Annotated in this window: 216 protein-coding genes, 3 tRNA genes and 2 pseudogenes (1 of these 221 running past the window's edge); 129 read left to right on the plus strand and 92 right to left on the minus strand. The window is 60.2% G+C overall.

From position 1 onward, the window contains the following. Positions 1-10: 10 nt before the first annotated feature. The 5 genes and pseudogenes from SIC17_RS14785 (at position 11) to SIC17_RS14805 (ending at position 4,161) form a co-directional block, all read left to right on the plus strand. The gene (locus tag SIC17_RS14785) at positions 11-202 is read left to right on the plus strand and encodes a hypothetical protein (protein ID WP_291896377.1); all 192 of its coding nucleotides are present in this window, start codon (positions 11-13) and stop codon (positions 200-202) included. A gap of 95 nt (positions 203-297) precedes the next feature. Next, positions 298-825: a hypothetical protein gene (locus SIC17_RS14790; RefSeq protein ID WP_291896376.1), complete on the plus strand. Its 528-nt coding sequence runs from the start codon at positions 298-300 to the stop codon at positions 823-825. Positions 826-892: 67 nt separating this feature from the next. Next, complete coding sequence (locus SIC17_RS14795) at positions 893-1,306, plus strand: hypothetical protein (RefSeq protein WP_412545851.1); 414 nt, start codon at positions 893-895, stop codon at positions 1,304-1,306. 58 nt (positions 1,307-1,364) lie between these two features. Then, complete coding sequence (locus SIC17_RS14800) at positions 1,365-2,423, plus strand: isoaspartyl peptidase/L-asparaginase family protein (protein ID WP_412545852.1); 1,059 nt, start codon at positions 1,365-1,367, stop codon at positions 2,421-2,423. A 55-nt stretch (positions 2,424-2,478) separates the two neighbouring features. Further along, positions 2,479-4,161, plus strand: a pseudogene (locus tag SIC17_RS14805) (TIGR01244 family sulfur transferase). A gap of 19 nt (positions 4,162-4,180) precedes the next feature. On the opposite strand, the gene SIC17_RS14810 reads toward SIC17_RS14805, so the two are convergent. After that, positions 4,181-5,092 (minus strand): LysR family transcriptional regulator, encoded by a 912-nt coding sequence (locus SIC17_RS14810; protein WP_291896369.1) that lies wholly within the window; start codon positions 5,090-5,092, stop codon positions 4,181-4,183. Between the two features lie 91 nt (positions 5,093-5,183). Between SIC17_RS14810 and SIC17_RS14815 the strand changes: the two genes are divergently transcribed. Together SIC17_RS14815 and SIC17_RS14820 are read left to right on the plus strand one after the other, a co-directional pair. Beyond that, on the plus strand, positions 5,184-5,645 hold the full coding sequence (locus SIC17_RS14815; protein WP_291896367.1) for a hypothetical protein: 462 nt from the start codon (positions 5,184-5,186) through the stop codon (positions 5,643-5,645). Positions 5,646-5,819: 174 nt separating this feature from the next. Further along, positions 5,820-6,833 carry a fumarylacetoacetate hydrolase family protein gene (locus tag SIC17_RS14820; protein ID WP_291896365.1) on the plus strand — a complete coding sequence of 338 codons (1,014 nt, stop codon included), beginning with the start codon at positions 5,820-5,822 and terminating at the stop codon, positions 6,831-6,833. A 15-nt stretch (positions 6,834-6,848) separates the two neighbouring features. Here the strand turns inward: SIC17_RS14820 and SIC17_RS14825 are convergent, their stop codons facing one another. Next, positions 6,849-7,919 (minus strand): acyltransferase family protein, encoded by a 1,071-nt coding sequence (locus SIC17_RS14825; protein ID WP_412545853.1) that lies wholly within the window; start codon positions 7,917-7,919, stop codon positions 6,849-6,851. A 91-nt stretch (positions 7,920-8,010) separates the two neighbouring features. Further along, on the minus strand, positions 8,011-8,346 hold the full coding sequence (gene hspQ / locus SIC17_RS14830) for a heat shock protein HspQ (RefSeq protein ID WP_291896510.1): 336 nt from the start codon (positions 8,344-8,346) through the stop codon (positions 8,011-8,013). Positions 8,347-8,642: 296 nt separating this feature from the next. Here hspQ and SIC17_RS14835 point away from each other — a divergent pair, with 296 nt between their 5' ends. Next, complete coding sequence (locus tag SIC17_RS14835) at positions 8,643-9,677, plus strand: Ppx/GppA phosphatase family protein (RefSeq protein ID WP_291896362.1); 1,035 nt, start codon at positions 8,643-8,645, stop codon at positions 9,675-9,677. After that, on the plus strand, positions 9,674-10,429 hold the full coding sequence (locus tag SIC17_RS14840) for an RlmE family RNA methyltransferase (RefSeq protein ID WP_412545854.1): 756 nt from the start codon (positions 9,674-9,676) through the stop codon (positions 10,427-10,429). Before SIC17_RS14835 ends, SIC17_RS14840 begins: the two co-directional genes overlap by 4 nt. Positions 10,430-10,576: 147 nt before the next feature. Here the strand turns inward: SIC17_RS14840 and SIC17_RS14845 are convergent, their stop codons facing one another. Continuing rightward, a complete protein-coding gene (locus SIC17_RS14845; protein ID WP_412545855.1) occupies positions 10,577-10,984 on the minus strand; it encodes an ExbD/TolR family protein in 408 nt (135 codons plus the stop codon). A 187-nt stretch (positions 10,985-11,171) separates the two neighbouring features. Between SIC17_RS14845 and guaB the strand changes: the two genes are divergently transcribed. From guaB to SIC17_RS14865, 4 genes are all read left to right on the plus strand, one after another. Further along, entirely contained in the window at positions 11,172-12,641 is a 1,470-nt protein-coding gene (guaB, locus tag SIC17_RS14850; RefSeq protein ID WP_291896357.1) for an IMP dehydrogenase, read from the plus strand. Between the two features lie 103 nt (positions 12,642-12,744). Next, on the plus strand, positions 12,745-13,161 hold the full coding sequence (locus tag SIC17_RS14855) for an MAPEG family protein (RefSeq protein ID WP_291896355.1): 417 nt from the start codon (positions 12,745-12,747) through the stop codon (positions 13,159-13,161). After that, positions 13,158-13,529 carry a DUF3088 family protein gene (locus SIC17_RS14860; RefSeq protein WP_291896353.1) on the plus strand — a complete coding sequence of 124 codons (372 nt, stop codon included), beginning with the start codon at positions 13,158-13,160 and terminating at the stop codon, positions 13,527-13,529. Before SIC17_RS14855 ends, SIC17_RS14860 begins: the two co-directional genes overlap by 4 nt. A gap of 121 nt (positions 13,530-13,650) precedes the next feature. Further along, on the plus strand, positions 13,651-14,964 hold the full coding sequence (locus SIC17_RS14865; protein WP_412545856.1) for an RsmB/NOP family class I SAM-dependent RNA methyltransferase: 1,314 nt from the start codon (positions 13,651-13,653) through the stop codon (positions 14,962-14,964). Here SIC17_RS14865 and SIC17_RS14870 read toward each other — a convergent pair. Then, positions 14,961-15,986, minus strand: coding sequence for an acyltransferase family protein (locus tag SIC17_RS14870; RefSeq protein ID WP_412545857.1), 1,026 nt, complete (start codon positions 15,984-15,986; stop codon positions 14,961-14,963). The genes SIC17_RS14865 and SIC17_RS14870 overlap by 4 nt on opposite strands. A 59-nt stretch (positions 15,987-16,045) precedes the next feature. Then, on the minus strand, positions 16,046-16,645 hold the full coding sequence (locus SIC17_RS14875; RefSeq protein WP_291896347.1) for a YceI family protein: 600 nt from the start codon (positions 16,643-16,645) through the stop codon (positions 16,046-16,048). 123 nt (positions 16,646-16,768) lie between these two features. Here SIC17_RS14875 and guaA point away from each other — a divergent pair, with 123 nt between their 5' ends. Both guaA and SIC17_RS14885 read left to right on the plus strand, forming a co-directional pair. Next, positions 16,769-18,331, plus strand: a complete 1,563-nt coding sequence (guaA, locus tag SIC17_RS14880) for a glutamine-hydrolyzing GMP synthase (RefSeq protein ID WP_412545858.1) — start codon at positions 16,769-16,771, stop codon at positions 18,329-18,331. Between the two features lie 15 nt (positions 18,332-18,346). After that, positions 18,347-18,712 carry a hypothetical protein gene (locus SIC17_RS14885; RefSeq protein WP_412545859.1) on the plus strand — a complete coding sequence of 122 codons (366 nt, stop codon included), beginning with the start codon at positions 18,347-18,349 and terminating at the stop codon, positions 18,710-18,712. Positions 18,713-19,169: 457 nt separating this feature from the next. Here SIC17_RS14885 and SIC17_RS14890 read toward each other — a convergent pair whose 3' ends face one another. After that, positions 19,170-19,649, minus strand: coding sequence for a glutathione peroxidase (locus tag SIC17_RS14890; protein ID WP_291900899.1), 480 nt, complete (start codon positions 19,647-19,649; stop codon positions 19,170-19,172). A 150-nt stretch (positions 19,650-19,799) separates the two neighbouring features. Here SIC17_RS14890 and SIC17_RS14895 point away from each other — a divergent pair, with 150 nt between their 5' ends. From SIC17_RS14895 to SIC17_RS14920, 6 genes are read left to right on the plus strand one after another with little or no spacing between them, the layout of a single operon-like run. Then, the gene (locus tag SIC17_RS14895; protein ID WP_412545860.1) at positions 19,800-20,327 is read left to right on the plus strand and encodes an ATP-binding cassette domain-containing protein; all 528 of its coding nucleotides are present in this window, start codon (positions 19,800-19,802) and stop codon (positions 20,325-20,327) included. Further along, positions 20,324-21,376 (plus strand): ATP-binding cassette domain-containing protein, encoded by a 1,053-nt coding sequence (locus SIC17_RS14900; RefSeq protein ID WP_412545861.1) that lies wholly within the window; start codon positions 20,324-20,326, stop codon positions 21,374-21,376. Before SIC17_RS14895 ends, SIC17_RS14900 begins: the two co-directional genes overlap by 4 nt. Positions 21,377-21,431: 55 nt before the next feature. Further along, positions 21,432-21,935 (plus strand): MarR family winged helix-turn-helix transcriptional regulator, encoded by a 504-nt coding sequence (locus SIC17_RS14905; protein ID WP_412545862.1) that lies wholly within the window; start codon positions 21,432-21,434, stop codon positions 21,933-21,935. Further along, a complete protein-coding gene (locus tag SIC17_RS14910) occupies positions 21,932-22,612 on the plus strand; it encodes a GNAT family N-acetyltransferase (protein WP_412545863.1) in 681 nt (226 codons plus the stop codon). Before SIC17_RS14905 ends, SIC17_RS14910 begins: the two co-directional genes overlap by 4 nt. Positions 22,613-22,619: 7 nt before the next feature. After that, positions 22,620-22,829, plus strand: a complete 210-nt coding sequence (locus SIC17_RS14915; RefSeq protein WP_412545864.1) for a SlyX family protein — start codon at positions 22,620-22,622, stop codon at positions 22,827-22,829. 9 nt (positions 22,830-22,838) lie between these two features. Continuing rightward, a complete protein-coding gene (locus tag SIC17_RS14920) occupies positions 22,839-23,045 on the plus strand; it encodes a hypothetical protein (protein WP_291896330.1) in 207 nt (68 codons plus the stop codon). Here SIC17_RS14920 and SIC17_RS14925 read toward each other — a convergent pair. Further along, entirely contained in the window at positions 23,042-24,556 is a 1,515-nt protein-coding gene (locus tag SIC17_RS14925) for a LytR/AlgR family response regulator transcription factor (RefSeq protein WP_412545865.1), read from the minus strand. The genes SIC17_RS14920 and SIC17_RS14925 overlap by 4 nt on opposite strands. 133 nt (positions 24,557-24,689) lie before the next feature. Between SIC17_RS14925 and SIC17_RS14930 the strand changes: the two genes are divergently transcribed. From SIC17_RS14930 to der, 13 genes are all read left to right on the plus strand, one after another. Continuing rightward, a complete protein-coding gene (locus SIC17_RS14930) occupies positions 24,690-26,141 on the plus strand; it encodes an alpha/beta fold hydrolase (RefSeq protein WP_412545866.1) in 1,452 nt (483 codons plus the stop codon). Between the two features lie 40 nt (positions 26,142-26,181). After that, the gene (locus SIC17_RS14935) at positions 26,182-27,264 is read left to right on the plus strand and encodes a glutathione S-transferase N-terminal domain-containing protein (RefSeq protein WP_412545867.1); all 1,083 of its coding nucleotides are present in this window, start codon (positions 26,182-26,184) and stop codon (positions 27,262-27,264) included. A gap of 115 nt (positions 27,265-27,379) precedes the next feature. After that, complete coding sequence (locus SIC17_RS14940) at positions 27,380-27,790, plus strand: hypothetical protein (protein WP_291896322.1); 411 nt, start codon at positions 27,380-27,382, stop codon at positions 27,788-27,790. Continuing rightward, positions 27,790-28,326 carry an RNA polymerase sigma factor gene (locus tag SIC17_RS14945; RefSeq protein ID WP_412545868.1) on the plus strand — a complete coding sequence of 179 codons (537 nt, stop codon included), beginning with the start codon at positions 27,790-27,792 and terminating at the stop codon, positions 28,324-28,326. The genes SIC17_RS14940 and SIC17_RS14945 overlap by 1 nt, the downstream gene beginning before the upstream one ends. Further along, on the plus strand, positions 28,316-28,633 hold the full coding sequence (locus tag SIC17_RS14950) for a hypothetical protein (protein WP_412545869.1): 318 nt from the start codon (positions 28,316-28,318) through the stop codon (positions 28,631-28,633). Before SIC17_RS14945 ends, SIC17_RS14950 begins: the two co-directional genes overlap by 11 nt. A gap of 72 nt (positions 28,634-28,705) precedes the next feature. Next, entirely contained in the window at positions 28,706-29,263 is a 558-nt protein-coding gene (locus SIC17_RS14955) for an NnrU family protein (RefSeq protein ID WP_412545870.1), read from the plus strand. 84 nt (positions 29,264-29,347) lie between these two features. Next, the gene (locus SIC17_RS14960; protein WP_291896317.1) at positions 29,348-29,743 is read left to right on the plus strand and encodes a DUF6249 domain-containing protein; all 396 of its coding nucleotides are present in this window, start codon (positions 29,348-29,350) and stop codon (positions 29,741-29,743) included. 29 nt (positions 29,744-29,772) lie between these two features. Continuing rightward, positions 29,773-30,315 carry an RNA polymerase sigma factor gene (locus SIC17_RS14965; RefSeq protein ID WP_291896316.1) on the plus strand — a complete coding sequence of 181 codons (543 nt, stop codon included), beginning with the start codon at positions 29,773-29,775 and terminating at the stop codon, positions 30,313-30,315. Beyond that, complete coding sequence (locus tag SIC17_RS14970; protein ID WP_412545871.1) at positions 30,312-30,662, plus strand: hypothetical protein; 351 nt, start codon at positions 30,312-30,314, stop codon at positions 30,660-30,662. The genes SIC17_RS14965 and SIC17_RS14970 overlap by 4 nt, the downstream gene beginning before the upstream one ends. A 69-nt stretch (positions 30,663-30,731) precedes the next feature. Continuing rightward, positions 30,732-31,559 (plus strand): 3-methyl-2-oxobutanoate hydroxymethyltransferase, encoded by an 828-nt coding sequence (gene panB / locus SIC17_RS14975; RefSeq protein WP_412545872.1) that lies wholly within the window; start codon positions 30,732-30,734, stop codon positions 31,557-31,559. 71 nt (positions 31,560-31,630) lie between these two features. Then, positions 31,631-32,374, plus strand: a complete 744-nt coding sequence (locus SIC17_RS14980) for a tetratricopeptide repeat protein (protein WP_291896313.1) — start codon at positions 31,631-31,633, stop codon at positions 32,372-32,374. Beyond that, positions 32,367-33,740: a PQQ-binding-like beta-propeller repeat protein gene (locus tag SIC17_RS14985; protein WP_412545873.1), complete on the plus strand. Its 1,374-nt coding sequence runs from the start codon at positions 32,367-32,369 to the stop codon at positions 33,738-33,740. The genes SIC17_RS14980 and SIC17_RS14985 overlap by 8 nt, the downstream gene beginning before the upstream one ends. Before the next feature lie 11 nt (positions 33,741-33,751). After that, a complete protein-coding gene (der, locus tag SIC17_RS14990) occupies positions 33,752-35,131 on the plus strand; it encodes a ribosome biogenesis GTPase Der (protein WP_291896311.1) in 1,380 nt (459 codons plus the stop codon). Here the strand turns inward: der and SIC17_RS14995 are convergent, their stop codons facing one another. After that, positions 35,132-36,322 carry a helix-turn-helix domain-containing protein gene (locus SIC17_RS14995; protein WP_412545874.1) on the minus strand — a complete coding sequence of 397 codons (1,191 nt, stop codon included), beginning with the start codon at positions 36,320-36,322 and terminating at the stop codon, positions 35,132-35,134. A gap of 167 nt (positions 36,323-36,489) precedes the next feature. On the opposite strand from SIC17_RS14995, the gene SIC17_RS15000 reads away from it, so the two are divergent. Then, positions 36,490-37,179 (plus strand): hypothetical protein, encoded by a 690-nt coding sequence (locus SIC17_RS15000; RefSeq protein WP_412545875.1) that lies wholly within the window; start codon positions 36,490-36,492, stop codon positions 37,177-37,179. After that, on the plus strand, positions 37,176-37,847 hold the full coding sequence (locus SIC17_RS15005; RefSeq protein ID WP_412545876.1) for a hypothetical protein: 672 nt from the start codon (positions 37,176-37,178) through the stop codon (positions 37,845-37,847). Before SIC17_RS15000 ends, SIC17_RS15005 begins: the two co-directional genes overlap by 4 nt. Here SIC17_RS15005 and SIC17_RS15010 read toward each other — a convergent pair. From SIC17_RS15010 to rpsF, 10 genes are all read right to left on the minus strand, one after another. Continuing rightward, on the minus strand, positions 37,844-38,548 hold the full coding sequence (locus SIC17_RS15010; protein WP_412545877.1) for a prephenate dehydrogenase/arogenate dehydrogenase family protein: 705 nt from the start codon (positions 38,546-38,548) through the stop codon (positions 37,844-37,846). The genes SIC17_RS15005 and SIC17_RS15010 overlap by 4 nt on opposite strands. Before the next feature lie 3 nt (positions 38,549-38,551). Next, positions 38,552-39,280: an SDR family NAD(P)-dependent oxidoreductase gene (locus tag SIC17_RS15015; RefSeq protein ID WP_412545878.1), complete on the minus strand. Its 729-nt coding sequence runs from the start codon at positions 39,278-39,280 to the stop codon at positions 38,552-38,554. Beyond that, positions 39,277-40,758, minus strand: a complete 1,482-nt coding sequence (gene purF / locus SIC17_RS15020) for an amidophosphoribosyltransferase (RefSeq protein WP_291896304.1) — start codon at positions 40,756-40,758, stop codon at positions 39,277-39,279. The genes SIC17_RS15015 and purF overlap by 4 nt, the downstream gene beginning before the upstream one ends. Continuing rightward, positions 40,755-41,399: a CvpA family protein gene (locus SIC17_RS15025; RefSeq protein WP_291896303.1), complete on the minus strand. Its 645-nt coding sequence runs from the start codon at positions 41,397-41,399 to the stop codon at positions 40,755-40,757. The genes purF and SIC17_RS15025 overlap by 4 nt, the downstream gene beginning before the upstream one ends. A gap of 12 nt (positions 41,400-41,411) precedes the next feature. Next, positions 41,412-42,788 (minus strand): DNA repair protein RadA, encoded by a 1,377-nt coding sequence (radA, locus tag SIC17_RS15030; protein ID WP_291896302.1) that lies wholly within the window; start codon positions 42,786-42,788, stop codon positions 41,412-41,414. A 62-nt stretch (positions 42,789-42,850) separates the two neighbouring features. Further along, positions 42,851-43,948: an alanine racemase gene (alr, locus tag SIC17_RS15035; protein WP_291896301.1), complete on the minus strand. Its 1,098-nt coding sequence runs from the start codon at positions 43,946-43,948 to the stop codon at positions 42,851-42,853. Further along, entirely contained in the window at positions 43,929-45,398 is a 1,470-nt protein-coding gene (locus tag SIC17_RS15040; RefSeq protein WP_291896300.1) for a replicative DNA helicase, read from the minus strand. Before SIC17_RS15040 ends, alr begins: the two co-directional genes overlap by 20 nt. 158 nt (positions 45,399-45,556) lie before the next feature. Next, entirely contained in the window at positions 45,557-46,180 is a 624-nt protein-coding gene (rplI, locus tag SIC17_RS15045) for a 50S ribosomal protein L9 (protein ID WP_291896299.1), read from the minus strand. Positions 46,181-46,192: 12 nt separating this feature from the next. Further along, positions 46,193-46,447 (minus strand): 30S ribosomal protein S18, encoded by a 255-nt coding sequence (gene rpsR / locus SIC17_RS15050; protein WP_291896298.1) that lies wholly within the window; start codon positions 46,445-46,447, stop codon positions 46,193-46,195. Between the two features lie 12 nt (positions 46,448-46,459). Beyond that, positions 46,460-46,813, minus strand: coding sequence for a 30S ribosomal protein S6 (gene rpsF / locus SIC17_RS15055; RefSeq protein WP_291896297.1), 354 nt, complete (start codon positions 46,811-46,813; stop codon positions 46,460-46,462). Positions 46,814-47,051: 238 nt separating this feature from the next. Here rpsF and fabD point away from each other — a divergent pair, with 238 nt between their 5' ends. The 7 genes from fabD (at position 47,052) to gmk (ending at position 53,336) form a co-directional block, all read left to right on the plus strand. Next, positions 47,052-48,005 carry an ACP S-malonyltransferase gene (gene fabD / locus SIC17_RS15060; RefSeq protein WP_412545879.1) on the plus strand — a complete coding sequence of 318 codons (954 nt, stop codon included), beginning with the start codon at positions 47,052-47,054 and terminating at the stop codon, positions 48,003-48,005. Between the two features lie 312 nt (positions 48,006-48,317). Then, complete coding sequence (fabG, locus tag SIC17_RS15065; protein WP_412545880.1) at positions 48,318-49,055, plus strand: 3-oxoacyl-[acyl-carrier-protein] reductase; 738 nt, start codon at positions 48,318-48,320, stop codon at positions 49,053-49,055. Positions 49,056-49,213: 158 nt separating this feature from the next. Continuing rightward, positions 49,214-49,450: an acyl carrier protein gene (locus SIC17_RS15070; RefSeq protein WP_291896291.1), complete on the plus strand. Its 237-nt coding sequence runs from the start codon at positions 49,214-49,216 to the stop codon at positions 49,448-49,450. Between the two features lie 12 nt (positions 49,451-49,462). Beyond that, entirely contained in the window at positions 49,463-50,746 is a 1,284-nt protein-coding gene (gene fabF, locus SIC17_RS15075; protein WP_412545881.1) for a beta-ketoacyl-ACP synthase II, read from the plus strand. Between the two features lie 19 nt (positions 50,747-50,765). Further along, positions 50,766-51,806 (plus strand): endolytic transglycosylase MltG, encoded by a 1,041-nt coding sequence (mltG, locus tag SIC17_RS15080; protein WP_412545882.1) that lies wholly within the window; start codon positions 50,766-50,768, stop codon positions 51,804-51,806. Positions 51,807-51,808: 2 nt separating this feature from the next. Continuing rightward, positions 51,809-52,690, plus strand: a complete 882-nt coding sequence (locus SIC17_RS15085) for a YicC/YloC family endoribonuclease (RefSeq protein ID WP_412545883.1) — start codon at positions 51,809-51,811, stop codon at positions 52,688-52,690. Beyond that, the gene (gene gmk / locus SIC17_RS15090) at positions 52,680-53,336 is read left to right on the plus strand and encodes a guanylate kinase (RefSeq protein ID WP_291896285.1); all 657 of its coding nucleotides are present in this window, start codon (positions 52,680-52,682) and stop codon (positions 53,334-53,336) included. The genes SIC17_RS15085 and gmk overlap by 11 nt, the downstream gene beginning before the upstream one ends. Here gmk and rsmA read toward each other — a convergent pair. From rsmA to SIC17_RS15120, 6 genes are all read right to left on the minus strand, one after another. Further along, complete coding sequence (gene rsmA / locus SIC17_RS15095; protein ID WP_412545884.1) at positions 53,323-54,177, minus strand: 16S rRNA (adenine(1518)-N(6)/adenine(1519)-N(6))-dimethyltransferase RsmA; 855 nt, start codon at positions 54,175-54,177, stop codon at positions 53,323-53,325. The genes gmk and rsmA overlap by 14 nt on opposite strands. After that, positions 54,174-55,169 carry a 4-hydroxythreonine-4-phosphate dehydrogenase PdxA gene (gene pdxA / locus SIC17_RS15100; protein WP_412545885.1) on the minus strand — a complete coding sequence of 332 codons (996 nt, stop codon included), beginning with the start codon at positions 55,167-55,169 and terminating at the stop codon, positions 54,174-54,176. Before pdxA ends, rsmA begins: the two co-directional genes overlap by 4 nt. Further along, positions 55,169-56,431, minus strand: coding sequence for a peptidylprolyl isomerase (locus SIC17_RS15105; RefSeq protein ID WP_412545886.1), 1,263 nt, complete (start codon positions 56,429-56,431; stop codon positions 55,169-55,171). Before SIC17_RS15105 ends, pdxA begins: the two co-directional genes overlap by 1 nt. Positions 56,432-56,497: 66 nt before the next feature. Then, complete coding sequence (locus SIC17_RS15110; RefSeq protein ID WP_412545887.1) at positions 56,498-58,684, minus strand: LPS-assembly protein LptD; 2,187 nt, start codon at positions 58,682-58,684, stop codon at positions 56,498-56,500. A 13-nt stretch (positions 58,685-58,697) separates the two neighbouring features. Continuing rightward, entirely contained in the window at positions 58,698-59,867 is a 1,170-nt protein-coding gene (locus SIC17_RS15115; RefSeq protein ID WP_412545888.1) for an LptF/LptG family permease, read from the minus strand. After that, the gene (locus SIC17_RS15120; protein WP_291896273.1) at positions 59,868-60,986 is read right to left on the minus strand and encodes an LptF/LptG family permease; all 1,119 of its coding nucleotides are present in this window, start codon (positions 60,984-60,986) and stop codon (positions 59,868-59,870) included. Positions 60,987-61,109: 123 nt separating this feature from the next. Between SIC17_RS15120 and SIC17_RS15125 the strand changes: the two genes are divergently transcribed. The 4 genes from SIC17_RS15125 (at position 61,110) to SIC17_RS15140 (ending at position 64,280) form a co-directional block, all read left to right on the plus strand. Continuing rightward, positions 61,110-62,588, plus strand: a complete 1,479-nt coding sequence (locus SIC17_RS15125; RefSeq protein WP_412545889.1) for a leucyl aminopeptidase — start codon at positions 61,110-61,112, stop codon at positions 62,586-62,588. Between the two features lie 40 nt (positions 62,589-62,628). Beyond that, complete coding sequence (locus tag SIC17_RS15130) at positions 62,629-63,096, plus strand: DNA polymerase III subunit chi (RefSeq protein WP_412545890.1); 468 nt, start codon at positions 62,629-62,631, stop codon at positions 63,094-63,096. Positions 63,097-63,172: 76 nt separating this feature from the next. After that, positions 63,173-63,526 (plus strand): I78 family peptidase inhibitor, encoded by a 354-nt coding sequence (locus tag SIC17_RS15135; protein ID WP_291896269.1) that lies wholly within the window; start codon positions 63,173-63,175, stop codon positions 63,524-63,526. Positions 63,527-63,548: 22 nt separating this feature from the next. Beyond that, a complete protein-coding gene (locus tag SIC17_RS15140) occupies positions 63,549-64,280 on the plus strand; it encodes a hypothetical protein (protein WP_412545891.1) in 732 nt (243 codons plus the stop codon). 102 nt (positions 64,281-64,382) lie between these two features. Here SIC17_RS15140 and SIC17_RS15145 read toward each other — a convergent pair whose 3' ends face one another. Beyond that, complete coding sequence (locus SIC17_RS15145; RefSeq protein WP_412545892.1) at positions 64,383-66,155, minus strand: caspase family protein; 1,773 nt, start codon at positions 66,153-66,155, stop codon at positions 64,383-64,385. Positions 66,156-66,227: 72 nt separating this feature from the next. Beyond that, complete coding sequence (locus SIC17_RS15150; RefSeq protein ID WP_291896264.1) at positions 66,228-68,114, minus strand: ABC-F family ATP-binding cassette domain-containing protein; 1,887 nt, start codon at positions 68,112-68,114, stop codon at positions 66,228-66,230. Between the two features lie 156 nt (positions 68,115-68,270). On the opposite strand from SIC17_RS15150, the gene SIC17_RS15155 reads away from it, so the two are divergent. From SIC17_RS15155 to SIC17_RS15165, 3 genes are all read left to right on the plus strand, one after another. Continuing rightward, entirely contained in the window at positions 68,271-69,035 is a 765-nt protein-coding gene (locus SIC17_RS15155) for a DUF2268 domain-containing putative Zn-dependent protease (protein WP_412545893.1), read from the plus strand. A gap of 128 nt (positions 69,036-69,163) precedes the next feature. Then, complete coding sequence (gene ndk, locus SIC17_RS15160) at positions 69,164-69,586, plus strand: nucleoside-diphosphate kinase (RefSeq protein ID WP_291896258.1); 423 nt, start codon at positions 69,164-69,166, stop codon at positions 69,584-69,586. A gap of 143 nt (positions 69,587-69,729) precedes the next feature. Beyond that, on the plus strand, positions 69,730-70,344 hold the full coding sequence (locus tag SIC17_RS15165; protein WP_291896257.1) for a LysE family translocator: 615 nt from the start codon (positions 69,730-69,732) through the stop codon (positions 70,342-70,344). On the opposite strand, the gene SIC17_RS15170 is transcribed toward SIC17_RS15165, so the two are convergent. Continuing rightward, the gene (locus SIC17_RS15170; protein WP_412545894.1) at positions 70,341-71,777 is read right to left on the minus strand and encodes a S41 family peptidase; all 1,437 of its coding nucleotides are present in this window, start codon (positions 71,775-71,777) and stop codon (positions 70,341-70,343) included. The genes SIC17_RS15165 and SIC17_RS15170 overlap by 4 nt on opposite strands. 135 nt (positions 71,778-71,912) lie before the next feature. Here SIC17_RS15170 and SIC17_RS15175 point away from each other — a divergent pair, with 135 nt between their 5' ends. The 3 genes from SIC17_RS15175 to SIC17_RS15185 all read left to right on the plus strand — a co-directional run bounded on the left by SIC17_RS15175 (position 71,913) and on the right by SIC17_RS15185 (position 74,937). Further along, on the plus strand, positions 71,913-73,133 hold the full coding sequence (locus tag SIC17_RS15175; protein ID WP_412545895.1) for a winged helix-turn-helix domain-containing protein: 1,221 nt from the start codon (positions 71,913-71,915) through the stop codon (positions 73,131-73,133). Between the two features lie 67 nt (positions 73,134-73,200). After that, on the plus strand, positions 73,201-74,220 hold the full coding sequence (locus SIC17_RS15180) for an adenosine deaminase (protein WP_412545896.1): 1,020 nt from the start codon (positions 73,201-73,203) through the stop codon (positions 74,218-74,220). 15 nt (positions 74,221-74,235) lie between these two features. Continuing rightward, positions 74,236-74,937: a DUF4197 domain-containing protein gene (locus SIC17_RS15185; protein ID WP_291896252.1), complete on the plus strand. Its 702-nt coding sequence runs from the start codon at positions 74,236-74,238 to the stop codon at positions 74,935-74,937. Here SIC17_RS15185 and arfB read toward each other — a convergent pair. From arfB to purM, 3 genes are read right to left on the minus strand one after another with little or no spacing between them, the layout of a single operon-like run. Next, positions 74,934-75,353, minus strand: coding sequence for an alternative ribosome rescue aminoacyl-tRNA hydrolase ArfB (arfB, locus tag SIC17_RS15190; RefSeq protein WP_412545897.1), 420 nt, complete (start codon positions 75,351-75,353; stop codon positions 74,934-74,936). The two genes, SIC17_RS15185 and arfB, sit on opposite strands and share 4 nt — an antisense overlap. Positions 75,354-75,357: 4 nt before the next feature. After that, positions 75,358-76,008 (minus strand): phosphoribosylglycinamide formyltransferase, encoded by a 651-nt coding sequence (gene purN / locus SIC17_RS15195; RefSeq protein ID WP_291896248.1) that lies wholly within the window; start codon positions 76,006-76,008, stop codon positions 75,358-75,360. Positions 76,009-76,030: 22 nt separating this feature from the next. Further along, positions 76,031-77,071 (minus strand): phosphoribosylformylglycinamidine cyclo-ligase, encoded by a 1,041-nt coding sequence (purM, locus tag SIC17_RS15200; protein WP_291896246.1) that lies wholly within the window; start codon positions 77,069-77,071, stop codon positions 76,031-76,033. Positions 77,072-77,200: 129 nt separating this feature from the next. On the opposite strand from purM, the gene SIC17_RS15205 reads away from it, so the two are divergent. Genes SIC17_RS15205 through SIC17_RS15220 form a run of 4 tightly spaced genes read left to right on the plus strand, consistent with a single transcriptional unit; the run spans position 77,201 to position 82,693 of the window. Then, positions 77,201-78,292, plus strand: coding sequence for a DUF2066 domain-containing protein (locus SIC17_RS15205; RefSeq protein ID WP_412545898.1), 1,092 nt, complete (start codon positions 77,201-77,203; stop codon positions 78,290-78,292). A gap of 21 nt (positions 78,293-78,313) precedes the next feature. After that, positions 78,314-79,009: a DnaA ATPase domain-containing protein gene (locus SIC17_RS15210; protein ID WP_291896243.1), complete on the plus strand. Its 696-nt coding sequence runs from the start codon at positions 78,314-78,316 to the stop codon at positions 79,007-79,009. After that, positions 78,990-81,161 carry an RNA degradosome polyphosphate kinase gene (locus SIC17_RS15215; protein WP_412545899.1) on the plus strand — a complete coding sequence of 724 codons (2,172 nt, stop codon included), beginning with the start codon at positions 78,990-78,992 and terminating at the stop codon, positions 81,159-81,161. Before SIC17_RS15210 ends, SIC17_RS15215 begins: the two co-directional genes overlap by 20 nt. A 5-nt stretch (positions 81,162-81,166) precedes the next feature. Further along, on the plus strand, positions 81,167-82,693 hold the full coding sequence (locus SIC17_RS15220) for a Ppx/GppA family phosphatase (protein ID WP_291896240.1): 1,527 nt from the start codon (positions 81,167-81,169) through the stop codon (positions 82,691-82,693). On the opposite strand, the gene rnd is transcribed toward SIC17_RS15220, so the two are convergent. Genes rnd through SIC17_RS15245 form a run of 5 tightly spaced genes read right to left on the minus strand, consistent with a single transcriptional unit; the run spans position 82,690 to position 87,357 of the window. Further along, positions 82,690-83,847 carry a ribonuclease D gene (rnd, locus tag SIC17_RS15225; protein WP_412545900.1) on the minus strand — a complete coding sequence of 386 codons (1,158 nt, stop codon included), beginning with the start codon at positions 83,845-83,847 and terminating at the stop codon, positions 82,690-82,692. The two genes, SIC17_RS15220 and rnd, sit on opposite strands and share 4 nt — an antisense overlap. A 37-nt stretch (positions 83,848-83,884) precedes the next feature. Then, the gene (locus tag SIC17_RS15230; RefSeq protein ID WP_412545901.1) at positions 83,885-85,180 is read right to left on the minus strand and encodes an MFS transporter; all 1,296 of its coding nucleotides are present in this window, start codon (positions 85,178-85,180) and stop codon (positions 83,885-83,887) included. After that, positions 85,177-85,902: a lysophospholipid acyltransferase family protein gene (locus SIC17_RS15235; RefSeq protein WP_412545902.1), complete on the minus strand. Its 726-nt coding sequence runs from the start codon at positions 85,900-85,902 to the stop codon at positions 85,177-85,179. Before SIC17_RS15235 ends, SIC17_RS15230 begins: the two co-directional genes overlap by 4 nt. 55 nt (positions 85,903-85,957) lie before the next feature. Continuing rightward, a complete protein-coding gene (locus SIC17_RS15240; protein ID WP_412545903.1) occupies positions 85,958-86,716 on the minus strand; it encodes a lysophospholipid acyltransferase family protein in 759 nt (252 codons plus the stop codon). Between the two features lie 26 nt (positions 86,717-86,742). Next, complete coding sequence (locus SIC17_RS15245) at positions 86,743-87,357, minus strand: TetR/AcrR family transcriptional regulator (protein ID WP_291896231.1); 615 nt, start codon at positions 87,355-87,357, stop codon at positions 86,743-86,745. A 476-nt stretch (positions 87,358-87,833) separates the two neighbouring features. Here SIC17_RS15245 and SIC17_RS15250 point away from each other — a divergent pair, with 476 nt between their 5' ends. The 3 genes from SIC17_RS15250 to SIC17_RS15260 all read left to right on the plus strand — a co-directional run bounded on the left by SIC17_RS15250 (position 87,834) and on the right by SIC17_RS15260 (position 91,056). Then, positions 87,834-88,367 (plus strand): DUF1579 family protein, encoded by a 534-nt coding sequence (locus SIC17_RS15250; protein ID WP_412545904.1) that lies wholly within the window; start codon positions 87,834-87,836, stop codon positions 88,365-88,367. Positions 88,368-88,500: 133 nt separating this feature from the next. Further along, entirely contained in the window at positions 88,501-90,312 is a 1,812-nt protein-coding gene (gene aspS / locus SIC17_RS15255) for an aspartate--tRNA ligase (protein ID WP_412545905.1), read from the plus strand. Positions 90,313-90,729: 417 nt separating this feature from the next. Then, positions 90,730-91,056 (plus strand): hypothetical protein, encoded by a 327-nt coding sequence (locus SIC17_RS15260; RefSeq protein WP_291896227.1) that lies wholly within the window; start codon positions 90,730-90,732, stop codon positions 91,054-91,056. A 92-nt stretch (positions 91,057-91,148) separates the two neighbouring features. Here the strand turns inward: SIC17_RS15260 and SIC17_RS15265 are convergent, their stop codons facing one another. The 3 genes from SIC17_RS15265 to SIC17_RS15275 form a co-directional block, all read right to left on the minus strand. Next, complete coding sequence (locus SIC17_RS15265) at positions 91,149-92,573, minus strand: pentapeptide repeat-containing protein (RefSeq protein ID WP_412545906.1); 1,425 nt, start codon at positions 92,571-92,573, stop codon at positions 91,149-91,151. A 70-nt stretch (positions 92,574-92,643) separates the two neighbouring features. Next, positions 92,644-93,129 (minus strand): pentapeptide repeat-containing protein, encoded by a 486-nt coding sequence (locus tag SIC17_RS15270; RefSeq protein ID WP_291896225.1) that lies wholly within the window; start codon positions 93,127-93,129, stop codon positions 92,644-92,646. A 53-nt stretch (positions 93,130-93,182) separates the two neighbouring features. Continuing rightward, positions 93,183-96,143 (minus strand): hypothetical protein, encoded by a 2,961-nt coding sequence (locus tag SIC17_RS15275; protein ID WP_412545907.1) that lies wholly within the window; start codon positions 96,141-96,143, stop codon positions 93,183-93,185. A 152-nt stretch (positions 96,144-96,295) separates the two neighbouring features. Between SIC17_RS15275 and SIC17_RS15280 the strand changes: the two genes are divergently transcribed. Together SIC17_RS15280 and SIC17_RS15285 are read left to right on the plus strand one after the other, a co-directional pair. Next, on the plus strand, positions 96,296-96,700 hold the full coding sequence (locus SIC17_RS15280) for an NADH:ubiquinone oxidoreductase subunit NDUFA12 (RefSeq protein WP_291896222.1): 405 nt from the start codon (positions 96,296-96,298) through the stop codon (positions 96,698-96,700). 62 nt (positions 96,701-96,762) lie between these two features. After that, complete coding sequence (locus tag SIC17_RS15285) at positions 96,763-97,269, plus strand: DUF2155 domain-containing protein (RefSeq protein ID WP_291896221.1); 507 nt, start codon at positions 96,763-96,765, stop codon at positions 97,267-97,269. Here the strand turns inward: SIC17_RS15285 and aat are convergent. Genes aat through aroQ form a run of 4 tightly spaced genes read right to left on the minus strand, consistent with a single transcriptional unit; the run spans position 97,206 to position 100,216 of the window. After that, a complete protein-coding gene (aat, locus tag SIC17_RS15290; protein WP_412545908.1) occupies positions 97,206-97,856 on the minus strand; it encodes a leucyl/phenylalanyl-tRNA--protein transferase in 651 nt (216 codons plus the stop codon). The two genes, SIC17_RS15285 and aat, sit on opposite strands and share 64 nt — an antisense overlap. Positions 97,857-97,877: 21 nt before the next feature. Beyond that, on the minus strand, positions 97,878-99,218 hold the full coding sequence (accC, locus tag SIC17_RS15295) for an acetyl-CoA carboxylase biotin carboxylase subunit (RefSeq protein WP_291896218.1): 1,341 nt from the start codon (positions 99,216-99,218) through the stop codon (positions 97,878-97,880). Positions 99,219-99,245: 27 nt separating this feature from the next. Then, entirely contained in the window at positions 99,246-99,755 is a 510-nt protein-coding gene (gene accB, locus SIC17_RS15300; protein WP_291896216.1) for an acetyl-CoA carboxylase biotin carboxyl carrier protein, read from the minus strand. A 20-nt stretch (positions 99,756-99,775) separates the two neighbouring features. Beyond that, positions 99,776-100,216 (minus strand): type II 3-dehydroquinate dehydratase, encoded by a 441-nt coding sequence (gene aroQ, locus SIC17_RS15305; RefSeq protein ID WP_291896214.1) that lies wholly within the window; start codon positions 100,214-100,216, stop codon positions 99,776-99,778. Between the two features lie 71 nt (positions 100,217-100,287). Between aroQ and thiS the strand changes: the two genes are divergently transcribed. Both thiS and SIC17_RS15315 read left to right on the plus strand, forming a co-directional pair. Then, a complete protein-coding gene (gene thiS, locus SIC17_RS15310; RefSeq protein WP_300866891.1) occupies positions 100,288-100,491 on the plus strand; it encodes a sulfur carrier protein ThiS in 204 nt (67 codons plus the stop codon). Beyond that, entirely contained in the window at positions 100,492-101,295 is an 804-nt protein-coding gene (locus tag SIC17_RS15315; protein WP_412545909.1) for a thiazole synthase, read from the plus strand. It abuts the gene before it with no gap. 54 nt (positions 101,296-101,349) lie between these two features. On the opposite strand, the gene SIC17_RS15320 is transcribed toward SIC17_RS15315, so the two are convergent. After that, the gene (locus SIC17_RS15320; RefSeq protein WP_412545910.1) at positions 101,350-102,093 is read right to left on the minus strand and encodes a DsbA family protein; all 744 of its coding nucleotides are present in this window, start codon (positions 102,091-102,093) and stop codon (positions 101,350-101,352) included. 167 nt (positions 102,094-102,260) lie between these two features. Here SIC17_RS15320 and SIC17_RS15325 point away from each other — a divergent pair, with 167 nt between their 5' ends. Then, entirely contained in the window at positions 102,261-103,004 is a 744-nt protein-coding gene (locus SIC17_RS15325; RefSeq protein ID WP_412545911.1) for an SDR family NAD(P)-dependent oxidoreductase, read from the plus strand. Between the two features lie 9 nt (positions 103,005-103,013). Continuing rightward, positions 103,014-103,508 carry a hypothetical protein gene (locus SIC17_RS15330; protein ID WP_412545912.1) on the plus strand — a complete coding sequence of 165 codons (495 nt, stop codon included), beginning with the start codon at positions 103,014-103,016 and terminating at the stop codon, positions 103,506-103,508. A gap of 167 nt (positions 103,509-103,675) precedes the next feature. Here SIC17_RS15330 and SIC17_RS15335 read toward each other — a convergent pair whose 3' ends face one another. Further along, positions 103,676-104,137 carry a RidA family protein gene (locus SIC17_RS15335; protein WP_412545913.1) on the minus strand — a complete coding sequence of 154 codons (462 nt, stop codon included), beginning with the start codon at positions 104,135-104,137 and terminating at the stop codon, positions 103,676-103,678. Positions 104,138-104,240: 103 nt separating this feature from the next. On the opposite strand from SIC17_RS15335, the gene SIC17_RS15340 reads away from it, so the two are divergent. Continuing rightward, positions 104,241-105,101 carry a serine aminopeptidase domain-containing protein gene (locus SIC17_RS15340; RefSeq protein WP_412545914.1) on the plus strand — a complete coding sequence of 287 codons (861 nt, stop codon included), beginning with the start codon at positions 104,241-104,243 and terminating at the stop codon, positions 105,099-105,101. On the opposite strand, the gene SIC17_RS15345 is transcribed toward SIC17_RS15340, so the two are convergent. Both SIC17_RS15345 and SIC17_RS15350 read right to left on the minus strand, forming a co-directional pair. After that, the gene (locus tag SIC17_RS15345; RefSeq protein ID WP_412545915.1) at positions 105,040-106,362 is read right to left on the minus strand and encodes a DNA polymerase IV; all 1,323 of its coding nucleotides are present in this window, start codon (positions 106,360-106,362) and stop codon (positions 105,040-105,042) included. The genes SIC17_RS15340 and SIC17_RS15345 overlap by 62 nt on opposite strands. Then, entirely contained in the window at positions 106,359-107,252 is an 894-nt protein-coding gene (locus SIC17_RS15350) for an ROK family protein (protein ID WP_291896197.1), read from the minus strand. Before SIC17_RS15350 ends, SIC17_RS15345 begins: the two co-directional genes overlap by 4 nt. Positions 107,253-107,444: 192 nt before the next feature. Here SIC17_RS15350 and SIC17_RS15355 point away from each other — a divergent pair, with 192 nt between their 5' ends. Continuing rightward, positions 107,445-107,810, plus strand: a complete 366-nt coding sequence (locus tag SIC17_RS15355) for a response regulator (protein ID WP_291896506.1) — start codon at positions 107,445-107,447, stop codon at positions 107,808-107,810. Positions 107,811-107,820: 10 nt separating this feature from the next. Beyond that, a complete protein-coding gene (locus SIC17_RS15360; RefSeq protein WP_412545916.1) occupies positions 107,821-109,173 on the plus strand; it encodes a PleD family two-component system response regulator in 1,353 nt (450 codons plus the stop codon). A gap of 39 nt (positions 109,174-109,212) precedes the next feature. Here SIC17_RS15360 and rpmG read toward each other — a convergent pair whose 3' ends face one another. The 6 genes from rpmG to SIC17_RS15390 form a co-directional block, all read right to left on the minus strand. Beyond that, positions 109,213-109,380 (minus strand): 50S ribosomal protein L33, encoded by a 168-nt coding sequence (rpmG, locus tag SIC17_RS15365; RefSeq protein WP_009800672.1) that lies wholly within the window; start codon positions 109,378-109,380, stop codon positions 109,213-109,215. Positions 109,381-109,464: 84 nt separating this feature from the next. Next, complete coding sequence (locus SIC17_RS15370; RefSeq protein ID WP_412545917.1) at positions 109,465-110,649, minus strand: MFS transporter; 1,185 nt, start codon at positions 110,647-110,649, stop codon at positions 109,465-109,467. 65 nt (positions 110,650-110,714) lie between these two features. Further along, complete coding sequence (locus SIC17_RS15375) at positions 110,715-111,395, minus strand: NUDIX hydrolase (protein ID WP_291896181.1); 681 nt, start codon at positions 111,393-111,395, stop codon at positions 110,715-110,717. After that, positions 111,392-113,656 (minus strand): ribonuclease R, encoded by a 2,265-nt coding sequence (gene rnr / locus SIC17_RS15380; RefSeq protein WP_412545918.1) that lies wholly within the window; start codon positions 113,654-113,656, stop codon positions 111,392-111,394. The genes SIC17_RS15375 and rnr overlap by 4 nt, the downstream gene beginning before the upstream one ends. After that, the gene (gene topA, locus SIC17_RS15385; RefSeq protein WP_412545919.1) at positions 113,653-116,247 is read right to left on the minus strand and encodes a type I DNA topoisomerase; all 2,595 of its coding nucleotides are present in this window, start codon (positions 116,245-116,247) and stop codon (positions 113,653-113,655) included. The genes rnr and topA overlap by 4 nt, the downstream gene beginning before the upstream one ends. 105 nt (positions 116,248-116,352) lie before the next feature. Beyond that, positions 116,353-117,633 carry a D-alanyl-D-alanine carboxypeptidase gene (locus SIC17_RS15390; RefSeq protein WP_412545920.1) on the minus strand — a complete coding sequence of 427 codons (1,281 nt, stop codon included), beginning with the start codon at positions 117,631-117,633 and terminating at the stop codon, positions 116,353-116,355. Positions 117,634-117,826: 193 nt separating this feature from the next. On the opposite strand from SIC17_RS15390, the gene SIC17_RS15395 reads away from it, so the two are divergent. The 3 genes from SIC17_RS15395 to clpA all read left to right on the plus strand — a co-directional run bounded on the left by SIC17_RS15395 (position 117,827) and on the right by clpA (position 121,357). Continuing rightward, positions 117,827-118,477: a phasin family protein gene (locus tag SIC17_RS15395; protein ID WP_291896174.1), complete on the plus strand. Its 651-nt coding sequence runs from the start codon at positions 117,827-117,829 to the stop codon at positions 118,475-118,477. Between the two features lie 236 nt (positions 118,478-118,713). Beyond that, on the plus strand, positions 118,714-119,043 hold the full coding sequence (clpS, locus tag SIC17_RS15400) for an ATP-dependent Clp protease adapter ClpS (protein ID WP_291896172.1): 330 nt from the start codon (positions 118,714-118,716) through the stop codon (positions 119,041-119,043). A 4-nt stretch (positions 119,044-119,047) separates the two neighbouring features. Then, positions 119,048-121,357, plus strand: coding sequence for an ATP-dependent Clp protease ATP-binding subunit ClpA (gene clpA, locus SIC17_RS15405; RefSeq protein ID WP_291896170.1), 2,310 nt, complete (start codon positions 119,048-119,050; stop codon positions 121,355-121,357). A 35-nt stretch (positions 121,358-121,392) separates the two neighbouring features. Here the strand turns inward: clpA and SIC17_RS15410 are convergent, their stop codons facing one another. Then, positions 121,393-121,863 carry a helix-turn-helix transcriptional regulator gene (locus SIC17_RS15410; protein ID WP_291896168.1) on the minus strand — a complete coding sequence of 157 codons (471 nt, stop codon included), beginning with the start codon at positions 121,861-121,863 and terminating at the stop codon, positions 121,393-121,395. Between the two features lie 183 nt (positions 121,864-122,046). Here SIC17_RS15410 and SIC17_RS15415 point away from each other — a divergent pair, with 183 nt between their 5' ends. Together SIC17_RS15415 and SIC17_RS15420 are read left to right on the plus strand one after the other, a co-directional pair. Further along, positions 122,047-123,105, plus strand: coding sequence for a helix-turn-helix domain-containing protein (locus tag SIC17_RS15415; RefSeq protein WP_412545921.1), 1,059 nt, complete (start codon positions 122,047-122,049; stop codon positions 123,103-123,105). A 99-nt stretch (positions 123,106-123,204) separates the two neighbouring features. After that, entirely contained in the window at positions 123,205-124,902 is a 1,698-nt protein-coding gene (locus tag SIC17_RS15420) for a serine hydrolase domain-containing protein (RefSeq protein WP_412545922.1), read from the plus strand. A 12-nt stretch (positions 124,903-124,914) separates the two neighbouring features. Here the strand turns inward: SIC17_RS15420 and SIC17_RS15425 are convergent, their stop codons facing one another. Further along, positions 124,915-125,994 (minus strand): helix-turn-helix domain-containing protein, encoded by a 1,080-nt coding sequence (locus SIC17_RS15425; protein WP_412545923.1) that lies wholly within the window; start codon positions 125,992-125,994, stop codon positions 124,915-124,917. Between the two features lie 240 nt (positions 125,995-126,234). Here SIC17_RS15425 and SIC17_RS15430 point away from each other — a divergent pair, with 240 nt between their 5' ends. The 3 genes from SIC17_RS15430 to SIC17_RS15440 all read left to right on the plus strand — a co-directional run bounded on the left by SIC17_RS15430 (position 126,235) and on the right by SIC17_RS15440 (position 128,659). Next, positions 126,235-127,005 (plus strand): DUF2306 domain-containing protein, encoded by a 771-nt coding sequence (locus tag SIC17_RS15430; RefSeq protein WP_412545924.1) that lies wholly within the window; start codon positions 126,235-126,237, stop codon positions 127,003-127,005. 127 nt (positions 127,006-127,132) lie between these two features. Next, positions 127,133-127,450 carry a hypothetical protein gene (locus SIC17_RS15435; protein ID WP_412545925.1) on the plus strand — a complete coding sequence of 106 codons (318 nt, stop codon included), beginning with the start codon at positions 127,133-127,135 and terminating at the stop codon, positions 127,448-127,450. Positions 127,451-127,582: 132 nt separating this feature from the next. Then, positions 127,583-128,659 (plus strand): DUF2855 family protein, encoded by a 1,077-nt coding sequence (locus SIC17_RS15440; RefSeq protein ID WP_412545926.1) that lies wholly within the window; start codon positions 127,583-127,585, stop codon positions 128,657-128,659. On the opposite strand, the gene SIC17_RS15445 is transcribed toward SIC17_RS15440, so the two are convergent. After that, positions 128,656-130,380 (minus strand): ATP-binding protein, encoded by a 1,725-nt coding sequence (locus SIC17_RS15445; RefSeq protein ID WP_412545927.1) that lies wholly within the window; start codon positions 130,378-130,380, stop codon positions 128,656-128,658. The genes SIC17_RS15440 and SIC17_RS15445 overlap by 4 nt on opposite strands. A 292-nt stretch (positions 130,381-130,672) precedes the next feature. Here SIC17_RS15445 and recQ point away from each other — a divergent pair, with 292 nt between their 5' ends. Next, positions 130,673-132,460 carry a DNA helicase RecQ gene (gene recQ / locus SIC17_RS15450; RefSeq protein WP_412545928.1) on the plus strand — a complete coding sequence of 596 codons (1,788 nt, stop codon included), beginning with the start codon at positions 130,673-130,675 and terminating at the stop codon, positions 132,458-132,460. 305 nt (positions 132,461-132,765) lie between these two features. Further along, positions 132,766-133,131 carry a hypothetical protein gene (locus SIC17_RS15455; RefSeq protein WP_412545929.1) on the plus strand — a complete coding sequence of 122 codons (366 nt, stop codon included), beginning with the start codon at positions 132,766-132,768 and terminating at the stop codon, positions 133,129-133,131. Positions 133,132-133,476: 345 nt separating this feature from the next. Here the strand turns inward: SIC17_RS15455 and SIC17_RS15460 are convergent, their stop codons facing one another. The 5 genes from SIC17_RS15460 to SIC17_RS15480 all read right to left on the minus strand — a co-directional run bounded on the left by SIC17_RS15460 (position 133,477) and on the right by SIC17_RS15480 (position 139,780). After that, positions 133,477-133,914, minus strand: a complete 438-nt coding sequence (locus SIC17_RS15460) for an HIT family protein (RefSeq protein WP_412545930.1) — start codon at positions 133,912-133,914, stop codon at positions 133,477-133,479. After that, a complete protein-coding gene (locus SIC17_RS15465; RefSeq protein ID WP_412545931.1) occupies positions 133,892-135,100 on the minus strand; it encodes a GNAT family N-acetyltransferase in 1,209 nt (402 codons plus the stop codon). The genes SIC17_RS15460 and SIC17_RS15465 overlap by 23 nt, the downstream gene beginning before the upstream one ends. An 11-nt stretch (positions 135,101-135,111) precedes the next feature. Next, positions 135,112-136,467, minus strand: a complete 1,356-nt coding sequence (locus tag SIC17_RS15470; protein WP_412545932.1) for a M48 family metalloprotease — start codon at positions 136,465-136,467, stop codon at positions 135,112-135,114. A gap of 115 nt (positions 136,468-136,582) precedes the next feature. Continuing rightward, positions 136,583-139,369, minus strand: coding sequence for an Rne/Rng family ribonuclease (locus SIC17_RS15475; protein WP_412545933.1), 2,787 nt, complete (start codon positions 139,367-139,369; stop codon positions 136,583-136,585). Positions 139,370-139,597: 228 nt separating this feature from the next. Next, a complete protein-coding gene (locus tag SIC17_RS15480) occupies positions 139,598-139,780 on the minus strand; it encodes a hypothetical protein (RefSeq protein WP_412545934.1) in 183 nt (60 codons plus the stop codon). A 78-nt stretch (positions 139,781-139,858) separates the two neighbouring features. Here SIC17_RS15480 and SIC17_RS15485 point away from each other — a divergent pair, with 78 nt between their 5' ends. From SIC17_RS15485 to prfB, 3 genes are all read left to right on the plus strand, one after another. Continuing rightward, positions 139,859-141,073 (plus strand): N-acetylmuramoyl-L-alanine amidase, encoded by a 1,215-nt coding sequence (locus SIC17_RS15485; protein WP_412545935.1) that lies wholly within the window; start codon positions 139,859-139,861, stop codon positions 141,071-141,073. A 92-nt stretch (positions 141,074-141,165) separates the two neighbouring features. Continuing rightward, positions 141,166-143,670: a penicillin-binding protein 1A gene (locus SIC17_RS15490; protein ID WP_412545936.1), complete on the plus strand. Its 2,505-nt coding sequence runs from the start codon at positions 141,166-141,168 to the stop codon at positions 143,668-143,670. A gap of 82 nt (positions 143,671-143,752) precedes the next feature. Continuing rightward, positions 143,753-144,881, plus strand: a protein-coding gene (gene prfB, locus SIC17_RS15495) for a peptide chain release factor 2 (RefSeq protein ID WP_412545937.1) whose coding sequence is annotated in 2 segments (ribosomal slippage) — positions 143,753-143,821 and positions 143,823-144,881 — 1,128 coding nt in all. Because the reading frame shifts where the segments join, the coding sequence is not laid out codon by codon here. Positions 144,882-145,059: 178 nt separating this feature from the next. Here the strand turns inward: prfB and SIC17_RS15500 are convergent. The 3 genes from SIC17_RS15500 to SIC17_RS15510 all read right to left on the minus strand — a co-directional run bounded on the left by SIC17_RS15500 (position 145,060) and on the right by SIC17_RS15510 (position 147,299). Beyond that, positions 145,060-145,362 (minus strand): winged helix-turn-helix domain-containing protein, encoded by a 303-nt coding sequence (locus SIC17_RS15500; protein WP_291896138.1) that lies wholly within the window; start codon positions 145,360-145,362, stop codon positions 145,060-145,062. A gap of 2 nt (positions 145,363-145,364) precedes the next feature. Next, positions 145,365-145,994 carry a hypothetical protein gene (locus SIC17_RS15505; protein WP_291896137.1) on the minus strand — a complete coding sequence of 210 codons (630 nt, stop codon included), beginning with the start codon at positions 145,992-145,994 and terminating at the stop codon, positions 145,365-145,367. Between the two features lie 66 nt (positions 145,995-146,060). Further along, entirely contained in the window at positions 146,061-147,299 is a 1,239-nt protein-coding gene (locus SIC17_RS15510; protein WP_291896135.1) for an acyltransferase family protein, read from the minus strand. Positions 147,300-147,531: 232 nt separating this feature from the next. Between SIC17_RS15510 and SIC17_RS15515 the strand changes: the two genes are divergently transcribed. Together SIC17_RS15515 and SIC17_RS15520 are read left to right on the plus strand one after the other, a co-directional pair. After that, complete coding sequence (locus SIC17_RS15515) at positions 147,532-148,230, plus strand: class I SAM-dependent methyltransferase (protein ID WP_412545938.1); 699 nt, start codon at positions 147,532-147,534, stop codon at positions 148,228-148,230. A gap of 173 nt (positions 148,231-148,403) precedes the next feature. After that, on the plus strand, positions 148,404-150,044 hold the full coding sequence (locus SIC17_RS15520) for a serine hydrolase domain-containing protein (RefSeq protein ID WP_412545939.1): 1,641 nt from the start codon (positions 148,404-148,406) through the stop codon (positions 150,042-150,044). A gap of 72 nt (positions 150,045-150,116) precedes the next feature. Here SIC17_RS15520 and SIC17_RS15525 read toward each other — a convergent pair whose 3' ends face one another. From SIC17_RS15525 to bcp, 4 genes are all read right to left on the minus strand, one after another. Continuing rightward, the gene (locus tag SIC17_RS15525; RefSeq protein ID WP_412545940.1) at positions 150,117-150,581 is read right to left on the minus strand and encodes a bactofilin family protein; all 465 of its coding nucleotides are present in this window, start codon (positions 150,579-150,581) and stop codon (positions 150,117-150,119) included. Between the two features lie 67 nt (positions 150,582-150,648). Further along, complete coding sequence (locus SIC17_RS15530) at positions 150,649-151,758, minus strand: peptidoglycan DD-metalloendopeptidase family protein (protein WP_291896130.1); 1,110 nt, start codon at positions 151,756-151,758, stop codon at positions 150,649-150,651. A 219-nt stretch (positions 151,759-151,977) separates the two neighbouring features. Then, positions 151,978-152,802, minus strand: a complete 825-nt coding sequence (locus SIC17_RS15535) for a ferritin-like domain-containing protein (RefSeq protein WP_412545941.1) — start codon at positions 152,800-152,802, stop codon at positions 151,978-151,980. After that, the gene (gene bcp, locus SIC17_RS15540) at positions 152,802-153,269 is read right to left on the minus strand and encodes a thioredoxin-dependent thiol peroxidase (protein WP_412545942.1); all 468 of its coding nucleotides are present in this window, start codon (positions 153,267-153,269) and stop codon (positions 152,802-152,804) included. Before bcp ends, SIC17_RS15535 begins: the two co-directional genes overlap by 1 nt. 99 nt (positions 153,270-153,368) lie before the next feature. On the opposite strand from bcp, the gene SIC17_RS15545 reads away from it, so the two are divergent. Next, on the plus strand, positions 153,369-156,923 hold the full coding sequence (locus SIC17_RS15545; RefSeq protein WP_412545943.1) for an AsmA-like C-terminal region-containing protein: 3,555 nt from the start codon (positions 153,369-153,371) through the stop codon (positions 156,921-156,923). On the opposite strand, the gene tyrS is transcribed toward SIC17_RS15545, so the two are convergent. Further along, positions 156,920-158,167, minus strand: coding sequence for a tyrosine--tRNA ligase (gene tyrS / locus SIC17_RS15550; RefSeq protein ID WP_412545944.1), 1,248 nt, complete (start codon positions 158,165-158,167; stop codon positions 156,920-156,922). The genes SIC17_RS15545 and tyrS overlap by 4 nt on opposite strands. Positions 158,168-158,229: 62 nt before the next feature. Between tyrS and SIC17_RS15555 the strand changes: the two genes are divergently transcribed. After that, positions 158,230-159,330, plus strand: coding sequence for an anhydro-N-acetylmuramic acid kinase (locus SIC17_RS15555; RefSeq protein ID WP_412545945.1), 1,101 nt, complete (start codon positions 158,230-158,232; stop codon positions 159,328-159,330). A 60-nt stretch (positions 159,331-159,390) separates the two neighbouring features. On the opposite strand, the gene SIC17_RS15560 is transcribed toward SIC17_RS15555, so the two are convergent. After that, a complete protein-coding gene (locus tag SIC17_RS15560; RefSeq protein WP_291896119.1) occupies positions 159,391-160,074 on the minus strand; it encodes an alpha/beta hydrolase in 684 nt (227 codons plus the stop codon). Positions 160,075-160,284: 210 nt separating this feature from the next. Here SIC17_RS15560 and SIC17_RS15565 point away from each other — a divergent pair, with 210 nt between their 5' ends. The 12 genes from SIC17_RS15565 to SIC17_RS15620 all read left to right on the plus strand — a co-directional run bounded on the left by SIC17_RS15565 (position 160,285) and on the right by SIC17_RS15620 (position 169,363). Next, a complete protein-coding gene (locus SIC17_RS15565) occupies positions 160,285-160,752 on the plus strand; it encodes an Rrf2 family transcriptional regulator (protein WP_291896116.1) in 468 nt (155 codons plus the stop codon). A gap of 2 nt (positions 160,753-160,754) precedes the next feature. Continuing rightward, the gene (locus SIC17_RS15570) at positions 160,755-161,903 is read left to right on the plus strand and encodes a cysteine desulfurase family protein (protein WP_412545946.1); all 1,149 of its coding nucleotides are present in this window, start codon (positions 160,755-160,757) and stop codon (positions 161,901-161,903) included. A 2-nt stretch (positions 161,904-161,905) separates the two neighbouring features. Further along, entirely contained in the window at positions 161,906-163,408 is a 1,503-nt protein-coding gene (sufB, locus tag SIC17_RS15575) for a Fe-S cluster assembly protein SufB (protein ID WP_412545947.1), read from the plus strand. Then, positions 163,405-164,061: a hypothetical protein gene (locus tag SIC17_RS15580; RefSeq protein ID WP_412545948.1), complete on the plus strand. Its 657-nt coding sequence runs from the start codon at positions 163,405-163,407 to the stop codon at positions 164,059-164,061. The genes sufB and SIC17_RS15580 overlap by 4 nt, the downstream gene beginning before the upstream one ends. A 64-nt stretch (positions 164,062-164,125) precedes the next feature. Further along, positions 164,126-164,626: a cupin domain-containing protein gene (locus SIC17_RS15585; RefSeq protein ID WP_412545949.1), complete on the plus strand. Its 501-nt coding sequence runs from the start codon at positions 164,126-164,128 to the stop codon at positions 164,624-164,626. After that, positions 164,623-164,937 carry a hypothetical protein gene (locus tag SIC17_RS15590; RefSeq protein WP_412545950.1) on the plus strand — a complete coding sequence of 105 codons (315 nt, stop codon included), beginning with the start codon at positions 164,623-164,625 and terminating at the stop codon, positions 164,935-164,937. The genes SIC17_RS15585 and SIC17_RS15590 overlap by 4 nt, the downstream gene beginning before the upstream one ends. Further along, a complete protein-coding gene (sufC, locus tag SIC17_RS15595; RefSeq protein ID WP_412545951.1) occupies positions 164,930-165,694 on the plus strand; it encodes a Fe-S cluster assembly ATPase SufC in 765 nt (254 codons plus the stop codon). The genes SIC17_RS15590 and sufC overlap by 8 nt, the downstream gene beginning before the upstream one ends. Beyond that, positions 165,694-166,725, plus strand: a complete 1,032-nt coding sequence (sufD, locus tag SIC17_RS15600) for a Fe-S cluster assembly protein SufD (RefSeq protein WP_412545952.1) — start codon at positions 165,694-165,696, stop codon at positions 166,723-166,725. Before sufC ends, sufD begins: the two co-directional genes overlap by 1 nt. After that, entirely contained in the window at positions 166,722-167,963 is a 1,242-nt protein-coding gene (locus SIC17_RS15605) for a cysteine desulfurase (protein ID WP_291896104.1), read from the plus strand. The genes sufD and SIC17_RS15605 overlap by 4 nt, the downstream gene beginning before the upstream one ends. Before the next feature lie 6 nt (positions 167,964-167,969). Continuing rightward, entirely contained in the window at positions 167,970-168,401 is a 432-nt protein-coding gene (locus SIC17_RS15610) for an SUF system Fe-S cluster assembly protein (protein WP_412546935.1), read from the plus strand. 9 nt (positions 168,402-168,410) lie between these two features. Then, positions 168,411-168,770, plus strand: a complete 360-nt coding sequence (locus SIC17_RS15615) for a HesB/IscA family protein (RefSeq protein ID WP_291896100.1) — start codon at positions 168,411-168,413, stop codon at positions 168,768-168,770. A 5-nt stretch (positions 168,771-168,775) separates the two neighbouring features. Then, the gene (locus SIC17_RS15620; protein WP_291896098.1) at positions 168,776-169,363 is read left to right on the plus strand and encodes a glutathione S-transferase N-terminal domain-containing protein; all 588 of its coding nucleotides are present in this window, start codon (positions 168,776-168,778) and stop codon (positions 169,361-169,363) included. A gap of 35 nt (positions 169,364-169,398) precedes the next feature. Here SIC17_RS15620 and SIC17_RS15625 read toward each other — a convergent pair whose 3' ends face one another. From SIC17_RS15625 to SIC17_RS15665, 9 genes are all read right to left on the minus strand, one after another. Further along, on the minus strand, positions 169,399-170,388 hold the full coding sequence (locus SIC17_RS15625; RefSeq protein WP_291896096.1) for a GGDEF domain-containing protein: 990 nt from the start codon (positions 170,386-170,388) through the stop codon (positions 169,399-169,401). 225 nt (positions 170,389-170,613) lie between these two features. Next, positions 170,614-171,972: a DEAD/DEAH box helicase gene (locus SIC17_RS15630; protein ID WP_291896094.1), complete on the minus strand. Its 1,359-nt coding sequence runs from the start codon at positions 171,970-171,972 to the stop codon at positions 170,614-170,616. A 110-nt stretch (positions 171,973-172,082) separates the two neighbouring features. Beyond that, positions 172,083-173,354 (minus strand): amidohydrolase family protein, encoded by a 1,272-nt coding sequence (locus SIC17_RS15635; RefSeq protein WP_412545953.1) that lies wholly within the window; start codon positions 173,352-173,354, stop codon positions 172,083-172,085. Then, positions 173,354-174,790, minus strand: a complete 1,437-nt coding sequence (locus SIC17_RS15640; RefSeq protein ID WP_412545954.1) for an amidohydrolase — start codon at positions 174,788-174,790, stop codon at positions 173,354-173,356. The genes SIC17_RS15635 and SIC17_RS15640 overlap by 1 nt, the downstream gene beginning before the upstream one ends. Positions 174,791-175,045: 255 nt before the next feature. After that, positions 175,046-177,061: a DNA topoisomerase IV subunit B gene (gene parE, locus SIC17_RS15645; protein ID WP_291896088.1), complete on the minus strand. Its 2,016-nt coding sequence runs from the start codon at positions 177,059-177,061 to the stop codon at positions 175,046-175,048. Between the two features lie 38 nt (positions 177,062-177,099). Next, on the minus strand, positions 177,100-177,702 hold the full coding sequence (locus SIC17_RS15650; RefSeq protein ID WP_291896086.1) for a hypothetical protein: 603 nt from the start codon (positions 177,700-177,702) through the stop codon (positions 177,100-177,102). A gap of 50 nt (positions 177,703-177,752) precedes the next feature. Beyond that, complete coding sequence (locus SIC17_RS15655; RefSeq protein ID WP_412545955.1) at positions 177,753-181,166, minus strand: autotransporter domain-containing protein; 3,414 nt, start codon at positions 181,164-181,166, stop codon at positions 177,753-177,755. A 158-nt stretch (positions 181,167-181,324) separates the two neighbouring features. Then, positions 181,325-182,728: a type I glutamate--ammonia ligase gene (gene glnA, locus SIC17_RS15660; RefSeq protein WP_291896082.1), complete on the minus strand. Its 1,404-nt coding sequence runs from the start codon at positions 182,726-182,728 to the stop codon at positions 181,325-181,327. Between the two features lie 33 nt (positions 182,729-182,761). Then, a complete protein-coding gene (locus SIC17_RS15665; protein ID WP_291896080.1) occupies positions 182,762-183,100 on the minus strand; it encodes a P-II family nitrogen regulator in 339 nt (112 codons plus the stop codon). 127 nt (positions 183,101-183,227) lie between these two features. Here SIC17_RS15665 and SIC17_RS15670 point away from each other — a divergent pair, with 127 nt between their 5' ends. The 3 genes from SIC17_RS15670 to SIC17_RS15680 all read left to right on the plus strand — a co-directional run bounded on the left by SIC17_RS15670 (position 183,228) and on the right by SIC17_RS15680 (position 188,614). Further along, positions 183,228-184,739: an NAD(P)H-hydrate dehydratase gene (locus SIC17_RS15670; protein WP_412545956.1), complete on the plus strand. Its 1,512-nt coding sequence runs from the start codon at positions 183,228-183,230 to the stop codon at positions 184,737-184,739. Positions 184,740-184,809: 70 nt separating this feature from the next. Further along, positions 184,810-187,089 carry an NADP-dependent malic enzyme gene (locus SIC17_RS15675; RefSeq protein WP_412545957.1) on the plus strand — a complete coding sequence of 760 codons (2,280 nt, stop codon included), beginning with the start codon at positions 184,810-184,812 and terminating at the stop codon, positions 187,087-187,089. A 91-nt stretch (positions 187,090-187,180) separates the two neighbouring features. Then, positions 187,181-188,614, plus strand: coding sequence for an MATE family efflux transporter (locus SIC17_RS15680; RefSeq protein ID WP_412545958.1), 1,434 nt, complete (start codon positions 187,181-187,183; stop codon positions 188,612-188,614). Here the strand turns inward: SIC17_RS15680 and SIC17_RS15685 are convergent. Together SIC17_RS15685 and SIC17_RS15690 are read right to left on the minus strand one after the other, a co-directional pair. After that, positions 188,611-189,192, minus strand: a complete 582-nt coding sequence (locus SIC17_RS15685; protein WP_412545959.1) for a methyltransferase domain-containing protein — start codon at positions 189,190-189,192, stop codon at positions 188,611-188,613. The two genes, SIC17_RS15680 and SIC17_RS15685, sit on opposite strands and share 4 nt — an antisense overlap. Before the next feature lie 62 nt (positions 189,193-189,254). Then, entirely contained in the window at positions 189,255-190,466 is a 1,212-nt protein-coding gene (locus SIC17_RS15690; protein WP_291896070.1) for a hypothetical protein, read from the minus strand. Between the two features lie 147 nt (positions 190,467-190,613). Between SIC17_RS15690 and SIC17_RS15695 the strand changes: the two genes are divergently transcribed. The 6 genes from SIC17_RS15695 to pheA all read left to right on the plus strand — a co-directional run bounded on the left by SIC17_RS15695 (position 190,614) and on the right by pheA (position 198,655). Then, positions 190,614-190,698 (plus strand) — tRNA-Leu (locus SIC17_RS15695). A 209-nt stretch (positions 190,699-190,907) separates the two neighbouring features. Next, positions 190,908-192,434, plus strand: coding sequence for a trigger factor (gene tig, locus SIC17_RS15700; protein ID WP_412545960.1), 1,527 nt, complete (start codon positions 190,908-190,910; stop codon positions 192,432-192,434). A gap of 187 nt (positions 192,435-192,621) precedes the next feature. Next, entirely contained in the window at positions 192,622-193,251 is a 630-nt protein-coding gene (locus SIC17_RS15705; RefSeq protein WP_291898802.1) for an ATP-dependent Clp protease proteolytic subunit, read from the plus strand. 164 nt (positions 193,252-193,415) lie between these two features. Next, on the plus strand, positions 193,416-194,690 hold the full coding sequence (clpX, locus tag SIC17_RS15710) for an ATP-dependent Clp protease ATP-binding subunit ClpX (RefSeq protein WP_291896063.1): 1,275 nt from the start codon (positions 193,416-193,418) through the stop codon (positions 194,688-194,690). A gap of 134 nt (positions 194,691-194,824) precedes the next feature. Continuing rightward, entirely contained in the window at positions 194,825-197,227 is a 2,403-nt protein-coding gene (gene lon, locus SIC17_RS15715; protein WP_412545961.1) for an endopeptidase La, read from the plus strand. Between the two features lie 273 nt (positions 197,228-197,500). Continuing rightward, entirely contained in the window at positions 197,501-198,655 is a 1,155-nt protein-coding gene (pheA, locus tag SIC17_RS15720; protein WP_291896060.1) for a prephenate dehydratase, read from the plus strand. A gap of 71 nt (positions 198,656-198,726) precedes the next feature. Here pheA and SIC17_RS15725 read toward each other — a convergent pair whose 3' ends face one another. Together SIC17_RS15725 and SIC17_RS15730 are read right to left on the minus strand one after the other, a co-directional pair. Then, positions 198,727-198,996 carry a YiaA/YiaB family inner membrane protein gene (locus SIC17_RS15725; protein WP_291896058.1) on the minus strand — a complete coding sequence of 90 codons (270 nt, stop codon included), beginning with the start codon at positions 198,994-198,996 and terminating at the stop codon, positions 198,727-198,729. A 1-nt stretch (position 198,997) separates the two neighbouring features. Beyond that, positions 198,998-199,693: a PspA/IM30 family protein gene (locus SIC17_RS15730; RefSeq protein ID WP_291896057.1), complete on the minus strand. Its 696-nt coding sequence runs from the start codon at positions 199,691-199,693 to the stop codon at positions 198,998-199,000. A 204-nt stretch (positions 199,694-199,897) separates the two neighbouring features. Between SIC17_RS15730 and SIC17_RS15735 the strand changes: the two genes are divergently transcribed. Next, positions 199,898-200,431 carry a TetR/AcrR family transcriptional regulator gene (locus SIC17_RS15735; RefSeq protein WP_412545962.1) on the plus strand — a complete coding sequence of 178 codons (534 nt, stop codon included), beginning with the start codon at positions 199,898-199,900 and terminating at the stop codon, positions 200,429-200,431. A 59-nt stretch (positions 200,432-200,490) separates the two neighbouring features. Beyond that, a tRNA-Val gene (locus SIC17_RS15740) sits at positions 200,491-200,566 on the plus strand. Between the two features lie 225 nt (positions 200,567-200,791). Here the strand turns inward: SIC17_RS15740 and SIC17_RS15745 are convergent. The 5 genes and pseudogenes from SIC17_RS15745 to bioF form a co-directional block, all read right to left on the minus strand. Further along, entirely contained in the window at positions 200,792-201,760 is a 969-nt protein-coding gene (locus SIC17_RS15745; RefSeq protein WP_412545963.1) for a DUF1501 domain-containing protein, read from the minus strand. After that, complete coding sequence (locus tag SIC17_RS15750; protein ID WP_412545964.1) at positions 201,757-202,191, minus strand: twin-arginine translocation signal domain-containing protein; 435 nt, start codon at positions 202,189-202,191, stop codon at positions 201,757-201,759. Before SIC17_RS15750 ends, SIC17_RS15745 begins: the two co-directional genes overlap by 4 nt. A 12-nt stretch (positions 202,192-202,203) precedes the next feature. After that, positions 202,204-203,937, minus strand: a complete 1,734-nt coding sequence (locus SIC17_RS15755; protein WP_291896051.1) for a DUF1800 domain-containing protein — start codon at positions 203,935-203,937, stop codon at positions 202,204-202,206. 175 nt (positions 203,938-204,112) lie between these two features. Next, positions 204,113-204,775, minus strand: coding sequence for a dethiobiotin synthase (gene bioD / locus SIC17_RS15760; RefSeq protein ID WP_291896050.1), 663 nt, complete (start codon positions 204,773-204,775; stop codon positions 204,113-204,115). Next, a pseudogene (gene bioF / locus SIC17_RS15765) lies at positions 204,772-205,949 on the minus strand (8-amino-7-oxononanoate synthase). Before bioF ends, bioD begins: the two are co-directional and overlap by 4 nt. A gap of 43 nt (positions 205,950-205,992) precedes the next feature. Here bioF and SIC17_RS15770 point away from each other — a divergent pair. The 6 genes from SIC17_RS15770 (at position 205,993) to SIC17_RS15795 (ending at position 209,756) form a co-directional block, all read left to right on the plus strand. Beyond that, complete coding sequence (locus SIC17_RS15770; protein ID WP_412545965.1) at positions 205,993-207,282, plus strand: adenosylmethionine--8-amino-7-oxononanoate transaminase; 1,290 nt, start codon at positions 205,993-205,995, stop codon at positions 207,280-207,282. Positions 207,283-207,340: 58 nt separating this feature from the next. Next, positions 207,341-207,670 (plus strand): ArsR/SmtB family transcription factor, encoded by a 330-nt coding sequence (locus SIC17_RS15775; RefSeq protein ID WP_412545966.1) that lies wholly within the window; start codon positions 207,341-207,343, stop codon positions 207,668-207,670. Further along, on the plus strand, positions 207,667-208,065 hold the full coding sequence (locus SIC17_RS15780; protein WP_412545967.1) for an ArsI/CadI family heavy metal resistance metalloenzyme: 399 nt from the start codon (positions 207,667-207,669) through the stop codon (positions 208,063-208,065). Before SIC17_RS15775 ends, SIC17_RS15780 begins: the two co-directional genes overlap by 4 nt. 97 nt (positions 208,066-208,162) lie before the next feature. After that, positions 208,163-208,239, plus strand: a tRNA-Asp gene (locus tag SIC17_RS15785). Between the two features lie 181 nt (positions 208,240-208,420). Continuing rightward, the gene (locus SIC17_RS15790; RefSeq protein WP_412545968.1) at positions 208,421-208,948 is read left to right on the plus strand and encodes a hypothetical protein; all 528 of its coding nucleotides are present in this window, start codon (positions 208,421-208,423) and stop codon (positions 208,946-208,948) included. Between the two features lie 106 nt (positions 208,949-209,054). After that, on the plus strand, positions 209,055-209,756 hold the full coding sequence (locus SIC17_RS15795) for a GyrI-like domain-containing protein (RefSeq protein WP_412545969.1): 702 nt from the start codon (positions 209,055-209,057) through the stop codon (positions 209,754-209,756). Here the strand turns inward: SIC17_RS15795 and SIC17_RS15800 are convergent. The 4 genes from SIC17_RS15800 to SIC17_RS15815 all read right to left on the minus strand — a co-directional run bounded on the left by SIC17_RS15800 (position 209,688) and on the right by SIC17_RS15815 (position 213,335). Beyond that, entirely contained in the window at positions 209,688-210,116 is a 429-nt protein-coding gene (locus SIC17_RS15800) for a hypothetical protein (protein WP_291896039.1), read from the minus strand. The genes SIC17_RS15795 and SIC17_RS15800 overlap by 69 nt on opposite strands. Positions 210,117-210,130: 14 nt before the next feature. Beyond that, positions 210,131-211,684, minus strand: coding sequence for an AbgT family transporter (locus SIC17_RS15805; RefSeq protein ID WP_412545970.1), 1,554 nt, complete (start codon positions 211,682-211,684; stop codon positions 210,131-210,133). 90 nt (positions 211,685-211,774) lie between these two features. Beyond that, on the minus strand, positions 211,775-212,608 hold the full coding sequence (locus SIC17_RS15810) for a metal-dependent hydrolase (RefSeq protein WP_412545971.1): 834 nt from the start codon (positions 212,606-212,608) through the stop codon (positions 211,775-211,777). Positions 212,609-212,660: 52 nt separating this feature from the next. After that, on the minus strand, positions 212,661-213,335 hold the full coding sequence (locus SIC17_RS15815) for a DUF599 domain-containing protein (protein WP_412545972.1): 675 nt from the start codon (positions 213,333-213,335) through the stop codon (positions 212,661-212,663). A 126-nt stretch (positions 213,336-213,461) separates the two neighbouring features. Between SIC17_RS15815 and SIC17_RS15820 the strand changes: the two genes are divergently transcribed. The 14 genes from SIC17_RS15820 to nuoL form a co-directional block, all read left to right on the plus strand. Further along, a complete protein-coding gene (locus tag SIC17_RS15820; RefSeq protein WP_291896033.1) occupies positions 213,462-213,914 on the plus strand; it encodes a hypothetical protein in 453 nt (150 codons plus the stop codon). A gap of 228 nt (positions 213,915-214,142) precedes the next feature. After that, complete coding sequence (locus SIC17_RS15825; RefSeq protein ID WP_291896032.1) at positions 214,143-214,511, plus strand: NADH-quinone oxidoreductase subunit A; 369 nt, start codon at positions 214,143-214,145, stop codon at positions 214,509-214,511. 3 nt (positions 214,512-214,514) lie between these two features. Then, the gene (locus SIC17_RS15830; protein ID WP_291896030.1) at positions 214,515-215,078 is read left to right on the plus strand and encodes a NuoB/complex I 20 kDa subunit family protein; all 564 of its coding nucleotides are present in this window, start codon (positions 214,515-214,517) and stop codon (positions 215,076-215,078) included. Positions 215,079-215,099: 21 nt separating this feature from the next. Next, entirely contained in the window at positions 215,100-215,702 is a 603-nt protein-coding gene (locus SIC17_RS15835) for an NADH-quinone oxidoreductase subunit C (RefSeq protein ID WP_412545973.1), read from the plus strand. Between the two features lie 3 nt (positions 215,703-215,705). After that, positions 215,706-216,908, plus strand: coding sequence for an NADH-quinone oxidoreductase subunit D (locus SIC17_RS15840; protein WP_291896026.1), 1,203 nt, complete (start codon positions 215,706-215,708; stop codon positions 216,906-216,908). Further along, a complete protein-coding gene (gene nuoE, locus SIC17_RS15845) occupies positions 216,905-217,570 on the plus strand; it encodes an NADH-quinone oxidoreductase subunit NuoE (RefSeq protein WP_412545974.1) in 666 nt (221 codons plus the stop codon). The genes SIC17_RS15840 and nuoE overlap by 4 nt, the downstream gene beginning before the upstream one ends. 2 nt (positions 217,571-217,572) lie before the next feature. Beyond that, a complete protein-coding gene (gene nuoF / locus SIC17_RS15850) occupies positions 217,573-218,886 on the plus strand; it encodes an NADH-quinone oxidoreductase subunit NuoF (RefSeq protein ID WP_291896022.1) in 1,314 nt (437 codons plus the stop codon). 5 nt (positions 218,887-218,891) lie between these two features. Continuing rightward, positions 218,892-219,101 (plus strand): hypothetical protein, encoded by a 210-nt coding sequence (locus SIC17_RS15855; protein WP_291896020.1) that lies wholly within the window; start codon positions 218,892-218,894, stop codon positions 219,099-219,101. A 3-nt stretch (positions 219,102-219,104) separates the two neighbouring features. Then, on the plus strand, positions 219,105-221,198 hold the full coding sequence (gene nuoG / locus SIC17_RS15860; RefSeq protein WP_412545975.1) for an NADH-quinone oxidoreductase subunit NuoG: 2,094 nt from the start codon (positions 219,105-219,107) through the stop codon (positions 221,196-221,198). A 6-nt stretch (positions 221,199-221,204) separates the two neighbouring features. Continuing rightward, a complete protein-coding gene (gene nuoH / locus SIC17_RS15865; RefSeq protein WP_291896015.1) occupies positions 221,205-222,284 on the plus strand; it encodes an NADH-quinone oxidoreductase subunit NuoH in 1,080 nt (359 codons plus the stop codon). Positions 222,285-222,289: 5 nt separating this feature from the next. Continuing rightward, a complete protein-coding gene (gene nuoI, locus SIC17_RS15870; RefSeq protein ID WP_291898774.1) occupies positions 222,290-222,778 on the plus strand; it encodes an NADH-quinone oxidoreductase subunit NuoI in 489 nt (162 codons plus the stop codon). A 42-nt stretch (positions 222,779-222,820) separates the two neighbouring features. Further along, on the plus strand, positions 222,821-223,432 hold the full coding sequence (locus SIC17_RS15875; RefSeq protein ID WP_412545976.1) for an NADH-quinone oxidoreductase subunit J: 612 nt from the start codon (positions 222,821-222,823) through the stop codon (positions 223,430-223,432). Continuing rightward, positions 223,432-223,740: an NADH-quinone oxidoreductase subunit NuoK gene (gene nuoK, locus SIC17_RS15880; RefSeq protein ID WP_300866700.1), complete on the plus strand. Its 309-nt coding sequence runs from the start codon at positions 223,432-223,434 to the stop codon at positions 223,738-223,740. The genes SIC17_RS15875 and nuoK overlap by 1 nt, the downstream gene beginning before the upstream one ends. 5 nt (positions 223,741-223,745) lie before the next feature. Further along, positions 223,746-224,832, plus strand: the 5' portion of a protein-coding gene (gene nuoL, locus SIC17_RS15885; RefSeq protein ID WP_412545977.1) for an NADH-quinone oxidoreductase subunit L. It continues 1,064 nt past the right edge of the window; the window shows 1,087 of its 2,151 coding nt (coding positions 1-1,087); the start codon lies at positions 223,746-223,748; its stop codon lies beyond the right edge, outside the window.

Raw genomic sequence — 224,832 nt, forward strand, 5'->3', positions numbered from 1 at the left:
CGCCGAGATCATGGCCGGCTTTGGCGTAGGAACCTTGCCCGCAGTCCTGGCGTCCGCCTTTGGCGCCGCCAAGCTGATGAGTTTTGCGGCTCGCCCGGGCATGCGAACGGTGACCGGCCTGGCCATAGTCGCAGTAGGCATTCTGTCAGCGGCGCTGCCCTGGAAGGAAATCGCAGCCTTCTGCGGCATTCCTGTCGAATAAGCACGCAGTTGTGATGCAGCGCGAGAAGACCCGCCTTCTCGGTCGCGCTATCTAGTCCGTGCTCGGGGGTAGACATCATGATGAAGGCGAACACCATGCTTCTCACGCTCATACTGGCCTCCAGCCTCACCTTGACGATCGCAGGCGAAGGCGATGCGCAGGTCGTGGGCGCAGTCACGGAGCACCAGTCAACACTTCTGAGCCAGGGTGGTGGAGCGCTTTACGGACTGCAGATCACTGAGCGACGTAGCCGGGCCTGCCAGGTTCGCGCCTTCTTTCGTGGTGCACCGCCGCGAACCTCGCAATTCTGTTCCGGCCGGGTCGTCGGGCGGCATGTGCGCGATGCCTCCGCGGCGCTGATGGGTATTGCCGAGGAAGTCACCGGGCTGAGCGCCTGCATGGATCGCAACGAGAAAATCGCCGTCGTGCGATTGCACTCCGGGAGTGGCCAGACGGCGCAGGCCAGTGTTGGTGAGTGTGCGACCGATTTCCAGCGGGTCGATTGTGAAGCTGGCTGGGCAGTGCAGGGCATCCAGTTCTATTTCGATGGCGCTTCGGGAACACGTTCCCACCGTCATCTGAGCGGAATGCGCCCATTGTGCACGCTGATGGCGATGCAGTAGGCCGATTTATCGCTTATGATTTGAGCGACGGGACTGTCTGCTGCAGATTCTCTGCAGGAGAAGCGCCATGCCGAGCGAGAATCATCCAGACCCGGAAACCTATCTGACGACCGCCCTGGACGGTCAGGTCGTCATGGTGCGAGCGACGGGCGAGCAGACCGGGCCCGAGGCTGCCCTGATGCGCCAGAAACTGGTCCGGCTTCTGGCCGAGCGTGGATGCGACGCGGTTCTGGTGGATTTGCGGGAGGCCAGCTATGAGGCAAACCGCATTCGGGAGACGGCAGATCGCCTGGCGGCACTGACCGCCGTGATCCCGCCCGGACGGGGCGCAGTATGGCACCGCAATGAAGACCCGCACGCGCTTTCCTTCATCCTCGATGCTTTCCGCCGCGCCGGGCATCTTGCCTGGGCGGTACAATCACTAGACGAAGCCGCGCACTATCTGCTCGACGACGAAGGTCCTGACATTATTGCGATCTAGCTGTGCTTGCCCCGGCCCTGCGAACGGGTCATCCTGCGCGCAATTGAGGGGGAGCATCATGAAATTCAAGGCGATTGCCGCTGCGCTGGCCGCGACTGTACTTACACCCTTTGCCCAGGCCCAGGAGCAGCCCGAATGGGCGCTGGTTATCCATGGTGGCGCAGGCGTGATCGAGCGCGGGCGTATGACAGCCGAGCGCGAAGCAGAGTACCGGGCAGCCATGCATGCTGCGCTCGACCGCGGCGAGGCAGTGCTGGAGGCCGGTGGCAGTGCGCTGGACGCAATCGAGGCCGTGATCCACGGCATGGAAGATGATCCGTTGTTCAACGCTGGTCGCGGAGCTGTTTTCACTGCTGCCGGCAAGAATGAGCTCGACGCGTCCATCATGGACGGCGCATCCCTGAACGCCGGCGCCGTTGCCGGTGTCACCCAGGTCCGTCATCCTATCTCACTGGCCCGGGCCGTCATGGACCGTTCTCGCCATGTCATGCTGCAAGGAGAGGGCGCAGAGACTTTTGCCATCGAGCAGGGGCTGGAAATGGTGCCACCCGCCTGGTTCTTCACGGAACGCCGCTGGCAGTCGATGGAGCGCGCCCTCGATCGTCTGGGCATAGCGGCCCCGGATCGCCCTGAGGACGCGCCGGAGGCAGAGGGTGTCGATCACGGCACGTTGGAACAGGATGACCGCGAACACCGGTTTGGCACAGTTGGCGTGGTAGCCCTGGACAGTGACGGAAATATCGCCGCGGGAACCTCCACCGGCGGAACAACCGCCAAGCGTTGGGGGCGTGTCGGTGACAGCCCAATCCTGGGCGCCGGCACCTATGCCAGCAACCAGTCCTGCGGCGTGTCCGCAACGGGTACGGGCGAGTATTTTATCCGCCTGACGGTGGCCAGCCGAATCTGTGCGCTGGTCGAGTTCCAGGGGCTGTCCTTGCAGGAGGCCGCTGACCAGGTCATCCAGGATGAGCTGACCGCGATGGGCGGTGATGGTGGTATTGTCGCCCTGACACCGTCCGGAGATGTCGCGTGGAGCTTCAACACACCCGGCATGTATCGTGCCCGCCAGAGTGCAGGCGGCGAGCCGGTTGTGGGCATTTATGGTGACGAGGACTAGCCCGTCCCGTACTGCCCGACATTCAGATCCAGACCAAACCCTGAAAGGTACCCCCTTGGATATCAAAGCCCTTACGGACCAGCTGTCCGTCAGCCCCCAAGGTTACCGTCGAGGATATCGCTGCCATCAAGGAGGCAGGCTTTAAGTCAGTCATCTGCAATCGTCCTGACGGCGAGGGTGCGGATCAACCGACGTTTGACGAGATCAGTGCAGCCGCCCAGGCCGCTGGGCTTGAAGCGCTCTATCAGCCGATCGTCGCGGGCAGGGTGCAGGACGAGGATGCGGCGAAATTCGGCGAAGCGCTCAGCTCGCTGCCGGGGCCGGTCCTGGCTTATTGCCGCACGGGCACTCGCTCGGCGACGCTCTGGTCACTGCACAGCGCTGCGACCATGTCCATGGAGGATATCCTCGCAGCGACCTCTGCAGCTGGTCATGACATGACCGGAATTGCCCGCCGCGTGGCCAGTGGCGGTTCCACGCCAACTGAGACCGGGGGTGCGCGTTTCGATGTCGTGATTGTTGGTGGCGGCGCCTCCGGTGTCTCCGTAGCTGCCAGCCTGCAAACACGCGAGTATGGCCTGTCCATCGCTATTATCGACCCGGCCGACACCCATTATTATCAGCCGGGTTGGACCATGGTGGGCGGCGGCGTCTTCAACGCTGAAAGTACGGCGAACCCCATGGGCGCGCTGATCCCGGGCGGGGTGACCTGGATCAAGTCTGCTGTTGCCTCCTTTGAGCCGGAAAAGGATGCTGTCGTTCTCGATGGCTGCCGCGTGGTGAAATACGACCGCCTGGTCGTCTGCCCCGGCCTCAAGCTGGACTGGGATGGCGTGGAGGGCCTGACCGACACGCTGGGTCGCAATGGCGTGACCTCGAACTACCGATATGACCTGGCGCCCTATACCTGGGAGCTGGTGCAGTCGCTGAACAAGGGGAGGGCCCTGTTCACCCAGCCGCCCATGCCGATCAAGTGTGCCGGTGCGCCGCAAAAAGCGCTCTATCTCTCCGGGGATGCCTGGACGCGTCGGGGGGTGATAGACGACATCGAGATCGAGTTTTGCAATGCCGTTGGCGTGCTCTTTGGCGTGAAGGACTATGTGCCGGCGCTTGAGCGATATATCGACAAGTATGGCGCCCAGCTGAACTTCTTCCATAATTTGGTGGCTATTGATGGCGAGGCGAAAAAAAAGCCTGGTTTGACGTAAAGAAGCCGGACACCGAAGTGGTCCGTGTCGAGAAGGAATTCGACATGATCCACGTCTGCCCACCCCAGACGGCCCCGGACTTCATCCGTGTCTCACCTCTGGCGGATGCCGCTGGCTGGGTGGATGTCGACCAGTTCACCCTTCGTCACAAGACTTATGAGAACATCTGGTCGCTGGGTGATGTCATGAATGCGCCGAACGCCAAGACAGCCGCCGCAGCGCGCAAACAGGCCCCGGTCGTTGCCGAGAATATCTCGGCTGATATTCGCGGTCGTTCGCCTGTGGCCCAGTATGACGGTTATGGCTCCTGCCCGCTGACTGTCGAGCGCGGCAAGATTGTTCTCGCCGAGTTCGGCTACGGCGGCACGCTTTTGCCAAGCTTCCCGCGCTGGCTGATTGATGGCCAGAAACCGACTCGTGCAGCCTGGTTCCTTGAGGAAAAACTCCTGCCGCCGATCTACTGGAGAGCCATGCTGCGCGGTCATGAATGGCTGGCCAAGCCGACCCGGATCAAGGTTGAAGTGGACTAGAACCGTCATCGCAAGCGAACTAGGAGAGAATCGAATCCTCTCCCTGTTCGAAATACTCACTGTCACGTTTCATCTGGGCGACGATGTGGTCGAACGCCGCCCGGATCCGGGCGCTCTTGCGCACGGTTTCATGGGCCACGATCCACAGATCCAGCGACGTGGAAAAGTCTGGCAGCAACCGGACCAGGTCACCGCAGCGTCGGGCGAGGCGGTGCGAGGTCACGCCAACGCCGTAACCGGCTTCCAGCCCCTTGATATGGCTGGCCGGGCTGTTGGCCTTGAAGGCAACGTGATGCGGTACGACGGCTGAACCTTCAGGCGTCTTGGGCCAGCCAAAATAGTCCCCGATCGACCAGGCAACACAGGCGTGATCCGATAGATCCTCGACATTGGTCGGGTGACGGTGCCGCTCTAGATAGGTTTTCGAAGCATAGAGCCCAGCGCCAACTGTTGCGCCGCGCCGGCCAATCAGGCTTTGCTGGGTTCCGGGGCCGTTCCACCGCAGGGCAATATCGGCTTCGCGGTCAGCCAGGTTCGCCGGGTGATTCTTGATCGCGATCTCGATCCCGATGCCGGGGTTTTCCCGCTGGAACGGAGCGAGGGCGCCTGGCAGCCAGTCCGCGCCCAGACCTTCCGATGCCGAAATGACAACCAGTCCGGTCAGGGACTGGTCCTGCGCGATGGCAGCGCGGTGGATGGCGGAGGCTTCCTCGCGCATGCGCCGGGCATGGCCGACAATACGTACACCCAGCGATGTCAGCTTGGACTGCCCGTTTTCGCGTTCGAACAAGGGTTCACCCAGCCGGGACTCCAGCGCCTGAAGGCGGCGGGTGACGGTAGGTTGGGAGACATTGAGTTCCGCGGCGGCGGCCGTGAGGCTGCCACATTCCGCGACCGTGAGGCACACGAGATAGTCTGACCAGTCATCCATACATTTATGTATGCAGGTAATGTGCTATTGGTCAATGATATTCATATAACTTCGTTCTAAATATAAACGCTGTTCACTCATGGAGAGCGAGATGTTCAGAACGATTCTTATTGCTGCGGCGCTCGTCGCCGCCCCGACCACTGCTGCAACGGCTCAGTCCTGCGAGGCCGAGCCGCAGTTTGCCTTCAACCGTACTTCTAATGCCCTAGTCCGTGCGCAGTTCAACTCCCTGCGCCGCGCCCAGTGGGAACGAGCCATCCACTTCGGCACGGAAGTTTCCGAATCCGGTGCTTCCCCGCGCGACAAGGTCGTGGCCCTGTCCAACCTTTGTTATGCGTATGCTGCGTCCGGCGATGCGGCTGAAGCCATTGTCGCCTGTGATGCGGCAATCGAACAGAGCTCTGACGCCTGGCGTGCCCTGAATAATCGCGGCGCTGCCAACTGGCTTGCCGGCAACCGCTCGGCTGCCGCGGCTGATTTCCAGGCTGCTGCTGCCGTTGCCGGTGGTGAGGACGAGGTCCAGGCCAACATGGCCTTGGCCCAGTGCAGCTAAACTCCCCCCATCAGCTTGCCCAAGGCTGATGTTGTAGCCGGAGCGCTCCCCCGCTCCGGCTTTTTGCTGCCTGCGTATGTGGGCGGGTGAGGCGATGAAGCTTCACACTGAGCTTGTCTTGTGCGGTGAGTAGCGATAGCCATCAGCTTCCACCCAACAAGCAAGTGGTTCACTATGAAACTCGCATCTTTGAAAAACGGTCATCGCGACGGCAAGCTGGTCGTCGTTTCCAAGGACATCGCCTGGTATGCGGACGCGTCTTCCATCGCCCCGACCATGCAAGCGGCCCTGGATGACTGGGAGCGATGCGAGGGCGAGCTGCAGAGCCTTTACGAACAGCTCAATCGCGAGACCATTCCGCGCGAGCGCTTCCATGAACATGACGCCCTGTCGCCGTTGCCGCGTGCGTTTCAGTGGGCGGACGGCTCGGCCTATGTCAATCACGTGGAACTGGTGCGCAAGGCGCGCAATGCCGAAATGCCGGCAACCTTTTGGACTGATCCGCTGATGTATCAGGGCGGGTCCGACGCTTTCCTGGCGCCGCGCGCCGACATCCCGCTGGGCGACGAGGCCTGGGGATGTGACATGGAAGGTGAGGTCGCCGTGATCTGTGGCGATGCGCCGATGGGCTGTTCTCCGGAGGAAGCCGCCAAGTCGATCCGCCTCATCATGCTGGTCAATGATGTCTCGCTGCGCGGCCTGATCCCGGCCGAGCTGGCCAAGGGCTTTGGCTTCTTCCAGTCCAAACCGCCGACGGCCTTCTCTCCGGTCGCTGTGACCCCGGACGAGCTGGGCGATGCCTGGGATGGCAAGAAAGTCTCGCTGCCGCTGGTCGTGCACTATAACAACGAACCTTTCGGCGTGGCGGATTGCGGTGTCGACATGACGTTCGATTTTCCGCAGCTGGTCGCTCACCTGGCGAAAACGCGACCGGTCACCGCCGGCACCGTGATTGGTTCAGGCACGATTTCCAACAAGCTGGATAATGGTCCGGGCAAGCCGATTTCCGAGGGCGGCGTGGGCTATTCCTGCATCGCCGAGATCCGCATGATCGAGACGATCAATGAGGGCAAGCCCTCGACCTCGTTCATGAAGTATGGCGATACCGTCAAGATCCAGATGAAGGACAAGGACGGCAAGTCCATCTTCGGCGCGATCGAACAGACCGTCGTGAAATACGAGGGCTAGGCCTTCGCAAAAGCCCTAGACAGACGCCGGTGCGGTTTCGTGCCGGCGTTTTTCTTTGCCGGATACCTTGAGGCCAAGCGTCAGCGCGGGCAGCCAGGGCATCACCGGGCCGAGACTGCGGGCAATGATTTCCGCAGCGATTGAGAGGGTCAGACCTGCCGTGGCGCCGATGACCAGGCCAAGCCAGGGATCTGGGAAGCCCATGATCTTGTAGACTGCCAGCAGGGCCATCACCGGGAACATGTGGTAGAGATAGATCCCGAAGGAAAACCGGCCGATCCACGCCAGCGGCGCGAAATTTAGCACATTGCGAAAGAGGATCAGCGAGCCAGATGCCGTGAGGCCCAGGCCGAGCGCCATGGCATCACGCCGCTCGATCACGGCGGACGGATCAGCAAAGACTCCGATGAAATGGATCGTGCCCAACAGGGCCATGCTGGACAGGAAGGCCGTCTTTACGCCGCGTGTTGCTTCGCCCTCGAACCGGTTGAGGAAGACGCCCAGCGCAAAGAAGGGCGCCAGGTAGAGCGTGCGGTCAAACGACATCCATTCAATGCCCCGGCCGATATCGGACAGGAACAGCGCCGAGGTGACCGCCAGGAATCCTGTGGCCACTTGCAATCGTGCCTTGGGGAAAATCAGATCCAGTGCCCCGATGACCAGAAAGAGGATGAGCACCGCCTGCAGGAACCAGAGATAGGCATAGGCGCTGACATAGATCTGCCAGAACTCGCCCCACGGCACACCGTAACCGGCACCCAGCAGGGTGTTGGCTACGCCATAGATGGTTGTCACGAACAGGAAGGGCAGGCCGACACGACGCATCTTGCCGGTCACGAACTGGCCGCTCACCTCGCGCGTCGGTGGTCGATAGGCATAGACAAAGCCCGACAGCATCGCGAACAGCGGCATGCGCAAATGGAAGAAAACCGCAGTGAACATGGCCAGCGGATGATCATCGGGGACCCGCAGTCCGTTGGTGGCCTGCTCACCGACGACATGCAGCACCAGCAACAGGATACAGGCCAGGCCACGCAGCGTATCAATACCGCCATGGCGAGATTGTGCCAGATTGGTGCTGCTCATGGCCGCGGCCTCCCGGAAGCTTGTTCTGATGGGCTGGCACGCAATATCTGCGCCGCGCTGGAGTTTGTCACGGCGCGCTTCGCTGGCGACCCTAATTCGGGCGAACATCCTCGGCGCGGAGCGGGTAGCGCTGGCCGTCGAATTCGTCGAAGGCGTCCCGGAGTTCGGGATGGCCGACCGGGCCGTTTTCCGCATCGGGCAGGAGATTGCCTTCGGAAACATAGGCGCCGTAATAGCTTTCATCATTCTCCGCGAGGAGATGATAGAATGGCTGGTCCTTGGACGGGCGGATATCCTCGGGAATGGCTTCATACCATTCCTCGGTATTGGCGAATTCCGGGTCGACATCGACCACCACGCCCCGGAAGGGGAAGAGGCGGTGACGCACCACGTCGCCGAGACCGTATTTGGCGTGCCGGATATCCATCACGTCATATTGCCACACTCTGCTTAACTTTGCGTGATTGCTGACAGTTCGAGCGCAGTGCTGCGTCGGGCTGTGCAAAGTCTTGTCACGCATCTTTCCTCTCTCATGTGAGATGAGTATGCTGATTTTCAAGACCAAATTTAGGCCGCACCGAGCTGCGCCGCCATTGCCCGAAGGGGCGGGGCGATTGCGCACCTGTCGGCGAAAGGACCATCATGGCGGAGCCATCGCCCCACAAAGAGGGGGGCAAAGGATCCGCCGGACGCAAGCGAAACCGGCGCCGTGCGCCGGCTCCGGTGTACGGCGCGATCGACCTCGGCACCAACAACTGCCGAATGCTGCTGGCTCGAAGGAGTGGCAGCAATTTCCAGGTTGTTGATGCCTTTTCCAGGGTAGTACGGCTGGGCGAGGGCCTGACCGCGTCCGGGCAATTGTCCGACGTGGCCATGACACGTGCCGTGGAAGCCTTGAAAGTCTGTTCGGAAAAACTCGCCCGCCAGAATGTCGCCAAACACCGCGCGATTGCCACCCAGGCCTGCCGGTTTGCGGATAATGGCAAGGAATTCCTCGAGCGGGTGCGGCTGGAAACGGGACTGAATTTCGACCTGATTTCGCCGGAAGAGGAGGCGCGTCTTGCCGTGCATGGCTGTGTCGATCTCATGGATGTCGACCGCGACGCTGCTCTCGTCATCGATATTGGCGGTGGATCTACGGAATTGTCCTGGGTCGACCTGGAGGAATGGCGTCGTCGCGGTGGTCCGGAAAGCGGTGGGCGTCCGCCGATGAAATCCTGGTCGTCTGCGCCCATTGGCGTGGTGACGCTGTCGGAACGCTTCCCCGAGCGCCATGATGACCGTCTGGCCTGGTATGAGGAGATGAAATCCTTTGCCCGCCAACAGCTCAAGACGCCGCGCGGCGCACGCTCCATGCGGGCCGTGTTCGCCGAGGGGCGCGGGCATCTCGTGGGCACTTCGGGTACGGTGACATCAATGGCCGGCGTGCATTTGCGTCTGCAGCGTTATGATCGTTCGCGTGTGGACGGTTTGTGGATGTCCGGCGAAGAGGCCCTGGCGGCCTGTACCCGCCTACGGGATCTCGACATCAAGGGGCGGGCCCAGGAGCCGACAATCGGCGCGGACCGGGCCGAGCTGGTGCTGGCGGGGTGTGCGATCTATGAAGCGGTTGCGGAGAAATGGCCGGCCGACAAGCTTCGGGTCGGCGATCGCGGTCTGCGCGAGGGCATGTTGCTCAATCTGATGCGCCGTCCTAAACGTCGCCGCAGAGGGGGCCGCAAGCCCAATACTGCCCAGACCGGCGGAGACGAGACGTGAGCGACGACAATAACGAGAATGACACTCCGGAAGAGCCGTCCGAGGAAGAGGGCGGTCGCCGCCGTCGTCGCTCCGGCCCTGTCACCAAGGGCGGCGATGCCCGCGCTGCGAAACAATTCCGGACCCGGGTGAAAACCGCTCGCGGGCGCAAGCTGTCCTCGACGCGTTGGCTCGACCGCCAGCTCAATGATCCCTACGTGAAAAAGGCGCAGATGGAGGGCTATCGCTCCCGCGCAGCCTACAAGCTCATCGAGCTGGACGAGAAATTCAAATTCCTGCGCCCCGGTCAGCGCATCGTCGATCTCGGTTCTGCGCCGGGCGGCTGGGTGCAGGTTGCTCTCAAACAGGGCGCAACGGAAGTGATCGGTATCGATCTCCTGGAAATGGACCCGATCGAGGGGGCTGTCCTCCTGCAGAAGGACTTCACCGAGGATGACGCGCCGGATCTGGTGAAGGCGGAAATGGGCGGCCCGGCCGACCTGGTCATCTCGGACCTTGCACCGTGGACCACCGGTCACAAGACCACGGATCACCTGCGCATTGTCGGCCTGGTGGAAATGGCAGCCCAGTTCGCCTTCGAAACCCTCAAGCCCGGCGGCAGTTTTGTCGCCAAGGTCTTCCAGGGCGGCACCTCCGGCGAGCTGCTAGACCAGATGAAGGGGCGTTTCGCCAAGGTCCGCCACTTCAAACCGCCATCATCCCGTTCCGGCAGTCCCGAGACTTTCCTGATAGCGACCGGGTTCAAGGGATAGGTTGTTTTCTTCCCCATTCGTGGGGAAGTGCCGTAACGAAGTGAAGGCGAAGGGGGCGAGCGCAGCGAGCTAACCTCCGGCCCCTCCGGCCCCTCCGTCTCCGCCTTCGCTGAAGCTACGGCAGATCCACCTCCCCGGTGGGGAGGATTATCCGTCCTCCTCAGCGCGCCTGAGAGAAACAGGCACGGCGTTGGCCTGCATGTCGTCCCAGATCCGCACGATGATGCCGTGGCTGGCCTCGTTATTGGCTTCGATCAGCACGGCTGCGCCGGCACTTTCGGCCCGGAAGCGGTTCACCGCCGAGATAACCCGGTAGACATCCGTGATCACGCCGTTGACGTAGATGCGATTGTCCTCGGTGACCTGTACGACAATGGGTGCCGGGCAGTCCGGACAGGGTGGTGCCTCGTCCGGAGGCGGTTGCATATCGATGCCTTCCTCATTGAGGAAGGTTGCTGTGACGATGAAAAAGATCAGAAGAATGAACACGATATCCAGCATGGGTGTCATGTTCACTTCAGCGGCGTCCTCCCGCCGCTTGGTGCGTTTGCGCATGGCAATTCCCCACGATTGCTAACGTGGGCATGACAGCCAAGGCTTGCGGCGAAACTCCGGGGGCAATGTGCCGGGATTGGGATTAATTGTGGCGGGCTGCGGATACGCGCCGCTTCACCACACATCTCCGATTGACCTTCCGCGCGTGTCTGATATAGCGGCCCCGCAAGAGAGAAGGAGGTCTCCGATGGAGATTCGTGAAGGTCTGACCTTCGACGACGTGCTCTTGCAGCCCGGCCCGTCCGAAGTTCTTCCTGCAACCGCCAATGTCGCGTCCCGCATCGCCCATGATGTTGGTCTGAACATTCCCATGCTCGCTGCCGCCATGGACACCGTGTCCGAGGCCGGTATGGCGATCGCCATGGCCCAGGCGGGTGGTATGGCGGTGATCCACCGCAATCTGACCATCGCCGAACAGGCCGAGGAAGTGCGCCGGGTGAAGCGGTTCGAGAGCGGCATGGTGGTCAACCCGGTAACCATTTCTCCCGACGCGACGCTGGCCGAGCTCAAGGCGCTGATGGCCGAGCACCGTATCTCCGGCATCCCGGTGGTCGAGGGCGCAACCAATTCCAAGCCCGGCAAGCTGGTCGGTATCATCACCAATCGCGATGTACGCTTTGCAGACGATCCGAACGAGAAGGTCGGCAATCTGATGACCCGCGACGTCGTCACGGTTCGCGAGGGCGCGACCCAGGACGAGGCCCGTGCCAAGCTGCATGAACACCGTATCGAGCGGGTGCTCGTGGTCGACAAGGATGATCGCTGCATCGGTCTCATCACCGTCAAGGACATGTCCAAGGCAGAGCAGCATCCCAATGCCGCCAAGGACAGCCAGGGGCGTCTTCGCTGTGCGGCAGCGACGACTGTGGGTGACAGCGGTTTCGAGCGCGCCGAGGCCCTCATGGACGCCGGTGTGGACGTGGTTGTCATCGACACCGCGCACGGTCAGAGCGCGTCGGTCCTGGAACAGGTCACGCGCGTCAAGAAATCGTCCAGCGCGGCGCGTGTCGTGGCCGGCAATGTCGCCACCTATGACGGTGCCAAGGCGCTGATCGATGCCGGTGCGGATTGCGTGAAGGTGGGTATCGGCCCGGGGTCGATCTGTACGACCCGTATCGTGGCCGGCGTTGGTGTGCCGCAGCTGACCGCGATCATGGACGCCCGCCGCGCAGCAGAAGGCTCTGACGCCTTCATCATCGCCGATGGCGGGATCAAGTTTTCCGGTGACATGGCCAAGGCCATGGCCGCCGGCGCGCATGCGGTCATGGTCGGTTCTCTCCTGGCCGGTACGGAAGAAGCGCCGGGCGAGGTCTTCCTCTACCAGGGCCGGTCCTACAAATCCTATCGCGGCATGGGCTCGCTGGGCGCCATGGCGGCTGGTTCTGCCGACCGTTACTTCCAGAAGGATACCGAGCGCATGAAGCTGGTTCCGGAAGGCATTGAAGGCCAGGTCCCGTTCAAGGGCCCGGTCGGACCGATCCTGCACCAGATGGTCGGCGGTCTGCGCGCGGCAATGGGCTACACCGGCTCGGCCACCATTCCGGATCTGCATGAGCGTGCGAACTTCGTGCGCATCACCAATGCCGGTCTTCGCGAGAGCCACGTCCATGACGTGAAAATCACGCGCGAAGCGCCGAACTATCCCACTACGAGCTAGCACTGCTCCTTCCTGCATGGCCTCCAGACGGAAATGTATCTGGGGGCCGTGTCGGCTCTGAACTAGCGTTCGCGTACTCACCAACAGTTTCAAGGGTAATGCGATGTCTACTGCGCTTCTGACACCAGTTTTTGTCTATGTGGCCTTCTGTTTCGTGATCATCGGGATGATGGGCACGATGCGATTCAAGGCGATGTCTTCCGGCCAGGTCCGGGGGCGAAAGCTCAAGCTGGGCGAGCGCAACTGGCCCGAGCGTATCCAGCGTGTCTCCAATGTCGCCCAGAACCAGTGGGAAACGCCCATCCTGTTCTGGGGGGCAATCGCGACGGCGCTCATCCTCGAGCTCGACGCGCCGCTGCTGGTGCCGCTGGCCTGGTTTTTTGTCGTGACACGCCTAGTGCATGCCACCATCTATATCAGCGTCAACCACATCCTCTCGCGCTTCCTGAGCTTTGGCTTGGGACTGGTCACAATGGCCGCGATGTGGGTCGTAATTGCCCTGGAGGTCTTCAGCCGATGATGCAAGAGCAACCGCCGATCGATACCGGCAAGGACATCCTGATCCTGCTGACTGGCAGCTGGGTCAATGAGGAGACGGGCGAGGAGCGCCTGTGTCCGGACGCCTGCCTGGTTGAAGGGGCGATGTTGCTCAACCCGCATTGGGCGGACGCGGTGACGATCATTCGTGTTGATTATCCGCGCCCGCGCCAGCCGGTCATCGATCTGCTGGACGAAGATAACCAGAATGCCCCGACGCTGATCCTGGCCGCTGATGCCAAGGCCCACCAGGCGGTCGAGGCCGAGGTCAATGGTCGCCGCATCATGACCGACCCGAAAACCATTTGTCGGCAACTGGCCGCCAGCCATGGCGGTTCAAGACCGGCTTAAGTTTCTATTTTCCCCCTCCAGGGGGAAGTCCCGAGCATGCGAGGGAGAGGGGGCGGTCCCCCTTCAATTTCGCTGCGCTCAACCACTTCCCCCTAGAGGGGGAAGATAAAGGATATTGCCCATGAGAGACGGTGGACGCATCGCTGCAGCGATTGAGATCCTGGACACGCTTCAGACCCGGCACCAGCCGGTCAAGGACGCTGTGCGGGACTGGGGCAAGGCGCACCGGTTTGCGGGATCCGGCGACCGGGCGTGGATTGGCGGGCTGGTGCTCGATGCACTGCGCCACAAGCTTTCGGTCTCCCATGCCATGCAGGACGACAGCGCGCGCGCCCTGGCGCTGGGAACAGCTGGCCGGGTCTGGGGCATGCGCGCGGACGAGCTGGACGAGATTTTCGACGGTGATGAGCACGCTCCGGAAAAGCTGAGCGAAGCCGAGCGCGAAGGGCTGGTCCGCGACATTTCCGATGCGCCGATGTTTGTCCGAGGCGACTTCCCCGAATGGCTGGAAGAAAGCCTGGTTCGTGCTTTCGGCGATGCGGCTGCGGAGGAGGGGCGCCTCCTGTCCTCGCGCGCTCCGGTCGATCTGAGGGTGAATGAAGTCAAGACTAATTTTGAGCGCGCTTTCAAAGAGGTGTCGAGCAAAATTAAAGCAGTTTCCGAATCCTCTCTGACCCGGCTCGGCCTACGCATTCCGCTGCGTGATCCGCGGGCGAAGTCTGCGTCAGCTGATAGCATTCCCGCCTATGGCAAGGGCTGGGTCGAGGTGCAGGATCTGGGATCCCAGGTCGCAGCACTCGCGGCGGCACCGAAAGAGGGCATGAACATCCTCGATTACTGTGCGGGCGCCGGCGGCAAGACGCTGGCCCTGTCGGCCTTGCTCAACAATACCGGCCAGGTGCATGCCTGGGATCTGGACTGGCGTCGTCTGCGGGCCATCTGGCCGCGCCTCAAGCGCGCTGGCACACGAAATGTTCAGGTGCATGATGGCAAGGAAAACGAGGTGTTAGAGCCGTTTGTTGATGCCATGGATGTGGTCTTCTGTGATGCGCCGTGCACCGGAACCGGCACCTGGCGCCGTCGCCCGGACGCCAAATGGCGACTCAAATCCACCGCCCTTGAACGCCGCATGAGCGAACAGGACACCGTCCTCAACAAGGCCCAGCGCTACGTCAAACCCGGCGGCCGTCTGGTTTATGTGACCTGTTCCGTCCTGCCGGAGGAGAACGGTGATCGTGTCCAAGCCTTCCTCGACACCGGCGCAGCCTTCAAGCCAGTTTCCGCCCTGGAGGTCATCCAGTCCTCCGGCGGACTCGCCGCGGACGCCACCGAAACGCTGAAGGCCTGTGAGACGGATCATGGTGCACTTCAGCTTTCGCCCGGGCGGACGGATACGGATGGTTTCTACATCTGTGTGCTGGAGCGCGAGGGCTAACGTCCTGTCAGCTTGCCAATCACGCCGCGACCGAGCTTGAGAAGCGGTTTCTCGATCAGGTAAAAGCTGAGAGCACCATAGACCAGGGCGGCCGAGATCAGGACCAGATAGGCGAGCACGCCTGTCAGCGGAAGTGCGGTCAGGACCGGAGCGGCCAGCCTGGCCAGCACACCGATGACCAGCAGGTGGCTGAGATACGTTGAATAGGACCAGTCGCCCAGCTTTATGGCGATGTCGGGCAGTTTGGGCTTGAACGCCAGGAGCGCCCAGACAATGCCGACCGCAAGCGGAGCGAACATGCCGACGCGCAGGCTGACCTGGGCGAAACCTTGCAATCCGTCGATCTGGGTGAACCAGCCGGCGAGGCCCAGACCGGAGATCAGGAGAGCCAGCCCGATCCATTTGAATTTCTCTGCCCACTTGAACCCTTCAGCCAGAGCGACACCGGCCAGGAAGAGCAGGTTGAACGGGCTCAAAAGGAGCTTGCCCCATTCCGGCCAGCCTGATTGTCCGAGGAAGACGAAGATCAGGGTCACAAGTCCCCAGACGCCAAGAACGGGCAACCGAAGCCGGCTTGGTAGGAACAGAAGCAGTCCATAGATCAGGTAGAAGTACAGCTCATGCGTCAGCGTCCAGCCGACCGCGAGGACCGGGTAGGCGCCAGTCGGCAGGAGGGTAAGCGTATTGACCCAGTCGAAGGTCGCGGCATCACGGCTGAGCGCATCGCCCATCACTGCATAACCACCCAGTGCCGCAAGCGTATACAGCCAATAGATAGGATAGATGCGGTTGAGCCGTTTGAGGAAATAGCCGGCATCCGGTTTCTCTGCCTGGCGGTAGAGATGATGGATGATGAAGCCGGAAATCACGAAAAACACATCGACCCCGGCGAACCCGATATAGGCCAGGTCCCCGATCAGGGCTGGTCCCATGAAACGTTCCTGCGCCTGATGGACGTGGCCGATAATCACCATGAGGACGGCGAGGCCGCGCAGGGCCTGGAGTTCGACGATGGATTTCACGCTGGACCTGTAAACTGGCTGAACGGTACTTGATGTGTCGGGGGAGGATTGCTTTAGCGTTAGCCGCGCTGAAACTCGATCACGAAACTGACCGGTACCTCGCGTGTAATGCTGTCCAGTCCGGCCAGCTCCTGCAGCGTGTCGATCCCATCCATCAATTCCAAGGCGAGGGCGTTCACTTCAACTGGCTGGGCGCTTTCAACCCGCACGCGATCGGTGTCGAGACGGGTGATGCGAACCGGGGCGACGAGGTCGAGCGGGATCTCGCGCATGGTCAGGGTGATCGGCAGCTCATCATCTCGCGAGGCGCCGACAGCCATGTCTTCAAGAGCGGCCAGGTCATAGCTGGCGCTGATCACGGCAATCGGGTGATCGGCGGTCTGGAACAGGTGTTCGCGAATGCGCTCATTGCGGATGTCGATGAAGGTCTCGACACTGTCCATCTCCAGCGCGATGTGTACCGAGCCGAGCGCGTTGGCGAATCCGGAAATGCCGGACAGTTCGTGTGTCTCGTCCACATCGCCGTTTTTGACGGTCACAAAGGAGAGGCTCGATTCGCTTTCGATGATCGTCCAGTCCCCCGCGGAAACATCGGTCTGCGGCTGCGAACAGGCGGCCAGAACAGACAAGCCGGCGAGGGCGGTAATGAGCGTGCGCATGAGAATCTCCGGCGACAGGAAAGGACGGCAGGCGCCAATCTAGCCCATCTCGGCAAATCCGCCATGTCGATATGAGGAGATTCCCCACTGGAATTTCAAACTGACTCGCGCTATCGGCTCGCCATGACGACTGATACCCACGAAAAACTCCTCATCATCGACTTCGGCAGCCAGGTCACCCAGCTGATCGCCCGACGTGTCCGCGAGAGCGGCGTCTTCTGCGAAGTCCATCCCTACAATCGCGCTGATGCCGCTTTCATCGACAGCTATGATCCCAAGGCGATCATCCTGTCGGGGTCGCCGCATTCGACCCATTGGGACAATTCCCCGCGCGCAGACGAGAGCGTGTTCACACGCGGTCTGCCGGTACTGGGCATTTGTTACGGCGAACAGACCATGTGCGCCCAGCTGGGCGGTGCGGTTGAAGCCTCCGACGAGCGCGAGTTTGGCCGGGCCGATATCACCATCAAGGCGGACAGTCCGCTGTTTGATGGTCTCGGCGGCATCGGTCACGAGGAACGTGTCTGGATGAGCCATGGCGACCGCGTCTCCGCCATTCCGGACGGGTTTGAAGTCATAGCCACCTCCGGCAATGCGCCCTATGCGGCGATCGCTAACGAGGCGCGCAAATTCTACGGCGTGCAATTCCACCCGGAAGTCGTGCACACGCCTCGTGGTGCCGAACTGCTCAAGAACTTCACCCACAAGATCGCCGGCTTTGCCGGCGACTGGTCCATGGCCAGCTTCAAGGATGAAGCCATCGCCAAGGTCCGCGCCCAGGTCGGTGACAAGCGTGTGATCTGTGGCCTCTCTGGCGGTGTCGACAGCTCGGTCGTGGCCGTGCTGCTGCACGAAGCCATCGGTGATCAGCTGACCTGTGTATTCGTGGACACGGGCCTGATGCGCCAGGGCGAAGCCGACCAGGTCGTCTCCCTGTTCAAGGAGCACTACAATATCCCACTCATCCATGCCGACGAGGAGGCGCTCTTCCTCGACGCCCTGGCCGGCGTGGACGACCCGGAAGTCAAGCGCAAGACGATTGGCAAGCTGTTCATTGATGTTTTTGACGCCAAGGCGAAAGAAGCCGGTGGGGCGGATTTCCTCGCCCAGGGCACGCTGTATCCGGACGTCATCGAGAGTGTCAGCTTTGATGGCGGCCCGTCCGTTACCATCAAGTCCCACCACAATGTGGGTGGTCTGCCGGCACGCATGAAAATGGATCTGGTCGAGCCGCTGCGCGAGCTGTTCAAGGACGAGGTTCGTGCCCTGGGTCGCGAGCTGGGTCTGCCGGAAGCCTTTGTGGGCCGTCATCCCTTCCCGGGACCGGGGCTGGCCATTCGTATTCCCGGTGAGATCACCAAGGAAAAGGCGGATATCCTGCGCAAGGCCGACGCGATCTATATCGACGAGATCAAGAAGGCCGGTCTGTACGACGAGATCTGGCAGGCCTTCGCGGTCCTGCTGCCCGTGCGCACCGTTGGCGTGATGGGCGATGAACGCACCTATGACCACGTCCTCGCCCTGCGCGCGGTGACCTCGGTCGACGGCATGACGGCGGATTACTACCCGTTCGAGCACGACTTCCTGTCCCGCACCGCAACCCGCATCATCAACGAGGTCCGCGGCGTCAACCGGGTCGTCTATGACGTGACCTCGAAGCCTCCGGGGACGATTGAGTGGGAGTGATTCTCCCTAGCTAATATGACTAAAAATCAGCAGGATAGACTTGCTGTTCTGGAACGGCCTGACTGGGCAACCTACAGGCCGGAAATGACGCATTGGCAGGCGTCCAATCTTCTCGACGCGGCGCTGGAGGCGGCGCGCGATGTTCCAGTATCGCGTCTCGCACGTCTGCTTCTTTGGGCGAGCAGCGATGTTGATCTTGTTCGGTCTAAACTGATCTCGGTTATCGCGGTCAGATGGTGGAGTGGCATAGAAGATGCGATCTCATCACTGCCGCCTAATGATCGCTCAAGACACACGAAGGCTTTTAGCCAATCATCGGGATTATCGGCGCTCGGCAAGCCTGCCTTTTTAGTCGCAGAAGAAAGCGACCCTCTGACCTAGACCTATATTTGGGCACGGCTTGAGGCTTTGGGGCGCCGTGACCCGGTCGACCGGTTTCCACATCTAGACCCCGAAGACAGCTATGTCGCTGATGGCGTGAGATGGCAAATCGTGCGGTACTCGAGGCGTTGGAAAACGGATGCTGTTTATCGCAAAACAGTGTTGGCGGAACGGAGCAAGTTTCGTCGTGATCATTCAGCTCATTGATGATGCAGCTTGCGGCGCAGATTCCGCCGCTTATTCGAGTGTCACTACCAGGGCCGAAAATTTCTATTGCGGGTTCGCCGCGCACCCTTTCCGATCCGCTGCTGCGCACCGGCCCACCCCGGATCAAATCCGGGGCAGGCTCTTTCCCATCAAGGGAAAGGAGAGGCGACTGGTTCCCCACCTCGCCCTTGATGGGCGAGGTGGATTGCGGCGCAGCCGCAAGACGGAGTGGGTGCGCGCCGAAGGCGCTCTAAAGCAAAGCCTCGATCTCCGAGCGCAATTGTTCCGGCGTATCCTGCGGGCCAAAGCGCTTGACGACATTGCCCTCGCGATCGACGAGGAATTTGGTGAAGTTCCACTTGATCGACTTTGACCCCATCAGGCCTTTCGCCTCCGACTTGAGATACTCGTAGAGCGGTGCGGTATTGGGGCCGTTGACCTCGATCTTGGCGAACATGGGGAAGCTGACGTCGTAGGTCAGCTTGCAGAAATTGGCGATTTCCTCGGCATCGCCCGGTTCCTGCTTGCCGAACTGGTTGCAGGGGAAGCCGAGCACGCTGAGGCCTTTTTCGCCCAGCTCGTCATGCAGTTTTTCCAGGCCTTCATATTGCGGGGTGAAGCCGCACTTGGAGGCGGTGTTGACGATCAGCATGACCTGGCCCTTGAAATCGGCCAGGGCGCGGTCTTCGCCGGAAAGGGTCTGGGCATTGAAATCGTAGATCTGGCTCACAGGGCTGTCCTTGTTTTTAGAGGCGGGCAAGATTGACTTTAGCGTGCCTTGATTAGATAAGCGCCATCGCAGCGAGTAAAGGAGACGCGCACATGAAGCAGCACCTGCAGTTCGAAACCCGTCCGATTGCAGCCGTCGCCGAGAACCTTCATGTCCGCCTTGCTTACTCTCGATTCCCTTTCCCTGACCACGCCTGACGCCAGGCCGCTTTTTTCCGACCTGTCCCTGACCCTGGGCCATGAGCGCATAGGCCTGGTGGGGCGCAATGGCTGTGGCAAATCCTCCTTGTTGCAGGTAATCGCCGGCCGACAGCGTCCGGCGGGCGGTCATGTGCGGCGTTTCGGCCGGGTTGGACTGCTTGAACAGCGCCTCGAGGTCCAGGGCCTCAGCTGGGCAGAAGGCCTTGGCGTTGGCGAGGACTGGCAACGCCTCAAACGCATCGAGCGCGGCAAGCCCCTTGCAGACGATATCGAACTGGCGGTCTGGGACTTGGAAAGCCGTATCGAAACCTGCCTGCGCGACATGGATTTGCCGGTTCGTAGCCTGGACAGTCCTTTGGAGGCCAGCAGTGGTGGCCAGCGTACTCGCCTGGCGCTGGCACGGCTGATATTGGCGCGGCCGGACGTGCTGTTGCTGGACGAGCCCACCAATAATCTCGACCCCGGGGACGAGCGTTGATCCTCCGGCTGGTCCGTGAATGGCGTGGCGGTCTGGTGCTGGCCAGTCATGACCGCGACCTCCTCGAACAGGTTGACCGCATTGTCGAGCTCAGTCCTGCTGGCTGTACGGTCACAGGCGGAGGCTGGTCGAGTTATGTCGCCGAGCGCGAGGCGCGTCGGGAAAGACTGGCCGAGGCCGTAGAGACCGCGCAGTCCGGATTGCGCCAGGCGAAATCCGCGGGTCAGCAAAGGGCCGAACGCAAGGCGCGATCGGACGGGCAGGGACGCGCTGCGCGCCGCTCCGGTTCCCAGAGCAAGCTGATCCTGAACGCCCAGCGTGAGCGGGCGCAGGGCACGGACAGCCGGGCAGTGGCCGCCAGTGCGCGCCAGATCAGCCAGGCCGAGGACGCGCTAAAACAGGCGCGCGAACAGCTGGACGTCATCACCCCGCTTCAGATCGCCATCCCGCCCAGCGGTCTGGTGGCCGGCCAGAATGTGCTGGAAATCGATAATGTCTCGCTGGAGCGGGGCGGGCGCGTCCTGTTCGAGGGGGTGAGCCTGGACATCACCGGGCCCGAGCGTGTGCAGGTGTGCGGGGCGAACGGTGCGGGCAAGAGCAGCCTGCTGGCCCTGGCGAGTGGAAGACTGGCGCCGTCTTCGGGCCGGGTCCAGCGGCATTTCCCCGTCGCCATTCTCGATCAGCATGTCGGATTTCTCGAGCCTCGCCAGAGCGTGCGCGAGAATTGCCAGCGTCTGAACCCGGAGCTGTTCGACAATGAAGTCCGCGCGGCCCTGGCGCGTTATGCCTTTCGCAATGACGCCGCGCTGAAACCGGCCGGGGTTTTGAGCGGCGGAGAGCGTATGCGCGCCGGACTGGCCTGTCTGTTCGCCGGCTCTGCGATGCCATCCTTGTTGATTCTCGACGAGCCCACCAATCACCTCGATATCGAGGCGGTGGAATTGCTGGAGGCCGCTTTGCAGGGGTTCGATGGTGCCTTGCTGATCGCCAGTCACGACAGGACTTTCATTTCTGCACTGGCGCCGGACCGCTGTATCGAGCTGGGTTAGGGCTTGACTTCCTGAATAAGCATAACAAGATATATATCAAGTTATGGAGGTCGTCATGGTCGAGGATTTTGTCGCAAGTTTTGGTCATACGGCACTGGGCACGCGCCTGAAACGATCGGGTATGGCCATGCAGGCCGTGGTCCAGAAATGGTTGCAGGCGCAGGGCTGCGAATTGCCTTCGGCGCAGATGCCGGTGCTGGCGGCATTGCATTTTCATAGCCCCAGATCCACGGGCGAGCTGGCGCAGATGCTGGTGATTGCCCAGCCGGGTGTGTCCCGCCTGATCGATCAGATGGAAAAGGGCGGCTGGGTTGTTTCCACGACGACCGATGCAGATCGCCGCGTCCGCCGGATCGCATTGTCTGAGAGTGGCAAGGTACTCGCGGCGCGCGCAGCCGAAGAGTTGTGGCCTGTGATAGATGCGGCCGTGACCGAGTTGTGCGGCGAGCTCGAGGGATCCTTCATCGACCAGATCTCTGCCCTTGAGGAGCGCCTGGCCGGCGGGGCGCTGGACGCCAGGCTCGACAGCATCTCGACCAAGCGGGAGCAAACATCATGACCCTGTTGGATCGACCGGTCTGGTTCAGCCTGATCACACATCATGAACGCTTTTCGAGGGGGGGCGATCTGGCCCGGCGTTTTCTGCCGGATGTGAACAAGTTCGTCTGTGGCGTCGATGATGGAGAGGCGGCGATGCAGGCGGCCGGCGCGCTGGTGGGGAAGGGTGAGGAAGCCTACTTCTTGCAGGTCCAGGAGATCCGCATTCCCGAGGGCTTGACCGTCACCTTCGAGGCGCTTGGCGTACAGATGGTGCGCGAGGACACGTCATTCCTGCCAGTCGACTCTTCGGACATGATTGCACTGGGGGATGATGACGCAGCCGAGATACTGGAGCTGGCAAGTTTGACCAAGCCCGGGCCCTTCCTGAGCCGGACGCACGAAATTGGTCAGTTCTGGGGTATCCGGATTGATGGCCGGCTTGCCGCCATGGCCGGTGAACGCATGCGTTTCCCAGGCTATACCGAGGTAAGCGGTGTGTGTGCGCATCCCGATTTTCGTGGTCGGGGCCTGGCCAAGAGACTGTCTGCGCATGTGACCAACGAGATCATCCGGCGCGGCGATATTCCCTTCCTGCATGCCTGGGCGGACAATGCGACAGCGATCGGCCTCTATGAAAGTCTCGGCTTTTCCATTAGGTGCCATGTCAATGCGGCGGTGGTTGAACGCGCCGATTGAGGCCGAAATGACAGATACAATCGATCAGCGCGTTGATGCGCTGGAAATGCACATCACTCACCAGGACCAGTCGATCGAGGACATGAATGCGGTCATCCTGGCCCAGGGCGAGGAAATTGAACGCCTGACCCGCCGGCTGAACAAGCTGATGGGCCGTGTTGGTGATCTCGAAGAATTTATGCCTGCGCCGGAAGCCAAAAAACCGCCGCACTGGTAGGAGCGTGACATGAGCAAGCTGATTACGAACGCCCTCTGGCTGGCCGCGATCTTTGCCTTTCCGATTCTGGCGCTGGCCTGGCGCGATGGTGGGCTGGATACCGAGCTGATCATCGCCCTGGTCCTGGCCGTGCCATTCGGGTTTGTCGTGGCGTTCGTGGGCGAACATGTGCGCAGTTTTCTCGAGCGAAAACTGCCGGAGCGTCGCGACGACTAACCTTCCGCCAGTGCGCTTCTCACCTTGGGCATGATGCGGCGGGAGACGGGGACTTCCTGGCCGTTGGACAGGAGCAGACGGCCGATCCCGCTGGCATCGCGTTCCAGGGCTGAGACAAAGGCCGTGTTGACGATGTGGGAGCGGTGCACACGCAGGAAGGTCGGCGGGAGGTCGCTCTCCAGCGCGGAGAGCCCGCCATTATAAAGCGAGGTCTTGCCGCCCTCGAGATGGACTTCGACATAATCGCCGGCGCCCTTGAACTGGGTGATGGTGTCGGTCGCAACATAGTCCACCCGCCCGCTGGAGACGAGCTGGATCTGTTCCGGAGCCGTACGCTGGCGGGCCTGAGCGAGGGCGAGTTCGAGCTTGTCGGCGCGAATGGCTTCCTCACGCTTTTCCCGTCTTGTGCGCACCAGTTCTGCAGCCTGTTGCTGGATCAGGAAGAGCAGCAGGCCGGCGAACGCGTAGAAGGCGTAGAAGTCGAGGAATTCGCCCTGGAAAACCAGTAGCAGCAGCGACATGCCAGCGCTGATCGCCAGATAGGTCATAGCTCCGGGTTTTTTCTGCCAGCTCCAGAGTGCACACCACGCAGCGGCGAAGAGACTTGCGGTCAGGAAGCCATAGCCGGCTTTGGAATCGAAACCCGGCGTGGTGAGTGCGATAGAGACGCAGACTGTAACCACGCCGCCAAGACGCAGGTAGCGCTGGACGGCGTTGAGGCCGGAAAAGCGCTGCATCAGCCAGGCGAGCAGGAGCAGACCCGTACAGACGGCGGCAACCGCGATGCTGATCAGGCGATAGTCGTGCCAGGGGTAGGGATAATACAGCAGGCCTCGGGCAGCCTCGGCGATAAGCTGGACGCCGGCCGCCAGCGCCAGCAGCGCCAGCAATAGGGGACCTTCGCGTTTTTCCTCGCGCAGTGCGACCACGCCGAAAAACACCAGGGCCAGCAGGAAGACACCAAAGGTGATCAGGGAAGGCCAGTAGGCTCCCAGGATCAGTAGGGTGGGATTGGAATATTCGCCGATACCGAGGGCATGCATGGGTGCGATAAGTTCGATCAGGCTGTGATGGCCCGACATCTCGACAATGATCTCGTTCTCGCCGGAGGTCAGGATTTCGCGTGGCACATAAAGCACCGCATCCATCAGCCCCGGGATCTCGCTGGCCCGGTCAGGTCCGGGAGTGCCATTGTTCTTGAGCTCATGCCCATTCACCCAGACCCGGCTGGACGCCTTGCCGGCGATGTAGAAGCCCAGCGGAGACTGCCCGTTCAGAATCGTGTCGCGCAGCGTGATGCTGGTCCGTAGCCAGAGATGCCGGCCCTGGGGATTGAGTTCTGTCAGCCCTGTCTCCTCGCACCCGGCGCCGGTGAAATCCGGCGGCGCGGCGTTCAGGCCATCGGCTGGGCAGATGATCGCGCCCTCGCTGTTGGCCCGCTGAAAGGTTTGCGCATTGGCGGCGGCGGGGAGGGTGACGAGAGAAAGGATGAGGAGGAGCAGACGAAACATGATCCGATCATAGCGCTGCCGGTTACCGGCGTCTCGCCGCTTGTTGTAAGCACGCTACCGTTCACCGATTCAGGCGTGATTTCCGGTGTTTGCGCGTGCTTGAAGGGTCTGGTCAAAGCTTGGAGCGATAACAATGAAAAACGGCTGGACCTGGATCAGCGCCCTGATGGCAAGCACGGTAATGAGCGCCGCAGCCCTGGCGCAGGCCGAAGAAAGCATCACCTTTGAAGCGGGCAATGGCGAAACAGTCGAGGCCTTTCGTGGTTCCTTTGACGTGCCCGAAAACCGCGCGGACCCGGACAGCCGCATGATCACCATTGGTTATGTGCGTTTCCCGTCCACGAGCGAAACCCCGGGTGATCCGATCGTTTATCTCGCCGGGGGCCCCGGTGGGACCGGTACGGGTACGGCACGTGGCCAGCGCTTCGCGCTCTTCATGTCGATGCGCGAACATGGCGATGTGATCGCCTATGACCAGCGTGGCACCGGCCTGTCCGAAAACGATCTGCCACGCTGCCAGTCCAGCTATGGCGGAGATGACCTCGCCCTGCAGACGGATGAAGAGTTTGCCCGGGACCAACGTGATGCCATCGAGGAATGTGGCGCTTTCTGGCGTGAGGCTGGTGTTGATCTCGATGGCTATACGACGCTTGAAAGCGCCCGGGACCTGTCGGACCTGCGCGAGCATCTCGGCGCCCAGCAGCTGGACCTGTGGGGGATCTCCTATGGTTCCCACCTGGCGCTGGCCGCCATCAAGGAAATTCCGGACGAGATCGACCAGGTCGTGCTGGCTTCGGTGGAAGGTCTGGACCAGACCGTGAAAATGCCGGCCCGTACGGATGCCTATTTTGGGCGTCTTCAGGCCGCAGTGAATTCCCAGCCGGCAGCCGCAGCACGCTATCCCGATATCGCCGGCATGGTTCGCCGTGTGCTTGGCCGGCTGGAAGCGGAGCCGATGCTGCTGGATATCCCGCAGCGTGACGGTTCCGTTGCCCAGCTGTTGGTGCAGCGCCACCATGCCCAGCAGTTCGCGTCCATGCTGATCTCCGATCCGCAGAACGCCGCTATCCTGCTAGCCCTGTTCGCTTCGCTGGATGCGGGCGATACACGCCTTTTGACGGGCCTGTTGCAGCGTTTCCATACGCCGAACGAGACTATCGGACTGCGGGCCATGCCGACGGCGATGGATATCGCGTCCGGTATCGACAGCGCTCGCCTGGCGGCCTTCCAGCGGGAAGCAGCAACCGGTCTTGTCGGCGGCTATCTCAACTTTCCGATGCCGCAGGTCTTCGGTGCCTGGGACGGGTTTGATCTGGGTGATGAATTCCGCGAGGCCCCGACGGGCGATGTAGAAGTGCTGGTCCTGTCCGGCACGCTGGATGGACGCACCTATGTTGAAAGCCAGGCCGAGGCTGTCGCCGGCCTGCTGAATGCCCACATCGTCACCGTCCACAATGCGGGCCACAACCTGTTCATGAGCTCGGATGAGATCCATGACACCATCCATGCCTTCATGCGCCGCGAGGGCGGTCTGGCCAGCGATATCACCGTTGATCTGCCGGACATGACGCAATTGCCGTTCTAGGCAACTCGCCTGTGGGGCGAGAATCGGGTCGAATGGACTCATGTCTCGCCCGCTCTACAGACTTTACGGCCTCAGGCTTTCCTATTTCACGGGAAAGCTTGAAGGCTATCTGCGCGCCAAGGGCGTGCCCTATGATTATGTGGAGATGGACACGGCCACTTTCCGTTCCTGCGCTGGCGAAACCGGCATCGCCCAGATGCCTCAGCTGGAATGTGAAGACGGCAGCTGGATGACGGACACCACCGACATCATCGCCCATTTCGAGGCCTACTGGCCCAATCCACGTTTCAAACCCGGCCCGCCCGCTGTGGCCTTTGCCAGCCTGTTGCTGGAGGATTTCTTTGATGAATGGCTGTGGCGTCCGGCGCTGTATTATCGCTGGGCCTTCAAGCCGGATACCGACCTGATGAGCGGTCAGCTTGCGGACGGCATGCTGCGCGACGTCAAGGCGCCACGCTTTCTGCGCCAACACTACATCCGCCGACGCCAGCAGAAACACTTTCTCAAACACGATGGCGTCACACCCGAAACCGCGCCGCTGATCGAGGCGTTCCTGCGCGAATTGCTGGAAATGCTGGAGACCGTGTTCGAGGACCGGCTCTTCCTGTTTGGCGATCGACCTTGTGAAGCCGATTTCGGCCTGTTCGGGTCGATGTTTCGTCATTTCTCCCACGACCCGACCCCGCATGCACTGCTGCGGGAGATCGCGCCGCACACGCTGAACTGGACGGCGCGGATGTGGGCGACTACGCCGGAGAGCCTGCGCGACAGTGTCGCTGCCCAGCGCATCCCGCCGGACCTGGGGCCGATCTTCTCGCTGCTGGGGCGCCAGTATCTGCCCTATCTGCACTACAACACGGTGGCGATGGCGACGGGGCAGGAGAGCGTGAGCTGGGAAGAGGAGGGCGTAACCTGGACGGTGCCGGTCAATCCCTACCGGGCACGCTGTCTCGAGGCGCTGAAGCTGCACTACGCCAAGCTGGAGGAGCCGGCCCAGAAAGTTATTCGCATCCTGGTGGGCGACAGCCATGCCATTCTGGCAGACACCAGCACAGCTGAAGTCGAACTGCCCGCACGACCGGACAAGAAGGCGCCGCTCGACCATCGCTGGCGCAAGGCCTAGCCCAGCACGCCGAGGCGTGGGCTGGCGTTGCTGAGAAAAATTTCAGCCCGCTGCATCCAAATACATCCGTGGCGGCAACTCACAGACGAAAACAAACAAGAAAGCGAGGTTTGTCGTGGCAGATTTGTTCGAGAATTACTGGTGGCTTCTGTTCCCGCTGGGCTTCTTCCTGTTCATGGGCTGGGCCAGTTTCATGAGCTACAAGCAGACCAAGGCGAAGATCGACCTGCTCAAGACCTATGCGGCCGCCGGAAAGGAACCCCCGGCTACGCTGGTGGAAAGCTTGGACAAGATTGAAAGTCGTGATCACGCCGACTGGCACGACAAGGATGATGGCAGCGGAGCAGGCGGCAACGCCTTCCTGGTCGTGCTCTTTGTGGGGCTCGGTGCTGTGTTTGCCTATGAAGGGTATGCGGGCATTCTGGGCATGGGCGAGGTCGCCTATTTTGTCTCCATGATCATGGGCGTGATGGCCGCAGCCTTCCTGGTCGGCGGAATCTTCAAGTCGGGCAAGAAGTCGGACTGATGAACCAGGCTCAGACGGATGCGGACCTGGTGTCCGCATCCCTGGTGGGGTCTGATGCAGCCTTTTCACGACTGGTGGACAGGCACCAGCAAGCCCTTCGCAGCTTCTTGCGACGTGTCAGTGGCAATGAAGCCGACGCTGACGAGCTGGCCCAGGAGGTGTTCCTTGCGGCCTGGACCAAGCTGAAGCTTCTGCGGTCGCCGGACAAATTCCGTTCCTGGCTGTTCGGCATGGCCTGGAGCATGAACAAGACGTTCCGGCGTAGCGCCGCCCGGCGGCGGGCGCGCGACGAGGCATGGCAGGACCTCCAGCCGCGAACAGCAACGCCGCAGGACGAGCTGCGGCTGGCCCTGAACAAGGCCATGGCCGAGCTGGGAGAGGATCAACGCGCCGTTGTCGCGCTGTGCCTGGCCGGGGGCTGGACACATGATGAAGCGTCAGGGGCTTTGGATATTCCGCTGGGGACGGTAAAGTCACATGTAAGTCGCGGCCGGGCGCGGCTTGAACAGATACTCGGAGACGGCCATGAGCGGTGAAAACGCACTCGACAGCCTGTTTGCACTAGACGAAGCCCCTGCAGTCGACCCGACTTTCCGGGCCGGGGTGATGCGCGCGGTCGCGCAAAGGCGTTTCAGGATCGAGCTGGCCATTTTCGCAGCGTCAGCCCTGGTCATGCTGATTGTGCTCTTCCTGTCGGGAGACGCGCTGAAGGCAGCAATCACCCAAATCCTTTCCAGCCTGGGTGACGTGGGTATTGTTCTGGTGATCGCAGGCGTGGTGGCCTTTCTGGGACATGCCATCGTCACGCGAACCATCCGCTTGCCGGTGCGCGTGTTTTCCTGATCTGAGCACATGCAAAACTCTTGGTTATGAACTGAATCACCTATAATCGGCGGTCAGATAGGGGAGGCGTTCATGCTTGTACTGGTTGCCGGCCTGGTATTGTTCATCGGCGTCCATTCGCTGCGTCTTGTTCCGGGGGGGCGCGACAAGCTGCAAGCCCAGCTCGGAGAAATGCCCTACAAGTTGGGCTACACAGTCATCTCGCTGGTCGGCTTTGCCCTGATCATCTATGGCAAGATCATCGCGCATCCGCCGGTCGTGGTCTGGTATCCGCCGGAGTGGACGCGTCATCTGGCTTTCACCCTGGTCCCCGTCGCGCTCATCCTGATCGTGTCGGCCTATGCGCCGGGACATATCCGTCGCTGGGTGCGCCATCCCATGCTCGCCGGTACGATGTTGTGGGCCTTTGGGCACCTGGTAGCCAATGGCGAGTTGAGCGCGGTGTTGCTGTTTGGATCTTTCTTCGTCTGGTCGGCAATCACCTTCATTGCGTCCTGGATGCGTGAGACCCCGCCACCCATCGTAAAGGGCTGGGGCGGCGATCTTACCGCCATCATCCTGGGTGTTCTTGCAGCGCTTATCTTGATGAATATACACAGGTATTTGTTCGGCGTGGCGATTATTGGATGATCTGTGCATCCAAAATCGCCCTGACCCGCATCTAATGGTCAGAAACGGCGTGCAGCGCGCCGGTCGAGTACTAGGAGAATAAAAATGGAAATCTCTACTATGCTGGTTGCGATGTCGCCGTTCCTGATGGTTGTTGCCATCGTCTGGATCGCGTTCAATGCAAACACCCAGCGTCGCAAGGCAACGTTGGCCACCATCGAGGAAGCCATTCGTGGTGGTCAGCAAATGACTCCGGATACGATCAAAGCGCTCGGAATGCCGCAGAAGTCTAGCGCCAATGGCGACCTCAAGGCTGGATTGATCCTGATCGCCGTTGCCGCCGGCTTCCTGGTTCTGGGCTGGGCGATTGGCTCCGTGGAAGGTGATCAGGAGGCCATGTTCATAATGCCAGCTATCGCGTCCTTCCCGGGTTTCATCGGTCTGGTTCTTGTTGGGTTCGGTCTGATGGGCCGGAAAAAAGAACAACAGGACGCGGCTTAAGCCGTAATTTGGGAACCGGGATCTAAGTCATGGCGGCATCGGACGAAGAACTCACGGCACTGGTTGTTGCCACGCGCAACAGCGCAGCCTTCGGCGAGCTTGTCCGGCGCCACCAGACCCTGGTCCGGGCCATGCTGCAGCGGATGTGCCGGAACCACGCCCTTGCCGATGATCTCGCCCAGGATACCTTTGTCCGGGCCTTCGAGAAGATCGGCAGTTTCAAGGGCACCGGCTCATTCAAGTCCTGGCTATGTTCGATTGCCTATACAGAGTTCTTGAAGTCAGCCAGGAAACGCAAATCCGCCGACCGTTTGCTGGAGCAATACCAGCAGGGTGCAGAGGAGAGTGAAGCGCCACGTGACATGGGAAATGTCGTAGACCTTGATCGCGCGCTCGCTACACTCAAGGATGAAGAACGTGTTGCCGTCGTTATGTGCTATTCTTGCGGAATGTCGCATTCGGAGGCAGCAGAGGCGACAGGAATGCCGCTGGGGACTGTAAAGTCACACGTGAACAGAGGCCGAGCCAAGCTCCAGGCTTTTTTCACCGAAGCGGAGGTAACTGTGAGATGACCATGGAAGATGCATTTGACGCACGCCTGAAAGCCGCTTTCGCCGCAGCTGCGAAACCGCTTGAAGAAGATAAAAGTGCTGATGCCTTCGCGCAGAGCGTGATCGCCAAGCTCAACAACCCGGATCGCAAGCGGGTGCTGATCCTGGGCGGAGCCGGGTCCACCGGATCGGCGATTGCGGGAACGCAGCTCGAAAGTGTTCTGGGCAATATCCAGATCCCGGCCGAGGGCATTATGGCCAATGCTTCCTTCCTGATGTCACCGGAAACCATGGCCGCTGCCGCAATGGCACTCGCTGCCGGCATGGTTGCTCTGGTCTTGCCTCGCCGGATTCTCCAAGGCGGATAAGCCACTCTTTTGCACTGCAGCATTATCGTCTAGATTGGCGGCTTCAAATTGCTTTGAGGCCGCCTTTTCATGTCTGCACAAACTCAAGTTCGCCGCATTACGGCTCCGGATATTCGTGCCCGCAAGAGCGGTGAGCCGCTGGTCTGCCTGACGGCCTATGACGCGCCGATGGCCCGCATTCTCGATCCGCATTGCGACCTGCTGCTGGTCGGTGACAGTGTCGGCATGGTGGTGCACGGGTTGGACAGCACGATCGGCGTGACGCTGGACATGATGATCATGCATGGCAAGGCCGTCATGCGGGGCTCCAGACGGGCGCTGGTAGCGGTCGACATGCCGTTTGGCTCCTACGAGGCCAGCCCGCAGCAGGCGTTCGAGAACGCAGCGCGTATCATGTCCGAAACCGGTTGCCAGGCGATCAAGATCGAAAGCGGCACCTATGCCGCTGAAAGCATTGCCTTCATGGCAGAGCGTTCCATTCCGGTGGTTGGTCATATCGGGCTTCGCCCGCAGGCAGCGCTGGCCGATGGTGGTTTCAAGGCCAAGGGCCGTACCGATGCAGAGCGCCAGCGTGTTATCGACGAGGCCCGCGCTACAGCCGATGCCGGTGCCTTTGCCATCGTCATCGAGGGGGTGGCAGAAAACCTGGCGGAAGAGATCACTCAGGCGGTCGATGTTCCGACCATCGGGATTGGTGCGTCATCGGCTTGTGACGGCCAGATTCTGGTCACCCAGGACATGCTGGGGGTGTTCGAGTGGACCCCGAAATTCGTCAAGAGATACGACAACATGGCCGAGCGAACCGACGCTGCAGTGGCGCGTTATGCCGAGGAAGTGCGCTCGCGGGCCTTCCCGTCCAGTGCCGAGGTCTACACACTCAAGCGCAAGGACGGTTGACGCCTGTTGCCGCAAGGCGCTGAGACGGCTAGGGTCCGCCCCGAATATCTGTTTCAGGGAGTCTGGCCGAAGTGGTCGATGTTTTTGAAGAAGTCGAAGAAGAGCTTCGCAACGACAAATATCAGGAAGCGCTGAAGAAATGGGGCCCCTGGGTGGGTGGCGCTGCTGCCGCTATTGTCGTGGGCGCGGCTGGTATCCAGTTCTGGGATTACTGGCGCACCTCTCAGCTCCAGGAAAGCTCTGACGCCTATCGTGAAGCTGTCAGCAATTTTGAATCCGGTGAGTTCGCTCTTGCGGATGCCGGGTTTGACACGCTGACCCGCGAAGGAACGTCCGGTTATGTGCTGATGGCACAGATGCGTCGTGCTGAAATTGCCCTCGAGAACGGCGAGAACGAAACGGCGGCCAGCCTGTTCGACCAGATCGCTGCCTCGACCTCTGACCAGATCATCTCCGACATGGCCCAGCTCAAGGCCGTCTGGGCCCGCTGGGAAACGCTCAGCTTCGCCGATGTGGAAATCCGCGTCAGCCCGCTGGCGGGCGCGTCGTCTCCCTATCGCCTGCTGGCGCGCGAAACGATTGGTGCCGCTGCCTTGCGGGCGGGTGATCTCGAGCGAGCCGAGAGCGAATACCAGCTGTTGACCTTCGCACTTGATGCGCCGCAGGGCGTTCAGCGTCGCGGGCAGGAAGCCCTGGCCCTGATCGAGTCCCTGTCTTCGGTCCAGGAAGCGCCTCTCGAGGAAGCGGAAGCCGAAGCGGCGACCGACCCTGTGGACACCCCGGACAATGCTGCTGAGGAAGCCGGCAATGATTGATGTAAAGCGTACGCGTTCTCTTCTTCTCGCGCTGGCCCTGGCGCCGGTTGCAGCCTGTTCCTCACTTCCCGATCCGGGTGATGCGCTGGATTTCATTCCGGGCATCGGAGGTGGCAGTGATGCCCCTGAAGAGACGGCTCCGACGGACGGTCGCATCTCGATCCTTGATTTCGAGGTTGGGCTGCAGACCGGTGCGGAACTGCCGCCTGTCCAGTTGCCGACCGCTTATGTCAACACGGTCTGGCCGGGGCCGGATGGATATCCGACCCATTCGCTGCAGCACACGCAGGCTTCTGGAAACCTGGATATTATGTGGCGCGAAAGTGTCGGGCAGGGCTCTGACAATAGTCACCGCCTGAATTCGCGTCCGGTCGTTGCCGACGGTCGGGTCTTCATGATCGACGCTCGCGGCGAAGTGTCTGCGATTGATGCGGATACGGGCAATCGTGTCTGGTCTCGTCGCCTGGAAGGTCCGAATGAACGCGATCGCATGGCCTTTGGCGGTGGTCTGGCGTTTGATTCCGGCCGTATCTATGCACACGCCGGCTATAATTATTTTGTCGCTCTTGATGCCCAGACCGGCAGCGAGATCTGGCGCAGCGAAATCATCGTACCGTTCCACGGCGCTCCGACGGTGGCTGACGGACGTGTTTTTGTGGCGTCTGACGATAACGAGATGCTCTCGCTCGACGCTGCGACGGGTACGGTGAACTGGACCTATCAGGGCATCGTCGAGACGGCACGCCTGATCACATCGCCAAGCCCGGCAGTTTTGGGTGACATCGTTGTTGCGCCGTTCGCGTCCGGCGAACTGGTCGCGCTTCGGGTCCAGAACGGAAACCCGCTGTGGTCTGACAGCCTGGGCAGTTCCGGGTCCATGACCGCCATGTCCGAGATCAACGACGTTGCCGGCAGCCCGGTGATCGTCGACAACATGGTCTATGCGATGAGCCATTCCGGCACCCTGGTTGCTATCTCCCTGCGCTCTGGCGAGCGTGCGTGGGAATTGCCAGCCGGTGGTCTGCACGCACCGTGGGTTGCGGGTGATTATCTTTATGTTGTCACCACGGAATCCCAGGTCGTCTGCGTCAATCGCCTGAGTGGCCAGGTGCACTGGATCACCCAACTCCAGCAGTTCGAGAACCCGCGCAAGCGTGAGGATCGCATTGCCTGGTCCGGCCCGATCATGGCCGGCGGCCGCGTTTTTGTGACCTCCAGTCATGGCGAAGCTGTGCTTTTAAACGCCTATGACGGTTCGGAGATGCGTGAGTACGATCTGCGTGACGAGGTATATGTCGCGCCCGTTATTGCCAATGAGACGATCTATGTCGTCACCGACGAAGCGCGGGTAATCGCGCTGCGATAGGCCAAAACCGAATGACTGATAATCTGCCCCGCATTGCCGTCGTCGGACGTCCCAATGTGGGCAAATCGACCCTGTTCAATCGTCTGGCGGGCAAGCCGCTGGCGATCGTGGATGACCGTCCCGGCGTGACGCGGGACCGGCGTGAGGCGCGTGGCCGCCTGGGTGAGATGGAGCTGTTGCTCATCGACACCGCCGGTTATGACGATGCCGAGAAGGACGGGCTGGACGCCGAAATGCGCACCCAGACCGAAATGGCCATCCATGATGCCGATGTCTGCCTGCTGTTGATCGATGCCCGTGCCGGCATCACCCCGCTCGACGAGATCTTTGCCGATGTCATGCGCAAGTCCGGCAAGCCGGTGATCCTGTGTGCCAACAAGGCCGAGGGCAAGGCAGGTCTGGGCGGTCTGATGGACGCCTATGCGCTGGGTCTGGGCGAGCCGATCGGCCTGTCCGCAGCCCATGGCGATGGCATGAGCGATCTCTACCAGTCCGTCTACGAAGCGCTGGGTTCGCCCAAGCGTCGTCGCAAGAAGGATGAGGACGAGGAACCGCCGCTGCGCATCGCCGTGATCGGTCGTCCCAATGCCGGCAAGTCGACGCTGATCAATACGCTGATCGGTGAGGAACGCCTGATCACCGGTCCCGAGGCCGGCATCACCCGCGACGCCATCGCCGTTGACTGGATGTGGGATGGTCGCCGCGTGCGCCTGCACGACACCGCTGGCCTGCGCAAGCGCGGCAAGGTCAAGGACCGTCTCGAGCGCATGAGCGCCGCAGACACGCTGCGCGCCGTGAAGTTTGCCGAGGTTGTGCTGCTGCTCGTCGATGCCCAGCATCCGCTGGAGAAACAGGACCTGCACCTGGCCGACATGGCCTACAAGGAAGGCCGCGCTGTCGCGATTGCCATTTCCAAGTTCGACCTGGTGCCCAATCGCACGGCTTTCCTGAAAGAGATGCAGCTGGAGTTCGAACGCCTCCTGCCGCAGATGACTGGCGCGCCCTTGCTGCCGATCTCCTCGGTCAAGAACAAGGGGCTGGATGAAATCATGCCGGCCCTGTCCCGTCTGCACAAGGACTGGGATGCCAAGATCAAGACGCGCGACCTCAATGACTGGCTGCAGGAAATGATCGAGCGCCACCCGCCGCCCTCCGTGGCGGGGCGCCGTATCCGTCCGCGCTACCTCACCCAGACCAAGGGCCGCCCGCCGACCTTCGTGTTGATGTGTTCACGTGGTTATGCCCTGCCGGACAGCTATAAACGCTATCTGATCAATGGCATCCGCGAGGCGTTCGACATGCCCGGCATCCCGATCCGCCTGATTGTGAAGTCAGGCAAGAACCCGTATGCGGACCGGAAGAATCCGGACGCACGGACCAAGCGGACCTGATCACCCAGGCGTCTTCTTCGCCGTTTCCCGATAGGCGCGCGGTGTCATGCCGGTTACCCGTTTGAACGCAGTGTAGAAGGTCGAGCGGGTGTTAAAGCCCACGTCCAGCGCGATGGTCAGCACGGTCTCCTTGCCTTCGGCGATGTGGGGCAGGGCGGCTTCGATGCGCCAGCGATTGACATAGTCGAAAAACGTCTCCTCCAGCGCCTCGTTGAGCGTCTGGGAGACATGATTGCTGGCCACCCGGACATGGCGCGCCAGCTTGGTGAGGGACAGGTTGGGATCCAGATAGAGTCGATCATCCTGCATGGCCTGTTCAAGTCGCTCTGCTATTCGCGCCGCGTCGGTCTCGCTGAGGGCGGATTTCTTGTATTTTTGCAAGTGTTCGACTGGTGACTGCTCCGGCATCGGGGCGTGGGCGGGCTCTGCTGGGGCGACCAGGCCGTTATCCTGTTCCAGTCCGCGAAGGCTGAGGACGAGGATCAGCACCAAAAGCATGACGGGGCCCAGACTGGCGGGAACGTGCAGGCCGCTCCAGACATTGTCCACTATCAGCAAGATGATCGAGCTGCACCAGATTGCAGCGATGGCCAGAATGATGCCGCTAAGCCAGAACAGATCCCGTCCATCCGTATTGGACAGATTGTCCCGCAATAGTCGGCGGTGGCGGATGAGGCGGCGCTGGACGGCGATCCCGTATCCCGCGGAAACAGGCGTCCAGCTGATGACCAGGATGAACAGGACAAGAGCGACCGCTGTGGCGTGATCCGTTCCGTCCAGATCGCCGGAAACGAACATGGCCAGGCGAACCTCTGCCGGCAGCGTGATGATGCTCAGAAGGCCGAGGCCGCCGCACAACGGCGCGATGGCATGTGTCCAGTGAGGTGTGACGGGCGCGCTTTCGGGGGCCTGGGTCAGCGAGAGCGTGTACAGCCAGAACAGTACGGGCAGGGCATAGAGCGCGAACAGTACAACGCTCATGATGACCGGATAGAGCGGCGCAAAGAGTGCCGCGCTGATCGGGCCGGAGGCCAGACCGCCCAGGCAGATAAAGATCAAAGAGAGCCATCGGCTGTGTGGTGCCAGCGCTGCCCTGGAGAGGAGAAGAATGGTGCACAGGCTGGCTTGCCCGAATGCTGCGGCTGACAGGATAAGGGCCAACGGGTCCGGGATGATCGAAAGAGGCATCATACTCCCGCCTTAGACAGGCCAGGGGCCCCTGTAAATGTCTCTCGTGCCCACATGTGTCCAAGCCTGTCGGTCCGGACAGTCGTCTGTCCGGGCGTGCAGGCTTGGGCGCGCGAGTGTTCTGGAGCTGTGAGTGTGTGTGGTGTTTGAAACTACGCAGGATCATTTCGATGCCGATCGACTATCTCAGCCTCGTTCATATCATCACCGGGACGCTGGCCCTGGCCGGCGGTGTGCTTGCTCTTGTCGCGCCCAAGGGGCGCCACTGGCACCGGCAAGGAGGGAGAATTTTCTTCTGGGCCATGCTGGTCTCTGCTATGAGCGGCAGCCTTCTGGGGCTGTTGGAACCGGAGCGTCTGTTGATCACTGCGCTGGCGGGCGTTCTGACCCTTTACCTCCTGCTTTCAAGCCGCCGCGCCGCGCGTAATCGAAGCGGCAGGTTTGAGCGTATGGACGGAGCGCTGTTTGCAGCCGTTGTGGTGTTGATCCTGCTGCTCGCCGGCCTGGGCGGTTTCGCCCTCCAGCAGGCAGACGGACGGCTATTGGGCTTCGCTGGCGAAGACTATTTCATGCTGGCCGTTATGGCGGGGCTGGGCGGCTGTGCGGACGTCACGCTGGTCTTTCGAAAGCAAATGTCCGACCGGCACAGGATTGCGCGTCATCTCTGGCGCATGGGGCTGGCTTTCTTCATCGCCGTCGGCTCGGCATTCACGGGACCCGGAGTGGGCGTTTTCCCCGAGGCATTGCGATCCAGTGGCCTTCTGGCGGCGCCGGAAGGGATAACCGCACTCGTGATCCTGTTCTGGTTGGTACGGACGGTATTCAACCGTCCTCGTCCTGTGCCTGGAGATGGATCATGAGCGAGATAAGCCTGGTTGGGCAAATCCATTTCGCCATAGGAAGCTTGAGCTTGCTGGCGGGTTTTGCCGCATTTCTTCTACCCAAGGGACGCCCGACCCATGTGACTGCCGGGCGGGTCTTTGCGATCAGCATGCTGCTGCTGTGTGCCAGTGGCCTCTACATGAGTATCACGCGGGAAATCGTCTTCACCGTCTTCCTGTCCCTGTTCGCAGCGCATGCGGTCACGACTGGCTGGCTGGCGGCCGTACGACGCTCCGGTCAGATGGGGATGCCCGAGCGGGCTCTGGCTTTGCTGATTGCGGGGGTGGGGCTCGCCAGCCTCCTCACGGGCATGTGGGTGATGAACGCCGCGTCCGGAGAACTGGACGGTCTGCCGCCCGTCGGATTTTTCAGCCTGGGCGGGGTCGCCATCCTGATCGCCCTGATCGATCTCCAGGCACTTGCCCGGCGAATGGTGTCGCCCAAGCACAGGATCGCCCGTCATGTCTGGCGGATGGGTTTTTCCATGTTCATCGCGACATTCATCTTCTTTTTCGGCAATAATCATGTCCTGCCGGAGCTGTTGCGGGCGGAGGTTGTGCTGATCATTCCGGTGCTTGGCGTGGTGCTCGCGACCTTTATCGCATTGGTGCGAGTGCTTGTCCGATCGCGGTGGCTGGTGGACTAGTTCTTGAGGCGGTCCGAGAGGGCCTCGACACTCTCGAAAAACCGCCCGCGCAATTCCGCGGAATAGGGATTGTGTTTCTCGATGGCCCGGAAGAGGGCGTCGCTGTCCTGGGCGACCAGGCCGGCGGCTTCCATCAGGAGGTCGTAGCTGCGTGTGGTGTAGGCGGCCGGGGTGGCGTCGATTTCGGTGATGACCTTGGCGACAAGGTGGGTGAGGCCCTGAACGCGGGCCATGGTCCTGTCATGGGTGTCGGCGTCGGAGACATGGACGTCCAGCTTGAGGCGCTCGGCGAGGAAGTCGCGCTCGCAGCTGACATCCTCGCCATAGGACGGACAGAGCACAATGGGCAGGCCTTCAAGGCCGGTCACGGCGGATTGCGGGCCGAACAGCGGGTGCGTGCCGACGATCTCGCAATGGTCGGGCAGGGCGTCGCGCATGGCCTGCATGGGGCGCAGCTTCACCGAACCGACATCGTAGATCCGGGTGCCCGGCTGGACCAGCGGGGCAAGCGCGGTCGCGACTTCGCCGATCGCCTGGACCGGGGCGGCGATGACGATGCGTTTGCAGGCGGCGACGTCTTCCAGGCTGGCAGAAGCCGTGCGTCCCGGCTGGGCATCATGAATGACCAGGTCGAAATGCGGTCCGAGGTGGCTGCAGGCAAGGCGCCCGAAAGCGCCATATCCGATCCAGCCGAGTTTCATGGATCAGGCCGATTGCAGCGCTTGCGAGAAATCGATGATCTCGCCATGGCGGGTGCAGTCCGGTGAAACCAGCTCGGCAAAGTGCGGCCAGATGTCGGCCGGGGCGGGCAGGGTCATCGGATCCTCGCCCGGAAAGGCCTTGGCGCGCATTTGCGAGCGGACGGCACCGGGATAGACGATATTGATGCGCAGATTGTCCTGCTGGTGTTCATTCGCCCAGGATTTGACCAGGGCATCCAGCCCCGCCTTGGACGCGGCATAGGGTGCCCAGAAGGCGCGTTGCGAGCGCGCGGCACCCGAGGATACAAACACGGCACGACCAGCGTCAGAGGCCAGCAGGGGCGCTTCAAAGGCCCGAATCATGCGGGCAGGCGCCATCAGATTGACACCGACAACCTCGTGCCAGGTCTTGGCCTTGACCTGTGAAGCCGGGGTCAACACACCCAGCGCGCCGGCATTGGCGACCAGGATGTCGAGCTTTTCCCAGCGTTCCATCACGATCTTGCCGAGCTGTTCGATACCGTCTTCAGACAACAGGTCCATCGGCACCAGGGTGGCACTGCCGCCGGCCGCGCGAATGGCATCATCGAGTTCCTCAAGCCCGCCAGTCGTGCGGGCCGAGGCGATGACGTGAGCGCCGGCCTTGGCCAGCTCCAGGGCTGTGGCATAGCCGATGCCACGCGACGCTCCTGTGACCAGGGCGAGGCGTCCGGAAAGATCGATTTGGGTCATGCGTCTACCAGGAGAGAGAGCTGGAATTCCTTGGCCGAGAGATCGCGGTCGTGATCCATCAGGCGCGTGGGATACTGGCCAGTGAAATAGTGATCTGACAACTGCGGCACGCGGTTATTGCGCGGTTCGCCGACAACAGCCTGGTAAAGACCGTCGACAGTAAGGAAGGCTAGGCTGTCTGCCTCGAGCTTTTCAGCCATTTCCTCGACTTCCATATTGGCGGCGATCAGCTCTTTCTGACCGGCCATGTCGATGCCGTAGAAGTCCGGGAATTTGATCGGCGGACAGGCCGAGCGGAAATGCACTTCAGCTGCACCGGCCTCACGCATCATGCGTACAATCTTCAGCGAGGTCGTACCGCGCACGATGGAATCATCGATCAGAAGGACGCGCTTGCCCTTGACCGCTGCCGCATTGGCAGAGTGCTTGCGTCGGACCGAGAGGTCGCGGCGGTCCTGGGTCGGCTGGATAAAGGTCCGGCCGACAAAGTGCGAACGGATAATACCCAGCTCGAAGGGAATACCACTGGCCTCGGCATAGCCGATGGCAGCGGGAACGCCACTATCGGGAACCGGGATGACGACATCGACATCCACCGGGTTCTCGATCGCCAGCTGACGGCCCATCTGCTTGCGTGCCTCATAAACGGAGCGGCCACCAATGACCGAGTCCGGACGGGCGAAATAGATGTATTCGAACGCACAGACACGCGCGGTGCGTTCCGGAGCAAACCGTTCCGAACGCAGGCCATTTTCGTTGACGACCACCGCCTCACCCGGCTCGATCTCGCGCTCGAACGTCGCGCCGACCATGTCCAGGGCACAGGTCTCGGAGGCGAATACATAAGCGTCTCCAATCCGGCCCATCACCAGCGGGCGGATGCCATAGGGATCGCGCGCGGCGACGATGCGGTCATTGATCAGGACCACAAAAGCAAAAGCGCCCTCAATCTGTTTGAGGGCGTGCAGGACACGATTGGTCAGCTTGTTTTTGGTTGATTGTGCGGCCAGGTGGAGCACGACCTCACTGTCGGAGGTGGACTGGAAGATGGCGCCCTTCGAGACCAGCTCTTCTCGCAAGACCCGGGCATTGGTGAGGTTGCCGTTATGCGCCAGGGCGACACCGCCGCCGCGAACGTCGGCATAGAGCGGCTGCACATTGCGCATCACCGACGCGCCCTGGGTCGAGTATCGGGCGTGACCGATGGCACTGCGCCCGGGCAGGCGTTGCGGCAGGTCCGGCGAGGCGAAATTCTCACCCACCAGGCCGAGATAACGTTCATTGTGGAAACGCGATCCGTCATGCGTGGCGATGCCACAGGATTCCTGCCCGCGATGTTGCAGGGCATGCAGGCCAAGTGCGGTCAGGACGGCAGCGTCATCAGCGCCGTAGACTGCAAATACGCCACATTCTTCCTGGGGGCGGTCTGTTTCTGGATCGTAGGTTAGCGTAGCCGGGAATGCCTGATCAGCGCTCATCCATCATCATCCTGGTCATCCGTGGTCGAACCAATGAGGTCATCTAGTCGGTTTCGGTCACGTCTGCCATAAGAAGTGTCATCATTTCTTATTGTTTCTGCAATCGGGTCATCCGCGGCGGCCGGAAGACGGTCGGTTTCGGCGATTCTGGAGGTTTCCGGCGCCAATACCTGCAGCGCTCTCGCCGTGGCGTTGACCACCGGATAAATGCGCGCGGTGGTAACCCAGCTGGGCGGGCGACCGTTCTCGCCAAAGATGGCGGCGATGAAAATCACGCTGAGGCCCAGAAGCACCAGTCCCCTGATTACACCGAATGCAAAACCGAGTGTGCGATCAACGACGTTGACATCCTCGCCCTTGGCCAGGCCGCTCGACAGCGAGCTGGTGACGAAGGTCACCGCCAGATAGATGATGATGAAGACAAACCCGCCAACAGCCAGCGGAGCCAGCCAGTCCGGGTCGATCATGTCGCGAGCAGGGTTGATGAAAGCGGGCAGAGACCACAGCGTGGCCAGTGATGCGGCGACAAAGGCGGTGACTGACAGGGCCTCGCGGACAAAACCACGAACCAGGGCCAATAATCCGGACACCAGGACAATGGTGAAACCGATACCGTCAAATGCACTCAAAGACCCGTCCATCGCGGTGTCTCCTTACTCGCCCGCCAACGCTTTCAGAGTTTGCACCAATTCGAGCGCTGTGGCCACGCTTTGAATGGTCACGTGACCGGCATCACTCTTGGCGGACTCCGGGGCGATGGCCCGTTCAAATCCGAGCTTGGCGGCCTCTTTCAGGCGCGCTTCGCTGCGTCCAACGGGCCTAACATCGCCGGAAAGACTAATTTCTCCGTAAACAACCGTCTTGGCGGGCAGGGCGACCTCGAACGCGGCAGCGACAATGGCGGCGGCAACGGCGAGATCGGCGGCAGGCTCATTGATTTTCAGACCACCGGCGACATTGAGGAAAATGTCGTGATTGCCGAACGATACGCCACAGCGTGCTTCCAGCACGGCCAGCACCATGGCGAGGCGTCCACTGTCCCAGCCGACCACGGCCCGGCGCGGATTGCCAAAAGCGGCGGGAGCGACCAGGGCCTGGATTTCAGAAAGAACCGGCCGGGTGCCTTCCATTCCGGCGAACACGACCGAGCCTGCGGTTCCATCCTCTCGACCATCGAGAAATAGCGAGGAGGGGTTGGCAACTTCGCCCAGGCCCTTGTCGCCCATTTCGAACACGCCGATCTCGTCCGTGGGGCCAAAACGGTTCTTGACCGCGCGCAGGATGCGGAACTGGTGGGAGCGCTCGCCCTCGAAATAGAGCACCGCATCGACCATGTGTTCAACGACACGCGGACCGGCGATCTGGCCGTCCTTGGTGACGTGGCCGACGATGATCACGGTGCAATTGCGTTTCTTGGCATAACGCACCAGCTCCTGCGCACAGGCCCGGACCTGGGCCACGGTGCCGGGCGCTGCCGTTAGCTGGTCTGACCAGAGCGTCTGGATGGAATCGACAACCACAACATCGGGTTTTTCCGATTTCAGCCCGTCCAGGATGTTATTGAGCGACGTCTCGGCTGCCAGCGAAACCGGGGCGTCAGCGAGCCCAAGGCGCTTGGCGCGGCGGCGGACCTGGGCCACGGCTTCCTCGCCCGAGATATAGATCGCGCGGTGTTTGCTCATCGCCAGGCGAGCCATCAGCTGGAGCAGCAGGGTCGATTTGCCGATACCCGGATCACCGCCCACCAGAACCGCGGAACCGGGAACCAGCCCGCCGCCGCAGACCCGGTCCAGCTCTGACATGCCGGAAATCAGGCGCGGCGGTTCCGGCGTATCTGCTCCGAGATCAACCAGATCCAACCGCGCGGCACGTCCGCGTTTCTTGGGCGCGGACGCCTGTGTTCCCAAGGGCGCAGCTGGAGCTTCCTCGACGAGGGAGTTCCATTCGCCGCAATCATCACAGCGGCCCGCCCATTTGGAATGAACTGCGCCACAGGACTGGCACACAAATATCTTATCGCTTCTCGCCATGAGACTCGCTCCGTCGCCCTGACCACAATGTTCTCATTATGTTCTGCTCGTGGCAAGGGGATTTAGCGGCGATAGACCCGGTTGAAACGCAAACCAAGGCGTACAAGCAATTCATAGGAGATCGCTCCGGCATGGTTGGCCAGCGCGTCGAGATCCTCGCTCAGAAAACACACCGGATCACCCGGCCTGGGCTCGCCTTCGTAGTTCGATAGATCCACGGAAATGAGATCCATGGAGACCCGACCCAGTATCGGCACCGCCTGCCCGTTGAGGCGGGCAATGCCGCCTTCGCCACAGGCCCGCAGAATACCGTCGGCATAACCCGCTGCGACAGTTGCTGTCCGGGTCGGTTTGTCCGCGGTCCAGGTGGCACCATACCCAATCTGGTCACCGGGCTGGAGTTTTCGCAGCTGCAGGATGGGCGCCTCGATCTGCACACAGACCTGGAAAGGCGAAGCCGAGGCTGGATTGGGGGCGCCGCCGTAGAGCGCAAGGCCGGGGCGCAGGACATCGAAATGATAGTCAGAACCGAGCAATGTACCGGCCGAATTCGCCAGACTGATCTTGATCTCTTTACCGGAGCGCGCTGCGATCGTGCGAAAACGTTCAAGCTGGGTGGCGTTGAGGGCGTGCTTTGGGTCGTCCGCACAGGCCAGATGACTCAGGTGCTGACGCACTTTGAGCGTCTCTGGGAGGTCGCTGCCCAGATAGGTCTCTGCCTCGCGCGCATCCAGTCCTAGTCGATTGATACCGCTGTCGAAATGGATCGCGCATGGAAGGTCGGGTGCAATTTCGCGCAGCTGCCGGGCCTGACCCAGATCATTGATCACCGGGAAGAGATCAAATTCACGCAGGGCCGGAAGTTCAGCCGGCCAGAAGCCGTTAAAGACGAAGATTTCGGCATCTACGCCTTTCAGGGCACGCCGCGCTTCTTCACCTTCTGACATGTGCGCCACGTAGAAATGCTTGCAACCCGCATCGGCGAGGGCCGGAACCACTTCGGTCGCGCCCAGCCCATAGGCGTTTGCCTTTACGACAGCACCCACGGCCGAGTGCGGGGCCATGGCCTGCAACGTCTTGTAATTGGATTGTATTTTCGCGAGATCGACGATCAGGCGTGGCGCGGGCTGGGGCAGTCGATCAATATTCCGGTTCGTCAAAACGCGTCTCGATATCGTGGAACTTCGTACGGGCACCGTCGAACGCCACCTTGGCCGTTCCGATTGCCCCGTGACGCTGCTTGCCGATGATGACTTCGGCCAGTTTCTCGATCCTGCGGAATTCTTCTTCCCAGGCCAAGTATTCCGGCGTGTCCTCACGCGGCTTCTCGCGTTCCTTGTAGTACGCTTCACGATAAACGAACATCACCACGTCTGCATCCTGCTCGATCGAGCCGGATTCACGCAGGTCCGAAAGCTGCGGCTTCTTGTCTTCCCGCTGCTCCACCTGACGCGAAAGCTGGGAGAGGGCGATGACAGGAACATTGAGTTCCTTGGCCAGTGCCTTGAGGTTCTGGGTAACGTCGGAAATTTCCTGTACCCGGCCTTCACCGCTCTTCGAGGACGTCACCAGCTGCAGATAGTCGACCACGATGAGATCCAGGCCATGTGTCCGCTTGAGCCGTCGAGCACGAGCAGCCAGTGCGGAAATGGGCAGGCCACCGGTATCGTCGATGAACATCGGCAGGCTCTGGATTTCCAGCACCGCGTCGCGGATTTCCTCATACTGGGTGGCGTCAATCGTACCCTGGCGGATCATATAGCCGGGAATGCCGGTATAGTCTGCGATCAGACGGGTCGCGAGCTGTTCGGCGGACATCTCGAGTGAGTAGAAGCCGACCACGCCGCCATTGACGGTTTTCTTGGTGCCGTCCGGCTGCATCTCGAACTGGTAATTCTTGGCGACATCAAAGGCGATATTGGTGGCCAGCGAGGTCTTACCCATTGAGGGGCGACCGGCCAGGATAATGAGGTCTGACGGGTGGAGACCGCCGAGTTTCTCGTCCAGCGCTTTCAGGCCGGATGAAATACCTGACAGGCCACCATCACGCTCATAGGCAGCCGCAGCCGTCTCGATGGCTTCGGCCAGGGCCTGTTTGAAGCCGACAAAACCGCGGGAAGAGGAGCCTTCCTCGGCGAGATTGTAGAGCTTCTGCTCGGTGTGCTGGATCAGTTCGCGCGGTTGGGCATCTGATTGCTGGGTGGCATTGTTGGACAGCTCGTCACCAATGCGGATCAGCTCGCGGCGCAGGGCCAGCTCATAGACGATGCGCGCGTATTCCTGTGACGCCGCGCTGTCGGCCGCGCTTTCGATCAGTACGGCCAGATAGGTTGCGCCACCGATTTCCTTGAGGCCGTCATCGCGCTCGAAATGGGTTTTCAGGACCACGGCATCGGCCAGTGAGCCCTTGCCGATCAGATCGGTCGCCGTCTCGTAGATGCGTGCGTGAACCGGATCATAGAAATGCTCCGCCTTCAGCCAGTCCGCGACCCGGTGGAAGACTTCATTGTCATAGAGCAACGCTCCCAGAAACGCCTGTTCAGCGTCCAGATTGTGCGGGGCGGTATCCAGTTCAGGTTCGGTGTCGAAGGGAAGAAGCGCGTTTTCCATGGACCTTACCTAGCCCGATCCGGGCACGCGCGGCGAGGGCTGATATCGCTTGTCCACGGGGAAATCCCGACCCTGTTGATAAGTGTGGATAATCACCCTGCAACGAAAAAGGGCGGCTCATGTGAGCCGCCCTTTCAGGTCGAGTGGAACCGGAGGAATTATTCCTCGGTTGCAGCCTCTTCAGCGTCAGCTGCCGGAGCGGCGCCGCCGAATTCGTCGTCTTCACGCTCGGCATTGGCTTCATGCAGCTCGGCTGCCTGGGCGTCTGCGATAGCGCGTTCTTCATCCGCTGCCGCTGCGACAACGTCCTCACCAGCAGCCTGGCGCTCGGCTTCGTCTTCGGAACGGGCGACGTTGATCGTCACGTTCACGGAAACGTCGGCGTGCAGGCGGATGCGGACTTCGTGCAGACCCAGGGTCTTGATCGGTGCGTTGATCGCGACCTGACCACGGGACACGGAAACGCCGGCTTCAGAGATCATCTCGGCGATGTCACGGGAGGTGACAGAACCGTAGAGCTGACCGCTTTCGCCTGCCTGGCGGATCAGAACGAAGCTTTCGCCGTCGATCTTCTCGCCATCGGTGGCAGCAGCTGCTGCACGCTCGGCATTGCGCTTTTCCAGGGCTTCACGCTCGGCTTCGAACCGGGCCAGGTTGGCTTCGGTTGCGCGCAGAGCTTTTTCCTGCGGCAGCAGGAAGTTGCGGGCGTAACCCGGGCGTACGGTGACGACGTCACCCATCTGGCCCAGATTTTCAACGCGTTCCAGGAGAACCAGTTTCATCGTCAGTTCTCCTTAGTCGGCAGCGTACGGCAGGAGAGCCAGCTGACGGGCGCGCTTGATGGCGCGAGCCAGTTGACGCTGTTTCTTGCCGGAAACTGCGGTGATGCGGGACGGAACGATCTTGCCACGCTCAGACATGTAGCGAAGCAGGAGCTTGGGGTCCTTGTAATCGATCTTCGGTGCGTTTTCACCGGAGAACGGGCAGACCTTGCGGCGACGCATGAACGGACGGCGTGCCGGGATATTGGAGATGTTTCCAGAAGACATTCTCGGCGCTCCTTAGTTACGTTCACGACGACCGCGACGATCGTCTTTCTTGGTCAGGATGGCGGACGGCGTCTCGACGTGCTCGTCAACACGAACCGTCATGTGACGGATGATGTCTTCGGACAGGCGCTGCAGACGGTCCAGCTCGTCGATCACGTCAGCAGAAGCGTCGATGTCGATGAGGCCGTAGTGACCTTTGCGGGATTTGTTGATGCGGTAAGCAAGATTGCGCAGACCCCAGTATTCGGTCTTGCCGGTCTTGCCGCCTTTTTCCTCGATGAGGGTTTTGACGTCCTCGATAAGGGATTCCATCTGTGCCGGCGACATGTCCGGGCGAGCGATGAAAATGTGCTCGTAAAGTGCCATTTCGGCTCCCTTCAAGTCGATTGCGGCGCAGACCAAGCCGAAGGGTCGGGCAGGTCCGCGGTGGCTCCGGCCTCCATGCCTCACCCCATGTGAGCCATATAAAGAGGGCGGACCGCAATCACGCGAAGCGCGGGCTTTATCCGATCTTGTGAGCACATTCAAGCCGCAAGGATGCTTGCACACCTCATGGAATATTGGCTATCGAGCTTTCACACCCAGTTCAGGGGAGGAAATTTAAATGAAACTCGCCTTTGTTTTTCCCGGTCAGGGCTCCCAGGCCGTTGGTATGGGCCAGGAACTTGCCGACAACTTCGCCAGTGCCAAGGCCGTTTTTGACGAGGTCGATGCGGCCCTGGGCCAGGACTTGTCCGGCCTGATGGCCAATGGCCCCATTGAAGATCTTACACTGACCGAGAATGCGCAGCCCGCTCTGATGGCTGCCAGCCTCGCGGTCATGCGGGTCCTGGAAAACGACTTTGACGTAAACGTCACGGCGGCCTCCTTTGTGGCCGGCCACAGTCTTGGTGAGTATTCAGCACTGGCAGCAGCAGGCTCCCTGTCCATCGCGGATGCGGCCAAACTGCTCAAACTGCGCGGCCAGGCCATGCAAAAAGCGGTTCCGGTCGGCGAGGGCACGATGGCGGCGCTGCTGGGCGCGGACGAGGATCTCGCGGCCCAGGCGGTTGCAGCAGGCCAGACGGCCGGTGTCTGCGGCATCGCCAATGACAATGCCCCGGGCCAGATCGTGATCTCCGGTGCGACCGCTGCCATCGAGGCGGCGATTGCCAAGGCAGGCGAGCTGGGCCTGAAGAAGGCCATGAAACTCCCGGTCTCCGCACCGTTCCATTGCCCCATGATGCAGCCGGCAGCTGATGCCATGTCTGAAGCCTTGGCTGCGGCAACGATCAATGCGCCCGCAGTCCCGGTTGTTGCCAATGTCACCGCGCGCCCGACCAATGATGTAGAGACCATTCGCCGCCAGCTGGTTGAACAGGTCACCGGCCGGGTTCGCTGGCGCGAGAGTGTCATGTGGATGGTCGAGGAGGGCGGTATCACCACGCTCGCCGAAGCCGGCGCGGGCAAGGTGCTGTCCACCATGCTCAAACGCACTACTAAGGACGCCAAAGGCCAGCCGCTTAACAGCGCTGCGGATCTGGAAGCATTTGCTGCGGCTTTGAAGGAAGAGGCGTAGTTCTCATTGACGCGCGATGATGGTTTGATCTCCGGCGTTACGAAACGAGCGATGCACTTGGCGGCGCTCGGGATCGGTTGGTCAAACCTGTTGGGTGTCCTGCTGATCGCTTATTTCGGTCGAGACTCAATCGCGTTATCAATCGGCATATTGATTTTCATTGGCCTGGGTATTGTCTATCTCGCCGTCTACAGGCGTTTGACCGGGATGGAACCACCATTCCCGCGACCGCTCTGGCTCTACTGTTTGGTCCTGTTCGCTGGCGGGGTGTTCCTCGCAGCAAATCTCCAAGCGAGAACGAAGGAGTTCTTGATGTTTGATCTTACCGGCAAGAATGCCCTTGTGACCGGCGCGACCGGCGGTATTGGCAAATCCATAGCCAAGGCGCTGCACGCGCAGGGCGCGACCGTGGCCCTGTCCGGCACGCGTGAAAACGTGTTGGCCGAGCTGGCTTCCGAGCTGGGCGAGCGCGCGCACGTGCTGCCCTGTAACCTGTCTGACGCGGAAGCCGTGGACGCGCTGCCGAAACAGGCGGCCGAAGCGATGGGCTCGCTGGACATTCTGGTGGCCAATGCCGGCATTACCAAGGACCAGCTGTTGATGCGCATGAAGGACGAGGACTGGGACCAGGTTCTCCGCATCAACCTCGACAGCTATTTCCGCCTGTCCCGCGCAGCCCTGCGCGGCATGATGAAGGCCCGTCACGGCCGCATCATCGGCATTACGTCCGTTGTGGGTGTCATGGGTAATCCGGGCCAGTCCAACTATTGTGCCTCCAAGGCGGGCATGATCGGCTTTTCCAAGTCGCTCGCCCAGGAAGTCGCCGCACGCGGCGTCACCGTGAACTGTGTGGCTCCGGGCTTCATCGCTTCGCCGATGACAGACGTGCTCAATGACGAGCAGCGCTCGGCCATCCTGAGCAAGATCCCGGCAAATGATCTGGGCAGCGGTGATGACATCGCGTCCGCAGTTGTCTATCTCGCCAGCGCCGAAGCCGGTTACGTGACAGGCCAGACCCTGCACGTAAATGGCGGTATGGCGATGATTTAATTGAAACCTGCGGGTGCCGTATACGGCAGCTTCGCTAGCCACGGCGAATGAAGTATGCTAGGTGCCCGCGCATCTTCGGGAAAGTACGGTAAAACCTGACTTCCCGTCCTTTCCTGCATCGCTATAGTCATGGCGATGAATCACTATGAGGGTCTGAAATGTCTGACGTTCTCGAGCGCGTAAAGAAAATCGTTGTTGAGCATCTTGATGTCGATGCGGATAAAGTCACCGACAATGCAAGCTTCATCGATGATCTGGGCGCTGACTCCCTGGACAATGTTGAGCTGGTCATGGCTTTTGAAGAAGAGTTCGACATCGAAATTCCGGATGATGCAGCAGAGCACATCCAGAAAGTCGGTGATGCTGTGAAGTTCATCTCTGAAAAGGTCGGCTAACTGACCCACGCCATGCGTCGCGTCGTTGTCACGGGGATTGGGCTCGTTACCCCACTGGGCCAGGGTCAGGATGCCGTTTGGAAACGGTTAATTGACGGTGAGTCCGGACTGGGGCGGATCGAGCACTTTGAAACCGACGATCTGGCTTGCCAGATCGCCGGGCTTGTTCCCCGTGTAGACGGCCGCGGTGGCGGCTCTGCGGATATGCAGGGCGTTTTCGATCCGGATGCGGTGATGTCACCGCGTGAGCAAAAACGGATCGACGACTTTATCCTCTACGGCATCGCCGCAGCGGATCAGGCTCTCGCCGACAGTGGCTGGGAGGCTGAAGATGACGCGGCCCGGGAACGGGCCGGCGTCATGATCGGATCGGGCATTGGTGGTCTTGAGACCACATATGATGCCTCGATCACGCTCCACGAGAAGGGGCCGCGCCGTCTCTCTCCCTTTATTATTCCAGGCATGCTGATCAACCTCGTCTCGGGACAGGTATCCATCAAGCACGGCCTGAAAGGTCCTAACCACGCGGTCGTTACGGCTTGTTCCACGGGCGCCCACTCCATCGGGGACGCGGCTCGCCTGGTTGCCCGCGGGGATGCGGACATGATGGTTGCCGGTGGTGCAGAAGCCGCCGTTTGCCGCCTCGGTATTGGCTGTTTCGTATCGCTCAAGGCGCTGTCGACCAATTTCAACGATGACCCGACTGCGGGCTCGCGCCCCTATGACAAGGACCGCGATGGTTTTGTCATGGGAGAAGGCGCCGGCGTGGTCGTGCTGGAAGAATACGAATCGGCCAAGGCGCGCGGCGCCAAGATCTATGCCGAAGTGAAAGGTTACGGCCTTTCCGGGGACGCCTATCACATCACCGCGCCGGCAGATGACGGCAATGGCGGGTATCGCTCCATGCAGGCCGCGCTCAAGGATGCCGGCCTGAATGCATCTGACATCGATTACGTCAACGCGCACGGCACCTCGACCCCGTTGGGCGACGAGATTGAGCTGCGCGCTGTCGAGCGACTTTTCGGCGGAGCCTCCGATGATCTGGTGATGTCCTCGACCAAATCGGCGATCGGTCATTTGCTGGGGGCAGCCGGCGCTGTCGAGGCGATTTTCTCGATCCTGGCCATGAAACACGGCGTCTGCCCGCCAACGCTGAATCTCGACAACCCGTCCGTCGACACCGACATCAATCTGGCTGCCAAGGCGCCGGTTGAGAAATCTATCAGCGCTGTACTGTCGAATTCTTTTGGATTCGGTGGCACAAATGCTTCGGTCGTGTTTGTAGCGGCTGACTGACCGCATTCGGGGAATAGTCATGAGTGAAGTGGAAGCGCGCAAGTCTGCGCCGCTGTGGATGAAGCTCCTTATCTGGGGCGGCATAGCCCTGGTGGTTCTTGCACTGCTTGCAGCAGGCGGGGTGTATGCCGGCTATCGCTGGATGCAGGACGAGTTTGCGGCGCCCGGTCCAACGGCTGAGGCCACTGTGACGACCCTGCCTCGTGGCGCAGGGCTGATCCGCATTGCAACCCAGCTGGAAAATGAGGGCCTGATCAGTGATGCGCGGATCTTCCGCTTTGCCATCACGCTCGACGAGGGCGATCGATCCCTGCGCGCTGGCGAGTACGAGATCCCGGCCGGGGCATCCATGGCCCAGATCTATGAACTTCTGCGGTCCGGCCAAACCGTCCAGCACCCGATTACACTGGCCGAGGGGCTGACCAGTGCCATGATTGTACGCTCCCTGGCCGAGGAAGCCGTGCTGACAGGCGAGATCACCGATCCACCCGCCGAGGGTGACCTCTTGCCGGAAACCTATCTGGTGACCCGCGGAACCTCCCGCCACGAAATCGTCGACCGCATGCGTCGTGCCCAGGATGACCTACTGGACGCGCTGTGGGACCAGCGGGCCGAGAACCTGCCGTTTGAAACGCGTGAGCAGGCGATCATCCTGGCCTCCATCGTCGAGAAGGAGACCGGCATTGGTGGCGAGCGTGGTGAAGTCGCTGGCGTCTTTGTGAACCGCCTGCGTCGTGGCATGCGGCTGGAGAGTGACCCTACCATCATCTACGGCATCTCTCAGGGAGAGCCGCTGGGCCGTGGCCTGCGTCGCTCCGAGATCGATAATCCGAACAACGCCTGGAACACCTATCAGATCCCGGCCTTGCCGCCGACGCCAATCGCCAATCCGGGCCGCGAAGCAATTGCTGCGGTTCTGAACCCGACCGAGACGAGCGCGCTCTTCTTTGTTGCGGATGGTACCGGTGGTCATGTGTTTGCCGATACGTATGCGGAACACCAGCAGAATGTGCGCCGCTGGCGCCAGATCGAGCGGCAGCGCCGCCAGGCAGGAAACTAGACATGAGCCAGCTCTCCGGCATGACCGGTTTTGCGCGCGCCGAAGGCCAGCACGAAAATGTCCGCTGGATCTGGGAAGTGCGCAGTGTCAATGGCAAGGGGCTGGAAGTACGCTCTCGCGTGCCTTCTGGTCATGACGGCCTGGATCTCAAGATCCGCGAACAGGCCCGCAAACGGTTCACTCGCGGCAATCTTCAGGCCTCGCTCAATCTCAAGCGAGATGCCAGCCAGTCGGCACCAGTGATTAACCGTTCAGCGCTTGATGCACTACTGGCACAGGCGGAGGACCTGATTCTGTCCAACCAGGTCGAACGCCCGCGTCTGGATGGTTTGCTGGCAATTGACGGCCTTCTCGAGACGTCAGCGGATCCAGATCCCGAAGCGCGGGCTGCGCTGGAGAAGGCGCTACTGGAAGGTCTCGGCGAGGCGCTGGACGGCTTGAAGTCTGCACGTGAGGAAGAGGGGGCGGCCCTGGCCCCCGTGCTTGCAGGACATATCGACAAGGTGGAAATCCTGACGGATGCGGCAGAGGCCAATGCCGCCACACGCATCGATGCCATCCGTGATCGCCTGTCCGCCAAGATCGCGGAACTGGTCGATGCCGAGCTGGAGGAAAACCGCCTCGCTGCCGAGATCGCAGTGCTCACTGTCAAGATGGATGTGCGCGAGGAACTCGACCGTTTGCGCGCGCATGTTGCCTCGGCTCGGGAACTGCTCAAGCAGGGCTCCCCGGTGGGGCGCAAACTCGACTTTTTGTCACAAGAGTTTAATCGTGAGGCGAACACCTTGTGTTCGAAATCCTCTGACTCGTCGCTGACGCAGATTGGTCTGGATTTGAAGAACGTGATCGATCAGTTCAGGGAGCAGATCCAGAATGTCGAGTGACGGCTTTTCCGGTACCATTTTCAGAGGCCGTCGTCGCGGCGTGTTGATCGCGCTGTCGAGCCCGTCCGGCGCCGGCAAGACGACGCTCTCCAAACGCCTGCTTAGCCAGAATCCTGATGTTGTCCTCTCCATCTCCTGTACGACGCGAAAGCCGCGCCCGGGCGAGATCAATGGCCAGGACTATGACTTCATCTCCGTCGAGGAATTCAAGAAGCGCATTGATGCGGGGTACTTCTTTGAATGGGCAGAAGTTTTTGGTCGCTATTACGGCACGCCGAAAACCCCGGTCATGGAAGCCATCGACGAAGGTCGTGACGTCATTTTCGATATCGACTGGCAGGGCGCACAGATCATTGCCGACCAGGCGCCTGCGGACACCGTGCGTATCTTTATCCTGCCGCCATCGCTGGCCTTGCTCGAAGATCGTCTTCGCAAGCGCGGCCAGGATTCCGACGAGGTTATTCGCGATCGCATGAACCGCGCCAAGGACGAGATCTCGCACTGGAACGAGTATGACTATGTCATCGTCAATGATGACTTCGCGCGCGCACTCGAAAAGCTCAATCAGGCCCTGCACGCGGAACGCCTGAAGCGCAACCGCCACCCCTGGCTGGGTGAATTTGTCGACGCTCTTATGGAGCAGTAGCGGCCCGCCAGGCCCGTGCAAGCCTCTGGAAACCCGCAATATCAATCGTCTCCGCGCGCAGGCCCGGATCGATGTCGGCTGTCTGCAGCAATTCTTCTGCGGAAGCGCGGGTCTTGCCGGCCGCTGCCGCGAGACTCCGGCGCAGTGTCTTGCGACGCTGCCCAAACGCCGACGCGGTGACTTCCCCAAGCGCTTTGAGATCATCGAAACGCTGATCTTCGGGAAGCGGATCGAGAACCACGACAGCGCTCTCCACCTTGGGCGGAGGTGTGAAGGCCCGGGCCGGGATTTTCAGCGCCAGACGTGTCTCGCAGACGGACTGGGAAAGGATGGCGAGGCGGCCATAAGCCTTGCTGCCAGGTTGCGCGACAACGCGGTCGGCGACCTCGCGCTGGAACATCAGCACCGCCCGGCGCCACCAGATCGGCGAGGCTTCCAGCCATTTGATCAGCAAAAGTGTACCGACATTGTAGGGGAGGTTGGACAAGATGGTGCAAGGCCCCTCCGGCAATACGTCCGGTTCGTCGACCTTGAGCGCATCGGCCTCGACGATTTCGAGTTTACCCGGGTAGGCATCACCGATCTCGCCCAGCGCGCCGAGAAACCGGCTGTCCTTCTCCACCACCAGCAAGGAACCCGTGCCATGGGCGAGGATGCCACGGGTAAGCCCGCCCGGTCCTGGCCCGATCTCGATCGCGCTCTGTTGGGAGATATCTCCGGCTAGGCTGGCGATCTTGCGCGTAAGGTTGAGATCCAGCAGGAAATGCTGGCCAAAGGACTTGTTGGCGCCCAGCCCATGCGCGGCAATCACATCGCGTAGCGGTGGAAGCTCATCAATCATCGCGTCCGGTTCTCCGCAATGCTGGCTGCCAGTTTCAACGCCGCGATAAGGCTGTCGGCACGCGCCTGGCCCTTGCCGGCAATGCCGAACGCAGTGCCGTGATCAGGCGAGGTTCGCACGATCGGCAGGCCCAGAGTGGTGTTGACCCCGCCATGAAAATCCAGCGTTTTTACCGGTATCAGCCCCTGGTCGTGATAATGGCAAATGGCCGCGTCATACTGCGCCCGGGCCTCGGCATGAAACATCGTGTCCGGGGCCATGGCATCCGTGATATTGATACCTTCATCGCGTAACTCGGCAGCTGCCGGGTTTATGATCTCGATTTCTTCACGCCCCAACGCGCCATCTTCACCGGCGTGCGGATTGAGACCGGCCAGGGCCAGTCGCGGCCTGGCGATCCCGAAATCACGCCTGAGGGCCGCGTAGGCGAGCCGGGCGACATGTTTGATGCGCTCGGGATTGACCGCGCGAACTGCGTCTTCAAGGGCGATATGGATCGTGGTGAGCACCACACGCAAACCGCCACCCGAGAGCATCATCAGTGGCCCCCTGGGACCGTCGAGCGGAGCGTCCTTCGTCAGGTCTGCGAGAAACTCGGTGTGGCCGGGAAAGTCGAACCCCGCCTGGTACATGACCGACTTCGCGATAGGGGCTGTGACAACGGCGTTGATTTCGCCCGTTCTCGCGAGGGAGACAGCATCCTCGATCGCGCTGCGGACCGCTGCAGCATTTTCGCTGGCAGGCGCGCCGAGCCGGACTGGATGAGTGAGCGGGGACGTTTGGCTGAGGACCGGAAGCCGTGTCCGGAAATGCTGCGCAGCATCAGCGGCGCTCCCAACCTGTATCGCCTGGCTAAAACAGGATGGATCTCCGATCACGACAAACGGGAGGTCGGAGCGCTCGCGCAGTGCGCGCCATGCCTTGGTGATGATTTCCGGACCAATCCCAGCCGGATCACCCATCGTAACGCCGATGGGAGAGGGCAGCGGCATCAGTAGCGGATCTCGATCGTGCTTTCGCGGCGCAGGTCACGCAGCCAGCGACGGGAGAGCAGGGAAAGCTGCTGACCTCTCAGCTGGCCTTCCAGGTCGTCTCGTGTTGGTACGCCCGGGCCGCCGATTGTGCGGTCACAGACAACGATGCTCTGTACGCCTGCAGCGCTCTCGATAACGCCCGTATTCTCGCCCTGGTCGAGCGGTGCCAGGGAGTCGCGGATCTGCGGCAGCAGCGCGTCAGCGCCGATGGAGCCGAGAGGCGTGACAATGGCGCCGTCAATCTCGGCAGCGACTGCATCCAGCGTGTCACAGACAGGGTTACGGTTCATGGCACGCTCAAGGTCGCTGCGTGTCGTCTCGGTAACGGCACTCGTGGGTACAGTGAGCTGGACCAGATCGTATTGTAAGGTGGTCGTGCCGTCCCGGGCACCGACGAGGGCGATGATCATGTATCCGCCCGGTACGCGGACCGGATTGGATAGTGCACCACCGTTTTGCTGGAAGACCGGCAGAAGCTGAGGAATGACCTGGGCGACTTCCGGCTGCAGCTGCGAAGCTGCGATCCAGCCGATATCACCGCCGGTGGCCGCGGATGGCGCGTCGGAGAATTGCTGCGCGAGCTGCGGGAAGGCCGCGCCCTGCTGCAGCTGGTTCATCACGGCGATAATGCGCTGGGTGGTTTCCTGTTCGGAAGCTGCCGTGCGGATCTCGAAGAACATCTCGAAGATGCGGAACTGGGGCTGGGACGCACTGGCTGCGAGCCGCTCCAGGGCCAGTTCGATCTGTTGATCGGAAATACGCACGCGCGAGCCGTAGCGGCCGTTGACCAGGATCTGCCAGGCAATCTCGGACTCGATCTGGTGACGCAGTGTCTGGACGTCCACACCGGACTGTTCAAGCTCGGCAACGACAGCCTCGATGGTGGAGTTGTTACGCTGAGCGAGATCAAGCAGGGACTGCATGATCTCTTCTTCCGATACCTGGATCTCGTACTCGCGAGCAGCCTGAAGCTGCAGGTGTTCATCGATCAGGCCTCGAATGGCCTGGTCCTGCACACGCAACATGGCTTCCTGGTCAAGCTGAGCCAGCCCTGTTGAGGCGATGATCAGGCGCATGCGATTGCGAACGTCGACCGTGGTGATCGGTTCATCATTGACCAGAGCAGCGACGCCCTCGGTAATCTGAGCGCTCGCGCTGACGCCAAAAAGGCTCGTCAGGGCGGCAAAAGAAGCAAGTACGAAATTTCTGGTGCGTGACATCGGTTCTTTCCGTTCCGCCGGAAGATTACTCAAGATCGCTTACAACGCAATGACGAGACACTGTTGCTAGTCAGGCGCGACGCTTCCCAAGGTGAACAGTGAAATCCGGAACTGTATCGACTCGGACGGACCGAGGCGGTCAATTCCCACATCCTGGCGCTCATAGACGATTTCCATCTGCGTACAGTCATCGATGTAGCGGAAGCCGGTCTGGAGGATGCGAGATGTATCCAGGTCCAGGTCGTGCGTCACATTGGCGATGACCTGCCAACGATCCGTCAGCTGATAGGATGCATCAGCAATGATCTCGCGCTGCGCCGTCAGCGTCGAGGCGTCGTCACTGATGTCGGTGTAGCGAAGATTGCCGGTGAAACGACCGGTGGAATAGCTTGTCGTGAAGCTCAGACGGTCAATATCGAAATCATCAGAGTCGAGGCGCGTCTGGATGCCCGCAACAAAGCTGCCCCAGTTGATCTCGCCGGTGAACACATAGTCGGAGCTTTCCTCCGCCAGTCCACTTGCTCCGGAAAAGACAGGGGCACCATCCAGTCTTTCGCTGCGCCCCAGGAAGGCGCGCAGCATCCGGTCGTCACCGATATAGGCCGTTGCCCTCATGCCCGCCGTGAGGCGCTGGCCTTCTTCCCACAGGTCGAAGCCCGGTGCGCGGGAAGGCTGGAACAGCAAGGTCTCGTCGAGGTCGATGGAAAGGCTGTCCTCGTTGATGACCCGCGAGGAAACCGGATCATCGGTGGCGATGACGCCGGCCACGACCGGTTCGAGGATAATGTCCGAATTTTCTCCAGACCGCATGAGAGGCCAGGACACTTCAACACCGGCGAGACCGACCTGACGATCGAAACCGTCACCATAAGTACCGCCATTTCCGTCCGGCACATTGCTGTACTCGAAAGCATCGACCCGGCCATAGGCGAACGGTTCCGCGACGATACCCTGGGGGCTGGTCCAGCGGGTGCGCCAGTCAATGCTGGATGAGAGGCGCTGATAATCGGTGCCGGTTTCACGGTCGAGGACAGCACCATTGATGCCCAGGTTTACGCGTCCCCACCCGTCCGGAGCATTGATGACCTGCCGATACTCAAGCACCGGCAACAGGTCCGGGAGCGATTCGTCATCGAGTTGCGAGCGCAGAGACTGATAGGAGGCCGAAATCAGCGTTCCGAAGGCATTGCGAGACCGGTGTTCGACGTAGATCTGGCTCAGCAGGCGGCGTGTGTCAGGGTCGAGCGGAGCCCCGCGATCCAGGTCGATTTCAGAGAAATCATAGCGCCGCAGGTGCAGGTCATCGGATGCGCGTTGAACCGTGAACCCCCAGCGCCAGTCCTCGGTGATGCGAAAACGTCCACCGCCATAGATATGCCAGCGATCATCTTCCTCGCCGAAACGGTTGCCGTCGCTGTCGATCTCGGCTTCGTAGGTATAACTACCCTCGAAGGCCAGGGAGCCGGACCAGAAACGCTTGCGATACTCGCCGTAAACCAGCGGATTAACATTGCCCATATAGCGCGGAGCCACGACCAGGTCCTGGTGCGGCGAGATCGCCCAGAGATAAGGCTGTTGATAGTTGAAGCCGAGACGCGATGACACGCCCAGTCCCGGGAAGAGGAAACCGGAACGGCGTTCTGACGACGGATCGGGATGTGCGAATGTCGGGGCGTAGAGGACCGGTACGCCAAGGAACTCCAGCTGGGCATCCTTGTAGTAGATCATCTGATCTTCGGTGTCTTGGACCACTTCGCGCGCGCGAATGCGCCAGGTCGGCTCCTGTTCACCGTCTTCGCAGAGTGGGCAGGCGGTGTAATAGGCTCGGTCGAGACGAATGGAACCGTCCTCGGAGCGAGCCGCCGTCGCGGCAGCCATGCGACCATTGTTTTCCATCATGGTCGCGAAACCGACTGCGATACCGGTGGACATCTCGCTGTCGAGTTCGAACTCGACAGCGTATTGCGGGTATTCGCCCTGGCCGTGGATCTCGACATTGCCGCGAGCAATGACGCGGTTTTCCTCGGGGCGGTATTCCAGCTCGTCGGCGATCAGCAGACGGTCGCCTTGCTGGACCCGTACATTGCCGCGCGCGATATAGCCCTCTCCGGACCCGAAATCATCCAGCGTGTCAGCTTCGAGATAGACCGGTTGGTCGTCCTGCGTTTCCTGCAGGGCGAACGCGGGAGCTGAACACGCGAGTAATGTTGAAGCAAGCAAGGCCGCAGCGATGCGGCGATAATGCGACGCCATGCGCGTCACTCCCTCAATTGAATCGGCCCCACCCGACCGAGCCATCATGACTAGCCGATAGCGGGCATTTCGTCCACGCCGTCAACCGTCCTCGGTCGAGGCAATATAGGTCAGGGCAAGCAATGCGGTGATGGCAGGTGCAGCCCAGGCCGCCGTTAGCGGCGGCAGTGCCCCCGCTGCGCCGATAGAGCCGAGCAATTCCTGCAGAAAAAACATCACGAAGCCCGTCAAACCGCCAGCCAGCGCAAAAACCTGCTGCTCCGCCCAGACGTTGCAGGCGCATGGTTGCAGCGGCGGCGATCAGTGTCGCCGCGAGCAGGGTCAGCGGCAGGGCGAGCAGGCTGTGCAGGCGCAGTTCATAGCGCTCAGTCGCCAAGCCGGCTTCGTTGGCCGAGGCGATGAGCGTCGGCAGGTCCCAGAAAGAGACCCCTTCAGGTGATCGAGATCGCTCGAAGAGAGCCTGCCGGTTGATGCCTGTGGGCAGGGTGATCAGGCCCAGCTCGACCGAAGGTGTGTTGGGCGTACGCTCGACGGCGTTTTCAACTTCCCAGAAGCCTTCCTGTAGCGTCGCAGCGTCAGCATCGATGCGGCGGTCAAGCGCGGGAACTCCATCCTCGTTGACGGCGTAGTAGAGAAAGGCCGGTGCTTGCAGTACGCGGTCGCCCTCCGCCAGAGACGTAGCCGCGATAACGGTGAAGCCGTTGACATTCGCCTCTCGCAGCCAGACCGGAGTGGCCGCATTGGGGTCCCGGCGGACATTCATCAGCGCATCGCGGCGCGCTTCGAAGGCGGCATTGCCGGCCGCACCGAGCGGGTTGAGCACAGTTGTGCCGAACAGGCCGACGACAAGCGCCAGGATCATGGGGGCGGTCAGAATGCGCCAGGCCGACATGCCTGAGCCGCGCATGACAACCAGTTCGCTTCGCCGGTTCAGGCGGAAGAGTGCGGTCAAGACGCCAAACAGGAATATGAAGGGCAGAGTGGTTTCAAGTAGGGCGGGAACTTTTAGCATCGTGAGGCCGACCAGTTCCGGTGCTCCGATGTCGACCCGCGTGCCGATCGTACGCGACTGTTCCACAAAATCGATGAGGATGATTACCGCGCCGATCACGCCGGCAGCCATACCCAGGCCGGCCAGTGTCTGGTTCAGCATGTAGCGGTTGAGGTGGCTAGCGACGGTCATCTAGCGGGCCTCCGCGGCGGGCGGCGCATCCGGCCGGGCCCGGCCCGGCCAGTAGATAACGGCCAGCGCCCCGATAATTCCAATCAATGGAACAATGTACTGGGCGATGTTGAGGGCCGGGTCGTCCGTAGCACCAGATTGAACGCTGAAACCAACGAGGCGAAGGGTCAGCCCTGCGCCCACGGCTATTGCTATTCGTCGCCCGTAACCCAGGCGGGAATAATCGCCTGCCAGGTAGGCCGCAGCGGCGATAAGAACGAATGCCAGATTGAACAGCGGCGCGGAGAGACGGTAGTGCGCTTCCGCCCTTGCACTTTCCTCGCCGCCGGGGCGTGCGAGAATGGATCCGTCCGGCCACAACAATTCATGCAGAAAGCGGTCGCTTTCCTTGAAAAAAATGGCGTCTGCGATTCCCGAGAACTCCTCCAGGTCCGGTTCGGTCCGGTCGAAGGTCGTGTAGTTCATTTCCTGGTTTTCATCGAGCCATTGCGCATTGCCATTGATGAGGACCAGGGCGGTACGATTGCCACCACGCGCGATCACGCCCTCGCGGGCGGTGTATGTGACAGCCCCTTCCTGGCCGCGTGTATCGTGGATCATGATGTCCAGCAGGCGGCCATCACGCGTGCGTTCGCGCGCATAGATCGTCACGCCTTCGCCGATGCGTGAGAAGGCGCCCGGTGTCACCAGGCTGGAGGCCACGTCGGACCGCAGGTCATAGAGGCTACGCCGCATCTCCCGGTAGGAGACGGGTTGGATAAAGAGATTAATCGCCAGGTTGGCGATGACGACATATATGCCTAGGCGCATAAGCGGTGAGAGCATGCCCCAGCGTGTCATGCCGGAGGCCGAGGTGACGACAAGCTCACTGTCGGAGGACAGGCGGCTGAGACCGGTCAGGGTGGCCACGAACAGTGCGATCGGCAGCAAGAGGGCTGTCAGGTGCGGCAGGGCCAGCAGCGTGACCTTGAAGAAGGTGAAGGCCGTTTCGGAATAACCTGAGACCAGATCCGTATTCGACAGACTCTGTGTCAGCAGGGACAGTCCCGCAAAGGCACCAACCGAAGTCAGGAAGGGCCAGAGGAGTTGTCGGAAGAAATATCGCTGAACAAGAATCATGACGGATCTAAAGCTGCGCGTTCAGCCTTCTATCTCGCTTCCGGATCGGATACCACTTTCGCGACCCATCTTTTTCGCCCCAATCACATACGGGCGGTTCCACTGTTCTAGCGAGGTTTTGCCATGAAAATCGAATTCGCTTCGGCTGATTCCGTTTCAGGTTCCCAGGCCGTACCGGTCTTTGCCGACTCGACTTTTTCCGCCGCTGCCAAGGCGATTGATGATGCTTCCGGTGGTGCGCTGTCGCGCGCTGTTGCCGCCAGCCGCTTCACCGGCAAGCCGGGCCAGACCCTGGAAGTGCTGGCGCCAGCCGGTACGAATGCTGACCGCGTGGTCCTGTTCGGACTGGGCAAACAGGCTGAGCTGAAGGCCAGCGTCATCGAGAAATCCGCTGCGGCTGTGACGTCCAAGATACTGCTGTCTGGCGAGACCTCCATCACCATGCGTCTCGACGGTGTGGCGGATGCTGAAGGCGCCGGCCGTGCAGGTCTGGGAGCCCGCATGGCGGCCTATCGTTTCGACGAGTATCGCACCAAGCTCACCGACGACAAGAAACCCTCCCTGTCCGGTATGACCATCACCGCTGATAATGTCGCCGCGGCAAATACCGCCTGGGACAGTTGGGGCGCCGTTGCCGCCGGTGTCGACATGGCGCGTGAAGTGACCAACCTGCCGCCAAACGTTCTCAACCCGGAAACCTATGCCAAGAAGATCGAGGGCATGTCCGAACACGGTCTCGAGATCGAGATCCTCGACGAGGCGGCCATGGCCGAGCTGGGCATGGACATGCTTCTGGGTGTGGGCCAGGGCTCCGAGCATGAAAGTCATATCGCCATCATGAAGTGGAATGGTGGTGCGGAAGGCGAAGCACCGCTGCTTTTCGTTGGCAAGGGGCTGACCTTTGACAGTGGTGGCATCTCGCTGAAACCGGGTGCTGGCATGGACGAGATGAAGGGCGATATGGGCGGCTCTGCTGCCGTTGTCGGCCTGATGCGTGCTCTCGCAGGCCGCAAGGCGAATGTGAATGCCATCGGTATCGTCGGCCTGGTCGAGAACATGCCGGACGGCAATGCCCAGCGGCCGGGTGACGTTGTTCGTTCCATGTCTGGCCAAACGGTGGAGATCCTCAACACCGATGCCGAGGGCCGTCTCGTCCTGGGTGACGTGCTCTGGTATGCCCAGGGGCGTTTCGAGCCGAAGCTGATCATCGACCTGGCGACGCTGACGGGTGCCATGCTGATTGCCCTGGGCAATAGCCGTGCAGGTATCTTCTCCAATGACGACACCATTGCCGAGCAGCTGTTCGCGGCGGGTAACGCGTCGGATGAGCCGGTGTGGCGCATGCCGCTGGGTGCCGATTATGAAAAGCATATCGAGACCAAGAATGCCGATATCAAGAATGTCGGCGAAGGCCGCCTGGCCGGCTCCATCTCGGCTGCTGAATTCCTGAAATGCTTCGTCAATGAGCGTCCGTGGTGTCACATCGATATCGCCGGTACGGCCATGGGCGGTATGAAGGACGATCCGCGCCAGCCGAGCTGGGGTACGGGCTGGGGTGTACGTATCCTCGACCGTTTCGTGCGCGACAATTACGAAGGCTGACGCCGAACAGGAGAGGGCGGCCACGGCCGCCCTTTTTCTCATGTCAAATTCCGATCAGGCAGGCGAACTCTGGTTCTACCACCTCGAGCGATCGAGCGTGGAGGAAGTGCTGCCTGAACTGGTCGAGAAAACCATCGGACGGGGCTGGCGCGCCCTTATCAAGTCTACCGATGAGACCCGATTGAAGGCGCTCGATGCGCTGCTTTGGACCTGGCGCGAAGAAAGCTTCACGCCGCATGGCTTGGCCAGCGAGGCTGACGCAGAACGCCAGCCCGTCCTGCTGACCCTGGCTGATGACAACCCGAACGGCGCACAATGCCTCTTCCTGCTGGATCGGGCCGAGCCGGGGGATTTCAAGGCCTTTGAGCGCACGATCGTGATGTTCGATGGCAATGATGAGAGCGCCGTCGTTGCAGCGCGCGGGCTCTGGAAGACGGCCAGCGGCGTTGGCGCGAATGTCTCCTACTGGCGTCAGTCCGATGCCGGGCGCTGGGAAAAGAAGGTCTAGCCCTGTCCAATTTGTCGCTTGAGCTTCGCTGTATGGACGCTAGGGTGACCGCGTAGTCAGTGCGGGTGAGTGTGATATGCGGGTCTTGGTCCTGGGATCGGTTTTGTTTCTGTCGGGATGTTTTGCCACTTCCGGTGAGCCGGCCGGGCAGTCTCCATCTGCAGGTCAGGCGGCAGACGCTCTACCGCCCATGATGCCGGTCGAGGAGCTTGGCTCATCTGATGTACATCGGCCGATCACCGGTAATTGCGGCATGGAAGACCTGCAGCAATATATCGGCCGCCAGCGAACCTCGGTCTCTCGTGACGTCCTGCCAACGAATTTCCGTGTGCTTGGACCTGATACGATGACGACCATGGAATACCGGGCCGACCGCCTGACCATCCGTATCGACCGCAATGACCGCATAGAGAGCATCACCTGCGGGTAAGTTATTTTTCTGGGGGAATATTATGTTTCAATTAGTTGCTGGGCTGGCTGCTGCCAGCCTGTTTGTTCAGGACGGAACTGAGTCGAGTGAAGAGCAGGAAGTGGATCCGGCCGCTGCTGTTGTGGAGATGTCGTCGACGCCTGTTGCCGCTGAACTAGATACACGCCCGATTTCGGAGCGGGGTGAGGAAATCGAGTTTCGCCAGCGTTTCCGCAGCTGGTCACTGGGAGATATGTCTGGACGTCTGTCGCGACGGACAACGTCATCTAATATCCTCGGTCTCAGACGTGGCCAGAGCTCAAGGGTGACCCTCACTGTCAACAATGGTGCGTATGAAGACAATCCGCTGACAATTACCTGTTCCGCGCGCGAAGTATCACTCGGGCTGGAGTGGATCGCGAGATTGGATCGGGACGAACTGGTGTACGGATGCAGTTTCGAGCAGGACGGTCAAGAAACTGACGCGGTGTTCGAGATGGTTCTCGGTGGCGGTCTCATGGGGCGAGGTGATCGAGCTGGAGAGTATCGGAGTGGAGACACTGTTCTACGCTTTCAGAATAGAGAAGGAAGCGGAGGGCTGATGTCATCAATGATGCCTGACATGTCAGTTTATCAAGGCGAACTCGAAGTGGGCGCTCTTGATCCGGGCATGATGAGTTATGACGTTTGGGTAGTACGGGAGCCCGGAGCGGTGCGTGAGCACACAACTATTGTGCTTGCAATACTGGCGACCTACACGGAGCCGGGAAACTAGCCGGGTTTCGGCTGAAGTGATTTGCGGCCCCGCTTTTGGTAAGCGGGGTCGTTTTCTTATCTCGGGCTTGGGGGGCGCTTCGACTTGCGTCCAGCGCCAAGATCAGGAGATCCAGGGGATGGTCCTGGATAGTGCCTGGCTTGGGCCCAGGATTTGCGGCGTCTGGTCGTAATCCAGTTCGGCCAGGTGTTTGCGCACCTGAGCGACAAGCTCATGGAAGTTTGGGGGTGCCTTGCCCCGATATCGGCGCAACAGGGTCGCCAGAGAATAAGTGAAGGCCCCGTAGCTGGTGACACCGTGGCGGTATTCATAGGCATATTGGTTTTCCGCACAGGCCTCGATGATCAGCGGCAGATAGGGCCCCGGCAAATAGGCTGACGTGTCCTTGCTGGCTTCATAGTCGCGGGCACTGGTCTGGCGCAGCATGCCACTGCGACCGAGCCGTGCAACGGCCCCATCGAGACCGAAATATTGTCTGCTGACATCGCTGTCTTCGGACCAATCGGTGTTGAGGGGCTTGAAGGCGCGCGGAACCCACATTTCACGCTTGCTGTCCCAGCGGATCTCTCGGTGACGGATATCATCCGGCGGCGAAATACCCTTCGCTTTGCGGCTGCCATCACGGTGCATGCTGCCGGCATGACAGCAGTCAAAGATCAGGCCCAGCTGAACCTCATAGGGCAGCTGGCTGTAGAATTGCTGGATCTGTTTGTCTGTTACTGCGGTGTCCGCAGACCAGGCGAAATCCCAGGGCACCAGGCATTCCAGGTGATGATCCGGTTCGGTGCTTGGCCCGTATTCGGGGATCTGGGCACCATGCCCGCTGAAATAGAAGATCCGCTCGTCGCCGGGCTGTGGATCATCCACGAGCCATTCCAGTCGTTCCAGTATCCCGTCCGTCGTTGCCCGGCTGTCCAGGCAGACATGGATATCCGCCGCATCGAAACCGCATTCCTGGAGCACGGAACTCATCAGGAACACATCATTCACACAGCCTTCCAGGCGGCTGGCCTCATCCGGATAGTCATTGATGCCGACAAGTACAGCACGTTTGCTGGTCTTTGACTTGGTCTTTGCACTCCTGCGAGCGGACCCGAATCTGCGCGTGGCGCGGTAGACGCCGTCACCGAGCAGGCCAGCTGCGAGCGGGTTCCAGAACTGTTCAATCGCCACGCTGTGTCCCAGATATCCCGAACCTGAGTGGTCACCGACGCCGTCATCATCGAAGGGGGTTTCCAGCTGCAGGAAATTGTCGGCTTCAGGTAGTCTGATCTGTGCCGTGAAGACATCATCATGACGATTGTAGAAATGCCGCCAGGTCTTCACCGCAAGCGGGGTGACCCGGCCGTTGGTCAGATTGCCGACCACAAAAGGATTGCCGATCTGGGAACCGATGGTGACGTAGTTGATCCGGGACAACAGCTCGGCGATATCACCCTCGCGGGCGCTGGGGTGGGAGAAGGCGTTGTAGCTGACAAGCGAGCCCAGGCTGTGGGCAATGACGACTTCAGGTTTGTGTTCACGAAGGCGGTCATGCAGCCAGTCGCGGCTACTTTGCTGGAATTCCCTGTCCTCGACCCAGGCGACAACATAGCCCGCCGTCCAGCGCGCCTTGTCCTTCAGATCACCTATTTTACCGCGCGCGCGACGCGGCCGGATCGCGCTCGAGGCGAGTTTCCAGACGGCTTTTGCAATGTCCCAGCCGCTGATATCGATCTCTTCGAAAATCGGGTCATAGGTCTCGAAAATGATTTCGAGCGGACGCTCACTCCCGGTCGGGTAGGCGGCCTCGATGGCCGTGCGCCATTCCTCGTGCCAGCCATTATCCCTGTGGTCGCCGAGACCATGCACACACAAGATGCGTATCGGATCCATCTCGTTCTCCTCTCCCTTTGGTGCCGCCGGAACGGTATTTCGCCCCAAGGGGGAGGTGCAAGGTAAATTCGATCACAAGTTGTTTTTCTGGGCTTCCTCGAGTTTCTCTTCCGCTTCCAGCCATTTTGTTTCGGCCGCATCGATCAGTTCGACGGCCTTTGCGCGTTTGATCTGGAGGTCGGTCGCGGTTTGCGGATCCTTTTCGTAGAGGCCGGGCGTTGCGAGCCCCTTGTCGATCACATCAAGCACGCCGCGCAGGCGATCACTTTCCTTCTCCCACCGCGCCACTTCATCACGCAGGGGTTTAAGCAGTTTACGTTGCTCGGCCGCGGATCGGCGCGCGACAGATTTTTCATCCGTTGCGACGCTTTTCTTGCCGGAGCTTTCTTTAGCGCCACGCCCCAGCAGAGACTGACGGTAGGTCTCGATATCCTCGCCATAGGGCGTGACAGTTCCGTCCCCGACCAGCCAGAGCCGGTCAACGCAGGCCTCGATCAGATAGCGGTCGTGGGAGATGAGAACGACAGCGCCCTCGTAATTGTTGATCGCATTGATCAGCTCGGCGCGACTGTCCATGTCCAGGTGGTTGGTCGGCTCGTCGAGGATCAGGAGGTGTGGTCCGTCGAAGGTGATCAGATTGAATAGTAGACGGGCTTTCTCGCCACCGGACAGTGATTTCGCCGGTGTTTCCTGGCGATCGCCGGGCAGGCCGAACGTGGCCAGGCGGGCACGGCGCTGTGCCTCGGTTGCGTCCTCCATGCGCTCGACGACGTGCTGATAGGCCGAGACTTCCGGCGACAGCATGTCGATCTGGTGCTGGGCGAAGTAAGCGATCTGCAACTTCTTGTGCTTGCGCAGGAAACCGTCCTGCGGATCCAGCTTGTCACAGAGCAGTTTCGCCATGGTCGACTTGCCGGCGCCATTGCGACCGAGAATGCCGATGCGATCATCCGGATCGATATTCAGGTTCACATCGCGCAGGATGTGTTTGCCCGGCTCATACCCCGCTTTGAGGTCCAGCATGCGGATGATAGGCGGGGCCATGCGGCGCTGGGGATTGGGAAACTCGAAGGGCGCGACCGGGTCGTCTACGATTGTGGCGACGGGTTTCATGCGCTCGAGCATCTTCACCCGCGACTGCGCCTGTTTCGCCTTTGACGCCTTGGCCTTGAACCGGTCCACGAAGGACTGGAGATGACGGCGCTGGGCTTCCTGCTTTTCCAGCAATTTCATCTGCAGGCGCTGTTTCTCGCGCAGGGCCTTTTCGAAATCATCATAGCCGCCTTCATAGACGCTGATCTTGGCGTCCTTGAGGTGGGCGATCTTGTTGACGGCACCATTGAGCAGGTCGCGGTCGTGGGAGATCAGCAACACCGCCCCGGGGAAAGTGCGCAGATAGGCCTGAAGCCACATCACGCCTTCCAGGTCGAGATAGTTGGTCGGCTCGTCGAGCAGCAGCAGGTCCGGTCGCGCAAACAGGGTCGCTGCCAGGGCCACTCGCATGCGCCATCCGCCCGAGAACTCCTTGCACGGTCGACGCTGAGCCTCGCCGGAAAAACCCAGACCGGACAGGATAGAGCCTGCACGGGCTTCGGCAGAGTGGGCCTCGATATCGGCCAGACGGGTCTGGATCTCGGCAATCCGGTTCGGCTCGGTTGCCGTCTCCGCTTCTTCCAGCAGAGATGCACGCTCGAGATCAGCGGCCAGGACGACATCCATCAGCGTTTCATCGCCAGAGGGGACTTCCTGGGCGACCCAGCCCACACGTGCGCCCTTCTTGATACTGGTATCGCCGCTTTCCGGCGAGGCTTCGCCGCGGATCAGGCGGAACAGGGTCGACTTGCCGGTGCCATTGCGCCCGACAAGACCCATCTTGGCCTTGCCGCGAAGCGCAAAGGTCGCCTTGTCGAACAGGACCCGGCCTTCAATCCGGTAGGTGAGATCATTGACGTGCAACATGGGAGAGGCGGTGTAGGCCGCAGCGCGGAGAAGGGCAAGAGAGGTGATTATTCGACAGATTGTCCCGGTCATAGCGTTAGTGTTACACTTGTAGACAGTGCTGCTTTGCGCTATCCGGTTCAAATGCTGGGGGGCATGAAAACTGGACCAAGAAGAATGATTGTAAAAATTGGTACGAGCCTTGGACTGGCGGTCTTGTCGCTGACGACCGCCATCGAACTGACGGCCGAAACCGCCACAGTCTCTCACAGGGACGAGATCCGCAATCTCAATGTGAGTTACCAGGGCAGCGAGGAGCAGACTTTCTCTGCGAGTGAGAAGGCGGCGATCGAGGCGATCCTCTCTGATACCTATGAGCAGGTGAAATCCATCTACCCGGATCTCGCCAACGAGGTCAGCGTATCTGTGCGCACGCTGGCGCGCGATCTGACCATGGTGGGACATGTGACTGGCATGGCTGCGGCGCCCGGGCGGATCGTGATCATGATTTCCAGCCTGCATCCGGAAAACCTCGAGGTCGCTGCGCGTGATGGGCTCGCCGGGACTTTTGCCCACGAGCTGCATCATTTGCGCCGTGGTTGGACGATTGAGGGCAATCACTACGGCCCCGGTATCCAGATCGCGACGATCAATGAGGGCCTGGCGGTCATATTCGCGGAATCGATCACCGGTGTTTCCAAGCCGGGCAATATGCAGCCCGACGAACCAACATCGCTGGAGTGGGCGCGGGAAATCCGCGAGCTGCCTGTGGATGCGGATTACGGCACCTGGATGTTCCAGCATCCCGATGGCCGGATGGGCGTGGGCTATCGCACCGGACGTTTCCTGGTGCAGCGCGCGATGGAGAATTCCGGCCTGGATATCGTGGCGCTGTCAGAGCACACGCCGGACGAGATCTGGGCGTGGGCCGATGTGGAGTAGGTCAGCTTTGAGGCGGTGTACTGTCACACCGCTTCCCTTTCCCCACATCCCCCGCTATAAGCCGCGCGAATCCTGATGCCTCGGCTGTGCTCGAGGTGATGACACACTCGAGTTCAAGGAAACCCGTCATGGCGACCCAACGCACTTTCTCTATCATCAAGCCGGACGCAACCAAGCGTAACCTGACCGGTAAAATCATTGCCAAGTTCGAGGACGCCGGTCTGCGCATCGTTGCATCCAAGCGCATCCACATGACGCGCGAACAGGCTGAAGGCTTCTACGCCGTGCACAAAGAACGTCCGTTCTTTGGCGAGCTGGTTGATTTCATGATCTCCGAGCCGGTTGTTGTACAGGTTCTGGAAGGTGAAGACGCCATCGCGAAAAACCGCGAAGTCATGGGCGCCACCAACCCGGCCGAAGCTGCTGACGGCACGATCCGCAAGGAATTTGCCCTGTCCATCGGCGAAAACTCCGTACACGGTTCCGACGCTCCGGAAACCGCTGCTGAAGAGATCAAGTTCTTCTTCACGGACGCCGAGATTGTTGGCTAAGCCAATCTGAGCTCCGAATATCGAAATTCATGAAAGCAAGCGGCTCGCAAATTGTTGCGGGCCGTTTCTTTTTTGCGCTATTCGTGAATTGCGTGAGACGATCATGCTCCCCACATTGCGCTTCCAGTGTTGAGGAGTGAGTGATGGATCTGGCCCTGTATTTCAGTCTTGTTGTGTTCGTGATTTCAATGTCGATCACGCCGGGCCCGAACAATCTCATGGTCATGTCCTCCAGCATGCTGTTCGGCTTCCGGGCAACACTGCCGCACTGGATCGGGGTGAATATCGGGTTCAGCCTTCTTCTGCTCGCATCGGTGTTCGGGCTGGGTGGGCTAGTTGAACGCTTTCCGCAATTCCTCTGGGTCGTGAAAGCAGTGGGGGCGCTCTGGCTGATCTGGATGAGTTCGATCTTTATCCGTGCCGCCATTAATCCCAAACCGATCGACGAAACGCGAAACGACACGTCCAGGCCGTTCCGCATTCACGAAGGGGCGTTGTTCCAGCTGGTCAATCCCAAGGCGCTACTGATGACAATCTCGGCCTCAGGGGCCTTCATCGCCCTGGCCGATGCAGCCGCCGATCGCGCCTTGATCATGGTGCCGACCTTTTTCATCTTCGGTGCACCGTGCGGCCTCCTGTGGATGGCGGCTGGCGGGACCCTGCACAAATTTCTGGGTGATCCCGCCCATGCGCGCTGGATCAACGCGGTGATCGCCCTTCTTTTACTCTTCACGATCTGGGTTGTGGTGAGCGGCTAGAGTTCCGCAATGATGTGGAGCCTCAGTCTTTCGAGCACCTCATCCTCCGAGCCCGGGAATACCGGAAATTCGATTTCAATGTCGGGCGTCACCGGGTGTGGCGCTGAATGGCCGTTCGGTCGAATTATGTGGGCCTTTGGATAACCAACTGCCAGACCGGAGTGGGGCAGCGAGAAATGCTCCATGGCCGCGTATGTTGTCGCCATGTCTGCGGTGGTTTCTCCGGCGATCACCGCGAAACCGTAGTCCTGCGCGAGTGCAGCGACGGTGGTCGCGTTGGAATAGGAATAGCGATTGATCAGGATATAGACCGGTCTTTCGAAACGTGTTCCCGGCCGTGGGTGCTGCAGGTCGAGGTCCATGCTGACCCGCGCTCCATTGGCAGCACTTGCAAAGAGCTCGGCAAGTTGACGGCTCGTTTCTCCTCCACCATCCGCCAGGCGAGCGGCGTTTGAAGCTGTGGTCGCCGCGCTGACCCGAACGGTGAACTGTGATGCGAACCGCCAGGGGCGGTCAGCGAACCAGGCGATCAACGGGTCGGAAAAACTGGCAGAACCGCCCGGATTATTCCGCAGATCCAGAATCAGCGCCTGTGCGCCTGTGTCTAGAAAACGCTCAAAGGCCGCATCGACGCGGGAGATGTAGGATGTCGGATCCCACTGGCTTTCGCCCTCGGTTGTATTGGTAAAAGCGCCCGGGCGGAGATAGGCGATTTCGCCGTCCAGCATGCGAACGTCATGTTCGGGCAGGGTGAGAGGGGAGTTGGAAGAGCTTGAACCTTCGAAGGCCGCCAGTGGCCGCAGCGCAATGTCTGCAGTTGTCACAACACCATCTGCTTGGGCGAGTTGCAGCGATACCATGTTGAGTGCGGGATTTTCGATCCAGAAAACCAGGGGCAGATAGATTTCAAGCAGGGTGTAGGCCATGTGGGGCGTGTCTGCAGAAATATGCCGTGTGTAGCGGGCAAGCCAGACTGCATTGGGTTCGCCGTTGAGGGAGAGTATTTCGGCGCCTGCCTGCAGGTCGTTGTCACCGGTCTGATGATCTGCCAGCCAGACCCGCCCATCGCGTATTCGGATATCCACGGGCAGCACGAGACCGTCGGCTTCGACATGATCGAACCAGCGTTGCAGTGGAAACTCGACCCGGGCATGGGCATGCCGGGCGAGGGCGGTGTAGGTCTGGAAGAGAATGGCGGCGTCAAGCTGGCTCATGGGCTCATTCAGCAGCGCCATGATTTCCGCACGTCTCTGCGAAAACACGCTGGGCGGTGTGGCGGCATAGAGATCGAAATGAGCCGCTTGCAGCGTGGTGTGGAGGGTCTGGAAATCTTTCTGAAGCTGCTCGGGCTGGATCAGCGGCGCGGGTTGGGCCGGCAGTTCTGAAGCCAGGGATATGGCGCAGGTCAGTGCCGTTAGCAGTGATCGATACATGGTCATTTTCCTGTTTTCAGCCGGCAGGATTGCGGCCGTCCGCTTTGCAAATCCGCGTGCCGGCACGATAATGCAATGACTCGGGCTTCCCGTTGTTCTGACCTTTTTCTGACCAGGGAAAACAGATTGAAAAACATGATGTTGGAAAAGGGCTTCCGGCTGGGCGAAGTGCGTGTCGAGCCAGCAAACGGACACCTGGTTCGAAGCGGAGTGACCGTGGAGGTCGAGCCCAAGGTCATGGCGCTGCTATGCCTGCTGGCGCGAACGCCGGGCGACGCGGTGAGCCGTGACTCCATCTTTGAGGAACTCTGGCCGGGCGTGACCGTGAATGACGATGCACTCGCGCGGGCGGTGTGGAAGTTGCGCCAGGCGCTGGGCGACGAAGCCCGAAATCCCGCCTTTGTCGCGACTGTGGCCAAGAAAGGATATCGGCTGCTGGTCGAGCCTGCGCCGCTCCGACGGACCGGAAGCGTTTCGGACCACCCTGACTGGCGCCTTGCTGGCATTGCTTTGCTGGCCGGCGTTGTGATGGTGGCTTTTGTTTTTGCAGCTTTCATGGACCGCACGCCGGAAGCCGAGGTTGCCCCCCTGATCACGCGGGCGGATGAGTTCTATTATCAATACACCGAAGCCGATAATGATGCGGCCATGAGGCTCTATCGCCAGGCGGTTGAGGCTGAGCCCGGCTCTGCCCGGGCCCTGTCAGGCCTCGCCAATACAATCACCCAGGAGGTGATCCGCTGGTCGCCGGGGGAGTGGGAAGAAGTCGGGCTGCAATCGCGAGTGCGAACCGCGCTGGCCAATGGTCGCACTCAAACGCCCAATGCCATCGAGGCGCTTGCCCGGGCGCGCCAGCATGCGGAAATGGCCGTCGCGCAAGATGCCGATTATGCGCTCGCTCACCGGGCGCTGGGACTGGTCTTGTCGGCACAGGGAGAGATCGAGCTAGCGATGCGCAGCTATGACCGTGCCGCCACGCTGGATCCGGATGCGTGGGAGGTTTTTATCAACCTCTCCGACCTCCACAATCATCAGGGCGCGCCCGACCTGGCTCTGGTTCACATGGAGCTGGCATTCGAGGCCATGAGCCGGGTTTATGAAAGCCAGACAGTGTTGGTTCGGCCTTGGTATTCTGAAACCGGCCTGTCGGTCGCGGACCGGTATCACGCGCGCTCTGACGGTGTGACGGCTGAGCGTTGGTATCGCCGCGTGCTGCAATGGGACCCGTTGAACGTCCGCGCGCTCACCGGTCTGGCGGCCGTGCTCTCCGAAAGGGGAGACGAAGCCGGGGTCCGGGAGGCCTGTGCTCCGATTTCTGATCCCCAGGCCCTCGCGGATTGTCTGAATCCAGATTGATCATGCTTGCAAGCCGCGGCGGCGCGGCGCATTTTCTTGCAACTCCCCAAACCCAAGAGAGGTCGCCATGTCCGCTTTGCATGATCTGATCGCCCGCCTGCCCAAGGCTGAGCTTCACCTGCATATCGAAGGTTCTCTGGAGCCTGAATTGATGATGGCGCTGGCTCAGCGCAACGGGATCGAACTACCGTTCAAGACGGTGGAGGAGATCGGTGCGGCTTATGACTTCTCCAATCTCCAGGACTTCCTCGACATCTATTATCTCGGCATGAATGTCCTGCAGACCGAACAGGATTTCTTTGATCTCGCCTGGGCGTATCTGGAACGGGCGCACGCGGACAATGTCCGCCATGTCGAGATTTTCTTTGACCCGCAGGGCCACACCGAGCGTGAGATCCCGTTTGCCACCGTTATTGATGGTCTGACGCGGGCGCTGGAACAGGCCGAGACCCGGTGGGGAATGAGCTCCCAGCTGATCATGTGTTTCCTGCGCCATCTCTCCGAAGAAGCGGCGTTTGAAACATTGGAACAGGCGATGGCGCATATTGAACGTATTGATGGGGTGGGGCTCGATTCCTCGGAAATGGGTCATCCGCCGTCGAAGTTCGAGCGAGTGTTTGCCCGCGCAGGCGAACTTGGGCTCAAGCGAGTTGCCCATGCCGGCGAGGAAGGCCCGCCGCAATATGTCTACGAGGCGCTGGACCTGCTGCACATTGACCGGGTGGACCACGGCAACCGGGCGCTTGAGGATGAGGCGCTGGTTAAACGTTTGGTGGACAGCAAGATGGCGTTGACGGTGTGCCCGCTATCCAATTTGCGCTTGTGCGGGGTTGAGCGGTTGGAAGATCACCCGATGAAACGCATGCTGGAGCTGGGCCTTGTCGCCACCTGCAATTCTGATGACCCGGCGTATTTCGGTGGTTATGTGAACGAGAACTATGTCCGTACAGCCGAGGCTGTCGGCCTGACGGCTGCCGAGATCATCACCCTGGCGCGCAATAGTTTCATCGGTTCATTTTTGCCTCAGGCAGAGATTGCTAGACACCTCGCTGACATCGACGCGGTGATCGCGTCGGAACTGGCCTAGTTTTCGGGGGGCGTTATGGATCGTCGTGTTTTTATTGCATCGGGGCTTGCCGCACTGGCGAGTTTTCCCGCATCTGCTCAGAGCTTGAGCCGCGCCCAGGCTGCCAATGGCCTGCGCACAGCCCTCGACCAGGCCGCACGCCTGGCGACGACCCGGCTGGGACGTCGAGACGGTTTCTGGGGCGATTCTCAGGTCCGTATTCCGCTTCCGCGGCAGGTGGCCTCCATACAGTCGACCTTGCGCAGCGTGGGCATGTCCGGAGCCATTGATGATCTTGAGCTCGGTCTGAATCGGGCAGCAGAGGCGGCCATGCCGGCGGCCCGCGATATCTTCATTTCCGCCATTCGTGACATGAGCGTCAGCGATGCGGTCGGCATTGTGCGTGGTTCGGATACGGCAGCGACGGAATATCTGCGCCGCTCATCCGGCCCGAGGCTGGAGCGGGCGCTTGAACCGCACATGCAAGGCGCGATGCGCCAGGCTGGGGTCTACCGCTCGCTGGACCGGCTCGAGCCCTATGTCGATCGGGGCAATTCCCTGCTGGGCCGTTTCGGGATCGGCGGCACGTCGTCCCGGGATCTGGCAGACAGGCTTTCCGATCATGCTGTCGACAAGGCGCTGGACGGTGTTTTCTACTATGTTGGCCAGGAAGAACGGGCCATTCGCCGGGACCCGCTGGGCCAGGCCTCATCCATCCTGAGGCGGGTGTTCGGCTAGTCCTCGGACGAGGGGCTGCGGCGGGAGGCCTTGAGGCCCGACCGGTGCATCTTGCTCTGTTGGTGGCGGCGAACCGAGGCCAGGCTGGGCCGGGATTTCTTGCGCGGCTTGGGCGCTGTCAGACAACGCTCGATCAGGCTGCGCAGACGTTCGCGCGCCTCGGCCCGGTTACGCTCGCGCGAGCGTGATTTTTCGGCCCGGATCAGGATTTCACCGCCCAGGGTCATCCGTGAACCGGCCAGCTTTTTCAGCCGGGTTTTCTGATCCGGCGTCAGATTGCGGTTTTCCAGGGCGTTGAAGCGCAGCTGGATGGCGCTCTCCGTCTTGTTCACATGCTGACCGCCGGCACCGGAGGCGCGCATGTAACGCTCCTCGATTTCCGCTTCGTCGATCACCAATGTATCGGTGATACGCATGGTTCTAGTCGTGCGGATTCATCAGCAGGTCGGCGCCGAATTCGCGGACCTGCAAGCGGACGCGTTCACCCGCGACGCGGGCCTTGCCGGAACAGGCCAGGGCGATGCACTGCGGATAGAGCTGGTGTTCCGCTTCCAGCACGCGAGCGGCCAGCGTGTCCGGTGTGTCGCCATGCAGGACAGGTACAGCGGCCTGACCGATGATCGGGCCGTCATCCATTTCCGGACGCACATAGTGCACGGTACAGCCATGGATTCGGACACCGGCTTCCAGCGCACGCTCATGCGTGTGCAGACCCTTGAAGGAGGGCAGAAGGGACGGGTGGACATTGATCAGCAGGTCACGCCATTTCTCGGTGAAGAAGGGCGTCAGGATGCGCATGAAACCGGCCAGGCAGACGATGCGGGCGCCGTAGAGTCGGATCAGCGTGTCCAGCGCCTTTTCGAATTCCTCGCGGGTCTCGTAGTCGCGGTGATTGAGCACTTCGGTCTCGATACCGCGTTCCGCGGCCCATGCCAGACCGGCCGCGTCGGGATTGTTGGAGACGACCAGCGCGATCTCGGCCGGATAGTCCTCGGCCTGGGCCGCATCGACAATTGCCTGCATGTTCGAGCCGCGCCCGGAAATGAGCACGGCGATCTTGGTCTTCGCCATCTTGATCTCTTTTCGGGCTCTGTCAGGCCGACTGGAGGGTGCCGACAATCAAGCCGGTCTCGCCGGCTTCTGCAAGCTGCGCGATTGCCGCATCCGCGTCCTTTTCAGCGACGCTGATCAGCATGCCGATACCGCAATTGAAGGTGCGATGCATTTCCTCACGCGCGATGCCACCGGTTTCCTCGATCCACTTGAAGACTGGCGGAAGCTCGAAACTGGCATAGTCGATGACCGGCACCAGCGTATCCGGCGTCATGCGCGGCGGATTCTCGATCAGGCCACCACCAGTGATGTGCGCGAGGCCATGGACCAGTCCGGACTTGATCAGGGGCAGGCAGGATTTCACATAGAGGCGCGTCGGCGCGAGCAGGGCCTCGCCCAGCGTCTGGCCCGGCGCGAATGGCGCTTCATCACTCCAGTCCAGACCGGATACTTCGACAACCTTGCGGACCAGGGAATAGCCGTTCGAGTGCACACCGGAGGAGGCGAGGCCGATCAGCACATCGCCCGCCTGCATGCGGTCATGGTCGGGCAGGAGGCGACCACGTTCAGCGGCGCCGACTACAAACCCGGCGAGATCGAAATCGTCTCCGTCATACATGCCCGGCATTTCCGCCGTCTCGCCACCAATGAGCGCGCAGCCGCTTTCACGGCAGCCGGCAGCGATACCGGAAACAATGTCCGCGCCGCGGGCGGGATCCAGTTTTGAAGTCGCCAGATAGTCCAGGAAGAAAAGCGGCTCGGCGCCCTGGGCCAGGATGTCATTGACACACATGGCCACCAGGTCGATGCCGACCGTGTCCAGCTTGCCCGTTGCGATGGCCAGTTTCAGCTTTGTACCGACACCGTCCGTACCGGAGATCAGGATCGGGTCGTCATAGCCCGCAGCCTTGAGATCGAAGGCGCCACCAAACCCGCCCAGGTCTGCTGCTGCGCCCGGGCGCCGCGTTGAGGCCGCCAGCGGCTTGATGCGATCCACCAGCGCGTCGCCGGCGTCGATATCGACACCGCTGTCTGCGTAGGTCAGTCCGTTGGTTTTGCCGGAAGGCGCGTTGCTGGACATGCTGATTCCCTGGGCCCTGTAAAATTTGCGCGGAGTACAGTGCAAAGCGGCTTTCAAAGCAAGTCATGGGCTTCACGCGTGACAGTGTCGCGGTATAGTGGACGCAAGCAACGCTCAGGGGAGCTCGACGTGCGTTCAATTGTTTCTGCCATCTGCCTGACTATCACAGTCTTTTCTGTCGCCCAGGCCGATGACCCGTACACGGTGACAGGCGTTTCGATCGATGCCAGCGCCGACAATGCCCTGACCGCCCAGACCGAGGCCATGCGCCAGGGCCAGGAACTGGCCGCGCATCGTTTGATCGAGCGCCTGACCCTGGAAGAGGACCGTTTCGAAACGGCTTTTGATTTCACGCCGCGCATGAACGAGTTCGGCGAGATGGTTCAGGAAAACGCCCTGGATTTGTCCGTTGTCGCCGAAATGATCTCCGGTATCGAGATCCAGAATGAGCAGCGCAGCGCGACGCGTTACCTGGCGGAACTCACGATCAGTTTCGATCCGCGGGTCGTCGAGCGCATTTTCTCCAGCTATAGCGTGCCGTATGTCGAGGCCCAGTCACGCCCGACCATGGTGCTGCCGATCTACAACGAGCGCGGTCAGTTCCAGCTATGGGAAGACAATGTCTGGCGCGCGGCGTGGGAAGGGCAGAATTTCTCCAACTCCCTGACCCCGATGTTTGTGCCCGATGAGGGCGAGGCGCTGTTGAGTGCCCGCGACGCCCTGACCCTGAACGAACCGGCCCTGGCCGCGCTGGCTTCGGCCTACAACGTTAATCGCATCGCTGTGTTGCGCGCGGAAGAGCGTGACGAAATGCGCATGTTCGGTGGTTATCTGGTCAATATCGGCTCGGATGGCGTCTTCGAGGTCTCGACCTGGGGGCCGGAGAGCGTGTTTGGTGGCTGGAGCGATGCCGCGAGCCGTTTTGTATTTGAGCGTGAGACCGAATGGAAACAGCAATCCATCGTGCGTGATCTGGAGACCGAGGAGTTTCGTGTCACAGTGCTTTATGGTGCGATCGGTGAGTGGCGCAGCCTGCAGGACGCCCTGACGGGTGCCTCGCTGGTTGAAGATGCGCGTCTGGATGCCATGTCTCGTGATGGTGCGCTGATGACGGTCAATTTCCGTGGTGCGCGCGAGCAGCTGATTTCCGAGCTTGCCGAACGTGGTGCGGTATTGGAGGAACAGCCGGAGCTGGGCTGGATCATCCGGACGGCGTTCTAGGCGTTCCTGACGGATCAAAGAATGACAGAGCAACTGGCGCTGGATCTGCCCGTCGAGGTCGATTTCAGCCCTGAAAGCTATATTGCAAGCCCCGCCAACCAGGACGCTCGCGCGGCCCTGAACCGTTGGCGTGACTGGCCGGACCGGCGCATGGCGCTGATCGGGCCGGAAGGATCAGGCAAATCCCATCTAAGCCATGTCTGGGCCTGGCAGATGGACGCGCATATCTGCACGGGTGATAGCCTGGCCTCGACGCTGGAGAGCCTGCCGGGTGGTGTGCCGCTTGTCGTTGAGGCAATGGATGCCACCTTGCCGGAACAAGCGCTATTCCACGCGATCAATCGGGCGTCGGAGGGCGATATCAGTGCCTTGCTGCTGACGGCGCGAACGCCGCCGACGCAATGGACGGCGCACTTGCCTGACCTGATCTCCCGTTTGCGGGCGACGCCTCAAGTGGCGCTCGCGGAACCGGATGACGAGATGCTGACCGCGCTGATGCAGAAACACCTCCAGGACCGGCGAGCTCCGGTCAAGGAAGGGGTGATCGAGTATCTTTTGCCGCGTATGGAGCGTTCGGTAACCGCCGCGCGTGCGATCGTTGAGCGCATGGACAAACGCGCGTTGGTCAAGCAAACCCCCATAACGCGAGCCATCGCCCGCGAAATCCTGGAAACCTGGTCTCAAACGGAGTGTGAGGATGACCTCCCCGGCAGTTGAGAATACCGAAATCGAGGCGCTGAAGACCTCGCCCTCACGTTTTTTGAACCGCGAGCTTTCCTGGTTGCGCTTCAACATGCGTGTCATCGAAGAGGCCGAGAACCCGGCGCTTCCGGTGTTCGAACGACTGCGTTTTCTGTCGATCTCCGCCAGTAATCTGGACGAATTCTATATGGTGCGGGTGGCCGGTCTGCGGGCACTGGTGCGAAATGGTGTGACCCGTCCGAGCATTGACGGACTGACCCCGGCTGAACAGATCGAACAGATCCATGTCCTGGCCAGCGAGCTGATGGGCAAGCAGCAGGCGCTTTGGAACGACCTGCGGGAGGAGATGCGCGAGCACGGTGTCTCGGTCCAGTCAGCTGATGAACTCTCCAAGACGGATGAGGCCTGGCTGCGCGGGGATTTCCTCTCGCATACCCTGCCGGTTATCACGCCGATGGCGATCGATCCGGCGCACCCGTTTCCTTTCATCCCCAATCTCGGCTTCGCCCTGGCCCTGCATCTGCGCAACAAGAAGACCTCCAAGGAGATGTATGCGCTGATCCCGATGCCCAGTGGGGTCCGGCGTTTTGTGGAGCTTCCCTCCCGTTCCGTGAATGACCGTGGCCGCCCAGAGCGCCGTTTCATCCCGCTGGAAACCGTGATGGCGATGTATCTGGACACGCTGTTTCCGGGCCATGACGTGCTGGCACAGGGAGCTTTCCGCGTCATTCGCGACAGCGATATCGAGGTCGAGGAAGAAAGCGAGGACCTGGTTCTCGAATTCGAGAAAGTCCTCAAACAGCGCCGGCGCGGTGTCATCGTTCGTCTGAAGATGGATGCGGCGATGCCGGACTATCTGCGTGACTTCATCCTGGCCCATCTAAACGCAGAAGATCAGGATGTTGTGCCGATCTCCGGAATTCTGGGACTTTCACAGGCCAATGAGCTGATCCCAACCGATAATCCGGACCAGCTTTTCCCGGCCTACGAGCCGCGATACCCCGAGCGCGTCATGGATCATGGCGGTGATTGTTTCGCCGCCATCAAGGAAAAGGATATTGTTGTCCATCACCCGTATGAGAGTTTCAATGTGGTGGTGGAATTCCTGCGCCAGGCTGCGGCGGACCCCGATGTCGTCGCGATCAAGCAGACGCTTTACAGGACGTCGAAGAATTCACCGATTGTCGCTGCTCTGGTTGAAGCCGCTGAGTCTGGCAAGAACGTCACCGCACTTGTCGAGCTGAAGGCGCGGTTTGACGAGGAGGCCAACCTGAAATGGGCGCGCGATCTGGAGCGCGCTGGCGTCCAGGTGGTCTATGGATTCATCGAGTACAAGACACACGCGAAAATCTCGCTGGTCGTGCGCCGAGAAGGCAATGACCTTCGCACCTATTCCCACTTCGGAACCGGCAATTACCATCCGATCACAGCCAAGGTGTACACCGACCTCTCGGTCTTCACCGCGGATCCGGCCTATGGCCGTGATGCCGGGCGGGTGTTCAATTATGTCACCGGGTATGCGCGTCCTGAAAATCTGGAACGTCTTTCTGTCTCGCCGATCAATCTCAAGGAAAATCTCATCGAGATGATCGACAACGAAATCGCGAATGCAAACGCCGGAAAACCGGCAGCGGTTTGGGCCAAGCTGAATGCGCTGGTCCATCCCGAGATCATTGATGCGCTTTATCGTGCCAGCCAGGCCGGCGTAAAGGTTGAGCTGGTCGTGCGCGGTATTTGTTGTCTGCGCCCGGGCATTCCGGGCCTGTCGGAGAATATTCGCGTGAAGAGCATTGTCGGGCGGTTTCTTGAACACACCCGGCTTGTGTGTTTTGCCAATGGTGAGGCGATGCCATCCCCCAGGGCCAAGGTCTTCATCTCGTCTGCTGACTGGATGCCACGCAATCTGGATCGTCGCGTCGAACATCTGTGTCCAGTGCAAAACCCGACCGTGCATCGTCAGATCCTTGATCAGATCATGGTGGCCAATCTCAATGACGAGGTCAGCAGCTGGTACATGGACGGGGCCGGCGATTACCGGCGGGTTGATATCAGCGCGATCGAGGAGCCGTTCAGTGCCCACGCGTATTTCATGACCAATCCAAGTCTTTCCGGACGGGGCGAAGCACTCAAGGATGACCAGCCTCCGGTGCTGACAGGTCATGGCTAGGACTATTGAAACAAACCCCTGATCCTTCTGCGGTTTCCCAGGAACTCGCTGTTGAGCGTGATATCGCCGTCATCGATATCGGGTCGAACACTGTGCGCCTGGTACATTTCCGGCTGCAGGGGCGGGCGATATGGCCAGTCTACAATGAAAAGGTCATGGCCGGTTTGGGGCAGGGTGTTCGCGCCACGGGCAAGCTGAACCCGGAAGGGCGCGAAATCGCGCTGCGGGCGCTCAAGCGTTTCCAGCGCATTCTCGATGCCAAGGGTGTGTCGGAAGTTCACGCTGTGGCGACCGCCGCTGTGCGCAATGCGGAAGATGGCGCTGATTTTGTCCACGAGGTTGCCAATCGTTCCGGGTTTGATGTGCGTATTCTATCCGGTCGCGAGGAAGGCGAGATCTCGGCGCTGGGCCTGCTGGCCGGTATCCCTGACGCGCATGGGATGACCGGCGATCTGGGTGGGTCCAGCCTTGAGCTGACTTCGATCAACAATGGTGTGGCCGGACAGGGAACGACACTGGCCCTGGGCCCCCAGGAAGTGTTGGGGAATGGCGATTGGGATTATGATGATGCCCGCCGCAAGATCGACGACCGTCTCGACGAATTCGGGCTGGATACGCGTCCGGGGCAGACTTTCTACGCCGTCGGCGGTGCCTGGCGGACGCTGGCGCACATCGCTTTTGCGCACGAAAACCACCCACTCAAGGTCGTACATCAATTCGACATGACAGCCGCCGAGGTGGAGACCATCACCCAGCTGGCGATCCAGGCCAGCCCGTCGTCGCTGGAGGGCACGCCGGGTATCTCCCGTCGTCGCGCTGTGACACTACCGTATGCCGCGTTATTGCTGCGCCGCATCGTCAAGAAGGGGAATTTTGCCCGGGTCAGTTTCTCGGCCTATGGGCTGCGTGAAGGCGTGTTGCTGGAAACCATGCCTGGGGGCGTGCGTGATCAGGACCCACTGATCGCCGGAGCCGAGGCGCTTGCGCGTCCGATAGCGCCGACGCCGGGTTTTGGCATGGCGCTGGCCAATTGGTTGCGCCCAATGCTCGGGGAGCTCGACCCTGTCTTTGCGCCCCGGCGTGACCAGATCCTGCGGGAGGCGGCCTGTCGGCTGGCTGATTTCGGCGCGCGAATGCATCCGGACCATCGCGCGGACCTTGCTCGTGACACGGTGCTTTATGCGCCGTTCGCCGGGCTCTCACACCCAGAACGGGCTTTTCTCGGAACGGCCCTGCACTTCCGTCATGGCGGGAGCGGGCGTGCCTTGGACAAACATCCGGTTGCCCGGTTGATGGATGCCGACCAGCGCCGCATGGCGGAATGTCTGGGGCTGTGTCTGCGACTGGGGTCGAAACTGTCCGGTCGTTCGGTCAACCTGCTCAAACGTTTCCACATCGGTTTCGAGAGTGGCAAGCTCTGCGTTACCGTGCAGGAAAGCGTGCACGATCTCTATGTCGAGCGCTCGGTTACACAGCTCAAGGCAATCGGGGGGCTGATCGGTGTTGATACCGAAGTGCGGTATGTCGATTAACCCTTCAGGTCTTTCGCAACAACTTTACCGTCTTCCAGAGCCAGCGAGATCTCGCCTTTCTTGAGACGCAGGGCCGGTTCGCCAAAGACTTCACGGCGCCAGCCGTGCATGGCCGGGATGTCGGCCTTGTCGTCGGCAGCGATCTTTTCCAGATCCGGAACTGTTGCGATCAGCCGCGAGGCCACGCCAGCCTCTTCTGCGACCAGTTTCAGGTAGACCTTGAGAAGCTCGACCGTCGGACCGATGCCGCTGGGCGGCGGGGCCGGTTTTTCGACCTTGGGCGCATAAGCTTCCGGATCAGCCATGGCCGTCTTCATGACCTCGTAGAGGCGTTCGGCGGGCTTGGAGCGCTCGAAACCCTTGGGAACACCGCGCAGGCCTGCCAGATCATCCGGCTTGACCGGAGCGACACCGGCGATCTCGTAGAGCGCATCGTCCTTCATCACGCGCTGACGCGGCATGTCGCGGGTCTGGGCTTCGCGTTCGCGCCAGGAGGCTGCGGCACGCAGGCCGGCGACCCATTTGGGGTGGGTTTTACGCAGTTTCAGGCGTTTCCAGGCGTCTTCCGGTTCCAGGCGATAGGTCTCGGCCCGGGTCAGGATCGCCATTTCCTCGGCCAGCCAGGCATCACGTTTTTTCGTTTCTAGGCGCTCGCGCATGATCGGGTAGAGATCGCGCAGATGCGTCACGTCGGCGATGGCGTAGTCGAGCTGTTTCTGGCTCAGCGGACGGCGGGACCAGTCGGTGAAGCGCGGGCCCTTGTCGATGGAGCGTTTGAGGAAGGAGCGCACCAGGCCGTCATAGGCAATGCTGTCGCCGAGGCCCAGGGCCATCGCGCCAACCTGCGTATCAAACATGGGTGTCGGGATCAGATGTTCCCCGAGGTGGAAGAAGATTTCCAGGTCTTGGCGGGCGGCGTGGAAGACTTTCATCACGCGATCGTCCGCCATCACTTCCCAGAAGGGTTCCAGGTCAATGCCATCGGCCAGCGGGTCGATGATCACCTCTGTCTCGCCGCCAGCTGCCTGGATCAGGCACAGGGCAGGCCAGTACACGGTTTCACGCATGAACTCGGTATCGACCGCGATAAAGTCGCATTGCAGGAGCGCGTCACAGGCCTTCGCCAGCTCTGCCGTCGTCGTAATCATTTTCATGGAGCGGGTTGTTAGCGCGACCCGCCCCATTTTTCCATCAGCTTTGGCTGTTAGACTTGGGTAAATACCTCAGGGATGCGGCAGCAATGACACAGGTGCCTAAGGCCACGAAGACGATCGCCCACCATTTGGGCAGGGCGTAGATGCTCAGGGCGAGCAATCCCATCTGGCCAACCGAGGCCCCGCCGGCATTGAGAATATTGCCGGTCGCGAGCAGGCGGGCGCGCTTGTCGACCGGTGCGCGATGCTGGGCCATGGCCTGCAGGGGCACGATATACATGCCGGCGGCAAGCGCCGTGAGAAAGAAACCGGCCAGGAGGCGCCAATTGTCCGGATTGTCCATGAAGACCATGGCGCCAACCGGCTCCAGCGCCGTTTCCCAATGGGCCAGTTGCCAGGCCACATCCAGGAGGAAGATGGTCATGCCGAACCCGCCAGCAATGGTGAAGATGATGGCGTCCTTGCCGCGCGAGAATGCTCCACAGGCCAGCGAACCAGTGGCTGCACCGATGACAAACAGGACCGAGAGCAGGGCAACCAGGTCAGCGCCTTCACCCAGCGTGTCGCGCACCAGGGTGGGAATGAGCGTGATCAGCCCGCCGGTCGCGAGGTAGAACCAGGCCATGCCCAGCAGCGGTCGGAAAACCGTCGGGTGCCTGGACGCGACCCAGATGGAACGCACGGTCTCGACCACGAAGTTCCAGCGGATTTTGAGCTTGGGATTGCCGGCCGGAGAGGGAGGGGTCGGCAGAATGCTCAGCCAGCCCAGGACGGCGAAAACAACCAGTATGCCTGCGATCAGAACGCGACCGTTCTCCATCGCTGGCAGAAGTTGGCCGCTGGCCTGTCCGACGAGCAAGAGCAGGAAGAAAACCGCGCCGAAGATGGCATTGCCTGAAACCAGCTCATCCGGCTTGAGATAGTGCGGCATGGAAGCAATACGCGACGGCGAATAAAAGGCGGACTGGGTTCCCATCAAGAACAGGGTCAGCATCAGGACCGGTCCTGAATTGAGCAGGAAACCAATTGCGGCAATGACCATCAGGATGATCTCGGCGAACTTGGTCCGGCGCATGATCATGGCCCGGTCATAACGATCCGCGATCTGGCCGGCGGTCGCCGAGAAGAAAAACAGTGCTGCCGTGAACATGGTCGCCGCAATCGGCACGACCATGTCGGACGGCAGGCCGGCAACAGTCAGGCCGTGATAGGTGGCCAGCACGACCAGCGCGTTCTTGAAGAGGTTGTCGTTGAACGTGCCCAGGGCACTCGCGGCTAGGATCGGCGAGAAGCGTTTTGTGCCGATCAGTCCAAAAGCGGTTTTCAGGCTCATTGTGATGCCTCCTGGAAGGCCTTGCCTTCCGTTTCCAGCGCGCGGGTCGCGTTTTCAACGCTTGCCTGCAGGCGCTGCATAAATTCGTCCCGGGGCAAGCCCGCGGGAATGGGATCAAGGAATTCGATAACGGCCGGGCCCTTTGTCTTGTGCCAGTCTTCCTGGTTCCAGCGCAGGCCAACATTGGTGGCAGCGGGAATGACGGTTCGGTCGAGTGTCTCGTAGACCTTGTGTACGCCCTTGCGATAGCGCTTGGTCTCGCCGATCGCGGCCAGGCCGCCTTCAGGATAGATCAGGATCGGACGGTTCTCTCCGTGACTGCGGGCGATTGCGGCTTCCAGGGCCCCCGGAGCAGTCGTATTGCCCTGGGTGTTGACCATGGTCGCGCCAGCCTCGCGTACGATGCGGTTGATCAGCGGGAATTTCTCGATGCCGTTGCCGATAACAAAATTGAGATCGCCGGTGATCGCCATCATCAAAGGGCCGTCCGCATAGGACTGGTGTTTCGCGGCGATAATGACCGGTTGCTGTGTCGGCGGCGTCCCACGGACCTCGATGGGTATCCCGGCCACGTGTTCCAGGCAGAAACGGACGCTTTTGCAAAATCCGATCATGCAGCCCACCAGGGGAGCGCGCCAGGGTAACCAGGACAGCGCATAACACAGCAGGGCATAGATCGCCGCTATGCCCCAGAAGAGGGCATTGAAAATCATGGATCGCATGGCTGAGCCTCCCCGCTTCGCCATCGTGACCGGACGGGCGCGTCTTTTCGCGCGCCTAGACCCGGCACTCCGTGTGCTGAACAGATTGCAGTGCTTGGTGCTCATGGGCAAATTCGGCTTCCAGCGCGCGCGAGTGACGTTCCACATTACACTCCAGCTGTGACAGGAAGCTGTTGCGGTCGGCAGCGGGTTGCATGGGGTCCATGAACTCGATCACGGCCGTGCCGGAGAACTTGTTCCACTTCTGCTGCGGCCAGCACTGGCCGAGATTGGTAGCGACCGGGACAACCGGACGGTCCAGCTGGTCGGACAGTCGCCAGGCTCCGGAGCGGTACTGCATGCCCGTGCCGACTTCTGTCAGATGGCCTTCCGGATAGATCAGGACCGGGCGCGGGGCGCCTTCGCCCTGGGAGCGTTCAATGCCGGCTATCAAACTGGCTGCGGCAGCTGCGCCACCCTTGTTGTTGACGACAATCGCGCCACAGCGTTTCAGCACCCAGCCGATCAGCGGGAATTTCAGCATGTGATCGCCACACACGAAGTTCACATCTCCGCACTTGGCCATCATCACGATGCCATCACCCCAGGACTGGTGTTTGGCAGCGATGACGACGGGCTGGTTTTTCGGCGGCGTACCGCGAACCTCGATCTTGATGCCGCAGACGACGCGCATCAACAACACGGTCAGGCGGCAATAGGAGCGCAGCCCATGCATCAGGGCGAAACGACCCGGAATGAGGGCCAGGATGGCGCAGACCACCGCGTAGATCGCGGAGATCGACCAGTAGAGAATATTGAAAATGAAAGAGCGCATTGGATCGTCTCCTCTGGGTCCGAAACTCAGGACCTCAGCACGGCCATGATGCCGCGCGTGAATTCTTCGATGTGATCGGTCAGCGGTGGGTTGATACGGCCATATAGGCTGTATTCCGCGGGTTGCATGACGACGCCCAGCGCCATGCCCGAGCGCAGCTCTGCATCGCCCTGGGCGATCTCGCCGCGATCCATGGCCTGTTGCACACAGGCGGCCATGAAGTCTGACGGGTCGGCCCCACCATCACCCGTGGCAGAGATGAAGTGGTTGCGATGGGCCAGGTGATAGGTGAATTGCGCCGGGTCCTCGTCGGCCAGCTTGCAATAGGCGGTGACGAGGGTTCGAGCGATATCCTCCATCGAGGCGTCTGCCTTGAGGTTTTGTGTCACTAGGTCCTGGAGCTTGGCATGGATGGCTTCGAACATCAGGCGAGCCAGCTCGTCCTTGGACTTGAAATGGCGATACATCGCGCCGTCGGATATCACGCAGGCCTCGGCGATCTGCTTGATTGAAACGCCGTCAATACCGTGACGGGCAAAGAGTTGCAGGGCCGCGCGCTCGATACGGGCCTTGGTGCTGCCATAACGGGCGGTGACGCCGAGATTGGCGTCCGTGCCGTCAAAAATATCTTTGCGAAGCATGCCTTCCATGGTGTGTCCCTCACGCAAGTGAATGTTCATTTACGTGATGTTTAGCGAAGGTGTTCGTGTGGCGCAAGTGAATAGTTACTTACATGTTCGATTTTTTATCGTCTGCGCCAAAGAAAAGGGCGCCACCAGGGCGCCCAAGTTGTTTTTACTGAAGGGGAATTTCGTAAACTTGATCCGGGAAAAGTCTCGAACAGAAGGAAGCCGGTGTTTCGGCTAATGCGCTTCTGTTCGGTGTTTCATACGCCTGAAAAGCGAAACTATCTCCCGTAAAATGATTTCTTAATGAAACATTAGCGCGTGGGGCGAGTTATTGCAATCCCGACCGCACGATTGCGCTTGATAGCCCCGGACGGTCGGTCGCTGTTGCGCCGATTCAAATGGGACCTTCCAGGCTGTCGTTCGTCACTCGGCGCTGGCCTGGCCGGAGCGCCCTGTTAGACAGGGCGTACATCCAGGAGAGTTTGATCATGTTTCGAGTTCTTGTTTCCGCGCTGTTTCTGTCGATGGCACCTGTGGTATCGGCTTTCGCCCAGGATGTTTCCGGCTTTACGATGAGCCAGGGTGTTTGGAGCGTTGAAACACGTTTTACCGACGAAAACGGTGAGTGGGGCGAGCCGGCTGCTTCCCATGCCAGCGGCCAGACAACGCTGGGTGAGGCATTTCATGAGCTCGATGTGGCCGTTCCGTTTCCTGGCACCGTTTTCCAGATGCGCATGAGCCTTGGTTATGACCGGTTCAATCAGCGCTATCGGGTTGTCGTTCTGGATGACCTCAATGGCTATACCGACCTTTATGACGGTGAAGGTGAAGCCGGCGCGCCCATCCAGGTGACCAATCTCAATTCCGGCACCGGCTTCCCCACTTTGGAGGGCGGATATGTTTTTGGGCGACTGACCTTCGAAGACACGGAAACCGGTTTTGCAATCCTTGCTGAAAGCGCCGTGGATGGCGGCGAAAGTTGGGCTCCCTTCATGCGGATGGTGTTTGAACCGCGCAACTAGGTACGTGCAACGGACCCGGGAGGGGCTTTCCCGCGACAATCAACTGCAGCCCATCGCCCGTTATCCTTGACATTGTGCGCCGCAAACCGGCATGTCGCGGCAACACGATTTCTGTTCTGACGGACGACGCACAATGCACGCTTTTCGCTCTCACACCTGCGCTGAACTGCGCCCGGAACATGTTGGCCAGGAGGCCCGTATTTCCGGCTGGATCCACCGTAAACGCGACCATGGCGGTCTGCTGTTTATCGACCTGCGTGACCATTACGGTCTGACCCAGTGTGTGCTGGAGCCGGAAAGCGAGCACTTCACCACGCTGGAGCGCCTGCGTGTCGAGAGTGTCGTCACGATTACCGGTGAGGTGATCGCTCGTTCCGCAGAGACCGTGAACGAGAACCTGCCGACCGGTGGTGTCGAGCTGCGTGTGAAGGACCTCGCCATCCAGTCCGAAGCCGACGAGCTGCCGCTGCCGGTCTTCGGCGAGCCGGAATGGTCCGAGGAAGTTCGCCTCAAGCACCGCTATGTCGACCTGCGTCGTGAGAGCCTGCACCAGCGGATCGTCAAACGGTCCCAGATCATCGACAGCATTCGTCGTCGCATGGTCGATGAGGGCTTCACCGAATACCAGACGCCGATCCTGACCGCCTCGTCTCCGGAAGGCGCGCGTGACTTCCTGGTGCCGGCACGTCTGCACCCGGGCAAGTTCTACGCCCTGCCGCAGGCCCCGCAGCAGTTCAAACAGCTGATCATGGTCTCCGGCTTTGACCGCTATTTCCAGATCGCACCGTGTTTCCGTGATGAGGATGCGCGCGCGGATCGCGCGCCGGGCGAGTTCTATCAGCTCGACATGGAAATGAGCTTCGCCACTCAGGAAGACGTATTCAACGTCATCGAACCGGTCATGAAGGGCCTGTTCGAGGAGTTTTCCGAAGGTCGTTCCGTGCCGGATGCAAAATTCCCGCATATCGCCTACAAGGATGCGATGCAGTGGTATGGTTCCGACAAGCCGGACCTGCGCAACCCGATCAAGATGTCGGATGCATCCGAGACTTTCCGTGGCTCCGGCTTCAAGGTCTTTGCCGGCATGCTGGAACGCAATCCCAAGGTCCAGGTCTGGGCGATCCCGGCCAAGACCGGTGGTTCGCGCGCCTTCTGTGACCGCATGAATTCCTGGGCCCAGAAAGAGGGCCAGCCGGGCATGGGCTATATCTTCTGGCGTGAAGCCGATGGTGGCCTGGAAGCCGCCGGACCGATCGCCAAGAATATCGGACCGGAGCGCACCGAAGCCCTGCGCGCCGATCTCGGCCTGGAAGCCGGCGATGCCGTCTTCTTCGCGGCCGGTGATCCGAGCGAGTTCGCTTCCTTTGCCGGCAAGGCGCGCGACGTCGTCGGCACCGAGCTGGATCTGTGCGAGAAAGATACGTTCCGCTTCTGCTGGATCGTCGATTTCCCGATGTATGAGTGGGATGAAGAGAACAAGAAGGTCGAGTTCTCGCACAACCCGTTCTCCATGCCGCAGATGACGGCCGAGGAATTCCTCGCTCTGGACAACCCGTCCGACGAGACCCTGCTGGCCATGAAAGCCTGGCAGTACGACATCGTCTGTAACGGCGTCGAGCTCTCTTCCGGTGCTGTGCGTAACCACCGCCCGGACGTGATGCTGAAAGCCTTCGAGTATGCCGGCTACAGCGCGGATGTCGTTGAGGAAGAGTTTGGCGGCATGCTCAACGCCTTCCGCTTCGGTGCTCCGCCGCACGCTGGAGTCGCGCCGGGTGTCGACCGGATCGTCATGCTGCTCTGCGAACAGGAAAACCTGCGCGAAGTCGTGATGTTCCCGAAGGACCAGCAGGCCCGCGACCTGATGATGAACGCGCCGGGCACGGCCGAGAACAAACACCTGCGCGAGCTGCACATTCGCACGGTTGTTCCGGAAGAGAAAAAATAGGGCCCCTCGACGCCAAGTGTCGTCACAGCGGCATTTACTGATAGAGCGGGGCCCTTGGTGGCCCCGTTTTTTATTCCCGGTCCTGGCAAGAGGAGAAGACGAGCTGGATATCCGTCTTGCCTGGCTTATCGAAGATTCGAGATGGCGGGACTGGTTGGCGCGACAATCACCGCGTGTCGTCAGAGGCGGAACGTGACGATCAGGTCTTGTTTGGTGATGTCGTTCGTATGGTCAACAGTCTCCATTGCTTTGTGGGCAATCATAAGCGGTATCGATCCGCCTTCCACGCCACGCCTCGGGGCGTGCGTGGCGTTAATTTCGCCAAGCAAGTCTCTCAAAAAATGATAGAAAAATCCGTTGCAAAGAGGCTTCATATAGGTCAATCAGGAATTGTTTTTTTGCATCATGGGGGACCCAATGAAAATCAAAGCTATCCTCGCTGTCTCTGTGGCAGCGCTGTTCGCTACGGCCTGTACGTCCACTCCGAAAGTCGACGTACGCCAGCCGGGCGACCAGAGCATGAGCTGTGCGCAGCTTGAGGAAGAAATGCATGCTCTGGACGATATCCAGGAAGAAGCCGAGAACAATCAGGGCGTCAATACGGCTAACGTGGCTGCTGTTGTATTCTTCTGGCCTGCAGCTGTTGGAAACTACATGGAAGCTGACCGGGCGATGGATCTTGCTCAAGAGCGTCACGAGCACCTGATGGACATCTATGACGCCAAGTCTTGTGAAGTTTCCTGATTGGAAACGGCAAACGGATATGAAGAGGGGGCAGCTTTCCCTACTTCGTATCGATACAAAGAGAAGGGCCGCTCGATGAGTGGCCCTTTTTTCTAGTTTTCGTCGAGCTCGACTTCTGGCGCATCAGGCTGTTCCGGGGTTTCGAATTCAAATTCGAACTCCTGGTCGCGGCCACCTTCCAGTTCCGGGATATCTTCGATGATTTCCAGCGCGGTCGGTGGAAATGGCCCGGGCATTACGAAGACATAGTCACCATCATGGCCGTCAGGGATCACGATCCTGCCCTGGCGCATGATCTGGTTGCTCATTTCCAGCGCGAAGGCACGCTGATGTTCCAGAGCCTCGCGACGGACCTCGATGCGGTCACGCTGCGCGTCGGCGAGGTCGCGTTCCATTTCGTCAAACGCCCGAACTGTCTCGCGCTGGGCGCGCGAAAGTTCGCGCTGTTCATCGCGTAGTTCGCGGCTGACATCACCGCCATTGCGTTCGGCTTCGCGGATGGCGCGATCAATCTCGCGTTCGCGATGGGCCAGGTCACGCATGGCGGCACGAAGGGCGCGTTGTACTTGCTGACGTTCGACCTGCTGGGCCCGGTCCTCGGCAATAGTGCCCAGTTGGTGCAGCAGTTCCACACGGATCCCGCCGACCGCCTCAAGCTCCTGCAGCAGCGCCTCGGTTTCATCACGTCCTTCGCGGGACAGCACACGGAAGTCGTAGGAATAGCCGACATTGCTGCGGGCCTCCGAGTGACACGGAGGCAGGGCGACGCCGCGGCCAATCTGGGTTTCTTCGTTACCACAGGCACCGGCCAGAGCACTCTTGGTGAGACCCTGCGGGTCAACAATCACAGCCGAGGAAAAATCGACGCCCGACAGTTCCGCCTCGCGGAAGTCGACCTCATGCAGAACAGCACCTTCGAAACTCACATCCGTGAGGTCAGCATCGCGAAAGTCGATGCGTTCACCAACTACATGGCTGAAATTGGCATCGCGGAGCTGGGCGTCGCGAAAGACGGTTCCATTGAGATTGGCGCGCAGGAAATTCACCTGCTGCAGCTCGGTATCTATGAAACGTGTATTGATCAGCTCACTGCCGACAAATGTCACGAAAACCAGCTCGCCCTCGGAAAAATTGGTCCGGGTCAGATCGGTATCCGAGAAGTTCACGCGTTCGACTCGCGCATTGCGCAGGTCGACATGTGACAGGTCGGAATTGAGGAAAGTCACGCCGCGAAGCTGGGCCTCGTCGAGGTCTGCATGCGCGAAATCGGTCTGTGCGAAGCGCGATTCCATGAAGTTGGAACTGACCAGCTCGGAATTGCGGAAACTGGATCCCGAAAACTCCGCGCCGATGAAGGTCGCGCCGGACAGGTTCTTGTCGGAGAAGTCGCAGTCCTCGCATTCACCGCCGATCGCCAGGCCGCGGCGTGGCTGATCGTTTTCACCTGCCAGAGCAGGCGAAGCGGCCAGAATGCTGCCGCCCAGAAGCAGGGCGCTGAACAAATGCAATGACTTCATACTAACCGGATAGGTCAGGTGACACCCGAAATCGACTTAAAAGCCAGTAATATCGGGTATTAGAATACAACTAGCAGTTCGCGATGTTCAAGCCGGCGGGCAGTCGTGTGCTGCTGTCACCGCAGGCCGTATTCAGCTGGGCTTGGGTCAGGCCGCCTGCGGTTTGCAGATCGGCACCGGAAAGATTGGCACCCGTCAGGTCAGCACCGCGCAGGTCCGCCCCGCCGAGATAGGCGCCGACCAGCACAGCGTGCTGAAGATTGGTATTGCGGAAATTCGCTCTGGTAAACCGAGCGCCGAACAGATTGGAGACACTCATGTTGGCACCATTGAAATCCGCCCGGTTCATTGTTGCCAGCGAGAGATCGGCCTGGCGCAGACGCGAACCGGCGAGATTGACGCCGGGCAGGTCGCGATAGGCGAGGTCGGCCTGGAAGAGATTACAGCCCGCGCAGCTTTGCCCAGCCTGGACACGGGCGATCTCGCCGGCATTCTGCGCCAATGCCGGGCTAAGACCGAACAGGGTCATGAAAATAGCTGCGATAAACCGTGTCATTGTGGGCCGCTCCGCTTGGATTTTCCCTGTCAGTGCAAGCCTTGCGCCGGTTTTCAGCCGGACCAGTTGCACGCGTCACAGCGGGAGCCATTACCTTCGCTGACCAGGGTGAAATGACCACATTCCGGGCAGGGGTCGCCCAGATAGGCGCTGACTTCACTGACCGGGCTGGTTGTCGCTACGGTACTGCTGGCAGAGGCGTGCTCGATCTCGACAATTTCTTCCTGGACGATCTCGTCGCCATCATTGGCGTTGGCCGCTTTCTTCGCGGCACCAGCGAACATCAGGATATTGTCGGGCACCTGGCCTCGCGAGAAACCGCGCGAGATGAAGCGGGCCGCGTCTTCCTGCAGGAGTTTCTCCTGCTCCACTCCCTGGCCCAGACCACCCGGATCGGCCTTGTCCGGTGAAATTTCCGCCAGATCGTCCCGCCCGAGATAGGACACGCCGAGTTCGCGGAAGAGGTAGTCCAGAATGGACGTCGCCTGTTGAATGGAATCATTGCCCTCAACGGCCCCGGCCGGCTCGAAGCGCGTGAAGACGAAGGCGTCGACATATTCTTCCAGCGGCACGCCGTATTGCAATCCGATGGAAATCGCGATGGCGAAATTATTCATCAGCGAGCGGAAGGCGGCGCCTTCCTTGTGCATGTCGATGAAGATCTCGCCCAGCTCGCCGTCATCAAACTCGCCGGTATGCAGATAGACCTTGTGGCCGCCCACGGTAGCTTTCTGGATATAACCCTTGCGACGATCGGGCAGCTTGCGGCGCGCTGCGGGTTTTTCGACGACACGTTCGACCTCGACGGTGCGCTCGATGATGCGCTCTTTCTGGGGCTCGGCGGTGTAGTCGCCCTTGTCGAAATCGATCGCCGGCAACATGTCAAACAGGCCGGAACCCGTGCGGCGCATCGCGACCTGGCGCAGCCCGACTTTCATAGCAAGATCAAAGAGTTCTGCGACATCGTCGATGGTTGCTGCGGCGTCGAGCGCCAGGCGTGTATCGCAGACGCCGGACATCTGGCTTTCCAGCGCAGCGGCCATCGCCAGCTGGGCGCGGTTGGACGGTTGTTCGAATACACGTCGCTGTTCCGGGCTGAGTGACGGTGCGTCGTCCAGCTGGCCGGAGCCGTGGGCGTAACGATCCGCGATGGCAACATCGCTGTCGGAGTAACCAGCGGCTGCGCACAGGGACTGACCCTGTTCCGCGACGACATCGTGTGGCAGGCGCAGAATGTCCCGGCACACCCGGTCTCCCAGCGTCCAGCGGTTGAAGGCGAAGCGGATGGACGCGCCTTCGCCAATACTGTCATCCATGCGCTCAAGCGCCTCGATCGGCACGCCCTTGAGCATCAGATCCTCAAAGGAAATCCCGGGAGCGCCCTTGAATGTACCGTGTCCGGCGGCGTGGTCCTCGGCCTTCTCGATCTGGCTGGCATTGAGACCCAGCGCTTTCAGGCCATTGCGTGCACTGTCCCGCAGCGTGCTGCCAACAGTTTCGCCCATATCCGTGGTGATGGAATTGATGACATGGCTTGCGCCCAGTGCGTCGGCTTCGATCAGCGGTGCGACGTCTGCAGGCACAGGCAGCGCCGACAGCAGCACGCCAGGGCGTGACAGGGCACCTTTCGCTTCAAACCGGGCCGGCAGCTCGCGCAGTCCGTCCGCCAGCGTCTGCAGGGCTTGTGGCAGCTCGCCAGCGTCAAATTCGATGTCTGCGCCCAGCGCCGGGGCCATGGCACCGGTCTGTGCACAGGCCTGGCGCATGTATCCAGTAATCAGCCGGGTAATGGCTGCGGCCGTCTTGCGACCAATTTCGCTGTCGTAGGCAATGCCGCAGGACATGAGCACGGCGGCCATGCCGCTCAGTGAAAGTGTTCCCGCAAACGGTTCGTCCTTGGGTGCGCTGACGCTAAGCGCGGTTGTCCAAGCAAAAACGGTGTCTGAGAGCAAATCAGTGCGCAGTCCGGACGCGTCCAGGAAGGCTGGCAGGTTCAGATAGACGACGGCGCCGGTTTCGGTCGGGCTTTCATGGAAGCTGAGCTGTGGTGCACCAAAACTCCAGATGGAGCGGGCGATCGTGTTGCGGAAGCCGCGGGCACGCACGCTTCCGCCCTTTGGCCCAAAGCTCCAGGCGCTGTCGGCCTCGAGCGCTTCGAGAAGACCCGGCGCGACTTCGAGAACACAGGCCGCTGGCGTTTCCATCTCTGGCGCCAGGCCTGCGAGCGTATCGTCGTCGGCGCCCTGTTGCGCGAGGGCCAGGGCTCGTTCAACGGCTTCTTCAGGGACACCGTCGCGCAAGGCCTGTCGCATGGCACGGGCGAGTGCTGCGTTCTGGCGTGGATCGAAACGCTCTGCCTCGCCGGAACAGCGCCGGCAGGCTTCGCCGATTGCGCTGAGGCGATCCTTCATCACGCGTGCGCCGACATCGAGCACGCTCGAGCGGAGTTCCTTTTGAGCGACCTGGCGCAGGCGTTCCGGCGCGTCCTCGGCGCTGGCAGAGAAGCGGTCTGTTCGGCGTGCTGGTGTGGATGACGGGATCGCGTCCCCATAAGCCCAGTCAGCGCCCCCATGACGCCAGAGACCGGCTTCTGGCACGACGAAACGACCCAGCATGCTCAAGGCGAGTGTGTCACGTAGCCGGTTTGCGTCTTCGGTGTCTTCGATCAGACCGGCCCGGGCGACTGCCCAGGTCAGCGAGCCGGACAGGCGGTCGATCGCGGGTTCGATACCGTTTTCGACTTCGCGTTCCTTGCCTGCCGGGGTCTGTGCGACCAGGCCGGCATAGGCTTTCAGGCCCGGTTTGGTCCGGGTGCGGGTCGGTCGTGGTGTGTCGAGCAGGTCGGAAAGGGCGCGGGCCGCGGCCTCGTTCCAACCCTTGGGCAGGCGCATGCTGCGGACCGGTGAGGGGACGTCGCTGTCCGGATCGAAATCCAGTGCGATTTCACGCGCTTCGATTTTTGCGGTTTCAGGGGCTGACTTCAGCCATTCCTTAAAGCTTTCCAGCATCTTCATGTGACCACCCTCACGCTCCCGAATCGGTCGGGAATCGCTCGACACTAACAAGCCCGGTGAGTCGTCTGAAGCCTGCGGTTAAGAAGACTGGACCCGGAGGCGCGGGAAGGGCATATACGGGCAGATTGTTACGACCGACTCGGAGCCGCCCAATGCTCGGATTTATCTCCAAGATCTTCGTCTGGTGGAAAGACGCCACACCCGGAACGCTGCTGACCATCTCCTCGCGCGGCGGCAAGCTGGTGGGCAAGGACGAGTTCGGCAACAAGTATTACGAGGAAAAGGGCGTCACCGGTCCCGATGGCAACAAGCGCCGCTGGGTCATCTATAACGGTTACGCCGACGCCTCTCGCGTGCCCTCCGACTGGCATGGCTGGATGCATCACACGTTTGAACATCCGCCGACCGAAGCGCCGCTCAAGCGCCAGGACTGGGAAAAAGACCACCATCCCAATCTGACCGGAACGGTTCACGCCTATCGCCCGTCAGGCTCGCTTGCCCGCGCAGAAGACCGCCAGACTGCTTCTGGCGATTACGAGGCCTGGAAGCCGGAATAATCCGGATCGCCTGTGAGGCGTAAGGCCTCGACAGCGCCACAATCACTGGACAGCTTGGTGTCATGATGCGTTTTTCGACCGGAATTCTCGCCGCCTCGCTGTTATCTTCAGTTTCGTTGGCACAAGATCCTGCAGACCTGCTGCGGGCGGATGATCCCAACGCGGTTGATCCGGAAGCGGAACAGATCGACCCGCGCCTTCTGGGCGATTACGAGCTGTCCAGCGAGCCAGGTGACGTTGTCGTTTTGCGTGGTCTCGACAAGGTGACGGCGCGCACGCGTGATTTCGAGATTGCTATCGGTGAGAGCTATGAATTCGGCGCGCTCATTGTGACGGCGCAATATTGCCGCCGCCGCCCGCCGGAAGAAACGCCGGAAACCTACGCTTTCCTCCAGATCCAGGATCGCCGCACGGACGGTTTTGGAGTGGATACGGAAGGTGAGACCATCTTCTCCGGCTGGATGTTTGGCTCACGCCCGGCACAGAACCCGCTGGAACACCCTGTTTATGATGTCTGGGTGCTTGATTGCAGAACGTCGGATGCCGACGTATCTGCGGGCATCGAGTAGAAATCTCCCACACCTTCCAGCGCTGCGGTCAGTCGCTCGTGATACTGCTCGCGGGTAATCGTCACCACGCCCAGCGTTTCCAGGTGCTCAGTCGTGAATTGTGTGTCCAGCAGGGTGTAGCCACCCGCTCTCAGGCGCGCGACAAGGTAGACCAGGGCGATCTTTGAAGCGTCAGTTGCCCGGCTGAACATGCTCTCGCCGAAAAAGGCGCGGCCGAGGGAAACGCCATAAAGCCCGCCCACCAGCTCATCATCCTGCCAGGCCTCGACCGAATGGGCGTAACCATCCCGTCTCAGTTCTGAGTACAGGCCAAATATCCCGTCATTGATCCAGGTTTCCTCGCGCCCGGGCGCAGGTGTCGCGCAGGCTTCGACGACGCGCTGGAACGCCGTGTCGAAAGTGATGCGATAGGGTTGCTGTTTGACCTTGCGCTTTAAACGCTTGGAGACGTGCAGCCCGTTGAGGGGCAGCACGCCGCGTTCATCGGGATCAAGCAGATAGATGCGCGGGTCATCGCGCGAGTCCGCCATTGGGAAGACACCGCGCGCATAACAGTCGAGCAGTTCGGCTGTGCCGAAGACCCGCATCGCATCCTTTCCGGCGTTTGCCTAGCGGTCAGCCAGCCAGTCTTCCAGCCAGCGGATATGGTAGTCGCCATTCACAAATTCGGCCTCTTCAAGCAGGTCCAGGAAGAGCGGGGTCGTGGTTTCAACACCGCCGACAACCATTTCCTCCAGCGACCGGCGAAGGCGCAGCAGGGCTTCTTCGCGGGTACGGCCATGGACGATCAGCTTGCCGATCAGGCTGTCATAATAGGGCGGAATGGAGTAGCCGGCATAGAGGGCACTATCTAGGCGCACGCCCAGACCACCTGGTGCATGGAAATCCGTGACCTTGCCCGGAGACGGCGCAAAGGTTTTCGGATTCTCGGCATTGATCCGGCATTCGATCGCCCAGCCTCGGAACTTGATGTCCTCCTGGGTGATCTCCAGCGGCGCACCGTCAGCAACGCGGATCTGTTCGCGCACCAGGTCGATACCGGTGATCATTTCGGTGACCGGATGTTCCACCTGCAGGCGGGTATTCATCTCGATGAAATAGAATTCGCCGTCTTCCCACAGGAATTCGATCGTGCCCACACCGCGATAACCGATGGCACCGATGGCCTTGGACACGGTTTCACCGATCTTGGCGCGATCTTCCGCGTTCAGTGCCGGTGAGGGGGCTTCCTCGAGGATTTTCTGGTGGCGACGCTGCAGCGAACAATCGCGCTCGCCCAGGTGCACGACATTGCCATGCGTGTCAGCCAGGATCTGGATCTCGATATGGCGCGGGCGACCGAGATATTTCTCGATATAGACCGTGCCGTCACCAAACGCCGCCGCGGCTTCGGTCGAGGCGGTATCCATGGCTTCTTTCAGGTCCGCAGCGGTCTCGGCGACCTTCATGCCGCGGCCACCACCACCCGATGCCGCCTTGATGAGGACCGGATAGCCGATCTTCTCGGCGATCGGGATCGCCTCTTCATAGGTGGCGACGCCGCCCTCAGAACCGGGCACGACGGGGATGCCGGCGTCCATGACGGTTTGCTTGGCGGTGATCTTGTCACCCATGATGCGGATATGGTCTGCCGTCGGGCCGATGAAGGTGAAGCCGTGGGCTTCAACGATCTCGGCGAAACGCGCGTTCTCCGACAGGAAGCCGTAACCCGGGTGGATGGCCTGGGCGCCGGTCACTTCTGCCGCCGCGATAATGGCGGGAACGTTCAGATAGCTCTTGCCGGCCGGCGGCGGGCCGACACACACGCTCTCGTCAGCGAGGCGGACATGCATCGCGTCGGCATCGGCTTCGGAATGGATAGCCACCGTACGGATGCCCATCTCGCGGCAGGCGCGGTGGACACGAAGAGCAATTTCGCCGCGATTGGCGATCAGGATTTTGTCAAACATGGGCGCGCTCGCAAAAGGGGTGAGCGATTAGACGAGAATGAAAAGCGGTTCGCCGTATTCGACCGGCTGGCCGTCTTCCACGAGAAGTTCCGCGATCTTGCCGGACTTTTCCGCCGTAATCGGGTTGAAGGTCTTCATGGCTTCCACCAGCAGGATGGTGTCGCCCTGTTTCACATTATCGCCGACCTTGACGAAATTCTCGCTGTCCGGGTTCGGCTTGAGATAGGCCGTGCCGACCATCGGTGAGGTGACGACGCCCGGATGCGCGGACATGTCAGCCGTGTCCTGGGCAGCCGGGGTTTCCGGCGGGCTGGCCGGCACTGCAGCCGGAGCGGCGGCAGGGGCAGGTGCAGCTGCGACGGGTGCGGCGGCGACGGTCTGGACGACCGGGGCAGCAGTGATTTCACGCGCGATGCGCAGCTTGAGCTCACCGTGCTCCACTTCGATTTCAGTCAGTTCCTTGTCACGCAGGATCTTCGCGAGATCACGAACTAGGCGGGTATCAAGCGGTGCACCGGTTTGGGAATCAGAACTCATGGAATGGGCCTTTGATTGTCTCAGGTGTTCAGGCTTTGAACAGCGGCATCGATCCCCAGCAAGTAACTAGCCAGACCGAAACCGGTAATACTGCCCTTTGCAGCAGCGGCAATGAAGGATTGGTGTCTGAACTCTTCACGGGCTGCCGTTTGGGACAAGTGAACTTCGATGACGGGAGGTTCTATAGCGCGAACAGCGTCATGCAAAGCGATTGATGTATGTGTGTATGCACCGGGATTGATGACCACAGCACTGCCGTTGACGTTGGCGTCATGCAGCCAGTCGATCAGCTGTCCCTCGTGATTGGATTGAAAGAAGGCGACGGGCATCCCAGATTTGCCGGCGTGAGCCTCACAGGCCTCGCGAATCTGGTCCAGTGTCAGCGCGCCATAGATTTCCGGCTCGCGCGTGCCCAGCAAATTGAGGTTGGGCCCGTTGATGATGTAGATCGGTTTCGTCATGGCCTTGCAAATCAGCGTGGGGAAGTTCTACGACGTGTCTGAACGGTGACACAAGCGAAGTGAGCGGTGACGTGATCGAATTGACGGTGAATGGCGAGACTAAATCGGTGAATACCGGCCTGTCGGTCGCTGGCCTGCTTGAGGAATTGCAGATCAATGGCCGCAAGGTGGCGGTGGAACGCAATCTCGAAATCGTCCCCAAATCGCTCTATGCGGATACACAATTGGAATCAGGCGACCGGCTGGAAATCGTCGCCTTTGTCGGAGGTGGATAAATGGATGACGCGATGACCCTGGACAAAACCATCGAGGACAAGCCGCTGGTCGTGGCCGGGCGGACGTTCAATTCCCGCCTCATCATCGGCACCGGCAAGTACGAGACCTATGCCCAGAACGCCGAGGCGCTGAAGGCTTCCGGTGCCGAGATGATCACCGTCGCTGTGCGCCGGGTGAACCTGTCCAATCCGGACGAGCCGCGCCTGGTCGATTTCATTTCGCCGGACGACTACACTTATCTGCCCAATACGGCGGGCTGTTTCACTGGAGAAGACGCAGTGCGCACCCTGCGCCTGGCGCGTGAGGCGGGCGGCTGGAACCTGGTCAAGCTGGAGGTCCTGTCCGACCCGAAACACCTCTATCCGGACATGGCGGAGACCCTGCGGTCTGCCGAACTCCTGATCAAGGACGGGTTCGACGTCATGGTCTATTGCTCTGATGATCCGGTCTACGCAAAGAAGCTGGAAGAGATCGGCTGTTGCGCCATCATGCCGCTCGGCGCGCCGATCGGCTCCGGTCTGGGCATCCAGAACCCGGTCAATATCCGCCTCATCATCGAGCAGACCAGCGTTCCGGTGATTGTCGATGCAGGTGTCGGTACCGCGTCAGATGCGGCTGTCGCGATGGAGCTGGGCTGTGACGGCGTTCTTATGAACACCGCCATCGCCGAGGCACGAGACCCGATCCGCATGGCACAGGCCATGAAACACGCCGTTATCGGCGGCCGTGAAGCCTATCTGGCCGGACGTATGCCGAAAAAACGTTATGCCGATCCATCGAGCCCGCTGAGTGGTTTGATCTAGAATCAAAAAAAGCCCGGGTTTTGATCCGGGCTTTTCGTAGGTCCCAAAAATCGCCTACCCCGCCAGGGCGGCCTGAAGCGCTTGTTCCAGGCCCAGCTCATTGGCGCCCGGGATAACGCGGCCATCCACGATGAAGAAGGGCGTGCCGGTAACGCCCATGACCTGACCGAGCGTGCGGACCTCGCCGATCTGGGCCATCAGGGCCGGGTCCTGCATGTCTTCACGCATCTGGGCGACATCCACGCCGGCCATCTGCGCCAGGCTGTCGATCCGGCCCGACGGAAGGGGGCCGGAGGCTGTAATCATCTCGTGGTGGAAAGCGCGATAGACGTCTTCGCCCTGGCGCAGGGCGGCGAGAGCCGCCCGGGCCGCTTCGATCGAGTCGGAGCCGAGCACCGGGTATTCCTTGAAAATAATCTGGACACGGTCGCCATAACGCTCCGTCGCGCTGTCGAGCCATTCCGCGGCGATGCGGCAGTAAGAGCATTTGTAGTCGACAAACTCGACGATGATGATATCGGCATCATCCGGGCCGATCCGCGCATCGCGGGGATCGCCGTAGATGGCGTCATGATTGGCTTCAATAGCCGTATAGAAGCTGCGCATTTCGCGATCGCGGGCGCGACGTTGCAGTTCGATCAGGGCTTCCTCGATGATCTCTGGATTGGAGAGGATGTATTCGCGAACCAGTTCGCGGACTTCATCCCGCTCGGGCTCGGTCAGCTGTGCATCGGCAGGCGCCTGCTGGCAGCCGAGCAGGAATGCGGCAGCAGCAAGCAAGGCAATAACGCGTGTCATCGATCAGACCCCATAAGTTAACCCGGACACCATGTAGACGACGCTCAGGGCCGGGGCGAGGGGGCGAGCACTAAATTCACAGTCAAGTCGATGTTACCACTGGGCGAAGGGTGAACATCGCCCTAAGCTTTCTCCAGTGCAAAAGAACACCATTAAGGGGAGATAGCATGAGCACACGGTTGGCCGGTAAGACGGCATTGGTCACGGGCGGTAGCCGCGGTATCGGCGCAGCGATTGCCAAGGCGTATGCAGCAGAGGGCGCTGATGTCGCGCTGAGCTATGGCGGGTCAAAGGCCGCGGCGGAAGCCGTCGCCGAAGAGATCCGCGGCATGGGTCGAAAGGCTGAGGCCATTCACTGTGATGCCGCACAGGCGGGCGCAACAGACAAGCTGGTCCGCGGCGTGGTGGAAAGCTTCGGCAAGCTGGATATCCTGGTCAACAACGCCGGGGTCTACCCGCTGACGACGATCGCCAAATGCTCCGACGAAGAGTGGGAACGCACCATGGCGATCAATCTGCGCGCGCCGTTCGAAGCCTTCCGCGCAGCTTATGAAGTCATGGAGCATGGCGGCTCCATCATCACCATTGGTTCAGTTGCAGCCGAAGCGGTCATGGCGCCGGGCATTGCGGTCTATTCCGCGTCCAAGTCCGGTGTTCAGCTGCTGGCTCGCGGCGCCGCGCGCGAGCTGGGCCGCAAACAGATCCGTTCCAATGTCATCCAGCCCGGTCCGATCGACACCGACATGAACCCGGCCGATGGCGACAAGGCGGACTTCCAGAAGATGATGGTCCCGATCGGTCGTTACGGCACGGTCGAGGAGATCTCGTCCCTCGCGACCTTCCTGGCGTCCGACGAGAGCTCCTACGTCAATGCGGCGGTCATCAATGCTGATGGCGGGATGAATAGCTAGGGCAAATAGTTGGACCTGACCAAACACCCCATTCTTGTAAGTGCCGCCATGCCTGTCGGATTGATCATTCGCGTGGCACTGGAAGCATCTGGGCAGGTTGAAAGTGCGGTAGCGGTCGGGCTTGTTGGGGTCGCTATTGCATTGGTCTTTATGGCGCAGGTGTTCGTTCGCTCGAATGGACACCTGTCGTCGCCACTGCCGGGGGGCTTCGTGAAAATTGGCCTGGCAGCTTGGCCTCTGATGGTCTTCGCTCTGGTCTCGTCAGAGGTCTTTAAACCCGAGCAGGCCTATTTGATTGAAGCCTTGTCAGCGGGATTGGTATTTCTCGCTGTTCTCTTGTTGAGCGGTTTCGCCGCCATGGCGCTGGAACGCGCGGAGAAGGGTTTGGCGAACCCTTTTGCGGTCGCAGGAACGATGCTCCAGCTCTTCTTCCAGCCATTTTGCGCCGTGCGCGTTTGCCATCGCCTGCAAACCCTCGATGCGCCCGCTGTCTGGTGGAAGTAAAGAATTGAGCGGTGACACGTTCATCCTTCTCCCCTGTCCCCTCGGGGAAAGTGCCCCGAAGGGGCGATGAGTGGCACGGATTTTCCCTGGCGCAGCTTTCGCTGCGCACCCGTCTCCCCTCGCTTCGCTCGAACCTCTCCCTCGAGAGGGAGAGGGATGGCGTCGTGTCACTCCACTTCGAACACGCCATCGACTTCGACAGCCGCGCCGAGCGGCAGGACCGGACAGGACACCGCTGAACGCGCGTGGCGGCCGGCATCGCCGAACACTTCGACCATCAGGTCGGAACAGCCATTGATGACTTGCGGGATGTCGGTGAAATCGGCGGTCGCAGCAACAAACCCGCCCAGTTTCACCACGCGTTTCACACGGGAAAGGTCACCCTCACAGGCGGCCTTGAGCTGGGAGATCAGGTTGATGGCGCACAGACGCGCCGCGGCCTGACCCGCAGCGATATCCATATCGCCGCCCAGCGTGCCCTTCACCAGACCTTCAGCGCCAATCGAAACCTGGCCAGAGATGAAGACCTGGTTGCCGGTGCGCACGAACGGAACGTAATTGGCGACCGGGGCAACCGGTTCGGGCAGGGCGATACCGAGGTCGGCAAGGCGGGTGTCGATGGCGGACATGGGACTCTCCATTGGCATTGTTGCCCCCGCTTTAGGTCAGGCATGCGGCCCATGCAATCGTGAAGCTTGACCTGACGCGAACGTAAATGGGCATGCTGGTCTCATGGTCCCGATTCACGAACACGAATTCTACCTGCCAGCGCGAGACGGCTACATGCTGTCCGCCCGCAGTATTCTGCTGGAGAACGCCCGGGCAACGGTGCTGATCTCGTCGGGAACCGGTTTCCCCAAGGAACTCTATGCGCGGATGGCCCGTTTTGGCGCTGAGCGCGGCTATGCGGCCCTGATCTATGATTATCGCGGTATCGCTGGATCCGCCCCGGAGCAGATGCGCGGCTTTGATGCTGACATCATGGATTGGGCGCGCTTGGACTTTCCTGCGGCGCTGGATGCAGCCGAAGCGCTGGCACCCGGCAAACCGCTGTTTACGCTGGGCCACTCGGTCGGCGCTCACCTGCTGGGTTTTGCGGACAATGCGCACAAGGCGAAGGCGCACGGTTTCGTCACCGCCGGGACCGGCTATCACGGGGCTCATGAGCCCGGCTATCGACACAAGGCGCTGTTATTCTGGTGGGCTTATGGTCCTTTCATGCTGGCCTTGCACAATCACATCCCGGCCGGTGGCTTGTGGACCGGAACGGCCTTGCCGCGTGATGTCTTCACCCAATGGCGTCAATGGTCCCAGAGGCCCGGTTATTTCACGGAATTCTATGAAGAACTGGGCGAACACGGGTTCGACAGGATATCCGCGCCCATCCGAGACTGGACCTTCACCGACGACCAGCTCTGTTCCCGGCGTTCTGCCGATGATCTCCTGAGCTTCTACACCGCCGCGCCGACCGAACAGCTACGCCTTGACCCGGCAGAGCTCGGGGCAAAACGAATTGACCATCATGGCGCTTTCAGTCGCTCCGCGAAGGCGTTCTGGAGCCTGCCGTATGACTGGTTTGACGGGTATCTTTAGCCGACCTCAAGGCCCGTCCCTTGACCACAGCATCGGTTCCAAACTTTGCCCGGGCCTTGTCCATGGCGCGTTCTGCCGTGGCCCGGCGGATGGCCTGTGGGTCTAGCAAGTCTCCACTATCGCCAACGGCGTCGATGAGACCGGAATAGCCGATGCCAATCAGACGATAGCGCGTGCCGTCGGTTTCGGCGGCCAGGAGTTCGCGTCCTACCTTGAACAGGGTGTCGGCCAGCTGGCTGGGTTCGGTCAGTGTGCGCCGGCGAGTCTTGGTCTTGAAGGTCGAGCTCTTGAGCTTGAGGGTGATGACCGTGCCGGAAATCTCCTTGGACTTCATGATGTCGGCGACTTTCACGCACAGCCGGTAGAGACGTTTCTCCAGCTCCCGGAGGTCATTGATGTCGGCATTGAACGTGGTCTCGGAGGAGACGCTCTTGCGCTCGCCGACCGGATTGACCCGCCGAGTGTCCTCTCCGCGCGAAAGACGCGAGAGGTGATAACCCATATCGCCATAACGCTGGGCCATCGCCTTGTCGCCGCGCTGGCGGATATCGTTGAGGGTGTGCAGACCATCGCGCTCCAGCTTTTTGGCAAAGGCCGGGCCAACGCCATAGATGGCGCGCACCGGGCGTTTGACCAGGAAGTCCATCGTCTCAGCCTTGCCGATCACCGCAAACCCGTCAGGTTTTTCCAGGTCCGAGGCTGTCTTGGCGAGAAACTTGTTGTGCGACAGCCCAACGGACACCGTGATCCCGACTTCTTCCCAGATCTTCCGTTGCAGCCGCAACAAGGTATGCGCTGGCGGGGCGTTGTGCAGGCGTTCTGTACCGGACAGGTCGAGGAAGGCCTCGTCGATGGACAGCGGTTCAACCAGCGGCGTCATCTCGCGCATCATGTCGCGGATCCTGTATCCTTCCTTTGTGTATTTGCCATGATCCGGCTTGATCACGACGGCGTCGGGACAGGCGGCGAGGGCCTTGAACATAGGCATGGCCGAGTGAACGCCATACATGCGCGCGACGTAACAGGCTGTGGAGACGACGCCGCGCTGACCGCCGCCGATAATGACCGGCTTGTCTTCCAGCTCCGGATTGTCGCGCTTCTCGATCGCCGCGAAAAACGCATCGCAATCGATATGGGCGATGGCCAGTGTATTCAGCTCGTTGTGCTGCAGAATGCGGCGGGAGCCGCAGGCGGGGCATTGTCGAAGATCCACCGCGACCGGTTCCAGGCAGGACCGGCAATAAGCGCCGGCGTCACTCATTCATCAGGTCCCCACAGCCAGGCCGCTCCGCGGACACCGGAACTGTCGCCGTGCTGATTGGTCACCACACGCGTCCGGCAAATGTCGGAGAAGACCCACTCGGCAAGCCGCGTTTCGACCGCTTGTGCCAGGCCCGGTGTATTGGACACACCTCCGCCCAGGACAACGCAGTCGGCATCTATGATGTTGATGACGCTCGCCAGCGCACGGCCGAGACGCGCGGCATAGTCGGCACGACTGTCGACGCATTGCTCGGAAGGGTCGGTTGCGATCTGTTCGGCCGTGAGTTGAGACGCGTATTCGTTGTTGTGTATCGAGGCCCAGCCGGGGCCGGAAAGAAAGGTTTCAATACAGCCAACACGTCCGCACCAGCATCGGGGCCCTGGAAACTCGTCCGGGCTCATCCAGGGCAGGGGGTTGTGACCCCATTCTCCGGCAATACGTTGGGCACCAGTGTGAAGCGTGCGATCCACCACGATCCCGCCGCCTACACCCGTGCCAATGATGACGCCAAAAACCGTTCGATAATCTCGCCCGGCGCCGTCGACGGCTTCGGACAAGGCAAAACAATCCGCATCATTGGCCAGGCGAATCGCTCGTCCCAATCGTGCCTCAAGGTCTGACTTGAAAGGGGTCTCATTGAGCCAGGTCGAATTGGCGTTGCGCATGAGGCCCGTGGCGGGGCTGAGCGAGCCGGGGTGGCCGATGCCGACGTGCATGGACTTGCCGATTTCTCGCTCCAGTTCGCTGACCAACTCAGTTATAGCAAGCAATCCGGCCTCATAGGCGCGCGGGGTCGGGACCCGTTTCCGGACCAGCTCGACACCCGTTTCATCAATAGCGAGCGCCTCGATTTTCGTACCGCCGAGATCGATGCCGAGCCGGATCATGATTTTGCCTTATATGCCTTTAGATATAAGCTTGTATCGCTGGCTTTGTTCTTATCTTGTTCTACGGGGCAAGAAAAGCGCCGCCTGACTCATTGTTGGTTAAGGAAGATCGGTTTTAGTGCACGAGGGGTTCAACAAGCGCCGCAAAGGCGCACCATCTACGGGAAGCGTGTCGTCGCTATGCTGCAGGTCATGCCGAAAAAGGTCCTGATCGTCGAAGATAACGAGCTCAATATGAAGCTCTTCAACGATCTGCTTGAGGCTCATGGGTATGAGACCTTGCAGACCAAGGATGGTTTCAAGGCGCTTGAAATGGCGCGTGAACACACACCTGATCTCATTCTCATGGACATTCAGCTTCCGGAGGTCTCTGGCCTGGAAGTGACGAAATGGCTCAAGGAAGATGATTCCCTGCAGACGATTCCGGTCGTCGCGGTCACGGCCTTTGCCATGAAGGGCGATGAGGAACGCATTCGCAAAGGCGGCTGCGAAGCCTATCTGTCCAAACCCATCACCGTCTCCACCTTCATTGAAACGGTTCGCCAATTCTTGGACTAGGGGGTAGACGATGAGTGCCCGTATTCTTGTCGTCGATGACCAGCCTGCCAACGTCCGAATGCTGGAGGCGAAGCTCCTTGCCGAGTATTTCGACGTGTGCACGGCCGAGAACGGTGTTGATGCCATCGATCTCGCTCGCCAGGAACAACCCGACCTGATCCTGCTCGACATCATGATGCCTGGCATTGATGGTTACGAGACCTGCCAGCGCCTGAAGGTCGATCTGCAAACCCGCCACATCCCGGTCATCATGGTCACAGCGCTGGATCAGCGCGAGGATCGCATTCGGGGTCTGGAATGTGGTGCTGATGATTTCCTGACCAAGCCGATCGACGATGTCACCTTGTTTGCACGCGTACGCAGTCTATTGCGTCTGAAGGCCGTGCTGGACGAGTTGCGCTATCGCGACCAGGGCGGGGCGCTTGCCGGTATCGTGGCTGACCCGGTCGAGCTGGATGCCCAGCCCGCAACCGCGCTTGTCGTCACCAGCGAGGAACGTAGCGGCAAACGTTTTGCCCGCGCTTTTCCGGACGGAATTGACGCAGACTACGAGCTGGAGCCCGCCTCGGCAGTCAAGCGCATGCAGAGCGGTATCGATCTGATGTTGCTGGACCTGACCTGTCCGACCTTTGACGGTTTGCGTGTGTGTGCTCGCATTCGATCCGATACGGCGACACGTCAGATTCCGATCGTCGCCATCGTCAACCCGGATGACGTCAAGATGGCCGTGAAGGCTTTGGAGCTGGGTGCAAATGACATTGTCTACCGGCCGGTAGATGCCAGCGAGCTCGCTGCGCGTGTGCGCACCCAGCTGCGTCGCAAACGCTATGCGGACAAGCTTCGCAATCGCCTGGATGAGAGCCTGAACATGGCGATCACCGACGCGCTGACAGGGCTGCACAATCGTCGTTTCATCGAATCGCGTCTGCGCCAGGCGGTCGAGAGCGCGAATGCCGGTGGAGCACCAGTTTCCGTGCTTTTGCTGGATATCGACTATTTCAAGCGCATCAACGACACGCATGGCCATGAGGCCGGAGATGTGGTGCTGAAAATCTTTGCCCAGCGCATTACCGCACAATTGCGGGCGCTGGACCTAGCTTCGCGTTATGGCGGTGAGGAGTTTGTGATTCTGATGCCGGGCTCTGGTCTGGCCGAGGCCGAGCATGCTGCCGAGCGCATTCGCCGCAGTGTCTGCAGTGAATTGTTCAAGCTGTCGGACGAGCTGGAACTGCCGGTCACAGTCAGTGTTGGCCTGGCCCAGGCATCGTCGGGAGAGCCGATGGAATCGCTGTTGCGCCGGGCCGATGCCGCGCTCTATGAGGCGAAAACCGATGGCCGGAATCGAGTTCAGGCCGCAGCATGAGCTGCAGCCTGATACGAAAACAAGTTAAGCTTTAACAGCTTACTTGATTTTGCCTTCTTTGAACTCAACGTGCTTGCGGGCAACCGGATCGTACTTTTTCAGCACGAGCTTCTCGGTCATGGTGCGCGCGTTTTTCTTGGTTACGTAGAAGTAACCGGTTCCAGCCGTGGAGTTCAGGCGGATCTTGATCGTTGTTGGCTTCGCCATGGCTCAAAAGTCCTGGTTCATCGCGCACAAACGGCCCCATTGCCGTCGCGAGAGCGCGCGAACATACTCACGCGGGGCTGAGTGTCAACTCTTGGCACCGCCAAAAACTGTACGCAGCGACACAACAATGACATAGGCGCCCGTAATCCCGGCGAGAACAGCGAGCAGGCCCCAGGGGCCAACCGCGTCCATGGCCAGCCCTGCGGTCGGCGGGCCGACCAGTGATCCTACGCCATATGCAAAGATGAAGGTCGCGTTCGCGGTGGCAATTGCTCCGCCGGTGAAGCGTTCACCGAGGAGGGAGAGACCGACCGTGTAGAGCCCGCTGACGACGCCGGACTGCACAAACAGGATGGGCAGAAGCAACAGGGTGTTGTTGCCGGCAAACCCGGCCAGCACAGACGCAAATGTTGCGATGACAGCGATCCAGAGCAGGGTCAGGCGACGCGATGTCCTATCCGCAACCCAGCCGATCGGGAGCTGGAATACGATGGCTCCCAGGGCCACGGCAAGGACCATCAGGCCGATCATCGTGTGCTCTAGCCCGATGTTTTTGCCATACACCGGCAACATGGAATAGAGCAGGGTCTCCGTCGCACCGAAGGCCAGACCGGCAAGGATGGCGCTGGGCGCGATCATGGCGGTCTTGATCAGGCTGGGCAGCGAAGTGGATTCCGCATCCGGCGCTGTGGCCTGTGGGCCCTCCAGGAAAAGAATCGGAAGGGTGCCGGCCAGGAAGATGAAGGCACCCAGATAAAAGGCTGTGTCGCCGGCACCGTGCAGTGCGGAGAAAAGCAGGCCGCCAATACCGAAGCCGCCGGAAAGTGCCGTGCCATAGACACCAAGCATCAGGGCGCGCCTGTCCGGTGAGACGATCTGATTGATCCAGCTTTCCGAAATCACGAAGATCACGGTCATGAAACAGCCGATCAGAAAACGCAGCAGGAACCACATCAGCACGACTGGAAAAACCGGCAGCAGTGTGAACAGGCCCGCCGCGCCGACCAGTGAGAGCACGAGAAGCCGACGCGGCGCCAGCAGCGCCATCAGGCGGGGAACCAGCGGCGCGATCACAAGGGTCGACAGTGCTGCAGCAGCGCCATTGAGCCCGACCATCAGGCCGGAGCCGGTCATTTCTTCCAGGCGCAGCGAAATCAGTGGCATGGACAGGCCGAAAACGATGCCACAAACCGCAGCACAACAAATGGCTGCGATCAACGAACGATTGTTGGCGAAAGCCTTGTCAGTGAAGAAATGCGCTGTGGACATGCCCCAGCTATAGGACCGGGCAGCACGCTTGTCCTAGAAATTTTCACCCTGCATGCGCGAGCGGGTCAGATATCTTCCACCAGCATCTTGCCGTGACGTGCCCGGAAACAACGCACGGGCTGGGGCTCGGGCGGTTGGACGCGCAGCAACTCCTCCAGCACGAAATGCGTGACGATGGGCAGGTCAAGTTTCTTGGCGTCCGGGAAGGCTACCCAGTGAACATCTTCGAGTTCCTCGCTGGGTACCGGCGCGCGCTCATCGGCCAGTGCAGATACGTCTGCGGTGAAGAACCAGGTGTCAAAGCGGCGTTTGCGTCCCGGAGGCGTGATGGCGCGAGTGATGAGGCGCAGGGCGGAGAGGTCCGGCAAAAGGCCATCGCGCTGGAAGGGCTGCCAGTGCGGATGGCGCGAGCGTGTCGCGCCCCGGGCGGCGATGAGCAATCCGGTTTCTTCCGCGGTTTCGCGGACGGCAGCCACGGCAGCAGCCCGCGCCCGGCGTTCCGGGAGGTGTTTCTGCATTACGTGAAGCGGTTCGCTGGCCAGGTCAGCGGCAAGCGGTGCTGTATTGTCGGCACGGTCCACGCGTCCGCCCGGAAAAACGTATTTATTGGGCATGAAGACGTGTCTGGACGACCGTCTGCCCATCAAGACTTCAAGATTGTCCCGGTCGCCGCGGGTCAGGATCAGCGAGGCTGCGAGACGCGGGCGGATCGCCGGCAGTTTCCTGTCATGGCTCTCATCGCTCATCGCCGCTTGCCCTTCTTCCAGGGACGGCCACCACGCTTGGGGGCATGACCCGGTCGGCCGCGGCCGCGATTGCGCCGGTTCGGACGAGGACCCGGTTCCGGATCGGTGAGCATCTCCAGCAGGAGCCCGCCCGTTATGGGCGTGGCCTCTTCGATACGCACCTTCACATTCATGCCCAGGCGATAACGTCCGCCGCTTTCCATGCCGACCAGGACATGGGTGGCCTCGTCATGTTCGAAGCGTTCATGACCAAGGGTGGATACAGGGACCAGACCGTCGGCGCCGGTCTCGGCCAGGCGCACAAAGGCACCAAAGCGCGTCAGACCGGTGATACGACCGTCAAACTCGCCACCGACCCGTTCTGCCAGGTAAAGCGCGATGAAACGGTCCACAGCATCGCGCTCTGCGGCCATGGCGCGGCGTTCGGATTGGGTGATCTCGTCCGCGATGGAGGCGAGGCGACTACGTTCCTCGTCGCTCTGACCGTCATTGCCCAGGTCCAGCGCCCGGATCAGCGCACGGTGCACCGTCAGGTCGGCATATCGACGGATGGGTGAGGTGAAGTGGGCATAGCGGTCGAGGTTGAGCCCGAAATGGCCAGCATTGTCGGTTTCGTAGACAGCCTGGCTCTGGGAGCGCAGGACGACCTCGTTGACCGTTTCGTAGTGCTCGGTCCCCTTGGCCTGTGCCAGCAATTTGTTGAAACGGCCGGTCGCCGGTTTCTCGCCACGTACCCATTTGAAGCCGACCGTCGGCAGGAAGCTCGCCAGTCCATCGATTTTTTCGCGCGAGGGCTGTTCGTGAACGCGATAGATCAGCGGGGTGCGCTTCTTCTCCAGGCTTTCTGCCGCACAGACATTGGCCTGGATCATGAACTCTTCGATCAGCTTGTGTGCATCGAAACGCTCACGGACCTGGACACCGAGGACTTCACCGCTCTCGGACACACGGACACGTCGTTCCGGCGCATCAATCTCCAGCGGTTCGCGCGCGGCGCGGGCCTTTTGCAGCGCCTCATAGGCGCCCCAGAGGGGTCTGAGGACGACGTCCAGCAATGCCATGGCCTTGTTCGAGCCACCGCCTTCGATCGCGTCCTGCGCATCTGTATAGGCCAATTTGGCAGCCGACTTCATCCAGCCCCGGATGAATTTGTGGGACTTCTTGCTGCCATTGCGGTCAAAGACCATGCGGACGGCCAGGCAGGGGCGTTCTTCCAGCTCGCGCAGGGAGCAGAGGTCGTTGGACAGGCGTTCCGGCAGCATCGGAATGACCCGGTCAGGCAGGTAGACGGAATTTCCGCGCTTGTAGGCGCCGCGATCCAGCGAACCACCGCTTTGCACATAGGCTGCGACGTCCGCGATGGCCACCATCACGACCCAGCCGTCCTTGTTGCTGGGATCCTCGTCCGGCGCTGCCCAGACAGCGTCGTCATGATCCTTGGCATCGTCGGGGTCGATGGTGATCAGAGCCAGATCACGCAGATCGGTACGATTGCCCATACTGGCGGGCTTGATCGCCTTGACTTCCTGCAGTTCAGCCTCGGAGAAGCCTTGCGGGACGCCGTGTGCATGCAGGGCGATCACACTGCCCGCGCCGGCGCTGTCTGCATCGCCGAGCACTTCGACAATCTCGGCAGTTTTCAGGCCGAAGCGGCGCTCCTTGGCGATCCGGCACAGCACCAGCTCGCCATCAGCGGCTTTCTCGCCTTCGCCCTTGGCCGGAATGAGTTCATGGCGGGAGCGACGGTCCACCGGCAGGAGACGGGCATAACCCTTCTCGGGCTTGCGCATCACACAGAGAATGCGGTGGGCGCTCTGGCCCAGCTTCTTGAGCATGCGGGCTTCATAACTGCCGTCTTCCTGTTCGGCGAGGCGCACAAGTGCCTTGTCGCCAATACCGACGGCGGTTTCACCCTTGCCGCCAGCCCCTTCGCCGGGAGCGAGGCGGATAATCGGTGCGCCGCGGTCTGCTCGCGCGGGTTCGGCCAACAATTCGCCATGCTCATCGCGCCCGGTAATGACGACGACAGTCACTGCCGGCAAGGCGCCGGCGAGAACATAATTCTTCTTGTTATCGCGGGAGACGACGCCTTCATCCTCGAGCAGTGCGAGCTGTTCCTTGAGATGACGTTTCTGGTCGGCGCCCTTCAGGCCGAGCGCGCGAGCGAGCTCGCGCTTGCCGAAATGGCCTTCACCCGACTTGATCGCCGCGACAAGGCCTTCGCGGGTAAATCCGGCCAGCTTCGGATCAAGATCGCTCACGACTCGCTGTCAGCCTTCTTGGTCGACTTCTTGGCCGGAGCCTTTTTCTTCGCGGGCGCTTTTTTCTTGGCGGCGGTTTTCTTCTTGGCCGCCGGCTTCTTCTTGCCGCCCTTGGCGGCCTTGGCCTCGACCAACTCCATGGCCTGTTCCAGCGTCACCGATTCCGGCTCGGTGCCCTTGGGCAGGGTGGCGTTGATCTTTTCGTATTTCACATAGGGGCCATACCGGCCGCTCATGATGCGGACGGGCTTGCCGTCATGTTCGCCCAGTTCCTTGAGCGCGGTGGCAGCTGTGCCACGGCGGCCCGGATTGGCGCGTTTGTCGGCGATGACGGATACGGCCCGGTTGAGTCCGACCTCGAAAACTTCCTCGACATTGGCGAGGTTCGCATAGGTCTTTTCGTGGTGGACATAGGGGCCGTAACGGCCGATGGCTGCGGTGATCGGCTGACCATCATCCGGGTGTTCACCGACCAGGCGCGGCAGGCTCATCAGCTTGATGGCCTGGTCCTCGGTCAGGGCATGCGCGTCCCAGCCCTTGGGGATGGATGCGCGTTTGGGCTTGTCCTCTCCCTCCAGCTCCATCTCCAGATAGAGGCCGAAACGACCGTCTTTCAGCGTGATAGGCTTGCCGCTCTCCGGATCGATAGCGATCTGGCCATCCCCCTCGATGACGCTGTCGGCGTCCTGCGGGCTCATCTGGCGTGTGAACTTGCAATCCGGGTGATTGGAACAACCCAGGAAAGCACCGAACTTGCCGAGGCGCAGGCTCAGCGTGCCTTCGTTACAGGACGGGCACAGGCGTGGATCGCTGCCGTCTTCCTTTTCCGGGAAGATGTGCGGGGCCAGGGCTTCATTGAGGGCGTCCAGGACATTGGTGATGCGAAGCTCGCCAATCTCTTCGACCGCCGCCTTGAAGTGTGTCCAGAAGTCACGCAGCAGCTGTTTCCAGTCCAGATCACCGGCAGAGACCTTGTCGAGCTGACCCTCCAGGTCCGCGGTAAAGTCGTATTCGACATAGCGGCTGAAGAAATTCTCTAGGAAGGCAATAACCACGCGGCCCTTGTCCTCCGGGTGGAAACGGTTCTTGTCCATGCGGACATAGTCGCGGTCACGCAGCACCTGCAGCGTGGAGGCGTAGGTCGACGGGCGACCAATGCCCAGCTCTTCCATGCGCTTGACGAGAGAGGCCTCGGTAAAGCGTGGCGGCGGCTGGGTGAAGTGCTGGTCTGAATAGGTCTTGGCAGCGTCGGCGGCAGCGCCTTGCTCAACTTTCGGCAGGCGCGCTTCGCCTTCATCCTCTTCGTCGTCGCGGCCTTCCTGGTAAAGCGTCAGGAAGCCATCAAACATCAGCACGGAACCCGTGGCGCGCAGGCCGGTCTTGCCGTCGTCGGAGGTGACGTCGATCGTCGTGCGTTCGAAACGGGCGCTCTCCATCTGGCTGGCAACGGCACGGCGCCAGATCAGCTTGTAGAGACGGGCCATGTCGCCGTCCAGGTCCATATTCTCCGGCAGGCGGGAGAAGCTGGTCGGGCGGATGGCTTCGTGCGCTTCCTGGGCGTTCTTGGCCTTGGAAGAATACATGCGCGGCGAGGCCGGCACATAGAGCGAACCGTGCTGGTCGCCGATCACATCGCGCGCCTGGCTGATCGCCTCGGGCACCATGGAGACACCGTCGGTACGCATATAGGTGATCAGGCCAACCGTCTCACCGCCGATATTGACGCCTTCATAGAGTTTCTGCGCCGTCTGCATGGTGCGTGTCGCAGAGAAACCCAGCTTGCGCGCGGCTTCCTGTTGCAGGGTGGATGTCGTGAAGGGCGGCGGCGGATTGCGACGTGTCGGCTTGGCCTCGATCCCGGAAATGGAGAGGCTGGCAGAATTGATCGCCTCGACAGCGGCATTGGCAGAGGCGCGGTCCTTGATCGATAGCTTCTGGAGCTTCTTGCCGTCCAGCGTGACCAGCTTGGCGCGGAAGCTGCTGCCACAGGTCGTGATATCGGCGTCGACGGTCCAGTATTCCTCGGCCTTGAACTTCTCGATATCCAGCTCGCGGTCACAGATCAGGCGCAGGGCGACGGACTGGACCCGGCCTGCCGAGCGCGAACCGGGCAGCTTGCGCCAGAGCACCGGCGACAGGGTGAAGCCGACGAGATAGTCCAGCGCGCGGCGGGCCAGATAGGCATTGACCAGTTCCATGTCCACGGCGCGCGGATGGCGCATGGCTTCCTGGATGGCCGGCTTGGTAATGGCGTTGAAGGCAACACGCTCGACGGTGACATTCTTCAGCACGCGGCGCTTGGTCAGCGCTTCCAGCAAATGCCAGGAAATGGCTTCGCCTTCGCGATCCGGGTCAGTCGCCAGGATGAGCTTGTCGCTTTCCTTGACCGCATCGGCGATCGCCTTGACACGTTTGGCCGACTGGCTGTCGACCTCCCAGGCCATTTCGAAATCCTCGTCCGGCTTGACCGAGCCATCCTTGGGCGGAAGGTCGCGGACATGTCCGAAACTGGCCAGTACGGTATACTGTGAGCCCAGGTATTTATTGATGGTTTTTGCCTTGGCAGGCGATTCGACTACGACGACGTTCATCGGTGATTCCAGGCCGGATGGGAGGATTGGTTGTGTTGTGCAAGGCGCGCGAAAGTGTGCGAGCGATCCGGCGCTGTCAACTCAGCAGGACTGAACAATGTGTGTCTAACGACCCGGAGCGACCGCGAAACAGGCCTGGTCGAACCGGCCGAAATCACTGCACGCCTGGCGCGCTTCCTCGGCGCTGAGCGCCTCGAAACGGGCGCGCCAAAGCTGATTGCCATTTACATCAACTGACCGGGCAGCGTGCTGGGCGTTATCAAGTGCTGGAGAAAGCGCGGCAACCTGGGCGAGGCGTTCACGTGCCTGGTCAGCCGAACGATAGGCGCCGACCTGGACAGACCAGATATTCGCCGGATCCCGGGAGGAGCGTTCGGCGGCGGGAGCGGCGAGGGGGCTGGTCATCTCGTCTTCGTCAGCGAGAACGACACGCAGCGGCGGTGCAGACTGTGCCGATCCCATTTCCGTGGGGGCAGCGACCCCGAGTTCGGCGAACTCGCGGGCAATGATGGCCTGTTCGCGCACCGGGTTGAGGCGCGGAATGGTCAGCCCGGCAAACAAGCGGCTGTCCTGACGCTGTTCCAGCGTGTTGAAGGCCGCTTCCAGCAATTCCTCGGCATGGGCATCCCGAGCAGCGGCGGTCGGGCCGCCCATGATCACGGCGATAAGACGGTTCTCACCCCGCTCGGCGGACACAACGACATTGAAACCCGACGCACGGATATATCCTGTCTTGAGGCCGTCCACACCATTGACGCGACCGACCAGCGTATTGTGATTGCGGTAGGTGCGACCGCCATAGGTGAACTCGGTCGTGTCGAAAAAGTCGAAATACTGGGGGAAATCCCGATGCAGGGCGACAGCCAGACGGGCCATGTCCTGAGCAGTCGTGGTCTGGCGCGAATTGGGCAGGCCGGACGCGTTGCGGAAGGTGGTGTTCTCCAGTCCCAGAGCCCGGGCGCGCACGGTCATTTCGTCCGCGAAGGCACGTTCGCCTCCGCTGATGCGTTCGCCGACTGCGACCGCAACGTCGTTGGCGCTTTTCACCACCAGGGCGAGAATCGCGTCCTCGACACGTATTGTATCGCCGGAGCGCAGACCTAGGCCGGAGGGCGGGGCGCTGGCGGCGTTGGCAGAAACGCGGATCTGATCTTCCAGCCCAATCTCGCCGATATCGATCGCCTCGAACAGCATATAGAGCGTCATCATCTTGGTCAGCGAAGCGGGGTAGCGCTGTGCCTCCGACCGTCTCGAGTGCAGGACTACACCGGTATTCTGGTCGACCACAAAAGCCGCATAACGTTGATTATTGGCGCTGGCAGAGGGCGCGAGCGCGAAACTCAAGGCCAGGAGGAGGGCCAGAAAGGGGGCGTGCAGACGTCTCATGCGCGAGAGGGTGCGACGCCCACCGTTTCCATCGGGTTAAGTATAAGCGCGCAATTCGACGGGCTCGGCTTGTCAGCTACGTGAAAGTCCGAAATTTGTGCAGTGCACAAAATTCGCTTGACGCGCGTGCTGCGAGTGCGTAGTAATGCTGCGACTGCGAAGTGCGGTCGCTGACTCTGAAGTGTGTTGAGCCATGACTGACGTAACCGAGAAATCTCCGGCGCCGGCCAAAACCAAGGCTGAAGCCAAGCCGAAGACGCCTGCAAAGGTGTCGGCCAAGAAACCGGCGACGAAAAGCGCTCGCAAGACCACGGCGACCAAGAAGACGGCTGCCAAGGCAGCGCCGAAGAAAACCGCCGCCAAGCCGAAAACCGTTAAATCTGTTGCAGCGAAGCCCGCTGCGCCCGAGATCAAAGTTGGAAACCCGATGAACCAGACGATCGAAACCATGACCTCCGCAAGCAATGAAGCTCTCAAAGAGGGTTTCGAGAAGACCATCTCTGTGGTGAATGACGCTTCTGCCTTCCACAAGGAAACGATGGATGCAGTCATCGAGACCGCGACTGTTGCCGGTAAGGGCATCGAGACGGTCAATGCGAACGCCGTTGCTTATGCCAAGTCCGCTATGGAAGAGGGCGTTGCGGTGACCAAGGCTGTTGCTTCCGCGAAGTCCGTCCAGGAAATCTTCGAGATCCAGTCCGAGTACGCCAAGTCCTCCATGGACAGCTACCTGTCTGAAATGAACAAGACGTCCGAGCTCTTCGCCGACCTGTTCAAGACCTCTTTCAAGCCGCTGAACGATCGCGTTTCTGCAGCTGTCGACCTGGCGCAATCCCAGCGCTAAGCGACTCCACAGATTTTTCCTCCCCGACTGGGCCCGGTTTTCGCCGGGCCCTTCTTTTTTCTGCACGCGTTCCGCATGCAGGAATTTTTCGTGTCTGCAGTGAAATTCCTGCAGTCCGCTCGACTCCGTGTTATCGTTTGTGATGGACGGAGTGCACAGCGCACCTTTCCGGTCGCGCTGCCCCTCCCTATCTGTCAGTTGAACGACCCGATACTGTTCAAAAGAACGATTATAATATGACCGAACGAAATCACGAAGATAACGGCGTTGAAGAAGAAACCGGCATTGCCACGAAGACACGGCCGGCGACAAAGAAACCTTCGCTTTACCGTGTTCTGCTACTCAATGATGACTACACGCCCATGGAGTTCGTCGTTGAGATCCTCGTCGGGATCTTTCGGAAAACTCCCGAAGATGCCGCCAGGATAATGCTTCATGTTCATCAGAACGGTGTCGGTATGTGTGGTGTGTACACGTACGAGGTTGCCGAAACAAAGGTAGCCCAGGTCTTGGACGCTGCACGGCGTGGACAACATCCGCTCCAGTGCACGATGGAAAAGGAATAGAGTGGTGCCATCTTTCTCTGCCGACTTGGAAGACTCCCTGCACCGCGCTTTGGGTTATGCCAATGAGCGTGGGCATGAATTTGCAACGCTGGAGCATCTCCTTCTCGCCCTCGTGGACGACCAGGACGCTAGCTCCGTAATGAAAGCGTGTGACGTGGATCTCGATGAGCTCCGTGCCACGCTGGTAGAATATATCGACAATGAGCTCGGTGAGCTGGTTGTGGACGATGAAGAGGACGCGAAACCGACGGCCGGTTTCCAGCGCGTGATCCAGCGCGCCGTCATTCACGTTCAAAATGCCGGCCGCGAAGAGGTCACCGGCGCTAATGTTCTGGTTGCCCTGTTTGCCGAGCGTGAAAGCCACGCGGCTTACTTCCTCGCCGAGCGCGACATGACGCGCTACGACGCGGTGAACTTCATCTCCCACGGCATCGGCCGCAAGGCGAGCGCGGCCGAACCGCGCGCCGTCCGCGGTACCGAGGAGCCGGAAGAGAAGCAGAAGGATGGTGATGCGCTGACCGCCTACACCGTCAATCTGAACGAGAAGGCCAAGGCCGGTGGCGTTGATCCGCTGATCGGTCGTGACAGCGAAGTCGAGCGCTGCATCCAGGTTCTGTGTCGCCGCCGCAAGAACAATCCGCTTCTGGTCGGTGATCCCGGTGTTGGCAAGACCGCCATCGCCGAAGGCATCGCCCGCAAGATCATCGAGAACGAGGTTCCCGAGGTTCTGGCCACGGCGACGATCTACTCGCTCGACATGGGCTCACTGCTGGCCGGTACGCGCTATCGCGGTGATTTCGAGGAGCGTGTGAAACAGGTCGTCAAGGAGCTGGAGCAAAAGGACAATGCCGTCCTCTTCATCGACGAGATCCACACTGTCATCGGTGCGGGTGCGACCTCGGGCGGTGCGATGGATGCGTCCAACCTGCTCAAGCCGGCCCTGCAGTCCGGTGAGCTGCGCTGCATGGGATCCACGACCTACAAGGAATATCGCCAGCACTTCGAGAAGGATCGTGCCCTGGCGCGTCGCTTCCAGAAGATCGATGTTGTCGAGCCGTCCGTCCCCGATGCGATCAAGATCCTGCAAGGTCTGAAATCCTATTTCGAGGACTTCCACGATGTGCGTTTCACCAATGATGCGCTGAAATCCGCAGTCGAGCTGTCGGCCCGCTATATGGGTGATCGCAAACTTCCTGACAAAGCCATCGATGTGATCGACGAAGCGGGTGCCCAGATGCGTCTGATGCCGGCGTCCAAGCGCAAGAAGACGATTGGCGTCAAGGATGTCGAGGCTGTCGTTGCGACCATGGCCCGCATTCCTCCGAAGTCCGTCTCCAAGGATGACGAGACCCAGCTGAAACAGCTGGACACGGATCTCAAGCGCGTGGTCTTCGGCCAGGACGAGGCAATTGCCAAACTGTCCACCGCGATCAAGCTGTCCCGTGCAGGACTGCGGGAGCCGAACAAGCCGATTGGTTCCTATCTCTTCTCCGGCCCGACGGGCGTGGGCAAGACCGAGGTCACCAAACAGCTGGCTGATATCATGGGTGTCGAGCTGCAACGTTTCGACATGTCCGAATACATGGAGCGCCATGCCGTATCGCGTCTGATCGGTGCGCCTCCGGGATATGTCGGTTTCGACCAAGGCGGTCTGTTGACCGATGCCATCGACCAGCATCCGCACTGCGTCCTGTTGCTCGACGAGATCGAGAAGGCGCACCCGGACCTGTTCAACATCCTTCTGCAGGTGATGGACAATGGCACGCTGACTGACAGCAATGGCAAGAAGGTCGATTTCCGCAATGTCATAGTCGTGATGACCACCAATGCCGGTGCTGCGGACGCCCAGAAGGAAGCCATCGGTTTTGGCCGTGGCAAGAAGCTGGACGAGGCCGACCAGGCTGTCGAACGCCTGTTCACGCCGGAATTCCGCAATCGTCTGGACGCGATTATTCCGTTCGCACCGCTCAGCCCTGAGCATATCTCCCGCGTGGTCGAGAAATTCGTCCTGCAGCTGGAGGCTCAGCTGATCGACCGGGGTGTGACCTTCGAGCTGACGCCGGATGCCACGGCCTGGATCGCCGAGCGCGGTTATGACAGTCGTTATGGCGCCCGTCCGCTGGGTCGGGTCATCCAGGAGCACATCAAGAAGCCGCTGGCGGACCAGATCCTGTTTGGCGAGCTCAAGAAGGGCGGCTTGGTCAAGGTCAATGTTGACGATGCAGATCCAGAACGCCTGGACTTCCACATCACACCGGGCGACCGGCTGTTGCCGCGCAACAAGAAGACCAAGGACAAGGCCGAGAAGGCCTGATCCACGGACTGAAGCTGAATATGGAAACGGCGCCTCTAACGGGCGCCGTTTTCTTTTGCCGGGGTTCGAGATGTTCGCCGCTGGAACAGGATCAAGGCCAGTTGAAGGAAGAGCACGCCGGCCCAGATCATACCGACACCCCATCCCAGTCGTGGGGTGACGTCGAGCTGGTAGGTCACAAACGCGATCACCGTCATGACGCCGGCAAAGACCATGGTGTGCCAGAACAGGCGTTCGAATTCCCGGGGGATCAGGCCCCGGGCCATGTCCGGATGGCTGAGAGGATCGGGCATGTTTTTTCTCCGGGTTTGTTTCAGGTGGTGCTGAAACTCGCCGGCAGAGAGCGCGAAACTGGTCGCCAAGGCCTTGATTGCTTCCAGGCTGGGCGTGTGACCTTTTTCGATACGCTGGATCGTACGCACGCTGAGATCACTGATCTCGGCAAGCTCGGCCTGTGACCAGCCGCGTTCCAGACGCAAGGATTTCAATCCCATAATCAGCTCCACATTGGTCTCCTCAAGTGAGTTTCGACCGGGGTAACTTGCCGTGTTCCGGTCAAACCTAACACGTCACCAAGGTGACAGCATGTGATCTTGTACATTTTCCAGAGCGGGGTTTGGATCTACAACATCTGACTCGGCAGTCAGGGGGTCGACATCGAATTCTCAATCGCGAATTTTTTTGGCGTGATGTCGATCTTGATCGGCTTTGTCTGCCTGTTGTTGAGCGGATTTCTGTTCGCCCTGCCATCACCCCGCAAGCAGCCCAACCTGTTTCTCGCCGGCTTTTTGGCGCTTACCGCGATTGAACTGACAGTCTGGCTGTGGGGGGCGAGCGATTACATCTGGACCTGGCAGAGCACGATTTGGCTCGCGCTCGGCAAGCTGCAGATGCCGGTATTTTTCTTCTTTTTTGTCGCGTCCTGCTATTCAGATTTTCGCTTGCGGATGATCGATCTGGTCCATGGGATACCTTTCGCGCTCACGCTTCTGGTCAACTGGCCAGGCCTGGGCAGTTTCGGTTTTCTCGGTGACCTTCTCGCGCCGGGCGGACGCGTCTCGTGGATCACGAGCCAGCTGATCTATTTTGGTTACCTGACCGCCATTCTGCTTCTTCTGTGGCGTTTCCGAAGGCGATTTCAGCAGCAGCACTCCGGAGCCCGATCTGAGGTCCTGTTGTGGCTAACCCAACTGGCTGCGGCTTCATTGTTTGCCCGCCTGGTGATCCTGAGCCGTGACCTGCTGGCCGATACAGTGGCAGGCTGGGCGGTGCCGTCCCTGCAGATCTTTGGTGCACTTTTGGCGCTCGGCATAACCAGTTGGATCGCGTTAAAATCCCTGCTGCAACCTCATCTGTTCCGTGATGTGGACCGGCGTCTCCTTCGGCTGCCGATAGCGGGTCAGCCTGTGGGATCATTTCAGCTCGAAAGTTTGCGGGTCCGCGTTGAAAGCGAGCAAGTTTATCTCGACCCAGATCTGAATCTTGAGCGTCTGGCTTTTCTGGTCGCCATGACACCGCGTGAGGTTTCGGAACTGTTGAATCAGAGTGCTGGCATGCATTTCTTTGACTTTATCAACGGATACCGCGTCCGCCACGCTCAAGACCTGCTCGAACGATATCCGCAGCATACGATCTTGCAGATCCTGACCGACAGTGGGTTCAACTCCAAATCCTCCTTCAACACCGCATTCAAGAAACAGACGGGGATGACACCCAGCGCCTATCGGTCGAAACTGACATCTCGATGAGCGTACGGGCGAAAAGTCGGACGTTCGATTTCCTGTATTCGGTCGCTCGGACCCGAGAAAACACTCACACCTGTCGCGTCTTCAACGAGGTGTGACATCATGAGTTCAATTCTATTTCCCCTGGTTTGCTCCGCGCTCTGCGCATTCAGTCTGGGCGCTATCGACGCAGAAGCGCAACTGCGTGCATCCGAAGCGCCCGCCGCTCGTGCCGATGCGATTGTGGCCCCCTGGGTTTCCGATCGTGCGCCAGGTGTCTCGGTCGCAGTCTCCTTGAATGACGAGATCGTCTATGCGCGCGGGGCTGGCCTTGCGAACCTGGAGCACGGCGTGCCGTTGAGTCCGGATAGCGTGTTCCAGGTTGCTTCTGTGTCCAAGCAGTTCACGGCCTTCGCGGTGTTCTTGCTGGTCAGCGAGGGTCAGATTCAGCTTGGCGACGATATTCGTACTTATCTGCCGGAACTCGGTGAAACGGATGATGTGGTCACGGTGCAGCATCTCCTCGACCATGCCGGCGGGCTGAGGGAACAAAATACACTCGCGGCAATGGCGGGATGGATGCCGGGAGACATCCATACGCGCGATGGCATTTTCGATCTGGTGGCCCGTCAGCGCGGTGTGAATTTTCCGGCTGCGAGCCGTATTGAGTACAGCAATACCGGCTATGCCCTGCTGGCACGCGTGGTGGAGCGGGTGTCTGGACAGCCCTTTCGGGAGTTCATGCAGGAGAATGTATTTGCTCCGCTCGGCATGACCCGGTCCGGCTTTCCAGCGGATCGCGATGCGCTGGTCACACAGCGGGCGGCGTCCTACTACCCGGCTGGCGAGAGTTTTCGGAATGTGATTTCGGCGAGCGAGAGCATCGGGTCAAGCGGGCTCTATACAACGGCTCTCGACGTTCTGCGCTGGGCGGAAAACTTTGAAACCGGTGTTGTTGGTTCATCGCGCGTCTTCGAGTTAATGGCTGCCCGTTACACGGCGGAGAATGGTGAGGTGTCCACGTTTGGCCGAGGGCAGGAATTGCGGGTTCATAACGGGGTTGCGACCTGGTCACATGGCGGGCGAGACGCAGGCTACAGGTCTTTCCTGCTGCGCGTTCCGGCTGCCGATCTGGAAATCGTGATCCTGAGCAATCGTACAGATTTTGACACCGCGGCAATGGCCTTTGCGCTGATGGATGCTTGGCTCGAGAACGACCCTCGCTATGTTGGGCCACAAGCGGATAACTGGGAACCGCATTCCCTGAACGACTTGCAGGGTCTCGCGGGTGATTACGAGTTTTATCCGGGGGTGATCTTCTCGCTGCGCGCGGGAGAAGGAGGGCTGACCTTTGCTCCCCATGGTGCGTCACGAGATGACCTCGCGCCCCTTGTCCAAATCGGACCTGGCGAATTCCGGCTGAGTACGTCACCGGACCTCTCGCTTGTCTTCGAGGCGCAGCGTGGCACCCCAGCCGCTCGGATGGGATACCGGATTGGCCTTCACGGCACCTTATGGGCGCCGCGAATTGCGCTGGAGAGCTTCCAGCCGGAAAGTCTTGATATCAATGAATTTGCAGGGCGTTGCTTCAGCGAGGAGCTGGAAACGCACTACCGGCTTGAAGCGCGCGATGGCGTGTTGATAGCGCACCATCCCAGACTGCAGTCCTTCGAGTTCACGCCGTACCAGCCCGACACCTTTGCCGGGGAGGGGCCGCTACAGCGAATTGAGTTTGTGCGTGCACAATCCGGTCAGCCGGTCGGGTTTCACGCCTCCGGGCCGCTGGCCATGAACGTCTGGTTCGAATGTCGGGCCGGTTGATCGCCCGGATGGTTACTCCGCGCTGACCGCCCCGGTATCGCGCCAATTCGCCTGGCTCCGGTACTGGCGCGGGGTGAGGCCGGTACGGGCCTTGAAGGCACGGTTGAACGGGCCCAGCGACGCGAATCCACTATCCAGTGCGATGTCGAGAATCGGCCTGGGTGTGGCGATCGGATCAGTCAGCAGGGCGCAGGCATGATCAATCCGGTATCGGTTGGCGAGGCGGTTGAAATTGGCTTCGCCCAGCCCGGCCGTAATGGCACGGCTGATACGATATTCTGGCTCCATCAGACGGCGGGCGATGTCGGCGACTTTCAGCTCGGCATTGAGATGCAGGGCCTCGTCGCGGAACAGGGTCTCGATACGCTGGCCCAGGGCGAGATCGTCGGAGGTCATTTCGGACTGGCGTGCGCGCAGGCGCTCACCCGTTTTGGTCAGCGGGTTCTGCAGGCGGAAAACCAGCGCCACCGAGGACACTGCGAAAATACTGAGCGCGCAGATCGACTGGGCGAGATACTCCGCATTGGCAGAGAGCGTCTCGCGTACCGGCAAGACCATGCAGACGCTCACGCACACACCAAACGCCCCGAGGAAGGCGAGGCGCAGATGGCGTTCGGATCCGTTTGTATTGGCAAAACCGCGGCCGGCCTCGGCGAAGCTGAGCAACAGGGCGGTTGAGCTCAGCAGGATCTGGAAACTGCCCAGCGTGTCATCAATAACGGCAAAACCGGCACTGGCTGTCCAATTGGGATCGCCAAAGAAAAGCAGCCCGCGCTTGATCACCGAGGGAAGGAAAATCCCGCTGACGAGCAACAGGTGTGGCCAGCCGATCTGTGCGGCGGGGCGGAAGAGTGCACGCGCATAAAGATAGAAGACGCTGCAGGTCGCCCCGCCGGCCATGCCGAGCAGGAGCGCGTATTGGCCCAGCACATCAGAGAAGACCTCGTGCAACAGCACCAGTCCCATCGAGGTGCAGAATACAGCCCAGCTGGTCTCCAGCGCGCTGAAACGCCCGCGGCGCAACACCCATAACACCCAGACCAGGCAGCCACTGGCGATCGCCAGTTTGATCGAATTTGCCAGCATCAACATGAGCCACTCCATCAAGGTCGCGCACACTCCTGCAAACGCGATACCGGATCAAGGGTGACAGGCTGTCGCCAAATCCCTCACAAAAACTGTCGCCGATTTCCAAATCGGCAGGACCGGAGCGTCGATATCACGCCATTTCCGTCCAGGACCCGCCGCAAGTTTGCGCGGGCACAGGCAGGAAAGGTAAGTGAAATGACTGATGTCGCGAGCCAGAGGAATAGTGCCGGCAGGGCGCAGGGCATGCTCAAATCAGCCGGCGTGTTGTGGTTCCTCATAGCCACGGCAGGCCAGTGGGTCTTCGTCTACTACATCGCCATGTATTACGGCCGGAAGTCGCTCACCGGTGATTATGGCACGATCAATGATCGAGGCCTGATCAGCGGGTATGTCGATGGTGATTTCATCGGCAATCTCCTGTTTCTCAGCCACGTCCTCCTCGCGATGGTGATGATTGTCGGCGGCACGCTGCAGCTGACCCCTCCGCTTCGCAAACGTTTCCCGGCGCTGCACCGCTGGACCGGGCGGGTATTCATCCTGATTGCCCTGGTTCTGGCGATTGGCGGCTATTTCATGACCTGGGCCCAGGGTGTCCGGCTGAGTGATATCGGGGCGCTGGGTGTCAGCTTCAATGCGCACCTGATCGTCGTCTTTGCGGGCCTGACCCTGTTTTACGCGGTAAAGCGCAGGATCGACGTCCACCGGCGCTGGGCCATGCGGCTGTTCATCGTTGCCAATGGGGTCTGGTTTTTCCGTATTTGCCTGATGGGGTGGTACATGATGAACCAGGGGCCGATGGGCAATTCCCGACAGCTCGACGGGCCGGCCGATATTGCCATCTCCTTTGCCTGTTACCTGCTGCCGTTGGCCGTGTTGACGCTGTATCAATGGGCCGCTGACAGCCCGTCAGGCGCGTTCAAGTGGAGCATGGCTGGGGTGACGCTGCTGGGCGGTCTGGCCACCGGTTTTGGCGTCTTCGCTGCCTATCTGATGATGTGGTCGCCGCATTTCTGACGAGAGGTTGATGGAATCAATTCCCGCGATGGGCGAATTTCGCATTGCCTCCTGAGATGGAGCTGTTAACGATTACGCCACCAGATCGTTCTGGTCGATAAACGATCTCAAAAAGGGGAGAGAGACTATGAAAAAACTGATCGCAGGCGCCGCTGTTGCGCTTCTCGCTGCGGCTCCGGCTTTTGCTGGCGAGATGGTCATCGAGCTGACCCGTAGCACTGGTGAGAGCTTCACGCTCGTGCTGGACACGACGGCTGGCACGGCTTCCGTGAACGGCAGCACGCCGGAATCCTACACCTGGGACGAAGGCACCAACCAGCTTTGTGCGTCCAGCGGCCTGTGCGTTACCTTTGCCGAGGCAAGCCAGGAAGTGGGTTCCTCTACGACCTATACGACGAATGAAGGCAATTCCGGAACGGCGACCCTAGTGTCCTATTCCGAGTAATTCCTGTTCATTCGGAACAAGTGACGGCGCTCCATCGGGGCGCCGTTTTTGTTTGCGTGTCAGGCGCTTGCATGGGCCGGAATCCTGTCGATAAATGGTTCGACAAGACAATAATTTCACGGGAGATCGAAGATGAACTGGGCATTGTCCATTGCCCGCGAGGCAATCGCGGATGTCAGGCTGACAGAAGAAGCCGGGCGCGAGCTGGCAGCGGGCGAAACACGCCTGGCTGTTCGCCGTTTCGCGCTGACGGCCAATAATATCACCTACGCCGCCTTCGGCACTGTGATGCGTTACTGGGAGTTTTTCCCGGGGCAGGATGATCGCGGGCGGCTGCCGGTCTGGGGTTTTGCAGAAGTCACCGAGACGCGATGCGATGCGCTGACGGTCGGGGAACGGATTTACGGATACTTCCCCGCAGGGGCTGAGCTCATCGTTCAGCCGGGCAACGTGGAGAGCGCAAGCTTCATTGATTTCACCGCGCACAGGGCGGAATTGCCGCCAGCCTATAATCGCTATGTCCGGTGCGCCGCGGACCCGTTGTGGTCGCCCGACCGCGAGGCCGCGCAAATGGTCCTGCAGCCGCTCTTCATCACCTCCTTCCTGCTGGCCACCTTCCTGCGGGATGAACAGGCGTTTGGCGCCCAGTCGATTTCCCTGACGTCGGCCTCGTCCAAGACCGCGATTGCCCTGGCCTGGCTGCTCAAGGCTCATCCGGTTGAGGGGGTGAGCGTTCGGGCGTTGACCTCGAAGGGCAATGCGCAATTCGTGGAGGGGCTGGAGCTCTACGACGAAATCGTCACCTATGATGCGCTCGACAGCCTGCCTCAGGACGAGCGGCACGTCGTCGTCGACTTCGCGGGCAGCAGTGACATCAACACGGCGATCCATACCCGACTGGTCGATCAGCTGATGGCGAATATCCGTGTCGGTGGCGCGCACTGGGAAAAGAGCGTGCCGGCTTCGCACCTGCCGGGACCAAAACCGCAATTCTTCTTCGCTCCGGACCATGCGCGGGCCCGCATCAAGGAGTGGGGGCAGGAGGCTTTCGATGCTCGCTATCGCGCCGGTTGGGACGGGTTTGCCGATGCCGGGTCGCGCTATTTCGACTATGTCGAAGAAGCAGGCGGAGAGGCTGCCCTCGATGTTTACAAGCGTTTCGTCGCTGGCGGCGTGCCCGCCCGGGCGGCATTGACGATCGCGGTCTAGTCCCGGTCCGCTCCGTCCTTGTTTCGGGAGATGTGTTGGCCGAGCGTCCGGTAAAGGGAGGCTCGGTCGATTGGCTTGGACAGGAAGCTGTTCATGCCCGCATCTTCGCAGGCACGGATGTCAGCCTCGGCGACATGGGCTGTCAGCGCGATGACGGGCAGGGCGGCCAACTCCTCCCGCTCGCGCAAGCGCATGGTTGCTTCCAGCCCGTCCATTTCCGGCATGGACACATCCATCAGGACCGCATCAAAACGGTGTTTATCCAGCGCTGCGAGCGCTTCGCGTCCATTGGCGGCACGGATCACGCGGGCGCCGCACCGTGTCAGATGGTGGGTCACAACAAAGGCATTGGTGTCGCTGTCCTCGGCTAGCAGGATCTGGATATCGCTGCAGTCGGGGATGCTGCTGTCGACCGGCGATTCCGTCTGCGCGGGGGTCACATCCTCGTTCACGGGAATGCGGACGGTAAACGTCGTGCCGACGCCGGTTTGCGAAGTCACGGTGATGGTGCCGTTCAACAGGTCGACCAGGCTTCGGGTGATGGCCAGGCCGAGACCCACGCCCCCATGTCGCCTTGAGCGGGAAGCATCCGCCTGGACAAAACGGCCAAACACACGCTCGCGGGTCGCCCGGGTCATGCCGATGCCGGTGTCGCAAACGCGTAGGACAAGCTCGTCGCCGGCCTGACGTTCAATCGTCACATCGACCTGGCCCTGGTCGGTGAATTTGAGTGCATTCTGCGTGAGATTAAACAGGATCTGGCGAACCCTGTGGTGATCGGTGCGGACAGGTAGCGGGGCGATGTCGCTTTTAACGTTGAAATTGAGATCAGAGCGGGCCGCTTGTTTGGTGAAGGCGCCGAGTACATCTTCCACGAGGGTTTCGAGCCGTCCGGTCTCCTCCTTGACCTGCATTGTCCCGGCTTCGATCCGTGAGAAGTCGAGCAGTTGATCGATCAGGGCGGTGAGGTCATCGCTGGACCGCGAGGCCCGCGCTATCAAGGCGAGCTGTTTGTCATTTATTCCGGTCTCGGCGAGGATGTCCAGGCAACCGGAAATCCCGTTGAGCGGGGTGCGAACCTCATGACTGATATTGGCCAGGAAATCCTGTTTGGCCCGGTTGGCCGCATCGGCCTCGCGTTCGGCGACACGCAGGCGTGTCGTGGCCGAGCGCAGGGAGCTGATCAGGCGGCATTGCGCCCATTGCGCAGCCGTCAACGCAGCGATGGCCTTGAATGTCTCCAGATCGGATTCGCGAAACCAGCCGGGTGAGGGATGTTCGGAATCCAGCACGCCGAGCAATTCATTGCCGTGCAGGATCGGAACGCATAACTCCGAACCGGGCGGAGCGAGGTCGTGGATATAACGCGGATCGGCGCGGGTATCCCCGACCAGCAACGGGGTATGGCTGTCGGCGACCGCGCCGGTAATGCCTTTTCCGACAGGAATGCGCAGTGCGTTCTTGATCTGTCGCCGCAGAGGCGTTTTTTCGCCGATCGCCGCGGCCTGTACGAGGGTGTCTGTCTCGCGCTCCAGCCTGTAGATCACGCAGTCTGCATAGCCCAACCGTCCGACCACGCTCTGCGCGACGTACCAGAGCAGCTCGTCTTCCTTGTTGAGGCTGACGAGCCGGGCCGCGAATTCACGATAGATTTGCAGCTCTCGCTCTGCGGCGAGCGGAGTGTGCATGTCCCCACGCGTGTTGTGCTGATCCTCGATCACGCTTCACTCTCCCCGTTCTTACCTTTTAGGAGACGCAAGTTCAGGGCCGTTGTTAACTCATTGTTATCCAGCCTAGTTTCGAAGGGTATTGCAGAATGCGGCGCGATTAGTTGCAAAACGCAAAAGATTATTTGCATTTGGCGGTGTTATTATTCATGGCATCACGTTCCGTGTGCCAAGCAAGAGGCCTGAGAACTGTGTGTCTTCCTAGGCGGAACGCGGCGGGCCACTTATTCATGCTGTGCAACCGCAACGCCTGACCGTCTTGTTGTCCCGTAACCTGCTATCCGTGATGTCACGCTCCCTCGATCTCCTGTCCAGCACGTTTGGCTTTCCCGGTTTCAGGCCCGGGCAGGAGGAGATTGTCGATCGGTTGCTGGCCGGGACGAACACGTTGTGTGTCATGCCGACCGGTGCAGGAAAGTCGTTGTGTTACCAGGTGCCGGCGCTGTTGATGGACGGGCCGAGCGTGGTGGTCTCGCCGCTGACGGCCCTGATGGATGACCAGGTCGCGGGCCTGGCAGCCAATGGCGTCAAGGCCGTGGCGATCCATTCCGGGCGCGACCGTGAGGAAAACGTGCAGGCCTGGCAGAGTTTTAAATCGGGCGAGGCCAAACTCCTCTACATGTCGCCGGAGCGCATGATGACCGGCCGCATGCTGGCAGCGCTGGACGGGCTGCAGCCCGCCATGTTCGTCATTGACGAGGCGCATTGTATTTCCAAATGGGGGGCCAGTTTCCGGCCGGAATACGAGATGCTGTCCGCTCTGTCCGAACGTTTTCCCGATGCCGTCATCGGCGCCTTCACGGCCACGGCGGACGAGGTTACCCGCCGCGATATCGCAGCCAAGCTGTTTGCCGGTGAGGGCGATATCGTTGTGCACGGCTTTGACCGGCCCAACCTGTCGCTGGCAGTCGCGCCAAAACAGAAATGGAAGGACCAGCTGCTCGAGTATCTCGATCCGCGGCGCAAACAGTCCGGTATTGTCTATTGCCTGTCGCGCAAACAGACCGAAGAGGTCGCTGATTTGCTGGTCGGGCAGGGTTTTCGTGCCTTGCCCTATCACGCCGGGCTGGAGCCGGACACGCGGCGGGAAAACCAGGAAGCCTTCATGGCAGAGGCCGGCCTGGTTATGGTGGCCACGATCGCTTTTGGCATGGGCATCGACAAACCCGACATCCGTTATGTCCTCCACCTCTCCCTGCCGGGCTCGATGGAGGCCTATTACCAGGAGATCGGCCGCGCCGGCCGCGATGGTCAGCCGGCGGATGCCATGATGCTCTATGCCATGTGCGATGCGCGCATGCGGCGACAATTCATCGACCAGGATGGTGAGGATGAGCGTCACAAACGCCAGGAACACAAACGCCTGGACGCGCTCCTGGCCTATTGCGAGGCGACCCAGTGCCGCCGCCTGGCGCTATTGGCTTATTTCGGGGAGACGGGCGGTCAGGCCTGTGGCAATTGCGATATCTGTCTAGATCCGCCGACCCTGATCGATGGCACGCGCGAGGCGCAGATGCTTTTTTCGGCCATTGCCCGCACCGGCCAGGTGTTTGGCGTGGGCCATATCACCGACATCCTGCGCGGCTCGGCGTCCGAGAAAGTGCTTGCCCGCGGCCATGATCAATTGCCCACCTATGGCGTCGGCCAGGACCGGCCCAAGGCCTTCTGGCAAGGCCTGACCCGCCAGATGCTGGCCTCAGGTCATCTGGAGCTGGATATCGGCGGTTATGGTGGCCTGCGCCTGACCGAAAGCGGCGACGCCGTCCTGCGCGGCAAGGCGAGTGTCGAGATCCGCGAAATCGTCGTGAAGAAAGAGACCCGCCGCACCAAGGCCGCCATCGCCGCCGCAGCAGCCGATGTGGACCCTGACCTGCTCTCCCGCCTCAAGACCGTGCGCCGCGAGCTGGCCGCAGAGCGCAATGTCCCGGCCTATGTGATCTTCTCCGACGCGACCCTCATCGACATGTGCCACCTACAACCGCGCACCCTGGACGAAATGGCCAGCGTCAACGGCGTCGGTCCGAAGAAGCTGAAGGATTTTGGGGAAGTGTTTTTGGAGGCGTTGGGGTTATAAACTGGGGCAGACACATATTCTCAAAAACGGGGACACGTACCGATTATACCTCCGCGTTGAGCTGTGGGCGCCCACTAACCAGGGACACTCTCGGCTTAGTGGCCGTCCCTCCAAGGATCTGCTTCGCCAAACATGTGAGCGGTGCGATAAACGGGGGCACGCTAGAAAAACGGTCTGTGTCCCTGTTTTTCTCCAGCTTCGGCTAACCGGATAGAACAGCTACCCAACGGTCGAACAAGACAGGTAGGAATGTCTCAGCCGGAACGGAATGCTGCTAGGCACTACCGCAATACTGGATCATAGATATGGTGCTTTCCCCGAGAAACGTCGCCTTTATTTTGCCAGCGAAGAAAATCACAAGCCAAGATGATGCAGAGTTTGTCGATTCAATTTTGGATCGGGCGGACAACATGATTCTGAACTTCGAAGAGGAAATTTTCAGTTCGATTCGCATGCTTGTGGGTGATGCGACTGTGATTTATGGCGTTTATTGGGTTACCTATGAGGAGGATTGGGTCGAAGGGAAAGACAACCTCATCGGTTTCGCCAGAGTTGTTGAGCAGGCGATTGAGCGCAATCCAGAGTTCGAACATCTGGATATCTTGAAGAAGATCGTGTCGTTGGCCAAGGAGGCAGCCGAACGCGACCTTCCCTTGATTATCGAGAGCTAAAGTACAGGGGCACACCACTTTTCACAGGGTTTTAGTCTCGCGACCGGTATCCAGGACAGCTTCTCCTGGACCAGCGTGGCTGCGGCGGGCGTTGGCGGCGCGGTGGGCCATCATGTCGGTGGGTGGGCGGACAACCGGTTTGGCGCGAAAAAAAACCGGGATACGTACCGGAAAAAACGGGGACACGTACCGATTATTCCTCCGCGTTGAGCTGGGGCCGCCCAATAGGCAAGGCCACCCATCAATTAGTGCCAGCCCGCAAAGGTCTGCAGCCTAACAAGAACCGGCCATGCTGACCCCTAGGTCCTGACTTTCGTCAGGATGAGGCGGCTTGATACCTTCTCCCTAAGGCATCTCGATCGCCGCAGCGATTTTCTCCGCCTGGACCTGCAGCTCCGCCATATCCGCCTGGCCACCGCCATGCGCGCCCAGGGCTTCGCCTTCCTTGCGCGGGATGATGTGGAAATGGACGTGGAACACGGTCTGACCAGCCGGGGCGCCGGAGAACTGGGTCATCACGATGCCGTCGGGATTGAGCGCCTTTTTAACCGCCTGGGCGATGCGCTTGACGCGCAGCATGGCGCCCTGGAGTGCGCCGTCGGTCAGTTCCAGCAGATTGCGCGCCGGTTCGCGCGGCACGACCAGGACATGGCCGGGCGCTTGCGGGAAAATATCCATGAAGGCGAGCACCTGTTCGTCCTCATAGACTTTCACACAGGGCATCTCGCCGCGCAGGATCTTGGCGAAGATATTCTCCGGATCATACTGGCCGTCGATGCTCATTGTGCGTCTCCTGTTTGGGTTCTCCGGCCTTAAACGGACTCTCCTGGCGCTGCAATTCGATATCGTGCAGCACGGCCGGGCGTTCCTGGTCCAGGAAATCTGACACAGCGCCGCGAAAGCCTTCATCTGCAATGTAATGCGCCGAATAGACGGGCGAGGGCAGATAGCCACGCGCCAGCTTGTGTTCGCCCTGGGCTCCCGCCTCGACGCGGTCCAGTTTCAGTGCGATCGCGGCATCGATGGCCTGGTGATAACAGAGCTCGAAATGCAGATAGGGGTGATCCGCCAGGCGCCCCCAATAGCGGCCATAGAGAGCGTTGGAGCCGATCAGGTTCAGTGCCGAGGCGATGTAGCGCCCGTCATGTTTGGCCATGACCAGCAGGACCTTGTCGCGCATGCGTTGGTGCAGCAGATCGAAAAAGGCCCGGTTGAGATAGGGATAGCCCCATTTGCGCGACCCGGTTTCCTGGTAACAGGCGAAAAACACATCCCAGTGTTCCGGGCGCAGATCATCACCGGTGAGTTGTTCGATCTCCAGCCCGGTCTGCGCGGCTTCGCGTTCCTTGCGCAAGGCCTTGCGCTTGCGGGAAGAGAGCGCGTCCAGGAAGTCGGCGTAACTGGCATAGTCCTGATTGTGCCAGATGTATTGCCGGTCCACGCGCTGTAACAGGCCCATGGCCGCCATTTCCTGCCAGCTTTTCTCGTCCGGGAAAGTGATATGCCAGCTGGCGATATTCCACTGGGATGCTGCCTGGACCGCGGCGGAGGCGAGTGTGCGGCGGGTAGCCTCGTCGGCAGCCAGAAGGCGCCGTCCTGTCACCGGGGTAAAGGGAACCGCCGTCTGCATTTTGGGGTAATACTGCCCGCCAGCACGTTCCCAGGCATCGGCCCAGGCGTGGTCGAAGACATATTCGCCCTGGCTGTGCGCCTTGAGATAGAGCGGCAGGACACCGATCAGTTCGCCCGCGGCATTTTCCAGCGCCAGGTGACGTGGATACCAGCCGGCCTCCGGCGAGACACTGCCGCTTTCCTCCAGGGCCTGCAGGAAATCCCAGCTCAGGAAAGGATCGAATTCCTGCCCCGCCGGATTTGCCAGCCGGTCCCACGCCTCGCGAGGGATCTCGGAGAGCGCGCCATGCGAGCGCACGGTCAGGCCATCAGGCGTGTCCGGTTCTGCAGGGTCCATCTGCTGCTTGCCTAGTTTCTGCGGCGCTGGCGGCGGATTTCCTCGCGGGTCGGTATGGAGACCGCCTCGATCTCGGTGGCGCGGAACCAGGCGGGTGTGCCTTGTTCCAGATTTGCCCGGGCACGCATTGCGAACTGGCGGGCGCGGCCGGAATTGCCAACCGCAAAGGCCTGTTCGGCGACAGCCAGCTGGGCCAGCGCGGTTTCTCCGCTGCGTTCATGCACGATGGAAAGCTGATACCAGGCAAAGGCATTGTCCGGCTCGATATCCAGTGCGATGCGCAGGTTTCGGCGGGCGTCCTCCAGCAATTGCGGGTCTTCCGTGGCGATCTGAGAGATGGCGAGATTTACGCGCAGCAAGGGCGCGGTCGGCAACAGCTCTACCGAGCGGGCGTGATACTGGATGCTTTCCTCGGCGCGACCGCTTTCGAACAGCATCTGGCCGTAAAGTTCATGGAAATAGGGGTTTTCCGGCTCTTCTGCGATCAGGCTCTCGATCTCTTCGCGCGCTTCGTCCAGGCGGGCGTCATGGTAATAGGCCACAGCACGGGCATAACGCGCCGGCAGGGACTGGTCGGTTTCCGGATAGCGATAGAAAACAAATTCCGGCTCGACCAGGAAGCCATAGATCTTGGCCTGGATGCGGCGCAGATCGGCGATGTCCTCGGGGGAATCCTGAACCGTGAAAAATTCGGACTGTTCCACATTCTCGCGCAGCGCGTCGATACGGTGGCTGGACAGCGGGTGGGACCGGAAATAGGGGAAGCGGCGCGCGTTCGACATCACTTCCTGGTAGCGAAAGCGGTCAAAGAATTCGACGAGGCCCTGGCCGGACTGGCCGGTCTCCTCCAGATAGCCGAGAGCAGCCTGATCAGCCGAAGCTTCCTGGCCGCGGCTGTAAGTGAGGAAGGACAGCGCGCCGAATTGCTGGCTTGAAGCCATCAGCGTGGCACCGGCACCGCCTTCGCCAGCGAGTGCAGCGAGCAAGCCCAGTCCCATTGACACATAAACCGGTACTGCAGCAGCCTGCATGGCATCGCCGGACCGTGCCAGATGGGCGCCGGCGATATGGCCGGTCTCGTGAGCGATGACGCCCTTGAGCTGGTTGGGTGTGCCTGCTTCGACGATGATGCCGGTATGCAGGAAAATATTCTGACCGCCCGTTACAAAGGCGTTCAGGGTCGGGTCCGCGACCAGATAGAGATCAACATCTGCTGGCAGCAATCCTGCCGCAACCAGAATCGGATCGGTATATTCGCGCAGGACCTGCTCGATCTCGGTATCCCGGATCAGCGATTGACCCAAGGCTTCAACACTTGTTGCCGTGGCAAGAGTAAACGCTACGGCGATGGCTTTGAGGATTTTCATCCTACCTCCACTACACAGCCCCCGCAGCAATATCTTAGCAGCGCTTCCCCAAAGCGCCAGCGTCAGGCGTTCACCCGGCTCTCACCATGTCGAGAGCCGGGTGAACAGGATCTGATCAGTTGCCGAACAGACCGGTGCGGTTCCACCAGCCCTTGCGCTTGGGCTTGTCCGACTTGTCGTCTGCCGCCTCGGCAGGGGTTTCAACAGCCGGCTCTGCTGCAGCAACAGGTTCGGCTGCGACGGGCTCCGGCTCTGCGGCTTTGGGAGCGTCCTCAGCGGCGGGCGCGTCAGCAGCCTTCTTTCTGGTACGGCGGCGCTTGGGCTTTTCCGTCGCTTCCGGTTCAGCTTTTTCTTCAGCCTTTTCCGCAGCGGGCTCAGCCGTTTTGGCGTCTTCCGCAGTTTCAGCTTCCGGTTCTGCCTTCTTGCGGCGCGTGCGACGCTTTGGTTTCGGCTTTTCTCCCTCGGCCTTGGCATCTGCTTCGGGCTCGGCTGGCGTTTCAGCCTTGTCCTCGCTTGCCGCAGATTCTACGCCGGCGTCAGCCTTCTTGCGGCGCGGGCGACGTGTACGCTTGGGCTTTTCTACCTTAGCGTCCTCGGCGGCGGTCTCCGTGTCTTCAGCGGAGGCTTCGGCCGGTTCAGCAGCCGCCTCATCAGTTGCGGCTTCGCTCTCGACCTCCGCATCTGCCTTCTTGCGACGCGGGCGGCGCTTGCGTTTGGGCTTCTCGTCCTCGGCCGCCCGCGCTTCAGCTTCAGCTTCAGTGTCGGTTTCGGCTTCAGCGGTGGGTGCTTCGGCTTCGGCTACAGCTTCGCCGTTCTCGGATGGCTCGGCCCCCTCGTTGGTCTCGCCATCGGTTTCCGCACTGGCGTTCTCGCCCCGGCGACGACCTCGGCCACCGCGACGACCACGACGGCGGCGGCGTTTCGGCTTGTCCTCGTCATCATCATCGGTATCCGCCTCGGCGTCGGACGATGTATCCTCGTTCTCATCAGAGCTTGTTTCAGCAGACGCGTTGTCTTCGCCCTTGCCACCACGGCGACGACGGCGACGCCGGCGGCGGCGACCGCCACCTTCACGCTCTTCCTCTTCCTGGACTTCCGGCTCGTCAGCCTCGATCTCGTCGATTGATTCGACAGAGAGCGGGGCCAGTTCGATCTTCAGCTCCTGACCCGGCTCACGCGTGTCCAGGAGTTCGATGTTGAACGTAGGTGCAATGAGCTGATCATTGGCCGCTACCATGATGCGCATCTCGAAGCGTTCCTCGATCGAGAGCAGGTGGTCACGCTTTTCGTTGAGCAGATACAGCGCGACAGATGTCGGGACGGTGATCCGGATTGCTTTCGCGCGACCGCGAGTGCCTTCCTGTTCCAGACCGCGCAGCGCGACCAGGGCACTGGACTCCGCAGACCTCAGCAGGCCGGTTCCGCTACAATGCGGACATTCCGTCGTCGAGCCCTCGATCAGGCTGGTGCGGCGCCGCTGGCGGGAGATCTCCATCAGGCCGAACTGTGAGATACGGCCCATCTGCAATCGCGCACGATCGCGTTTGAGCACGTCCTTCATGCGCTTTTCGACGGCACGATTATTCTTCGATTCATCCATGTCGATGAAGTCGATGACGATCAGGCCCGCCAGGTCACGCAGGCGCATCTGGCGCGCGGCTTCGGTTGCCGCTTCCAGATTGGTCTTCAGGGCAGTTGCCTCGATATTGCGCTCACGCGTGGCGCGTCCCGAGTTGACGTCGATCGAGACCAGCGCCTCGGTCGGGTTGATGACCAGATAGCCGCCGGATTTGAGAGGTGCGATCGGCGAGTAGATGGCCTCGAGCTGATTCTCGACCTGATGGCGCAGGAAGAGCGGAACCGGCTCCTTGTAATGCTGGACCTTCTTGGCATGACTCGGCATGAGCATGCGCATGAAGCCCTTGGCTTCCTTGTAGGCCGCTTCGCCTTCGACCAGGACGGAATCGATTTCCTTGTCGTAGAGATCGCGAATGGCGCGTTTGACCAGATTGCCTTCTTCGTAAATCAGGGAAGGGGCCACAGCCTTGAGCGTCGCCTCACGGATATTACTCCACAGGCGCATCAGATAGTCGGCGTCGCGGCGAATCTCGACCTTGGTCCGCTTGGCGCCTGCCGTACGGATGATCAGGCCGACACCTTTCGGCAGATCCAGCTCGCCGACGACAGATTTCAGACGCTTGCGGTCAGCTGCATTGGAGATCTTGCGGGAAATGCCGCCACCACGCGGGGTGTTTGGCATCAGCACACAATAACGACCGGCCAGGGAAAGGTAGGTGGTCAGGGCCGCGCCCTTGTTGCCACGTTCTTCCTTGGCGACCTGGACCAGCAGCACCTGGCGGCGTTTGATGACCTCCTGGATCTTGTAGCGACGATAGAGTTGGCGGCGCATGCGCGCAGCCTTCTGCTCGTCGATATCGTCCTCGACGTCATCGCTGTCGGTCTCGATCGTCTCTGCAGACGTGTCGTCACCGTCTTCGTTCGCGTCATCGCCGTCACTGGCGTTTTCGTTGGACTTGTCCGCGTCGGATGCGTCCTCGGCCTGGGCCTCGGGCGTTTCGCTGGCGTCCTCCTCCTCGTCATCCTCATCGGCGACGACAGAGGCTTCTTCCTCGGCCAGGGCGAGGCGATCCTCGTAGGGGATCTGGTAGTAATCCGGATGGATCTCGTTGAAGGCGAGGAAACCGTGACGGTTTCCGCCGTATTCGACGAAGGCGGCCTGCAGCGAGGGTTCTACTCGCGTGACCTTGGCCAGATAGATGTTGCCGCGTATCGGCCGCTTCGCAGCGGCTTCGAAATCAAATTCCTCGACTTTGGGTCCATCGACTACGACGACGCGGGTCTCCTCGGGATGACCTGCATCGATCAGCATTTTCTTTGACATTAAGGGATTCTCCTGCGCGCACATACAGTCCGGCCCGGCCGCTTTCGGCGGCAACAGGAGACAGTTGTGGCGGGGTGCTGGAAAGCGAGTCTCGGCCTGTCGAGATTTGGAAATGATGCAGGCGTTGCTCGCGCATCTTCGCGTTTCCTTTGGCAGACCCGATGCGGCGGACGCCGGCTGGCCTGCGGTGGTCGGGGCCGCATCTCCGATATGGACATGCGACAGTGTTCAGCGGGTCGGCGCTCGCTTCGGCAGGCCCGAAAACAGGGCGCCGGAGGAGGCCTCATCGCGCCGGGCGAACTTCGGGTTGAATGCTTCCGGTCGCCGCAGCGGGCTCAAGATGCAACATTCGCGACGGGAATGGAAGCCTTTCACGCGGTAGGAAAAACTTGGGATGTTGAGTATTTTCATCAACCAAACGTCAAGTTCCATCGTTTAGGGTCCAATTAAAGCCGTGGACAGAATCACGGCGTATGCGATGGTGTGTGTATGCGTTTACTGGCGATTTTGGCGGCGTTTGCGACCAGCTTGGTCTCGGGTGCTGCAGCTCTGGCAGAACAGGAAGTCCGTGCGGTTCGTTTCGGTGGAGACGAGTCGCGTACGCGCGTGGTTGTTGAAACCTCGCAGCCGGGGGAGTTCCGCGCATATACGCTGGATGGTGTGTCCACGCGTCTCGTTGTCGACCTTCCGGTCTCGTCCTGGCAGGTGCCGGGGCTTGAGGCAGGTGAGGGCGTTGGAACCGGTCTTGTGGACGGTTTCCGCTTCTTCAACAATTCCGCCTCGTCATCACGCATCGTCTTCGAGCTTGACCATCCCGCGATGATCGACAGCCAGTTTTCGCTCGAACCTGCGCCAAGCAGCAATAATTATCGCATTGTCGTTGATCTCGCCCGGACCAGTGAACAGGCCTTTCGTGATTCTTCCGGGGTTCAGACGGTGGCCAGCACGATTGATACGCTGATCGCCGAGCGGGTCGAGGCTGCCTATGTTCCGCCAGCCCGTGACCGTCGTGTTATTGTCGTCGATGCCGGTCATGGAGGGCACGACCCGGGCGCGTCTGGTCGTGGCGGCACGCATGAGCGTGACGTGACCCTGGCCGCTGCGCGCGAGTTGCGCCGCCAGCTCGAGGCCACCGGACGATATGAAGTCTATTTGACGCGAGACACTGATGTCTTTCTGTCCCTGCAACAGCGGGTCCAGGTGGCTGCCGATGTGCGTGCCGACCTTTTCCTGTCCATTCACGCGGACTCTGTACCAACCAATCGCAATGCACGCGGTGCCGCGGTTTATACGTTGAATGACCGGGCTGAAAACCGGGCCAGGAACCGGGCGCTCCAGAGCGCGGATCATTCTGAAGAAGCCGATGTGAACAACATCCTCGTCTCGTTGGAACTGCGCGAGAAGCGCAACCAGTCCTCTGCCTTTGCCGAGGTTCTGCTGGAGCATCTCGGTGATTCCGGCCCGTTGCTGAACAACCCGCACCGTCAGGAGAATTTCTACGTTCTTCTCGACAGCCGGGTGCCTGCCGTGCTGTTGGAAATGGGTTTCCTGTCGAACTCCACTGACGAGCGCAATCTCAATTCTGCCTCCCACCGCCGCCGCCAGATGGAGGCTGTGACCAGAGGTATCGACGACTATTTCGCCACTCGTGGTGACATGGGCGAATACCCCGAGGCTGCAAACACCCCTATCCGGGCACGCTAGAACGCTTCCATCCGGGGGCTGTACCCGTCATAATAAGGCCCTGATGTCGTGATCTGACGTGACACCGGGGAATGTGGGGCCTTGAGAGCGTAATGAAGATTTTCACTCTGCGTAATGTGTTGCGGACTGCCATGTGGGGCGGGATCGTCGCACTGGGCACGGCCCTCGTCGGCGCCATTGTGGCGGTTGTCTATGTGGTACGTGTCACAGCGGACCTGCCCGACTATCAACAATTGGCGGAATACGAACCGCCGGTAATGAGCCGGGTGCATGCCGGTGATGGGCGCCTGATCGCGGAATATGCGCGTGAGCACCGCGTCTTCGTGCCGATCGAGAACATTCCCCAGAGCCTGGTCCAGGCCTTCATCTCGGCCGAGGACAAGAATTTCTATGAACATGGCGGGCTGGATTTTCGCGGCATTATCCGTGCTGCCTTTGCCAATGTGCGCCATGTGATCCTTGGAGAACGCCTGGAAGGCGCCTCGACCATCACCCAGCAGGTGGCCAAGAACTTCCTGCTTTCCTCGGCTCAGCGCCTTGAACGCAAGGTGCAGGAGATGGTGCTGGCCCGGCGGATCGAACGTGCTTTTACCAAGGACCAGATCCTAGAGCTCTATCTCAACGAGATCTATTTCGGTCAGCGCGCCTACGGGGCTGCGGCGGCCGCGCTGAACTATTTTGACAAGTCCCTGGACGAGCTGACCCTGGACGAGGCCGCACTGCTGGCTGCGGTCGTGAACGGCCCGGCCCGTTTCCACCCGATCCGCCATCCCGAACGCACGATTGACCGGCGCAACTGGGTGCTTTCCCGCATGGCCGCCAATGGCTACGTCACCGAAGAGGAAGCGCGCGAAGCGGCCCAGCAGCCGCTGCAGATCGCGGAGCGTCTGAGCGGTGATGATTATCTGGCAGCCGAGTATTTCGTCGAGAATGTTCGTCGCCAGGTTTTCTCCATGTATGGCGATGACGAGCTCTATCATGGTGGGCTCTCGATCCGGACGACGCTGGACACAACCATGCAGCTGGCCGCACGCCAGGCTCTGCGAGAGGGTCTAGAGACCTATGACCGTCGCCACGGCTATCGCGGCGAGCTGGGCCAGATCGAGCTGGAAGACGGCTGGGAGACACGCCTCGAGGAGTTCACCCTGCCGCGCGATCTCGACGCCGGCTGGATCGGCGCAGTTGTTCTGTCGCTGACGGATGAAGCTGCCGAGATCGGCTTTGCTGACGGGACGCGTGGATCCATTCCCATGACCGCTCTGGAATGGGGACGTGAAACCCTGCCAGACGGCGAGCTGGGTCCTGTTGTTTCCACACCGTCCGAGGTGCTTGATGCCGGTAATGTGATCCTGGTGGAATCGATTGCTGACCAGGAAGACTATTCAGAAGGCCAGTTCGGCCTTCGCCAGATCCCGGCCATCAACGGTGCGATCATGGCGATGGACCCGCATACAGGCCGTGTCCTGGCGATGATGGGCGGCTACAGCTTCCAGCACAGCCAGTTCAATCGTGCGACCCAGGCCCGGCGCCAGCCCGGATCTTCGTTCAAGCCGTTTGCCTATGCCGCAGCGTTGGACAATGGATATACGCCCGCCAGCCTGATCCTGGACGCGCCGTTTATTGCGACGGGTGGTCCGGATGAGCGTTTCTACATGCCCTCCAACTATGCCGAGCGTTATTACGGCATGTCGACGCTGCGCCTCGGGCTGGAACTGTCGCGTAACGTGATGACGGTTCGCCTGGCCCAGGAAATGGGCATGCGCCCGATATCCGATTATGGTCAGCGCTTTGGAATTTATGACGAGCTGTCTCCGGTTCTCGCCATGTCGCTGGGTGCGGGTGAGACGACGCTGCACCGCCTCGTGTCCGCCTATGCCACGCTGGTCAATGGCGGGCGCCGGGTCGAACCGACCATTCTCGACCGGGTTCAGGACCGGACAGGGTCCACGATCTTCGCCCATGAACAGCTCGATTGCGATACCTGTGACGTTGAGGAATGGACGCAGGAATTGCTCGAGCCCTGGTTCGAGGAAACGCGAACCGAGGTCGTTGACCCGGTGACGGCCTATCAGGTCGTGCATATGCTGGAAGGCGCTGTACAGCGCGGTACGGGCACGGCGCTGCGGTCCCTGGGCCGCCCGATGGGGGGCAAAACCGGCACGACCAATGATTTCCGCGATGCCTGGTTTGTCGGTTTCTCACCGGACCTGATTGTCGGCGTCTATGTCGGCTTTGACACGCCCTATCAGCTGGGCAGTGGCGAGGCGGGAGGCCGTGTTGCCGCGCCGATTGCACGCGATTTCTTCAGCCAGGTGATCGGTGATTATCCGGTCGCACCTTTCCGCGTTCCAGAAGGCGTGCGCCTGGTGCCGATCGACCGTCTGACCGGCGAGCCCGGTATTCTCGGCCAGTCCGGTGTGATCCTGGAAGCTTTCCGTCCTGGCACCGAGCCCTCGCGCCAGAGCGTGGACGAGGAAAGCGGTCTGTCCTTCGCCCGTTCCTCCGTCAGTGACCGTCCGCAGGATGCGGGGCTCGAGGAGGGTGACGAGGAAGAGGAAGAAGAGGAGCTCGATGAGGAGCTGGGCGGGCTGTACTGACGTGTAGCGCCCGGCTTGTTTCCTCCGGCGAGCCTCTTTATCCCTGTTCGTTCACGTCCATGATGCCAAGCCGAGTCGATCCATGCGCGCAGACATCCAGACCCTGTCCGATGAAATCCAGCAGGCCGTAGGCTTGCTGAGGAGGCGTCTTTGACTGGGATACAGCCCAGAAACGCCTAGACGAACTCACCGCCATGTCCGAAGCACCGGACTTCTGGAATGACAGTCAGAAGGCTCAGTCCCTGATGCGTGAACGCAACCGGCTGGACGATGCCATGACGGTCATCCAGGAAGCCGAGGTCGAGCTGTCTGATACACTCGAACTGGTCGAGCTGGCCGAGATGGAAGACGATGAGAGCATCGTCGAAGATGCCGTCGAGAGCCTGAAGACCCTGCAGGACAAGATGAAGCGCGCCGAGCTGGAAGCGCTGTTGTCCGGTGAGGCTGATGGCAATGACAGCTATCTGGAAATCCACTCCGGTGCCGGCGGCACGGAGAGCCAGGACTGGGCGTCCATGATGACCCGCATGTATACACGCTGGGCCAATGCTCGTGGTTTCAAGGTCGAGGTCATCGAGGAACAGGCCGGCGAGGAAGCGGGGCTCAAATCTGCCACCCTGCTGATCAAGGGCGAGAATGCCTATGGCTGGCTGAAGACCGAGACCGGCGTCCACCGTCTGGTCCGGATCTCGCCGTTTGATTCCAGTGCCCGTCGCCATACCAGTTTCGCAAGCGTTGGCGCTTATCCACTTATCGACGACCAGATCGAGGTCGATATCGAGGAAGGCAAGGTTCGCACGGATACCTATCGCGCCTCCGGTGCGGGTGGTCAGCACGTCAATACGACGGACTCGGCGGTTCGCCTGACCTATGACATGCCAGGCCAGGAGCGACCCATCGTGGTGCAGTGCCAGAATGAGCGGTCCCAGCACAAGAACCGGGCCCAGGCCTGGGATATGTTGCGCGCCCGGGTTTATGAGATCCAGCTGGCTGAACGCGAGGCTGCGGCGCAGGCCGAGGCTGATGCCAAGACCGAGATCGGTTGGGGCCACCAGATCCGCTCCTATGTCCTGCAGCCCTATCAGATGGTCAAGGATCTGCGCACCAATGTGGAAACGTCCAATACGGGCGGTGTTCTTGATGGTGATCTGGACCAGTTCATGGCCGCTGCCCTGGCAGCGCGTGTTGGCGGTGAAGAGGAAGAGGCCTGAGTTGGCGCGGATAATCTTCCCCATTCATGGGGAAGTGGGCTCGCCGAAGCCTTGGCGTAGGCGAGGTCGAAGGGGGCGAGCGATAGCGAGCTAATCTCCGCGCTGACGCGCTCCGGTCCTTCCGCCTGCGCTTGAGCTACGGCAGAGCCACCTCCCAGGAGGGGAGGATTCGGTTCGCTCAGCCTCCATCTCCCAGCAGATCTGCAATGGCTTTCACATAAGCCTTGAAGGCTATGCGTCCGGTCTTGGTGATGCGGGCGCGGGTGAGCGGTTTGCGGTCGAGGAAGCTTTTTTCGATCTCGATATAACCCGCGTCTTCAAGCTTTCTCAGATGCACGGAGAGATTCCCGCGCGTGGCTTCAAGCGCGCTGGCGAGCTCGGTAAAATCAGCCACTTCTGCATTGGTCAGATAGGTCATGATACCCAGGCGCAAGCGCCCGTGGATCACTTCATCAATCTGGCCGATACCCTTGGACGCCATGACTAGTCCGCCGTCTCCGACTGTTTGTCGGCCACCCGCATCATGACCAGTCCAGGTCCGGCCAGCAGCAAGATGAGGGAAAGCGCGATCACCAGGACATAGGTTGGAGAATGCGCGGTCAAACCCAGCGCAATGGCGCCGACATACCAGCCCAGCGCGACAAGGCCGAGCCAGGCGCGCTTTCGCATCCGAAAGGCGAGATACCAGGCAACGCCCTGCAAAGCATAGATAAAGGGTGTGTAGAAATACCAGACGCCGCCATCACCCGTGCGGATATTGGCGACGATGAAGACGATGACCAGACATATATTCGCCACGCCTGCGCCCTGGAAGGCCGCTTCATAGGCCCGACGGACTGCGGTGTTGGAGCTCTGGCCCCGGTTTTTCCAGATGATCACGCCGAGGACAGCGAAGAAAGCCACGGTGCAGCCGATGACGAAGGCGAGATATCCCAATCCGGACAGACCGATGATGCCGATGGCCGTTGCCCACTGCACCAGACCCTGGAAACCATAGATAATGCCCGCTGCGAGGAAGGATTGGCCCATGGCCTTGTTGGGCTTGTCCGGTGCGTCCGCAAGCGCGCGCATGAAAGCCAGGTCGTCGCGAACTGTCTCGATATCATCAGCCATGGCTTACCTTTCCATGCAGGAAGGAGGCGCCGGGATTGGCGCCTCCTTGTGAGGGTATGACCTGATTCAGGCGTTTGCCGATGCGGTCTCCAGTTTGGCGGCTTTGGCGGCAGCCTTGGCTTCCGCTTTCTTACCGTAGCGGCGACCATTGAGCCAGGCACCGATCCACGTGCCGCGGACCAGCAGATGGTAAGTGCTGATCGTGACCGCCAGGGTGATGGCGTTGATCAGCAGGTATTTCACGACGCCCAGCATCTCGACATCATTGAGCCAGACCTGCAGAGCCATGACGATCGGCAGGTGCCAGATGTAGATCCAGTAGGAAGCATCAGCGACATAGCGGCGCGCCGGGCTTTCATTGGCAAACAGGGCGAGGCCCAGGCCGATGAAGGCAAAGCTGAAGCACCAGCCGGCCAACGAATAGGCGCCGGCATAGGCCCAGCTCTGCAGGCTGTCATCAGCCGGCATGAAGCTGGGAGCGAGGCCGATCATCTGCAGGCAGGTGACTGTCAGGGCGATGGCAACCGCCATATAGGCCCACCAGAACTTGCGGAATGTGTCGAGCAGCCCGCTCTGACCGTGCAGGATCCAGCCAAAGGCGAAACCGGTGCCATAGGCGGTCAGTGCGATCATGTTCGGGTAAAGACCGATATCCGGCGTCGGGATGCCAAACCAGCTGTACCACATCTCGGTATTCATGAAGGCCAGGCTTGCCGGGATCGCCAGCAGGAGCGGCAGGAGCGGCGTGTGACCGATAAACTCGACGAGCGTGCCACCCGCAGCACGCATTTTCCCGGACGGATCAACGACCGCGACAAGCAGACGGATGATGATTGCGCCAACATAGAAAATGCTCAGCAGGTAGAGGAACCAGAGATGGGTCAGGGGAAAGTTTTCTGCCGTCAGCGGCGGATCTTCCGGCGCTTCCGGGGCTTCGCCCCCATTGGCCTTGATCGCGCCCCAGACAATGACCGTGACGATCAACATCAGGATCGGGAACCAGAACGTGGCGAGGGGAGCAAACACGCGTTTGAAGCGATCAAAGGCAAATCCGATCGCACCACGTTTTTGCCAGGCGAGGCGCGCGAAAAAGCCGGCGAGGATAAAGAAGAGCAGCATGCGGAAGATGTGGGGCACATAGAAAGTCAGGCCAAAGGCGGCGCTGCTGTTGGCGTCATGGGTGATCCACACGGGGAAGTCACTCGGGATGAATGACATGCCGGCGTGCAGGAACACGCCCAGCAAGAGTGCGAAACCGCGAACGGCGTCGAGGCCGTGCAGACGGTTGGTCGGGGAAGAGGTCATTTGATTGCTCCGTTACGTGTTGAGTAGGATGTTACACAGACAAGTTTAAAAATCAAACACGTTTTCAATAGCCGGAGCGACGAAAAGGGATGACGCGCGCTGCCGGGGAGGGTAAGTCTCTATAAAGAAACAGCTTCAGAGGATTTCGATGGTCGATGTCGTGGCACAGAACCGAACGGCTTGGAACAGGGAATCAGCGTCCGGAGAAGGTGAGTGGAGCCAGCCCGTTGATTTGGAAACTATCGAGCGGGCACGCCGGGGCGAGGTAGAGGTAATCCTCACACCCAACCGCATCGTTCCGCGTAACTGGTTTGGCGAGCTGGCGGGTGCACGTGTGCTTGGACTGGCATCCGGAGGCGGCCAACAGGTTCCTGTACTGGCCGCGGCCGGCGGACAGGTGACCAGTTTTGACAATTCGGACGAACAGCTTGCTCGCGACCGTGAGGTTGCTCGACGTGACGGGTTATCTGTGCTGTTCGAGCAGGGCGACATGATGGATCTCTCGCGCTTTGATCCGCAGAGTTTCGATCTCGTTTTCAATCCGGTCTCCACGATTTTCGTGCCCGATGTCGAACGCGTGTGGCAGGAGGTTCGCAGGGTCCTCAAGCCGGGCGGTCGCCTGCTTACTGGCGTGATGAACCCGGCTTTCTACATGTTCGATCACGACGCCATCGAGGCCGGTGCCGAACCGGTCGTGAAATTCCAGTTGCCGTTTGATGACACCCGACATCTCGACAAGCAGGGCCTCGACAAGCGAATCGCCGCACAGGAACATCTTGAGTTCTCCCACACGCTGGACAGCCTGATCGGAGGCCTCCTGCGGTCCGGTTTTGTGTTGCGCGACTTCTACGAGGACAACTGGAGCGATGAGGCCACGCCGCTCAACAAATTCATGAAAGTCTCTTTTGCCATGCTGGCAGAGGCGGTTTGACCAGATTTGTAAGCCTAAACCGGGGCTATCTGTCGAGACACGATTTAACAGTTTCGGGACAAGATTGGAGAGGATTGGAGATCAGTCTGCCGGACAGAAGGTGAAGAGACCGCGACCGGTGTTCGCGGCCAGTGTTCACACGTTCTCTCAGATGGCTGCCCGAGGTCTCCAACATGCTTACGCGCCTATTCTCCATTCTTCTTGCCCCGGTCCTGCTGACGGGACTGTGTCCTGTCGCCAGCGCTCAGACAGGCCATGATTGGTCGCATATCGATGCCTATTTCGAAGAGACCGACAGCGCGACGACGCCGGCCGCGGCGGTCGCCGTCATGTGGCAGGGCGAGTGGATCCATCGAGCCGTCGACGGCATGGCGGATATCGAGAACGCCATTCCGGCCGACGCGGAGAGCGGGTTTAATCTCGCATCGCTGACCAAACACTTCACGGCCTATGCCATCCATTCCCTTGAGGCGGAGGGCCATATCGAGCTTGACGCGTCCATTTCCAGTTATCTACCGGAGTTGCCAGATCGCGGCGTGACGGTTCGCGATCTCATGGTGCAGATTTCGGGACTGGCTTCGCCGTCTGCGAGGCGTTTGGGGGTGTTCGCCGGTGGCCGGCGCGAGGGATTGCTGGATATGTATGCTCGCCTGCCACAGGCCAACGAGCCGGGCAGTTTCTGGGCATACAATAACAATAACTATGATTTGCTCAGCATGATCGTGGAGCGCGTCAGTGGCTGGTCACTGCCTGAATACCTGTCAGAAACAACGTTCGGGCCACTCGGCATGACGGGAACCTATTTCCCGTATGGCCCCCAATACAGCCGGGAGAATCGAGCCTTCGGTTATCGGCAAGTCGACGGAGGTTATCGCAATCTCGACACGGTTGACGCTGTGCAGAGCCTGGTCGGCGCAGGCGGGCTGTATTCTTCGCTTTCGGACATGATGACCTGGTCGCAAGTCGTCTTGGCTGGCGGAGGCGCCATGGACGGGTTGCGCATGGAGGGGCTCTATAGTGACGGCATGCCGACAAGTTATGGTGCTGGCCTGAATGTTTCCGGCGAGGGGCATGGCACCATTTTCGAACACGGCGGAACCAGTGGAGCGACCAGCACTTACGTCATGTACTATCCTGCAGCGCGTAGTGTGGTCATCGTTCTCATCGCGTCAGACATCTATCACGGGCGTGGCGGGGCCGAGCGCATCACGCATGCGATCCGCGATGAGATGTTCGAGCGTTTCACGCATGAGCGGCCTCTTCAGGACGAGCCTCCGAGAGTGACAGGCCCAAACGCCGAACTTGCCGCGCAACTTGTTGGGCAGTGGTTTGGAGAGGTGAACGGCCGGGTACAAGTCGCCGACATGGAGATTAATGAAGCGGGTGATCTGGCCCTGCGTTTCTTTGATGGCTTTCAGTTGAACCTGCAACCAGTTGCGGAAGACAGCTTTGTTAGCCCGGATGTGCCATGGGCACGTGTTACGCTGCATGAAGGGCAGCTGCTCCTGTGGATGCAGCAAAAGTCTCTCGGCCAGCTTGCACCGGTCAGGGCGAATTCCGCGCTGCCAGTGACACGCAGACATACCGGGCGTTTCGTTTCATTCCTCCTTGGCGACGCCGCGTGGCATATTCAGGTCGACGGTGAGGATGTGCTCGCTACGTCCCCTTCCGGCAGAGCCTATACATTGACGCGCTTTACGGATGGCATTTACGGGAACACCCAATCCAATCTGGCGTTACAAATGATGGAAGAGGGGTGGATGCTCGGCGGTGGCCAGCTGCCGGACATTCTCTTTCGGAAAAGCACTGACTAGTGCGACACAAATGAAAAAACGGCGGAGCTTTCGCTCCGCCGTTTTTTAGAAGTCAAACTCGTCCTGGTTCAGCTAAGCTGAGGACTTGCTCGCCAGCGGTGGCTCAAGAGACGTCACGGAAGACGAGGACTTGCCCGGAGCCGGCGGGATGTCGGCGGACTTGTTCGCGGCCTTGGGGGCAGAAGCGGGTGCGCCACCGCCGGATTTCTCGCTCAGCGGATCAGAGGCATGGCGGCAGTGGCCATCGAAGAATGCGCCGCTCTCCACGGAGAGGGCAGCATGCACGATATCGCCTTCGATGCGTGCGGTGGAGGCAAGCTGTACCTGGCGGGCGTGAACCGAACCGGTCACGCGGCCACGGATGACAACCGTCTCGGCCATGACTTCGCCATTCACATTCGCTTCTTCACCGATGATCAGGGAGCCTGCGCGGATGTCGCCGTCGACGGTGCCGTCCAGCTGGACTTCGCCTTCGGAAACGATGGAACCGGTCAGAACCAGGTCACCGGAGAGAATGGATGGAGCTTTCGATTTCATGGCATTCCTTTTTGGCGCTGCAGCTGGTTGATGCATCGGATCGGAGTTGGAGGTGTCTTTGTTACTCTTATTGAACATAACGTCCCGCTCTCAGTAGTCGGTCCGGATCAATTCTCGATCCATTGAACCAGATTTCATAGTGCAAGTGCGTAGCTGTGCTACGACCCGTGGACCCCATGCCCCCGATCTGTTGTCCTCGCTCGACGGTATCACCCCGGCGCACTGCGATTTCGTGGAGATGCGCGTATCGGGTACGGAAGCCATACCCGTGGTCGATCTCCACGGTACGACCATAACCACCTCTCCAGCCCGCGTAAACGACTTCGCCCGGTCCGGTCGCGATAATCGGGGCGCGGCGATAGGCGCCGAAGTCCATGCCCAGGTGCTGGGTGGGGCGTCCGTGGAAGGGATCCATGCGCATGCCAAACGGCGAGGTGCGACGATGGGGAACGGCGATCGGTTCACCGAACGGCGCCTCCAGGGAGAAGCGTTCCAACTCGTTCACTTCAAGCATGCGCGCTGCGATACGGTTGATACGCGAGGAAAAATCGCGATTGATCTCGAGGTCGGGTCCAAAGGAGTGGTCGACGAAAATCGGCTCATACGGGCCGCCTTGTTCGTCGGTGTCACGGCCTGACGCAACGACTTCCTCGATATCCAGTCCGGTCAGGCGCAGAACGGCGCGCAGGTTTTCAAGGCGCGTCTCGGTCGCGTCCTCGGCCTGGGCCAGAACGAGATCCTGCTCGCCCATGAGGTAATTGATCTGGTCTTCCGGGTTTTCCGAAAGCGAGGACAGGGAGACCAGGCTGTCGCGCGACTCGCGCGGTGTCGGGTCAGCCGGGGTAGCCGCCATCAGGACGCGGCCATCATCCAGCTCGGGAGAGGGCTCCATGACGCTGCCGGACAATTGCTCCGCAAATTCAACGAGCTGACGCAAGGTCTCGTGGCGAAGCTGGAATTCAACAGCGGTGCGGTCGAACTCGGCCGATTGCGACTCCACCAGCGAGATCGCGGTGGCTTCACTCGCCTGTGCCTCGGCAATCAGGCGGTTGGCCTGGACCCGTTCTTCTTCAATCTGGGATTCCTTGGCGGCAATGGCGCGGCCGTGGAAGGCAACGGAAACCGTCGTGAAACAAAGCCAGCCGGCGAGCACGGTTGCGGCAAAAAGCGCCGACACCTGTAGCGTGGTCGAAATCGCGAAATAACGAACCTGACCATCACTGCGGTGATAAATTTGTCGATCTGGAAACCAGCGCTGCGCTGTACCCCAAATCGCTTCTTTAACGCCTGCGAACATGCTTGTGAGCCGCTCTTTTACGCTTGCCCCATACGCCCCGCAGGCATGTGACACAAAACTGGAAGAAAATTCAACAGCCCGTGATGCAAATCTTGGGCCCTATTGCGCCAATGGTAGGTAGTATTCTTCGGGCAAACCCGCAGTTTTACGCGCATTGAAGTTAAATGGCAGCTTTAGGCCACCTTTAAAGTGCTGTTTTACAAGGCTCTGGTATCGCGTTTGAGGATCGAGCTTGTCGGCGGTGCAAAGCGCGTGAAACCACTTCGCACCGGCTGCAACGTGAGCGATTTCTTCCTCGTAAATCACTTTCAGGACATCGGCGCTGCTCTGGTCGCCGGCAGAGACCAGCCGGTCAATCATGCCGGGGGTCACGTCCAGACCGCGCGCTTCCAGCACTAATGGTGCTACGGCGAGGCGCGCCGCGAGGTCATGTGACGTGGAAATGGCGGCATCCCAGAGCCCGTTATGGGCGACGTGGTCGCCATAACAGGCGCCGAGCTCCTCCAACCGGTCCTGGACCATGACAAAATGCCGGGCCTCGTCATCCCCGACACGGATCCAGTCATCGACCAGGGCGTGGCGTTGGGCTTCATCAAATTCAGCTTCGCCGCCAAATCGGGCGACCAGGTCGAAGGCGAGGTCGATGGCGTTGAATTCGATATGGGCGATGGCGTGCATCAGGGCGATCCGGCCGGCGGGCCCATTGAGACGTCGCCTGGGAACCTGTCCCGGCGGCACCAGTTCAGGATGTTTTGGCCGCGCCGGACGGTGGGTGTCCGGTATGTTCTGCCATTCAACCGGCAAAGGCAGTACGCCGTCCTGCCAAAGTGCGGCGACCTCTCGTGCCCGGGCGGGCTTGTCCATCGGGCACGCCGTGTCGAGCACGCTCAGACAGGCTTGCTGGATGTCATCCGTCGTCGTCATCAAAGCGCGTGGACGGCGTCAAGCACGGCCTGGGCGTGGCCCTTTACTTTCACCTTCCGCCAGATCTGCGCGAGCTTGCCATCCGCATCAATCAGGAAGGTTGCGCGTTCAATACCCATGTATTCGCGGCCATAGAGCTTCTTGAGAACCCAGACACCATAGGCTTCGAGCACTTCGCCATCCTCATCGGAGCCCAGAGTGACCTTGAGTTCGTGTTTGGCCTTGAACTTGTCATGTTTGGCGACAGTATCCTTGGACACGCCGATGATTACTGTATTGGCGGCGTCGAAATCTGCGATCAGCGTGCTGAAGTCGATGGCCTCGGTGGTGCAACCCGGCGTATCGTCCTTGGGATAAAAGTAGAGGACGACATTTTTGCCTTTCAGGGTAGAAAGCTCTACGGAAGCGCCACCATCGGTCGGCATGTTGAAATTCGGAGCCAGGTCGCCTGTTTTGAGTTCGCTCATGTCATTTCTCCCCAGTCGCATGGATTGCGGTTGCTGCAGCGATAAATTGCCCTTGTGCGCCTGCACGTCCAGCCATTCGACTGCGATGGGGCGTGAATAATGCTGCGCCGTTCTGCGAAATGGACCCTGATCTACATTCTGGAAGCCGTTGCCGTGCTTCTGATGATGGTGATTTTTGGCCTGGGGTTCATCTTCTGGCGCCTGTCCTCAGGGCCGGTCGATCTCGGCTTCCTGCGCGAGGATGTGCAGGCCCAGATCGCCCAGATGTTCGAGGGTGATGTGGTCGCGCTTGGCGATCTGGAAGCGCGGTATGAGTCGAGTGAAGGCGCCATTATTGTCACTGCCCGCGATGTGGCGGTGGCCCAGGCGGACGGCGAAGTCATCGCCCGGGCGCCGCTGATCGAAGCGGGGCTGGCCATCCAGCCGATGATCTTCGGGCGGATCGAGCCGACGCAATTGCGTGTTCACGGGGGTTCCGTATCTATTGTGCGACGGGCAGATGGCGCCGTGGGCGCTGGCCTGGGCGGAGTTGACCGTGTGGCTGCTTCGGCACGTCAGCCGGAACGCGGGGGCGATGACAGCGCCTCGCTCTTCCTTCTGCTGCAGGACCCGGAAGCCAGTGACAGTCCGCTCGGACGTATCCGCAATGTGGAAGTTCGTGACGCGACGGTGCGCATTATCGACCAGATCAGTGGCGTAGCCTGGCTGGTCAACAATGCGCGTGTTGAACTCGCTCGGGACGAGTTCCGGATTGTATCCATCCTGCAGGGACAGATCGCGACCGCCTCCGGATTCGCCGATCTCAATATCCGTATACAGGCCGGGGCCCGGCTGACCTCGCTCTTGCTGGAAGTTGATGTGGATCAGCTCTACCTCGCTTCGGTTGCTCCGACCCAGGGGCCGTTTTCCGCCTTGCGGGCACTGGATGCCCCGCTCTCGCTGGACCTGATCATGGATGCGCGTCTCGAGACCGGCATCCAGACAGCCTCGCTGGAGCTTGATATCGGGGAGGGTGTTATCCTGTCCCAGGGCGAGGAGCATGGATTTGAAGGAGCTGAGCTGTCGCTGGTCTTCGATCCCCAGGTCGGATCGCTTTCGCTGGACCGCGGGCGGATTGTCTCTGATGTCTTTGCCGGGGAACTTTCCGGGCGGATCTATGACCTGGACGCCTATGCGGGGGCCTTGCCCATGCGCTGGCGGTATGAATTCAGCGCCGGTGAGGGGTTTGTCGATCTGGGCGAGATCTTCGAGCGTCCGCCGCGTTGGGGCGGGCTGGATGTATCGGGCCGTGCCGACCTCAATGAGCGCCGGATCGATTACGAGGCCCTCAATGTCCAGCTCGACAGGATTCGCGCCGAGCTGACCGGCTACGCCAGTCTCAGCCAGGTCGCGGACGGACGCTGGCTGCCCAATATCGTGCTCTCCGGACCGGTGCTTGGCGATGTAACGGCCGAGGCGGTGCTGTCCTACTGGCCGGTGGATCTCGCCGACGGTGCTCGTGACTGGATCGAGGAGGGCATTCTCGGTGGCCGGTTTTATAACTCGCGCCTGGATATGAATATTGACGCTGAATCGATTGCCAGCGGTGCGCTGGCCAACGACCGGCTCAATCTCTCCTTCGATGTTGAAGACGGTATCATCCGCTATATTTCGACCATGACGCCGATCACGGAAGCAGTTGGCAGCGCAACGCTTTACGGCAATGCCTTCGAAGCCAGCCTGACGGCGGGTCGGGTCGGCGACATCATCATCCACGAGGGCCATGTGGACATCCCCCGGCTCAATCCGAAAGGCGCCATCGCGACCTATTCAGGACGGGGATATGGCACGGCCACGGATATTCTCGCGTTGATCGACGAGGAGCCTCTGGGCTTCCCGACCGAGTACGGCATCGATCCACAGGCCGTGGGCGGTGAGGGCGAGATCACGTTCCAGATCCAGCGCCCCATGCTCTCTGACGTTCCGGCAGAGGACATCCCCTTTGTGATCACGGGCGATCTTACCGGCGTTGCCCTGGCCATTCCTGAGACACCTCTAGCGCTCAGCCAGGGCACGGTATCGATCACCGCGGACCAGAACCGCCTGACCGCCAGCGGAGATGCTTTCTGGGGCGATACGCCCGTTAGCGTGAACTGGGTGGAAGACTTCACAATGCCCGACGGTCAGCCTTCTACCACATTCGAGGTTGAGGCCCGCCTGGGCGCGCGGGCGCTCGATGAATTCGGCATTCCGGCGCGCCGGTATCTTGATGGATTTGTTGGTGTCGAAGCCCGCGCGATTTCCAACGGGCTGGATATTGAGTCCATTGATGTGGATGCGGATCTCACTGAAGCCTGGATCGAGGCTCCAGACGGCGTCTGGTTCAAGGAAATCGGCGTCGAGGGGCTGGCCGGTTTCACCCTGACCCGCAATGACGCCCAGAATTATGTCTTCGAGGAAATCATCATCCAGACGGAAGGTGTGGAGATTGGTGCCGATGCGCAGCTGTCTCCCGGAGGACGTCTGGTCGAGCTCAATCTTGACCATGTCGAGGTGAACGATTTTATCAGTCTGCGCGGGCGTCTCGCCGCCCCTCCTGAGCCGGGGCAACCCTTTACTGCAAGACTGTCCGGCGATTATCTCGATGCTCGTGAAATCCTGGAGATCTGGAACAATCGTGAGCCGGTGGCACCGGAGCAATCGACCGCAGACGAGAGCGACACGGCGGACGCTTTTTCCCTTCCGCTGTCCGTGACATTTGATGTGGCACGGATGGCGATTGAAGAGGATGAAGTGCTGGAAGATTTCAGTCTCATCTGGCGCAGCGAAGAGGATGGCATCCGTGCTGTAGCTGTTTCCGGCCGCTCCAGCGCCGGGCCGTTTTTCGCCAGCTTTGGCGCTCCGGAAGAGGGCGGCATCCGGGAATTCCGTGTGGAAACCCAGTCGATTGAACGTCTCTCGTCCTTCATCGGTTTCTCTGAGGGTGTGGTGGGTGGTCGAATGTCCGTACTCGGCGAAGCTCCGCCCCTGGGCGTGGATGGCCCGCTGACGGCCCGGGTGGAAATCGATGACATCACCCTTGTTCGGGTTCCGGTTCTCGCCCGCATCTTGGCTGCGGGTTCATTTGAAGGGCTGGGCGCTTTGCTCAATGGGGATGGTATCCGTTTCGAGCGCATAACAGGTGATGTCATGTTCGAGGACGGCCTGTTCACCATCGGCGAAAGTCAGGCGACGGGCAGTTCGCTGGGCGTGACGGCAACAGGCTCGATTGACTTTGAAGGACGCAGCGCGGCGATTGACGGTAATCTGGCGCCCTCCTATGCGGTCAATTCCTTCTTTGGAAACCTCCCGGTTATCGGTGAATTGCTGATTTCCCGGCCGGGAGAAGGCGTGGTCGGGATAACCTATTCAGTCGAGGGGCCGTTCGACAGCCTGACAGTGTTCGCAAATCCGCTTTCCGTTCTGGCGCCCGGTGTCTTCCGCCGCATGTTCGAGGGCACAGCAGCGGAGCGTGCCGCTGCGAACCGGGGCGAGGATGGTGAGCCGGCCATCCCGTCAGTGTTGCCGCCGGAGGTTCTCGAACGATTGCGGGTGGTGGAAGAACCGGGAGACGGGGGCGTCGTTGCCGACCCCGTCACCGGTATTCCTGAAAGCGAAGAGCCGAGCGAGCGCTAGGCGGGCTTGGCCAGTGCGTGGCGCTTCTTGCCAACAGAGAGTTTGATCGCGCCATCCTGCACGAGATCAGCTGTAGCCTTGGCCTGGATATCAGTCAGGGGCTGACCGTTCACCTTGGCCGCACCGGCTTTGATGTGGCGCTTCATTTCGCCGTTTGAGGCAGCCAGACCGGCCTCGACAAACAGTGACGCCAGCGTCACATCACCATCGGTCAGACCGGCGATCTCAACAGTTGGCAGCGCGTCACCCGCACCGCCGGCCGCAAAGGTCGCCTTCGCCGTCGCCTCGGCTTCTCGCGCTGCGTCGGCGCCATGCAGCATCGTGGTCGCCTCATTGGCGAGACGCACCTTGGCATCATTGATCGCTGCGCCCTCCAGGGCTTCAAGCTGTGCGATCTCGGCCAGCGGCAGATCAGTGAACAGGCGCAGGAAACGGCCGACATCGGCATCCTCGGTATTGCGCCAGAACTGCCAGTATTCGTACGAGGACAGCATGTCGTCATTGAGCCAGACGGCGCCATCGGCGGTCTTTCCCATCTTGGCGCCGGACGCGGTCGTGATCAGCGGTGTGGTGAAGGCACTGACTTCATTGCCGGCGATCCGGCGGCACAGCTCAACACCATTGATGATATTGCCCCACTGGTCACCACCCCCCAGCTGCAGTGAGCAGCCATAGCGCTTGTTCAATTCCAGAAAGTCGACCGCCTGCAACAGCATGTAGTTGAATTCCAGGAAGGTCAGCGGTTGTTCGCGATCGAGGCGCTGCTTGACCGACTCAAACGTCATCATCCGGTTGACGGTGAAGTGCGGGCCGAATTCGCGCAGGAATTCCAAGTATCCGAACTCTGACAGCCATTCATCATTGTCCACGACAATCGCATCGGTCGGGCCATCGCCGATGGCGAGGAGTTTCTTGAACGGTTTGAGAATACCCGCCTTGTTCTCGCCGATCTGGTCTTCGGTCAGCATCGAGCGCGACTTGTCCTTGCCGGACGGGTCGCCGATCTTGGTCGTGCCGCCGCCCAGCAGGATGATCGGCTTGTGACCGGCCTTCTGCATCTGGCGCAGCATCATGATCTGGACGAGAGAGCCGACATGCAGGCTCGATGCGGTCGCGTCAAAGCCGATATAGCCCGTCACCACACCACTTGTCGCACGCTCATCGAGCGTGTTCAGATCGGTCGACTGAAAATGGTATCCGCGTTGCACCAGGTTGCGGACAAGTTCGGACTTGTATTCACTCATGAAAGCTCTCCTGATAGATCGCTTCTAGGTCGCAATTCGATGGGAGAAAAGAGGGAGATGGCATGAAGCGTGTGATCGGTCTCATGAGCGGGACCTCGCTGGACGGTGTTGATGCTGCCCTGATTGAGACAGACGGTGAGGATATCCGGGCCTATGGCGCGGGCACCGAGATCAGCTATACGGCCGAAGACCGGAGCATTCTTCAGGATGCGGTCGACAGGGCACTGGATTGGGGTTTCGAGGGTGATCAGCCTGATTTCACGGCTGCAGAAGACGTTCTCACCCGGACCCATATCGCGGCCGTTCGCGCTGTGCTGGAAAGCGAGTCGCTTTCCGCGCCGCCGGTCGAGCTGGTCGGGTTTCACGGTCAGACTGTATTGCACAAGGCGCCCAAGGACGGGCAAGCCGGCCAGACCCTGCAGATCGGTGATGGGGAGGCTCTCGCACAGGCGCTGGGCATGCCGGTGGTCTATGATTTCCGCTCTGCCGACATGCAAATGGGCGGGCAGGGCGCCCCGCTCGCACCGCTTTATCACCGGGCGCTCGCCAACAAGGCCGGGCTGGGTGATATTGCCGTGCTCAATCTGGGAGGAGTGGCCAATGTGACTTGGTTGGAAGACGGTCAGGACCCGATCGCCTTTGACACCGGTCCGGCCAATGGCTTGATAGATGCCTGGTGCCAGGAGCTGACCGACAAGTCCCATGATGAAGGCGGCAAGCTGGCCTGTGCGGGCGCCGTTGATCTGGATGTCCTGGCACAACTGATGTCTCACGAGTTTTTCCCGAAAGCCGCTCCGAAATCCCTTGATCGTTGGGATTTCTCGTTAGCTCCGGTACGCGGCCTGTCCCTTGAGGATGGCGCGGCCACGCTGACCCGGTTCACGGCGCGCACGGTCGCTGATGCAGTCCGCATGCTGGGTGAACCGTCTCGTGTCCTGGTCACAGGGGGCGGGCGTCACAATGCAACTCTGATGGGCATGCTCGAAGAGGAACTTCCCCGGGTGCAGGTTGAGCCGGTCGAAGCGGTCGGCTGGCGTGGGGACTATATCGAGGCAGAGGCTTTCGCCTGGCTGGCCGCCCGTTTTGAGCGCGGTTTGCCGACAAGCTTGCCATCGACAACAGGTGCCTCGGAGCCTGTGTGTGGTGGAAGAAGGGCGAGTTGAGCTCAGAAAAAAAAGCCCCGGCATCGACCGGAGCCTTTCTTCGTCGGGTCGTCGCGATGTTTACCGCTTGCCCGTAATCGTGCGCTCGGAGCGCTCTTTCTCGACGATCGGCAGGCGTTCGTCGAGATAGTCGTTGAGCATGATGTCCAGCGGTTCGGCATGTTCGGTGAACAGGTGATTGGCATCCGGGATCAGCTCGCGGCGGATCTCGATACCTTTCTGGACACGGATCTTGGACATCACCCGCTCGACATCGTCAGCCGGGACGATCTTGTCGGCACCGCCATTGACGATGATGCCGGAGGCTGGGCAGGGCGCCAGGAAGGTGAAGTCATACATGTTGGTCGGCGGGGCCACGGAGATAAAGCCCGCGATTTCCGGACGGCGCATCAGAAGCTGCATGCCGATCCACGCACCGAAAGAGTGGCCGGCGACCCAGCAGAAACGCGCGCCGGAATTATAACCCTGGACCCAGTCGAGCACGGTTGCGGCATCGGACAGCTCACCGAGACCCTGGTCATAACTGCCCTGGGACCGGCCTACGCCACGGAAATTGAAGCGCAGCGTGGCGAAATTCCGCTTGCGGAAGGTGTCGTACATCATATCGACGATGTCGTTATCCATGCTGCCGCCGCCGAGCGGGTGGGCGTGGAGAATCAGCGCGATCGGTGCGGTTTCATCTTCACTCGGGCTGTAGCGCCCTTCCAGTCGGCCGGCCGGGCCGGGGATGATTACGTCGGGCATTCAGGGGGTACCTTCCTAGCTCGTCCAATGTCTTTTCTGCAGGCATGCGGCAATTCGACCATTGAAAGCACGATCGAAAGGGCACATATACCTGACTACACAGCTCGGGTATTAGGTTTCAGTCGCCAAACGTCGCCTGTCGCCCACCCCGAAGCTGCGCGTCTTAGCATGATCATGCCGAAAGATGCGAGCGTTTAAGGAGGTAGATACATGAAGCTGAGCACAAAGGGCCGCTACGCCGTCATGGCGATGGCCGATCTTGCAGGAGCTGCAGAGCAGGGGCCGGTCACGCTGAGCGATATCGCGTCGCGCCAGTCCATCTCGCTTTCCTATCTTGAACAACTGTTCGCCAAGCTGCGTCGCGCCGAGGTGGTTGCCTCGGTCCGCGGGCCGGGCGGCGGCTATCGCCTGAGCCGTGAAGCATCCGAAATCCGTGTTTCGGATATCATCATGGCAGTGGACGAACCGCTGCGCGTCACCCGGTGTTCCGACGCCAAAGGCTGTCTGGCGGATGGTCGGCGATGTGTTACCCATGATCTCTGGGACGAGCTGTCCCGTCACATCTATCTCTTCCTGAGCTCCGTGACGCTGGAAGATGTGCTGGAGCGTCGCCTGCTGGGCGCTGCATCCGGCGCCATCGGACAGGGCGATAGAGGTCAATCGGCCGCTGCCGAGTAAACATGCGCGTCTATCTGGATCACAACGCCACCACGCAGGTCCGACCTGACGTGATCGAACTCATGAGCGAGCTCATGGGTAGCGTCGGCAATGCCTCGGCGGTGCATCAGCATGGCCAGTCTGCGCGCCGCCATGTCGACAACGCACGGCGCCAGGTCGGCAAGACTTTGTGCGCACGTCCCGAGGATGTGATTTTCACGGGCGGAGGCACAGAAGCACTAAATCTGGCCATGGCCAGCGCGACCCATGCGCCCGGGGTGAAGCGCGTTATCATCTCGGATATCGAACACCCCGCCATTGTCGAAAGCGCCCGGGCGTCTGGTTTGCCGATCGATATCCTGCCGGTGACTGGTGAGGGTGTGGTGGATCTGGCCTGGCTGGAACAACGCATGGACAGCTGGTCTGAAAACGACGGTCGTCCCGTTCTCTCAATCATGCTGGCCAATAACGAGATCGGCACCATCCAGCCGGTGGCCGACGCCATCGCATTGATCAAGCAAAGAGACGGTCTCGCGATCGTCGACGCCGTCCAGTCCGCCGGAAAAATTCCTGTCGATTTTGCGGGGCTCGGCGCGGACTACATGGCGATTGCTGCGCACAAATTTGGCGGCCCCCAAGGTGTAGGCGCGCTGATCGCGGCCTGCAATGCGCCCATGACACGCCACAATCACGGTGGCGGGCAAGAGCAGGGGCGTCGATCCGGTACGCTGAATGTGGCCGGTAATGCGGCGCTTGGACTGGCGCTGGAACAGGCGCATGCCAAGCTTGCAGAATTTGCTGCCCTGGCAGGCTCGCGCGACCGCATGATCGCGGCTATACGCGAGGCCAATCCGAATGTTGTTGTTCTGGGTGAGGGTGCGGAACGCCTGCCCAACACGATCGGACTGGCAGTGCCGGGCTGGCGCGGGGAAACCCAGGTCATGGCGATGGATCTCGCCGGTGTCTCGATCTCGGCCGGCGCGGCGTGTTCGTCGGGCAAGGCCAAGGCGTCAAAAATGGGCACCGCCCTGGGCCTTGATGACGCATTGTCCGAGGGCGTGATCCGGATCAGCCTGGGCTGGTCGACAACAGATGAAGACGTGGATGCGGCGATCAAGGCCTGGACCGAGGCCTGGGCACGCGCATCGAAACAGATCAAGGAAACGGCCTGACCATGGCGGCGACCAAGGAAACCATTGAAGACGTCAAGCAGCTCGAAGCCGACAAATACAAGTACGGTTTCACGACGGACGTCGAGACCGAGCTCGCGCCGAAAGGGCTGAACGAGGACATCGTTCGCTATATTTCGGAGCAGAAGAACGAGCCGGAATGGATGCTGGAATGGCGTCTGGACGCGTTCGAGCGCTGGAAACAGATGCGCGACCCCAGCTGGGCCAAGGTCGAGTACCCGCCGATCGATTACCAGGACATCCACTATTACGCCGCGCCCAAGGCTGGCGCGAAATATGAGTCCATTGATGATGTGCCTGAAGAGATCCTGAAGGATTTCGAGAAGCTGGGCATTCCGCTCAAGGAGCAGGAAGTCCTGCTCGGTGTGAAGGGCGCTGCCGCCACGGCTGCCGAGGCACGTGAAACGCCCAAGGTCGCGGTCGATGCGGTGTTCGACAGTGTATCGGTTGTGACGACCTTCAAGGAAGAACTGGCCAAGGCCGGTGTGATCTTCTGTTCGATCTCCGAAGCGCTGCGCGATCATCCCGAACTGGTGAAGAAATACCTGGGCTCGGTTGTGCCCACGACCGACAATTTCTTCGCGACCCTGAATTCGGCTGTCTTTTCGGACGGCTCCTTTGTCTATGTGCCGCCCGGCGTTCGCTGTCCGATGGAGCTGTCGACCTATTTCCGCATGAATGCAGAAGGCACGGGCCAGTTCGAGCGCACGCTGATCATTGCCGACAAGGGCGCCTATGTCTCCTATCTGGAAGGCTGTACGGCACCCATGCGCGATGAAAACCAGCTGCACGCCGCGGTCGTGGAACTGGTCGCTCTGGATGATGCCGAGATCAAGTATTCCACGGTCCAGAACTGGTGGCCGGGCGATGAAAACGGCAACGGCGGGGTATATAACTTCGTCACCAAGCGCGGTGATTGTCGCGGCCGGAATTCCAAGATCTCATGGACCCAGGTCGAGACCGGTTCTGCCATCACCTGGAAATATCCGTCCTGTGTCCTGCGTGGCGAAAACTCGCGCGGTGAGTTCTATTCCATCGCGGTCACCAACGGGCATCAGCAGGCTGATACCGGCACCAAGATGATCCACCTGGGCAAGGGCTCGACCAGTCGCATCATTTCCAAGGGCATTTCTGCCGGTCGCTCGGACCAGACCTATCGCGGTCTGGTGTCGGTGCATGGCAAGGCGGAAGGCGCGCGTAATTTCACCCAGTGTGACAGCCTCTTGATCGGTGATCAGTGTGGCGCCCACACAGTGCCCTATGTCGAATGCAAAACGCCCAAGGCGGTGCTCGAACACGAGGCGACGACGACCAAACTCTCCGAGGACCAGCTTTTCTACGCCCGCCAGCGCGGCCTGGACGAGGAAGCGGCCACGGCGCTCCTGGTCAACGGCTTTGTCCGAGAAGTGTTGCAGGAACTGCCGATGGAGTTCGCCGTAGAAGCCCAGAACCTGCTCAAAGTCTCGCTTGAAGGGAGTGTAGGATGATTACTGTTATTGGACTTGTTTCGGCCATGGCCGGCAGCAACTTGCAGGCGATACCGGAATGCCCGGAACGGTTCACGCCGGGTGAGTGGTATTCCTGCCAGACCGCACTCGATCAAGGGGAGACGCTGACCTGGACCATGGACGGCGGCAATCTTGTGCTATCGCAGCAAATGAGCGATGGGCGCCGGCAGCAAACGTCGACCTATACGGATAGTGCGCTCTGGGGAGCGCCGCGCTTCTCCGATCTCGATCTGGACGGTGATGAGGAGATGATCGCCACCTTGTTCTGCGGCATGGTCAATTGCACCTATGCAGTCTACCAGCGTGACGCTGATGGTTGGTTTACCTATGCCGGGCAGGGCGGAGGTTTCGGCATCAAGGCCGCGGAGGCACCCGGCGGGTTGTTGACTGACACGGCTCGCAGTTCAGCGGCAGTCTATGTGTACACGACCTGGCTGCTGGACGAGGACGGTCTGCACCTCGTTTACGAGATCGACAAAGATCATGGAATGGGGGTTTGCCACCTTCGCCTTGGTTCCGCCTTCGGGCGGTCTTTGCTGGTGGCGGACGAGGTCCTTGCTGATTGTACACAGGACCTGACCCAAAGAGAGGAAGAAGTTGGGAGTACGATCCGGGACATGGGAGGGGAATGATGGTTCTTCTTCCGATCGACACGATCATCGCGGCCTGCGAAGCAGGTATGGATGGAGCCGAATGATGAAACGTCCTCCTCCCGTTGTAAGTCTCGACAAGCTTCAGCTCGACACACTGGCTCATGGCGAAAAGTTTGAAGCCCAGCTGGGTCGTATTGGACCCGTCATCGGTATGGAGCAGCTTGGCGCGATGTTGACGGTCGTGCCGCCGGGCAAGCGCGCCTTTCCCTGTCACAATCATCATGTGATCGAGGAAGCCATGATCATCCTGGCGGGTGAGGGCGAGTATCGTTTTGGCGATGACGTTCACCCGACCAAGGCCGGTGATGTCATCGCCGCGCCGGCGGGTGGTCGAGATCGCGCGCACCAGATCATCAATACCGGGACCGGTGAGCTGCGTTATGACTGCTTTTCGACCATGCAGAAAACCGATGTCGTGGAATACCCGGACAGTAACAAGGTCGGCGCCATCACCTGGGGTGATGAGAGCGGGCAGGGCGATGGCGTCCTCTTCCGTCACCGTGCCTACGCCCAGGAAGTGGATTACTGGGAGGGCGAAGAATGAAACCCTGGTTTCATCGCAATCTCAGTTATCGCTGGATCGGTATCTCCATGCCCGGATTGCGCCGTGACGCCGGATGGAAGATGGCAATCTGGCCTGCTCGCCGCGAAGGCTGGATTGCGTTAGGCGTCATCGCGGGGCTCCTGCTGGCGGAGGTGTTCTTGCTTCCTGCCCTGGTCGGCGAGAGCTTTCTCGACGGCGGCCGAGAATGGGATACGCGTGCGGTCGCCATTATTCCCACCTTGTTGCTCAGCGTCGCTTTCATATTTGCCTTTTCCGGCCCTGCCGAGAAACACGAGAATAACAATGCTTAAGATCAATAATCTCCACTGCCGTGTCGAAACCCAGGATGGTGCGGAAAAGCCGATCCTGAAGGGCCTCTCCCTCGAAGTGCCTGCCGGTGAAGTGCATGCGATCATGGGGCCGAACGGGTCGGGCAAGTCGACCCTGTCCTATGTGCTAACCGGTCGTGACGGCTATGAGGTCACCGATGGCGAGATGGCGTTTCGTGGCGAGGACCTGGCCGAGCTGGAACCGGAAGAGCGCGCCGCGGCGGGGCTCTACCTGTCCTTCCAGTATCCGGTTGAAATCCCGGGCGTGCCGACCCTGACCTTCCTCAAGGAGGCCCTCAACGCCCAGCGCACGGCGCGCGGCGAAGAGGAGATGTCGGCCCCGGAATTCATGAAATTCGCCCGAGCCCAGGCCAAGCGGATCGGTGTGTCGATGGACATGCTGAAACGCCCGGTCAATGTCGGTTTTTCCGGCGGCGAGAAAAAACGCATGGAAATTCTCCAGGCCATGATTCTGGAGCCGAAATTCCTCATTCTCGACGAGACTGACAGTGGTCTGGATATCGATGCGCTGAAGACGGTGGCCGAGGGCGTCAACACGCTGCGCGCGGAAGATCGCGGCATGCTGGTGATCACGCACTACCAGCGTCTGCTGGACCATATCAAACCGGATGTTGTGCACATCATGGCTGATGGCCGCATCATCAAGTCCGGCGGCCCCGAACTGGCGTTGGAGCTGGAAGCGGATGGTTATGACAAATACCTGGGCGAGGTGGCCTGATGGGCGTCATCTCCCGAACACCGGCCGAACAGGCCCTGATCGACCTTCTCGACGGCGCCGAGGACTGGCGGGCGGCTGCACGCCAGGCAGTGATCGAGCATGGCCTGCCCACCAAACGTGCGGAAGCCTGGAAATGGTCGGATCTGCGCCGGGCCAGCCAGGGCATCGACCAGGCCGGTGAAACGCGCATCCTGCTGAACGGGAAACCCGCGCCTGCCGCTATCACTCTGGACGCGGACACCGCGTTGACGATTGAGGCAGACGCTGGCGTATCTGTGGGCAGTCTGGAAATCGAGATTGCTGCTGGCGCGTCGGTGACTCTGAACGAAGTCCATACCATTGCAGCCGACGCTTTCCCGAATATCCGTCTGGAGATTTCGCTTGGCGATGGCGCGACGCTGGAGCGTGTGATCCGGAGCGATGTGCCGATGGACGCTGTGCCTGTTGTGCGCAGCCGTATCCGTGTCGGAAAGAATGCGACCTACAGGCAGGCCACCCTGTCGTTCGGCTCCAAACTCTCCCGTCACGAAACGCACATCACCCATGCTGGTGAGGGCGCTGAGGTGCATCTGGGCGGTGTCTATCTTCTTGAGGAAGGTCGTCACGCGGACTTTACCTCCACGGTGACCCATTCCGGTCCGGGCGGGGTGACGCGTCAGCTGGTCAAGGGCGCGGCAATGGCGCATGCGCAGGGCGTTTTCCAGGGCAAGTTCAAGGTCGAGCAAGCAGCGCAGCAGACCGATGCGCAGATGACCCACCGGGCGCTGATGCTGGATGAGCGTGCCGAGATCGACGCCAAGCCGGAGCTGGAAATCTATGCCGATGATGTTCAGTGCGCACACGGTAATGCGCTGGGCGCTATCGACGAGACGGCGCTCTTCTACATGCGCCAGCGTGGACTGTCTGAGGTGAAGGCGCGGGCGATGTTGATTGAGAGCTTCCTCGCAGAACCCATTGATATTATTTCGGATGAAGCGCTTCGCGAAGAGGTTTCCGGCCTCTTGCGGCAACGATTGGGAGCGATCGCATGACGGCTCAGACACCGGTCAAGCTTCCACTCGATATCGAAGCTATTCGCGCCGAATTCCCGATCCTGCATCGCCAGGTGAATGAGAAGCCGCTGGTCTATCTCGACAGTGCGGCGTCGGCACAGAAACCCGAATTTGTCATCGAAAGCGTGGCGGGCGTTTATCGCGCGCAATACGCCAATGTGCATCGCGGCCTGCACACGCTTGCCAACGAAACCACCGAGGCGTTCGAGGCGGCACGCGAGGATGTGCGTCGTTTCCTCAACGCGCCGAGCACGAACCAGATCGTCTTCACGCGCGGCACGACAGAAGCCATCAACCTGCTGGCTGCCAGTTTCGGCCAGATGTTGAAAACGGGGGACGAGATCATCCTCTCCGAGGCCGAGCACCATTCCAATATCGTGCCCTGGCGCTTATTGGCGGATCGTATTGGTCTGGAGCTGAAATGGGTCGACGTCACGGATGACGGTTCGATCGACTATGCGCACCTGGCGCAATTGGTGGGGCCGATGACGGCGCTGATCACCATCACCCACATGTCCAATGTCATGGGCACGGTGACGGATGTCGCACGCGTGATGGACATTGCCCGCGCTGCTGATGTCCCGGTGATGATCGACGGCTCCCAGTCCGCTGTTCACCTGCCGGTGGATGTGCAGAAACTCGATTGCGATTTCTTCGTCTTCACCGGACACAAGCTCTACGGTCCGTCCGGTATCGGCGCGTTTTACGCCAAGGGCGACTGGCTGGACCGTTTGCCACCCTATCACGGTGGCGGCGAGATGATTGCTGACGTCTACAAGGACCGTGTGACTTTCGCTGACGTGCCGCACAAGTTCGAAGCGGGTACGCCGCCGATTGCCGATGCCATTGGCCTGGGCGCCGCCATTCGCTGGCTGGAACGTTATGACCGCCAGGCTATCCTGGAACACGAACGTGCGCTGCTCGACCGCGCCATGGCCGGCCTTGCTGATATCGATGGTTTGCGGATCATCGGAACGGCGCAGGACAAGGGCGCGATCATCTCCTTCACGCTTGAGGGCGCACACGCCCACGATATCGCGCAAATTGTGGACAAGTACGGGATCGCGATCCGCGCCGGCCATCATTGCGCCCAGCCGCTGATGCAGCGCATGGGTGTCAGTTCCACTGGCCGGGCGAGTTTTGCTGTGTACAACACCGTCGAAGAAGCCGATGCCTTTGTCGAGGCCTTGAAGAAGGCTCGTGAGTTTCTCATCTAGGTGACCATGATGACCGAGAATACTGCCAGAGATGTGATCGACCTGTCCGGTACGGCCCCGAAAGAGGACGTCATCGCGGAAGCGTCCGCCGAGTTGCCCTCTGCGGAAGCCAGCGCGATCCCGGCTGATGAGCTGGCGCGTATCACGGACGATATCGTTGAAGCACTCAAGACGGTGTTCGATCCGGAGATTCCCGTCGATATCTACGAGCTGGGCCTGATCTACAAGGTGGATCTGGAAGATGACCGCTCGCTCAAGGTTTTGATGTCTTTGACGGCTCCGGGGTGTCCTGTTGCCGGCGAGATGCCCGGTTGGGTGCAGGAGGCCGTTGAGAAGGTGGACGGCGTTGCCAAAGCGATGGTCGAACTCACTTTCGATCCGCCATGGACGCCCGCTCGCATGTCTGACGAAGCGCGTCTCGCGCTCAACATGTTCTAGGAGGCTTGAATGACTCTGCGTGAACGTCCCAAGGCTGTCAGCCTAACCGATGCCGCAGCCGCGCGTGTCAAATCCATCATGTCCGATCGCGAGAAGGGGTTCCTGCGTGTCGGTGTGAAAAATGGCGGCTGTGCGGGCATGGAATACGTGATGGAGTATGTCGAGGCGCCGGAAGCCCTTGACGAACGTGTCGCGGACAAAGGCGTCGAAATCGTTCTTGAATCCAAGGCGCTTCTTTTCCTCCTCGGCACTGAGATCGATTACGAGACCACGGCGTTGCATTCCAAGTTTGTTTTCAACAATCCAAATCAGACCGACGCATGTGGTTGCGGCGAGAGCGTCACCATAATCCCCGTGAAAGAGGCCTAGTCCTGATGCAACTCCTCGTCTCGCACACCTCACCCTATGCCCGAAAATGTCGAGTTCTGGTGCGGGAGCTGGGACTGGAGAGCAAAGTCGAGGAGATTGACGCACATCCGTTCGAGGATAGCGAGATCCTGCTCAGGGCTAATCCGCTGGGTCGGGTTCCGTGCCTCATCCGTGACGGCAAGGGCTATCCGGAAAGCACTCTGATCGGCGAAATGCTGCACGAGGAAGCGGAATATCCCTGGCGTTATGACTGGGAAGACCAGCGCATCGAAGCTTTGGCCAGCGGGCTGCTGGACCTCGCGGTCGGCCGTCGTGTGGAGATGGTCCGTGACGAGGCAATCTACTCCGACTACTGGATCGGTCGTCGCGAAGCGGGCATCAGCCGGACGCTGGATGTGCTGGAGGCAGAGGCCAATCGCGGACTGGAGCTGGACACGATGGGCGCGCTGACGATCGCCGTCGCAGTCAGCTATCTGGATTTTCGCTACCCGGAGAGTGATTGGCGGAACGGGCATCCGAAACTGACGGGGCTCCACGACGCCTGGGCCGCACGCCCCTCCTTCGCGCAGACAAAACCGCCCGCAGACGCTTAGTCCACGGGCGGTTTCAATTCGGTTTTTTAGGAGCATCAGGCCGCGTTGGCGTTGTTTTCCGGCTGGTCCTCGGTCAGGCGGTTTCGGCCTTCCGTCTTGGACCGGTAGAGATTGCTGTCGGCTCGCTCGATGAGCTCTTCAACGGACTCATTGCCCGTGTAGTTGGCGATGCCCAGCGATACGGTGATATTGCCAAGGTCTTCATTGGTCGATTTGCGAAGGAGTTTCTTGCTTTCGACTGTTCGTCGTATCTTTTCAGCAACCTGAGCGGCTTCAACCGGAGAGGTTCCCTGCATCACAATGCCAAATTCCTCACCGCCATAACGCGCCACAAGATGGCTGTCGGCGGAATGACGGGTCAGGCAGCCGGCAACAAAGCGGATGATCTGATCACCGGTCTGGTGACCCCATGTGTCATTGAAGCGCTTGAAGAAGTCGATATCACAAAGAACTAGGCTCAGCGGCTTCTTGGCCGTGTCTGAATCGCGACGGGCCTTGCGCAGGACCTCGTCGAAACGCTTGCGATTGGCGATGCCGGTGAGGGCATCGGTCATCGCTTCCTCGCGGACCTTTTCCAGGTTCGAGCGCAGCTGGGTGACCTCGTTGGAGGTTTCCTGCAGGCGCTTTTCGAGATCCTGGCTGCGACGCTGCATCTTGGCGGTTGCGGAGACGAGTGATTCAACAAGAACCTTCATGCCGTCATTATCCGGCAGACCCTTGAGTTCAGTGGATGCACCTTCCAGGGCCTGGCCGTAAGCAGCGGTATCGCGCTCGGCAGCTTCAAGGCTCTGTTTCACAGCGCCAAGTTCGCGGGACATGGCGCCGCCGCTTTCGAGGATTGCGTCCTGGATGGCTTTCCACTGGAAATATTGTTCGAAGAGATCAGCGCTGACAGTGTCTGTGAACTCTTCCTCCGATTCGATACGGGCCTTGATCGAATTACAGAGCTCAGGATTGCTGTCAGTCGCGAAGGATACCCAGACTGCATAGTTTTCCGGGGTTGGGGGAACATTGAACTGTTCCATGAGGTTCAGCGCTTTTTGCGCGTGATCCCGTCCCTCATTGCCTAAAAGTCGACCGTTCACCGTCAATCCTTCCTTACTCCAGAGGATGCCCGCACATCACTCATGCGGCGAAAGCTAGGAGAGAAAGTGTAAGATTGGGTAAAAATCGCTCATACGGTATGAGCTTTTCCGCGCGGAAGCACGCAGTCGCAGATTTCATTGGATAAGTTGCAGGCGCGCAGTGATTTAGCGCATGAAATCCGGAAAATGATCACCGAAACCGACAATCGGGGTGCGATTGCGATCATTGTCGTCGCGACGAGAGCGTTTACGCTCTTTCGGTTTGTCCTGCTCCGGGGCCTTTTCGACCTTCTTTTCAGCAGGCTTGCTCGGCTTTTCCTTATTGTCAGCCGTGCTCTTGCGGCTCTTGGAATTGCGGCGCGGCTTGCGGTCGTCGGCCTCTTCCAGCGCTGCTTCCAGGCCCGGAAGCTCCAGATTCGGAATCTCTTTCTTGGTCAGCTTGGTGACTGCTGAAAGAGACTTGTCATCTGCCGGGGTGACGATCGTGACCGACTCTCCCTGGCGACCAGCACGACCGGTCCGGCCGATACGGTGGACATAATCATCCGCGTGGTGCGGGACGTCATAGTTGAACACATGGCTGACATCGGGAATGTCGAGACCGCGTGCAGCAACGTCTGATGCGACCAGGAATTTCAGCTCGCCGGACTTGAAGTTCGCCAGCGTGGCCATGCGTTCCGACTGGTCCAGATCGCCGTGGATCGGCGCCGCCGAGAAACCGTGTTTCTGAAGGCTGCGAGCGACGATATCCACATCACGCTTGCGGTTCGAGAAGATGATACCATTGCGCACATTCTCGCGATCCATCGACACGCGCAGGGCAGTTCGTTTGGCCTTGGGCGTGGAGGTTGGAATGCGCACGAGGAATTGTTCGATATTCGCGCTGGTTGTTGCCGGGCGCGCAACTTCGACACGCTCGGGGTCCCTGAGAAAACGGTCAACAAGTGACTGGATTTCCTTGGGCATGGTCGCCGAGAAAAACAGGGTCTGTCGGCGCGGCGGGGTCAGCGAGAAGATCTTTTCCAGGTCAGGGATGAATCCCATGTCCAGCATGCGGTCTGCTTCATCGACGATGAGCATCTGCACGCCGGTCAGCAGGAGTTTCCCGCGCCCGAAATGGTCGAGCAGGCGCCCCGGGGTCGCGATCAGGACATCGGCGCCCTTGTTCAGGATCTCTTCCTGGGGACCAAAGGCGACACCACCGATCAACAGCGCCATATTGAGTTTCTGGCCAACTGAATAGGTCTCGAAATTTTCGGCGACCTGGGCTGCCAGTTCGCGCGTCGGCGTGATGATCAGTGAGCGCGGCATGCGAGCCTTGGCCCGGCCACGCGAGAGCTTTTCGATCAGCGGCAGGGTGAAGGATGCCGTCTTGCCAGTACCGGTCTGGGCAATACCCAGAACGTCCTTGCCCTGAATAGCATGTGGAATGGCGCCGGCCTGGATCGGGGTCGGCTCGGTGTAACCGGCGGCAGAAACTGCCTCGAGGAGTTTCGGGCTGAGCCCGAGATCGTCGAACGTCATGGCGTCCTTGGTGCTCTTACAACGAGAGTGGCCGCGCCGTAGGGCGCGGCCACGTTTGTGCGGCAAAATACGGACAAGTCGCGCCCTGTCAACGCAACAAGGCTGAAACGCTAGCGCCGATAGGCAAATGGCGTCTCGTCCGTGATATCCATGTAACGGTCACGGAGCATCGTCTGCCGGCTTTCCATGTCCGTTTCCTGGCCATCGATCAGTACGTGTGTTGGTGCCGACATCACTTCCAGCGGGTCGCCGTCCCACACCACGACATCGCCGGCGTAACCCGAGGCGAGGGCGCCATAACGCGTGTCCACTCCATAGATCTGGGCCGGAACCAGGGTGATGGCCGCGAAGGCATCATCCCAGGATACACCGTGGGCAACGGCATTGCCGGCATGCTGAGCGAGCAGGCGGGCATTGAAATACCCATCCGCGGTTTCCGTCGTATAGGCGACCGTGACACCGGCATCATGCAGGCGCGAAGCGGCCGCGAGGGTGGAGCCGAGACTGTCGAATGAACCCGGGAGGTTACGGATCGGGTCCATCAGGACCGGAATACCGGCGGCGGCCAGTTCATCGGCCACCATCCACGCTTCCGCACCGCCCTGGATGATCATCCGGACGGGCGGATGTTCATTGCGGAAACGGATTGCCCGGCGAATGTCTGCGGCGCGATCAACATTGATCACTAACGGCAATTGTCCTCGAACGACGGGGACCAGGGCCGCGGCATCATATCGATCAAGGGCGTCACCGTGATGATGCGCACTGAAACGTCCCATGAAACCGGCGGCGTCTCCAAAGGCTGCTTCCAGGAAGGTCCATGCCGCAGAACGTGATCCACCCGCGGTGCCGGCGCCGCTTTGGGAAAGATCTGCATAGACGAAGCTGCCGGTCTCAAAGAGGCTGTCGGCTGCACCGGACATCGAGACAAGAGCGCCGTGACCGCCAAAGAGGTTGAACCCTGTGGACGGGTAGAGCGCGGCCCGGGTGACACCCTCTATCCGCGTTGACGGAATATGCGTGCCGGCCGGGTTGAAGCTGTCCGCAACATCCAGGGCGACGGAGTATTCACTGTCACCGGCACCGGCGTCATTGGTCGAGCTTTCCAGCGCCACCTCGATCAGGCCAAGCTGCGTATAGGGTGCAAAAATGCCCGGGGTGACCCAGCCACCATCCGCATCGATGACTGTTGCGCCGGCCGGGACGGTGACATTTGCACCGACGGCGAGGATATCGCCATCGCGGATGACAACGGTACCGCCTTCAATAATACCGGCATCGGTATTGGTGACGACACGTCCATTGGTGACCGCATAGGTCTGGGCCAGGGCAGACGTTGCCGTCAGCGCCGTAACGGCGAGAGCAGAAAGAAGTCGTTTCATTACTGGTCTCCTTCACCAGGCTGGCCGAGCATGAAGTCCCGAACCGGTTGGGTGTTTTCCTCGGAGCGGTTATAGGCCATCGCCCCGTCGATCCAGACCTGGTCAGCGCGCGTATAGACGCTGAACGGGTTTCCTGACCAGAGAACGACATCACCACGCAGGCCCGGCTGCAGGGAACCGGTCTGATCGGCAATGCCCAGCGCTGTTGCCGGGTTATTGGCGACCCAGGTCCAGGCTTCCGCTTCGGAGATCTCGATGCCGGCACGGCGGCCATCGGCCAGGGCCTTCGCGATTTCCTGGTTCAGGCGCTGGATGCCGCCGGAACTGTCGGAATGGATCATGGCGCAGGCACCATTGGCATGGGACAGGGCGAGGTTCTCGCGAATGCTGTCATAGGCTTCCATCTTGAAACCACCCCAGTCTGCCCAAACGGCAACACAGGCGCCGTTTTCGGCCAGGAGATCCGGGATCTTGTAGGCCTCGACCGCGTGGTGGAAGGTCGTGACCTGGTAGTCGAACTCACGGGCCAGATCCATGATCTGAGCCATCTGGTCGGCGCGATAACAGTGCATCTGCACCAGGACTTCGCCTTCCAGGACACCCATCATCGTGTCCAGTTCCAGATCGCGACGCGGTGGTGAGGCGTCTTCGCCCGCTTCCGCAGCATCCCAGTATTCCTGCCAGTCATCGCGATAGTCGGAAGCGCGCTGCCACGCTGCGCGATAACCGGCCATGTTGCCCATATCGGTCGCTGGCGAGGAGCCGCGATTGCCATAGACGCGCGATGGATTCTCACCGCAGGCCATTTTCAGCGTGTAGGGCGCGTCAGGGAATTTCATTTCCTGGACAGTGCGGCCGGAGACATTGCGCAAGGTCACGCCGCGACCACCGAAGAGGTTGGCGGAGCCTGGCAGGACATGCAGCGTGGTGACACCACCCGCGAGGGCGGCTTCAAATCCAGGATCCTGCGGCCAGACGGAATGCTCAGCCCAGACTTCCGCGGTGACCGGCTGGGTCGCTTCATTGCCGTCGGAATGGGCGCCAACGCCCGGAGAGGGGTAGACACCAAGGTGCGAGTGGATGTCGATCACACCCGGCGTTACATATCGTCCGGCTGCGTCGATTACGGTTGCGCCATCCGGCACATCGAGATCTTGTCCAACCGCGGCGATGCGGCCGTCTTCAATCAGGACATCTCCGTCGTCAACCTGGCCACCCAGACCATCGAAGATCGTGGCGTTCTGGATCAGTGTCGTGCCGCTGGACATCGGTTGATAGGTGGACGGATACGGATCGAGGTTGATGCGAACAACCTCTCCGTCATCCGCAGTATCTGTCCCGCCCGAGCCGGAGCTCGCAGATCCGCCATCGCTGCATGCAGCAAGGCAGAACACGGCGGCGAGACCCACCGATGCCTTCAGAAAGTTAGATGTCATGATGTACCCTCTTGATGTTCCCTGAGTCGCGAGTGCCCGCGCATTGAACGCAATCAGGAGGGGAGCGTCAATTTCAGTTCGCTACCCTTCGCTGAGTTCAGCGAAATGTCTTCCGGTCCGCAATGATGCTGTAGCGGTACGGTGCCGTCGTTGCATTCTTAAGCGGGCAGGCGGGATTGCGCCGCGACCAGCCACCCGCGCTGCTTGTGGTGTTCGTGTCGTAGCTTGTTACGGGCCTGCAGTATCAATGCAGCGCTAGATATCCAACCCACTGATTTCCGGCGCGTGTTCCTGGATATATGCGAAGCGCAATTCCGGCTTCTTGCCCATCAGCGTTTCGACCAGGCCTTCCAGTGTCGGGAGGTTTTCCTCGTCGATCACGACCCGTGCCATGGTGCGCACATTGGGATCCATCGTGGTCTGTTTCAGCTGTGACGGGGTCATCTCGCCAAGACCCTTGAAGCGTCCGATATCGACCTTGGAACTGCCCTTGAATTCCTCGGCGATGATCTGGTCCTTGTGGGCGTCGTCCCTCGCATAAAACGTCGTCGAGCCCTGGGTTACGCGATAGAGCGGCGGTTGCGCCAGGAAGAGGCGGCCGGAATGGATCAGCTCCGGCATGGAGCGATAGAAGAAGGTGATCAGCAACGCTGCGATATGAGCTCCATCGACGTCGGCGTCAGTCATGATGACAACACGCTCGTAGCGCAAATCTTCCAGGTTGAAGCGGCTTCCGCTTAGGCAACCCAGCGCTTGCAGCAGGTCGTTGATTTCCTGGTTGGCGGCAATCTTGTCCGCGGCGGCCGAGGCCACGTTCAGAATCTTGCCGCGCAGGGGTAGAATGGCCTGGGTCTCGCGATTGCGAGCCTGCTTGGCTGATCCACCAGCCGAGTCGCCCTCGACCAGGAATAATTCAGTTCCATCCGCATCAGAGCGGGAACAGTCAGCAAGCTTGCCGGGAAGGCGCAGTTTGCGCGATGCCGTCTGGCGTTTGACGGCCTTTTCCTTGCGGCGGCGGACGCGGTCCTCGGCGCGTTCGATCGCCCATTCGACCAATTTGGTCGCTTCTTTGGGCGAACCGGCGAGCCAGTGATCAAACTGGTCGCGGACGGCAGTCTCAACCAGCTTGGCTGCTTCGGGAGTAGCCAGGCGTTCCTTGGTCTGGCCCTGGAATTCAGGGTCCCCGATGAAGACAGAGACGAGGGCTCCTGCGCCACCAAGTACATCCTCGGCGGTTATCAGCGAGGCCTTCTTGGCGTTGGCGTGTTCGGCATAGGCGCGCAGGCCCTTGGTCAACGCCGCGCGCAATCCTTGCTCGTGGGAACCGCCCTGCGGGGTCGGGACAGTGTTACAGAAAGACTGGCAGAAACCATCGGCCTCGGCTCCGAAGCCGTTATTGGACCAGGCGATGGCCCATTCGACCCCCCCCGTGCCGTCGTCGCGCTCAACCTTGCCAACAAAACTCTCTGCAGTGACCAGGGCGCGGCCCTGGACGATTTCTGCGAGGCGATCCGCCAGACCACCGGGAAAGCAGAGCAGGGCTTCGGCAGGCGTGTCAGTGCCCTCGACGAGTTCCGGTGCACAGCGCCACTGGATCTTTACGCCGCGGCGCAAAAACGCCTTGGCACGGGCCATGGCATAGACGCGCGATGGCTTGATCTTGAGCTTGTCGCCAAAGATCTCGGTGTCCGGCATGAAGCGGATCTTGGTACCGCGGCGGTTCGGTGCAGAGCCGACCTTTTCCAGCGGGCCTTGCGGCAGGCCGCGACTATAGGTCTGACGCCACAAGGTTTTTTCACGCGCGACTTCGACCTCGACGGTCTGCGACAGGGCATTCACGACAGAAATACCCACGCCATGCAGGCCACCGGATGTCTTGTAGGCCTTGTCCGAGAACTTGCCGCCGGCGTGCAGGACAGTCATCACAACCTCCAAGGCGGACTTGTTCTCGTATTTCGGGTGCGGGTCGACGGGGATGCCCCGGCCATTATCGGTGACGGTAATATAGCCTTCAGCGTCAATGGCGACCTCGATCCGGTCCGCCCATCCTGCTACAGCCTCGTCCATCGAGTTGTCGAGGATTTCCGCGAACAGATGGTGATAGGCGCGTTCATCCGTACCGCCGATATACATGCCCGGGCGCCGTCTGACGGCTTCAAGGCCTTCCAGGACCTCGATATGGGCAGCGGAATATCCCGGAGCCGGAGCGGACTCGGGTTGCGGGGCGGGCGATGAACCAAACAGATCGGTCTGAGAATTTGACGTCGACATGTGCCCAGATTGCACGAGTCGCGCGCCAAAGGGCAATTTCAAAACAGTCCGAAACGCCGTGACAGCCGTCTTTCGCAGCGGGAAATCTGGTTTTCGTAACGTTGGGCGTCGGCCGCGACCTGATCCGCAGCGCGCATCAGCCAGTCGTGGCGACGATAAGTGCCGCGATTATAGCCACCATGTCCCTCGTGATAGGACAGATAGAGCTCCCGGGCCTGATAGGGCTGGATGCCGGAAAGCTGACGGCTTTTCGCGGAATACCAGCCAACAAAATCCACGGCATCGGAGAAGTCATCGCGGTCCGCACCGCGCCGGCCGGTGTCGCGGCGGTACCAATCCCAGGTGTCATCAAGTGCCTGTGCATACCCATAGGCTGATGAGGGCCTCCGCCCGGGGATAATGCCGAGCAGACGGTTGCGCGCCGGTCTTGCGTGGGCGTTGAAACTGGACTCGCGTTTCAGAATGGCCAGCTGGACGCCGGGCGGGGTGCCCCAACGCTCTTCGGTGCGCTGCAAGGCACGCCACCAGGAGCGATTGTCCTCAAGGATCAGACAGGCGTCATTGACCTGGTCCGGTGGTGCGTGACCACAGGCGGAAAGGGCAGTCAGTGCCAGAAACGAAACGAGGCTTGCGCGGATCATCGCGCAAGCCTCGTTGAAGCGGGTTAACCGTAAGTTGCCCTGGTGTCGATTTAGAAGACCAGGCGGATCACGAAACGTGCCGTGTGACGGATGAAGTCGTCGCGGACATCAGCATCATAGTCGAGCGAGAAGGTGGAGTAATCCGAACCTGCCGCGATGCCGAAGCCGAAGATGAAGCCACTGCCTGGCATCTGCTGAGACCGCAGGGTGAAGCGATCACTATAGGTCGGCGTACCCGAGCAATCAGAGACACAGAGCGCAGCGAAGGTGTCCGTGTTGGAACTGTCCAACTCACTGCGATATCCCAGACGCAGGGTCGGTGACCACCAGTTGTCATCACCCTCGAAGCGCGCGCCCATCGAGAGCAGGGCAGTACCTGTAAAGCTCGTGGAATCACGGTCTCCGACCATCAGGTCGATACCGGCACCGCCGCCGCTCTCATTGTAGGAGTTCTCGGTCAGGCTGAGATAGTCGATCGAGGCTGACGGACGGAAGAAATAGCGCCCGAACTGGACGTCGTATCCGATGCGGGCCGAACCGGTGAGGTGATAACCATCCCATTCTGCGATTGGTTCAGCGGAGAAGCTGCCGATAACGACCTGCCGGTTGTGCTCGAACTTGTCGATACCGCCACCGGCGTAGATGTCGATGTAGACATCACCAGTCTGGGCCGCGGCATAGACACCAATCTGGCTGGTGATGGCAGACATCGGATTGTCAAAACCCTCAACCTCTTCCACCTCACTGGCGGCACCCACAGCGTTGATACCCACCGCGTAGAAGGGGCCGAACGGCCGGTCAAAGCCTATGGCCATACCAAGACCGTGACCGCGATAGCCAGGTCCGAACGCCGTGCCCGCACGATCCGCGAAATAGCCGAATTCCTGCAGCCAGAGGCCGCCGGTGTTGTCCGGGCTGCGGCGTGCAGCTTCGAGGCGTGTTGCCAGCGCACCGAGCGAGCTGTCATTCGCCGCCATCGCAAACTGGATTGCGCTCGACGCATATTCCGGCAGCAGCTGGTTATAGGCCTGATAGAATTCGGCTTCGGTGATCAGTGAAGCAATTGCCGCACCCAACTCGTCATTGGCCTGCCAGCCAGCGAAAGCTGCGCCATAGGCCGCAGCCTGGTTGTCATTCATGCCCAGCTCTTCCGCCGATTTGCGGCGCAGGGACAGGATGATGGCGTTGGAATTGTTTTCGTCCAGAGCCAGTGTGGTGTCGTAGAGGAACGGGTTTGGTGCATCGGCGAGTGTCGCGATGCCTTCGTCAATGTCCAGATTTGCTGCCGAAAGGACGACATAGTCACCGGATTCTCCGATCAGGTTGGAGAGGGTGATGGACAGGCGGGATCCCGCCTCGAAATTCACATCGCCGGAGGCTGTGATGGTGCGCGGGGCTGCGGCGTCAGCGTCGATCTCGAAACGCAGCAAAGCGCCATCGCCGAAGCGCGCGTCGCCAATCTGAAGCTCGCCAGCCTGGGTCAGCTCAAGGCTGGCCCACTGCATGTCGATGTCCAGCGTGCCGTCCGCGTCCGTAACTGCACCTACAAAGCTCGGCAGAGCGTCGTACAATTCATCGGTGGAGAGGGCATCAATCCGACCAGCGGTAACAAGATTAGTGATCTCGTCGCGGACGTCAGAACCGTCGAGCACAAACATGTCGCTGCCATCGCCAAAGGCGATCATGCCGCGTACATCGCCAGCATCAATGCGGATGACATCATCGCCCGAGCCCAGCAGGATATCGCCCGTGGTGGCAATGATGGCCTGGGTAACGAGAATAGCGTTCAGTGACTCATCTGCATCGGTGTCCGGGTCGTCCTCGACAACGTCGCGGACCCAGAACTGATGATAGGTCACCCCGGTGGTGTTGTTGGACACATCGATGGCAACAACGTCGTAATTGTTCACGTCATCCGGAGAGACCAGGTCGCCATTATCGTCAAAATAGGATGATGGTGCCGTGCGCGCCGACTGGATCGTGCCACTGTTGGTGATGTTCGTCAGCGTACCCGAGCGGTCAACGACAGCAAAGGCGCTGCCGCCTCCGATACCGGATGACAGGATGTTACCGGAGTTCACCAGCGCGTTCATCACAGCGTCGCTGTGGATGTAAATCGCGTAGGAATCAGCGAAAGCGGTGCCCTGAGCCACGGTTGTAGCCTGGCCGCTGATATTGCCGCTGTTGGAAAAGACCGGAATGAGCGCGCCGGACGTGATGTCATAGGCGTAGGCAGACGCGCCAACGGTGTTGGAATGTGCCGCGGCTGTGACGGTGCCGGTGTTGGACATGCCATGGGTCAGTGTAGCGGTGTGGAAGCCACCAGCACCATTATCCGTACCGCCGACCCGCACACCGAATGCGTCCATGTCATCGAGCTCGCCGCGCGAGGTAATCGCGCCGCGATTGACGAAGGAGAAACCGAGAGGAATAGCGGCAACGCTCTCGTCTGTGTCGGTCGTGTCCGGATCGTCGGGAATTGCCGGCTGCTGCGATTCGCCAATGACGATGTCACCGCTAGTTGCCGAGATCTGGACAGCAGGCGCACTGCCGCGGATGGAGATTGCGCTGGCACTGGTCGTGGAATTGTCGTCAGTCGGAGCATCAAAGAGAATGCCGCCGCTGACGCTCGCTTCTACCAGAATAGTCGCTCCGGATTGCGCGGTGTCCTCACCGGGATTGTCGTCGTTCGAAATATTGGTGAGCTGGGTATCCGTGACCGGGCGTCCGGCGAACCGGAAACCGGTCGTGCTGGATGTGCCGTTGAAGTAGAAACCGCCCGTGATATCGCCGCCGATCCGGATGGCCGTTGAGCCCTCGCCGGACGTTGCGACGTTGCCGCTGACATTGAAATCGCCGGTTAAAGCCGCTGCAATGTCGACACCGTATGAATTGTGGCCGACTGTTCCGATACTGCCGGCAATATCGATATTGCCCGTCATTTCGGTGAGAGTGCGCAGGCCGGCCGATTCATTTCCGCGAACAGAGATGGTCCCGCCCGTTTCAAGGAAAACGTCGCCGACATAGGCACCGGTACCGTCTACCAGGACACCGACACGATGACTGCCCGCGCCGATATCTCCGTCGACATCGCCGTCATTGTCGTCATCGCCGGGCAGGTTTTCCGCTGTGACGGTAATGTCGCCACCGATGCGCAGATCTCCCGAGACACCGCCGAGCAGATTGACGCCCACTCCGCCATCATCATCTGACGTCACGGTGACATCGCCGTCGATGGTCACATCATTGTCGCTGTCCATCGTGACAGCCGGAGTCGCCGGAGAAGTCAGCGTTACGCGACCGGTGTTTGAGATGACAATGCTGTCAGCACCACCACCTGAGCCAGCCGTCGACGTCGCGATCGGAGTCGTACGTTCGTCTGAGACGGTCGTCTGGGCGAACGCTGCGGGAGCGCAAACTGTTAGCGTGGCAAGGGCGCTTGCAAACATAAAACGGCGACGCATACCGACTCCTAGAAGAACGACCCATGGCGGGAATAAGTTAACTCGGGTGGATTTGTAGCGAATGGAATAGCGCTCGTCGACCATTCATGTGTGTCGAAACAAAAAAGCGGCCGGGCTTGGGCCCGACCGCTTCTTCAATCTTCGTGCGGATCGCCGGATCAGCAGGAATAATACATGTCGAATTCGACCGGGTGCGGGTGCATCTCGAAGCGTTCGACTTCTTCCATCTTGAGATCGATATAGGCGTCGATCTGGTCGTCATCCATGACACCGCCCTTCTTGAGGAAGTCGCGATCGGCGTCGAGTGATTCCAGAGCCTCACGCAGCGAGCGGCAGACCGTTGGGATGTCCTTGAGCTCTTCCGGCGGCAGGTCGTAGAGGTCCTTGTCCATCGGATCGCCCGGATCGATACGATTCTCGATGCCGTCGAGACCGGCCATCAAGAGCGAGGTGAAGGTCAGATACGGGTTGCCGGCGGGGTCCGGGAAACGCGTCTCCAGGCGCTTGCCGTTCGGCGAGCTGACATACGGGATACGGATGGACGCAGAACGGTTGCGGGCGGAATAGGCCAGCAGGACCGGTGCCTCGAAGCCCGGGACCAGGCGCTTGTAGGAATTGGTCGAAGCGTTGGCGAAAGCATTGATCGCGCGGGCGTGTTTGATGATGCCACCGATATAGTAGAGGCAGTTGTCAGACAGGTCAGCATACCGGTCGCCGGCGAAGAGCGGCTTGCCGTCCTTCCAGATGGACTGGTGCACGTGCATGCCGGTGCCATTGTCGTTCCAGACCGGCTTGGGCATGAAGGTGGCCGTCTTGCCATAGGCATGGGCAACCATGTGGACCGTGTACTTATAGAGCTGCATGCGGTCGGCCATCGTGGTGAGGGTCGAGAACTTCATGCCGAGCTCGTGCTGCGCCGGAGCCACCTCGTGGTGATGCTTTTCCGGCTCGAGGCCCAGCTCAGTCATCACTTCGAGCATCTCGGTGCGCATGTCCTGGCCGCTGTCGACCGGATTGACCGGGAAATAGCCGCCCTTTGGACCCGGGCGGTGGCCCATATTGCCGCCCTCATACTTGCGGTTGGAGTTGTAGGGGCCTTCCTCGCTGTCGAGCTTGTAGGAGGTGTGGTGCTGTTCGGTGGAGATGCGAACATCGTCAAAAACGAAAAATTCCGCTTCCGGGCCGAGATAGGCCGCGTCGCCAATGCCGGAGGACTTCAGGAAAGCCTCGGCTTTCTTGGCGGTCGTGCGCGGGTCGCGATTATAGCTTTCGCCCGAACCCGGCTCGAGAATGTCACAGAACATGACCATCGTCGGCTGCTGGTAGAACGGGTCGATCGTCGTGTAGGAGGTGTCCGGTTTGAGCACCATGTCGGACTCATTGATCGCTTTCCAGCCACCGATGGAGGAACCGTCAAACATGATGCCGTCTTCGAAGAAGTCCTCGTCAACCTGGGACTTGTCGAAGGTCACGTGCTGCAGCTTGCCGCGCGGATCGGTGAAACGGAGGTCAACATAGTTGATCTCCTCGTCATGCAGTTTCTTGATGATGGCCTCGGACATGAGCCGGTCTCCGTGGTTTGTCGGGTTTGAATGCTAGAGGGCGTCGCGACCGGTCTCACCGGTACGGATGCGGATGACACTTTCGACGGGGCTGACAAAGATCTTGCCGTCGCCGATACGACCGGTCTGGGCCGCATTCTGGATGGCTTCGACGGCAGCGTCGACACGATCCGCGGGCAGAACCAGTTCAATCTTGATCTTGGGAAGGAAGTCCACGACGTATTCAGCGCCGCGATAAAGTTCCGTATGACCTTTCTGGCGGCCGAATCCCTTGGCCTCGAGAACGGTCAGGCCTTGCACGCCGACTTCCTGAAGGGCTTCCTTCACATCGTCGAGCTTGAACGGTTTGATAATCGCTTCGATCTTTTTCATGACCGTCTCCTTGGACTTGAGCCGAACCTATCGGTGGCACCGGTCGAGACAAGCAGTCGGCAAGGTGTGATATGCGATGAACGGGAAACTGCTCGATCATGAAGCAGTGCTGCTACGAATTGAAGCAATGATGCAGAAGGCGATCCTGTCCACCGCGGATATCGGCCGCTGCGACTGCTATGCGATTGAACATGGCGTGGCGGGCACGGTTTTGATGGAGAATGCCGGTCGGGCAGTCGCAAAGGCGATCTGTCAGCGCTGGGCTCCGCGCCCGACCCTGATTCTGTGTGGCCCCGGGAATAACGGCGGCGATGGTTATGTCGTCGCGCGATACCTTCGGGACCAGGGCTGGCCGGTGACGCTCGCCAGCCTGGTCGAGCCGAAGGCGCTGAAAGACGATGCGCTCTGGGCCTATCAGCAATGGAGCGGGGACACCCGGCTTGCATCCCGGGCTCGGACCGAGGATCAGGCCCTCATTGTAGACGCAATGTTCGGGGCCGGCTTGACGCGCCCACTTGATGGGCCGGCCGCGGATCTTGTGCGGGCGAGTAATACGGCTGACGCCATTCGCGTGGCCATTGACCTTCCTTCGGGGTTGTCCGGTGATATGAGTGCGTTGGAGGGGCCTGTTTTCCACGCGGATCTGAGTGTCACCTTTCACCGTTGCAAACCAGCCCATTTCCTGCAGCCTGGAGCTGATCTATGCGGCGAGGTGGTGCTCGCGGATATCGGTATCCCCAATGGCTGGCAGGCCGAGATAACGCCGGTCGCTTACTGGAATGTCTCCGAGACCTGGCGACAGCGTCTACCGTGCTCCGGGGCAGACACCCACAAACACCAGCGCGGTCGCCTCGCAGTTTTTTCCGGACCTGCTGGCTCTACAGGCGCCGCGCGCCTGGCCGCCATGGCTGGATTACGAACAGGGGCAGGCCTGGTCACAGTGGTTTCTCCGAAAAATGCCATGGCCGAAAACGCGGAGCATCTGACGGCGATCATGTTGCGCGAGGCGGAGGTTCAAGCAGGGGACGACCTGTCCGCATTACGAGCCACGTCTGCCGTGATGGGGCCGGCTTATGGGACCGGTCTGACGACACGTGACCAGGTGCTGGCAGCACTGGGCGGTGACACCAAGATGGTGCTGGATGCGGATGCGTTGAGCAGTTTCGAGGGGCATAAGGATGCGTTGTTTGCAGCCCTGCGAGCGGAAGACGTTCTGACGCCGCACTTCGGCGAGTTTCGGCGCCTTTTCCCGGGGATCGCGCTCGGACCAGAGAACAAGATCGAAATCGTTCGCGAGGCGGCGGAGAAAGCGGGTTGTGTCGTCCTGCTCAAGGGTGCGGACACGGTTATCGCCGCGCCGGGGCAGACCCCGGTGGTGAACACCCATGCTTCCCCCGTGCTGGCAACGGCTGGCAGCGGGGATGTGCTGGCGGGATTGATCGCGGGATTGATTGCCCAGGGCGTTGACAGTTTTACAGCTGCGTGTGCTGGCGCCTGGATTCATGGCGATGCCGGATGGCGCTTCGGGCAAGGTCTGGTCGCGGAAGATTTGCCGGGCTCGGTTGCTGAGACGCTGCGCCGACTCGAAGCGTCTGCACGGCGGGCCGAGGTTTATGAGCGCCTCGCAAATCGGGTGTGAACAGAAGGGGACTTGGCGGAACCAGCGGAGCGGTTCATGTTTGCGGTCCCACCTTTGATGCGAGACATGCATGCCCGCTGACCATCCGTCCAATACTGCCAGTGCTCTCGACGCAGAAGCGCTGCGCTTTCACATGAAACCCACCCCCGGCAAGATCGGACTCGCGGCGACCAAGCCGATGGCGACGCAGCGTGATCTCGCCCTGGCCTATTCACCGGGCGTGGCAGCACCCGTAAGAGCGATCGCCGCCGATCCAGATGCGGCATATGACTATACCTCCAAGGGCAATATGGTCGCCGTCGTCTCCAACGGTACAGCGATCCTCGGGCTAGGTGATCTGGGCGCCGCGGCGTCCAAGCCTGTGATGGAAGGCAAGGCGGTTCTGTTCAAGCGATTTGCTGATCTGGACGCGTTTGATGTCGAGGTGGAATACACCGATCCTGACAAGTTCATCGATTGTGTGAAGGGGTTCGGGAACAGTTTCGGCGGCATCAATCTTGAGGACATCAAGGCGCCGGAATGTTTCGAGATCGAGCGCCGTCTGCGCGAGGAACTCGATATCCCCGTCATGCATGACGACCAGCACGGCACGGCGATCATCGCGGCTGCGGGGCTTATCAATGCGTGCGACATAACCGGGCGAAAAATCGAGGACCTGAAAGTTGTCCTTTGTGGTGCCGGGGCTGCGGGCCTTTCCGTGCTCGAGCTGATCAAACACCTCGGAGTGAAGGATGAAAACACCATCGTCGTCGATATCGAGGGCGTGGTTTATGAAGGTCGTCCCGGCTGTCACGACCGCCTCGCTAAACACGCCATCGAGACGGATAAACGCACCCTGGCAGAGGCTGCCGAGGGCGCGGACTGCCTGCTGGGGCTGTCGGCTGCGGGGGTGTTCACAAAGGACATTGTAGCCTCGCTGGCGCCTCGACCAATCATATTCGCCATGGCCAACCCGACACCGGAGATTACTCCTGAAGAAGTGTCCGAGGTGCGTGATGACGTGATCATGGCTACGGGACGTTCCGACTACCCCAACCAGGTGAATAACGTTCTGGGCTTCCCCTATATCTTCCGCGGCGCTCTGGATGTCCGTGCGACCGAGATCAATGAGGACATGAAGGTCGCCGCCGCGCGGGCCCTGGCGGCCCTGGCGCGCGAGGATGTTCCTGATGAAGTGGCCAATGCCTACAAGGTTGACCGTCTCCAATACGGTCGCGACTACATCATTCCGACCCCGTTTGATCCGCGCCTGATCTACTGGATCCCGCCCTTTGTCGCCGAGGCCGCCGTCAACAGTGGCGTCGCGCGGCGTCCGATCGCTGATATCGAGGCCTACAAGCAGCAGCTGGCGCGCCGTCTCGATCCGACAGCTTCAATGCAGCAGCGCATTACCGCTTCCATTCGCAAGGAAGAAAAGCGAATCGTCTTTGCCGAGGGCGAGGAGCCGGCGGTGATCCGAGCGGCGCATGCGTTCGAGAACCAGGGGCTTGGCAAGGCGATCCTGATCGCGCGAGAGGAAATTGCCCGGAAGAATATGCGCGAGCTTGGCCTGCCCGATGACGCGCTGGAGATCTGCAATGCGCGGCTTTCCGAGCACAATCAGGACTATGCCGATTTCCTTTACACCCGTCTTCAGCGCAAGGGCTATCTCCGCCGGGACGTGCAGCGTCGAGTTAACAATGATCGCAATGTTTTCGCTGCCTGCATGCTCAAAATGGGGCAGGCCGACGGGATGGTGACAGGCGTTACCCGCCACTCCAACGGTGTGATGAAGGATGTGAAACTCGTGCTCGGCCCGGCCGAGGGCGGTCGGGTGGTTGGCATCGCTGCCGCGATTACTCCGGGACGCACCATCCTGATGAGTGATGTCACTGTCGACGAGTTTCCCGATGCTCAGGGACTGGCTGAAATCGCCATAGCGACGGCCAATGCCGCCAAGCGCCTGCGTCTGACACCGCATCTGGCGTTCCTGTCGTATTCCAGTTTCGGCAATCCTCCGGGCGAGCGCACCGAGAAGATCCAGCAAGCCGTGCGCATACTGGACGAGATGGGCGTGGATTTTGAGTACGAGGGCGAAATGGCGGCCGATGTGGCGCTGGACCCGGACCATCATCGGCTTTACCCGTTCTCGCGTCTGACCCAGCCGGCAAATGTGCTGATCATGCCGGCAGTCCATTCCGCATCGATCGCACTGCGATTGCTGAAATCCGCGGGTGGGGCGACCGTCATCGGCCCGATGCTCGTGGGGCTCGAAAAACCTGTTCAGATCGCGCGTCTGGGTTCGTCGGTGTCCGATATTGTCAACCTCGCGGGCATTGCGGCCTACGACCTCAATACAGTCGATGCATAACGGTCATTCGCCGTGTTCACGAAAACGAGGGGTGCATGCGAGGATGTGGCGGCCTATCTAGTGCGCTCTTGTGTGTTTGAAAGGACTGGCCATGGCGGGACGTCAGGCGAATGATCTGACCCAGGGCTCGGTGTTCGGGCACCTTGTACGCATGGTCATGCCGATGAGTTTCGGCATTCTGGCCATGATGCTCGTCGGCATTATCGATACCTTCTGGGTGGGAACCCTGGGTACGGCGCAACAGGCCGCCGTACAGATGAGTTTCCCGGTGACCATGCTGGTTATGTCCGTTTCCATCGGCCTGGGCGCCGGAGCGGTCTCGGCTGTCTCCCGGGCAGCCGGGCGCAAGGACGGCACCTCAATTCCACGCATTTCCACTGACGCCCTGAGTCTGTCGATTATCTCGGTGGGCCTGGTGTCCATTCTTGGGATCGTTTTTGTCGAAGAGATTTTCGCGGCGCTTGGTGCCAGCGAAAGCATGATGCCACATGTGGTCGACTACATGACGGTCTGGTTCGCAGGCATCCTCCTGATCGTCGGCCCAATGGTGGCCAGCAACATCCTGCGCGCACTCGGCAATGCGACCGTGCCCAGCCTGATGATGATCGCAGCCGCTTTCATCAACATGATCCTCGACCCGATTTTCATTCTCGATGATGTCTTCGGCTGGTTCCCGGGGCTGGGCTGGGGCGTGTCCGGCGCTGCACTGGCAACGGTCGTCGCCAACGGCGCGACTTTCCTGATGGTTTCCGCCTACCTGGTGTTCAAGGAAAAGCTGATCGATTTCAGCTGGCCGGGTTTTGGTGAAGTCCTGCACAACTGGGCGGATATTGCGCGAGTCGGTATTCCGGCCTGTATTTCCAATGTCTTCAACCCGCTGGCCCTGACCATTGCCATGTCCGGCCTGGGAATGGCGCGCTTTGGTGATGCTGCCGTAGGCGGTCTTGGCGTTGCGGGGCGCGTTGAGGCTTTCGCCATCGTCCCGTTGTTTGCCCTGTCAGCCTGCATCGGGGCTGTCACCGGCCAAAATGGCGGAGCCAATAATCTTGATCGTGTGCGCGAGGCATTCCGGTCCTCGTTTGTATTCTGCATCATCTGGAGTTTTGCGATCGCGGCGTTGTTGTGGGTTGTCGCTGGTCCGTTGGCCGCCGCCTTCCTTCCCAGCGAGGAGGGGCAGTCCATTGCGCGCACCTATTGGCAGATCGTCCCGCTGACTGTTGCCGGTTATGGCATCACCATCTCGGCGAGTGCCGGTTTCAATGGGCTTGGCCGTCCCGGGCATGCCCTGGTGATCACTGCTGGCCGAGCGATCGGATTGGTGATCCCCGGTGTGATCATCGGTGCCCAGGTATTTGATTCACCGCTGGGTCTGATCTGCGGTTTTGCAGCCGCGAATGTCATCGCAGGCCTTCTGACCGCAGGCGCAGTTCTCACCTTTGCGCCGATGACCGCGAAACATGGCAAGCAACGCAAGCCGGTGGCTTCGACTGAAGAACCGAAAACATCCGACGAAGAGCGGGCCTAGCGCCGTCTCAATACGCCTGCGAGCTCAGGTTTGTCGTTGAGGTTGGGGTGAGGATAGGGCGTGAAGCTCTCGTTTTCCGGCCAGTCCCATCGATTAGCCGGGAACAGCGTGTGCATCGCTTCCAGAGAGCAGGCATAGGGTGGCCCGCCACGCTCGGTTTTTTGCATGAACAGGGCCAGGAAGCCTCCGCCCGGTTTCAGCCAGCGATAAGCGCAGGCCTCATAGGTTTCGCGCAAGGCTGGCGCGATGGCGCAGAGAAATGTCTGTTCATAGATCAGGTCGATGGGGTGGCTGGGCGCCCAGGTGAAAGCGTCGCCTGCGATCAGTTCGGCATCCAGCCCGCGTTCCTCGAGCCTTTCGCGCTGCCAGCCGATAGCTGTTTCCGAGAGGTCGAAACCAGTGACTTTCAGGCCTAACGAGGTGAGATGAACGAGTTCAGGTGAACGTCCGCATCCCGGAATGAGCACGCGGGAACCCGGTTGGAATACGCCTGCGCTGGCCCAGTCAGAAATGACCGGGTGCAGTCTTGACCGCTCCCAGGGCGTGGAGTTTTCCTGGAATCTCTGTTCCCAATCCATGGCTTGCCTCAATCTCTCAAGGCGAGACTAGAGCGAGCCGAGTTTCCGGACAAACGGGAAGGTCAGGCCGCCTTGGCAATGCGGCAGAGATCGACGATCGACAGGGGACGCAGCGGCGACGGGCGTGCGGCTTCTGGCACCAGGCCCGGCCCGCACAACATGCGAACACCGCAGGCCATGGCCTGTTTCAAAGTCTTTAGATCACGCACATCATCCAGCAGGAATGGGGCAGACATGGCGCCCGCCGCCCGGACAGCATTGTTCAGGGCAGCGGAGTCATGATCAAGCATGCCCTCGCTTTCGAAATTGGCGGGGCGCAGGGCGCGGGCCGAGAAGACATTGACGCCGCGCTCTTCAAAGGAGGACAGCTCAGCTTGGCCAAATGGTTGGTCCAGCATCAGGCTGAAGCCCTGATCGGCGAACTCCTCCAGAGCCGGAAAGGCGTTGCCGTGGGGAATGTCTGCGGCCTCCAGGCGCAACCAGAAACTCTTGCGAGCCACTTCCGGAACGCCGGCCAGGCATTCCAGGAATCGGGTGCGGTTTTCCGCATTCAAGAGAGTCGTCTCGTGGATCGAGATGGCAAATGTGTTGCGTTTCTTCTTCTTGAAGAATGCGAGAAAGGCCTGGAAGGCAGAACGCGCGGCGACCAGGTCGAGCGTGAGATGTTCGACATCACTCATCCGGGTCTCGATGGCGCGGCGCCCTTCGATGAGGCGGCCTTCGACATGAACCTTGGAAAAACAGTAATTGGCGGTTATGGCTTGGCGCTCAGCGTCCCAGATCGGTCGGAAGCAGGCTTGAGCATTTTCCGCCCCGGGACCCAGCTCGTGGAGCGGGGGCAGGGAGTCCATGGACGGGATGTCTGGTGCCTTCGCTGGCGCGGGCGGCTTTGATGATGTCGCTATCTGAGCGAGCTCGCCTGGCGATACCGACTGGGCGTCGCTGGCGACTTCCAGGTCAGGCAGATCCGGATGGCCCAGGAAGAAGGCGATCATCTCTTCGGTGATCTTCTCGACTTCTTCAGCGATATTGTCGGCGTGTTCCGCGAAGATGATCAGGAAACCTTCTTCGCACGGAACCAGGATGTGTTTGATCGACAGGCGCTTCTCGATGAAATGGGAGGCGGCGTCGAAAATCTTTTTCTTCATGGCCGGCCAGTCATCGCCGGATGCGTCTTTGATGCGATCAAGATTGAGAAGTTGAAACTGGCCGATATCGACCTTTTTCTTCTCCGCGAGGACCGCCTTTAGAATAGTGTTCAGATCAATAGACATCGCCGACAAGCACTTTCCCACCCCTGTACGAATAACTGTATGCGACAGTTTGATTAATATGCGATTGATGACTTGCCCCAGTGTGCGGGGGCTTGCGTCCGGAGCAGGCCCATGTCATCACCCGCGCCCGGTCCGAGAATGACCGATGCGGATGTGGCGAAACTGGTAGACGCGCCAGATTTAGGTTCTGGTGCCGCGAGGCGTGGAGGTTCGAGTCCTCTCATCCGCACCACTCATTGCCTGTAGGTTTCACGAGTTGGAAGCCATCCTGGCTGAATTGCAGGGTGGGGCGGTCGGGAAGAACCGCTTTTCACAGATCAATACAGCTTCAATACACACGCTACAGCGTCGCACCGTTGCGCATGCCAAAACCACGTGACATAACGCGCGCTCGAATTTCAACGCGGTCTCCGCACTAGTCAGAACACCAAGGTCCAACCCATGAACGTCATCGAGAAAGCATCAGAAGGCTTGAGCCGCACTTATGAAGTCGTTTTCGCGGCTGATGATCTGCAAGCTCGCCTGGATGCAAAAATCGAAGAAATCCGTCCGGAAGTTCGCCTGAAGGGCTTCCGCCCGGGCAAAGTTCCGTCCAAGCACATCCGCAAGATGTTCGGCGAATCCATCATGGGCGATCTGCTCAACGAGCTGGTGCCGGAAACCACCCAGAAAGCCCTGGACGAGCGCAAGATCCGCCCGGCCTCCCAGCCGGAGATCGACGTCAAGTCTGACGCCAAGGCTGTTGCTGGTGGTTCCGACTTCACCTTCGAGATCAGCCTGGAAATCATGCCGGAATTCGAGCCGGCCGATCCGTCCAAGTTGAAAGTCGAGCGTCCGGTCGCTGAAGTCGCCGACGCACAGGTCGACGAGGCGCTCGGTGAGCTGTCCGAGAAGAACCGTTCCTACGCAGCCAAGAAAGGCGGCAAGAACGCCAAGGCTGAAGAGGGTGATGTTGTTGTCATCGACTTTGTCGGCAAGATCGATGGCGAAGCCTTTGAAGGTGGCTCCGCCGAAGACAGCCGTGTCGCCATCGGCGACGGCGCCTTCATCCCGGGCTTTGAAGAGCAGCTGGTTGGTGCCAAGCGAGGCGAGGAGCGTGAGTTGAACGTTTCCTTCCCGGAGCAGTACCAGGCCCAGCACCTTGCGGGTAAGGCCGCTGTCTTTGAAGTCACCGTCAAGGATATCGAATCCCCGGAAGAGCCGAAGGTTGACGACGAGCTCGCCAAGCGCCTCGGTCTCGAGGACCTGGACAGCCTCAAGGACGTTCTCAAGAAGAACATCGAAAGCGAGCACGCCCAACAGTCCCGCATGAAGGTCAAGCGCGTCCTTCTGGACCAGCTGGACAGCGAGCATAGCTTTGACCTGCCGCCGAAAATGGTGGAGGCCGAGTTCGCCAACATCTGGCGCGAGGTTTCCCACGCGATCGAGCACGATCACCTTGAAGACGAAGACAAGGGCAAGTCGGAAGACCAGCTCAAGGACGAATACCGCGGTATCGCGGAGCGTCGTGTCCGTCTCGGCCTGGTGCTGGCTGAAATCGGCCGCGCCAACAATGTTGATGTGACCCAGGAAGAGCTTTCCCGCGCGGTCAACCAGGAAGCCATGCGCTATCCGGGTCAGGAGCGCCAGGTTGTCGAGTTCTACCAGAAGAACCCGAACGCTATCGCCCAGCTGCGTGCACCGATCTATGAAGAGAAGGTCGTCGACTACATCCTCGAGCAGGCTGATGTGAGCGAAGTTTCCGTATCGCGCGAAGCGCTCTTCGCCGACGAGGACGAGGAAGCGCCGAAAAAGGCTCCGGCCAAGAAAAAAGCTCCGGCCAAGAAGGCAGCTGCGAAGAAGGCTCCGGCCAAGAAGGCAGCTGCCAAGAAGGACGACGCCAAGGACGAGAAGCCGGCTGCCAAGAAAAAGGCACCTGCGAAGAAAAAGGCTCCGGCCAAGAAGGCGGCTGCAAAAAAAGACGCCTAGGCCTAACAGTCTCATTTTAAAACAGAACGCCGGTGCCTATATGTGCACCGGCGTTTTGTTTTTGGTCATACCTTGCAGTCTAGAGCTGTGCTGATGGCCTTGCCTCGTCGGGCGAGCGCCGCAATAGTTCTGATTACTTCCCATGAATCGGCGGCGTCCGCTGTGCCGATACCCCAAGGAGCGCGATATGAGAGATCCCCAGGATGTGATGATGAATCTTGTTCCCATGGTCGTCGAGCAGACCAGCCGGGGCGAGCGTTCCTTTGATATCTTTTCCCGTCTGCTCAAGGAGCGGATTATCTTCCTGACCGGACCGGTCGAGGACCACATGGCGAGCCTGGTCATTGCCCAGCTGCTCTTCCTTGAGTCGGAAAACCCGAAGAAGGAAATCTCCATGTATATAAACTCGCCGGGCGGTGTCGTTTCGGCCGGGTTGGGTATCTATGACACGATGAAATACATCCGCAGCCCTGTTTCCACGATCTGTCTGGGCATGGCGGCTTCCATGGGCTCTCTATTGCTGACCGGTGGTGAGAAGGACATGCGTTTTGCCACGCCGAATGCGCGCATCATGGTGCACCAGCCGTCCGGCGGTTTCCGTGGGCAGGCGTCCGACATCGAGCGTCACGCAGCTGACATCATGAAGATCAAGCGTCGTCTGAACGAGATCTATGTCGAGCACACCGGTCGCAAATACGAGGAAATCGAGGCTGCACTGGACCGCGACAATTTCATGTCGGCGGAAGAGGGCAAGGAATTCGGACTGATCGACCAGATCGTTCAGACCCGTGGCGGCGAGGACGCAGCCGAGGACTAGATGTGATTGTTGGCGCGGATCCTGCTTGATCTGCGCTACAACACTGTGGTCGAATAACAGTATGCGGAAACGTTTCGCTAAAGATCGATTGCGATTTTGTACGAAACGAAACTGAAAGCAGGCATGGTATAGACCCAGTGCTTGCGGGTTGAATTGGAGCGGTCATGAGTAAGACGACAGGCGGCGAAGGCGAAGCGAAGAACACGCTGTATTGTTCTTTCTGCGGCAAGAGCCAGCACGAGGTTCGCAAGCTGATTGCGGGACCGACCGTCTTTATCTGCGACGAGTGTGTTGAACTCTGCATGGATATCATCCGTGAGGAGAGCAAGTCTTCGCTGGTCAAGTCCAAGGGCAACGTCCCGGCTCCGCAGGAGATCTTCGATATCCTGAACGACTATGTGATCGGGCAGGGGCATGCCAAGCGCGTACTGTCCGTTGCCGTCCACAACCACTACAAACGTCTCAACCACGCCACCCAGAATGGCGGTGATGTCGAGCTGGCCAAGTCCAACATCCTGCTGATTGGCCCGACGGGTTGCGGCAAGACGCTGCTGGCCCAGACCCTCGCACGCATCCTGGATGTGCCGTTCACGATGGCGGACGCCACCACTCTGACCGAAGCCGGTTATGTTGGTGAGGACGTCGAGAATATCGTGCTGAAACTGCTGCAGGCCGCCGACTACAATGTTGAGCGAGCCCAGCGCGGCATCGTCTATATCGACGAGATCGACAAGATCTCGCGCAAGTCCGACAACCCGTCCATCACCCGTGATGTGTCCGGTGAGGGCGTGCAGCAGGCTCTGCTGAAAATCATGGAAGGCACGGTCGCATCCGTGCCGCCGCAGGGTGGTCGCAAGCATCCGCAGCAGGAATTCCTGCAGGTCGACACCACGAATATCCTGTTTGTCGTTGGCGGTGCCTTTGCCGGTCTCGACAAGGTGATCTCCCAGCGCGGGCAGGGTTCTTCCATCGGTTTTGGCGCCGATGTGCGTGAGCCGGATGATCGTGGCACCGGCGAAATTCTGCGTGATGTCGAGCCGGATGACCTCAACCGTTTCGGCCTGATCCCGGAATTCGTCGGTCGTCTGCCGGTTATCGCAACCCTGGAAGATCTGGACGAGGGTGCCCTGATCAAGATCCTGACCGAGCCGAAAAACGCTCTGGTCAAGCAGTATCAGCGCCTGTTCGAGATGGAAGGCGTTGGCCTGACCTTTACCGAAGATGCGCTCAAGGCGATCGCCCAGCGTGCGATCCAGCGCAAGACCGGTGCGCGCGGCCTGCGCTCGATCATGGAAGGCATTCTGCTGGAAACCATGTTCGAACTGCCTGGCCTTGATGGTGTTGAAGAGGTCGTGGTCAACGGCGAAGTCGTTGATGGCAATGGTAAACCTCTCTACATCTATGCAGACCGCAAGGAAGAGACAGCCGAGGGCGCTTGACGTTCGGCTCTCGGATCGCCACCTGTTGATCTGAAGACAGCCTCAACTGTCACAGTCTTAGCCGCCGGTTCCACCGCGAATCGCGTCAAATTCCCATTGAATGCGACGCGGCTGGAGCCGCGAATGGAGTATCCATGTCCACAGTGAAAACCCTTCCGCTTCTGCCGCTTCGCGACATTGTCGTTTTCCCGCACATGATCGTGCCGCTGTTTGTCGGCCGGGAAAAATCCGTGAAGGCCCTGGAAGAAGTGATGCGGGCGGACAAGCAGATCCTGCTCGCGACCCAGCGTAATGCGTCTGACGATGAACCGGCTCCGAACGCCATTCATTCAACCGGTGTGATCGCGTCTGTCCTGCAATTGCTGAAACTGCCCGATGGCACCGTCAAGGTGCTGGTCGAAGGCGGCGTGCGTGTCGAGATCAGCAAGCACCTCGACAACGAGACCTATCACGAGGCGGAGTGCGAAACGATCATCGAGGACCAGGGCGATGAAAGCGAACACGAAGCGCTGATGCGCTCGGTCGCCGCCAAGTTCGATGACTACGTCAAGCTGAACAAGAAAGTCCCGCCGGAAGCCCTCGCGTCGCTGCCTCAGATCACTGATCCGGGCAAGCTGGCCGATACGATTTCCGCCCACCTGGCCGTCAAGATCGAGGAGAAGCAGAGCCTGCTTGAAGAGACGGATGTTTCTTCGCGTCTCGAACGTGTGCTCGGCCTGATGGAAGGCGAGATCGGCGTGCTGCAGGTCGAGAAAAAGATCCGCAGCCGCGTCAAGCGCCAGATGGAAAAGACGCAGCGCGAATACTATCTGAATGAACAGATGAAGGCGATCCAGCGTGAGCTGGGTGAGGGCGATGACGGCCGCGAGGAACTCGCAGAGCTGGAACAGCGTCTGTCCGAAGCCAAATTGTCCAAGGAAGCGCGCACCAAGGCCGATGCCGAGTTCAAGAAACTCCGCCAGATGAGCCCGATGTCCGCCGAGGCGACGGTTGTTCGCAATTATCTCGACTGGATCCTGGCGCTGCCCTGGGGCAAGCGCAAACGCCTCAAGAACGATCTGGGGCGTGCCGAGGGCATTCTCGACAGCGATCATTATGGTCTGGAGAAGGTCAAGGAGCGCATTCTCGAGCACCTCGCTGTGCAGGCGCGCACCAAGAAGCTGCGTGGCCCGATCCTGTGTCTTGTCGGTCCGCCGGGCGTGGGCAAGACCTCGCTGGGTCGTTCCATCGCCAAGGCAACGGGACGTGACTTTGTGCGCATGTCGCTGGGCGGTGTGCGTGACGAGGCTGAGATCCGCGGTCACCGCCGGACCTATATCGGTTCCATGCCGGGCCGCATCATCCAGTCGATGAAAAAGACAAATTCGTCCAACCCGCTCTTCCTGCTCGATGAGATCGACAAGCTGGGCGCGGATTATCGTGGCGACCCGGCGTCTGCCCTGCTTGAAGTGCTGGACCCGGAACAGAATTCGACCTTTGCCGATCACTATCTGGAAGTCGATTACGATCTGTCCGACATTATGTTCGTGACGACGGCAAACACGCTCAACCTGCCGCAACCCCTTCTCGACCGGATGGAGATCATCCGCATCGCCGGTTACACCGAGGATGAGAAAGTCGAGATCGCCAAGCGCCACCTCCTGCCCAAGACGCTGAAGAACCACGCGCTCAAGGCCGACGAGTGGGAGCTGACCGAGGACGGTCTGCGTGACCTGATCCGCTATTACACGCGCGAAGCTGGCGTGCGTAATCTCGAGCGTGAAATCTCCAATCTGGCGCGCAAGTCCGTGCGCAAGATCGAGAGCGGTGAAGAGAAAACGATCTCTATTACACCGGCCAATCTCAAGGACTATTCCGGTATCCGCAAACACCGTTTCGGTGAGACCGAGAACCAGGACCAGATTGGTGTTGTCACCGGACTTGCCTGGACGGAAGTCGGTGGTGACCTGTTGACGATCGAAGCCGTGCGCATGCCCGGAAAGGGCCAGATGAAGGTCACCGGTAATCTGCGCGATGTGATGAAGGAATCGATCTCCGCAGCGAACTCCTTTGTGCAGTCGCGCGCGCCATCCGTCGGCGTAAAGCCCACCGTGTTCCGCGCAACCGATATCCACGTTCACGTGCCCGAAGGGGCAACGCCGAAGGACGGTCCGTCAGCGGGTATCGGCATGATGACTGCCATCGTCTCCGTGCTGACCGGAATTCCGGTGTGCAAGGACATTGCCATGACCGGCGAGATCACCTTGCGTGGCCGTGTCCTGCCGATCGGCGGGTTGAAGGAAAAACTGCTCGCGGCCCTGCGCGGCGGTGTTAAGACGGTGCTTATTCCGAAAGAGAATGAGAAGGATCTTGAGGAGATCCCGGACAACGTCAAGGAAGGCCTGGAAATCATTCCGGTCGAGACTGCTGATGAAGTCCTCACGCGCGCCCTGGTCGAGCCAGTCGAGCCGGTCGAGTGGACCGAGGCGGACGAGGCTGCCCTGGCGGCGGTTTCCTCTACACCAGGTGGAGGCGAGAGCACGCCGATTGCGCACTAGTTTCACCTGAAACGAATTTGAGCAATAAAATGAGAGCCGGGATGCTTATCCCGGCTCTTTTTTGCAGAAAACGGCGCTTTGTTAACTCTGAGGGGATTGACGCCACCCGACCGGCTGCGCACAGTCTCCGCATGACTTGCACGACTTATTTCTTTTTTGGCTATTTTACCGACGTGACCCGAACGGGGGCGGTGGCCGGATAGTTTGCGTGACAAGCAACAAGTTTCCAGGACCTCCCCGAGCGGGAGGTCCTTTTCATTTGGGGTAAAGGACATGAGCGACACACAAGCGAGGGACCAGGTCCGTCAGCAGATTTCCGAACTGGACCGGTTATTGATCGACACCATCGCGAAACGCGGTGACCTGGTGGAGGAAATCCTCCGCGCCAAGGCCGAACAGGGGTTGCCAGTGCGCGATCGTGAGCGCGAGCAGGCCGTGCTTCTCGATGCTGTTGAACGCGGCAAGTCCCAAGGTGTGGCGCCGGAACTGGTAGAGGGCCTGTTCCAGGGCCTGTTCGAAGCGTCGATCCAGCGCCAGCGCACCCATTTCGACAGCATGCGCGATGAAGACCTCAACGAAGCAACTGTCGCCTATCTCGGCGGCCCAGGAAGCTACAGCCATATCGCTGCCCAGCGTGTGTTTGAACGCCGCAATGCGAGTGTCGTTCCGGCCCCCAAACGCGACTTCATCTCCATCTTCCGCGCTGTGGAGAGCGGCGAGGTGGATTTCGGTGTTATCCCCATCGAGAACACCACGACCGGTTCCATCAATGAAGTTTATGACCTTCTTCTCGCTGGCAATGCCCGTATCGTTGGTGAGTTCCTTTTGCGCGTCGATCACTGCCTGATTGGCCGGTCCACGGGGCTGGGGCGCATCAGTCGCGTCTATGGCCACCCTCAGGCGCTGGCGCAGTCACGCCGCTGGCTGGCCGGACATCCCGAGATCGAGTCCCACATGGCGTCCAGTTCGACCCGTGCGCTTGAGCGCTTGCTTGAGGATGATGATACGGCCGGCGTGATCGCGGGGGCTGACGCCGCTGCGCTCTTTGGATTTGACATCCTGGAAAGCGGTGTTGGCGATCACGAGCAGAATATCACGCGTTTCATCGTTCTGGGACGCGACAGCAAGAACCCGACGCGTGAGGTCGAGTGCAAGACATCGATGATGTTCACCACACGTGATACGCCGGGCGCGCTCGTGGATGCGCTGATGGGGTTCCGCGATGGGGCCGTGAACCTGGTCAAGCTGGAAAGCCGTCCCATTCCGGGCAATCCCTGGGAAGAGATGTTCATCATGGATGTGGATGGCCATGTCGAGGACAGGGTCATCAAGGACGCGATGGCCGTGCTCGAGGAGCACACACGTGAGATCAAGCAGCTGGGCTGTTACGCGTCCGATCGTATTGATCAGGTGAGTATCGCCGAGTAGGTCACGGCAGACTATTCCCAGAATCGGCTCATCGGGTTTACAAGCCCCGATGAGCCGTTTTGCTGTCAGGCCTACGCCGCATCCTTGGATGCATATTCACTCAGCAATTTTTCCTGCTTGGCGCGTTCGACCTTGCTGGAAAATTGCTCATTGATCCGCACTTCCTGCAGCGTTTTTACCAGGGTGATGAGAGAGCCGCAGAGGAATAGGATCCCCATGCCAAGATAGCCCTTGGTCGACAGATCAACCGGCATCAGCAAAAGGGAGAGGGAGAGCATGCCCAGGGCAATAGCCACACAGGCATAATTGAAACCGATCCAGAGTTTTGATTGTTCCAGCATGTCATTTCTCCTCGTCCTGGCTCATGCCAGCGCGAATGCGGGCCAGCACGGCGTCGGTTGAGTGGGGAGCAGGGGCTCCGCAGCCTTCTGCAGCCAGTCGGTCCAGTACAGTGTCTGGGTCGTTTTCGGTCGCGATTTCCTCCAGGATCTCCATATGTTCATAGGCGTCTGGTTGATCGAGGAAGGCGTTGAGTACACGCTCGCCCTCAATGAGCGCTGCAATGCCGGTAATATCCCCGCTCAACTCCGCCGTCGTTCTGCGCTCGGCCGCCACCGTCCGGGCCGTAGAGAGCCCCTGTTTCAACTCCAGCAACCGGGTTTGGCCGGAATCGATCATCCGGCGCAGTCGTTCGATGGCGAGTTGGTTCCTGGAAATGGATGTGTCGAGGCGTTCGACATCACGTTCCAGCCGCGCCAGATGTCCTGCCGCATCCTCTGCAAGGGCCGTCAGGTCAGAACACAGTGCCTTTTTAATCCTATTTTCCAGCTCTCTCGCCTGGCCGGTCAGGCTGGTGCGTGAACCGGTTTCATTCCTTTCCTTTAGGATCAGCCCGGCGAGGCGCTGTTTGGCATTGGCCTGCGCCATCTCAGCATCCTCGATTCTCTGCTCCAGTATGGTGATAGCATTCTGGCGCTCGATGGAGCGCTCGGTCTTGCGGACTTCGCCCCGCATGACGGTCATCAAGGTAGAGAACATCGATACCTCCATAAATGAACAATGTTCATAAACAGAGTGGAAGCGAATATCATTCATTCAAGGTGTAAAATGAACCTTGTTCATTAAATAATATTATGGTTGAACGTAGAAATGGAAACGAATTCACGTAACGCGCGGGGGCGAGGGCGCCCGCCTCTGTCAGACGGTGTCCGCCAGCGGCTGTTATCCCATGCGCGTGAACTCTTGCGTTCCGGCGAGCAGGAAAAGCTTCCGATACGCCAGCTTGCCGCGAGTGCGGGCGTAAGTACAGGTTCATTCTACAAGTTTTTTCCTGATCAGCATGCGCTGCGCGAAGCCTTGGCCATGGATGTCTATGCCGAACTGGCGCTGATCCTGGATCGTACATTGACTCAAGCCGCGGAACGCTCGGTCCTGGAACGGGTCATGCAAATGGCTGTGTCCTACGTCGACTATGTGCAGGCGAACGAGAAACTTTGGGCGAATCTCCTGGAGTTCCGGCGCCAGTATCGAGATTCGAATGCGCTGGCTGTTGAGGCCGAAAATGCACTCTTTGGTGTGCTTGAAGCAGAATTGGATAAACTCGAGGGGGTCAATGAACCCGAGCTTCGTGCCGACCTCGCACGTGCCCTGTGGGCGAGCGTGCATGGCATTACTGTGCAGACGGTTCCCAATAGTTTCAAGGAAGATCCAAAGGGCGATGCCCTGGAACAAATGCGCCTGATAATCGACGCTGTGATCACGCGTTACAGTTCCTAGCGCATGAAGCGCTTGCCAAGGAGCGTTTGGCTTATTAGAACGCGCGCTCCACACCGGATGGGCGGTTAGCTCAGTTGGGAGAGCATCTCGTTTACACCGAGAGGGTCGGGGGTTCGAGCCCCTCACCGCCCACCATCCTTCGACCTGCGGGTTTCGGACGGCGAGCCATTCGGGAAAGCAGGCGAACATTCAGAGTGGATGGTGCGATGTCCTCCGACGCCTTGGCGACGGAGGGTTTTTTGTGCCTTTTTCAGTCTCGCGACAGCTTGTTTCGAAGATGCCTCCTTACGGGATCGGACCGATCGACCCTCGGTGGCGTTTGCGAAAGTGACGCACCTGCACCGGTCAGACTGGGCCGCCTCAGACGAAGGCGGGCGAGCCTGTGAAGTTGCTTAGACCGGGCAGGGCGATGGCCAGTTCCTGATCGTTCAGGCCGAACCAACGCCCCAGAGTGGCTGCATATTGTTCGACCGAGGTCGTGGGGATAAGGCGACCATTTCCGGCGTCCTGGGCGTGTTCGAAGCCGTATTCAGGCATTTGACCATAGATCTGGCGGCCATTGACTGCACCACCGATTATAAAGTGGTGAGATCCCCAGCCATGATCGGTGCCATCACCATTGATGGACAGGGTACGGCCGAAATCCGAGGCGGTGAAGATGGTGACATCATCACTCGCGCCGATTTCGCCCATGGCGGACTGGAAGGCGGCGATACCTGCGGCCAGCTGGGACTGGCGATTGATCAGGTCGCGTGCTTGCGTCGAGTGGGTGTCGAAACCACCCAGTCCGACGAAGAAGACCTGGCGGGAGGCGCCGAGGACATTGCGAAGAGAAATCGCTTCGGCAACCGTGCGCAATTGCTGCGCGAAATACCCACCCGGAAACTCCGTGGTGATCTCGGCGACTTCGTCTCGGGCGTTGGAATAGGCCTCATTGGCGTCCAGGGCCCTGCGGGAACGGTCGGTGATATCCTGTTGGAAGAGATTTGACGGGCTCAGGCCCTGCGACCGGAAATGGTCCTCCATCATCGCCGAGACACCCTGGCCCTCAGCTCCGAAATAGGGAGGCCATTGAATGGCGATCAGATTGTCCGGGCCACCAATGGACAGCTGGTATTGCTGGGCAACATCCCCGGACAGCCAGACTTGGTTCCCGAACGTACTCATGCTGGTGAAGAGGGAGTTCTGGTTGGCATTCGCTTCCAGCGCGGCGTCAGCGAGACGTCCGCCCCAGCCAAACAGGGCACCTTCGGGAGCAGATGACATCCAGGTGGATTGCTGGTCATTGTGGGAGAAAAGCTTGCGTGGAAGCCGAGCCTGGCCATTCAACACCATCTCCCGGTTGGTTGGCTCGAGCAGCGGGCCAACATTCGCGAGGATTGCTGCATCACCCGATTCAAACATGGTGTGGAGGGGGCCAGCTCCTGCGGCAGCGCAAACTGGCGGCCGCCGAGTGAGCCGGCGTTTACAGGGTTGAGCGCCAGCAAATTGTCACGGCTGCGCGGGCTGTTGGCGCTGACATACTGCGAAAACAGGCTTTCGCGCGTGGTTGCGAAACTGTCGTGTGATGCCTGATCGTAGGGGATGACAGCATCATAGTGATCCATCCCTCCGAACAGGAAAACACAAACAAGTGCCTTGTATCCCGTCGTGTCTGCCGCCAGAGCCGGCATCGACATCAGGCTGGTGGTCAGTCCGCCAGTGCCGAGAAGACCGGCTGCGGATGCGCGGGAGAGGAAATCGCGTCGATTGAGTTTCATGAGCTTGTCCCCCTAGCGCTGAACAATGTAGTCGGGTGAGGTGAGAATGAGCAGGACGGCCGTCTGCACCCGCCCCCTCTGCCCGGGGCCGGGGTCCTCGCCATCGATCACGATCGTCTCGAGGATGTCTGACATTCGGGTGCGGGTTTCCACGCTCAAAGTTCCTGCTGTGAATGTCATGTCGAGCCAGTCGATCAAGGCATTGATATCGCCTGCGATCGCCATCTCATCGTCATAGACCGGGTGGAAGCCGAGGGTTTCAGTCCGGTCATCGCCCCAGGTGGCGTCTGTGATGAAGGCACTCAGGAAATTGGTGAAACCGATGATGCTGGCCTCGTTGACGATCTGGAGTTCGGGGGCGGTCAGTCCCGCTGCCCCGGTCGCAGATCCAGGCGCGATGTAGCCCGGTCGGTAGAAATTGAAGACTGATGGCGACCGGAAAGGGTGCTGCCCGAGCGTGCCGTTGGAGGAGGTGTCCCACAGGAAATCCTCGCGCCAGGCTTCAGAGCCGGTTATGTGGAAGGCGCGTGCCCAGTGTACAAAGCGCAGAACCGGTTCCCGCACCTTGCCGAACTCGTTGGGCGCTGTTGCCGGATCCTGGCGGGCTTCATCATCCATCAGGATTGCGGCAAGCGTAGCTGCAAGGTCTCCGCGCTGGCCTGTTCCCACATTCTGTCCATCGGGGAATTGATAGCTGCCGTTCTCGAACACGGTCGCCACGCGTTGGACATAGGCCGGTGTCGGATGGCTGGTGGTGAACCGCTGGATCAGCTGGCGGCTGATAAAGGGCGCGAGGTTGGGATGATTGAAGAGCGTATCCAGGGCGATGTCGATACTGGTTTCGGCATCGGTATTCGCGGGAATTGTCGTTTCCAGGAAAGTTTTCTCGCTCGTCGAGTGATAGTCCGGAAAAATCTGGAGCGGCGTGTAGTAGATGCTCTCATCATCCCCGGACGGCCAGTAATTTTCGCCGCGCAGGCCCAGGCCTGTGAAGACCCGGGCGAGGCCGGTTACATCGGTATTGTCATAGGTCTCAACCGGGCGGCCCTCATTGTCGGTGACGACGCTGCCATCCATGCGCAGTTCGACCAGGCCGATGGTGAAGAGTTGCATGATCTCGCGTGCGTAATTCTCGTCGGGGACGCGGCCATTCTCCATATTCTCGCGAACATTGTAGAGATAGGTCAGATAGGCTGACATGGCCGGCGAATAGGTAACCTCCTCGAGGATGTCCCGGTAATTGCCAAAGGCATTGCGGATGAGAATGTCCATGTAGTGGGCGGTGGTCAGTGGGCGGCCGGCCAGTACAGAACCCTGGCCCTCCGAGACAACCAGGATTTGCGAGAGCGCATAGGCCATGCGCTGCCGTAACTGATCATCGCCATCGATCAGACCTGCCCAATAGGCGTCCGAAGCCCCCCGGAAGGTCGAGAAATCGTTGAGAACGCCATTGGCGATCAAAGCGTCTAGGTGCAGCGTCGCCGGTCGGGTCAGCTGATCTCGGTACCAGAGCGAAAACGTGCTGACCGACAGATCTTCGATTTCCTCGTAAGTCGGGCCGAACGTCGCCTGCCCAAGGAATTTGGAAGATTGTTCCAGCGTCGGGCTTTGATTCTGCGGAGGTGGGGGAGGCGGCGTTGTTCCACCGCCGCTACCCGAGCCACTACCTGATCCACCACCGCCGCCACTACAGGCAGCAACGACAAGACCCAGTCCAAGGGCCGCGACACGAACAATACTGCGCATACTTTCCCCGCTGGAAATGCTCCGGCCCAATCTGTGCGGGCAGGAGTTTGCGATCTCTCCAAGACATTCTGAGGATGATTATACGGATTGGAAGGCGATTCCCGTCGCCCGAAAGGTTCACATCGTAAACTCGACGTGATTGGCCAGGCGGGAAGTTGACTCAGATTGCGCTGACCTAGTCACGCAAGGCGAGGTCGACGATCCGGAGCAATCGTTCCGGGCGGTTCGCGTCGTATTCGATGATCTCGGCGCGCGGGGAGAACCGGCGAAGGCTGGCTGCCGTTTCATTTGCCTCGACCGGATCGCCGGGACGTGGATTGATGATGACAGCAGCGCGGCCGTCCAGCACGCGTAGTGCCGTCAGCGTGTGGGATATCGTGCCCAGATAATTACCGGTCACCAGGACCGGAAAGGCGTCGAGTTCCCGCAACAGGTCGAGATTGAGACCGTCTTGTGCGATCGGAGACATGATGCCGCCGGCTCCTTCGACAAAGGTCGGGCGGCTTGAACTGCACTGGTCACTGCACCAGGAGGCGATCGGGTCAAGTGTCAGTTCGCGCTGTTCACGGCGCGCGGCCATGTCAGGCGAGAGCGCAGCCTTGAATCGCCACGGCGTGGTTTTCTTGAGCGTCTCGGCATCCATTGTGCCGCCATTGGCGCGGATCAACCGGGCCGAATCGGATTCCAGAGCGTTAGAGTTGTCGAAACCCGACAGGACGGGTTTGAGAACACGGGCGCGGCCGCCAACGGAACGGTAGATTTCCAGCAGGGCACACAGCACGTGTGTCTTGCCGATGTCGGTTCCGGTTCCGGTAAAAAAGATCGGTCTGCGGTTCACGCTGTCTCCGAGGTCTCCTCAAGGATCACTCGCACGCATTGCGCCAGTCGGTCAATGTCCGCCTCGACATGGGTGGCCGAGAAGGTGATGCGCAGGCGTGCGGTGCCGCGCGGAACGGTCGGTGGCCGAATGGCGGTGACCAGAAAACCTTCATCCTGCAATGCCATGGACGCGTTGAGCGCGCGGCTTTCCGATCCCAGCAGTACCGGCACAATGGGAGAGGCCGGAGCCGGCAGGCCCGCTGCAGCGCAAAAACGCCTCGCCAGCGTGAGTGGGCGCTCCCGGCGTTCCGCATCGCGCTCAACGATGTCCAGCGCCGCGAGAGCGGCAGCGATGCTGGCTGGGGGCAGCGCCGTGGTGAAGACCAGCGGCCGTGCACGGGTGCGCAGCAGCTCGCAGACATTGCGCGAGGCGCACAGATAACCACCATAACTGCCCAGTGCCTTGGACAATGTTCCCATTTGAAGGGGGGCAGGGCGGGAGGCGAGAACTGCGCGGACGAGCCCTTGCCGTCACCAACAACGCCGACAGCATGAGCGTCATCCACCAGTGTCCAGGTGTCGTACTCATCAGCCAGAGCGAGCAGTTCGGGCAGGGGAGCGAAATCGCCGTCCATGGAAAACACGCCATCGGTCATGATCATGGCATGGCGAAAGTCTGCGCGCTCGGCAGACAGGATCTCGCGGGCGTGCACCAGGTCGTTGTGACGGAACTTGCGTATCTCCGCCCGGGAGAGCTCCGCACCCGCATGGATGCAGGCATGGGCCAGCTCGTCCACCAGAACCAGGTCACCCGAGCCCAGCAGGGCGGGTGCGATGGCCAGATTGGCCAGATAGCCCGAGCCGAAAACGATACAGTCCTCGCTGCCTTTCAGTGCGGCCAGGCGGCGCTCAAGTTCAAACAGCAGGTGGTGCCCGCCGGTGACCAGTCGGGACGCACCCGAGCCGGCACCATATTTTGCGGCGGCCTGCTGGGCGGCGCTGATCACTTCGGGATCATTGGCCAGGCCCAGATAGTCGTTCGAGCAGAAATTCACATAGGTTTGACCATCGCGCTCGACCTGCATGCCGGCGGAATTATTGGATTCCTGGAGCCGGCGGCGCAGCTGGCGTTTTTCCAGCCCGGCCAGCTTGCGGGACGTGAAACGTTCAAGCGATGGCGAAATTGATTGCATATGGGCCCTGTCGCACAGATTTCCCGCCTGCTAAAGCCCGGTCATGACCCAAAACACACCTGATCTGCCTTTCAACATTGCCGACCATCATGTCTGGCGCCCCTATACCCAGATGAAATCCACACCGCCGGCACTGAAGGTGCGTTCAGCAGAAGGTGTATTCATCGAGCTGGAAGATGGTCGTCGCCTCATTGATGGCGTCTCGTCCTGGTGGACGGTGTGCCACGGCTATCGCCACCCGCACATCATGGCCGCCGTGAAGGATCAGATCGACAAGGTACCCCATGTCATGCTCGGCGGCTTCACGCATGAACCAGCGCAAACGCTCGCTGCGCGTCTGGCCAGGCTGGCGCCAGGAGATCTCAACCACGTCTTCTTTTGCGAGAGCGGATCTGTCTCGGTCGAGATCGGCATGAAGATTGCGATCCAGTCCTGGATCAATCGCGGTGAGCGCGGCCATACGAAATTCGTCTGTTTCAAGGGTGGCTACCATGGCGACACGCTGGCGACGATGTCTGTGTGTGACCCGGAGGAGGGCATGCACAGCCTGTTTGCAGGCGGGCTGCAGCAACAGATCGTGACGGACCTCCCGCGCGACGCAGACAGCCGGGCCCGGTTTGAAAACCTGGTTGCCGAACACAAGGCTGAGATCGCGGGCATCATCACCGAACCTCTGGTCCAGGGTGCGGGCGGGATGAAATTCCACGCGCCCGAAACGCTGCAATTCCTGCGTGAGATCTGTGATCGACATGGACTGCCGTTGATTCTGGACGAGATCATGACCGGGTTTGGACGTCTCGGGACGATGTTTGCCTGCGAGAAGGCCGGTGTGGTCCCGGACATCATGACTGTGTCGAAGGCGTTGACCGGCGGGACCTTGCCTCTGGCCGCAGCGATCGCGTCCTCCCGGCTGTTTGCCGATTTCTGGTCGGACGATGCCGGTGCGGCGCTGATGCACGGGCCGACCTATATGGGCAATCCGGCCGCCTGCGCCGCAGCCAACGCGTCCATTGACCTGTTTGAAAACGAGCCGCGACTTGAGCAGGTCGCCGCCATCGAGGCGGTGTTTGCGGAACAACTTCCCGAGGCGTGGGAGTTTGCGGGCATTGTTGATGTCCGCTGGCAGGGCGCTATCGGTGTGATGGAATTTGAAAGCCTGCCGGATCTGGAATCCCTCAAGGCGCGGTTTGTCGATGCTGGTGTCTGGGTGAGGCCGTTTGGAAACATCATCTATCTGATGCCGCCCTATGTGATTTCCCGAGATGAGCTCGACCAACTCATCTCGGCAACGCTCTTGGTGACCAGGTCCTGGGCGAGCGAGCATTTCAGTTAAATTTCCAAAAATGTGAAAATGACCTTGTGTCGATATTTATTTTCACTACATTGGAAATATGAAAAAGATTGACGCTATCTCCGCCCTGGGCGCTCTTGCCCATGATTCCCGTCTCGATATCTTCCGACTGCTCGTCAGCTGGGAAGCGGATGACCCATCGAAGGCCGGGCTTGCTGCCGGGGCGATTGCGGACGAATTATCCCTGCCGGCACCCACAGCCTCCTTTCATCTGAAAGAGCTTTCCCGGGCCGGGCTGGTCGCGGGCACACGGCGGGGGCGTTCGATAATCTATCGGGCACAGCTGGACACACTGCGTTCGGTAGCCGATTTCCTGCTGCACGATTGCTGCAGCGCTTCCTCCCCCAGAATCAGGAGTATCACGCCATGAAACGTCTTCATGTCAGCTTCAATGTCGAGGACCTCGACAGATCCATCGCCTTTTACACCCAGTTGTTCGGCACCGAACCCACGATTGTCCGTGAAGGCTATGCCAAATGGCTGGTCGAGGATCCGCGCATGAATTTTGTCATTGAGGAAACGGCAGACGCACATGGCTTTACCCATGCCGGCCTGCAAGCCGAGAGCGAGGACGAACTCAATGCGGTGTTTGACCGTATGAAATCCGCGGAGGCGCCATATTTGCCCGAAGGTATGACGACGTGTTGTTATCACAAGTCCGAGAAGAGCTGGACGGCTGATCCCGATGGCGTGATGTGGGAGGCTTTCTTCACACACCACCAGACCGAGGACTATGGAAAGGCGCCTGAATTTGCGGCGAAATAGGAGCTTGTGCAGTTCAAGCTGCATTGCCTGCTGAAAGTCGCTTGACCCAGCGCCAGCACGCGCATAAACAGCACTCCTCGCTTCGGCGAGCCACATTGCGGGTGTAGCTCAGTTGGTTAGAGCGCCGGCCTGTCACGCCGGAGGTCGCGGGTTCGAGTCCCGTCACTCGCGCCACTTCTTTTCAGAGGTGGCTGGACCAGAAAAAGCCGCTCATTCGGGCGGCTTTTTTCTATTCCTTACGCTTGGAATGCGCTTTCTTTCCTGATCGGTTGCCTTAAGAACTGACGGTGGGTACCGATCGATTGCGGCCGCGTCTTTGGCGGGGCTTAGCTGTGTGGAGTTGGGGGAAAATTCAATGATAACAACAGTTGTTGCGGTGTCGTTCGTTGGGCTCTCGCTTACGGTGACTCAGGATGTGCATTCACGCCACGAGCAGTACGGCGCGTATCGCTATGACGGTTTCTCAGTTTCCGGCGAATTATGGGCGAGGACAGCGCGCTGTGCTGCGGCGGCCTACAATCAGGAAAACTATGCTCTTTACTGGTACTTTCAGAATTTCAGCACCCCGTTAGCGATTGAGTACTTCACACAACAGCATGCGCTGCGCGTTCGCGAAGACCCGACTGGAATGGTCGGTGATTTTGGCCCTGAGTTTGAGGCGGGTTATCGACTCCGGCAGATCATGCATGAGGTCGAAGTAGAGATTACCCACCGGTGGTGGACGGATCGGGAATACGGCGTTCAACAGTCCCGTGAGGACGTCGCTGAGTATTTCTACAGTCTATATAGCTGCATGGACGTCGAATACATAGCCTGCGAGTATCAGTTTCCCGGGCAATGCGGCGGACCACCAGACCATCAGGTGTTCGACGACGAGTATTGATTGGGCGCGAGTCCAGTCACTCTGAGTAGCTTGCAAGCCTAACAAGTTTTAACTTCCATTTCCCCTTCGCCGCGGTGAGAGTTTTCGCTCACCTCGGAGGGTGATCGTGACAAAAATTGATATGAAGAAGGAAGACCGCTGTTTCTACAGCGGCCGGAAGGGGCGTTTTGACATCGTCACCGTACCGGAAATGAACTTCCTGCAGATTGACGGCAAGGGCGATCCGAATGCGTCGAAGGCGTTTTCAAGCGCCGTGGCGGCGCTGTTTGCGCTGTCCTACAACATCAAATTTCATTCCAAGCTGGAACTGCAGCGTGATTATGCGGTGATGCCGCTGGAAGCGTTGTGGTGGGCCGAGGATGAGGCCGTGTTCCAGCGTCGGGAAAAGGATGAATGGCTGTGGACGGCCATGATCCGCCAGCCGGACTGGATTGAACTGGCGCTGCTGGACAGCGTGCTGGAAGCCACGGTGGCCAAGATCAATCGCAAGCGTGAAGCGGCGACGGACGAGGGCACGCTGCGGCGTGTTCGCCTGGCGCGCTGGAGCGAGGGTGAATGTGTCCAGACCCTGCATCTTGGAAGTTTTGATTCCGAGGGGCCGGTGCTGGAGGAAATGCACGGCAGTTTCATCCCGAAGGCCGGCGCCAGCATGCGCGGAAAGCACCACGAGATCTATCTCAGTGACTTGCGCCGCACGCCCTCTGACCGCCTGCGTACGATCCTGCGTCAGCCTGTCGAGCTATCGCAGGGCGGGATTTCGGCGCAGCGCGAATGCGACCAGGTAGACGTAAACGAAGAGCTGGCCTGAGAAGACGAAGAAGCCCAGTTGTGAGGCCGTTTCAGGTACCGTGTTGATCAGCAGCACCCAGTCGACCACGGCCGCCAGGATGGCGAAGGCATAGGTGATGAGAACAAGGTTGCTTCCGCGCCAGGCCAGAACGAGGCTGGGCAGGGTAAGCGCGATCGCCGTGTAGAAGGCGATGTCATTCCAGATTGAAAGTGTGTCCTGCATCGCCCCTGTGTCCACCACGGGGGCCTGCGGCGTCATGCCAAGCTTCATCAGGACATCAAGGACCAGCCAGGCACCGGAATAGACAAAAATGGCGAGCATCGTGCCAAACGCGATCCAGAAGACCGGGTTACGACGATGCTCGCCAGATGTGTTCATGCGGATGTCTCCGCCTAGTTGCTGCCGCTTGTCAGCGTGCTCGGATCAATCGTGACCGGGGCAAAGCCCGGGCCCAGCGGCAGATCCAGCACAACGAAGATACCCAGCACCGACATCGACACGATCAGGATCGCGATCGAATAGGGCAGCATGGTCGCGATCAGGCTGCCGAGACCGAATTCCGGCATGTAACGGCGTGCAAAGACCAGAACCAGCGGCATGTAGGGCATCAGCGGCGTGATGATATTGGTGGCGCCATCGCCGACACGGTAGGCGGCGGTTGTCGCGTCCGGTCCGATCCCCAGCAACATGAGCATGGGGACCGCGACAGGCGCCAGCATCGCCCATTTGGCCGAGGCCGATCCGACAAACAGGTTCAGCACAGCGGTCAGGAGCACCATCGCGATCAGCAGGACGGGCGCTGGCAGACCGGATTCCTGGAGCGTTGACGCACCGGTTATCGCCAGGATGGTGCCCAGATTGGACGAGCCGAACTGGTCCAGGAAAAGCGCCATCGTGAAGGCCAGGACGATGTAAACGCCCATGTCGGCCATAGCATCGGACGACATTTTAACAACATCCTTGTCGGACTTTACCGTGCCCGCTGCGAGGCCATAGGCAAGCCCAGCGACCAAGAAGGCCACGAGAGAGATACCGACAATGGAATTGTAGAACGGTCCGAGCGGGTTCAGTTCGCTGGTCGGGTCACGCAGGATGCCATTTTCAGGCACAACCATCATGGCTACGCCGATGAACAACGCCAGAAGAACAACGCCCGCGAACATGAGCCCGCGGCTTTCCGCAGCGCTCAGTTTCGTGGACGGCTGTCCGGCTTCGTCATCCGAACCGGACATGACGCCATTCCATTCGCCCAGGCGCGGCTCGACGATCGCATTGGTGACATAGGTGCCGGCAATTACCACCATCGGCGTCAGTGCCATGATGAAGTAATAGTTAGACGCGATGTTGAGATTCCAGCTCGGATCGATGAACTGCGCGGCCTGTTGGGTGATGCCAAGCAGGAGCGGTTCGAGCGGTGTGATCAACAGGTTTGCTGAAAAACCGGCGGAAACACCGGCAAACGTCGCGGCGATACCAGCGACCGGGTGGCGACCAACTGCCGCAAAGACAATTCCACCAAGCGGGATGAGCACGACATAACCCGCATCGACGGCGAGATTGCCCATCACGCCAGCAAAGACGAGGGTCGCAGTCAGAAGCGGTCCCGGAACCCAGCTGACCATGGCGCGCAGGCCGGCAGCAAACAAACCGGTACGTTCAGCAACGCCGGCACCGATCATGACGACCAGGACAAGGCCGAGTGGTGGGAAGTTGACGAAAATGCGTGTGATATCTGTCAGCAGGTGACGAATATTCTCGCCGCTCAACAATGATTGAGCTGCGATAGTGTCGCCGGTGACCGGGTGGGTTGCTTCCAGGCCGGAACCGGCTGCGAAGACTGAAACCGTGACCACGATCCCGATCAGGATCAGAAAGATCGTTACGGGATCCGGTAGTCGGTTCCCCGCTTTCTCAACCATGTTGAGAATTGAATTGCCAATGCTCACCTTGAAACTCCCCTCAAACGCTCAAGACTTGTGCCCGATGTGGCTCAAAGAGATAAAACGAATGGGGGGGCGGGGCCAGCCATTTTGGCGTCAGACGAGGTCTAGGCGTTGCTGGGCGTCTGCGATGAGTGCGCGATCATCGACCTGCCAGGGATGAAATCCGGGCCGAAAATAGGCCAGCCAGGCCAGGAATACGCGCCGTACCAGCCCCGGTTTGCCCCACAGGAGCCAGGCCAGTTTCCAGCGGGCCTTGAAGCCGATTATCCCGTCCTGTTCGAGCAAATCCAGAGCTTCGCGCCAGCGGCCGGTGATGAAATTGCGGGAGACATTGAGGAAGGTCATCGAGCGGATCATCCAGCGCTTGAACTTCGGCACGTCCCGCGTGGCATGGCGATATATGTCGAAGGCGACGGCCTTGTGCTCAATCTCTTCAATGGCGTGCCAGCCCCACATGCGCTGGGCTTCCCTGTCGGCACCGTTGAGCAATTCGGGCTGTTTCAGCGCAGAATGAGCAAAAATGGCTGTGAAATGTTCCAGCGCCGTCGTGAGGCCGAGTTGAACGACCGGATGCGTTTCGCGTGCCTGGTCGAGACGGGCCTGAACCTCCGCCTCCATGTGGCCGATATCGTATCCGGCCTCCTTGACGCGGGCGTTGAAGGCATTGTGTTCGCGGGTGTGGAAAGCCTCCTGTTTGACGAAGGCCTTGATCTGAAGCGCCAGCTGTTCGGGAACCTGTTTTTCAAAGCGCCGCACACTCTCGATGAAGAATGTCTCGCCAGCCGGGAAGGTGACGGAGAGGGCATTGTACCAGGCTGTCGAAATCGGATCGCCGCCTGCCCACCAACGCTCGGCTTTGCTCTCCCGCGCGAATTTCAGATTGCGTGGCGAGATCTCCAGGTCTTGCGGTGTCACAGCTTCAGCCATGTCTGCCTCCCGTAGCGAACAGCGTTCACTTTTTTCCGGCAAGGGCAGGTTGTCAATTTTTCAAAAGGTCCAGCGCCGGGCTGTAGAACTGGCGATAGGCCAGCAGGCTGGCGATCGCTGCCGTGGCCAGGATCTGGGCGAGAGGGCCAGCGATCCAGGCGAGATAGCCGATGGAGAGAAAGAGCGCACGCAGTCCTCGATTGAACTGGCGGCCAGCGAGTACATTCATCTCGCCGGCCAGCTCGGCCTGTCTCAGGCATTGCGCGCCGGGGCTGTCACCACGTTCCACATCCCGCGTCGAGCCCAAAAGGACGGCGCAGTAGTTGATCAGGCGATAGGCCCAGCCGAATTTGAAGAAGGCATAGGCATAGATCACCAGAAGGCCGATGCTCATGACTTCCCATTGGGTTCGAGACCCGACAGCAAGCGCCGGGATGTCGCGGACGGCGGCCATGACATTGTCCAGGGCAGTGAGAAGGGTAAAGGCCGCACCTATTCCCAGCAGCGCGGTTGAGGCGAAAAAAGCGATACCGTTCTGCAAGCCGCTGATGATCTGGCTGTCGACGATGCGGACTTCCCGTGCCGCCATCGCGCTCATCCAGTGTGACCTGTAGCGGTCCATGCGAGCGGACAGGGTGCGGGCTTTCAGGGGGCTGTGGTCCACCAGATACGAAAAAAGGACGGCGATCAGCGCGAAGCCTATAACGCCGTAGTAATCAGCCAGCATAACAATCCCCGTTTTTCCTTCACGCTGACAGATCGGCACGAGTCTGGGCCGGTGCAAAGAGGCAAGGGGACGCTCAGCGTGCACGTCCCTCTATCTGTTTGCCGGTGAAGCGGAAAAGCTCGGCGCATGCGTACATCCAAGGCTTTTCTCGATTTCCAGCTCTGGTCGCTTCGCGCGACCTGGCCGCCCCTGCTTCTGCTGGGCAGTTCGCTGATTATCGCCCTAGCCAGCCCGTTTCTCTGGCTGTCTGTCCTGGCTGTGCTCGGGGTGCTCGTGCTGTCCCTCGATAGTGTGGCCCGATTGCGGGAATTCGTGCGCTTGCGCGCAGTTTTCCAGCACGTCGGCGCTATCGAGGGGCGTGCGCTGGCCGAGTTCCGTCGCTCGCGCTCTTCCTGGTGTTCTCGGCGCGCTGCCATCGCTGCTGCCTATGCGGCTGGCCTTGGTGACCAGGCACGGCAACAGATTCGGGAATGGGGGTACAAGCCCTGGCATATCTTCCCGGACCGCGCGTTTTCGCTGCGCTCGCCCTTTTTGCGTGTGAATTTCTGGAAATCCGTACTCGGGATCACCGCAAAATAGCCCGTTTTCTGCGACCTGTTCGCAACTGGAAACCTCTTTGCGGATAAAGCGGTACAGAACTGAACTCCGGCGGTGTTTTGCCCTTGCCCGAAGCGCCGGTGCGATCTAGCTTCCGGCAAAATTCGGGCGGGGGCTCCCTTTGGCGTTTTTGATTCGCTCCCCGCGGGTCACGCCAGTGTTCCAGATCTTCGCCCGAGAGCTGAAATTCGGACCCGGCGAGTGCTGACCATGGACACGCTTCTTCTCGACTACCTTCCGATCCTCATCTTCTTCGGCATTGCTGCCGTTATCGGGATTGGTTTCATGCTTGCGGCCTTCGTGATCGCACCGTCAAAGCCGGACCCGGAAAAAGTCTCCACCTATGAATGTGGCTTTGAAGCATTCGACGATGCGCGGATGAAGTTCGATGTCCGCTTCTACCTGGTGGCAATCCTTTTCATCATCTTCGACCTGGAAGTCGCCTTCCTCTTCCCATGGGCGGTCACCCTGCGGGAACACCTCGGCGAGTTCGAGTTCTGGTCGATGATGGTTTTCCTCGGCGTGCTGACCATCGGCTTCGTTTACGAGCTGAAAAAAGGCGCGTTGGACTGGGAGTAAGTCATGGCCTCTGATCTCACCCCGAATGGCATGGCCGGACGCGCTGCCGTCCCGCACTATGACCCGAAGAAACACGATCCCTTCTTTGATGGCGTGTCCGACGCCCTCGCTGACAAGGGGTTCGTCGTTGCGGCTGCCGACGATCTCGTCACCTGGGCGCGCACCGGCTCGCTGATGTGGATGACCTTTGGTCTGGCCTGTTGCGCCGTTGAAATGATGCAGGCCTCCATGCCGCGTTACGACGTCGAGCGTTTCGGGTTTGCTCCGCGTGCATCCCCGCGCCAGTCCGACGTGATGATCGTGGCCGGCACGCTGACCAACAAGATGGCTCCGGCCCTGCGCAAGGTCTACGACCAGATGCCCGAGCCGCGCTACGTCATCTCCATGGGGTCCTGTGCCAATGGGGGTGGGTATTACCACTATTCATATTCGGTCGTTCGCGGGTGTGACCGCATCGTGCCGGTAGATGTCTATGTGCCGGGTTGTCCGCCGACAGCCGAGGCGCTGGTTTACGGCATCCTGCAGCTGCAGAAGAAAATCCGCCGCGAAGGCTCGATCGAGCGCTGATCCGCGCACCAGGAGAGATGAATGAGCGAAGCTCTCAAAACGCTGGGTGAACACATCGCCGCCTCTCAGGAGACGGCTGTGACCAACTGGTCAATCGCCCACGGCGAGCTGACGGTTGAGATCCACGACGACCGTATCGAGGACGTCATCCGTTTCCTGCGCGATGACCCGACCTGCCGGTTCACCACGCTGATCGACATCTGTGGTGTCGACTATCCGCAACGCGCCGAGCGTTTCGAGGTCGTCTATCACATGCTGTCCATGCAGCAGAACCAGCGTATCCGCGTGAAACTCTACGTCGACGAGGAGACCCCGGTCGCCTCGATCTGCGACTTGTTCCCGGTCGCCAACTGGTTCGAGCGTGAAGCCTTCGACATGTATGGCATCACATTCTCCAACCACCCGGACCTGCGCCGTCTGCTGACGGACTATGGTTTCGAGGGTTATCCGCTGCGCAAGGACTTCCCGCTGACGGGTTATGTCGAGGTGCGCTGGGATGAAGAAGAAAAACGCGTCGTCTATGAGCCGGTCGAACTGGTCCAGGAATATCGCGACTTTGATTTCATGAGCCCGTGGGAAGGCGCGAAATACGTGCTCCCGGGCGACGAGAAGGCGGAGGGTTAAATCATGGCTGATGATCAGGCGCAAACCTCCGAACGTAACTTCACGATCAATTTCGGTCCCCAGCACCCGGCGGCACACGGTGTTCTGCGCCTCGTGCTGGAGCTGGACGGCGAGGTTGTCGAACGCGTTGACCCGCATATCGGCCTCTTGCACCGCGGTACCGAGAAACTGCTCGAGCACAAGACCTATCTCCAGGGTATCGGCTATTTCGACCGTCTCGACTATGTCGCGCCGATGAACCAGGAGCACGCTTTCTGCATGGCTGCAGAGCGTCTGGCTGGTGTCACCGTGCCGCGCCGTGGCCAGTATATCCGCGTGCTCTATTCGGAAATCGGCCGGATCCTGAACCATCTTCTCAACGTCACCACCCAGGCCATGGATGTGGGCGCGCTGACGCCGCCGCTCTGGGGTTTTGAAGAGCGTGAGAAGCTGATGATCTTCTACGAGCGCGCCTGTGGTGCTCGTATGCACGCGCATTATTTCCGCGTTGGCGGTGTCCACCAGGACCTGCCGCCGCAACTGCTCGCGGACATCCGCCAGTGGTGTGATGATTTTCCCAAGGCGCTGGACGATATCGACAGCCTGCTGACGGAAAACCGCATCTTCAAACAGCGCAATGCCGATATCGGTATCGTCTCCAAGGAAGAGGCCCTGGAATGGGGTTTCTCCGGCGTGATGGTGCGCGGTTCCGGCATGGCCTGGGACCTGCGCCGCGCGCAACCGTATGAAGTTTACGACGAGCTCGAGTTCAACATCCCGGTTGGCAAGAATGGCGATTGTTATGACCGCTATCTCTGCCGCATGGAGGAGATGCGCGAGTCCGTTAAGATCATGATCCAGTGCTGTGACTGGCTGATGCAGGACGAGAACCAGGGTGAGGTGCTGGCCACCGATTCCAAACATTCTCCGCCACGTCGCGCCGAGATGAAACAGTCCATGGAAGCCCTGATCCAGCACTTCAAGCTCTACACCGAGGGTGTGCATGTCGATGCGGGCGAGGTCTATGCCTGTGTGGAAGCGCCCAAGGGCGAGTTTGGCGTCTATCTCGTGGCCGACGGTACCAACAAGCCGTATCGCGTGAAGATCCGCGCGCCGGGCTTTGCCCACCTGTCCGCCATGGACCACCTCAATCGCGGGCACATGCTCGCTGACGTATCCGCCATTATTGGTTCACTGGACGTCGTGTTCGGGGAGATCGACCGATGAGCGTTCGCCGTCTCGCAAAAGAGCAGCCGGATAGCTTCGCCTTCAACAAGAAGAGCGAAGACGAGATCAAGTTCTGGCTGGGCAAGTACCCGGAAGAGAAAAAGGCCTCTGCCGTCATCCCGATGCTGTGGATCGCGCAGAAGCAGGAAAGCTGGGTGTCCGAACCGGCAATCCGCGAAATCGCCTCGCGTCTGGATATGCCCTATATCCGCGTCTACGAAGTCGCGACCTTCTACACCATGTTCAACCTGGCCCCGGTCGGTGAGCATCTGGTCCAGGTCTGTGGCACGACACCGTGCATGCTGCGTGGCTCTGACGAGCTGATCAAGATCTGCAAGAACCGGATCGGCAAGCAGCACGAGATTTCCGAAGACGGCAAGTTCACCTGGGTTGAGGTCGAATGCATGGGCGCCTGCGCCAACGCCCCGATGATCCAGCTCGCCAATGGCGAGGGTGACCATTACATCGAGGATCTCGACGCCGAGAAATTCGAGAAACTGCTCGACGATCTGGCCGCCGGAAACAAGGTCGAGTACGGCCCGCAATCCGAGCGCAACGCGTCCGAGCCGCACGGCACGTCTGTTCTGTCTGATCCGAGCCTCTATGACGGTTCAAAGGCCAAGAAGATCAAGCTGCCGAACACAGAGAAGGCGGAGGGCTGATCATGGTAGAGCTTCTCCAGGATAAAGATCGTATCTTCACCAACCTGTTTGGTCATCACAGCCCGGGGCTGGAGGCTGCCAAACAGCGTGGCGCATGGAATGGCACCAAGGACATCCTTGAACAGGGCCGTCACTGGATCATCGACCAGATGAAAGCCTCCGGCCTGCGTGGCCGCGGTGGCGCCGGTTTCCCGACCGGCCTGAAATGGTCCTTCATGCCGCAGGAAGTGGGCGCGCGTCCGCATTATCTCGTCGTCAATGCCGACGAATCAGAGCCGGGCACGTGTAAGGACCGCGAGATCATGCGTCATGATCCGCACCTCCTGATCGAAGGCTGCATGATCGCCTCCTTCGCGATGCAGGCGCACGCTTGTTACATCTATCTGCGTGGCGAGTACGTCACCGAGCGCCTGGCGCTCGAAAAAGCCGTCAAGGAGGCCTATGAGGCCAAGCTGATCGGCGAGAAGAACACCAATGGCTGGCCGTTCCACGTCTATATCCACCACGGGGCTGGTGCGTATATCTGTGGCGAGGAAACGGCGCTGCTGGAAAGCCTGGAAGGCAAGAAGGGCCAACCGCGCCTGAAGCCGCCATTCCCGGCCAATGCCGGCCTTTATGGCTGCCCGACCACGGTGAACAATGTCGAGTCGATCGCGGTTGCCGGCACCATCCTGCGTCGCGGCGCGGAATGGTTCTCCAGCTTCGGTCGTGAGCGCAATGTCGGCACCAAGATCTTCTCGATCTCGGGTCATGTGAACAATCCCTGTAACGTCGAAGAAGCCATGTCGATCCCGATGAAAACGCTCATCGAGACACATGCCGGCGGTGTTCGCGGGGGCTGGGACAATCTCAAGGCCGTCATTCCTGGTGGTTCCTCGGTTTCCCTGCTGCCCAAGGATATCTGCGACGACGTGCTGATGGATTTCGATGCGCTTTCCGCGCACAAGTCCGGTCTGGGTACGGCTGCCGTCATCGTCATGGACAAGTCCACCGACGTGGTGAAGGCGATTGCCCGGATTTCCTACTTCTACCGTCACGAGAGCTGCGGCCAGTGTACGCCGTGCCGCGAAGGCACCGGCTGGATGTGGCGCGTCCTGACCCGCATGGCGGCAGGCGAGTCCACGATCGAAGAGATCGACATGCTGCTCGACGTCGCCGGCCAGGTAGAAGGTCACACGATCTGTGCCCTGGGTGATGCGGCTGCATGGCCGGTCCAGGGTCTCATTCGCCACTTCCGTCACGAGATTGAAGAGCGGATCAACAATTACCGCGAAGGCAAACCTGTCTTCGTCAGCCAGTCGGTCGCAGCGGAGTGATGGAGATGACTTTCTTCGGCAATCCGCGGTTTATTCCGGTGATGTCCCACAAGGGTGAGAAGATGCTGCTGCGCGTCGACACCATTGCGACCATCCGGGAGCACGACAAGGGCGGCAGCGTCGTCACCTGTCTGCCCAATGCGTCCTATGCCGGCGAATTCAAAGTGCAGAATACGATCGAGGAACTCTCGACCCTGTTGAAGGCGAAAGACTAGGCCATGAGCGAAGATCTCCGCAAAATTATCGTCGATGGCGAGGAAATCGAAGTACCGAATTCCTACACGCTGTTGCAGGCGGCTGAAGAGGCAGGGCGCGAGATTCCGCGCTTCTGTTATCACGAGCGCCTGTCCGTGGCGGGCAATTGCCGCATGTGCCTCGTTGAGCTGGTCGGTGCGCCGAAACCGGCTGCGTCCTGTGCGATGCAGGTGAAAGACATGCGCGGTGGCCCCAATGGTGAGCCGCCGGCGATGAATACGCTGTCCCCGATGGTCAAGAAGGCCCGCGAAGGTGTGATGGAGTTCCTCCTGATCAACCACCCGCTGGATTGCCCGATCTGTGACCAGGGCGGTGAGTGTGACCTGCAGGACCAGGCCCTGGCCTATGGCCGTACCGGTTCCCGTTTCCCGGAGAACAAGCGCGCGGTTGAAGACAAGGAAATGGGTCCGATCATCTCCACCGAGATGACCCGCTGTATCCAGTGTACGCGCTGTGTCCGCTTCGTCACCGAAGTGGCGGGTTCGCCGGAGATCGGCATGATCGGTCGCGGTGAAGATGCTGAAATCACGACCTATCTGGAAAGCGCGGTCGAGAGCGAACTGTCCGGCAATGTCATCGATCTGTGCCCGGTTGGCGCGCTGACATCCAAGCCGTACGCGTTCAACGCGCGTCCGTGGGAGCTGAAAAAGACCGAGACAATCGACGTGATGGACGCGGTTGGCTCGAATATCCGCGTCGACAATCGCGGCCCGGCGGTTCTTCGCATCCTGCCGCGCGTCCATGAGGGCGTGAACGAGGAATGGATCTCCGACAAGACGCGTTACGCCTGGGAAGGCCTGGGCAAACAGCGTCTGGATCGCCCGTATGTGCGTGAAAACGGCAAGCTGCGTCCGTCTGACTGGACCGAGGCTCTGGGCATCGCCGCTGAAAAGCTGGGCGGTGACGCGTCCAAGATCGGTGTTGTTGCCGGCGACATGAACTCTGTTGAAGAGCTCAAGGCCGTCAAGGACCTCGCTGATGCGCTTGGTGTTGCCTCCATCGATTGTCGCCAGGACGGCGCCAAGATCGGTGGCGGTGCCCGTCAGGACTATCTCTTCAATTCCACGATCGCCGGTATCGAGGACGCGGACGCCATCCTGCTGGTTGGCACCAATCCGCGGGTTGAGGCCGCGATCATCAATGCCCGTATCCGCAAGACCTGGCTGAACAATGACACCAAGGTCGGTGTTATCGGTGAAGCTGTTGATCTGACGTATGAATACGAGCATGTCGGCGAAAGCGCCAAGGATCTGGCCGGTCTCAAGAAAAAGCGCTCCGGCTTCATCAAGACGCTGAAAGACGCCAAACGCCCGATGATCATTGTCGGCTCTGGCGCTCTGACCCGCGGTGATGGCGCCCAGGTGCTCAATGCAGCGGGCGATCTGGCGGCTGCGGTCGGCGCGATCAGCGAAGACTGGAATGGTTTCAACGTGCTGCACACGGCTGCATCGCGTGTCGGCGGTCTCGATCTCGGCTTCCTGCCGGGCGAGGGCGGTCATGACGTGGCGGGCATGCAGTCCACGGCGCTGGACACGGTTGTCCTGCTGGGCGCTGACGAGCTGGACATGTCCAGCTTTGGCGATGCCTTTGTGATCTATGTCGGTTCGCACGGCGATAATGGCGCACACCGCGCCGACCTGATCCTGCCGGGCGCCGCCTGGACCGAACAGGACGGTATTTTCGTCAACACCGAGGGTCGTGTTCAGCTGGCTTCGCGTTCCGTCTTCCCGAAAGGCGAAGCGAAAGAGAACTGGGCCATCTTCCGGGCACTGTCCGAGCGCCTCGGCAAGACGCTGCCGTACGACAATCTGGAACAGCTGCGCATGAAACTGTTCGAGGACCATCCGGTCTTCGCCGGTATCGACCATGCGCCGGGCGCTGAAGGCGCTGCCGATTTCGACGCCAAGGCTGTTGGCGAGGCCGGCGATGTCGCGGACGAGGCCTTCACCTCGGCTGTCTCCAACTTCTATTTCACCAACCCGATCGCCCGTGCGTCGGAAACCCTGGCGGCCTGCTCCGCCCTGCGTTCCGAACCGGCCAAGGTCGCAGCGGAGTAAGCCCTGATGAGCGATTTTGTTGCACAATTTGGCGTCTGGGGCGGGTTCGGCATGGCCGTGCTGCAGATCCTGGGTTTCGTGATCGTCCTCCTGATCTCACTGGCCTTCCTCTTGCTGATGGACCGCAAGGTCTGGGCCGCGGTCCAGATGCGCAAGGGCCCGAACGTGGTCGGTGCCTTCGGTCTGCTGCAGTCCTTTGCCGACTTCTTCAAGTTCGTCTTCAAGGAAATCGTGGTCCCGGCCGGCGCGGACCGGTCGATGTACCTGCTGGCGCCGCTGATCACGCTGATCCTCGCCTTTGTGACCTGGGCTGTCGTGCCGGTCGCTCCGGGCTGGGTCATCTCCGACATCAATGTGGGTATTCTCTACCTCTTCGCCATGTCCTCGCTGGGTGTCTACGGCATCATCATCGGTGGCTGGGCGTCGAACTCGAAATACCCCTTCCTGGGCGCGCTGCGCTCGGCGGCACAGATGGTCTCCTACGAGGTTTCCATCGGCTTCATCATCGTCACTGTGCTGCTGTTCGCGGGCTCCATGAGCCTGACGCACATCATCGAGGCTCAGGCGGGTGGTTTCTGGAACTGGAACTTCCTCGCCGGTCGCGCACTGATCGAGGATGGCTGGCCGATGTTCATCGTCATGCTGCCGATGGCGATCATCTTCTTTATCTCGGCCCTGGCCGAGACCAACCGTCCGCCGTTTGACCTGCCGGAGGCCGAATCCGAGCTCGTGGCCGGTTACCAGGTTGAGTATTCCTCGACCCCGTACCTGCTTTTCATGGTCGGCGAGTATCTCAACATTGTCCTGATGTGTGCCATGACGACGATCCTGTTCTTCGGGGGCTGGAACCCGCCGTTCGAACTCGACACGTCCAGCTGGCCGTATCTCGTCTCCAGCCTGTGGTACTTCTTCTGGTTTGCCATCAAGGTTGTCTTCTTCTTCTTCATGTTCGCCATGGTGAAGGCTCTCGTACCGCGTTACCGCTATGACCAGCTGATGCGCCTGGGTTGGAAAATCTTCCTGCCGGCCTCTCTCGTCGCGGTTGCCGTGGTTGGCGCCTACATCGTCTACGGCGCTCAAGGGTGATTGTGATGAGCCGTATCTCTCAAGCTATCCGTGGCGCGCTCCTGATGGATTTCTGGTCCGCATTCGGACTGGGCATGCGCTATTTCTTCAAGAAGAAGGCGACGCTGAACTATCCCTTCGAGAAGGGTCCGCTCAGCCCGCGCTTCCGTGGCCAGCACGCTCTGCGTCGCTACGCCAACGGCGAAGAGCGCTGCATTGCCTGCAAACTCTGCGAGGCAATCTGTCCGGCGCAGGCCATCACCATCGAGGCCGAACCGCGTGAAGACGGCTCCCGCCGCACCACGCGCTACGACATCGACATGACCAAATGCATCTATTGCGGTTTCTGCCAGGAGGCGTGCCCGGTGGATGCAGTGGTGGAAGGTCCGAACTTCGAATTCGCGGCCGAGACCCGCGAAGAACTCTATTACGATAAGGCGAAACTGCTCGAAAACGGTGACCGTTGGGAACGCGAAATCGCCAAGAACCTGGAACTTGATGCACCTTACCGCTGATCTGTCGGTGCATTGTAAAACTTGAGAATGGAAGAGGGCGCCATGCTCGCATCCCTGGCCTTCTGGGCCTTTTCCGGTGTCGCGATTGTCTCGGCCTTGATGGTCGTCATCGCGCGTAACCCGGTCAGGTCTGTACTATTCCTGATCCTCGCCTTTTTCTCGGCAGCGGGTCTTTTCGTACTGCTGGGCGCGGAATTCCTCGCCATGCTGCTGATCGTTGTCTATGTCGGCGCGGTCGCGGTGCTCTTCCTCTTCGTCGTCATGATGCTTGACGTTGATTTCACCGAGCTGAAACAGGGTTTCCTGGAATACGCGCCGCTCGGTGCCATCGTCGCCCTGATCCTGGCCATCGAGCTGGCCATGATCGGCCTGACCTGGCGCGCTTCCGAACAGGCCGAGGCGCTGCGCGCTGCGGTGATGCCGGACGGTGTCTCCAACGTCGAGGCGCTCGGGATGATCCTGTATGACGACTACATCTATTTCTTCCAGGCTTCCGGCCTCGTCCTGCTGGTTGCCATGATTGGTGCCATCGTGCTGACGCTGCGCCACAAGCCGCATGTGAAACGTCAGAGCGTCTCCGCTCAGGTCGGTCGCCGTCGCGAAGACGCGGTCGAGCTTGTTAACGTCAAACCGGGACAGGGGATTGGAGAATGATGGAAGTCGGTCTGGGCCATTATCTGGCTGTTGCCGCGATACTGTTCACCATCGGTGTCTTCGGCATTTTCGTGAACCGCAAGAACGTCATCGTCATCCTGATGTCGGTCGAGCTGATCCTTCTGTCCGTGAACGTCAATCTGGTGGCTTTCTCCAGCTTCCTCGGTGATCTCGCCGGCCAGGTCTTCGCACTCTTCGTGCTGACCGTGGCTGCCGCCGAAGCCGCTGTGGGGCTCGCCATCCTCGTCGTCTACTTCCGCAACCGGGGTGATATCTCGGTTGAGGGCGTCAACCTGATGAAGGGCTAGGAAACATGGCACCCTACATCGTTGTCTTCGGACCGCTCCTGGCGTCCATCATCGCCGGCCTGTTCGGCAATATCATCGGGCATCGCGTCTCGCAGATCGTCACGACCTTCTTTGTCGTGCTCGCTGCAGCGCTGTCCTGGTATCTTTTCTTCGACGTAGCCCTGGGCGGCCATACGGCGACCCTGCATCTGGCGACGTGGATGAGTGTCGGCAATTTCGATGTCTCCTGGGACATCAAGCTGGACACGCTCTCTGCGACCATGCTGATCGTCGTCAACACGGTCTCCGCGCTCGTGCACATCTATTCCTGGGGCTATATGTCCCACGACCCGCACCGCGCGCGTTTCTTCTCCTATCTGTCGCTCTTCACCTTCGCCATGCTGATGCTGGTGACCTCCGACAACTTCCTTCAGCTCTTCTTCGGCTGGGAAGGTGTGGGCCTGGCCTCCTATCTGCTCATCGGTTTCTGGTACAAGAAGAAGTCCGCCAACGACGCCGCCATCAAGGCCTTCGTCACCAACCGTGTCGGTGATTTCGGCTTTGCCCTGGGTATCATGGCGCTGTTCCACGTCTTCGGATCAGTGGATTTCGACGTCGTTTTCAGCCACGTCGCCGACCATTCCGAGACGGTGCTGGCCTTTGCCGGTATGGAGTTCAACGCGATCGAGCTGATCGCCTTCCTCCTGTTCATCGGTGCGATGGGCAAGTCGGCCCAGTTCTTCCTGCACGTCTGGCTGCCGGACGCAATGGAAGGCCCGACGCCGGTCTCCGCCCTTATCCACGCTGCGACCATGGTCACCGCCGGTGTCTTCCTGGTCTGCCGTGCTTTCCCGATCTACGAAGCTGCACCGATGGCCTCTGCCATTGTCACGGTGATCGGTGCGACGACGGCGATCTTTGCTGCAACGATCGGCCTGGCCCAGAACGACATCAAGCGCGTTGTCGCCTATTCGACCTGTTCCCAGCTTGGTTACATGTTCTTCGCCGCGGGCCTTGGCCTTTACTCGGCAGCGATGTTTCACCTGTTCACGCACGCTTTCTTCAAGGCGCTCCTGTTCCTTGGATGTGGCGCCGTCATTCACGGCCTGCATG

Origin of the sequence: Maricaulis sp. MIT060901 (assembly GCF_047123815.1) — a bacterium.
GTDB lineage: Bacteria > Pseudomonadota > Alphaproteobacteria > Caulobacterales > Maricaulaceae > Maricaulis.

Excerpts from the sequence above, each read along its gene's own strand:
- SIC17_RS15395 (WP_291896174.1), top strand. The coding sequence starts at position 117,827 with ATGACTGACGTAACCGAGAAATCTCCGGCGCCGGCCAAAACCAAGGCT.
- SIC17_RS15215 (WP_412545899.1), top strand. The coding sequence starts at position 78,990 with ATGACCTCCCCGGCAGTTGAGAATACCGAAATCGAGGCGCTGAAGACC.
- nuoF (WP_291896022.1), top strand. The coding sequence starts at position 217,573 with ATGGTAGAGCTTCTCCAGGATAAAGATCGTATCTTCACCAACCTGTTT.
- SIC17_RS14845 (WP_412545855.1), bottom strand. The coding sequence starts at position 10,984 with ATGCGCAAACGCACCAAGCGGCGGGAGGACGCCGCTGAAGTGAACATG.
- SIC17_RS14810 (WP_291896369.1), bottom strand. The coding sequence starts at position 5,092 with ATGGATGACTGGTCAGACTATCTCGTGTGCCTCACGGTCGCGGAATGT.
- SIC17_RS15465 (WP_412545931.1), bottom strand. The coding sequence starts at position 135,100 with ATGGACCCTGCAGAACCGGACACGCCTGATGGCCTGACCGTGCGCTCG.
- pdxA (WP_412545885.1), bottom strand. The coding sequence starts at position 55,169 with ATGCCGCTGCCCTCTCCCATCGGCGTTACGATGGGTGATCCGGCTGGG.
- SIC17_RS15265 (WP_412545906.1), bottom strand. The coding sequence starts at position 92,573 with ATGAAGTCATTGCATTTGTTCAGCGCCCTGCTTCTGGGCGGCAGCATT.
- SIC17_RS15685 (WP_412545959.1), bottom strand. The coding sequence starts at position 189,192 with ATGGATTGGGAACAGAGATTCCAGGAAAACTCCACGCCCTGGGAGCGG.
- SIC17_RS15355 (WP_291896506.1), top strand. The coding sequence starts at position 107,445 with ATGCCGAAAAAGGTCCTGATCGTCGAAGATAACGAGCTCAATATGAAG.
- SIC17_RS15185 (WP_291896252.1), top strand. The coding sequence starts at position 74,236 with ATGGATCGTCGTGTTTTTATTGCATCGGGGCTTGCCGCACTGGCGAGT.
- SIC17_RS14790 (WP_291896376.1), top strand. The coding sequence starts at position 298 with ATGCTTCTCACGCTCATACTGGCCTCCAGCCTCACCTTGACGATCGCA.
- aat (WP_412545908.1), bottom strand. The coding sequence starts at position 97,856 with ATGCGGGTCTTCGGCACAGCCGAACTGCTCGACTGTTATGCGCGCGGT.
- guaB (WP_291896357.1), top strand. The coding sequence starts at position 11,172 with ATGGAGATTCGTGAAGGTCTGACCTTCGACGACGTGCTCTTGCAGCCC.
- SIC17_RS15665 (WP_291896080.1), bottom strand. The coding sequence starts at position 183,100 with ATGAAAAAGATCGAAGCGATTATCAAACCGTTCAAGCTCGACGATGTG.
- SIC17_RS15345 (WP_412545915.1), bottom strand. The coding sequence starts at position 106,362 with ATGAGTGACGCCGGCGCTTATTGCCGGTCCTGCCTGGAACCGGTCGCG.
- fabG (WP_412545880.1), top strand. The coding sequence starts at position 48,318 with ATGTTTGATCTTACCGGCAAGAATGCCCTTGTGACCGGCGCGACCGGC.
- aroQ (WP_291896214.1), bottom strand. The coding sequence starts at position 100,216 with ATGACGAAACCGATCTACATCATCAACGGGCCCAACCTCAATTTGCTG.
- SIC17_RS14995 (WP_412545874.1), bottom strand. The coding sequence starts at position 36,322 with ATGATGCCTCTTTCGATCATCCCGGACCCGTTGGCCCTTATCCTGTCA.
- SIC17_RS15025 (WP_291896303.1), bottom strand. The coding sequence starts at position 41,399 with ATGGACGGGTCTTTGAGTGCATTTGACGGTATCGGTTTCACCATTGTC.
- SIC17_RS15370 (WP_412545917.1), bottom strand. The coding sequence starts at position 110,649 with ATGTCCACAGCGCATTTCTTCACTGACAAGGCTTTCGCCAACAATCGT.
- SIC17_RS15470 (WP_412545932.1), bottom strand. The coding sequence starts at position 136,467 with ATGAAAATCCTCAAAGCCATCGCCGTAGCGTTTACTCTTGCCACGGCA.
- SIC17_RS15825 (WP_291896032.1), top strand. The coding sequence starts at position 214,143 with ATGGACACGCTTCTTCTCGACTACCTTCCGATCCTCATCTTCTTCGGC.
- SIC17_RS15425 (WP_412545923.1), bottom strand. The coding sequence starts at position 125,994 with ATGTTGATGCTGGCAAATTCGATCAAACTGGCGATCGCCAGTGGCTGC.
- SIC17_RS15275 (WP_412545907.1), bottom strand. The coding sequence starts at position 96,143 with ATGAAGATGCTGGAAAGCTTTAAGGAATGGCTGAAGTCAGCCCCTGAA.
- SIC17_RS14960 (WP_291896317.1), top strand. The coding sequence starts at position 29,348 with ATGGAAATCTCTACTATGCTGGTTGCGATGTCGCCGTTCCTGATGGTT.
- SIC17_RS15815 (WP_412545972.1), bottom strand. The coding sequence starts at position 213,335 with ATGCTGGCTGATTACTACGGCGTTATAGGCTTCGCGCTGATCGCCGTC.
- nuoI (WP_291898774.1), top strand. The coding sequence starts at position 222,290 with ATGAGCCGTATCTCTCAAGCTATCCGTGGCGCGCTCCTGATGGATTTC.
- SIC17_RS15590 (WP_412545950.1), top strand. The coding sequence starts at position 164,623 with ATGAAACCCTGGTTTCATCGCAATCTCAGTTATCGCTGGATCGGTATC.
- SIC17_RS15655 (WP_412545955.1), bottom strand. The coding sequence starts at position 181,166 with ATGCGTCGCCGTTTTATGTTTGCAAGCGCCCTTGCCACGCTAACAGTT.
- fabF (WP_412545881.1), top strand. The coding sequence starts at position 49,463 with ATGCGTCGCGTCGTTGTCACGGGGATTGGGCTCGTTACCCCACTGGGC.
- SIC17_RS15155 (WP_412545893.1), top strand. The coding sequence starts at position 68,271 with ATGATTGTAAAAATTGGTACGAGCCTTGGACTGGCGGTCTTGTCGCTG.
- SIC17_RS15115 (WP_412545888.1), bottom strand. The coding sequence starts at position 59,867 with ATGACCGTCGCTAGCCACCTCAACCGCTACATGCTGAACCAGACACTG.
- SIC17_RS15830 (WP_291896030.1), top strand. The coding sequence starts at position 214,515 with ATGGCCTCTGATCTCACCCCGAATGGCATGGCCGGACGCGCTGCCGTC.
- SIC17_RS15545 (WP_412545943.1), top strand. The coding sequence starts at position 153,369 with ATGCTGCGCCGTTCTGCGAAATGGACCCTGATCTACATTCTGGAAGCC.
- SIC17_RS14865 (WP_412545856.1), top strand. The coding sequence starts at position 13,651 with ATGAGAGACGGTGGACGCATCGCTGCAGCGATTGAGATCCTGGACACG.
- SIC17_RS14875 (WP_291896347.1), bottom strand. The coding sequence starts at position 16,645 with ATGCGCACGCTCATTACCGCCCTCGCCGGCTTGTCTGTTCTGGCCGCC.
- SIC17_RS15680 (WP_412545958.1), top strand. The coding sequence starts at position 187,181 with ATGGCGGGACGTCAGGCGAATGATCTGACCCAGGGCTCGGTGTTCGGG.
- SIC17_RS14910 (WP_412545863.1), top strand. The coding sequence starts at position 21,932 with ATGACCCTGTTGGATCGACCGGTCTGGTTCAGCCTGATCACACATCAT.
- SIC17_RS15135 (WP_291896269.1), top strand. The coding sequence starts at position 63,173 with ATGCGGGTCTTGGTCCTGGGATCGGTTTTGTTTCTGTCGGGATGTTTT.
- SIC17_RS15875 (WP_412545976.1), top strand. The coding sequence starts at position 222,821 with ATGCTCGCATCCCTGGCCTTCTGGGCCTTTTCCGGTGTCGCGATTGTC.
- der (WP_291896311.1), top strand. The coding sequence starts at position 33,752 with ATGACTGATAATCTGCCCCGCATTGCCGTCGTCGGACGTCCCAATGTG.
- SIC17_RS15620 (WP_291896098.1), top strand. The coding sequence starts at position 168,776 with ATGCAACTCCTCGTCTCGCACACCTCACCCTATGCCCGAAAATGTCGA.
- SIC17_RS15725 (WP_291896058.1), bottom strand. The coding sequence starts at position 198,996 with ATGCTGGAACAATCAAAACTCTGGATCGGTTTCAATTATGCCTGTGTG.
- SIC17_RS15105 (WP_412545886.1), bottom strand. The coding sequence starts at position 56,431 with ATGTCACGCACCAGAAATTTCGTACTTGCTTCTTTTGCCGCCCTGACG.
- SIC17_RS15320 (WP_412545910.1), bottom strand. The coding sequence starts at position 102,093 with ATGACACGCGTTATTGCCTTGCTTGCTGCTGCCGCATTCCTGCTCGGC.
- SIC17_RS15140 (WP_412545891.1), top strand. The coding sequence starts at position 63,549 with ATGTTTCAATTAGTTGCTGGGCTGGCTGCTGCCAGCCTGTTTGTTCAG.
- SIC17_RS15430 (WP_412545924.1), top strand. The coding sequence starts at position 126,235 with ATGCTCAAATCAGCCGGCGTGTTGTGGTTCCTCATAGCCACGGCAGGC.
- SIC17_RS15245 (WP_291896231.1), bottom strand. The coding sequence starts at position 87,357 with ATGCTTCGCAAAGATATTTTTGACGGCACGGACGCCAATCTCGGCGTC.
- SIC17_RS15235 (WP_412545902.1), bottom strand. The coding sequence starts at position 85,902 with ATGCGATCCATGATTTTCAATGCCCTCTTCTGGGGCATAGCGGCGATC.
- lon (WP_412545961.1), top strand. The coding sequence starts at position 194,825 with ATGTCCACAGTGAAAACCCTTCCGCTTCTGCCGCTTCGCGACATTGTC.
- SIC17_RS14820 (WP_291896365.1), top strand. The coding sequence starts at position 5,820 with ATGAAACTCGCATCTTTGAAAAACGGTCATCGCGACGGCAAGCTGGTC.
- SIC17_RS15165 (WP_291896257.1), top strand. The coding sequence starts at position 69,730 with ATGGATCTGGCCCTGTATTTCAGTCTTGTTGTGTTCGTGATTTCAATG.
- SIC17_RS15440 (WP_412545926.1), top strand. The coding sequence starts at position 127,583 with ATGAACTGGGCATTGTCCATTGCCCGCGAGGCAATCGCGGATGTCAGG.
- SIC17_RS15755 (WP_291896051.1), bottom strand. The coding sequence starts at position 203,937 with ATGCGCAGTATTGTTCGTGTCGCGGCCCTTGGACTGGGTCTTGTCGTT.
- rplI (WP_291896299.1), bottom strand. The coding sequence starts at position 46,180 with ATGAAACTGGTTCTCCTGGAACGCGTTGAAAATCTGGGCCAGATGGGT.
- SIC17_RS15505 (WP_291896137.1), bottom strand. The coding sequence starts at position 145,994 with ATGGCTGATGATATCGAGACAGTTCGCGACGACCTGGCTTTCATGCGC.
- nuoG (WP_412545975.1), top strand. The coding sequence starts at position 219,105 with ATGAGCGAAGATCTCCGCAAAATTATCGTCGATGGCGAGGAAATCGAA.
- panB (WP_412545872.1), top strand. The coding sequence starts at position 30,732 with ATGTCTGCACAAACTCAAGTTCGCCGCATTACGGCTCCGGATATTCGT.
- SIC17_RS15180 (WP_412545896.1), top strand. The coding sequence starts at position 73,201 with ATGTCCGCTTTGCATGATCTGATCGCCCGCCTGCCCAAGGCTGAGCTT.
- SIC17_RS15390 (WP_412545920.1), bottom strand. The coding sequence starts at position 117,633 with ATGAGACGTCTGCACGCCCCCTTTCTGGCCCTCCTCCTGGCCTTGAGT.
- SIC17_RS15615 (WP_291896100.1), top strand. The coding sequence starts at position 168,411 with ATGACTCTGCGTGAACGTCCCAAGGCTGTCAGCCTAACCGATGCCGCA.
- SIC17_RS15810 (WP_412545971.1), bottom strand. The coding sequence starts at position 212,608 with ATGGCTGAAGCTGTGACACCGCAAGACCTGGAGATCTCGCCACGCAAT.
- ndk (WP_291896258.1), top strand. The coding sequence starts at position 69,164 with ATGGCGACCCAACGCACTTTCTCTATCATCAAGCCGGACGCAACCAAG.
- SIC17_RS15485 (WP_412545935.1), top strand. The coding sequence starts at position 139,859 with ATGCGTTTACTGGCGATTTTGGCGGCGTTTGCGACCAGCTTGGTCTCG.
- sufC (WP_412545951.1), top strand. The coding sequence starts at position 164,930 with ATGCTTAAGATCAATAATCTCCACTGCCGTGTCGAAACCCAGGATGGT.
- glnA (WP_291896082.1), bottom strand. The coding sequence starts at position 182,728 with ATGTCCGAGGCCATCATCAAGAAACTGCATGACGAGGAGATCAACTAT.
- SIC17_RS15260 (WP_291896227.1), top strand. The coding sequence starts at position 90,730 with ATGAAAATCAAAGCTATCCTCGCTGTCTCTGTGGCAGCGCTGTTCGCT.
- SIC17_RS15175 (WP_412545895.1), top strand. The coding sequence starts at position 71,913 with ATGATGTTGGAAAAGGGCTTCCGGCTGGGCGAAGTGCGTGTCGAGCCA.
- SIC17_RS15350 (WP_291896197.1), bottom strand. The coding sequence starts at position 107,252 with ATGATCCGGCTCGGCATCGATCTCGGCGGTACGAAAATCGAGGCGCTC.
- SIC17_RS14985 (WP_412545873.1), top strand. The coding sequence starts at position 32,367 with ATGATTGATGTAAAGCGTACGCGTTCTCTTCTTCTCGCGCTGGCCCTG.
- SIC17_RS14885 (WP_412545859.1), top strand. The coding sequence starts at position 18,347 with ATGACTAAAAATCAGCAGGATAGACTTGCTGTTCTGGAACGGCCTGAC.
- clpX (WP_291896063.1), top strand. The coding sequence starts at position 193,416 with ATGAGTAAGACGACAGGCGGCGAAGGCGAAGCGAAGAACACGCTGTAT.
- SIC17_RS15510 (WP_291896135.1), bottom strand. The coding sequence starts at position 147,299 with ATGACCTCTTCCCCGACCAACCGTCTGCACGGCCTCGACGCCGTTCGC.
- rpmG (WP_009800672.1), bottom strand. The coding sequence starts at position 109,380 with ATGGCGAAGCCAACAACGATCAAGATCCGCCTGAACTCCACGGCTGGA.
- SIC17_RS15675 (WP_412545957.1), top strand. The coding sequence starts at position 184,810 with ATGCCCGCTGACCATCCGTCCAATACTGCCAGTGCTCTCGACGCAGAA.
- bcp (WP_412545942.1), bottom strand. The coding sequence starts at position 153,269 with ATGAGCGAACTCAAAACAGGCGACCTGGCTCCGAATTTCAACATGCCG.
- SIC17_RS15270 (WP_291896225.1), bottom strand. The coding sequence starts at position 93,129 with ATGACACGGTTTATCGCAGCTATTTTCATGACCCTGTTCGGTCTTAGC.
- SIC17_RS14905 (WP_412545862.1), top strand. The coding sequence starts at position 21,432 with ATGGTCGAGGATTTTGTCGCAAGTTTTGGTCATACGGCACTGGGCACG.
- recQ (WP_412545928.1), top strand. The coding sequence starts at position 130,673 with ATGTCACGCTCCCTCGATCTCCTGTCCAGCACGTTTGGCTTTCCCGGT.
- rpsR (WP_291896298.1), bottom strand. The coding sequence starts at position 46,447 with ATGTCTTCTGGAAACATCTCCAATATCCCGGCACGCCGTCCGTTCATG.
- SIC17_RS15280 (WP_291896222.1), top strand. The coding sequence starts at position 96,296 with ATGCTCGGATTTATCTCCAAGATCTTCGTCTGGTGGAAAGACGCCACA.
- SIC17_RS14945 (WP_412545868.1), top strand. The coding sequence starts at position 27,790 with ATGAACCAGGCTCAGACGGATGCGGACCTGGTGTCCGCATCCCTGGTG.
- SIC17_RS15565 (WP_291896116.1), top strand. The coding sequence starts at position 160,285 with ATGAAGCTGAGCACAAAGGGCCGCTACGCCGTCATGGCGATGGCCGAT.
- SIC17_RS14915 (WP_412545864.1), top strand. The coding sequence starts at position 22,620 with ATGACAGATACAATCGATCAGCGCGTTGATGCGCTGGAAATGCACATC.
- SIC17_RS15780 (WP_412545967.1), top strand. The coding sequence starts at position 207,667 with ATGAAACGTCTTCATGTCAGCTTCAATGTCGAGGACCTCGACAGATCC.
- SIC17_RS15525 (WP_412545940.1), bottom strand. The coding sequence starts at position 150,581 with ATGAAATCGAAAGCTCCATCCATTCTCTCCGGTGACCTGGTTCTGACC.
- SIC17_RS15490 (WP_412545936.1), top strand. The coding sequence starts at position 141,166 with ATGAAGATTTTCACTCTGCGTAATGTGTTGCGGACTGCCATGTGGGGC.
- SIC17_RS14970 (WP_412545871.1), top strand. The coding sequence starts at position 30,312 with ATGACCATGGAAGATGCATTTGACGCACGCCTGAAAGCCGCTTTCGCC.
- gmk (WP_291896285.1), top strand. The coding sequence starts at position 52,680 with ATGTCGAGTGACGGCTTTTCCGGTACCATTTTCAGAGGCCGTCGTCGC.
- SIC17_RS14855 (WP_291896355.1), top strand. The coding sequence starts at position 12,745 with ATGTCTACTGCGCTTCTGACACCAGTTTTTGTCTATGTGGCCTTCTGT.
- SIC17_RS15630 (WP_291896094.1), bottom strand. The coding sequence starts at position 171,972 with ATGACGTTCGACGATCTCGGGCTCAGCCCGAAACTCCTCGAGGCAGTT.
- SIC17_RS15790 (WP_412545968.1), top strand. The coding sequence starts at position 208,421 with ATGATAACAACAGTTGTTGCGGTGTCGTTCGTTGGGCTCTCGCTTACG.
- SIC17_RS15210 (WP_291896243.1), top strand. The coding sequence starts at position 78,314 with ATGACAGAGCAACTGGCGCTGGATCTGCCCGTCGAGGTCGATTTCAGC.
- SIC17_RS14965 (WP_291896316.1), top strand. The coding sequence starts at position 29,773 with ATGGCGGCATCGGACGAAGAACTCACGGCACTGGTTGTTGCCACGCGC.
- SIC17_RS14955 (WP_412545870.1), top strand. The coding sequence starts at position 28,706 with ATGCTTGTACTGGTTGCCGGCCTGGTATTGTTCATCGGCGTCCATTCG.
- SIC17_RS15360 (WP_412545916.1), top strand. The coding sequence starts at position 107,821 with ATGAGTGCCCGTATTCTTGTCGTCGATGACCAGCCTGCCAACGTCCGA.
- SIC17_RS15285 (WP_291896221.1), top strand. The coding sequence starts at position 96,763 with ATGATGCGTTTTTCGACCGGAATTCTCGCCGCCTCGCTGTTATCTTCA.
- radA (WP_291896302.1), bottom strand. The coding sequence starts at position 42,788 with ATGGCGAGAAGCGATAAGATATTTGTGTGCCAGTCCTGTGGCGCAGTT.
- SIC17_RS14825 (WP_412545853.1), bottom strand. The coding sequence starts at position 7,919 with ATGAGCAGCACCAATCTGGCACAATCTCGCCATGGCGGTATTGATACG.
- purF (WP_291896304.1), bottom strand. The coding sequence starts at position 40,758 with ATGAGCGCTGATCAGGCATTCCCGGCTACGCTAACCTACGATCCAGAA.
- SIC17_RS15460 (WP_412545930.1), bottom strand. The coding sequence starts at position 133,914 with ATGAGCATCGACGGCCAGTATGATCCGGAGAATATCTTCGCCAAGATC.
- accB (WP_291896216.1), bottom strand. The coding sequence starts at position 99,755 with ATGAGTTCTGATTCCCAAACCGGTGCACCGCTTGATACCCGCCTAGTT.
- SIC17_RS15500 (WP_291896138.1), bottom strand. The coding sequence starts at position 145,362 with ATGGCGTCCAAGGGTATCGGCCAGATTGATGAAGTGATCCACGGGCGC.
- SIC17_RS15230 (WP_412545901.1), bottom strand. The coding sequence starts at position 85,180 with ATGAGCCTGAAAACCGCTTTTGGACTGATCGGCACAAAACGCTTCTCG.
- SIC17_RS15475 (WP_412545933.1), bottom strand. The coding sequence starts at position 139,369 with ATGTCAAAGAAAATGCTGATCGATGCAGGTCATCCCGAGGAGACCCGC.
- SIC17_RS14925 (WP_412545865.1), bottom strand. The coding sequence starts at position 24,556 with ATGTTTCGTCTGCTCCTCCTCATCCTTTCTCTCGTCACCCTCCCCGCC.
- mltG (WP_412545882.1), top strand. The coding sequence starts at position 50,766 with ATGAGTGAAGTGGAAGCGCGCAAGTCTGCGCCGCTGTGGATGAAGCTC.
- sufD (WP_412545952.1), top strand. The coding sequence starts at position 165,694 with ATGGGCGTCATCTCCCGAACACCGGCCGAACAGGCCCTGATCGACCTT.
- SIC17_RS15000 (WP_412545875.1), top strand. The coding sequence starts at position 36,490 with ATGCCGATCGACTATCTCAGCCTCGTTCATATCATCACCGGGACGCTG.
- SIC17_RS15325 (WP_412545911.1), top strand. The coding sequence starts at position 102,261 with ATGAGCACACGGTTGGCCGGTAAGACGGCATTGGTCACGGGCGGTAGC.
- sufB (WP_412545947.1), top strand. The coding sequence starts at position 161,906 with ATGGCGGCGACCAAGGAAACCATTGAAGACGTCAAGCAGCTCGAAGCC.
- SIC17_RS15015 (WP_412545878.1), bottom strand. The coding sequence starts at position 39,280 with ATGACCCAAATCGATCTTTCCGGACGCCTCGCCCTGGTCACAGGAGCG.
- SIC17_RS15085 (WP_412545883.1), top strand. The coding sequence starts at position 51,809 with ATGAGCCAGCTCTCCGGCATGACCGGTTTTGCGCGCGCCGAAGGCCAG.
- SIC17_RS15640 (WP_412545954.1), bottom strand. The coding sequence starts at position 174,790 with ATGACATCTAACTTTCTGAAGGCATCGGTGGGTCTCGCCGCCGTGTTC.
- SIC17_RS15855 (WP_291896020.1), top strand. The coding sequence starts at position 218,892 with ATGACTTTCTTCGGCAATCCGCGGTTTATTCCGGTGATGTCCCACAAG.
- SIC17_RS15770 (WP_412545965.1), top strand. The coding sequence starts at position 205,993 with ATGACCCAAAACACACCTGATCTGCCTTTCAACATTGCCGACCATCAT.
- SIC17_RS15480 (WP_412545934.1), bottom strand. The coding sequence starts at position 139,780 with ATGAAAATACTCAACATCCCAAGTTTTTCCTACCGCGTGAAAGGCTTC.
- arfB (WP_412545897.1), bottom strand. The coding sequence starts at position 75,353 with ATGCGTATCACCGATACATTGGTGATCGACGAAGCGGAAATCGAGGAG.
- SIC17_RS14930 (WP_412545866.1), top strand. The coding sequence starts at position 24,690 with ATGAAAAACGGCTGGACCTGGATCAGCGCCCTGATGGCAAGCACGGTA.
- SIC17_RS15315 (WP_412545909.1), top strand. The coding sequence starts at position 100,492 with ATGGATGACGCGATGACCCTGGACAAAACCATCGAGGACAAGCCGCTG.
- SIC17_RS15625 (WP_291896096.1), bottom strand. The coding sequence starts at position 170,388 with ATGGAACAGTTCAATGTTCCCCCAACCCCGGAAAACTATGCAGTCTGG.
- SIC17_RS15335 (WP_412545913.1), bottom strand. The coding sequence starts at position 104,137 with ATGTCCGCCATCGACACCCGCCTTGCCGACCTCGGTATCGCCCTGCCC.
- SIC17_RS15570 (WP_412545946.1), top strand. The coding sequence starts at position 160,755 with ATGCGCGTCTATCTGGATCACAACGCCACCACGCAGGTCCGACCTGAC.
- purM (WP_291896246.1), bottom strand. The coding sequence starts at position 77,071 with ATGTCCAGCAACGCGCCTTCCGGCAAAACCAACGGACTGACCTACGCA.
- guaA (WP_412545858.1), top strand. The coding sequence starts at position 16,769 with ATGACGACTGATACCCACGAAAAACTCCTCATCATCGACTTCGGCAGC.
- SIC17_RS15705 (WP_291898802.1), top strand. The coding sequence starts at position 192,622 with ATGAGAGATCCCCAGGATGTGATGATGAATCTTGTTCCCATGGTCGTC.
- SIC17_RS14795 (WP_412545851.1), top strand. The coding sequence starts at position 893 with ATGCCGAGCGAGAATCATCCAGACCCGGAAACCTATCTGACGACCGCC.
- SIC17_RS15800 (WP_291896039.1), bottom strand. The coding sequence starts at position 210,116 with ATGAACACATCTGGCGAGCATCGTCGTAACCCGGTCTTCTGGATCGCG.
- SIC17_RS15145 (WP_412545892.1), bottom strand. The coding sequence starts at position 66,155 with ATGGATCCGATACGCATCTTGTGTGTGCATGGTCTCGGCGACCACAGG.
- nuoK (WP_300866700.1), top strand. The coding sequence starts at position 223,432 with ATGGAAGTCGGTCTGGGCCATTATCTGGCTGTTGCCGCGATACTGTTC.
- rsmA (WP_412545884.1), bottom strand. The coding sequence starts at position 54,177 with ATGATTGATGAGCTTCCACCGCTACGCGATGTGATTGCCGCGCATGGG.
- SIC17_RS15010 (WP_412545877.1), bottom strand. The coding sequence starts at position 38,548 with ATGAAACTCGGCTGGATCGGATATGGCGCTTTCGGGCGCCTTGCCTGC.
- SIC17_RS15455 (WP_412545929.1), top strand. The coding sequence starts at position 132,766 with ATGGTGCTTTCCCCGAGAAACGTCGCCTTTATTTTGCCAGCGAAGAAA.
- SIC17_RS15840 (WP_291896026.1), top strand. The coding sequence starts at position 215,706 with ATGGCTGATGATCAGGCGCAAACCTCCGAACGTAACTTCACGATCAAT.
- SIC17_RS14935 (WP_412545867.1), top strand. The coding sequence starts at position 26,182 with ATGTCTCGCCCGCTCTACAGACTTTACGGCCTCAGGCTTTCCTATTTC.
- SIC17_RS15520 (WP_412545939.1), top strand. The coding sequence starts at position 148,404 with ATGCTTACGCGCCTATTCTCCATTCTTCTTGCCCCGGTCCTGCTGACG.
- SIC17_RS15750 (WP_412545964.1), bottom strand. The coding sequence starts at position 202,191 with ATGAAACTCAATCGACGCGATTTCCTCTCCCGCGCATCCGCAGCCGGT.
- SIC17_RS15125 (WP_412545889.1), top strand. The coding sequence starts at position 61,110 with ATGAAAATCGAATTCGCTTCGGCTGATTCCGTTTCAGGTTCCCAGGCC.
- SIC17_RS15415 (WP_412545921.1), top strand. The coding sequence starts at position 122,047 with ATGTCGATCTTGATCGGCTTTGTCTGCCTGTTGTTGAGCGGATTTCTG.
- SIC17_RS15170 (WP_412545894.1), bottom strand. The coding sequence starts at position 71,777 with ATGTATCGATCACTGCTAACGGCACTGACCTGCGCCATATCCCTGGCT.
- SIC17_RS15605 (WP_291896104.1), top strand. The coding sequence starts at position 166,722 with ATGACGGCTCAGACACCGGTCAAGCTTCCACTCGATATCGAAGCTATT.
- SIC17_RS15340 (WP_412545914.1), top strand. The coding sequence starts at position 104,241 with ATGGTCCCGATTCACGAACACGAATTCTACCTGCCAGCGCGAGACGGC.
- SIC17_RS15560 (WP_291896119.1), bottom strand. The coding sequence starts at position 160,074 with ATGCCCGACGTAATCATCCCCGGCCCGGCCGGCCGACTGGAAGGGCGC.
- SIC17_RS15375 (WP_291896181.1), bottom strand. The coding sequence starts at position 111,395 with ATGAGCGATGAGAGCCATGACAGGAAACTGCCGGCGATCCGCCCGCGT.
- SIC17_RS15005 (WP_412545876.1), top strand. The coding sequence starts at position 37,176 with ATGAGCGAGATAAGCCTGGTTGGGCAAATCCATTTCGCCATAGGAAGC.
- tig (WP_412545960.1), top strand. The coding sequence starts at position 190,908 with ATGAACGTCATCGAGAAAGCATCAGAAGGCTTGAGCCGCACTTATGAA.
- SIC17_RS14800 (WP_412545852.1), top strand. The coding sequence starts at position 1,365 with ATGAAATTCAAGGCGATTGCCGCTGCGCTGGCCGCGACTGTACTTACA.
- SIC17_RS15535 (WP_412545941.1), bottom strand. The coding sequence starts at position 152,802 with ATGACGACGACGGATGACATCCAGCAAGCCTGTCTGAGCGTGCTCGAC.
- SIC17_RS15120 (WP_291896273.1), bottom strand. The coding sequence starts at position 60,986 with ATGATTCTTGTTCAGCGATATTTCTTCCGACAACTCCTCTGGCCCTTC.
- SIC17_RS15835 (WP_412545973.1), top strand. The coding sequence starts at position 215,100 with ATGAGCGAAGCTCTCAAAACGCTGGGTGAACACATCGCCGCCTCTCAG.
- parE (WP_291896088.1), bottom strand. The coding sequence starts at position 177,061 with ATGTCGACGTCAAATTCTCAGACCGATCTGTTTGGTTCATCGCCCGCC.
- SIC17_RS14815 (WP_291896367.1), top strand. The coding sequence starts at position 5,184 with ATGTTCAGAACGATTCTTATTGCTGCGGCGCTCGTCGCCGCCCCGACC.
- SIC17_RS15580 (WP_412545948.1), top strand. The coding sequence starts at position 163,405 with ATGATTACTGTTATTGGACTTGTTTCGGCCATGGCCGGCAGCAACTTG.
- SIC17_RS14950 (WP_412545869.1), top strand. The coding sequence starts at position 28,316 with ATGAGCGGTGAAAACGCACTCGACAGCCTGTTTGCACTAGACGAAGCC.
- SIC17_RS15820 (WP_291896033.1), top strand. The coding sequence starts at position 213,462 with ATGCGTACATCCAAGGCTTTTCTCGATTTCCAGCTCTGGTCGCTTCGC.
- nuoH (WP_291896015.1), top strand. The coding sequence starts at position 221,205 with ATGAGCGATTTTGTTGCACAATTTGGCGTCTGGGGCGGGTTCGGCATG.
- SIC17_RS15670 (WP_412545956.1), top strand. The coding sequence starts at position 183,228 with ATGATGCAGAAGGCGATCCTGTCCACCGCGGATATCGGCCGCTGCGAC.
- SIC17_RS15420 (WP_412545922.1), top strand. The coding sequence starts at position 123,205 with ATGAGTTCAATTCTATTTCCCCTGGTTTGCTCCGCGCTCTGCGCATTC.
- aspS (WP_412545905.1), top strand. The coding sequence starts at position 88,501 with ATGCACGCTTTTCGCTCTCACACCTGCGCTGAACTGCGCCCGGAACAT.
- SIC17_RS14895 (WP_412545860.1), top strand. The coding sequence starts at position 19,800 with ATGTCCGCCTTGCTTACTCTCGATTCCCTTTCCCTGACCACGCCTGAC.
- pheA (WP_291896060.1), top strand. The coding sequence starts at position 197,501 with ATGAGCGACACACAAGCGAGGGACCAGGTCCGTCAGCAGATTTCCGAA.
- SIC17_RS15150 (WP_291896264.1), bottom strand. The coding sequence starts at position 68,114 with ATGTTGCACGTCAATGATCTCACCTACCGGATTGAAGGCCGGGTCCTG.
- accC (WP_291896218.1), bottom strand. The coding sequence starts at position 99,218 with ATGTTTGACAAAATCCTGATCGCCAATCGCGGCGAAATTGCTCTTCGT.
- SIC17_RS14860 (WP_291896353.1), top strand. The coding sequence starts at position 13,158 with ATGATGCAAGAGCAACCGCCGATCGATACCGGCAAGGACATCCTGATC.
- clpS (WP_291896172.1), top strand. The coding sequence starts at position 118,714 with ATGACCGAACGAAATCACGAAGATAACGGCGTTGAAGAAGAAACCGGC.
- SIC17_RS15555 (WP_412545945.1), top strand. The coding sequence starts at position 158,230 with ATGAAGCGTGTGATCGGTCTCATGAGCGGGACCTCGCTGGACGGTGTT.
- SIC17_RS14920 (WP_291896330.1), top strand. The coding sequence starts at position 22,839 with ATGAGCAAGCTGATTACGAACGCCCTCTGGCTGGCCGCGATCTTTGCC.
- SIC17_RS15610 (WP_412546935.1), top strand. The coding sequence starts at position 167,970 with ATGATGACCGAGAATACTGCCAGAGATGTGATCGACCTGTCCGGTACG.
- SIC17_RS15070 (WP_291896291.1), top strand. The coding sequence starts at position 49,214 with ATGTCTGACGTTCTCGAGCGCGTAAAGAAAATCGTTGTTGAGCATCTT.
- SIC17_RS15240 (WP_412545903.1), bottom strand. The coding sequence starts at position 86,716 with ATGCGCTCTTTCATTTTCAATATTCTCTACTGGTCGATCTCCGCGATC.
- tyrS (WP_412545944.1), bottom strand. The coding sequence starts at position 158,167 with ATGAGTGAATACAAGTCCGAACTTGTCCGCAACCTGGTGCAACGCGGA.
- SIC17_RS15585 (WP_412545949.1), top strand. The coding sequence starts at position 164,126 with ATGAAACGTCCTCCTCCCGTTGTAAGTCTCGACAAGCTTCAGCTCGAC.
- SIC17_RS15250 (WP_412545904.1), top strand. The coding sequence starts at position 87,834 with ATGTTTCGAGTTCTTGTTTCCGCGCTGTTTCTGTCGATGGCACCTGTG.
- SIC17_RS15730 (WP_291896057.1), bottom strand. The coding sequence starts at position 199,693 with ATGTTCTCTACCTTGATGACCGTCATGCGGGGCGAAGTCCGCAAGACC.
- SIC17_RS15130 (WP_412545890.1), top strand. The coding sequence starts at position 62,629 with ATGTCAAATTCCGATCAGGCAGGCGAACTCTGGTTCTACCACCTCGAG.
- SIC17_RS15775 (WP_412545966.1), top strand. The coding sequence starts at position 207,341 with ATGAAAAAGATTGACGCTATCTCCGCCCTGGGCGCTCTTGCCCATGAT.
- SIC17_RS15635 (WP_412545953.1), bottom strand. The coding sequence starts at position 173,354 with ATGAAACGACTTCTTTCTGCTCTCGCCGTTACGGCGCTGACGGCAACG.
- SIC17_RS14785 (WP_291896377.1), top strand. The coding sequence starts at position 11 with ATGGCCGGCTTTGGCGTAGGAACCTTGCCCGCAGTCCTGGCGTCCGCC.
- rnd (WP_412545900.1), bottom strand. The coding sequence starts at position 83,847 with ATGAAAATGATTACGACGACGGCAGAGCTGGCGAAGGCCTGTGACGCG.
- topA (WP_412545919.1), bottom strand. The coding sequence starts at position 116,247 with ATGAACGTCGTCGTAGTCGAATCGCCTGCCAAGGCAAAAACCATCAAT.
- nuoE (WP_412545974.1), top strand. The coding sequence starts at position 216,905 with ATGAGCGTTCGCCGTCTCGCAAAAGAGCAGCCGGATAGCTTCGCCTTC.
- rpsF (WP_291896297.1), bottom strand. The coding sequence starts at position 46,813 with ATGGCACTTTACGAGCACATTTTCATCGCTCGCCCGGACATGTCGCCG.
- SIC17_RS15690 (WP_291896070.1), bottom strand. The coding sequence starts at position 190,466 with ATGTCTATTGATCTGAACACTATTCTAAAGGCGGTCCTCGCGGAGAAG.
- SIC17_RS15650 (WP_291896086.1), bottom strand. The coding sequence starts at position 177,702 with ATGATCCGCGCAAGCCTCGTTTCGTTTCTGGCACTGACTGCCCTTTCC.
- SIC17_RS15110 (WP_412545887.1), bottom strand. The coding sequence starts at position 58,684 with ATGGCGTCGCATTATCGCCGCATCGCTGCGGCCTTGCTTGCTTCAACA.
- hspQ (WP_291896510.1), bottom strand. The coding sequence starts at position 8,346 with ATGGATATCCGGCACGCCAAATACGGTCTCGGCGACGTGGTGCGTCAC.
- SIC17_RS15040 (WP_291896300.1), bottom strand. The coding sequence starts at position 45,398 with ATGGAAAACGCGCTTCTTCCCTTCGACACCGAACCTGAACTGGATACC.
- SIC17_RS15435 (WP_412545925.1), top strand. The coding sequence starts at position 127,133 with ATGAAAAAACTGATCGCAGGCGCCGCTGTTGCGCTTCTCGCTGCGGCT.
- fabD (WP_412545879.1), top strand. The coding sequence starts at position 47,052 with ATGAAACTCGCCTTTGTTTTTCCCGGTCAGGGCTCCCAGGCCGTTGGT.
- purN (WP_291896248.1), bottom strand. The coding sequence starts at position 76,008 with ATGGCGAAGACCAAGATCGCCGTGCTCATTTCCGGGCGCGGCTCGAAC.